Consider the following 211,617-nt stretch of genomic DNA (forward strand, 5'->3'; position numbering starts at 1 on the left):
CCGCCCGTGGCCTTCGTCCACTTGCCGCCGTCGTACGTGACCGCGTAGGTCCCGGGGAGCGCGCGGAGACTGACGGTGCCGTCCTTCGAGGTCTTCGTCGACGTCCCCGCGACCTCTACCGACGCGCCGGACGGGCCCCGGACACTGACGTCGACGCTGCCGAGCTCGGGCGCCTGCAGCTCCCACACCGGGAACACACCCCAGTCGGTACCGGTCTTGTCGAGCGTGAAGGTCGCCGCGACCTCCCGTCCGCTCTGGCGGAGGTAGGCGCGAACGGTGGCGGTGTCGCCGTCCGTCCGCGTCGCAGCCACCCGGTAGCCGGTGACCTTGGCCGTCGCCTTCGCGTACGCGGCGTCGGTGAGGAGCACGTCCGACTTCGTGCGGTCGACGCCCGCGGCGTCGAGGGCTTCGGGGACCTTCCCCGCGGTCAAGTCGTCGAGGAACGCCCGAACGGGGCGGTCGGCCGAGTGGGTGGCCGAGCCGACCGAGAACCCGACGACGCCGGCGACGAGCAACAGCACGACCGCAGTGCTGCCGGCGATGATCCCGACTAGCTGGCCGCGGCGGAGCTTCCGGCGCGGAACGCGCGGCGCGGGCGTGGTGAACCCGGCGCCTGCCGGCCCCTCGTGCGTCCCGCGGATCGACGCCACCGGCGGCACGGCTCCCCAGCCGCTCTGCTGGTCCGGATCCGGTGTGTGCTGGTCGCTCATGGTTCCCCCGTTGCGTGTGCGTCGTGCCCGGGCAGACTACCGCCCGGCGATGTCGTCGCCCGCGACCGTCGACTCCTGCCGCCGGTCTGCGTCCGGCGTCCGACCCGTCGTCCGGGCCTGGTGCCGGGCCATGGAGATCCCGCCGATCACCGACAGGAGCGCCACCACGACGGACCCGACGACGAACGGGCCGAGCGCGTAGCCGGCCGGGAAGACGAGGAGTTCGGTCAGGTCGCGGCGGATCACGGCGTACCCGACCGCGCCGACGCCGAGCATCACCAGGTAGGCGGTCGCGGCGGCGACCAGACCGGTGACACCGGGGTTGCCCTCACGCGCACCGACCGCGGTCGCGAGGAACACCACCACGGCGGCGCCGATCACCATGGCCGGGCCGAGGTACGGGGTCGCGTCCGGCTGCGCGATCGCCTCGACGTCGGCGAGGAGCGCTTCGAACCCCGCGACGGCGACGACGAGCGCGATGAAGAGGACGGACGTCATCGTCGCGATCAACCACCGGGACATGAGGTGATCGTATCGCCGCCGGGGCGGTCAGCGGGTGGCTTCGGTCCGCTCCGCGTGGTCGGCGTGGTCAGCGTGGTCCACCTGCTGCTGTGCTGCGGCGACGAGGGCGAGTGCGATCGTCGCAGTGATGATCGGGACGGTCTCGGTCATCGGAGCGGCCTGCGTCGTGCTGGCGGCCGGTGCGGCCTGGAGGCCCGGGGCTGCGTCCGCCTCGGAGGGCTCCTCCGACTCGTGGTCGCGCAGGGCGGGGCCGATGATCGGCAGGACCCCGGTGGTGGACGCCGGCTCGGCGTGCAGGACGGTCGCCTCGGAGGCCGCCGGCTCGCCGCGCTTCGCCGCGCGACGGGCGCGTCCCATCTTCACCAGGACGACCACGGCCACGATCGCCCAGATGCCGTTGACGATGGTCGACGGCACAGCGTGGTGTGCGGCCACGTTGACCGCGACGGCCAGACCCCCGACGAGGTTGAAGAGCTGGTAGACCGGCCCGTTCGGGAGCTTCCCCGTGGAGAAGAGTATGTAACCCGCCAGCACGGTTACTGCTCCGAACCAACCGAAGAATTCAACGATTCCGACCAACACGCGCGACTCCGGGCACGACGAGGAACGGCCGATTCGAGCCGACCGTTCGAGAGAGGATGAGCAGCCGCGATCACGGCCTCGTGAGCATCGTACGCAGGCCGACGGGTGTCGCGGAAGAGGGGGCGGCGTGGCGCGTCACACCCCAGTCCGCGGGGGTCGGATCAGCCCTTGGCAGCTGCCGTCGAGCTGGAGTCCGAGAAGACGTAGATCGAGCCGCTGAACGTCCATGACGGCTCTTCTGCCTGCGCGTCCGAGTCGGCGGCCGCCGTGCTCGGCGACGACGACGAGATCGAGTCGATCAGGAAGAGCCGCGCGTTCGACTGCGCTCCCTTGACGAAGGCGAGCGCCTCGGGGAACTCCCCGTTCACGGTCACGGACACGGGGATGACGGAGAAGTTCTGCGCCGTGATGCTGCTGTCGGTGGCCGTCTTCGGCGCAGCGGGTGTGGTCGCCGCCGCCGTCGGTGTCGCCGAGGACGTCGCCGTCGCGGCGCTGTCGGACGATGCCGACGCTCCGCCCGTCGTGCCTTCGGAGCTCGCCGCTGGCGGGGTGTACGCCGTCGCGTCCCCCACGGTGATCGTCGCGACCTGGACCCCGGCCGCGTCAGCGGTCCCGTTCAGCTGGCTGATGAACGACGAGGCGCCCGCGGAGTCCGGCACCGACGCCCGGAGCGTCGCGAGCCGGGTCCGCATCTCCGGCAGGCTCTTCGCCTGTTCGCGGAGGCGGGCTATCTCGGCGCGCGTGGTCGCGTTGCCGGCGCTGATGCTCTCGGTGTCGCTCTTCGCCGTCGCAGCACGGTCGAGCTGCGGCTGCACGCCGAGGAAGAAGCCGCCGGCAGCAACCACGACCGCGGCGACGACGGCGAGCAGGAGCATCAATCGGTTGCGGCTCATGATCCGTCCTTCGCTGCGTACTTGCCGTCGTAGACCTTCTCGTCGAGGTGGATCGTCATGTCCACCGTGTAGACGTTCGTCGACGTGTCGAGCGTCACCGAGTTGGCGTTCGCGTCGACGAACCCGCGCAGACCCTTCACGGAGTCGAGCCAGGCCGGCACCGACGGCAGCGTCGGGCTCGCGGCATCGATCGTGAGGGTTGCGACCCGTTGGCCCTGCAACGGACCGGTCGCCTGCGCGTAGGCCTCGAGCGGGGTCGCGGAGTCGATCTGGACACCCGTGATCGTCACACCGGCCGGGAGCGAGTCCTGCACTCGTTGGAGCGTCGTCTGCCAGTCGATCTCGGTCGAACCACCGACCTGCTGGGCGGCGCGCAGGAGCTCGGACTGCGTCTCCGTGCTGCGCACCTCGCGGTACTGCTGCTGCTCGACCAGGAGTGAGTCGGTCTGCTCACGCGCGGCGACGAGCTGGGCGTCGGCCTGCATCGCCGACGCGGAGGCCAGGACGACTCCCGCTCCGACCGCCACTGCGACGACCACGACACCGAGCCAGGCCCGTCGGACGACCGCGCGCTGGCGACGATCGATCAGGACCTCGGTCGGCAGCAGATCGACTCGTGGCACGCCGCCCACGACGAGCGGCTGGCCGGCGCCGCGTCCTTGCCGCTTCGTCCGTTGGGCGGTGTCCGCCGCGATCCGGACCTCGTGGGCGGCCCCGGTGCCGCGTCGCGCGCGCTTCGAGGGCTCGAGGATCTTGGTCATGCTGCGCAGCTCCCGGTCGCGAGGCCCCAGGCGACCGCCACGGCGAGACCGCGGCCGGCGACGTCCTCTCGCCGGATCGACCGGCTCGTGGGCGCGTCGGCGAACGGGTCTCCGATGCTGACGTCGATGCCCGTCGCCGCATGCAGCGCCTCGGCGAAGCCCGGCAGCTGGGCGCCACCGCCGGCGAGGACGAGGCTCTGCACGCCGGACCCGGGCCTGGTGCTGACGAAGTAGTTCACGGTGTTGCGCAGACTCGTCAGCAACTCGTTGCTGAGATCGCGGACGGTGGCGGCGGCACGGATGTCATCGGGGGTCTGCGCCCGGGCACCGAGACCGATCCACCGCTTGACGGCCTCGGCCTGGTCGACCGCGATGTCGAGGGCCGTCGCGAGGGTCCCGGTCAGGTCGTCGCCGCCACTCGGGATGATGCGCACGAACTGCGGGACGCCGTCGGTCGCCACGACCACCGTCGTGGTGTTCGCTCCGATCTCGGCGAGTGCGTGGGTCCCGGGGAACCGCGATGCGGGGAGGTAGACCCGGGTGAGGGCGAACGGGATCAGGTCGACACCGATCGGGTTCAGGCCGGCGAGCTGGACCGCGCGGACGTTCGCGAGCACCGCGTCCTTGATGGCCGCGATCAGGAGACCGTGCACGACCGGGCCGTCCGCACCGTCAGACTCGGACACCGGGTAGAAGTCGAGGATCGCGTCCCCCACGGGCACCGGGAGCATGTCCTGGACCTGGAAGGGCAGCGACTCGCGGATCTGCGCGAGCGGTGCCTTCGGGACCGTGAGGTCGCGGGAGAGCACCCGTTGGTTCCCCATGCCGAGGACGACGTCCTTCGACCGGAACCGTCCGACGCGCCAGAGCTCCCGGAGGCTGGCCGCGATCGTGTTCGGTTCGAGCACCTCGCCGCGCTTGGTCGCACCGACGGGCAGGGGGACCTCTGCCACGCGCTGGATCACGGGGTCCGGCTTGTTCGGGTTGGTCACCTCGACAGCGCGGATCGTCTCACCGCCGATGTCGATCCCGACGACGTTCTTCGCCATGTGTGGTCCTTCCTCAGGCCAGTCCGATGATCCGCAGGTACCCGTCGAGGACCGACTGACCGATGAACACACCGAGCCAGGCACCGCCGAGCATCCAGGGGCCGAACGGGATACCGGAGCCGCGCTTCGCACGTCCGGCCACCATGAGGCCGATGGCGAAGCTACCGCCGAGCAGGAAGGCTCCGAAAGCTCCCACTGCGAGGGGTCCCCATCCGAGGTACGCGAGCACGAGGCCGAGCACTCCGGCCAGCTTCACGTCGCCGAGCCCCATCCCGCCCGGGACGACGAGCGCCAATGCCAGGTAGCCGCCACCGAGGACGACCAGACCGACGCCCGCGCGCAGGAGCGCACCCCAGTCACCGCTCAACGCGCTCGCGGCCGTCAGCAGCGCGGCGAGGACCGGGTAGGCGGGCAGCACGATCGCGTTCGGCAGGCGGTGGACGTCCAGGTCGATCAACGTGAGCGCGACCGACACCGCCATCAGGTACAGCATCGCGACGAGGACGGTCGTCGCGACCGCCGCCTCACGGGCATCGGTGGCAGCGAGCAGCGCAGGCCCGAAGCGCAGCACGACGAGGGCGAACAGGGCCGCCGTGGCGAGTTCGACGAGGGGGTAGCGGACCGAGATCGGCGCGGCGCAATCGCGGCACCGCCCGCGCAGCACAGCCCATGAGAGCACCGGGACGTTGTCCCGTGCCCGGATCTCGTGACCGCACCGCGGGCACGCGCTCGCCGGTGCGACCACGGACAGACCGGCCGGGACCCGGTGGACCACGACGTTGAGGAACGAGCCGATCGCGAGCCCCGTTGCCGCTGCGAACCCGACGACCATCACCGCGGCGGTCACCGTGGGCTCCCGCCTGCGTCGTAGGCCGGCTTGACCTCGATCTGGGAGGTCACCTTGTACGTGGTGACCACGGGCTGCGGGAAGAACGGCGGGGTGTAGCTCGCGAGACTCGTGTCGTAGCCGTACGCCTTGAGGTACCCGTTCGATCCCTTGCCCACGGCTCCGCGGTAGCGCTGGGCGATCGAGCCGTTCACCGTCAGGGTTCCCCGGTCCCCGCCGTAGGCGTAGTTCTGCACCGTGAACGTGCCCTGGTTCGACAGGAGCGCTCCGGCGACCGTCCGGTTGTCCGCGAGGAACGCGTACGCACTGGCGCCGCTGAAGTACATCGGGTTCCAGACCAGCACGGCCTCCTGCCCGACGATGCCGAGCACGGTCGAGGCGGCCCTCGCGGTCACGTACTGCAGGTCCCCCGTGATGTAGACGTAGTTCTCGGCGGACAGCGTGATCGACGCATCGACCTTGCCGGACACGAAGAGGTCACCGTTGCTGCAGCCGTAGGCGGTGCTGAACGGGACCGGCGTGCCCTGTGCGTTCCGTGGGTTCGACTCCGAGTACGTGCCGGAGTACCCGGAGATCTGCCCCGTGTAGGGGAAGCCCAGTCCGTTGTCGGTCACGGAGGAGCTCTTCATGCATGCGGACGGTGCCGTGCGGGCCGTGTACTTCGACCAGTAGTAGTTCGGGTTCGTGGTGCTGCCGCTGCCCGCGGAGGCCGGCTCGTCCTGCACGTAGACCAGGTTGTTGGCGAGCAGACTCGTGCTCAGTGTGGCCCCCGCCCCCTGCAGGTCGGCGATCGCCCCGCACTTCGCCGGGGTCGAACCGTAGGGACTCGACTTCTGCAGGTTCGTCGCGAGCGTGAGCGGCGAGCGGACCGTCATCTTCCCGTTGCCGAGGAAGGTGATCTGGGTCGGTCCCGTGTACAGGCAGCCGGTCCCAGGGGTGGTCGAGGTGATCGCTGCGTCGTCGGAGTACATGCGGTCGCGACCGGCACTGATCGTCGATGGGGGCGTGTAGGACCCGACCGTCTCCGGCTGGTAGCCGCTGTAGTACTGGTACGACGGCGTCCGCTTCGGTGAGCACCCGTAGTCGGTGGTGCCGACTGCGGACTGCACGGTGTTCTTGAACGTCCCGCCGCAGATGAGCATCACGTCGTTCGACCGGATCGGTCCGTTCAGGGTGTCACCGTCCTGGAACTGGATCCGCGAACAGGCACTCTTGCCGCCACCGGGCGAGTTCGAGAACGTCGCGTTCTGGTAGACGTTCGAGCAGTCCTCGCCGGTGATGTCCGGATCGCCGGATTCGTAATCGGTCCAGTACAGGTAGTTCGAGAACCCGTCGGGCTTGACGTTCGCGACCAGGGTCCTGGTGGTGTTGCCTGCCTTGCCGGTCACCTGGACCCGGACGATGCCCTGCTGCCCGTAGATGCTGTTGTCGACCGCGTACCGGTAGAACGTCGAGCCGCTGGCACCCGTCGAGTCCGGCACCGCGACCCAGGTGGTGAACGCAGCGTTGTCCCCGGTGCGGTTCGGGAACGTGTTCCCACTGCTGAACGGCTGGGCGGTGTCGCCGTACTTCGTCGCGTAGGTGTTGTCGGCGTTGACCCGCGACTGGTAGTCGGCGAGCCCGGCGTACGCCGCCGCCATCGCGTTGGCGCCGTCACGATCGGAAGCCGACTTGGTCGCGCCGGACGTCGAGAGGCCGACCATCGTCGCGGCGAGGATCATCACGATCACCCCGATCCCGAGCACGGCGGTGAGGGCGACACCCCGGTCGTCGTCCCGCGAGCGGATCGCGTCGAGCATGCGGCGCACGGTCAGCCTCCGAACTGCAGGTTGGGCATGCCCACGGTGCTCGTGAGCGAGACGTTGTTGGCGGCAGACGGCTTCGCCGCCTCCCGTTCACCCACGGTCAGTGCGACCGTGACGGACCGGACCGACTGCAGGTCCGCGGCACTCAGACCCGTCGCGCCGGGCATCAGCGAGTTCCCACCGGCATCCCGGTACGTGAACAGTGCCGTCGGCACGACCGACGACGCGAGCGTCAGCGTCGAGGTCGGGGTGTTGCCGAGCGTCGCCGTCGTCGCGCGGGGGAACTCGAAGTAGCTCTTCGACGCGTCGGTCGCCGTGCCGTTCCACTTCGTCTCAGTGATCGTCCCCTTCGAGGCGTTGAGCGTGAACTGCACCTCGACAGGCTGGACGTCGACCGCGGAGTTCAGGTTGATGTACGCGAAGAAGCGCACCGAGGTCGCCGAGGCGTACTGGAACGCGTACTGCGTGTCGACGCCGCTCGCCACCGGGTTGTTCGACGCGACCCGGAACATCCGTTGCATCTCGCGCATCGCGGTCGATGCCACTCGGGTGTTGCTGTCCACTCCGGTCGTCGTCGTGGACGCGCGGGTCACGGAGGCGAAGAAGGCGCCTGCCATCGCGAGGAGCAGGACGGTCACGCTCATCGCGACGATGAGCTCCGCGAGCGAGAGGCCCCGGTCTTCACGACGCAGCCGGGCGAGCGCGCGCATCACGGTGCCCGCCGGGGGTCGAGCAGGACCTTGCCGGACGACGTGGAGACACCCGTCGCGGGGGTCGCCGAGGGAGTACCGCTGCTGAGGGTCAGCGAGACGATGCCCCCGATGATCTTCAGCACGGTGCCGGACTGGAAGGAGTAGGTGCCGTACGGCAGGGCGATCGTCGCGGTCTGGTTCGACAGGCCGGTGAACGTGTAGGTGACCGGCGTCGCACATCCGGGATCTCCCGAGTTCGCGGCCGGGGCGACGGTCGTGGCCGTCAGGGCGTTGTCCGTCTTCGACGCGAGCTTCACCGTGACGATCTGGACCGGCGCCTTGACCGCGTTCGTGCCGGCCTGCGGCTGCGCAAGCGCGCGCGGTGCCACCGCAGTGCCCTTCGCCGTCGTCCAGTTCTCCGGGTCGACGCTGAGACAGGTCGCAGGGGTCCCCGGCACCGCTTTGTAGCCGTCCGCGTACGGGAACACCTGCGCCGTCGTCCCGGCCGCGTACGGACCGTAGTCGGCGGTCTTCCGACGGAGCGACACCGGACTGCTGGTCGGCGGGGTGAAGGCGGTGGTGCTCTGGTCCGGATCCGACCACTGCGGCACCACCGTGAGCGCGGTGTCGTAGTTGAAGTTGGCCGCGGAGGTCTGGTTCGTCTGTACGGTGACGGTCGTCGACGGCCTGGCGGTCTGCGCGCCGAGCGAACCGGACGACGTACCGTCGTCGATGTTCCCCGGCTTCGTGAGCGTGACGTCGTACCGCCCGGGCTTGACGTTCAGCGCGTACGTGCACCCCGTCACGTCCGTCTGTCCGATCGTCGAGGTGATCGCTGCGGCGCCGTTCGGGTTGCTGGCGTTCGGCGCGATCGTGACGCCGACTCCCTGGTTGCCCGAGCCGTCGACCTTGGACACCGAGACGACGATGGTGCCGAGGTTCGCGGCCGTCACCGAGGTGGTCGGCGCGACCATGCTGTTCATCGAGATCGACTGGGTCGCACCACGCCCACCGGCCGTCCAGCTGATGGTCATCGACACCCGCTTGTACGCCAGCGGTCCCCCACCGGACCCACACGCGTTCGCGGTTCCGGAGGTCGGGACCCAGCGGGCCGTCTGCTTGACGGAGTAATCGACCCCGTTGCGGGTCAGTGAGTCGGTCGCGTCCGTGACACCGAACAGGTTGCTGCTCGTCCGCGCCTTGTCGATGGCGTCCTGGGCGAGACCGATCGCGACTTCGCGCGACCGTGAGCCGTGCGCGAGGTAGAGGGAGCTCGCGATCCCCATGGCGACACCGGCTGCGATCATGGCGAACACGGTCATCGCGACGAGCACCTCGATGATCGAGAAGCCGTCGTCTCGTTCGCGGGCATCGCGAAGGAGCTCGGTCAGTCGCAGCATGGTCACCTCCGATGCGCCGCGTTCGTGGAAGACGGACTCCGACTCGTCATGAGCCGGAGTCCGTCTGGGAACCCGAAGGGGTCAGGGGCAGGTGCCGTCCTTCGCGCCGCCGTCCTGGTCGACGTAGAAGTTCTTCGTCGAGTTGCTCGTGACCTGGATGCAGAACGACCCGGCGGTCACGTCGGACTTCTTGATCTCCGGCGCGACCCCCTTGCCGGCGTCGTAGGTCCCGCTGGCCGAGTAGCCGGCGAGTCCGGCGAGCTTCGACGGGAACGTGTTGTTCTGCGTGTAGGCCGCGATGACCGCCGTCTTCGCGTTCTGCAGGTCCGACTTCGCCGAGGCGTCCTTCGCGTTGTTCTGCACGTTCAGGTACACCGGGATGGCGATCGCGGCGAGGATGCCGATGATGATGACGACGACCAGGAGCTCGATGAGCGTGAAGCCCTTCTCCTCCTCGGCCAGCAGGCCCTTGCGGCGAGCCTCGAGCTTGCCCATGAGAGCGAAGTACATGGTGGTTTCCATTCTTCAGAGAATGCGTTTGGGATTGTGCCGGGGAGTACTCCGCCGCCGGACACAAGAGTATTCAGGCGCGTTTCCGGGCGTAATCCCGAGAACGGGGGGTCTCGAGGTACTGAAATGCCCCCAGTAACGGGGGCATTCCATGGTTACGTGCCCCCGGACGAGGGACGCCGACGTGCTGTGATTACTTGACGAGCGAGGTGATCTGGAAGATCGGCAGGTAGAGCGCGACGATCATGCCACCCACCACAACGCCGAGGAAGGCGATCAGCAGTGGCTCGATCAGGGAGGTGAGGGCCTCGGTGGTGGACTCGACTTCGCTGTCGTAGAACGCAGCGATCTTCTCGAGCATGATCTCAAGCGATCCGGCGTCTTCACCGACCGCGACCATTTGCGAGACCATTGCCGGGAAGATCGGTTCTTTTGCCAGCGGCGCGGCGATGGATTCACCTTTCCGCACCGCTTCGGAAACACGCCGGAGTGCTTTCTCGACCAGATAGTTGTTCGACACTTCTCCGGCGATCTGCAATCCCTGCAGGATCGGGACCCCGGCCCCGATCATGTCCGAGAGGTTGCGGGAGAACCGTGCGATCACGATCTTGCGGTTGAGCTGCCCGAACACCGGGAGTCGGAGTTTCAACGGGTCCACGAACGCGCGGACCCGCTCCGTGTTCTTGTTCGCGCGCCACCACACCCAGAACGCGATGGCGGCGACGAGCAGGACGGGTCCGACGTACACCATCGCGTTCGACGCGTACACGAGCACCATCGTCGGCAAGGGAAGCTGCCCGCCGAGCGAGGAGAACATCTTCTGGAAGATCGGCACGATGAAGATGAGCATGATCGCGACGGCGACCAACGACATCACGAGGACGACCACGGGGTAGGTCATCGCCGACTTGATGGTCGAGCGGAGCTTGTGCTCCTTCTCGAAGTTCGTGGCGATGGAGTCCATGGCCTGGTCGAGGAACCCGCCGGTCTCGCCCGCGCGGATCATGTTGATCATGATCGGCGGGAAGTCCACCGGGTACTTCGCCACCGCGTCGGAGAACGAGACGCCCCGCTCGACGTCGTCACGGACCTTGCCGAGGATGTCCTTGAGCTTCTTGTTCTCGGTCTGGTCGGCCAGGATCGACAGCGCCCGGAGCAGGGAGAGGCCCGAGGTGAGCATCGTCGAGGCCTGCCGCGACATGATCGCCAGGTCCTTGAGGCCGACACCCTTCTCGAACCCGGGGATCTTGATCTCGGTCTGCAGCCCCGTGCCGGCCTTGGACTCGGTGATCGCGATCGGCGAGACGCCCATGCCGCGGAGGCGCTGGACGACAGCGCCCTCGGACGAGGCGTCGAGACGCCCCTTGACGAGCTTGCCGGCACCGTCGCGCCCGCGGTAGTCGAATGCGAGTGACATCAGTGGCCTCCGGAGAACTTGTCGCCGAAGTCGATCCCGCTGGCGGCGATCGCGGCTGCCGATGAGTCGGACGGGGACTCGACGCGCTGCACCAGCCGGTCGAAGCCCTCTTCGTCGTGCACCTTCTCCATCGCGGCCTTGCGTGAGATCGTGCCGACGTTGACCAGTTCGGCGAGGTCCTGGTCCATGGTGTGCATGCCCAGGTCGCGCCCGGCCTGCATGGCCGAAGTGATCTGGTAGGTCTTGCCCTCGCGGATCAGGTTGCCGATGGCGGGGGTGATCGTCATGATCTCGGTGGCGACGACGCGACCGACGCCGTTCGCCTTCGGCACCAGCGTCTGGCAGACGACGCCCTGCAGGGTCGCCGCGAGCTGCGTGCGGATCTGGCCCTGCTGGTGCGGCGGGAAGACGTCGATGACACGGTCGATGGTGCCGGGGGCGCTCTGGGTGTGCAGGGTGGCGAACACCAGGTGACCGGTCTCGGCGGCGGTGAGCGCGACGGAGATGGTCTCGAGGTCGCGGAGCTCGCCGATCAGGATGACGTCGGGGTCCTGGCGGAGCACGTGCTTGAGGGCGGCGGCGAAGGAGTGCGTGTCGGCGCCGACCTCGCGCTGGTTGATGATCGCCCGCTTGTGCTCGTGCATGAACTCGATCGGGTCCTCGACCGTCACGATGTGGTCGGCACGGCTCTCGTTCACCAGGTCGATCAGGGCGGCGAGGGTCGTGGACTTGCCGGAGCCGGTGGGGCCGGTGACCAGGACGAGTCCGCGGGGCAGGCCGGCGAAGTCGCCGACGTGCTCGGGGATGCCGAGCTGCTTGAGCGTCTTGATCTTCGTGGGGATGATGCGGAAGGCCGCGCCCCAGTTGCCGCGCTGCTGGTAGAAGTTCACGCGGAAGCGGTACTCCGGCGACAGCGAGTACGCGAAGTCGAGTTCCTGCTCCTGGTCGAACTGGCCGGCCTGCTCGACCGACAGCAGCGTCTTGAGGGCGGCGATGACCTTGCCGCGCGACCACGCGCCGCCGGGCACCGCGGGGCGGAGCGAGCCGTCGACGCGGACGGTGGGCGGGGCGTCCGCGGTGACGTGCAGGTCGGAGGCACCCTGGTAGACGACCTGCGCGAGCGCGGTGATGAGGTCGGGATCGGCGACCTCACGGGCGTGGCGGGCGAAGTCGATGTCGCCGCCGAGCGTGGCGGTCGGTGCGGGCGCGACCGGAGCGACGGGCAGCTGCTGCGTCGGGGCCTCGGTGTAGCCGTACGTCGCGGTCGACGACGGCACCGCGGCGGGCGGCGTCGCCGGGGTGGCGAGCGGCTGGGCGACGGGCACGGCGACGGGCGATCCGGACGGTGCCGGCCACGCGGCGGTGTCGTCGCCGAGGTCGTAGACCTGCTCCGGCGGAGCCGCCGCGGCGGCAGCGGCCAGGCGTGCTGCGCGCCGGGAGCCCACCTCGGTGCCGGGGTTGCCCGGGTGCCAGCCGGCGACGGGCTCGTCGCCGGGGATCGTGATGTCGTACACGGAGTCGGTCATCTGCTGCGCTCTCTCGTGCCTACGCGACCACGCGCAGGATCTCGTCGACGCTCGTGAGGCCGAGCTTGACCTTCTCGAAGCCGTCCTGGCGGAGCGTGAGCATCCCCTGCGCCTGGGCGACACGGCTGATCTCGGCGCTGGACGCCCGCGAGACGGCGAGGCGCTCGATCTCCTCGGTGACGGTCATGACCTCGTGCAGGGCGATGCGGCCGCGGTACCCGGTGTTCGAGCAGACCGCGCAGCCGATGGGGGCGAAGAACGCCGGGACCTCGTCGCCGGGGCGCAGGAACCCGAGCGCGCGGAGCTGTTCGGCCTCGTACACGGCGGGCGCCTTGCACCGGTCGCACAGCCGTCGCGCCAGACGCTGGGCGACGACGGAGTCGAGGGCGGAACCGACCAGGAAGGGCTCGATGTCCATCTCGGTGAGACGGGTCACCGCCGATGGAGCGTCGTTCGTGTGCAGCGTGGACAGCACGAGGTGACCGGTGAGGGATGCCTCGATGGCGATCTGGGCGGTCTCGTGGTCGCGGATCTCGCCGAGCAGGACGACGTCGGGGTCGGACCGCAGGATCGAGCGCAGCGCGGACGCGAACGTCAGACCGGCCTTCGGGTTGACCTGCACCTGGTTGATGCCGGCCATCCGGTACTCGACCGGGTCCTCGACCGTGATGACGTTGATCTCCGGCTTGGCGACGGCGTTCAGCGTCGTGTAGAGCGTCGTGGACTTGCCGGAGCCGGTGGGCCCCGTGACCAGGATCATGCCGTACGGCTTCGAGTACGACCGCTGGTACGCCTGGAAGTTCTGCTCGAGGAGGTTGAGGTCCTTGAGGGTCAACGACGTGTTCGTGTTGTCGAGGATCCGCATGACGACCTTCTCGCCCCACACGGTGGGCAGCGTCGCCACGCGGAGGTCGATCTGGCGGCCGCCGTGACGGACCGACATGCGGCCGTCCTGCGGCTTGCGACGCTCGGCGATGTCGATGTCGCTCATGATCTTCAACCGGCTGATGACGCCGTTCTGGATGTTCTTCGGTGCCGGGGCCATCTCGTGCAGCACGCCGTCGATGCGGTAGCGGATCCGGACCTCGTGCTCGCCGGGCTCGATGTGGATGTCCGAGGCGTGGTCCTGGATGGCCTGCGACACGAGCAGGTTCACGAAGCGGACGATCGGGACGTCGTCGAGGGCGCCGTCGGCCAGGTCGACCTGGGCCGAGGAGCTGACCGAGGCTTCTTCCTCGAGCGACGAAGTCAGGTCGTTGAGTTCGTCGTCGGCACGAAGGTAACGGTCGAGCGCCGTGAGCAGGTCACGCTCGTCGACCTGCAGCGGCTTGATGGGTCGTCCGGACGCGGCGCGCGCGTCGTCGATCGCCAGCACGTTGGTCGGGTTGACCATCGCGAGGATGAGCAGCTCGCCCTCGAACCCGACGCCGAGGACGCCGTGCCGACGGCAGAGCGCCGCGGGCAGGATCGAGACCGCCGTGCCGTCGACCGGGTAGTCGGTGAGCGGGACGGTGCGGGAGTTGTTCGAGGCCGCGCGGGCGGTGATGAACTGCGCCTCGCTCACGACGCCCTGGTCGACCAGGCCGCGGATGGCGCGCTCGTCGAGGTCCTCGTCGCCCGTCATCGAGTCGAGGTGCTCGATCGGCAGAGCGCCGTTCAGGATGAGGATCTCGGACAGGGTCGCCATGAGTCCTGTGCCTCCTTGGACTCGCGCGCGGCGAGACGTGGTCGGGATGCGCACCACCAGGGATGTGGCGCTCGACCACGCTACTTCTGCGACAGTCGTCGGCCGCAGTCCCAGAAGGAGGGGGCGGAGGGGGTCTGGATGCACCCAGAACTGGGGTCCAGGAGCCCCGCCACGACGGTCAGAGCGACGTCGACGCGGTGACGTGGACCTCGCCGGCGACGAAGCCGAGTCGTTCGTAGATGCGACCGGCTCCGCTCGGGTTCTCGGCGTCGACGTGCAGCACCGCCGCGGACAGGCCGTCGGCGCGGATCGCCTGCAGGGTCGCGTCGAGGACGATCGGCGCGAGCCCCGTCCCCCGTGCGGCACGGACGACGCCGACCCAGTGCACGTACCCGTACGAGCGGCCCCGCGCGGCGAACCCGTCGGGCTCGACCTCGACGATCGTGAACGCCAGGACGGTGCCGTCAGCGCCCACGACGACCCGCGACAGGTCCAGCCGGCTCTTGGCCGAGGTGAGGAACCCCCGCCAGTCCGACGCGACCATCGGCTGGGACCCCCAGTGGTCGCGGAAGGCGTCGTTCTTGGCCGTCCGGAGCGGTTCGACGTCGTCCACCGTGACGGGCCGCAGGACGAGTCCGTCCGGCAGCGTGGGGACCGCCTCGGAGTCCCGCCCCCGGTCGTCGAACACGACCTGCATGTCGAGCCAGGTGCGCACCGGCGCGAAGCCGAGGTGTGCCGCCAGCCGGAGCGCCGAGGACCCCTGCCGCCCACCGACGTCGAGCGTGGCCGGCAGGTCGACGTCGAGCGTCGCCAGGCGCTGCCGGGCTCGGCCGACCTGCCACGCGAGCACCCGCCGTCCGATCCCCCGCCCGCGCAGGTCGGGGTGGACCGTCCCCTCGAGCACCGCACGCGCGGCGGTGACCCGGGAGGGGACGTCGATGACGATGCCGTAGGCCTGCACATGCCCTCCAGCATCGACGCCCACCACGGTGTCCCGGGCGACGTCCAACCCCTCGGTGGACAACGACCGTTCGAGGTCGGCTGTGGAGGGCCGAGCGTGCGGATCGTCGACCGCGGCCGACGCGACCGCGACGACGTGCATCGCCCCGACGTCGTCGAGCGCGCCGGCACGGAACGTCAGCCCGCCGACCGCCGTGGGGAACGAGAGGTGTGCCGGGGCCGTGATCCGTTCGCGCAGGGTCGCCATCCCTCCACCCTGCCAGTTCGGCCGCGCAGCGAGAGACCGCCGGAAGACCCTCGACGAGCAGGCCCGACCGGGACCATCATGAGACATGGACATCACGAGTGTGACCGTCGGGCTGCCCGTCACCGACATCGAGGCGTCCTGCCTCTGGTACGGCGCCGTCTTCGAGCGCACCGAACCGGACCTCGAACCCGAGGACGGTGTCGCCGAGTACGAGGTCGGCGGGATCTGGATCCAGCTCTACGAGGACGACTCCGCCGAGGAGAACCCCGTGAGCGTCCGGTTCGGCGTCGACGACGTCGGCGCACAGCACGCCCGCATCGGCGCCCTCGGCATCGACATCGGCCCCGTCGAGTGCGTCGACGGCGCCGTGGACTGGTTCGACGTCCGCGACCCCGACGGCAACGTCCTCAGCCTGTTCTCCCTGGTCGACGAGACCGGTCGCGGATCGGGACGCGACAACGGCGCGGACCGCGCGCTCTAGACGACACCGCGCACCGGCCGGGAGGCCCGTGGCGGCCTGGCACCGGGCCTCCCGTCCGCCCCGTCGTCGCGATCGCGAGCCGAGAACGGGAACGGCCCCCGCATCCGAGGATGCGGGGGCCGTTCCGGTGGAGCTCAGGATCAGTTGTAAGTCCCGGGCGTGAAGTCGTCCGACGAGAAGCTGTCGAAGTCGACGAAGCTCAGGTCGGCGTCCGAGAACGACGAGTCGTCAGCGAAGATGCGGTTGGGGTACCGCTCCGCCTTCGCCTCTTCGGTCGCGTTCACGTCCACGTCGCGGTACCGGCTGAGGCCCGTCCCGGCGGGGATGAGCTTACCGATGATGACGTTCTCCTTGAGGCCGACGAGGTGGTCCTGCTTGCCCTCCATGGCCGCCTGCGTGAGCACGCGGGTGGTCTCCTGGAAGGAAGCGGCGGACAGCCACGACTCGGTCGCGAGGGACGCCTTCGTGATGCCCATGACCTCCTGGCGAGCCGAGGCGGTCTTGCGACCCTCCTGCAGCGCCGCACGGTTCAGCGCGTTGTAGCGCGACCGGTCGACGAGCTCACCCGGCAGCAGGTCGGTGTCGCCGTGGTCGACGACGGTGACCTTGCGGAGCATCTGACGGACGATGACCTCGATGTGCTTGTCGTGGATCGGCACACCCTGCGAGCCGTAGACGTCCTGCACACCGTTGACCAGGTGCTTCTGGACCTCTCGGACACCCTTGACCCGGAGGACTTCCTTCGGGTCGACGGTGCCGGCGATGAACTGCTCGCCGAGCTCGACGTGCTGGTTGTCCTCGATGAGGAGCGTCGCACGCTTGAGCACCGGGTAGATGAACGGCTCGTCACCGTTGTCCGGCGTGAGGATGATCCGACGACCCTTGTCCGTGTCCTCGACGACGACGCGGCCGGGGGCCTCGGCGATCGGGGACGCGCCCTTCGGGGTACGGGCCTCGAAGAGCTCCGTGACACGCGGCAGACCCTGGGTGATGTCGTCGGCCGAGGCCGAACCACCCGTGTGGAAGGTACGCATCGTCAGCTGGGTACCGGGCTCACCGATGGACTGGGCGGCGATGATGCCGACCGCTTCACCGATGTCGACCAGGTTGCCCGTGGCGAGCGAACGGCCGTAGCACTTCGCGCAGACACCGACGGCCGACTCGCAGGTCAGGACCGAGCGCACCTTGATGCTCTCGACACCGGCAGCGAGCAGCTTGTCGATGAGGACGTCACCGACGTCCTCGCCGGCCTCGGCGACGACCGTGCCCTTCGCGTCCACGGCCTCGGTGGCCAGGGTGCGCGAGTAGACGGTGTTCTCGACGCGCGGGTCGCGGACGAGCTTGCCGTCGGCGTCCACGGTCGCGATCGGCAGCTCGAGGCCACGGGTCGTGCCGCAGTCGTCCTCGCGGATGATGACGTCCTGCGAGACGTCCACGAGACGACGGGTGAGGTACCCGGAGTCCGCGGTACGGAGCGCGGTGTCGGCAAGACCCTTGCGAGCACCGTGCGTGGCGATGAAGTACTCCGCCACGGTCAGGCCCTCGCGGTACGAGTTGATGATCGGGCGGGCGATGATCTCGCCCTTCGGGTTGTTCACCAGACCACGCATACCCGCGATGTTGCGGACCTGCAGCCAGTTACCACGAGCACCCGACGACACCATGCGGTTGATCGTGTTGTCGACGGGGAAGTTGTCCCGCATCTCCTGAGCGATCTCGTTGGTGGCCTCGGTCCAGATCTTGATCAGGTCGGCGCGACGCTCGGAGTCGGTGATCAGACCCTTGTCGAACTCGCCCTGCACCTTGGCGGCCTGGACCTCGTAGCCCGCGATGATCTCCTTCTTGCGAGGAGGCGTCACGACGTCCGACAGGGCGACGGTCACACCGGAGCGGGTGCCCCAGTAGAAGCCGGCGTCCTTGATCCGGTCCAGCGCAGCGGCCGTCTCGGTCTTGGAGTAGCGCTCGGCGAGGTCGTTGACGATCGCGGAGAGCACGCCCTTGTCGGTGACCTTCTGGACGAACGGGTAGTTCGCCGGGAGGGTCTCGTTGAAGAGCGCACGGCCCAGGGTCGTCTCGAGCAGCACGGTGTCGCCCTGCTCGTAGCCCTCGGGTGCTTCACCCTCGGCGAAGTGGACACCCGACATGCGGATCTTCGCCATCGCGTTGAGGTGCAGCGTGTGCTGGTCGTTGGCCAGGATCGCCTCGGCGACCGAGGAGAACGCACGGCCTTCGCCGACGGCGCCCTCGCGGACGGTCGTCAGGTGGTGCAGACCGATGATCATGTCCTGTGCGGGCAGGGTCACCGGACGGCCGTCGGACGGCTTCAGGATGTTGTTCGAGGCGAGCATCAGGATGCGGGCCTCGGCCTGGGCCTCGACCGACAGCGGCAGGTGCACGGCCATCTGGTCACCGTCGAAGTCCGCGTTGAACGCGGCACACACGAGCGGGTGGAGCTGGATGGCCTTGCCCTCGACGAGCTGCGGCTCGAACGCCTGGATGCCCAGACGGTGCAGGGTCGGCGCACGGTTCAGCAGCACGGGGCGCTCGCGGATGATCTCCTCGAGCACGTCCCACACCTGCGGACGCGAACGCTCGACCATGCGCTTGGCCGACTTGATGTTCTGCGCGTGCGACAGGTCGATCAGGCGCTTGATCACGAACGGCTTGAAGAGCTCGAGCGCCATCTGCTTGGGCAGACCGCACTGGTGCAGCTTCAGCTGCGGGCCGACGATGATGACCGAACGGCCCGAGTAGTCGACGCGCTTGCCGAGCAGGTTCTGGCGGAAACGACCCTGCTTGCCCTTGAGCATGTCGCTCAGGGACTTCAGGGCGCGGTTGCCGGTACCCGTGACCGGACGTCCACGACGACCGTTGTCGAACAACGCGTCGACGGCTTCCTGCAGCATGCGCTTCTCGTTGTTCACGATGATCTCGGGGGCACCGAGGTCGAGCAGGCGGCGGAGACGGTTGTTGCGGTTGATCACACGACGGTAGAGGTCGTTGAGGTCCGACGTGGCGAAACGGCCACCGTCGAGCTGCACCATCGGGCGCAGCTCCGGCGGGATGACCGGCACGACGCCGAGCACCATCGCTGCCGGCGAGTTGCCGGTGGCGAGGAAGGAGCTGACGACGCGCAGACGCTTGATCGCGCGGATCTTCTTCTGGCCCTTGCCCTCGGCGATCTGCAGACGCAGCGCCTCGGCCTCGGCGGCCAGGTCGAACGCCTCGAGCCGGAGCTTGATCGCCTCGGCGCCCATGTAGGCGTCGAAGTAGATCCCGAACCGGTCCTGGAGCTCGTGGAAGACGGCGTCCTCGGGCTTGAGGTCGCCCACCTTGAGGTTGCGGAAGTCCTCCCACACACGCTCGAGACGGGTGATGTCCTCGTCGAACGACTTGCGGACCTGGGACATCTCCTTCTCGGCGGTGTCCTTGGTGCGGCGCTTGACGTCGGCCTTCGCACCCTCTTCCTCAAGGGCGGCGAGGTCGTCCTCGAGCTTCTTGAGGCGGTCGGCGATGATCGAGTCGCGCTGGCCCTCGAGGGTCTTGATCTCGAGACGCATCTCGTTCTCGAGACCCGGCATGTCCGCGTGACGGCCCTCTTCATCGATGTCGATGATCATGTACGCCGCGAAGTAGATGACCTTCTCGAGGTCCTTCGGCGCCATGTCGAGGAGGTACCCGAGGCGCGACGGAACGCCCTTGAAGTACCAGATGTGCGTGACGGGGGCAGCGAGCTCGATGTGGCCCATGCGCTCACGACGGACCGAGGACTTGGTGACCTCGACGCCGCAGCGCTCGCAGACGATGCCCTTGAACCGGACACGCTTGTACTTGCCGCAGGCGCACTCCCAGTCGCGGGAAGGACCGAAGATCTGCTCGCCGAACAGACCGTCCTTCTCGGGCTTCAGGGTGCGGTAGTTGATGGTCTCCGGCTTCTTGACCTCGCCGTACGACCACTGACGGATGTCCTCGGCGGTCGCGAGGCCGATCCGAATGGCGTCAAAGGAAGTTGCTTCGAGCAATGTTCTTCTCTCTTGCTTGATTCAGGCTTCGTGTACGGGCGGGATCAGATGTCGTCGACGGACGACGACTCGAACCGCGAGGAGATGTTGATGCCCAGCTCCTCCGCAGCGCGGAAGACCTCGTCATCGTTGTCGCGCAGGCTGACCGCCTGGCCGTCGGCCGAGAGGACCTCGACGTTCAGGCAGAGCGACTGCATCTCCTTCATGAGGACCTTGAACGACTCGGGGATGCCCGGCTCCTGGATGTTCTCGCCCTTGACGATCGCCTCGTAGACCTTCACGCGGCCGAGGATGTCGTCGGACTTGATCGTCAGGAGCTCCTGGAGGGCGTAGGCGGCGCCGTACGCCTCGAGCGCCCACACCTCCATCTCGCCGAATCGCTGTCCACCGAACTGCGCCTTACCACCCAGCGGCTGCTGCGTGATCATCGAGTACGGCCCGGTCGAACGGGCGTGGATCTTGTCGTCGACCAGGTGGTGCAGCTTGAGGATGTACATGTAGCCGACCGAGACGGGCTCCGGGAACGGCTCGCCGGAGCGACCGTCGAAGAGCTGCGCCTTGCCGGACGAGCCGATGAGGCGCTCGCCGTCGCGGTTCGGGAGGGTCGAGTCGAGGAGGCCCTCGATCTCACGCTCGTACGCACCGTCGAACACCGGGGTGGCGACCTTCGTGCCCGGAGCGGCGCTGTGCGCTGCCTCGGGGAGCGCCGACGCCCACTCCTGGATGCCCTCGACGTTCCAGCCCTGCTTGGCGAGCCAACCGAGGTGGATCTCGAGGACCTGACCGAAGTTCATGCGGCCGGGGACGCCGAGCGGGTTCAGGACGATGTCGACCGGGGTGCCGTCGGCGAGGAACGGCATGTCCTCGACCGGGAGGATGGTCGAGATGACGCCCTTGTTGCCGTGACGACCGGCGAGCTTGTCACCCGCGGTGATCTTGCGCTTCTGGGCGATGTAGACGACCACGCGCTGGTTGACACCAGAGCCGAGTTCGTCGTCGCCGTCCTGCGAGTCGAACACCTTGACGCCGATGATCGTGCCCTCTTCACCGTGGGGCACCTTCAGCGAGGTGTCGCGGACTTCGCGCGACTTCTCGTTGAAGATGGCACGGAGGAGGCGCTCCTCGGCGGAGAGCTCGGTCTCGCCCTTCGGCGTGACCTTGCCGACGAGGATGTCGCCGGGGCGGACCTCGGCACCGATGCGGATGATGCCGCGCTCGTCGAGGTCGGCCAGCAGGTCCGGGCTGACGTTGGGGAGGTCACGGGTGATCTCCTCCTTGCCGAGCTTGGTGTCGCGGGCGTCGACCTCGTACTCCTCGATGTGGATCGAGGAGAGCGTGTCGTCCTTGATGAGGTTCTGCGACAGGATCATCGCGTCCTCGTAGTTGTAGCCCTCCCACGGCATGAACGCGACGAGGAGGTTCTTGCCGAGCGCGAGCTCGCCGTTCTCCGTCGCGGGACCGTCGGCGATGACCTCGCCCTGCTCGACACGCTCGCCGGCCGAGACGACCACACGGTGGTTGTAGCTCGTGCCCTGGTTGGAGCGGTCGAACTTGCGCAGGTAGAAGGTCTGCGTGCCACCCTCGTCGAGCTGCAGGGTCACGGCGTCGGCCGAGACCTCGGAGACGACACCGGCCTTGTCGGCGGTGACGACGTCACCGGCGTCGATCGCGGTGTAGCCCTCCATGCCGGTGCCGACGAGCGGCGACTCGGAACGGAGCAGCGGGACGGCCTGACGCTGCATGTTCGCACCCATGAGGGCGCGGTTCGCGTCGTCGTGCTCGAGGAACGGGATGAGCGACGTCGCGACCGACACCATCTGGCGCGGCGAGACGTCCATGTAGTCGACCTCGCCCTTGGCGACGAGTTCGACCTCGCCACCCTTCTTGCGGACGAGGACCTTGTCGTCGGCGAAGTGGAACGAGTCGGTCAGCGGGGCGTTGGCCTGCGCGACGACGAACTCGTCCTCTTCCGAGGCGGTGAGGTAGTCGATGGTCTTCGTGACCTCGCCGTTGACGACGCGACGGTACGGGGTCTCGATGAAGCCGAACGAGTTGATCCGACCGAACGACGCGAGCGAGCCGATCAGGCCGATGTTCGGGCCTTCCGGGGTCTCGATCGGGCACATGCGGCCGTAGTGCGACGGGTGGACGTCGCGGACCTCGACGCCGGCACGCTCACGGGACAGACCACCCGGGCCGAGGGCCGAGAGTCGACGCTTGTGCGTCAGGCCCGCGAGCGGGTTGTTCTGGTCCATGAACTGCGACAGCTGGGACGTTCCGAAGAACTCCTTGATCGCGGCGACGACCGGACGCACGTTGATGAGCGTCTGGGGCGTGATCGCCTCGATGTCCTGCGTGGTCATGCGCTCGCGGACGACGCGCTCCATGCGGGACAGACCCGTGCGGACCTGGTTCTGGATGAGCTCGCCGACGGCGCGGATGCGACGGTTGCCGAAGTGGTCGATGTCGTCCACGTCGAGGCGCAGCTGCACCGGCTCGCCGTCGCGCACGCCGTTCAGCGTGGTCTTCTCGGCGTGCAGGGACACGAGGTACTTGATCGTCGCGACGATGTCCTTGACGGTCAGCACCGAGTCGGACAGCGGGGCGTCGATCCCGAGCTTGCGGTTGACCTTGTAGCGGCCCACCTTCGCCAGGTCGTAGCGCTTCGAGTTGAAGTAGAAGTTGTCGAGCAGCGCACGCGCGGCCTCGGCGGCGACCTGCTCGCCCGGGCGCAGCTTGCGGTAGATGTCCTTGAGCGCCTCTTCCTTCGTGAGGATGGCGTCCTTCTCGAGGGTCGACTCGATCGAGGCGAAGCCCTGGAACTCCTCCAGGATCTCCTCGCTGGTCAGACCCAGCGCCTTGAGGAAGACCGTGACGGACTGCTTGCGCTTGCGGTCGATGCGCACGCCCACCTGGTCGCGCTTGTCGATCTCGAACTCGAGCCAGGCACCACGCGAGGGGATGACGCGAGCGGAGTAGATGTCCTTGTCGGACGTCTTCTCCTGCTGGCGCTCGAAGTACACGCCGGGCGAACGGACGAGCTGCGACACGACGACGCGCTCGGTGCCGTTGATGATGAACGTGCCGCGTTCGGTCATGAGCGGGAAGTCGCCCATGAAGACCGTCTGCGTCTTGATCTCACCCGTCATGTGGTTCATGAACTCGGCGTTGACGTACAGCGGAGCGGCGTAGGTCTTGCCGCGCTCCTTGCAGTCGTCGATCGAGTACTTGGGGTCCTCGAGCTCGGGAGCCGTGAACGAGAGCTGCATGGTCTCGCCGAGGTCCTCGATCGGGGAGATCTCCTCGAAGATCTCCTCCAACCCGGAGTGCAGGGCGAGGTCGGTGCGACCCTGCTCCTGTCCCTCTGCGAGACGGGCCTTCCAGACGTCGTTGCCGACGAGCCAGTCGAAGCTCTCCGTCTGGAGTGCGAGCAGATCAGGAACCGTGAGGGTGTCCGTGATCTTGGCGAACGAGAGTCGCGAGTGGTTGCGACCGTTCTTGGGGTTGGTGGATGCGTTGGGCGCAGCAGCCAAGGGTGTGACCTCCGTAGGCCCCGTCGGGCCGATACTGACGAGCAGCATGTAGGTGAGTAGATTGATCGCTCGGCGATCCCCGCGAGTTCATGCCCTGTGACCACGCCGACGCGTGCCTGACGCGGAACGTCGGTGCACGTGTGGGATGATCTCCGTGAGCGGGACCCGCCGCCATATACGGGTCCGGCTGCACCAGGGCGAGTTGAGCCTGGAGGCTCAGAACTCTGCGTCGACCGCAATATGACGACACGGATGCCAGGGAGCGCGAACTGTCATCATAGTTCGCGCCGAGACGTGCTGTCCAGTCCTGGCTTGACCGGATTCGGCAGTGGCGTGTATAAGCCGTCCGGTGTCCGCGGAATTCCCGGCCCGCGCAGTGGACGCGACCGCCCGCTCAGCCGAGGCGTTCGCGCTCGACGTGCCCCGCGCCTCCCGACCGGCCCTGCCGTCCCGCGAGCGCACGGAAGGCGTCCTCGGGTCGGCGGGTGCGCACGAAGGTGACGCGACCACGGTCGTCGGTGAGCTCGATCCCGAGTCCGGGGGTGAGGATCAGGGCGCGCACGCCGCGGCCGATCCGCAGGCCGACTCCGCCGTAGGTGCGGGCGTCCGCCTCGACGAGTCGGACGTCGGTGATGCGCCGCCGCGCGATGCGCCGCGGGGGCAGCGGCCGGAAGTGCAGCGTGACGTGCGTGTCGGTGACGGCGAACCCGGCTCGTGCGAGCAGCAGCAGCAATCCCGCCACGACGGCGACCAGCGCCGGCACGATGAGCGCGGCCTCCGGCGCGTCGCCCGGCCAGGCGGTCACCGCCGCGGTCAGGCCGAGCCCGCCGAGGAGCAGGACCGCCCCGACCACGCGCATCCAGGTGGGCGCCGTCTCGTGGTCGGCATGGGCCGGACGGGAGGCGCGGATCACCCGCGTCGGTCGGCTCGCGGTCGTGCGCGGGGTGGCGCGGGTCGTCGGTGCGCCCAGGCGCGTGGTGGGCACGCTCATCGTGTCGGCGGTCATGTCGGGTCTCCTGCGTCTCGGCGGAGTGTTGCATCCCGTATTTTACATGACGGGTGCGATGTGATCACGGCCAGCGCGCGCGGGTGACCGGAAGGGGCGCACGGAGCACGCCCGCGACGCGCACGGCCGAGCGGTGGGGCGCTGGACGGCACGTCGTGGTCACGTCGGAAGGGCGGACGCGCGCGGTGTGGGGCACTGCACGCATCGACGCGGTTCCGCGTGACGACCGCATGAACGGTACGGAACGAGTCTTGGCGTCCGCTGGCCGTCCATGTGTACGCATTCATGTACCCGGGCCGGGCCGGTGAGCGCGGAACGCCCGCGGCCGCGTCAGCGCAGGACGCGCGCGACGGCCTCGGCGCGGGTGGCGACCCCGAGCTTCGCGAACACCTGGTTCACGTACGACTTCACCGTCGGCACCGTCAGGAACAACTCCGCCGCGATCTGCGGGTTCGTCCGGCCCGCAGCGATCTGCTCGAGCACGTCGGCCTCGCGCGGGGTGAGGTCCGGGAACCGCTCGCGCAGCGCCGGCACAGCGGGCGCGGACGCCGTCGCCCCGCCACCCGCGAGCTGCGCCACCAGCGCGCGCCCACCGTCGCGTCGAACGTCGACTGCCCCGACGCGACGGCCCGGATCGCCGTCGCGATCTCGGTCCGCCCGGCGTCCTTCGTCAGGTACCCGCGGGCACCCGCCCGGAGCGCGGTCACGATGGACTCGTCGTCCGCGTAGGTCGTCAGGACGAGCACCGCCACCTGCGGGTGGTCGGCGACGATGCGCGCGGTCGCCGTCGGCCCGTCCGTGCCGGGCATGCGCAGGTCCATCAACACGACATCGGGGGCGTCGCGGTCCACCGCCGCGATCGCCTCGGCCCCGTCGGCGGCCGCACCGGTCACCTGCAGGTCCGGCACCAGCGACAGCACCGTCACCAGGCCGTCGCGGACGATCGCCTGGTCGTCGACGACGAGGACACGGATGGTCACGAGGCCTCCCCCTCGGTGGCGGCCACGGCGTCGACCGGCAGGTGCATCGCGACGACGAACTCGTCGTCGGACCGCTCCGCCTCGACCGTGGCGCTGCTGCCGAGCTCCGCGAAGCGCTCGTGCATCCCGAGCAGGCCCTGGCCGCCGCCGGTGAGCGGGTTGGCCACGACGACGTCCACGGCGTCGCCGTCGCGGATGACGGACAGCGACACGGGACGGCCGGGGGCGTGCCGGCGGGCGTTGCTGAGGGCTTCGCGGACGACCTGGACCACGGCGGCGCGGTGCGCCTCGTCGAGTGCGGCCAGGGTCGCGTCGCCCTGCACCGCGATCGTGCCACCGAAGGAGCGGTGGGCGTCGACGAGGGCGGTCAGGTCGGCGCGGTCCGGCACGTGGTCACCGGAGGTCCGGGAGGCCCGGTTCGCGTCCGACACGTCGGCCGGGCTCGTCCGCACGGCCGGGTCCGGGGCCGTGGCCGGGTCGGGCCCCGCGTCGTCGCGCAGTGCGTGCACGGCGCGACGGGCCTCGGCCAGGCCGTCCGCCGCCAGGGTCCTGGCCTCGCCCGCACGCTTCGTCGCGTCGTCGACCCGGCCGGCCTCGAGCAGGGCCTCGACCGCGTCGAGCTGCAGCACGAGGCCGCCCAACGAGTGCGCGAGGACGTCGTGGATGTCCCGCGAGGCCCGGGACCGGTCGGCGAGGAGCTGCGCCCGCTGCTGCTCGCGCTCGGCCTGCTGCGCACGGTCGGCCGCGATCCGGAACTGCCGGCGGCTGAAACCGATGAGGACGCCGAGCAACAGCCCGCCGCTCGTGCCGAGGACGAACTGGACCGAGGCGTGCTCGACAGTGGCGCAGACCGCGATGACCACGACCGCCCCCACCGCTGCCACCGCTGCAGCCCAGACCGGCACCCGGAGGTTCGCGCCGAGCAGGACGATCCCGACGATCACGGGGACGACCATGAGCGAGTCGGTCTCCACGACCGTCAGGGATCCGGCGACGATCATCACGACGCCGGCGACGACGAGGACCCGCTGCGTCCGACCGGACTCGCGGAGGGCCCACGCGGCGAGCGCCACCGCACCGACCACCCACACCCACGCGGGGAGCTGCTGCTCGAGGCCGTTCTTCACGAACCAGAACGCGACGACGGCGACACCGAGGGCGTTGAGCCCCCAGGCCGTGGCGGAACGGGACCGACCCCCGGGGAGGTCGGTCGGGTCCTGTCCGCTCAGCAGGGTCACCGGACCATCATGCCGCGGGCGGTGCGGCCGCCGGGGGTCCGGTCGCCGCGGTCTCCGCGGTCTCCGCGGTCTCCGCGCGGGATCCGCTGGTCGATCACCAGGGCGCGGGCGGCACGGTTCAGCGCGAGGACGAGGAGGATCGTGCCGGTCGAGGTCAGCAGGTGCGCACCGAGGTGGCCCCCGAGGACGTCGAGGCCGATGCGGACGACGATGAGCACGATCCAGAGCGACGCCCCGAGCCAGCCCGTACGGGACTGGATCGTCCGACCCGTGCGGTCCGGGGTGGCGACGGTGCGGAACCGGGTGATGGTGCCCATCGTCAGGCCGACCCCGATGGTGATCAGGGCCTCGATCCCGAGGAACACCACGTCGGTCGTGGTGACCGTCGCCGACGTCTGCGCCAGGACGACCACACCGACGATCGCCATGATCATCGGCGTGCGCCAGACGCGCGCCGGGTCGAGGTACTGCCAGGTCGTCTGGCGGTACCCGAGGAAGCCGACGAGTGCGACGCCGATCAGGACGTTCGCGAGGAGCTGGACCGACATGGTGGGTGCCTTTCGTGGTGGTCCGGCGGGCGTTCCCGACCGGTGACCCCAGCCTCGTTCCGGGGCATCCGCGGGCACACCAACCAGGGGTGGGGGCACGGGTGGTGATCGCGGAGCCGGTCCGGTGGTGTTCGATTGACGGCATGGCTGATGCGTTCGACGGGTTCCGGATCGGTGCGGGGTACTCGGTGGTCGAGCCGGACCGGCACCGTCCCGGGTCCTTCACGCTCGTCGTCGACGGCACACCGCAGTCGCACGTCGACCTCGAGGACCCGACCCACCTGGCGTTCGAGTACATCCGGCGGATCGGGCACGCGATCGACCTGCTGCCCTCCGGCCCGGTCACCGCGCTGCACCTCGGCGCCGGCGCCCTGACGCTCCCCCGGTACGTCGCCGTGACCCGGCCGGGCTCGCGCCAGCAGGTCATCGAACTCGAGCGCGACCTGGTGGACCACGTGCGCGAGGTCCTGCCGTTCCCACGCGGCGCGTCGATCCGGGTGCGGTACGGCGACGCGCGCGAGGTCCTCGGCAAGCTCCCCACCGGGCTGCGCGGCACCGTGGACCTCGCGGTGGTCGACGTCTTCGGCGGGTCGCAGATCCCGGCGCACGTGACGAGCATCGAGTTCTACCGCGAGGTCGCCGCGTTCCTGTCGCCGACCGGCATCGTCGCCGTGAACGTCGCCGACGGCGCGGGGCTCGCGTTCGCGCGTGGGCAGGCGTCGACCCTGCAGGCCGTGCTGCCGTCGGTGGCGGCGGTGGCGGACACCGGGATGCTGAAGGGCCGTCGGTTCGGGAACATCGTGCTGCTCGGTTCCCCGACCGACCTGCCGATCGCCGAGATGCCGCGGCGGTACTCGTCGGACCCGATGCCGGCCAAGGTCGTCCACGGTGCGGAGTTGCGGGCCTTCATCGCCGGGGCCCCGATCGTCACCGACGCGACGGCCGTGGCGTCGCCGGAGCCGAACCGGAGCGTGTTCGGCGGCTGATCCCGCGCCGACGACGGGGCGGCGCGCGAGGCGGTTCCCGGGCACTCGGCGGGTGTGGCTGTCAGGATGGTCTGAACGACCGCGCAGGTGCGCGACCGAGCGATGGGATCCCCTGATGACGAACGACGACCGGAGCAACCAGGACCGGACGGGCGACGGCCAGGCGCCGAGCTGGGGCGGAGCCCCGCAGCAGCAGCCCGCCGCCGACGCACCGCGGTACGGCGAGCGGAGCGACTCGACGCCGCAGTACGGGCAGCCCGCTCCCCGGTACGGCGAGCAGCAGGACCAGTACGGGCAGCAGCCGTCGGGCACGCCGAACTGGGGTGGCGAGCAGCAGCACGGCCAGCAGCAGTACGGGCAGCAGCCGTACGCCGCGGCGCCCGCGAGCTCCGGTTCACCGGCGTGGCAGAGCTACGAGGAGCCGAAGGCCAAGAAGAAGACCCTGGGCGTCGTGGCGTTCGTCGTCAGTCTCGCGGCGCTCGTCGTCGGCGTCATCGGCGGGTACCTGTTCGGGCAGGCCTTCGGCGGCTCCGAGGCTTTCCGCGACTCGATGGAGAACAGCGGGGCGACGCCGAGCGACTCGCAGATCACCGAACTGATGACGTCGTCCAACGCCGTCACCGGGTCGCTCATGTTCTACCTCGGCACCGCCCTCGGCCTGTGGGCGATCGTGCAGGGCATCATCGCGGCCGTCACCAAGCGCGGGCGTGCCTGGGGTGTCATCGCGATCATCGTCGCCGTCGTCGCGGTGATCGCCTTCGGCATCGCCATCGGCTTCGCGGCGGTCGCAGCGAGCGGGATGTCCTGATCCGCTGACCAGCCGCTCCGACGGCCCGTCGTGCTCCGGCACGGCGGGTCGTTCTGCGTCCACAGCGCGAAGCCTGAGCGCGTCGCACCGGCCGCTCCCGGCAGAGCGCGGCTACCCTCGAACCGATGTCCCTCCCGCCCGACGACCGTCAGCAGCCCGACCCGTCCGACCCGTCCCGTGAACCGCGCCACGCGGCTCCCGTGACGGCCGGGGTCAGCCCGGGCAGCACCTTCGCGCCCATCAGCCTGCGACCCGCGGTCGACGTCGACGCCGTGCACCAGCGTCTGCGCGACCTCGGTCAGAGCCGCAGTACCGAAGCCCTCGCGGAACGCGCCGAGCTCCTCCGTCTGCTCGGCCGTCTCGACGAGTCGCTCGTCGTCGCGGAAGAGGTCTTCCGCCTGGCGATGTTCACCGGGGAGCGCCAGGACAAGGTCGCCGCCCGGATCCGTCGCGCGCACATCCTGCACGACCTCGGTCGGCACGAGCGCGCGGCGACCGAGGCCGCCCTGGCCCGGGACACCGCCGCGACCGAGGAGTGGCCGGAGCTCGAGGGCGCCGCCGCCGAGATCGAGGGCTGGTCGCTGTTCGAGAACGACCGCTTCGAGGAGGCCCGCGCCGCGCTGTCCCGTGCCTACCAGGCGTTCCGGCAGGCGGGTGCGCCGTCCGAGCGGACCGACGCCCTGCGTACCGCGGTCGAGGCAGCGATGCGCGCGTCGATCACACACCCCGCGGAACCGGCCGACAAGCCGCGGACGGCCCGTGAGGTCGCCGCTCGCCGCGCCGAGGACGACGAACCGACCATGCGCGTCGCCGAACCGGTCAAGCAGGTGCCGCCGATCCGCCGCCGGGTGCTCGGTGCGCCGGACGCCGCCCGCACCGAGGCCGACGACATCTGGGGCCGGATCGCCGCCCGGGCAGCCAAGAAGGGCCAGGCCGACCCCCGCGCCGACCAGTGACCGCACTCGAGACGGTCCGCTCCCGCGCCGAGGCACTCATCACGGAACACCTCGGCGCCGGTTCGTGGGCGTTCGGCTTCGACCACGCGAAGACCCGCGCCGGGCAGTGCGACTTCGCCCGCAAGCGCATCACGGTCAGCCGGCACCTCGCCGCACGGTTCTCGGACGACGACATCGAGCAGGTCCTGCTGCACGAGGTCGCCCACGCCCTCGCCGGGGCCCGCGCCGGTCACGGCCCGAAGTGGAAGCGGACCGCGGCCGCCATCGGGTACACGGGTTCGCGGCTGCACGACGGCCCGATCGCCAGCGAGCTCGCGCCGTGGATCGGGACCTGCCCCGCCGGACACGAGCACTTCCGCTACCGGACGCCCACCCGTCCGCTCGCCTGCGCCCGGTGCTCCCGCCGGTTCGATGCCCGCAACGCCATCGTCTGGCGACGTCGGAGCGCGGCGGACGACCCCTCGACGGTGGCCTCGACTACCGCATGAGTCCGTCGGCGCGCGGAGGCGCGCCGGTAACCCGTTAGCCTGGACGGATGCACACGGGGCAGCACATCCGCACGGACGCCGGTTCCACCTGGTTCTTCGACGCCGGTCGGATCGCCCTGGACTTCGCGCACACCGGCGGGTTCGCCGACGACCCGGACGGCCGCCGCCCCCGGTCGCAGCTCGGCGAACTGCTCGCGAGCCCGGCCGACCTGGACGAGTGGCTCAGCGACCACACCGAGCCCATCGACGTCGGGGCGAGCGCCCGTGAGCTGCAGGACGCCCGCGCGCTCCGTGCGGCGATCGCGCGACTGGCCGTCGCCGCGGCCCCGGGTCCGGCGACCACCGCCGCGGAGCGGACCGCGGTCGCGGCGGGCCTGCGCGCCGGGACCGGCCGCACGCGCCCCGCGCCCGACGACATCGACACCGTCAACCTGTTCGCCGCCCTGCCGGACGTGCCCCCGAGCCTCCCGGGTGGCCGCCGACGTGCCGGAGCCAACCGTGTGCGCCTGGCCCAGGCCCTGTCCAGCGTCGCGCGCGACGCGGTCGCGCTGTTCACCGAGGTCGGCTTCGACGACGTCGAGGCCGACGGCCGTCCGACGCGCCTGAGCCGCTGCTCGGCGGACGACTGCGCGCTGGTGTTCTACGACTCCTCGCGGGGCGGGACACGCCGCTGGTGCTCCATGCAGCGGTGCGGGAACCGCGCCAAGGTCCGGGCGCACCGCGCTCGGCGCGCAGCCGCCTGACCACTCCCCCTCCGCAGCGATCGCGCCTTCCAACAAAAAGATTCGGCGCGCCGAATTCTCTGGCATGCTGGGGTCGTGACCGACACCGCCGCCGCCAGGACCACCGAGCACCCCTCGGGCACACCTCGGCGACGGGCTGCCGGGCTCACCCTGCTCGGCCCGGCGTTCGTCGCGGCCATCGCCTACGTCGACCCCGGCAACGTCGCCGCCAACCTCACCGCCGGTGCGAAGTACGGCTACCTGCTGCTCTGGGTCCTGGTCGCCGCGAACGCCAGCGCCGTGGTCGTGCAGTACCTGTCCGCCAAGCTCGGCGTCGTCACGGGCAAGTCCCTGCCGGAGCACCTCGGGCTGCGGATGCGCCGCACCCCGCGGCTGCTGTTCTGGGGACAGGCCGAGATCGTCGCGGCCGCGACCGACGTCGCCGAGGTGATCGGCGGCGCACTCGCCCTGCACCTGCTGTTCGGCCTGCCGCTCGTCGCGGGCGGACTCATCACCGGCGTCGTCTCCATGCTCCTGCTGACCCTGCACAGTCGCCGCGGGACCCGCACGTTCGAAGCCGTCGTCACCGCGATGCTCGCGATCCTGACGATCGGGTTCTGCGCCGGCCTGCTGTTCGCCCAGGTCTCCCCCGCCGAGCTCGTCAGCGGCCTGGTTCCGCGGTTCGAGGGCTCAGAGTCGGTGATGCTCGCGGCGTCGATGCTCGGCGCGACGGTCATGCCCCACGCGGTGTACCTGCACTCCGCACTGGCCCGCGACCGGCACGGCGACGTCCCCGCCGGTCCCGAGCGCCGCCGGGTGCTCGTCGCCACCCGGTGGGACGTGGGCCTCGCGCTGGTCGTCGCCGGTGGTGTGAACATCTGCATGCTCGTCCTCGCCGCGGCGACGCTGCCCGGCGTCGCGGACACCGACTCGATCCCCGGCGCACAGCGGGCGATCGCCGAGCACGTCGGACCCGTCGTCGGCGTGCTGTTCGCGGTGGGTCTGCTGGCGTCCGGGCTGGCGTCGACCTCGGTCGGCTGCATGGCCGGCGCCGAGATCATGAAGGGGCTGCTGCACGTGCGGATCCCGCTCGTGGCACGGCGCGTGATCACCCTGGTGCCGGCGATCGTGCTGCTCGCGGTCGGTGCCGATGCGACGATGCTGCTCGTGGTGAGCCAGGTCGTGCTGAGCTTCGGGATCGCCTTCGCGATCGTCCCGCTGGTGGTCTACACGTCCCGCCGGAGCGTCATGGGCTCCGACGTGAACGCCGCGACCACCCGCGTGGTGGCGTGGGTGATCGCGGCGGTCATCGTGGCGCTCAACGTCGCGCTGATCGTGCTCACCCTGACGGGATGAGCACCGACGGTGCGCGTCGACGCGGTGCGCGACACGACGTCGGTCGTCACTCGACGACCGTGACGTCCTTCCAGAACGCGACGTAACCCGAGTAGTCCTTGCCGACCCGGTCGAACGACGACGGGATCGGCGTCGGGTAGGACCACGCACGGTCCTGCAGCGCCTGCCCGTCGACGTTCACCGTGAAGTACTGCGTGTCGCCCTTCCACGGGCAGTGGTACTGGGTGGGGCTCTCGGTGAAGAGCTCGGACTTCACGCTCGACGGCGGGAAGTACCAGTTGCCCTCGATCTTGATGAGGTCCTCTTCCGGGGCCTCCGCGATCACCGTGTCGCCGACGACTGCCTTCATGCGTTGCTCCTTCGCTCGCTGGTGCCGGACGGCCTGGACGGCGCGCCGGCTCTGTCCGCCCGAACGCTACGCCCGGCCCCGTGATTCCCGCAGGACGACCAGGTCCGGCCCGACGGCGAGTGCCGCGTGCACGTGTTCGCGTCCGAGGACGGACGCGCTCTCGGACGCCGTGACCAGGTGCTTGACCGCGCGTCGGAGCCCCGTGTACGCCGCGCAGGCGGCGGCCGCCTCCGGCGCGGTGTGGTCGATCCCGACTGCGGCGAGCGCGTCGACGACGGCGCCGGCCGCGAGCAGGTCCTCGACCGCGAAGTCGGGGGCGTCGGGCACGTCGACGGCTTCGCCCGCGGCCTCCGCCGCGTCGTCCAGGGCGTCGGCGTGGTGCAGCCCGGCGGCGACGACGGCGACGACGCAGCGGTCGCCGCGTTCGGTCTGGAGGCCCGTCACCCGTTCCGCGATCGCGGTCGCGTTGCCGAGGTGGCCGAGCACGACCTCCGGACCGTCCGGTACCCGGGCGGTCGCGTTCCGGAGCGCGCGGCGCTGCGCCGCCGCGTCCGGCGAGCCCGGCAGGACGTCCACCCAGACGACGAGGTGTGCGCCGTGCGCGATGCGTGCGGCCCCGCCGGCGCCCCACGCGAACCGGACCTGGTACTGCTCCTGGGTGCGTTCTGCCACGTCCGTCACGATAGCCGTCCGGACGATGCTGTCCCTCTCCACAGGGTGACCGTCCCGACAGGCTCCGCCAGGGTCGACGACCGTAGGATGCACTTCCATGGAGATCGCCCCCGCGCCCACCCTGACCGGCGACCGTGTGACGCTCGAGCCCCTCTCGCAGGAGCACGCGGACGACCTGCGGGCAGCGGTGACCGACGGCGATCTGTGGCGGACCTGGTACACCTCGGTCCCCGCGCCGGCCCAGGTCGAGGACGAGATCGACCGGCGTCTCGCCGAGCACGAGGCCGGCCGCATGGTGCCCTTCGCGGTGCGGGACCGTCCGACCGGTCGCGTGGTCGGTTCGACGACCTTCATGAACATCGACCCGGGCAACCGGCACGTCGAGATCGGCAGCACCTTCCTGGCGAAGTCGGCGCAGCGGTCGGGCATCAACACCGAGTCGAAGCTGCTGATGCTGTCCCACGCGTTCGAGGCCTGGCAGTGCATCGCGGTCGAGTTCCGCACGCACTGGCACAACCACCAGTCCCGCGCTGCGATCGCCGGCCTGGGCGCGAAGCAGGACGGCGTCCTGCGGAACCACTCGATCGGCCGCGACGGCACGCTCCGCGACACCGTGGTGTTCTCGATCATCGCGTCGGAGTGGCCGGCCGTCCGGCTGTCCCTGGCCGAGCGGCTCCGGCAGCACGACCGCGCCGAGGGTTCCCGCCGCCGGTCCGCCCGGCACGCCTGACCACGGGCCGGACCCGCGCAGCGCTGCGGCGTAGGGTCCTCGGCATGCACGTCGGTATCCGGATCGTCCTCGATGCGCCGGTGGCCGCCGTGCGCGACGCCCTGCTGTCCCCGTCCGTGATGGTCGCGGTGACGAAACCGTTCCTGGTGTACCGCTCGCGCAGCGCCGAGGGGTTCCCCGAGCGGTGGGAACCGGGGCGCCCGCACCCCATCACCGCGAGCGCGTTCGGCCTGGTGCCGAGCGGCGACACGCACGTCGACCTCGACCTGTACGAGATCGACGGAGTCCCCGTGCAGCGCGACAACGGGGGCGGGACGAGCGGGTTGTTCGGGCGGATGACGATGCGCCACCGGATGGCCGTCGTGCCGGCCCCCGGCGACCGGACGCTGCTGATCGACCGCCTCTCCTACCGGATGCGGCCGTGGCCGCTCGGCGCACTGCTGTGGCCGGGGATGTGGGTCATCTGGCAGTGGCGGGCGTACCGGATGCGTGCGCTCGCACCCACCTGGCGGACGGATGCCGACTGACGCAGGGTGAGTCGGGCCTCCCGTCCGCCGCGGAGCGGGCGTAGCCTCGACCACGTGAGCCAGACGCGCCCCCAGGAGCCGACGACCGACGACCGCGTGCGGAGCACGCTCGCGACCGTGGACTGGCGGCGCATGACGTTCGACCTGTACCGCCGTGTCCGTGCGACGCCGGATCCGCAGACGGCGCACGCACTGTGGCGGGAGACCCGCGACGCGATGTTCGCGGAGCACCCGGCGTCGCCGCTCCTCGACGAGGACGCCCACGACTTCGAGTCGCTGCCCGTGCCGGACTACGACCCCGCCTGGCGGTTCCAGGTGCGCATCGAACCGGCCGAGCCCGCCGAGTTCGACTACGAGACCGGAACCGACGGCACCGTGCACTTCGACCGCCTCGGCATCGTGACGGTCCCGGGCGTCGGCCCGCTCGACGTCTGGTCGCACGGCGGCTACGCGGGTGGCCTGTTCGTCCCCGTGAAGGACTCCAGCGCCGGCAAGGCCCGCGGCACGTACGGCGGCGGACGCTACCTGCTCGACACGATCAAGGGCTCGGACCTCGGTGGCGACGACGCGGACTCGCTCGTGCTGGACTTCAACTTCGCGTACAACCCGTCGTGCGCGTACGACCCGGCGTGGGCGTGCCCGCTCGCGCCTCCCGGCAACACCGTGCCGGTGCCGATCCCGGTCGGCGAGCAGTACGACTTCTAGGGTGGAACGCATGACAGGTCTGGTCGCACTCGACGCCGGCGGACGTGTGCCGCCCTTCGAGCAGGTCCGGTCGCAGATCGCGGCGCAGATCGGTGCGGGGTACCTCGTCGACGGCGAACGACTGCCGAGCGTGCGCGGCCTGGCCGACGAGCTCGGACTCGCCGCAGGGACGGTCGCGAAGGCCTACCAGCTGCTCGAGGAGGCCGGACTCGTGCACACCGCGCGTGGCGCCGGGACGCGCGTGGTACGGCCGGCCGAGGTGCCGGACGCGGTCGCCGATGCCGCACGTGCCCTGGCGGCCGCTGCCCGCGCTGCGGGGCTCTCCGCCGACCAGGCGGCCACCGCGCTCAAGGACGCCTGGCCCGCGTAGCCCCGGAGGCTCCCGGGCGTACCTGGTGCTTCCGGGCGCTCAGCAGCGCTCGTAGACGTACGCGTCGTCCTTCGGGGTGACCAGGTCGCGGTCCCGCAGGATCGTCATGGCCGGGCGGCTCTTCAGCTTGCAGACCGAGCCCCACGAGCGCTCGAGGGTGTCCGAGTACTCCACGTCGATGACCCGCCCGCCGTAGACCTTCGTGTACGCCGCGCACTCCCGGTACTGCACGCACTCCTCGGCGACGACGAAGTCGAACCCGGTCTGCTTCCGCCCCGACGCTCCGAGCTGCGGCGTGTTCTTCTGCCCGACGGCCAGGCCGTGCCGGTGTCCGGCGGCCACCAGCGACTTCGCGAGCGCCAGGTTGCCGGCGCGGGTCAGCCGCTTCCCGCTGCGGGTCCACGAGTCGAGGTTGTCGAACTCGACCGCTTCGAACCCGCGGGCGCCGCACCGGGCGACGGTCTTCGCGATCACCTTCGTGATGAGCGCGCGCTTCGCCGCCGTCCGGGTGTCGAGCAGCATCTCGTCCGGCCACCCCGGGTCGGACACCGGCTTGCCGGCCCGGTCGCGCAGGATCGCCGACGGGTACGACTTCGTCCACGTGCGAGCCGCCTCGGGCTGTGTCTGGAACCCGTTGACGTAGCAGATGTCGTACGTGCCCTTCGCGGGCTTCGCGGTGCTGTCCCGTTCGACGATCGTCACGCCGGACGGCGGTGTGTAGGAGCCGCCGAGCTGGTAGTCCGGGTGCCCCGAGGTCGGCAGGTTGCGGTAGCTCGCAGCAGCGCTGGTCGGAGCAGCCTCGGCGCAGCCGGCCGTGCCGAGGACGGCCACCAGGGCCATCGCGGTGGTGATCAGGACGGTTCGCGTGCGCACCCCGGAATCCTCGCATGCGCACGTCGAACCGCCCGGTCCTGGGTTCTGCGGGGTGCACGCGCTATGCTGGTGGTACTCGAGACGCCGATCGTCTCGTGCGTCGTACGGACGCCCCGAACTCCCGACCACGTTCCACTGATCCTCTGGTCGATGATCGAGCACCTCCCGAAGGTGCCCAGGCTTCTCTGCTGCGGCGACTGCGCCAGCCACCTCTGTTGGCGCGCATCCCGCCCGCGCGCTGCCTCAGAGCGCGCCCACAGCCGGTCTCATCCGGCTCGAAAGGTCACCATGACCACGAATGACCTCCGTTTCTCCGACCTCGGCGTCCCCGCGCCGATGGTCGCCGTCCTCGCCGACCAGGGCAAGGAGACCGCGTTCCCGATCCAGGAGGACACGCTCCCCGACTCCCTGCAGGGCAAGGACGTCCTCGGCCGCGGCCGCACCGGCTCCGGCAAGACGATCGCGTTCGCGATCCCACTCGTCGCCCGTCTCGCAGCCAGCGGCCGCAAGCGCCGTGCCGGCCGCCCCCGCGCCCTGGTGCTCGCCCCGACGCGTGAGCTCGCGACCCAGATCGACGTCGCCCTCGCCCCGCTCGCCAAGGCCATGGGCCTGAACACGACCACCATCTTCGGTGGCGTCGGTCAGGGCCGTCAGGTCGACGCCCTGCGCGGCGGCGTGGACGTCGTCGTCGCCTGCCCGGGCCGGCTCGCCGACCTCATGCAGCAGGGCCACGTGAACCTCGGCGACATCGAGGTGACCGTCCTCGACGAGGCCGACCACATGGCCGACATGGGCTTCCTGCCCGGTGTCACCAAGATCATGCAGGCGACCCCCGAGAACGGACAGCGACTGCTGTTCTCCGCGACGCTCGACAACGGCGTGGACAAGCTCGTCAAGAAGTTCCTGCACAACCCGGTGATGCACTCCGTCGACGAGGCGAACAGCCCCGTCGAGGCGATGACCCACCACCTGTTCGAGGTCGCCGACGCCGACGCGAAGAAGCACCTCGTGAGCACCCTCGCCTCGGGCAACGGTCGCCGCATCCTCTTCATGCGCACGAAGCACCACGCCAAGCGCCTCGCCAAGCAGCTCAGCAGCCAGGGGATCCCGGCCGTCGACCTGCAGGGCAACCTGTCGCAGGGCGCCCGTGAGCGGAACCTCGCGAAGTTCTCGTCCGGCGAGGCCCTCGTCCTCGTCGCCACCGACGTCGCCGCCCGCGGTGTGCACGTCGACAACGTCGAGCTCGTCGTGCACGTCGACCCGCCCACCGAGCACAAGGCGTACCTGCACCGCTCGGGCCGTACCGCCCGCGCCGGCTCGTCGGGTGACGTCGTCACGGTGACGATGCCCGCCGAGCGTCGCGACGTCGCGCAGATGATGCGCGCCGCCGCGATCAAGGTCACCCCGCAGCAGGTCACCGCGACGTCGCCGGCGGTCACCACGCTCGTCGGCGAGGTCGCCCCGATCCGCCACGTCGCCGAGGAGCCCGCACAGCAGCAGCGCCAGCCCAAGCAGCGTTCCGCCGATTCCGCCGGTGACCGCGGTCGCCGTGGTCGCGGCGGTCGTCCGGGAGGCGCGGGTCAGCCCGCGCGCTCCGGCTCGGCTTCCGAGTCCGCCGGCTCGGCCGGGGGCCGTCAGGGCCGTCCGGCTCGTGGCGCGCGGTCCGAGGGCGCCGGTCGCTCCGCTGCGGCGGGTGCGGGCTCGACGGGCGGTCGCCGCAGCGGCGGCAGCCGTCGCGCCGGCAGCGACACCGTGCGCGGTGGGTCGTCGGCGGTCTGGTCCTCGGACGGCGGCTACGCCGCGGGCCGTGGAGCCGGCCAGGAGTCGGGCGGGGGCCGTCGTGGCTCCTCGCGCCGCGCCTCCCGTCCGGCCGGCGCTGCAGACCGCCACTGACCTGCCCGACCCGGCCGCGCTGACCCGCGGGGGGCAACCTTGAGGTCGGCTGCGAGCCCACCACCGCGACGGGCGTAGTTTCTCCTGCACCGGATGCCGCGCAAGCGGCTGACGGGGAAACGTCCGCTGTTGGAAGGAGTGCCTATGGCTGGGATCGAAGACATCAAGAACGCCGCTGAGAAGGCGGCAGGCAAGGTCAAGGAGGCCGTCGGGAACGCGACGGACAACGACCACCTCAAGGCTGAGGGCAAGACCGATCAGGTCAAGGCCGACACCAAGCAGGCGGGTACGAACGTCAAGGACGCCGCTTCCGGCGTCGCCGACAGCCTCAAGAACGACCGCGACACCAAGTAACAAGCCGGTCCAGCACCGTGCTGCGAAGCCCCCGGATCCGATCGGATCCGGGGGCTTCGTCGTGTCCGGGTGCTGCCTGTTCGAGGACCGGGTCGGTCGTCACATGAGCGCGCCGACCGACGCGAGGCCCGCGCGCAGCAGGGCACCGCGGCCACCCTCCATGTCGTCGGCGACGCCGTCGGACGCGGCTTCCATCGGGGTCATCCAGGTGAGCTCGAGGGCGTCCTGCCGGGGCTCGCACGTGCCGGTCACCGGGACGACGTAGGCCAGCGAGATCGCGTGCTGACGCTCGTCGGTGTAGACGGAGGCGCCGGGGAGCGGGAAGTACTCGGCCACGGTGAACGGCGTCGGGCTCGACGGCAGCTGCGGGAACGCCATCGGTCCGAGGTCCTTCTCGAGGTGGCGGAAGAGCGCCGTGCGGATGGACTCGCCGAACATCACACGACCGGACACCAGGGTGCGGACGATCGAACCGCTCGGGGCCACGCGCAGGAGCACCCCGACCTCGGTCACGACGCCGAGCCCGTCGGTACGGACGGGGATCGCCTCGACGTAACAGATCGGGAGTCGACGACGCGCGTTGGCGAGTTCCTCGTCGGACAGCCAGCCGGAGTCGGGATCGGGGGTTTGCAACGAGGCCATGCACCGTGTCTACCAGGGACGGCGTCGAGTTCGGCGGAAGGCGCGGGACTTGGGGACGGTTAGCGTTGTCCACATGATCGATGCAGACCTGGTGCAGTGGACGCGTCCCGTGGGGGAACGCGCGGGGACCCCGCTGCTCGTGACCATGCACGGCGTGGGGTCGAACGAGCACGACCTGCTCGGACTCGCCCCCGCGCTGCCGGCAGCCTGGACGATGGCGTCGCTGCGGGCACCGATGCCGTGGGGGCAGGGGTTCAGCTGGTACCCGCTCGGCACACCCGGTTCCCCTGCACCCGAGCCCGTCGACGCCGCGGCCGCCGGAGTGCTCGCGTGGATCGACTCCGTCGCCGCCGACCACCCGCGGATCGGGCTGCTCGGGTTCTCGCAGGGCGGGTCGATGGCGCTCCAGCTGCTGCGGGCACGGCCGGCTGTGTTCGCGTTCGCGGTGTCGCTCTCCGGGTTCGTCGTGCCGGGGGTGACGGACTCGCGTGACGAGGCCGTCGCCGACGTCCGACCGCGGGTGTTCCTCGGGCACGGCGACCTCGACCCGGTGATCCCGGCCGAGGCCACCGCGCGCACGCAGGCGTGGGCGGCGGCGAACACCACCGTGACGGACCGGACGTACGAAGGGCTGCCGCACGCGGTGTCCGCAGCGGAACTGGCGGACGTGGCCGCGTTCATCGGGGCGTAGGGGCGCGGGGTTCGGCGCGCTTGGTGAGCAGCAATGGTCGGGTCCGACGTGCGGACTCGACCATTGCTGCTCACGATGTGGACGGGAGGCACGGGGCGGGCTGGCACCGGGCCTCCTGTCCGTCAGTCGGCGAGGATCTGCAGCAGGTCCTTGCGGAGCTGGTCGACCTTGGCGGTGGCGGCCTTGGCCTGGTCCTCCGTCGCGGTCGTGCGGTACATCTGCAGGACGCCCATGGTCTTCCGGAGCGCCTCGAAGAACTCGCGCTGCGCGTCCGGGATCCCGGGCGTCGCGTCGAGTGCCGCCGCGATCTCGTCGGCCTTCGCCTCGGCCTCGGCCTTGCCGGCGTCGGTGAGCTCGAAGAGCGTCTTGCGGCCGTCGCCCGACGAGACCACGAGGTCTTCGTCGACGAGCTGCTGGAGTGTCGGGTAGACCGAGCCCGGGCTCGGCTTCCACGCGCCGCCGGTGCGCTCGGCGATGGTCTTGATCACGGCGTAGCCGTTCTGCGGCCCCTCGGCCAGCAGGCCGAGGATCGCGAGACGGACGTCACCGCGGCGGCGGCGTTCGCGACCGAAGCCGGGTCCGCCGAAGCCACCGAAGCCGGGGCCGAAGCCCATGCCCGGCCCGAAGCCCGGGCCGAAGCCACGGCCGCCTCGGCCGCCGTGCTCGTGGTCACCGCGGTCGCGGCCGGGGAACCCGGCGCCGTGGTGCTGCCGCGCGCCGCCGAACCGGGGGCCGCGCGGGTGGTGGTTGCTGTCGTTGTCGTCGTGCATGGGGCGCATGGTGCGTCCTTCCTTGGTGCTGAGTCGGCTTGCGACCGGTCTGACGGGTCTCGTCTTCGTCGTATCGCGATGTGTTCACGATAGATCGCTACGTATCGCTCTGTCAAGGGGTACTCCGCACTGGGCCTGCTGTCGGTGGTGCCGGGCAGGATGGGCGGACCATGACGGACGTCTTCGAGCGCTTCTCCCCCGCGACCGCGGAGTGGTTCCGGGGCGCGTTCGACGCCCCGACCCCGGCGCAGGCGGGCGCCTGGGACGCCATCTCGACGGGACAGCACGCACTCGTCATCGCACCGACCGGTTCCGGCAAGACCCTGGCCTCGTTCCTGTGGTCGATCGACCGGCTCATCAGCGCGACGGACCGCCCACCGGCCAAGCAGCGCACGCGCGTCCTGTACGTCTCGCCCCTCAAGGCCCTCGGCGTCGACGTCGAGCGGAACCTGCGCAGCCCGCTCGTCGGGATCACGCAGACGGCCCGGCGGCTCGGCACCGAACCACCAGAGGTCACCGTCGGGGTGCGCAGTGGTGACACCCCGTCCTCGGACCGGCAGAAGCTGCTCCGCCAGCCGCCGGACATCCTCATCACGACGCCCGAGTCGCTGTACCTCATGCTCACCTCGCAGGCACGCGAGACCCTGGTCAACGTCGACACCGTCATCGTGGACGAGGTGCACGCCGTCGCCTCGACCAAGCGCGGGGCACACCTGGCCGTCTCGCTCGAGCGCCTCGACGACCTGCTCGACAAGCCCGTGCAGCGCATCGGGCTGTCCGCGACGGTCCGACCGCCGGAAGAGGTCGCGCGGTTCCTCGGGGGTCGGGCGCCGGTGACGATCATCGCCCCGCCGGCGCAGAAGACCTTCGACCTGCGGGTCGTCGTGCCGGTCGACGACATGGCCGAGCTCGGTGCTCCACCGGTCGGTGCGGACGCGTCCGACGCACCGTCGAACGGTTCCATCTGGCCGCACGTCGAAGAACGCGTGGTCGACCTCGTCGAGGAGCACCGGTCGACGATCGTGTTCGCGAACTCGCGGCGTCTGGCCGAGCGACTCACCGCGCGGCTCAACGAGATCCACGAAGAGCGCGTCCTCGCTGCGTCGGCTCCGGCCGAGGTGGCAGACGCACTGGTCCCCGCGGGGGCCTCGCCGGCCGACGACGGGCTGCCGGTGGCGCGGGGTCGCCCGCAGTCACCCGCGCGGACCTCGGCACACGCGGTCGCACCCCAGGGCACGAAGCGACCGCCGGCGCAGGTGATCGGCGCGTCCGGGCAGACCGGTGGCGGCGGCTCGGACACTGCAGTGCCCGTGCTCGCCCGAGCCCACCACGGCTCGGTGTCGAAGGACCAGCGCGCGATCATCGAGGACGACCTGAAGTCCGGTCGGCTGCGGTGCGTGGTCGCGACGAGCTCGCTCGAGCTCGGGATCGACATGGGCGAGGTGGACCTCGTCGTCCAGGTCGAGGCACCGCCCTCGGTCGCGAGCGGCCTGCAGCGCGTCGGCCGTGCCGGGCACCAGGTGGGCGAGATCTCCCGCGGGGTGCTCTTCCCGAAGCACCGCGCCGACCTCGTCAACAGTGCGGTCACGGTGGAACGGATGGTCTCGGGGCAGATCGAGTCGATCTCGGTGCCGGCGAACCCCCTCGACGTCCTGGCGCAGCACACGGTCGCGGCCGGGGCGATCGACACCGTCGACGTCGAGCACTGGTTCGACCTGGTCCGACGCAGTGCCCCGTTCAGCGGCCTGCCCCGCTCGGCGTTCGACGCCACGCTCGACCTGGTGACCGGACGGTACCCGAGCGACGAGTTCGCCGAACTCCGCCCGCGGCTGGTGTGGGACCGCGTGCACGGCACCCTGACCGGACGCCCCGGCGCCCAGCGCCTCGCGGTGACGAGCGGCGGCACGATCCCGGACCGCGGCATGTTCGGCGTGTTCATGGTCGGCGAGAAGGCGTCGCGCGTCGGCGAGCTGGACGAGGAGATGGTCTACGAGTCGCGCGTCGGGGACGTCTTCGCCCTCGGTGCGACGAGCTGGCGCATCGAGGAGATCACCCACGACCGGGTCATCGTGAGCCCGGCGTTCGGACAACCCGGCCGGGTCCCGTTCTGGAAGGGCGACGGCATCGGCCGCCCCGCAGAACTCGGTCGTGCGACCGGGGCGTTCGTGCGCGAGGTCGAGGGCTCCTCGGACGACGACGCCCGCGCGCGGGTCGCCGCCGGTGGCCTCGACGAGCGCGCCGTCACGAACCTGCTGACCTTCTTGCGCGACCAGCGCGCGGCCACCGGCCACGTGCCGAACGACACCACGCTCGTGGTCGAGCGCTTCCGCGACGAACTCGGCGACTGGCGGCTCATCCTGCACTCGCCGTACGGCATGCAGGTGCACGCACCGTGGGCCCTGGCGGTCGCGGCGCGGCTGCGCGAACGGCACGGCATCGACGGCGACGCGATGGCCGCCGACGACGGCATCGTGGTGCGCATCCCCGAGACCGACGCCGAACCGCCGGGTGCTGACCTGTTCGTGTTCGAGCGCGACGACCTCGAAGCGCTCGTCACCGACGAGGTCGGCGGGTCAGCGCTGTTCGCCGCGCGGTTCCGCGAGTGTGCGGCGCGCGCCCTGCTGCTGCCCCGGCGGAACCCCGGGCAGCGGTCCCCCCTGTGGCAGCAGCGGCAGCGGGCGTCGCAGCTGCTCGAGGTGGCCCGGAAGTACCCGTCGTTCCCGATCGTGCTCGAGACCGTGCGCGAGGTGCTGCAGGACGTGTACGACGTGCCCGCACTGCTCGGGATCGCCGACGAGATCGCCGGTCGTCGCATCCGCCTGGTCGAGACCGAGACCGAGACCCCGTCGCCCTTCGCCCGCTCGATCCTGTTCGGGTACGTGGCCGCGTTCATGTACGAGGGCGACTCCCCGCTCGCCGAACGCCGGGCGGCGGCACTCTCGCTCGACTCGACGCTGCTCGGCGAGCTGCTCGGTCGCGCCGAGCTGCGGGAGCTGCTCGACCCGGCGGTCATCGCCTCGGTGGAGCAGGACCTGCAGCGACTGTCACCGGACCGTCGCGCCCGCGACGCCGAGGGGCTCGTCGACGTGCTGCGGCTGGTCGGGGCGCTCGACCTGTCCGAGGCCGTCGACCGCAGCTGGCTCGCTGGGGCTCCTGACCGCGGGGCGGCCGACGCCGAGGTCCAGGGGATCCTCACCGCGCTCGAACGGGACCGCCGCGTCCTGTCGTTCTCGCACGCCGGAGCCACCCGCTGGGCCGTCATCGAGGACGCCTCGCGCCTGCGTGACGCCCTCGGGGTCCCGTTGCCGATCGGTGTACCGACCGCGTTCGTCGAACCCGTCGCCGACCCCCTCGGTGACCTGGTCGGCCGGTACGCGCGGTCGCACGGGCCGTTCTCCGCACAGGAAGCCGCCGGCCGTCTCGGTCTCGGGATCGCCGTGGTGCAGGACACCCTGCGCCGCCTGGTGGCCGACCGTCGGGTGGTCGAGGGCGAGTTCCGGCCGGATCGTCAGGGCGCCGAGTGGTGCGACGCCGAGGTCCTGCGGCGGATCCGCACGAAGTCCCTCGCCGCGCTCCGGCACGAGGTCGAGCCGGTGTCCCCTGACACCCTGGCGCGGTTCCTGCCGGCCTGGCAGCACGTGCAGACCCCCGGCACCCGCGGCGGCCTGCGCGGGGTCGACGGCGTCCTGCAGGTGATCGACCAGCTCGCCGGGGTCGCGCTGCCCGCGAGCGCCTGGGAGACCCTGGTGCTGCCCGCGCGGGTGACCGACTACTCCACGAACATGCTCGACGAGCTCACCGCCACCGGCGAGGTCCTGTGGTCGGGCGGCGGGACCCTGCCCGGCAACGACGGGTGGGTGCGCCTGCACCTGGCCGAGACGGCGTCGACGACGCTCGCCGAGCCCTCCGGCGACGAGACCACCGAGCTGCAACGCGACGTGCTCGGTGCCCTGGCCGGCGGCGGCGCGTACTTCTTCCGCCAGCTCGGGCAGTCGGTCGGCAGCACGGACGACCAGGCCCTGACGACCGCGCTGTGGGACCTCGTCTGGGCCGGACAGATCACGAACGACACGTTCGCGCCGCTCCGCTCGATGCTCGGTGGCAAGGCGAAGAGCAGCAGTGCCCCGCGGGCCCGTGCGTACCGCGGGCGCCGACGTCCGACGATGCCGACGCAGTCCGGTCCGCCGTCCGTCGGCGGCCGCTGGTCCCTGCTCCCGCTGGCCGAGTCCGACTCGACCCTGCGGGCCGCCGCGACCGCCGAACAGCTGCTCGAGCGGTACGGGGTCGTCACGCGCGGCGCCGTGCAGGTCGAGGGCGTCCGGGGTGGCTTCGCCGGTGTGTACCGGGTCCTGTCGCGGTTCGAGGAGTCCGGGCGTGCGCGCCGCGGGTACTTCATCGAGGGCCTCGGCGCCGCACAGTTCGCCACCGGGCCGACGATCGACCGGCTCCGCACCTACGCACGCGACCTCGACGACGACGAGCGCGTTGACCCGGACCGGAAGCGCGAGGCACTGACCCTGGCGGCGACCGACCCCGCGAACCCGTACGGGGCGTCGCTGCCCTGGCCGTCCGAGGACCGGGCCGCCGGCGACGCGGACGACACGACCGCCGACACCGCCGGATCAGCATCACCGGCAGCCCCGACACCGGCCACCACCGGCGCCCGCGGCCACCGGCCCGGGCGCAAGGCCGGAGCGCTCGTCACCACCGTCGACGGGCGGCTCGCGGTGTACGTCGAGCGCGGCGGCAAGTCGGTGCTGACCTTCACGGACGACCCCGCCGACCTCGCCGTCGCGGCCGCGTCGATCGCGGGCATCGTGCGGACGGGCCTGCGGAAGCTCGCGGTCGAACGCGTCGACGGCGAGTTCGTCCTCGGGACCCCGCTCGGCACCGCGCTGGGCGAAGCCGGCTTCACCGCCACCCCGCAGGGACTCCGGCTCCGTGCCTGAGGGCGACACCGTCTACCGGGCGGCGCACCGACTGCACACGGCGCTCGCGGGCAAGGTCCTGACCCGCAGCGACCTCCGGGTGCCCGCGTTCGCGACCGTCGACCTGGTCGGTCGCACCGTCGACGAGGTCGTGCCCCGCGGCAAGCACCTGCTCCACCGGATCGGGGACCTGACCGTGCACTCGCACCTGAAGATGGAGGGGCGGTGGGACGTCTACGCCCCCGGTGAGCGCTGGCGACGTCCGGCGCACCAGGCACGCGCGATCCTCGACGCCGGGGACGTCTCGACCGTCGGGTTCACGCTCGGGGTGCTCGAGGTGGTCCCCCGCGACCAGGAGTCCGAGGTCGTCGGACACCTCGGCCCGGACCTGCTCGGCCCCGACTGGGACGCCGACCTGGCGCTCGAGAACCTGACCCGGGACCCTGCGCGTCCGGTGGGCCTGGCGCTGCTCGACCAGCGGGTGCTCGCCGGCCTCGGCAACGTCTACCGCAACGAGCTCTGCTTCCTGCGCGGGGTGCTGCCGACCCGACCGGTGGCCGAGGTGCACGACCCGGCGCGGACGATCGCCCTGGCCAGCCGGCTCATCCTGGCGAACCGGGACCGCAGCCACCGGGTGACGACCGGCGTCGACCGCCCAGGGCGTCGGTTCTGGGTCTACGGACGCGCGGGCAAGCCGTGCCTGCGGTGCGGCACCCGGATCCGGCGAGGGGACCTCGGCGACTCGGAGCTCACCCTGCGGGACACCTACTGGTGCCCACGCTGCCAGACCTGAGCCGCAGGCGCGGTCTCGGGCACAGGCACAAACACGGCTCGCATCACCGGGAGACGGGATGCAGCCGCTCGGCCGCGGTCGACCGCACGGCGTCGCTCACCCGCTCGAGCAACGGCGACGCCAGGTTCCACCGCTGCCACCACAGTGCGACGTCCGCGCGGCGGGTCGGCGTGAGCTCGAGCAGCTCGCCCCGCGCCAGGGCATCGAGGCACTGCGCCTCGGGCAGCATCCCCCACCCGAAGCCGAGCGAGACCGCCCGCGCGAAGTCGGCCGAGGTCGGGACGAAGTGGCGTGGACCGGCGGGCGCGTGGCCGAGCACCCGGCGGAGGTAGCCCTGCTGCAGGTCGTCGTCGCGGTCGTAGTCGACGAGCGGCACCCGGTCGAGACGGCTCAGCATGCGTCGTTCGGTGTCGGCGTCGGCCAGGTAGCGGTCGACGAACGCCGGCGACGCCACGGCTCGGTACCGGTCGATGCCGAGCGGCACCGACGAGCAGCCCTGCACGGGATCCGCCTCGGCGGTCACGGCGCCCATCACCGTGCCGGCGCGCAGCAGTTCAGCGGTGCGGTCCTGGTCCTCGCGGTGCAGGTCGAAGACCACCTCGGTGTCGGCGCGGACGCGTGCGAGGGCGTCGAGGAACCACGTGCTGAGCGAGTCGGCGTTGACGGCGAGCGGGATCGACGGCATGGCGGACCCCGTTCCGTGGGCGTCGGTCTCACCGAGTGCCCGAGCGGTCTCGTCGTCGAGCAACCGCACCTGGCGTGCGTGTCGGAGCACGACCGCACCGTCGGCGGTCGGCACCACCGGGGTCGTCCGCTGCAGCAGGACCCGGCCGACCTGCTGCTCCATCGACTTGATCCGCTGGGAGACCGCCGACGGGGTGATCGCCAGCGCTCGGGCAGCCGCGTCGAGTGTGCCGTGGTCGACCGCTGCCAACAGGGTCTCGAGGTGCTCACGCTGGAACCGGACCATGCAGTGAAGCTTACGGTGCTGAAGGAACGTGAGCTGGTCTACAGGCATGGCCGGGCCTAGCGTCTTCGACGTGACCGCACTCCTCCCCCTGCTCGCCGGCCTCGGCACCGGACTCGCCCTGATCGTCGCGATCGGCGTGCAGAACACCTACCTGCTCCGGTTGGCGGTCAGCTCGGGCCTGCGCGTGGTCGCGGCGGCGGTCGTCGTGTGCGCGGTGTCGGACGCCGTGCTCATCGTCGCGGGGGTGCTCGGCGTCGGGGCCGTCGTCGACCGGTTCCCCGTGGCGCTCCTGGTGGTCCGGTTCGTCGGGGCAGCGTTCCTGGTGACCTACGGCGTGCTCGCCGCACGACGGGCACTGCGGCCGTCGAGCGACGCCATGCGCGTGGCCGACGAGGCGGCTGACGACGTGACCATCGCGACTCGCGTCGCCGACCAGGCGTCGAACGACGGCGTGCCGGAGCCGGCCGCGGGCAGTGGACCCGCCCGGTCCGGGACGGTGGCGGCGGGGCGGACACGCACCGCGCCTCCCGGCCAGGCGGTGACCATGCGCACGGCGGTGGCGACCATGCTCGTCTTCACGTGGGCGAACCCGCACGTGTACCTGGACACGCTGGTGTTCCTCGGGTCCGTCGCGAACCAGCAGGGTCCGGACGACCGCTGGCTCTGGACCGTCGGGGCCGTCGCGGCGAGCTGCCTGTGGTTCGGTGCGCTCGGGTTCGGCGGGCGACTGCTCCGGCCGCTGTTCGCGAAGCCGCTGACGTGGCGGGTGTTCGACGGCCTGGTCGCCGTCGTGATGCTGACGTTCGGCGTCCTGCTGGTCGTCGGCGCGTAGGAGGCGCAGGCCCCCCTACTGCATGCCCTTGCCGACGCGGCTGTTGCGGCGGCTGTAGCCGAAGTAGATCGCGAAGCCGATGACGAGCCAGACGACGAAGCGCAGCCAGGTCTCGACCTCGAGGTTCAGCATCAGCCAGAAGCACAGCACGGCCGACAGGATCGGGATCACCGGGGACCACGGCACCCGGAAGGCACGGGGGGCGTCCGGGCGCGACCTGCGGAGCACGATGATGCCGATCGACACCAGCACGAAGGCCGACAGGGTGCCGATGTTGATCATGCCCTCGAGCTTGTCGACCGCGGTGAAACCGGCGAGCAGCGCGACGACGACCCCCGCGACGACCTGCACGCGGACCGGCGTCTGCGTCTTCGGGTTCGTCTTCGAGAACCAGCGCGGCAGCAGACCGTCGCGGCTCATCGCGAAGACGATGCGGGACAGACCGAGCAGCAGGACCATGACGACGGTCGTCAGACCGATCAGGGAGCCGATGGCGATGATGCCGGCGGCCCACGGCAGTCCGACGATGTCGAACGCGGACGCCAGGGAGGGCGCGTCCTCCTGGGCCAGACGCTGGTACGAGACCATGCCGGTGATGACGATGCTGACGCCGACGTACAGCAGCGTCACGATGCCCAGGCCGATGAAGATGCCGCGCGGCAGGGTCTTCTGCGGGTTCTCGGTCTCCTCGGCGCTGGTCGCGACGACGTCGAAGCCGATGAACGCGAAGAACACGAGCGACGCCGCAGCGAGCAGCCCGAAGACGCCGTACTGGGCGGGCTCGGCACCGGTGAACCAGGACACGAGCGACTGGGTCCAGACGCTGCCCTCGGCGCCCTTGGCCGGCTCGGCCGGCGGGATGAAGGGGGTGAAGTTCGCAGCCTTGACGAAGAACGCACCGGCGACGATCACGAACACGACGATGGCGACCTTGATGATCGTGATGACCGCCGAGACCCGCGACGACAGGCGGGTGCCGAAGGCGAGCAGGACGGTGAAGATGCCGACGATCAGGACGGGACCCCAGGTGAACGGGATCGGGCCGAGCTGGATCGTGTCGGGCAGGTCCACGCCGAACACCCCGAACGCGGTGCTGAGGTAGATGCCCCAGTACTTCGCGATGACGGCGCTGGCGGTGAGGGTCTCGAGGATGAGGTCCCAGCCGACGATCCAGGCGAGCAGCTCGCCCATCGTGGCGTAGGTGAACGTGTACGCGGAGCCGGCGACGGGGATCGTCGAGGCGAACTCGGCGTAGCACATGATCGCCAGGCCGCAGGTGACGGCGGCGAGCAGGAACGAGATGATGACGCCCGGTCCGGCGAAGTTCGCGGCGGCGTTCGCACCGACCGAGAAGATGCCGGCACCGACCGCGACGGCGATGCCCATCGCGGCGATGTCGAACGTCTTCAGGGAGCGTTTCAGGGACCGGCCCTGCTCCTCGGAGTCGGCCAGTGAGGCCTCGATCGACTTGATGCGGAGCTTCGTTGCCATGGGGTGGATCCCGTCATCGGCTGGGCGGCGGACCCCGCGAGATTACTGGTGTACCACCCCGGCACGCAAACAGCGGGGACCCGTGGCGTCCGTCCGGCGCATGGTGGCCACCGACCGGGAGGCCCGGCTCGGCTCAGGCGGATCGGCGCCAGTCGCGCAGGAACCGCGCTCCGGCCTCGTCGTGGATCACCCCGTGGGGTGCGGTGAGCACCGGGTACGGCGTCGCCGGCACGCCGTCCGAGGGACGGACGTCGACGTGGGCGACGTCGTGGCCGTTCGCGTGCAGCCAGTCGGCCATCGCGTAGTCGCTGCGCGAGTCGCCCATCGTGCGCCAGGCCGTCGGCAGGTCGCCGTCCTGCGCGAGGAGCTCGAGCGACCGCGCGGCCCCCATGTCCTTGCCGCTCCGGTCGGACTCGACGTCGGTCGAGATGATCGTCGGGTCGATCCGCCACTGCACGGCGCCGTCGGCGTCCGGCCGGACGTCGTCGAGACGCCGCACTCCGAGGCCGCGACGTTCGAGGGCCGCCATCGCCTTCGCGTCGAACTCCGGCTGACGGGCCAGGTACGTGGCGTTCGGCACCTCCACCCGCTGCTCGATCGACACCATGGCGCGCTTCGTCTCGTCGAAGAACACCAGGTCGGCGTAGTCGGTGCGGACGAGCTCGCGCATCTCGTCGGCGTAGTCGCGCGGGAGCGCCAGGTCCTCGGCGACGGTGAGCTCGCCCATGCCGCCCTCGTACTGCGGGCCGATCGAGCACCAGACGGCACCCTTCTCGCAGACGGCGTGCACGCGACCGCCCTCGGCGAGACCACCGGCCAGCAGGGGTCCGACCACCTCGCTCCGGATGAAGGCGTCGCTCCGGCCGGTGTTGAAGACGACGGGGATGCCCTCGGCGGCGAGGGCGACGAGGTCCTCGATGATGCTCGGGATCGCGATGGTGCGGGAGACGGGGCTGGCGATGGGCCCGTCGACGTCGAGCAGGAGACCGAGACGAGGTGCGTTCACGGCACCATCTTCGCAGGAGAGCTGGACTCCCCAGCACGAGCTGGGTTCACCACGCCATCCTCTCAGCCCCGCGTGACCGCCCTCGCGGTGAACTCGTCGAGCACGACACCGATCGCCACCGGGTCGGGCACGTGGCCCTGCCCGGGGACCTCGACGTAGTCCGAGCCCGGCACGGCCTCGACGACCGCACGGGCCGCGTGCCGCATCCACTCGTGGCCGTCGCTGCCCGCGGCGACGAGCACCGGCACGCCGACCGCTGCCGCGACCCGCTCCGGGATCACCAGGCCGTTGAGCACCCGCACGTCGCGGCTGAGCACGTGGGCGTCGACGACCAGGGATCGCCAGAGTGCTCCCCGGAGCCGCAGCGCCGAGATCTGCCCCATCGGCACACCCAGGACGTGCGCGAGGAAGGCCCGGACAGCCTGGGATCGCCGGCCGGCGGCGACGTGCTCGTCGAGCAGGTCGGCGAAGACGACGTCGTCGGCGTGCGGGTCGACCGTCGCGCGGTACGGCGGCTCCCACAGCACGGCACCCCCGAGCGGGACACCGGCGGCGAGGCCACGCAGGACCACTCCCGCGCCGACGCAGAGCCCGAGCGCGGCGACGGGCCCGTCGGTGCTCGCCACGACGGCCGCGAGGTCCTCGACCTCGCGCTCGATCGCCCACGGAGTCGTGTCGCCGCTCGCGCCGCGCCCACGCCGGTCGTACGTGATGACCCGGTACCGGTCCCGCAGTCCGCCGGTCAGGCGCTCGACCGTGGGGGTGCCGTGGTGGTCGAAGGCGCCGCCGACCACCACGAGCGCCGGACCGGCCCCGGCGTCGGACACGGCGAGGACCGTGCCGTCGGCGGAGACGACCGTGCGGTCGACGTGCTGGTCCATTGGGGCCTTCCGAGAGGGTACGACGGCGCTGCGTCGGGTCCTCGGGAGGGACCGGGCGGGTCGGTCCTCCGAGCATGACAGCGGAGCGCTCCCACGTCACCACCCGCAACCAGGGGGAGACGACCGGTCCGGTTCCTGCTCGTACGCCGCTCAGCGGTCGCGGTGGATCGCTCGGCGATGGCCGGCATCGACGACGACGACGATGAGTCGGCCGTCGTCGATCTCGTAGATCAGGCGGTAGTCGCCCGATCGGACCCGCCAACCGGGTCGGTTCACGAGCTTCCGAGCTGCCGGGGGCCGCGGGTGGTCGGCGAGGATCGCGAGGAGTCCCTCGATCCGCCGACGACCCTCGGGCGGGAGCTTGCGGATGACACGTTGCGCGGACGGGATGACCTCGACCGACCAGGTCATCCGAGGCCGAGCTCGCGCTTGAGATCGTCCCACTGCACGTTCTCACCGCCGATGCGCTTGTTCTCGGCGATGGCAGCGTCGTACGCGATCAGGTCGTCGAGGTCCTCCGCCGCCTCGAGCAGGCGGTCCAGGACATCCGCGTCCACCACTGCCGCGACGCGCTTGTTGCGCCGGGTCAGGTAGACGGGTTCGTGCCGGGCGTCGTCGATGATCGACGCCAGGCGGCCACGTGCTTCGGAGATCGACACTTCGCTCACCTGTACATTCTAGAGCGTTTTGTACAAGTCAGACGAGCGCCGTGGTGCCGACCGATTCGCGTTCGAGCAACGACCGCTTGACGTCGAGCCCCCACGCGAAGCCCCCGAGCGTGCCGTCCGACCGCAGCACCCGGTGGCACGGCACGAAGAGCGCGGGCGCGTTCCTCGCGCACACACTCGCTGCGGCCCGCACGGCGTCCGGACGACCCATCGCCCCCGCGAACTCGGTGTAGGTCAGGGTGCCGCCGGCCGGGATGCGCCGGAGCTGCCGCCACCCCTCGGTGAACAGGTCGGTACCGAACTGTCGTACCGGCACCTGCATGGCGTGCTCGACCTCGCCCGAGTAGAAGGCGTCCACGGCGTCGGCGGCGGCGACCGTGCCGTCGACGATCCGACTGGGTCGGTACCGGTCGGCGAGGCGCCCGAGGATCCGGTCGACGGAGTCGGTCCAGCCCGAGGCGAGGACCCGGCCCTCCGCGTCCTCGAGCACGGTGAAGGGCCCGTCCGGGGTGTCCAGGGTCTGGATGGTTGCGTCGGTCATCGTTCGTCCTTCCGAGGGTCGTCGTCTGCGCGGCGCGCACGGCCGGTGCCGTGCGCGGGTGCACTGGCGGCCGTCGCGATCGCGCGGTCGATGATCGGTCGCCAGCAGTGCATCGTCAGGTAGCTCCGCCAGGGCGCCACCTGCTCCGACCATAGGGAGAGCTCACGCGCCGTTCCGGGCAGTCCGAGTTCCTGTGCACCGTTGCGCACCGCGAGGTCGCTGTGGAGGAACACGTCGGGGTGGTGCCGGACCCGGAGCGCCACGTAGTCGGCGGTCCACGGCCCGATGCCCTTCACCGCCAGCAGCCGGGCCCGCAGCTCGTCGAGGGACTGTCCGCCGTCGACCACGAGCGACCCGTCGGCGAGCGCCGCGGCGACCCGCAGGATCGTGTCGACGCGGGCAGCCGGACCGCGCAGCACCTCGTGCCCGCGGACGGCGATGACGGCGGCGGACGGGAAGAGCAGGCCGTCCGGCATGATCGACGCGGGCACGGCAGCGCCGAGCGCCGCGACGAGCCGCGTCTGTGCCGTCCGGGCCGCGGCGACGGAGACCTGTTGCCCGATCAGGGTGCGGAACACGATCTCGTGCGCGTCGACCGCCCCCGGCAGCCGCAGTCCGGGGACCCGCTGCACGGCCGCGGCGAGCTCGGGCACGGAGCCGAGCACGGCGTCGACGGCGACCGGGTCGGCGTCGAGGTCGAAGTACGAGCGGACGCGGGCGACGAGCGTGGGCAGGTCGGACAGGTCGCTGACGCGCACCCGCAGGTCGATCCCGGTGCCGCGACCGGCGGCCGTGGAGCCGTGTGTCCCCGCGGCCGCGGCCGACGCGCTGAACCAGCCCGGGCCTCCTGGCAGGTCGAGCAACCGCCCGTAGGAGGTGACCCGCCCCGAGTCGTCGGTGTCCACGTGTTCGAGGCCGGGCAGGGCGTGCAGCGCGTGCCAGTCGAGGAGCCCCTGCGCGTCGAACGGCGGCCGCGCGGGCAGGTGCACGTGCAGTACGCCGTCCGGGGTGGGCCGTGGCGTCCGGCGCGCACGCAGTTCGGAGGGGGTGACGGCGAAGACCTCGCGGACGGTGTCGTTGAACTGGCGGATGCTCGCGAACCCGGCGGCGAACGCGACGTCCGCGATGGGCAGGTCCGACGACGTCAGGAGCGTGCGTGCCGTCTGGGCGCGGTGTGCGCGGCTGAGTGCTTTCGGTCCGGCGCCGAGCTCGGCCGTCATGATGCGGTTGAGCTGGCGTTCCGAGTAGCCGACCCGTGCAGCGAGCCCGGGGACGCCGTCGCGCTCGACGACGCCGTCGAGGACGAGGCGCATGGCGCGTCCGGCGACGTCCTCGCGCAGGTCCCACTCGGGGCTGCCGGGGGTCGCCTCGGGCAGGCAGCGCTTGCAGGCGCGGAAGCCGGCCAGGTGCGCCGCGGCGCTCGTGCGGTAGAAGGTGACGCCGGTCTCGCGGGGCGTGCGAGCCGGGCAACTCGGGCGGCAGTAGATACCGGTGGAGTGCACGGCCGTGACGAACTGGCCGTCGAAGCGTGCGTCGCGCGACGCGACGACACGGTAGCGCTCGGCGTGCAGCTGGTCGGTTCCGGGGATGGTCACGGGCCCAGCCTGACACCCACCACCGACCGCGACTGGCGGAAATCGGACGGTGCGGCGGGGGGCCTGGCGGCTCGAGGTTCCGAAATCTCGGCATGTCGGCGCTCCGTGCGCGCACTTGTGGAACCTCGGTGGCGCGCGCACGGCGTGTTGTGGAACCCGGACACCGCCGCGTCGTCTCGCGCAGGGTGCGGCGTCTGACCGAGACGACGGCGTCCCACCGACAAGGCCGCCGTCGACCGGGAGGCGCGGCTAGCGTTGGGCGGGTGACCTCCGGAGACGACGTGGCCGCGTCCGACCACCGGGTCGGCTCCGTCGACCTCGCCGCGCACGTCGACCTGCCGTTCCGGACCGACGTCGAGATCGCGCTGTTGCTCGTCGCACGCCGCCACCGCTACGAGGGCCGGCCAGCCGACGGCGCGCTCGCGGTCCGACCAGACGACCCGGACGAGCTGCGGGACCGCATCGAACTCCGCGCCGGGCTCGGCATCGTCGGCGACCGCTACTTCGCCGCGCGGGCGCACGTGCACGCCTCGGTGACGGTCATCGGGCTCGAGGGACTCGAGGACGTCGCACGGTCACTCGGCGTGCCGGTCGACCCCGTGGCGACCCGGCGGAACGTGTTCCTGCGCGGTGCCGACGTCGAAGCGCTCCGGGGCGAGCCGTTCTCGCTGCAGAGCCCCGGCAGCGGTGCCGTGCTGTTCCGCGGGTACCGGCCGGCGAACCCGTGCGCGTGGATGGACCACGAGGTCGCGCCGGGGGCGTTCCGGGCGATGCGCGGACGGGGCGGGGTCCGGTGTGACCCCGAGTCCGACGGTGTGCTCACCCTCGGACCCGCGGTGCTCCGGACGACCCGCCCCGTCGCGCTGGACTGACGACGGCGCCGTCAGCGGCGGCGCCATCAGTGGCGGCGCCGTCAGCGGCGGCGCCATCAGTGGCGGCGCCGTCAGCGGCGGCGCACGGTGCTCACGCGGTGAGCGCGCTCTCGATCGCGTCGACGAACGCCGGCAGGTCGTCGGGGTTGCGCGACGTGATGACGCCGCCGTCGACCTGGACCTCCTGGTCGACCCACTCGGCACCCGCGTTCCGGACGTCGGTCTGCAACGACGGGAACGAGGTGATCGTCTTCCCGCGCAGCACACCCGCCTCGATGAGCGTCCATGGGCCGTGGCAGATCGCCGCGACGGGCTTGTTCGCCTCGACGAAGGCCGTGACGAGGGAGACCGCCGAGTTGTCCTGCCGCAGGGTGTCGGCGTTGATGGTGCCGCCGGGGACGACGAGTGCGTCGTACCCGGTCACGTTGACACCGGCGATGGTGGTGTCCGGGTCGAGGGACTTCCCGGGGTCCTTGTCGCCGACGAGGGTCGCGATCGGACCGGACTCCTGCGCCGCCACCGTCACCGTCGCACCGCGCTCGCGGAGCTGGTCGACGGGCACGACGATCTCGTCCTGCTCCACGCCGTAGTTCGTCGCGATGACGAGGACCTTCTTGCCGTCCAGGGTTGCCATGGTCGCTCCTTCCGCGGCCCGGTGGTTCCGGCCGCACGTGCGGCCCGGTGGTTCCGGCCGCACACCCGAGGGTCGTCGGGGAGCGCTGAGCGTGCCCGCAGGACGCAGCGAGCCCTCAGCCGCGGATGCGGAAAGCGGACCCTTGTGCCTCGACGGTGATGCCGTCGTACCCCGACACCCGGTGCAGCCCGGCCGTGACGTCGGACTCGTGCGGGCCGACGACGACCGTGGTCGCTCCCGAGGCGATGGCCGACTCGAGGCCGGCGGGGGCGTCCTCGAACGCCACGCAGTCCGAGGCGTCGACCCCGAGCAGCGCGGCACCGCGCAGGTACCCGTCGGGGTGGGGCTTGCCGTGCTCGACGTCCTCGGACGGCACGAACGCCGTCGGCATCGTCAGTCCCGCGGCGGCCATCCGCCCGGTGGCGAGGTCGCGCGGCGCACTCGTCACGAGCGCCACCGGGACCCCCGCGGCGAGGAGCCGGTCGACGAAGGCCGCGGCGCCGGGGATCTCGGAGATGCCCTCGCTGCTCGCGCTCTCCTCGGCGACCAGTTCGGCGGCGATGCGCAGCTGCTCGTCGCGGTCCAGGTCGGGCAGGAAGTGCTGGATCGTGCTGATCGCCTGGCGGCCGTGCGAGAACGCGAGGATCTCGGCCGGGTCGATGCCGCGCGACTGCCCGAACCGGGTCCAGGTCGACTCGACCACCGCGGTCGAGTCGACGAGCGTCCCGTCCATGTCGAAGAGGACCCCGGACGCCACGATGTCGATCACGCGCCCGACCCTAGCCGACGCGGTCGACCGGCACCGGGACTCGGGCGGGCGGCTCCGCCCGGACGTACCGGGTGAGCAGCACGTCACCCGCACCGCGGAGCACGTGCGCCGGGCGCATCCGCCGCAGCTCCGGGGAACCGCCGCGGGCGATCCGCGGGCCGGCACCGCCCTCGAGCGACGGGTCGATCGTCAGGGTCAGCTCGTCGACGGCGTCCGCGGCGATGAGCGAACCCAGGAACGACGGACCACCCTCGCAGTGGATCGTGCCGAGCCCCCGCGCCACCAGTGCGTCGCGGACGAGCGACACGTCGACCGATCCGGGATCGGCCCCGGGGCTGCACGGCACGACGTCGGCGACGGACGAGAGCGCGACCCCGGTCTCCGACGCAGCCGCCGCAGCGGAGGTCAGGACGACGGCCCGGACCGGTGCCTCGGTGAACACCCGCGAAGCAGGATCGAGCGAGAGCGACCGCGAGACGATCGCGAACACCGGGTGGTCGGGCATGCCGTGCGCCCGACGCCAGGTCACGTCGGCGTCGTGCAGGACCATCGGCCCGTAGCCCTCGTCGCGCACGGTGCCCGCGGCGACGAGCACCACGTCGGCCACCCGGCGCAGCAGGTCGAACACGCGCAGGTCGTCCGGGCCGCCGAGCGACCCCGAGACGCCGGCAGCCGAGGCGGACCCGTCGAGCGTCGCCACGAAGTTCACCCGCAGCCACGGCGCCGAGGCACCCGCGGTGTACAGGTCGAGCAGGTCGTCGTCGGACAGGTCCGCGATCGACGGGGGCAGGAGGTTCACGTGTTGTGCCTCGATTCCACCGGTGCCCGCCAGCCGAGCGTCGCCTCGACCATGCGCATCGCGTCGACGCTCTCGGCGACGTCGTGCATCCGGACGATCCGCGCACCGAGCATCGCGCTCACCGTCGCGACGGCGAGCGAGCCCGCCAGGCGTTCGCCGCGCGGGCGCCCGAGCGACTCCCCCACGAAGTCCTTGTTCGACACCGCCGCGAGCACCGGGTAGCCGAGCGCCACGACCTCGGGCAGCCGCCGGGTCAGCTCGAGGGTGTGGACGGTGTTCTTGTTGAGGTCGTGGCCCGGGTCGACGACGATCCGCGACCCGGGGACGCCCGCGGCGAGCGCCCGGTCGACGCGCTCCCGCAGGAACCCGACGACGGACGCGGTGACGTCGTCGTACTGCGGCGGCGCCTCGAGCGGACGACGGGGTTCGGCGAGCGAGTGGGTGATGACGATCGTGGCCTCGGAGTCCGCGACGACGGCCGCCATCCGTGGGTCGGACAGGCCGGTGGTGTCGTTGACGACGCTCGCGCCGGCCGCGATCGCCGCCGCGGCGACCTCGGGGCGGAAGGTGTCGACGCTGATGGTGACGTCGGACTGCTGGGCGAGCTGCTCGACGACGGGGACGACGCGGTCGACCTCGTCGGCGGCGGGCAGTTCCGGTCCGGGGGCGAACTTCACGCCGCCGATGTCGACCCAGTCGGCACCCTGCTCGGCCGCCCGGACAGCGGCCTCGACGGCCCGGTCGAGCTCGAACGTGGCGCCGCGGTCGTGGAACGAGTCCGGGGTCCGGTTCACGATCGCCATCACGGCGATGCGGCGGTCGAAGTCGATGGTGCGGCGGCCGATCGTGCGCACCGGGTCACGCAGGTCGGGCACCACCCAGCCGGGTCCGGCTGCGCCTCCGACGCCCGGGAGGCCCGTCATGCGTCCGCCCCGTCGCTCGCCACGTGCGTGGTGTCCGTCACACGCCCCGCGCCGATGAGCGCGATCGCCTCGGCGCGGCCCGCGGCGTCGGCCAGCGAACCGGTCGCCGCCACCGTCACGGTCGTCGAACCGGTCTGGCGCTCCCCCCGCGTCGTCACGCACTGGTGCTGCGCGTCGAGGACCACGAGGACACCCTCGGCGCCGAGCCCCTCGGCGATCGTCGCGGCGACCTGTTCGCCCAGCCGTTCCTGCAGCTGCGGGCGCGAGGCAACGGCGTCGAGCACCCGGGCGAGGGTGCCGAGTCCGATCAGGCGGTCGCCCGGCGCGTAGGCCAGGTGCGCGACCCCGAGGAACGGCAACAGGTGGTGCTCGCAGACGGACCGGAACTTCACGTCGCGGACGATGACGAGACGCCCGCGCTCACCGTCCTCGGCGTGCACGGTGCCGTCGCGGGCGATGGCGACGGCGTCCGTCCCGATGCCGGAGAAGAACTCCGCGTACGAGTCGGCGACCCGAGCGGGAGTGCGTTCGAGCTCGGGGCGATCGGGATCCTCGCCGATGCCGAGCAGGAGTTCGCGCACCGCGGCCTCGACGCGGGCACGGTCCATGCGTGACGTCACCCACCCATCCAACACCAGCCATGGCCGGAGAACGCGAGCCGGCGCCCGGCGCGAGGTGCACGACCGGCGTGGGACGGGCCTCCCGGCTGCCGCAACCTGTGAGGTCCGTGTGACCCGCCCGAAACCCAGCGTCCTTTAAACTCTCGTGGTGAGCGCCCCGCAGACCGACACCACACCCCGGAACCGCTTCGCGACCGGCCTCGACCGATACTTCTCCATCACGAAGCGCGGATCCACGATCCCGCGTGAGATCCGAGGCGGACTCGTCTCCTTCGTGACGATGGCGTACATCGTGATCCTCAACCCGCTGATCCTCGGCGGGTTCAGCGCCGACCAGGCCGCCAAGGACGTCTCCGGCGGCTGGCTCGAGAACGCACAGGTCGCCGCCGCGACCGGACTCGTCGCCGGGCTGATGACCATCGCGATGGGCGTCATCGCGAACCTGCCGTTCGGCATCGCCGCCGGCCTCGGGATCAACTCGTTCCTGGCCGTCAGCGTCGTGCAGCAGGTCACGTGGGCGGAGGCGATGGGTCTCGTGGTCATCAACGGCGTGATCATCGTGATCCTCGCGTTGACCGGGATCCGGACGATGATCTTCACCGCCGTCCCGGCGCAGCTGAAGGCCGCGATCACCGTCGGGATCGGCCTGTTCATCGCCTTCATCGGACTCGTCGACTCGGGCTTCGTGCGCTCGTCCGGGCTCGCGTCCCCGCCCCTGCAGCTCGGCGAGGACGGCTCCGTCGGCGCCCTGCCGACCATCGTGTTCCTGATCGGCCTGATGATCATCGGCACGCTCATGGCCCGCAAGGTCAAGGGTGCGCTGCTCATCGGCATCGTCGCGACCACGATCATCGCGATCATCCTGCAGGCGATCTTCCAGGTGCCGACCTCGGTCGACTCGAAGACCGGGTGGAACCTCAACGCGCCCGGCCTGCCGAGCGCCCTGTTCGCGTTCCCCGACCTGTCGCTCGTCGGGCACGCCGACCTGTTCGGCGCGTTCAGCCGCATCGGGCCGTTGGCCGCGTCGATGCTCGTCTTCACCCTCGTGTTCACGAACTTCTTCGACGCGATGGGCACCATGACCGGCCTCGCGAAGGCCGCCGGCGTCGCGAAGCCCGACGGCACGTTCCCCCGCCTGAAGTCGGCGCTCGTCGTCGAGGGCGTCGGCGCCATCGCCGGTGGTGGCGCCTCGGTGTCGTCGAACACCGTCTTCATCGACTCCGCCGCCGGCATCGGCGAGGGCGCCCGCACCGGCATGGCCTCCGTCGTCACCGGCCTGCTGTTCCTGGCGTCGATGTTCCTCACCCCGCTCACGCAGGTCGTCCCGCTCGAGGTCGCCGCGGCCGGACTCGTCGTCGTCGGCGCGCTCATGGTGGCGCAGGTGGCGGACATCTCGTGGTCGGACTTCGGCTCGGCCCTGCCCGCGTTCCTGACGATCGTCGTCATGCCGCTGACCTACTCGATCGCGAACGGAATCGGCGCCGGCTTCATCAGCTGGGTGCTCATCAAGCTGCTGTCCGGCCGTGGCCGTGAGGTCTCGTGGCTGCTCTACGTCGTCGCCGCGGGCTTCCTGCTGTACTTCGCGCGCGGACCGCTCGAGGCGCTGCTCGGCGTCGGCTGAGGCCAGGTCGCCGGGACGGTCAGTCTGCGAGAGCGGGCCGGGAGGCCCGTGCTCAGTTCGGCAGGTCGCTCGGCGTCGCCTCGTGGTGGCGTCGACCGCCCGTCCGCCGGTCCTCCTTCATGCCCGCCTCGAACAGGTGGCGGCGTCCCTGCACGAGCTCGTCCCGCGCGGTGCGCTCGAGTTCCTTGGCGAGGGCGTAGTACCCGTCGTCGTAGTCCTCGACGACCTGGAACGTCCAGCGACCGGCGATGACGTTGCGGCCGACGAGCTCCGTGTCGATGCGGTCGGCCAGTTCGGTGTGCCCCGCCTTCCGGAGCTGCTCGACGGCCTCGCCGAGGTTCAGGTCTGCGGTGCCGGTCATGCGGTGGAAGCCGTAGAGCAGGCCGCGGGCGTGCTCGATGACCTCGACCGCGGCGGACAGCGTGCCGAGTGCCTCGACCGTGGCGTCGGACACTCCCTCGGGGACCTGGTGCTGTGCGTCGGGGCCCTGATCGTCGTTCGTCATGCACCCCGTCTACACGACGGCGTCTGCGCCTGCGGACGGCCTCGTCCGCGACCCGCCGTCGCGTCGGCGAGCCCTTGCGGGGTCGCGTCAGTCGACCTAGCATTCGAACACACGTTCGAACGAGGAGACCCGATGATGATCACGGAGACGGCCGCCACGGTGTGGTGGGCCGAGGGCGCGCCGAGCCGGCTGGTCTGGGCCGGACGCCGCTGGCGGGTGAGCGACACCCCGACCCGCCTGACCGTCACACGGGCCGAACTGCCGACCGCGATCACCCACGCACCCGAGCGCACGGTCGGCTGGCGGTTCCAGGCGACCGCCGACGACGGGGACACGCTGGTGGTCGACATCGTGCCCGAGGGCAACGGCTGGGGTGTCGCGCGGACCTGGACGTGAGCACCGCGTCGAGCGTGGACTACGTCGTCACGCGTTCGGCCGGCGCCCGCTCCGGATCCGGTCGCTCCATGAGGCGCCAGGCGCCACCCGTCAGTGGCGCGAGCGTCACCACCGTGTAGAGCACGACGACCACCCCGAACGTCGCCTGGACGCCGATGCCATCGGCCGCGAAGCCGGCGAGCAACCCGCCGAGGGGGATCCCCGCCCAGGAACCGGCTCCGAGCAGCCCGAACACCCGGGCGCGCATGTGCTCCGGGATGCGCTCCAGCTCGACGGCGCCGAGGATCGGGTTGAGCGACCCGGCGGCGAGCCCCGACAGCGCCGCCGCGGCGAGCATCCACGGCAGCCCGAGGCCGAGTGCCGGCACCAGGAGCGAGGGCCCGCCGGCGAGCACGAAGCACAGGACGAAGGTGATCCGCCGGGGAACGCGGTGCGCGACGTACCCGAAGGCCACCGACCCGAGGAACGCCGCACCGCCGAAGGTCCCCGTCACGAAGCCCAGCGCCTGCGCCCCACCGAGGGTGTCGGCGGCGTAGAGCGGGAGCAACGTCGTCGACCGGGCCGCGTCGAGCAGGTTCGTGACGAGCACGAGGGCGATCACGAGCCGGAAGAACGGGTCGCGGACGCAGAACCGGAAGCCCTCGGCGATGTCCCGCCAGTACCCGTTGGTCGGAGCCGCATCAGCGCCCGCGCCCGCTCCGTCGTCCTCCGCCGGACGGACCAGCACCGCAGCGAGCAGGGCTGCGGTGCCGAACGCCACCGCGGTGCAGACGAGTGCCGCCATCGGGCCGGCAGCCGCCACGAGCACACCGCCGAGCGGCGCGCCGATGAGCACCGACAGTCGCTGCGACGCCTCGAAGTGCCCGACCGCCCGCTCCAGCGGAACGCCGGCCGATCGCGCGAGTCCGGGCAGCAGGACCCGACGTGCGGACTCCCCCGGCAGGTCGAACAGGCCGCTCACGAAGACGAGCGACAGGAGCGCCCAGAACGGCAGACCCACGGTCCAGGCGAGCACCGGCATCGCCAGCAGGGTCGCACCGCTGACGAGGTCCGACGCCACGCTCGACCGGACGAACCCGACCCGCTCGACGAGCGCTCCGCCGAAGGGGCCGCCGAGGACGATCGGCACCGTCGCGGCGAACGCGGCGATCCCGACGTCCGTCGCCGAGCCGCCCCGCGCGAGGACGGCGAAGGGCACGGCCACGGTCGTGACGACGTTCCCGGTCCTCGAGACGGCCTGGACCGCGAGCAGTGCACGCAGCCGGGCCCGGGCGTTCACGCTCGCCCCATCCGGTAGCTCTGCGTGACGGCGATGACGCGCTCCGAGCCGTCGCCTGGCGTGTGCGCGTCGCTCACGGCCGTCCATCGCGCGACCACGGCGCGCAGTTCGGCGCCGAGCCCGCTGAGTTCCTCGACGGTCAGTCGCAGCACCTCGTCGGAACTGGTCGACGCCGCGACCCACTCACGCCCCAGGACGGGCGCCTGATCGATGAACCGCCCGTACTCGGCCGCGTACGCATCGGCGACGGTGTGGTCGAGCGCGGTCGTCGCGAGCATGCGTTCCGGATCGTCGAACGCGTCGGCGAGATCCCACGACGTGTGGTCCGCCGTCGCCCGCCACCACCGTTCCCGCCGGTCCGAACCGAGCTCCGGAGCCGGCTCGATGAAGTCCGCGTCCGCCAGCCGCTTGCAGTGGTAGCTGATCGTGCCGGGCGCTTCGTCGATCTCCTCGCCGAGCATCGCCGCGGTCTGCGGCCCACCGGAGCGCAGGAGCCCGACGATCTGCAGTCGGGTCGGGTGGGCGAGGGCGCGCATGTGGGCGGCGTCGTCGAGTCTGCGAACGGTCATGGTCCGACCCTAGATGCACAACGGTTCTTGCGCAATGGTTCTTGTGCAGTTGATCGGCTGAACCGGCCAGGCCCGCGCTACGGTTCGGGCATGGCGAAGTGGATCGCGCTGCTGCGCGGAGTGAACGTCAACGGCATCACGATCAGGAGCGCCGACCTCGCGGACCTGTTCCGGGGGCTCGGCTTCGCCGACGTCCGCACGGTGCTCGCGTCCGGCAACGTGGTGTTCGGCACGGATGCCGACGCCTCCACCCTCAAGACGACGATCGAGCAGGCGCTCCGCGACCGCTTCGGCTACGACGCGTGGATCGTGCTCGTCCGCCACGAGGACCTGGCGGCAGTGATCGAGGGGTTCCCGTTCGACCGGGCGGACGACCGGCACGACTACGTGGTGTTCGGCTCCGACGACGACGCCCTCGACGCGCTGGTCGCCGACCTCGCATTCGACGCCACGGTCGAGCAGGTCGCCCGGGGCGACGGAGTCGTGTACTGGTCCTGCCCGAAGGGCTCGAGCACGGACACCGTGTTCGCGAAGCGGGCCGGGGCAGCACGCTTCAGGCGCACGACCACGACGCGCAACACGAACACCCTCCGGAAGCTCCTGTGAACGGGCCGACTTGGCGTCTGATCTTGGGAAGCCTCAGGCGATCACGGCCTCGATCAGCTTGTCGGCTTCAGGAGCAATCAAATGGAGTCCCGCGTCATGTGCGTGGTAATCATGCCATGCGTCGAGCCTCTCACGTAGAAGGAACGCCGCGGAAATTGCCTCCCATTGCACAGTATTCGACACGCTGGTGTCAAATATCACGCGAGAATGACCCACCCACTGTTCAATTTTTCGAAGCCACCGATCGGCCTCGGCGGCTTGACCCGAAGCGGCAAAATGGCTCTCGCGCAAGAACGTCCTCGCGTAAAGACCGATCGTAGAAAGATCTCGCAAGCGATCATAACGGCCTCTATGCGGACCGAGATACTTCCCGCTAGCCCTGATCAGGATAGCGCCCTGCCGATTGAGAAGTAGCGTCTCACCCGAAGACTTCGCATTGAGTTCTAAACTTGAATCTAGCACTCGTTTTATGACTTCGTCGTTGAGGTAGCCGTCCTCGTCTGCGCCGATCAGAGCAGCCACGGCATGGCGATTTTCGTCCGAGACCACTTTCACCAACCGCTCCACTGGCTCGGGAAGCGTGATCTCCGCCACGAAATACTTCTGCCGTCCCTCCACACCGGGAAATGCGTGAAATGCCGTTCGAGGCATACTGTCCAGATAGTCTCCCGCGATCGGCACTGATAACGCGGACCTCATCGACTTCATAGACTGAAGGACGGGCAGAAAGCCCGAGTCATACGGAGACGCATACTTCGCAGCGACCTGACTCACCACTACACGGCCAGGGAACACATTCATTTGCGCAGAATTCATCTGCACGCCAGTCATCTTGTCACCCTCGGGGACAAAAGGAGGCCGCGACGGTACGTTGCGCATTGAAAAATGTCGCCGATTCACCCGCTGATAGAGCCCCGGGGTAGGAACTAGTCGAGTCGGAATTAGCTGTGCGTACTTTGGTATGCCAAATGTGGTAAAAAGTGAGTCGTTCTGTGTTCGCTCAAATTTTGTCAGGTCGTTGGGACTGCACTCCGGCGGCAGATACCGCGCGTCGAACCAAGCAACGCGCACTACTGCCGCTCTGCCGCCCATATACTCACTCTAGTGGCACGCCGGGCGTTGAGCCCACCAGTCCCAAGAGGAGTGCCCGCCTACGCGACCGTGCCAGCAGTCCCGAAGGACGGCGTTTACCTTAGCAGTCATCGACGTCGTGCAATGCGCTCTAGTGCCGCTGCGATCTGGACCAACGGATCCCGCTCCACCAGAGTGCCATCGAAGTCCCGTAGAGAGATCGACACCTGCTCCGCTGAGCCATCGTGCTGGGTAGCTACCTCGATGGTGTCGTCACTCCCCGAGGACAAGGCGCTGAGCTGGAGGCCTAGATTGAGCCTCACTGGGGACGCCGGCGCGAGACGGGGAAGAGTGCGGTCGATCAACTGGACCGCGGTGCTCGCCGCCGTCACCACCACACGACAGTCGCGAGCAGCCGTCCGACCCGTGTTTGTGACGACGAGGTAGGCCCCTCCTCGTGTGAACTCGAGGTCTACAAGAAGCGCTGCGCGATTATCGTCGCGGTCACGCCGTTGCGCCCTTCGAAACTCGCAGTAGGCGACTGTCAGCGCGAGCAGTGTGACAACGCAAGCCAGGAACGTCCACCAAGCTGCCCACTCTTCAGCCGTCGGCCATCCGTACACTCGCCAAAATCCCACAGAGACACACTATGTGTAGGCCGGGGCCGGAACGCTACTGCGGCACTTGTTTCGAAAAGTTAGCTGCCACTCGATCCTGCGGGATTGCGCTAGTCGACATCGGCGCCTGCGGAACAGACGCCCTACGTTGTCGTCTCGTCCACGTCGAAGTCGCGCTCGAGCGAGATCGTCGGGATCGACGCCGTGATCACGGAGCCGTCCGCACGGAGCGTGCCCTGGATGTCGCTCGTCGTCGGGGCGTGCCCGGACATCCGCGGCCCCTGGTGCGGCAGCGGCACCACGGTCGGCTCGCCGGCCTCGATGTCCCACTGCTGGTTGTGCACCCACGCGGTGAAGCCCGAGCCCGTCTCGACCGTGAAGGTCATGGCGTCCTGCCCGAGGTCCACCCGGACGCGCGATCCACGCACGGTCAGGCGGTAGGTCAGGGCGTCCCAGTGCCGCGGCAGCCGCGGGTTGAACGTCATCCGGCCGCCGTGGTCGCGCATGCCGCCGAACCCGTTGACGAGTGCACCCCAGATGCCGCCGGTCGACGCGATGTGCACGCCGTCCGAGGTGTTGCCGTGCAGGTCGGCCAGGTCGACGTAGAGCGCCGTCTGGAAGTACTGGTCGGCGAGGTCGTGGTACCCGACCTCGGCCGCCATGATCGACTGCACGACCGCCGACAGCGTCGAGTCGCCCGTGGTGAGCGCGTCGTAGTAGTCGAAGTCGCGGCGCTTCTCGGCCGCGGTGAACTCGTGCCCCTGCAGGAACAGCGCGAGCACGACGTCGGCCTGCTTGAGCACCTGGAACCGGTAGATCACCAGCGGGTGGTAGTGCAGCAGCAGCGGGCGCTTGGACTCGGGGGTGTTCTCGAGGTCCCAGAGTTCCTTGTCGAGGAACTGGGCGTCCTGCGGGTGGATGCCACGGTGCGGGTCGAAGGGGATCTCCATCGACTCGGCGGCGTGCTCCCACTCGACGAGCTCGTCGGGGCGCAGGCCGGTGCGTCGGATCATCCGGTCGTACTCTTCGACGTCGTCGGCCGCGAGCTCGCGGCACGCGTTGACCGCGAACCACAGGTTCGCCCGCGCCATGACGTTCGTGTACAGGTTGTCGTCGACCACGGTCGTGTACTCGTCGGGTCCGGTGACGCCGTCGATGTGGAACTTCTTGTCGCCGTTGGAGCGCCAGAATCCGAGGTCGGCCCACAGCCGAGCGGTCTCGACGAGCACGTCGATCGCTCCGCGCTTCAGGAACTCGGTGTCTCCGGACGCCCGTACGTACTGCATCAGGGCATGGGCGATGTCGGCGTCGATGTGGTACTGCGCGGTGCCGGCGGCGTAGTACGCGCTGGACTCCTCGCCGTTGATCGTGCGCCAGGGGAACAGCGCACCGCGCTGGTTCAGCTCACGTGCCCGTGAGCGTGCCGCGTCGAGCATGTTGTAGCGGAAGCGCAGGGCGTTCCGGGCGACGATCGGCGCCGTGTAGGACAGGAACGGCAGGACGTAGATCTCCATGTCCCAGAAGTAGTGTCCGCCGTACCCGGAGCCGGTGACGCCCTTGGCGGCGATGCCGTGTCCGTCGGTGCGGGCGGTGGCCTGCGCGAGCATGAACAGGTTCCACCGGACGGCCTGCTGGATGGCCGGCTGCCCGGCGATCTCGACGTCGCTCCGCGCCCAGTAGTCGTCGAGCCAGACGCGCTGCTTCTCGAACGTCTCGTCGATGTTCTCGGCGTGCGCCCGGTCGAGCGTGCGGTCGCATCGGTCGGCGAGTTCGCGCACCGGGACGCCGCGGGAGGTGTGGTAGACCACGTGCTTCACGAGCCGGATCGGCTGGCCGGCGCGCGCCTGGACGCGGTAGACGTGCTTCGCCAGGTCGTCGTCGATCGACGACGACTCGTCCCAGCTGTTCTCGGTCTCGAGGTGGTGCTCCACGCCGACGCAGATCGTCATGCCGGAGCTCGACGCCTGGTAGCCGAGCAGGGAACGGGCGCCGGTGCTGCGCTTGAGCTTCGGTTCGAGCACCCGGTCGGTGAAGGCCTCGGCCTTGCGTGGGTCGAAGGCGTTCGCCGCCGCCCGCATCCCCGCGTGGTACTCGTCCTGCACGTCCTGGCGGTTCAGGATCTGGCTGGACAGCAGGATCGAGGCGTCCGCGTCGAGCACGGTGACCTCGTAGTCGATGACGGCGAGGTGCCGATCGGTGAACGACACCAGACGGCGGGACCGGATCAGCACGCGCTTGCCGGACGGCGTCGACCACTCGGTCTCGCGGAACAGGTAGCCGCCGCGGAACTCGAGCCGCCGCGTGTGGCGGAGGATGTCCGCCTCGGCCAGCACCAGGGGCTCGTCGTCGACGTACAGCCGGATCACCTTGGCGTCGGGCGCGTTGATGATCGTCTGCCCGGTCTTGGCGAACCCGAAGGCGTCTTCCGCGTGCCGGATCGGCCAGGTCTCGTGGAACCCGTTGATGTACGTGCCGTACTGCACGCCGCCGCGGCCCTCGTCGAGGTTGCCCCGCAGGCCGAGGTACCCGTTGCCGACGGCGAAGTTCGTCTCGGCGACGCCCTGCTGGTCGGGGGTGTACTCGGTCTCGACGAGTGCCCACTCGTCGACCGGGTACCGGACGCGGTCGAGCGGGTCCGAGGTGATGGGGTTCATGGTGCTCCGTGGGAAGGGAGAGTGGCGTGGGGACGTCGGTTCGACCGGGAGGCGCGGATCGCCTCCGGTCCGCTGGCCTACGTGGTGCTGGTGGTCGACCGGGGAAGGTCCGCGACCAGGTCGGCGAGGTCCGTCACGACGACGTCGGCACCGTGCGCGCGCAACGCGTCGGCGCCCGCTCCGCGGTCGACCCCGACGACGAGGCCGAAGGCCCCGTTCCGGCCGGCTTCGACACCGCTCGTGGCGTCCTCGACCACGACGCACTCGGCGGCGGTCAGACCGAACCGTCCGGCGGCGTCGAGGTAGGTGTCGGGGGCGGGCTTGCCGGCGAGGCCGTCCTGACGTGCGACGAGGCCGTCGACGACGACGGGGAACCGGTCGAGGATGCCGGCGGTCCGCAGCACCGAGACGGCGTTCGCGGAACTCGAGACGACCGCGACGTGGAAGCCGGCGTCGATCGCGGCGGTGAGGAACCGGAGCGAGCCCGGGTACGGCTCGACACCGTGCTCGTCCAGCTCCGCGGTGAACTCGGCGTTCTTCCGGTTGCCGAGACCGCACACGGTGTCGGCGTCCGGGTCGTCGTCCGGGGTGCCCTGCGGCAGGTCGATGCCCCGCGACCCGAGCAGCGAGCGCACGCCGTCGTACCGCGGCTTGCCGTCGATGTAGGCGAAGTAGTCGGCCTGCGTGTACGGCGCGACCCCGTGCGCCTCGAGGTACGGCGTGAAGAGCCGGCTCCAGGCGCGCATGTGCACGTCGGCGGTGGGGGTGAGGACACCGTCCAGGTCGAACAGGAGCGCTCGCGTGTCCGCGAGTCGCGCGGGTGTGCGCCGGGTCGGCGTCGTCATCTGCAGCCCTTCAGGGAGAACGGGGGTCGTGGACGTTGCTCTCGTCGAGTCTAGGACCGCTCCAGGACGGGTGTTCAAACGCGCCCGACGGCCTGTGAACTCCCTGAGGCGCGGGTCGACACGCTGGTCCGGACGGAAGGCTCCACCATGACCAGCGAGACCTCGGCACCCCCGCACGACGGCACCGGCTCCAAGCTCCGGCAGGCCATCACCGGGCCGCTCCTGTACCTGTTCATCCTCGGCGACGTCCTCGGTGCCGGGATCTACGCGCTCATGGGCACCCTGTCGCAGGACGTGGGCGGGGCACTCTGGGCACCGCTCCTGCTCGCACTGCTGCTGGCGCTGCTCACGGCGGGCTCGTACGCGGAGCTCGTGACGAAGTACCCGAAGGCCGGCGGCGCCGCGGTGTTCGCGGAGCGCGCCTACAAGACGCCCATCGTGTCGTTCCTGGTCGGGTTCAGCATGCTCGCCGCGGGCGTCACGAGCGCCGCCGGTCTGTCGCTCGCCTTCGCTGGCGACTACCTCGGCACCTTCGTCGACCTGCCGCCGGTGCCGACCGCGATCGTGTTCCTCGCGCTGATCGCCTGCCTGAACGCCCGCGGCATCTCGGACTCGCTGCGGAGCAACGTCGTGATGACCGTCATCGAGGTGTCGGGGCTCGTCATCGTCATCGTGGTCGTTGCCGTGATGCTGGGCGGCGGTGGCGGCGACGTCTCCCGCATCGGTGCGTTCCCGGCCGAGGCGAACCCCGCCCTCGCGACGCTGAGCGCGGCGATCGTCGCCTACTACTCGTTCGTCGGCTTCGAGACCTCGGCGAACGTCGCGGAGGAGGTCCGCGAGCCGAGCCGGGTCTACCCCAAGGCCCTGTTCGGCGCCCTCGCCACCGCGGGCGTCGTCTACGTCCTGGTCGGCCTCGCCAGTTCGATCGCGTTGCCGGCGTCCGAGCTGTCGGACTCGACCGGCCCGCTCCTGGCCGTGGTGTCGGCCAGCGGGGTGCCGATCCCGGACTGGGTCTTCAGCCTCATCGCCCTGGTGGCCGTCGCGAACGGCGCCCTGCTCACGATGATCATGTCGAGCCGCGTCACCTACGGCATGGCGGAACAGCGGCTGTTGCCCGCGCTGCTGGCCAAGGTGCTGCCGAACCGGAAGACGCCGTGGACCGCGATCGGGGCGACCACCGTCGTCGCGATGCTCCTCACCCTGGTCGGCGACGTGGGCGTCCTGGCCGAGACCGTCGTGCTCCTGCTGCTCTTCGTGTTCATCAGCACGAACGTCGCCGTCCTCGTGCTGCGCCGTGACCGCGTCGACCACGAGCACTTCCGGGTGTGGACGTTCGTCCCCGTGCTCGGCGTCGCCTCGTGCGTGCTGCTGCTGACGCAGCAGAGCGGGCAGGTCTGGCTGTACGCGGCGATCCTGCTCGCCGTCGGCGTGGTGCTGTACTTCGTCGCCCGGGTGACCGGGCGACGCTCTGGACGCGACCACGAGGCGGGCGTCATCCGCTGACGCGACGCACCACGGGCCTCCCGGTCAGCGCAGGCCGGGGGCCGGCGGCAGGTCGCGCACCCACGCCTCGATCGCCGACGAGATCTGCTGGCGGGCGTCCTCGCGGCTGATGGTCGCCGTGCGGTCGCCCGGCTGGTCGCCGTACGCGCCGAAGTCGGCGTGGTTCGAACCCTGGACCTCGGTCATCGTCGCGGTCGACGGCAGCAGGTGCCGGGCAGCGTCGACCTTGTCGGGCGTCGAGAGCCCGTCACGTGAGCCCGAGACGCTCAGCACGTCGATGTACGACGTGCTGATGTCGTTCGCGCAGTAGCTGCCGAGCAGCAGCAGGCCGTCCGCGTCCTGCGCGAGCTGGCAGGCGCGCACCCCGCCCAGCGAGTGCCCGCCGACTGCCCACGTCGCGACGTCCGGCGCATGCGCCTCGAAGGTGGAGAGCGGCCGGGTGTCGAAGAACGCGAGGTTCAGGGTCGGCTTCGTGATGACGACCGTCGTGCCGTTCGCGACCACCTGCCGGAAGGTCGCCATGTACGCGTACGGGTCGACCTTGGCGCCCGGGATGAACACGATGCCCTTGCCGTCGGCCTGCCCGGTCGGGGTCATCACGACGGAGTCACCGGCGTCCTGGACCGACACACGGTCGTCGCGCCAGACCTGCAGCGCAGCGCTCCGGGTGCCCTGCATGACGATGTGCGCCCAGACGAGGAACACCACCACGACCACCAGCAGCACGGCGACGATCCACGCGGTCCACCGCAGCACTCGGTTCATGCGACCACCGTACGGCGCACCAGGACCGGCGGCGTTCGCTTCGTGAGCAGAAATGGTCGGGTGCGGGGTACGCACTCGACCATTTCTGCTCACCATCGCGACGCGGACGCCGCGGGCGCTACGCCGTGATGGCGGCGCGGATCTCGGCAGCTGCGGCGCCGACGTCCGACGCGCTGTAGATCGCGCTGCCGGCGACGGCGACGCGGGCACCGGCCTCCTGCACCGAGGCGACGGAGGACGCGTTCACGCCACCCGCGATCGAGAAGGGGACACCCGACTCCTTGCCGGCGTCGAGCAGCGTCGAGAACGTGAAGCCCTCTTCCGCCTGCTCGTCGAGCCCGGCGTGGACCTCGACGAACTCGGCACCGAGCGCGACGACCTCGCGGGCACGGGCTGCCTTGTCGGAGACGCCGATCAGGTCGACGACGATGCCCTTGCCGTGCTTCTTCGCGGCCTTGACGGCCCCGACGATGGTCGAGTCGCCGGCGACACCGAGGACGGTGACCAGGTCGGCACCGGCCGAGAACGCGATGTCGGCCTCGAGCTCGCCGGCGTCCATGGTCTTGAGGTCGGCGAAGACGATCTTGTCCGGGTGGGCTTCCTTGATAGCGGTGACCGCGGACAGGCCGGCGCTCTTGATCAGGGGCGTGCCGAGCTCGAGGACGTCGACGTGCGGCGCGGCCGCTGCGGCGAGTTCGAGGGCGGCTTCGGTGGTCAGGGTGTCCATGGCGAACTGGAGCTGCATGTGGATGCCTTTCATTCGAGGTTGGCGTGTCGGGGCCAGAGGTCGTCGGCGGACTGCCCGCCGCGGGACCAGAGCGTGTGGAACAGGGCATCGCCGACCAGGGCGACGGCCTGTTCGAAGAGGCTGCCGGCGTACTGGGCCGAGGCCGTGCCGGAGCGATCGGTCTTCGTCGCTGCCGGCAGCACGAGGGTGACGTCGGCCACCTCGGACAACGGCGAGTCGTCGGTGGTCGACAGTGCGACGACGGACGCTCCGACGTCGTGCGCGGTGCGGGCCGCCTGCACGATGCCGCTGGTCGTGCCGGATCCGCTCGCGACGAGGAGCACGTCCCCGGGGCGGATCGCTGGCGTGGTGGTCTCGCCGACGACGTGGACGTCACGTCCGAGGTGCATGAGCCGCATCGCCGTCATGCGCAGTGCCAGGCCGGACCGGCCGGCGCCGTGCACGAAGACCCGGTGGCTCCGGTCGATCAGGTCGAGGGCGCGCTCAGCCGACGCGTCGTCGACGTTCGCGGCGAGGTCGGTGACCTCACGCACGATCACGTCGAACGCTGCGGGGACGGTGGGTTCTGCCATGTCCACGAGCATGCCGTCACGCCGCCTGGTGCACCGCTACCCGCGTCGGCAGGCTCCCCACCCGATCGGGTGGCCCCGTCCGCACGGGTGGGACAGGTAGGTTCGGCTCCCATGGACGCATCGGGAACGGACCGGGAGGCCCGTGGCGGCTCCGCCAGTCGGCTCGCCGCCTCGGAACACGCCAGGACGGTCGCCGAGCAGGCGGACCGTCAGGCGCTCACCCTCGAGTCCGTGCTCGCCGTGCTCCGGTCACCGCGGGTGTCCGACGCCGCCGCGCGGGCCGAGGCCGTCGAGATCGCGTCAGCCGCGCTCGTCGACCTGCGCACCGAGACCGACCACCAGCGCAGCACCCTGCTCGAGCCGGTCACCGGAGCGTTCTCACGGCTGCGGGCCGACCTGCGCCCGCTCGTCCGGTTCGGTGACCTCGACGTGCAGTTCGTCGAACCGCCCACGACCGGTCGTGCCCTGCCCGGTGACGTCGCACACGCGGCCCGGGCCATCGTCCGGACCGCCGTGCTCGCCCTGGTCGACGGCGGTGCGGCAAAGCGCGTCCGCATCCAGTGGGACTGCGACGGCCGGAACCTGCTCATGCAGCTCCGTGACGACGGGTCCGGCACCCTCGACGTGCACGACGACGCCATGCGGCCGATCGCGGAGCGCGTCGTCACCCTCGACGGGCGCGTCCAGGTGTCGAGCACACCCGACTGGGGCTCCGTGCTCGACATCTCGCTGCCCCTCGACCCGTCACCGACCGAGGTGGACTCGGTCGCGGACGACGACCTCACCCCGCGGGAGCGCGACGTGCTGCGGCTGCTCGCGACGGGCGTCGGCAACCGCGAGATCGCCGAGGGCCTGGGCATCAGCGTGAACACCGTGAAGTACCACGTGGCGAACCTGCTCCGGAAGCACGGCGCCCGCACCCGTGCCGAGCTCGCGGCCTTCAGTTCCCGGGCGTGACCCCGGCGGGGGCGAAGCGGTAGCCCATACCGGACTCCGTCACCAGGTACCGCGGGTGCGCTGGGTCGGGCTCGAGCTTCCGCCTCAGCTGCGCCATGTACAGCCGCAGGTACCCGGAGTCGTTGCCGTGCGACGGCCCCCACACCTCGGTCAGCAGCATCTCGCGGGTCATCAGCCGGTCAGGGTTCGTGACGAGCACCTCGAGCAGACGCCACTCGGTCGGGGTCAGCCGGATCGCGGGACCGCTGGCCGGGGTCACCTGCTTCGCCACGAGGTCCACGACCAGGTCGCCGATCCGGATCGTCGGCACGGTGTCCACGCCGGTCGGGACGCGACGCCGTCCGAGGGCCCGCAGCCGCGCCAGCAGCTCGTCCATCTGGAACGGCTTCGTCACGTAGTCGTCGGCGCCGGCGTCGAGCGCGTCGACCTTGTCGGACGAGTCCGTCCGTCCGGACAGCACCAGCACCGGCACCTGCGACCAGCCCCGGATGCCCTCGAGGACACCGATGCCGTCGAGCCGGGGCATCCCGAGGTCGAGCAGCACCAGGTCGGGACGTTCGGTGATGACGGTGTCGATCGCAGCGCGGCCGTCCTTCGCCGTCACGACGTCGTACCCGCGGGCGGCGAGCGTCACGGAGAGCGCCCGGACGAGCTGTGCGTCGTCGTCGGCGATCAACACCTTCATCGGAGCTCCACTCCCACGTGCCCGGCGATCGGCAGCCGCACCACGACGGTGAGTCCACCACCCGGGGTGTCGTCGACCTCGATCGTGCCGCCCATGCCCTCGGTGAACCCGCGCGCCAGCGCCAGTCCGAGTCCGAGGCCGGTCTCGTTGTCGGTGTCGCCGAGTCGCTGGAACGGCTGGAACACCTCGTCGCGGCGATCCTCGGGAATGCCGGGGCCGTGGTCGGCGACGCGGAGCTCGACCCCGCCGGCGAACGCGCTCGCGGCGATCCGCACGTGGGTACCGTCCGGGGCGTACCGGGCCGCGTTCGCGAGGAGGTTCACGACGACCCGCTGCAGCAGGACCGGGTCGGCGAGCACCGGCGGCAGGTCGGCGGGCAGGTCGAGGTCGACGTCGTCGGGGCCGAGCTCCAGCTCGTCGAGCGCGGGGGCGACCACCGTCTCGAGCGCGATCGCAGCCGGGGTGACCGCGAGGACACCGGCCTGCACGCGGCTGACGTCCAACAGGTCTGCCAACAGCACCGCCAGCTGACCGAGGCTCTCGTCGGCGGTCGCGAGCAGCGCCTCCCGGTCGGCCCGTGACAGGTCGATGTCGGGCGCACGCAGCGTCTGCACGGCGGCGGAGGCCGCTGCGATGGGTCGGCGCACGTCGTGGCCGACGGCCGCGAGCAGCGCGCTCCTGACCCGGTCGGCGGCGGCGATGCGCTCGGCGCCGACGGCCGTGCGGGTCAGCTCGCGGTGCTCGACGGCGGCGTCGAGCTGTTGCTCGACGACCCGCAGCAGTCGGCGCTGGGTCGGGTCGTCGGGCGCACCCGCGAACTCGAGGACGGCCCCGGAGGCCAGCGTCGTGGACGCGTCCGGCGTCGCGCCGAACTCGCCGGAGGTGGCCGGCACCTCGTCGCCCTGGCGGATCCGGACGCCGGCGAAGCCGAAGGCCTCACGGGTGCGGTCGAGCAGTGCCTGCAGGGCGTCGTCACCACGGAGCACGCTGCCGGCGATGCCCATCAGGAGCCCGGACTCGGCCGAGGCGCGGCGGGCGGCACGCGATCGGCGCGCGGACCGGTCGACCACGAAGCTGACCAGCACCGCACTGATCACGTACATGACCAGGGCGAACAGGTGCCACGGCTGCTGGACGGTGACCATGTAGAGGGGTTGCACGAAGAAGTAGTCGAGGCTCAGCCCGGACAGCACGGCCGTGAACACCGCTGGCCACATCCCGCCCACGAGCGCCACGACGAGCACGAGCAACTGGTACGCCAGCACGTCGACGGTGATGGCGTCGGGGTCGCTGCCGATCGACAGCGCCCAGGTGAGCAGGGGCCCGACCAGGACCGACAGCACGAAGGCGGCGAGGACCCGCCCGCGCGACAGGCTGCCACCGAGCTTCGGCAGGGTGATCCCGCCGCCGGCACGCTCGTGGGTGACGACGTGGACGTCGATGTCGCCGGACTCCCGGATCACGGTGTTGCCGATCCCCGGACCGGTCATCGCGGCAGCGAGACGACTGCGTCGGCTGACGCCGATGACGATCTGGGTCGCGTCGATCGACCGCGCGAACCGCACGAGGGTCGACGGCACGTCGTCGCCGACGACCTGGTGGTACGTGCCACCGAGCTGCTCGAGCAGGGTCCGCTGCTTGCCGAGCGCCCCCGGGTGCCGCACGCGCAGACCGTCGTTCGTCGTCACGTGCACGGCCGCGAGTTCGCCCCCGGCACTGCGGGCGGCGATACGGGCACCGCGACGGAGCAGGGTCTCACCCTCGGGCCCGCCGGTCAGGGCGACCAGCACCCGTTCCCGGGTCTCCCAGCGGTGCTCGATGCCGTGTTCGGCGCGGTAGGCCTTGAGCGCGTCGTCGACCTCGTCGGCGAGCCAGAGCAACGCGATCTCACGCAGGGCCGTCAGGTTGCCGAGCCGGAAGTAGTTCGACAGCGCCGCATCGATCCGGGCGGCCGGGTACACGAGTCCGTCGGACAGCCGTTCGCGCAGCGCTGCCGGGGCCAGGTCCACGACCTCGATCTGGTCGGCCGCGCGCACCACGGCGTCGGGGACGGTCTCGCGCTGGACGGTGCCGGTGATCTCCCGCACCACGTCGCCGAGGGACTGCATGTGCTGCACGTTCACCGTCGAGATGACGTCGATGCCGGCGTCACGCAGGGCCTCGACGTCCTGCCAGCGCTTCTCGTTCGCACTGCCGGGGGCGTTCGTGTGCGCGAGTTCGTCGACGAGGGCGACCTCGGGCGCCCGGGCGATGACGGCGTCGAGGTCGAGGTCGTCGAGCTCCACACCACGGTGCGCGACCGAGCGGCGGGGCACCACTTCGAGTCCGGTGACGAGGGCGGCGGTGGCGGCGCGCTCGTGCGTCTCGACGACGGCGACGACGACGTCACGGCCCTCGTCGAGCAGCCGGCGACCCTCTTCGAGCATGGTGAACGTCTTGCCGACGCCCGGTGCGGCACCGAGCAGGACCCGCAGCTTGCCGCGCTTCACGTGCTCATCCTCTCGCGTCCGCTGTTGCGGGGCAGCCGGTCGACTGATATTCTCCTCGTAACCGTTCCCACCAAGGCTCGAGCCTCGGCTTCCTCAAATCGGGTGGGACTGTACCGCCCCGCGTCGCTTGTCGGCGCGGGGCACTCTTTTCTTCGTTCCGGGACACGTTCGACCACGACTCGCTGCTGCGGCGCGCAGCAGGAGTACTCAACCGAGCAAACGACCCGGTGACGCAGAAGGTCTGGCGAGAGCGAGCGCTCGATCAGGTTCCCTTCGGGATGCTGGCCGAGGAGCTCAGCTTCGGTGAACTCTCGCGGCTGACGGGCGCCCTGGAACCCCGATTGCACGATGCGGTGGCCCTCGCGTTCCGCCTGCCTGCGGGAACGCTCCGTCCGTGCCTGCACCACATCACGCACGTCCGGAACTGCTGCGCCCACCACACGCGGCTCTGGGGCCGCAGCTTCCGGATCCCGCCGCCGACCTTCCGCTCCCCCGCCGACCTGGTCGCTCGACTCGAGGGGCTGCCGAAGCGCACACCGGCGCACTCCCTCGAACTGCTCGCACACCTCGCCGAGACCGTCGGCCCGTGCGACCGTCACGCCGATGTCGTCCGACGGTTGATCGACGAGCACGACGATCTGATCGACGGCATCGGCGGACGGCCGAGCTGGGCGGCGAGGTGACCGCACGTCAGGACAGCTTCGCCAGCGCGAGGTTCAGGGCCAGCACGTTCACGACGGGCTCGCCGAGGAACCCGAGCTGCCGCGACTCGGTGTGCGATGCGACCAACTGCCGCACCGTGTCCTCGGACACGCCCCGCGCCGCAGCCACACGCGCGACCTGTTGCGACGCGTACTCGGGGCTGATGTCCGGGTCGAGACCCGAACCCGAGGCGGTGACCGCGTCGGCGGGGACGTCCGCCTCCGAGACCCCGTCGGCCTCTGCCAGTGCCGCACGACGGTCCTCGACGGCCGCGAGCAGGTCCGGGTTGTTCGGCCCGAGGTTCGAGCCGGACGAGCCCTGCGCGTCGTAGCCGTCCTCGCCAGCTGCTGACGGCCGCGACTGGAACCAGCGATCGGCCTGCTTGCCGGTGAACGACTGCCCGATCAACGAGGAACCGACGGCCGTGCCGGACGAGTCCGTGACCATCGAGCCGTTGGCCTGGTCGTGGAACGCCGCCTGGCCGACCCCCCAGACGGCGAGCGGGTAGCCGACGCCGAGCACGACGGTGGCGAGCAGGGTGAGGCGGATCGCCACACCGGCGGAACGGACGGTGGAACGTGCAGATGCCATGACTAGAACCCCGGGATGAGACCGACCACGAGGTCGATCAGTTTGATGCCGATGAAGGGGACGACCACGCCGCCGAGCCCGTAGACGAGCAGGTTGCGGCCGAGGATCGACGACGCTGCGGCCGCGCGGTACTTGACGCCACGCAGGGACAGCGGGATGAGCGCCACGATGACGAGCGCGTTGAAGACGACCGCCGACAGGATCGCGGACGACGGGCTGTGCAGCCCCATGACGTTGAGCGCTGCGAGCCCGGGGAACGCCGCCTGGAACATCGCCGGGATGATCGCGAAGTACTTCGCGACGTCGTTGGCGATGGAGAAGGTGGTCAGGGCCCCGCGGGTGATGAGCAGCTGCTTGCCGATGCGGACGACGTCGATGAGCTTGGTCGGGTCGGAGTCGAGGTCGACCATGTTGCCCGCCTCCTTCGCCGCCGTCGTGCCGGTGTTCATCGCGACGCCGACGTCCGCCTGCGCCAGGGCCGGGGCGTCGTTGGTGCCGTCACCGGTCATGGCGACGAGGTTGCCGCCCTCCTGCTCGCGCTTGATGTAGGCGAGCTTGTCCTCCGGGGTGGCCTCGGCGAGGAAGTCGTCGACGCCGGCTTCGTGCGCGATCGCGGCCGCGGTGCGGGGGTTGTCACCGGTGATCATCACCGTGCGGATGCCCATCGACCGGAGCTCGGCGAACCGTGATGCCATGCCGTCCTTGACGACGTCCTTCAGGTGCACGACGCCGAGCAGGGCGACCGCGCCGTCCGAGGAGCGGCGACCGACGACGAGCGGCGTCCCGCCCTGGTCGGAGATCTCCGCCACGGTCGAGTCGATGGCCGACACGACACCAGGCTCGCTGGTGTCCGCCCAGGCGAGCACGGCGGCAGCGGCACCCTTGCGGATCTGCGATCCGTCCGGCAGGTCCAGACCGGACATGCGCGTCTGCGCCGTGAACGGCACCTCGACGGCGCCGTCGGGCAGTGCCGGCGTCACCCCGGCGTCGGCAGCGAGCGACACGATCGAACGTCCTTCGGGCGTCGAGTCCGCAGCGCTCGACAGGGCTGCTGCCTCCATCAGCGAGGCTTCGGGCACACCCGGCACCGGCACCACCCGTGACGCCCGGCGGTTGCCGTACGTGATCGTGCCCGTCTTGTCGAGCAGCAGGGTGGTGATGTCGCCGGCGGCCTCGACCGCGCGGCCCGACATCGCGAGCACGTTGTGCTGCACGAGCCGGTCCATGCCGGCGATGCCGATCGCGGAGAGCAGGGCCCCGATGGTGGTCGGGATGAGGCAGACGAGCAGGGCGATGAGCACCGGCACGCTGACCGTCGCACCGACGAGTCCCGCGATGGGCTGCATCGTCAGGCAGACGATCACGAAGACGATCGACAGCGAGGCGAGCAGGATGTTCAGCGCGATCTCGTTCGGCGTCTTCTGACGTGCGGCGCCCTCGACCAGGCGGATCATCCGGTCGATGAAGGTCTCGCCCGGGGTCGAGGTGATGCGCACGATGATCCGGTCCGACAGCACGCGGGTGCCACCGGTGACGGCACTGCGGTCACCGCCGGACTCGCGGATGACCGGTGCGGACTCCCCCGTGACGGCCGACTCGTCGACGGACGCGATGCCGTCGATGACGTCGCCGTCGCCCGGGATCACCTCGCCGGCGACAACGACCACCACGTCGCCCTTGGCCAGGTCGACCGATGCGACCTCCTCGGTCTCGTTGCCGACCGCTGCAGCGTCGGCCTGGTCGTAGCCGAGCACCCGGCGAGCGCTCGTGGTCGAGCGGGTCTTCCGCAGGGTGTCGGCCTGCGCCTTGCCCCGCCCCTCGGCGACCGACTCCGCCAGGTTGGCGAAGACGACGGTGAGCCAGAGCCACACCGCGATCGCGATGGTGAACGCGGACGGCTCGACGACGGCGGCGGCCGTCGTCAGCGCTGCGCCGACCTCGACGATGAACATGACGGGGTTCCGCCACATGAGTCGCGGATCGAGTTTCCGCAGGGCGCCCGGGAGGCCCGCCACCAGTTGGCGGGGTCCGAATGCGGACGAGCGGGTGGCCGGCTCCACTGCGGTGCGCGGTTCCGGCTCGGTGGTCACGGTCATGACAGTCCTTCTGCGAGCGGGCCCAGTGCGAGCACCGGGAAGTAGGTGAGAGCGGTGACGATGACGGCGACGCCGCCGAGCAGCCCGATGAACAGCGGGCGGTGGGTGGGGAGCGTGCCGGCGGTCTCCGGCACTCGGTCCTGGGCGGCGAGGGACCCGGCGAGCGCCAGGACGAACACCATCGGCACGAAGCGGCCGAGCAGCATCACGACGCCGAGCGAGGAGTTCATCCACGTGGTGTTCGCGGTGAGTCCACCGAAGGCCGAGCCGTTGTTGTTCGCGCCCGAGGTGAACGCGTAGAGCAGCTCGGACAGCCCGTGGTTGCCGGGGTTGAAGATCGACGTGCCGAGCACCTGTTCGCGGACGCCGGGGATGACCAGGGACAGCCCGGTGGCGAGGAGCACCAGGGTCGGCGTCACCAGGATGTACAGCGCCGCGAAGGTCATCTCCTTGGCGCGGATCTTCTTGCCGAGGTACTCCGGCGTCCGGCCGACGAGCAGGCCGCCGATGAACACCGTGATGACGGCGAGCACGAGCATGCCGTACAGGCCGGAGCCGACACCGCCCGGGGTGACCTCGCCGAGCATCATGTTCAGCATCGCCATCATCCCGCCGATCGGGGTGAAGCTGTCGAACATGCCGTTCACCGCACCGGTCGAGGTCGCGGTCGACGTCGTGCCGAACAGGGTGGTGCCGAGGATGCCGAACCGGGTCTCCTTGCCCTCCATCGCCGCTCCGGCCGCGTGCGTCGCGAGTCCGCCGCCGCCGAGCTCGGCGATCGACATCACCGACAGGGACACGAGGAAGATCGCGCCCATCACGGTGAGGATCGCGTAGCCCTGGCGGTCGTCACCGACGAGCCGCCCGAACGTGCGGGGCAGCGAGAACGGGATGACGAGCATCAGGAAGACCTCGACCAGGTTCGTCCACGCCTGCGGGTTCTCGAACGGGTGTGCCGAGTTGGCGTTGAAGTAGCCGCCGCCGTTCGTGCCGAGTTCCTTGATCGCCTCCTGCGACGCGACGAACCCGTCGGGGATGTGCTGCGTGCCACCGATGAGCGTGGTCACGTCGGTGCCGCTCCCCCACGACTGGATGACACCGCCGGCGACGAGCACGATCGCGAACACGAACGCACCGGGCAGCAGCAGGCGACCGACACCGCGGACGACGTCCACCCACACGTTGCCGAGGGTGCCGGACTTGCGGCGGGCGAACCCGCGCACCAGGGCGACGGCGACGGCGAGGCCGACGGCGGCGGACAGGAAGTTCTGCACCGCGAGGCCGGCCATCTGCACGGTGTAGCCGACGGTCACCTCCGGTGAGTACGACTGCCAGTTCGTGTTCGCGACGAACGAGGCCGCGGTGTTGAACGCGAGCGACGGACCCACGGCCGGCAGGCCGAGGTCGCCGGGCAGCACGACCTGGACGCGCTGCAGCAGGTAGACGAGCAGCAGCCCGACGACGCTGAAGAGCAGGACGCCGCGCAGGTACACGGGCCACGACTGTTCGGCGTCCGGGTCGACCCCGATCAGCCGGTAGACCCCGCGCTCGACCCGGTTGTGCCGGACGGGTGTGAAGACCTTCGCCATCCAGTCGCCGAGCGGGCGGTAGGCGACGACGAGCAGCAGGACGAGCGTGGCGACCTGGACGATCCCCGCCCAGACGTCAGCGGCGCCCACTAGAAGCGCTCCGGACGCACGAGCGCCCAGACGAGGTACACGACTGCGGCGATGCCGAGGACGGCGGCCGCGATGGTGATGCCGATCACAGCCGTTCCACCCCCTTGGCGATCAGTGCCACCACGCCGAACACGGCGAGGACACCGGCGACGACGAACACGTCGAACACGAGGGACTCCAGAAGGTCTGCGGTGTCCGCGCCGGGCGACGCGGACGGCACCACGTGTGGTGCCTGGACCGATGCTGGATCCTGCACCGGGCCTCCCGGCCGCTCCTAACGGTTTCCTCACGCCGCCCTTGCGGACGCATGCGCCCCGCTAACGCGCGCTCGCCGCCCGGAGTCGAGCTGCCGACGCGACGGTGGCGTCACGGAGGTCGTCCGGACCCTCGACGACGAAGTCGACCGCGAACCCCGCGAACGCTCCGGCGAGCCCCGGCCAGGACCACGAGCCGAGCGTGACCCGACTCCGCTCGTCGGGCAGGGACTCGACGACGGCGTCCTCGGGCAGGTAGGGCGTGACGGTCCGGGCGTCGGCGGCCGTCATCGTCACCGAGCCGGTGCACGGCCACACGTCTGCCTGCGCCGATCCCTTGAACCGCGCCGACACGAAGGCCACGGGGTCGCCGCCGGGGACGGGTCGCGGCGTGAACGGGACCCGGGTGCGCATCCGTGGGGTGATCCGGTCGATGCGGTGCGTGCGCCAGTCGCCGCGGTCGAGGTCCCAGTCGAGCAGGTACCAGCGGCCGTTCCGTGCGACGACGGCGTGCGGTTCGACGCGGCGGGCTGGGTGCAGGTCGTCGTCGCCCGCGTACGTGAAGCGGAGGACCTCGTGCAGGTGCACGGCCTCGCTCACGGCGACGAGCACGTCCGGGTCGGTGCGGGTCCGGCCGGACGTCGTCACCGCCTGCACCGCGTCGACCCGCGACCGGAGCCGCGCGGGCATGACCTGCCGGACCGTCGCCAGCGCTCGGGCGGCTGACTCCGCGATGTCCGCTCCGGAGGCGGGTGCGACGGCGAGCGCCAGGGCGATCGCCACGGCCTGGTCGTCGTCGAACAGCAGCGGCGGCAGGTCGGAGCCCGCTGCGAGCCGGTACCCGCCAGCGGGACCACGCAGCGCTTCGACCCGGTACCCGAGCTCGCGGAGGCGGTCGACGTCGCGGCGGACCGTGCGGGGGCTGACCTCGAGACGGCCGGCGAGCTCGTCGCCCGGCCAGTCGCGGTGCACCTGCAACAACGACAGCAGCGCGAGCATGCGCGAGGAGGGTCCGGCCATGTCGATCATCCTCGTCGAAGAAGCGGACATGATCTGACCGCATTGCCGGTCATCCTCGTTCCATGAGCATCGAAACGACAACCCACCTCAACTTCGACGGCAACGCCCGCGAGGCCCTCGACTTCTACGCATCGGCCTTCGGCGGTGAGGTCACCGCCGCCACCTACGGACAGATGGGCGCCCTCGACGATCCCGCCTGGGCCGACCGGGTCGTCTTCGGCCAGGTCGCCACCGACGCCGGGTTCCGGGTCATGGCCTTCGACGTCTGGCCCGGTCAGCCCTACGACCAGGGATCGAACGCCTTCTACGTGTTCGTGCACGGGGACGACACCGCCGAGATCGAGCGGTACTGGGCCGCGCTGTCCGAGGGCGCCGAGATCCGGCAGCCGCTCGCCCCTTCGGCCTGGGCGCCACTCGCCGGGCAGCTCCGCGACCGGTTCGGCGTGGTCTGGCAGCTCGACGTCGCGGCGCCGACCGAGTGACACGGCGGTGCGGCCGGGACGGTCCCGGCCCGCACCGACGCTCGGACGTTTGTGAACCGCTTCCACACGGAAACCGGCCGCCGGTAGCGTGCTGGCATGCCCGAGTTCCGTCCGATGCCCGGCTACGAGCTCGGGGACGGATGGGTGGCCGCCCGCCGACGCCGCTCCCGGTTCGGCCGCGTGTGGCGCTGGATCGGTCCGCCGGTCGCACTCGTCGCCGTCGTCGCTGCCGCGCTGCTGTTCCACTGGTACGCCGGCGTGGCCGACCAGGTCGAGTGGGAGTGCGCCGTGTCCACCTGCGGGACGAACGACCCGCGGTCCTTCGTGCCGGAGGGGTGCTGGGCACTCCTGGTACTGGCTGCGCTCGGCGTCGGACGGGTGCCGGGGCGCTGGTGGTGGCGAGCCGGACTGCTGCTGGCGTTCGCCCTCGTCGCCGCGTGGTCGATCGACTGGTGGCGGATGCCCGGGATCGACCTCGGCCTGTTCGTGACGTCGATCGGCGCCGGGGGCGTCGGCGCCGTGGTGCTGCTCGCCCGGATCGGGATCGCGGTCGACCGTGCGCGCGGGCGGGCCCACACCGCGCGTCGGCGGGCCGGACAGGGCAGTCCGCGGGACGTGGCCGAGCGCTGACCCGGTCGGAGGATCAGCCTGCGCGGCTCCACGTACTGACCGTGACGGCCGCGGTCACGCTCGTCGGCGCGAACACCTGCTCCGGGTCGACGTGGTGGTGGCTCGGCCCCATGTGCACGACGTCGTGGACGTCCTCGGCGGACAGGTCCATCGTCCACGTCAGGTCGTCGGAGGACCGCAGCACGAACGACGGCGTGAGCGAGTCGTGCAGCCGCCGCTCCTTCTCGGGATCCACCGTGATGGTCGCCTCGGCCAGCTCCGCCAGGTGTCCGGTGCGCGGGGTCACCACCACGAGTCGGCCCTCGGGGTGCAGGACGCGGGCGTACTCCGTCTGGTTGCGGGGTGCGAAGACGTCGAGGACAACGGCGGCAGCGCCGTCGACGACCGGGAGGCGCTCGGTCACGTCCCCGACGACGGCTCCGGCACGTTCGTGGACGCGGGCCGCCCGTCGGATCGCGACGGCCGACAGGTCCAACGCCACCCCCAGTCGTCGAGTCGGCTGACGGCCGACAGGTGCAAGCGCGCCCGGCGCGACCCCGAGCCTCCCGTCCGCCGCGCGCAGCGCATGGGCCAGGTACGTCCCCGGACCGGATCCGACGTCGAGCACGATGCCGGGCGCCGTCGCCTCGGCGACGACCGCGGCGAGCGCCCGCTCGACGGGCGCGTAGTGTCCGCGCCCCAGGAACCGCAGCCGGGCGTCGACCATCTCCGGGGTGTCCGCGGTGAGCGCCCGACGCTTCGCCGGCAGGAGCGTCAGGTGGCCCTGCTTCGCCTCGTCGAACCGGTGCCCGGTCGCGCAACCGACCTGGCCGCCGTCGACGCGTCCGAGGGGCTCGGCGCACACGGGGCAGGCGAGCATCGGCAGCAGGTCGTCACGCACCGGCCCAGCGTACGGGGCCTCGCTAGCCTGGCCGGATGTCGCTGCAGCAGCTCTTCGGTGTCGACGGACGCACCGCCCTGGTGACGGGAGGCAGTTCCGGCATCGGACAGGCGATCGCGGTCGCCCTGGCGGACGCGGGAGCGCACGTGCTCGTCGCAGCTCGGACGCGGTCCACCATCGATGCGACGGTCGATGACATCCGTGCCGCTGGCGATTCGGCCGACGGCATCGTCGCGGACCTGTCCACGCGCGCCGGAGCACACGCACTCGCCGATGCGGCTGGCGACGTCGACGTCCTCGTGAACTCCGCCGGCATCAACCTCCGGCCCCCGATGGCCGATCTCGACGAGGCCACCTGGGACGCCACGATGGCCGTCAACCTCGACGCGCCGTTCGTGCTCGGGCAGCGGCTCGCACCCGGCATGGCGGCCCGTGGGTACGGCCGCATCGTCTCGATCAGCTCGCAGCAAGCACACCGCCCCTTCGCCGCCAGCGGCGCGTACGGGGTCTCCAAGGCCGGTCTGGAGGCGCTGGCCCGGTCCCAGGCAGAAGCCTGGTCCGCGCAGGGGGTCACCTCCAACGTCCTCGTCCCCGGTTTCGTGCGCACCCCGCTCAACGAGCGGCTCAGCGCCGACCCCGCGACGGTGTCGGCGCTCGCGGCGCGGACACTGGTGGGCCGGAACGGGCTCGCGTCGGACTTCGCGGCCGCCGCCGTGTTCCTCGCCGGCCCCGGGTCGGCCTACGTCACGGGACAGTCGATCGCGGTCGACGGCGGGTTCTCGGTCCACTAGGTCCTTCGGCGCCTGAGGTACTGGCAGGGCCTGCCTGTGCCGGGGACCGGCTGGCAGGATCGAGGGCGTGAAGACACTGGAGTTGCCACAGACGGACCTCACCGCATCCGACGTCGTCGTCGGCCTGATGCGGATCAACGACATGAGCGACGAGGACATCCGCGCGCTCTACAGCGCCTCGCGTGACGCGGGCGTGAACATGTTCGACCACGCCGCGGTGTACGGCGAGTGGCACGGCTGCGAGGAGCGGTTCGGTGCCGCCGTGACGCTGTCGCCCGCGGAGCGCGCAGAGATCGTGCTGCAGACCAAGGTCGGCATCCGGCCGACGCCGAACGGTGCGTACTTCGACTTCTCGTACGAGCACATCCTCGAGTCCGTGCACGAGTCGCTCGAGGCCTTGCAGACCGACTACGTCGACGTCCTGCTGCTGCACCGCCCCGACGCCCTGGTCGAGCCGGAAGAGGTCGCGAAGGCCTTCGACGAGCTGCACGCCGCCGGCAAGGTGCACCACTTCGGCGTCTCGAACCACACCCCCGGCCAGGTCGACCTGCTCAAGAAGCACGTCCGCCAGCCGCTCGCGTTCAACCAGGTGCAGCTGAGCATCACCCACGCCAACGTCATCTCGCAGGGCCTGACCGCGAACATGGGCGGCCTCGAGCAGTCGATCTCCCGCGACAACGACATCCTCAACTACTCGCGCATCAACGACATCACGCTGCAGGCCTGGTCGCCGTTCCAGAAGGGCTTCTTCGACGGCGTCTTCCTCGGCGACCGGGAGCAGTACGCCGAGCTGAACGACGTGCTCGAGGAGGTCGCCGCAGCACACGGTGTCGCCCCGACCGGCATCGCGGTCGCGTGGATCACCCGCCACCCCGCGCACTTCCAGGTCGTCCTCGGCACCACGAACCCGCAGCGCGTGCGCGACTCGGCAGCCGGCTCGGACGTCGAGCTGTCACGCGAGGAGTGGTACCGCATCTTCACCGCCGCGGGGCACACCGTTCCGTGAGTCCATCGGGCAGGGTGGGGTCGTGCTCCACGACCTCACCCTGCCCGTCCGCCTCTCCGCCCGCTCCGGTTCGGTGGTGGTGCGGAACGCCGTCGACAGCGACCTCGACGCACTGATGGCGCTGCTCTCCGACGACCCGATCAGTGCCGCTCGCGGGGACGTCGCCGACCCGGAGGACCGCCCGCAGTACGCCGAGGCACTCCGATCGATCGTGGACGACCCGGCGAACGCACTGCTCGTCGCCGAGGACGAGACCGGTCGGCTCGTCGGCACGCTGCAGCTCACCCGGATCCCGGGGATGGCCCGCCGTGGCTCGACCCGGCTGCTCGTCGAGGCCGTGCGGGTCAGCAGTGCACTCCGGTCCGGCGGCATCGGGAGTGCCCTGATGCGCTGGGTCACCGACATCGCGGCTCCGGCCCTCGGGACCCCGCTCGTGCAGCTCACCTCGGACGCTGCACGGACCGATGCGCACCGGTTCTACGAGCGCCTCGGCTTCACCGCGTCCCATGTTGGCTTCAAGTACCGCGTCCCCGGCGTCGGCGCACGCTGACGTTCCTTCCCAGAACGCGCGCGATGCAAGGTGCTTCCAGGCGTACCTGGTCGAAACTCCGGACCAGGTACGCCCGATTCGACCAGGCGCGCGCTAGTCGTCGGAGGCGGAGTCCGCCGACCGCGGTGTCGGCACGTGCACGTCGACCGGGGACACCCCGGCGGGGTCCGCGGAGGCACCGCCCACGACGTCGAACGAGATCCCGAGCATCGCCGGGTCCTCGTCGAGTTCGAGCCCGTCCTCCTTCGCCTGGTCCTCCGGGATTGCACGGCCACCAGACGGGTCCCACGAGTTCGCGATCGACATGCGCACGAGCATGCCCGAGCCGCTTGGCAATCGCCCAAGAAACCCCGGAGGACCCCCGGAACGGTCAGAGGTCGTCCGGGTGCAGCCGCTCGCCGGGCTGCGGGCGCCGGAACACCGGGCCACCGCCGGCCTCGTCCTCGTCGTGGTGGCTGACGGGCGAGACGCTCGGGTCGGCGGAGTCCTCGCCGACGTCGGCGCCACGGTCCTCCTCGATCTCGAGTTCCGCCTCGTCGGAGCCGTCCACGGGGATGGCGGCGCCCTGCTGTTCCGGATCGAACGGTGTGCTCATCGACATGGGCCGAGCATGCTCCGGCCTGGTGAACAACGCGTCAACGCTGTCCGTCCGCCGCGATCAGCTCGAGCTGCGTCAGCGCCACGTCGGTGCCCGCGGTGAAGACGAACGACGAGCCGCCGCCGATGATGCGGAAGACGCGGGTCTGCCCGGCCCAGGTGAACTCGGCGCCGTCGACCGCCGTGACCGTCTCGCCGAGGGACACCTGCCACGAGTACGACCCCGGAGTCGCCACCGTCACCGTGTACAGCGAGGCGGCGGGGCAGTCCACGTCGAACGAGACCGACTCCCCCGCGGCGAGCGCCGACACCGTGCGCCCGGTGTCGTCGACCAGCGGCGACGCCCCGACGGGCAGCAGGTCGACGGGGGCGTCCCGGTAGCCGTGCACCTCGGACGCCGACACCGGGCGGGTCTCCGACGCCCAGCCCTGCGGTTCGGGTGACAGCGTGAAGACGATGTGCGATGCCGACACCACCACGTGATGCGGGATGCTGACCGACGTCCAGGGCGACCCGTCGACCGTCACCGACGCGACGTACGCACCTGCGGAACCGTCGGCGATCTCGATGACGGTGGGCGTTCCTCCCGGCTGCTGCAGCACCGTCCTGCGGACCGACGGCGGCACGAGCACGTAGGTGCCCGTGGACGGCGCCAGCGGGTACAGGCCGATCGTCGCGAAGACGTACCAGGCGCTCATCTCGCCGTTGTCCTCGTCGCCGGGGTAGCCCTGGCCGAGGTCGGAGCCGACGAACAGCCGCTCCAGCGATTCCCGCACGATGCGGTGCGCGTCGTCGTGCCGCCCGGTGAACATCGGGAAGAACGGGATGTGGTGCGCCGGCTGGTTGGACAGGCCGAGCATGCCCATCCGGACGTCGCGGGCCTCGGTCATCTCGTGGATCGGGAAGCCGTACGCGCCGGAACGGACGGTCGCGCCGGTCTCGGGTGTCGCGAAGAACGCGTCGATCGCGGCGTCGAACCGCGCCGGCCCGCCGTGCAGGTCCACGATGCCGGCGCCGTCGTGGGGTGCGGTGAAGGCCGTGCCCCAGGCGTTCGTCTCGGTGTAGTCGTCGCCCCAGTCACGCGGGTCGAACTCGGTGCCGACCCGCCACGAGCCGTCGGGGTCGCGGCCGATGAAGAAGCCCCGCTCGGAGTCGAACACGTGCCGGTACTGCAGCGATCGACGGGCGAACCACTCCGCCTCGGCCTCGTACCGGGACAGGTCGGCGGGCGTGTTCGCCCGTGACGCGAGCAGGCCCGCCATGACGGCGAGTCCCCAGTCGTTGATCGCGGCATCCAGGGTCCAGGACATCCCCTCGGACGTCGCCGTGTCGACGTGGCCACGGAAGGCGCCCGGGAGGCTCCCCTTCCGTCCGACCCGCTCGTCACGCGGCGGGACGGTCGCGTTCCGGACCGCGCTCCGGTACGCCTCGGCGAGGTCGAACCCGGTGATGCCCTTCGCCGCGAGGTCGGCGAAGACGGTGTCGCTCGTGGTGCCCGTCATGCAGTCCTCGGCGCCGGGGGCGCTCCAGCGTGGGGTCCACCCGCCGTCGTGGTGGTGCTCGACGAAGCCCTGCGCGAGCGCACCGGCGGTCTCCGGGGTGAGGAGCCCGAGGAGCGGCCAAGCGGTGCGGTAGGTGTCCCAGAACCCGTTCGTCGTGGTGAACGGCCCCTCGACGACCTCCGGTCCGGGCTCGTCGCGGATCGGGTCGGCGAGGACGGCTCCGTACGGCGAGCGGTGGTGCGGCGATCCGGTCAGGGCGGTCTCGCCGGCGCGGTTCGGGTAGAGGAACAGCCGGTACAGGCCGGAGTACAGGCTCGTCAGCTGGTCCTCTGTGGCTCCGTCGAACGAGAGCGTCGCGAGCTCCGCCGTCCAGAGCGCCTCGGCGCGGGTGCACATGGTGTCGAAGGAGCCGGCGTCGTCGAGGTTCGCGCGCGCGTCCTCGATCGAGACCGTCGAGATGCCGAGCAGGACGTCGACGGGACGGCCGCCGTCCACGGTCAGCCAGCCGCGCAGCTCGTGCTCGCTGATGCTGGTGTGGTCCGCGGTCACGTGCGGGATCCGGACGTGCACGTGGTGCGGCGGGGTGCCGGGGCGGTCGTCGAGGACGGCCTCGACCACGGCGGTGCCGTCGGTGATCGTCACCGAGACGTCGGACACCCGGCCGTGGTGGTCGAGCACGATGCTGCGGGTCCCGGTGAAGCGGAACGCGAGGGCGAACTCCCCCGCGGTCATCTCGGCCGTGACACCCTGGTCGAGGGCGACGCGGTACCGGTGCGGACCGTCGAGTTCGTCGTCGTGGTCGAACCCGAGGGCACGTGCGGCCAGGTCGACGTCGGGGGTGTCGAGGGGTGACGGCATGACCTGGAACACGCCGCGGTCCCCCATCCACGGCGACGGGATGTGACTCGTCGCGAAGGCCTGGATCGCCGGCCGGACCCGCCCGTCGGCCTCGGTGCGGGCGTGCTCCTGGTATGCGTACGGCCAGCGGTTGCTCGACGCGTCGGTCATCGGCAGGCCGAACACACCGCCGTGCGGGACGCCGACGAGCGGGGCGTTGTTGCCGCGGGAGAACCGTGACGAAGCCTGTGTGCCGCGGGTGGTGCGGACGTGGTCGAGCGGCGTGGCCGGCGTCGGCCGAGCCGGGCCGATGCGGACGTCGTCGAGCCAGCCGCGCAGGGCTGGACGCTCGCCTTCGGCGTCCGACGGCTGGGTGTCGGAGCCGAGCCGGGCCTCCAGTCGGTCGACGACCCGCCCCGCGAACGGCGTGAGGTCCACCGCGCGACGGTTCCACTGGTCGACCCACTGCTTGCGGGCCGTGTCCTGCGCGTCGGGCGTGAGCGCGTCGCCGTACTGGTCGCGTGCGTGTCCGCCGCGCGCGGGCCCGTGGTCGCTCAGTCGCGTGCCGTCGGTGAAGACGACGTCGACGGCGAAGGCCGTGGCGTCCCAGAAGTGCGGCAGGTCCGCCTCGGTGGGCTCGGCCGCGCCCTGCGGCAGCGTGCGCTCCGGGAACCAGACCCACGACAGTTCGTCGCCGGGTGCGACCACCCGGCCGCTGGAGCCGGGGACGAGCGCCACCACGGCACCGTCACCCGCGGGTCGTTCGACCAGCCACCCCTCCGCCGATCCGAAGCCGACACCGTTCCGCGCCGCGACGGCCGTCGTCGGCCCACCGCTCCGTTGCAGTTCTCGCACGGGTCCAGCGTATTTGGTCCAGCGTCTGGACGAAAACGCTCGGCGTGTCAGCCCTTGTTCTGCCCGGGGGCGTTCTCCGAGTTGCCGGGACCTGCGTCCGCCGACGTGTCGGTCGTGGTGTCGGTCGTCGTGTCGGCCGCGCCGTCGGCTGGGTCGGCGCCGTCCTGCGGCTCCTGCACCGGGTTCGAGACCGGCGCGCTCGGCTCCGGACCGACGGACGGCTCCTGGCTGGGCTCGGCGGGCTCACTCGGCTGTTCGGCCGGCTCGGACGGCTGCTCCGCCGGCTCGGAGGGCTGCTGCTCGGCCGGCTGACTCGGCTGCTGCTGCTCCTGGCTCGGCTGCTGCTCCTCGCTCGGCTGCTGTTCTTCCTCACTGGGCTGCTGCTCGGTCGGTGCGGTCGAGGTCGTGTCCGTCGGCGCCGGTGTGCCGTCGTCGTCGCCGTTCAGCGCGAACACCGCGACCCCGATGCCGACCAGCACCAGGACGACCACGACGATCGCCGTGATGATGGGCCCCTTGCGTCGCTTCTCGCGCTTCGCCGGGTCGTCACCGGAGCCCGGTCGGACGGGCGGGGCCGCGGAGGGCACCCCACCACCTCCGCCGGTCGGGCCGCCGGCGCCGCGCTGGGCACCGAGGACGGTGGTCGACACGTCGTCCGCCGCGTTCGGCTGCTGGGCGTCCATCACGCGGGTCGCGTCGTCCGCGCCCGCCTGTCCACCCGGACGGGAGGCACCACTCGCCGGCATCACGCGGGTCGCGTCGTCCGCGTGCGCGGCCATCGGAGCCGTGGCTGCGGCGGCGGCACCGGCCGCACCGGCCGCGGCTGCTCCGGCTGCCGCGCCGGCGCCCGCTGCCGTCCGCGTTCCGGGACCGCCGGGCAGGAGTTGCGTGGCGGCTCCTGGCTCGTCGCGGCCCAGGGCGCGGAGTCGTTCGGCTGCCTCGGCCGCGCTCGGGCGCTCGGAGGGGTCCTGCGCCGTCATCACGTGCAGGAGCGTGCGCCAGGCCGTCGGCAGGTGCTGGTCGATCTCCGGGCTGCGGGTGAGTCGTGCGGTCGCGGACTCGATGGCGCTGCCCGGGAAGGGTGTCTTGCCCGTCAAGCACTCGAGCAGCACCAGCCCGAGCGCGTAGACGTCGGCCTTGCCGGTGATCTCCTGCGCCAGGACCTGCTCCGGCGCGAGGTACGCAGCCGTCCCCATCACGGTGCCCGTCCCCGTCACACGCGAAGCGTCACGGAGCAGGGCGATGCCGAAGTCCGCGAGCTTGACGTGGCTGCCGTCGCGCTCGAGGAGCACGTTGGCGGGCTTCACGTCGCGGTGGACGATGCCCTGCGCGTGCACGGCGCTCAGCCCGTCGGCCACCTGTGTGCCGACGCGGGCGGCGGTCGTGGGGTCGAGCGGTCCCTCGCGCAGCCGGGTGGCCAGGTCACTGCCGGGCACGAGTTCCATGACGAGGTACGAGTCGCCGTCGGCGTCGTCGAGGGCTGCGTCGTACAGGGTGACGAGGGCCGGGCTGCGCAGCGTCGCGAGGGTCTGGATCTCCGACTCGGCACGGGCGCGTTCACCGTGGTCGACCGGCCCGATGCGGAACACCTTGACGGCGACCTCACGTCCGAGCTGCTCGTCGACCGCCCGGTACACGGACGCCATGCCACCGTGTCCGAGCGTGCCCGTGACGCGGTACCTGCCGCCGAAGACCCGTTCTTCCATGACGGGCAACCTACCGGTAGCGGCTGACGGGGCCACTCATCCGGCTCGGTCCGGGGCGGGCTCCGCACCGTGGCGGAGCGCCGTCAGGTACAACCGGTGCGCCGTGATCACGAGGGCGAGCCAGGCGAGTCCGAGCGCCCACGCCGCCAGCACGTCGGTCAGCCAGTGGTGCCCGAGGAACACGCGCGACGCCCCGACGGACAGCACGAACAGGGTGCCGACGACGATCGTCCACACCCGCGTGACGACGCGCGACTGCCGCAGGAGCAGGAGGTACACGATGGTGCCCACGATCACCGTGGAGTTGAGCGTGTGCCCCGACGGGAACGACGGCGACGTCTCGTACGGCGGCACCGCGTCGGAGAGCGGCGGACGCGCCCGACCGATGAGGTCCTTGCCCGCGATCGTCATGAGCAGCGAACCGCCGCTCGCCGCGACGAGCAGCACGAACGGGGTCCACGCCCGCCGCTGGATGGTGAACCCGACCAGGAAGCCCAGGGCGACGATGGGCATCCCGATCGTGCCGGCGATGTCGGTCCACCACGTGACCAGACGATCCCCCACGGGCGACCGGAGGGTGAGCGCCCAGTCGAGCACCGGCCGGTCGAGCACGGCGACGTCGTCGGCTTCGCGGACCGCGTCGTAGACCTCGGAGGCGATCCACGTGGCGAGGACGGCGACACCGAGACCCACGGCGAGGGTCAGCAGCAGGACGGGCATGGCGCCGAAGCGCTTGCCGAGCGCGGTCCATGCACCGGCGACGCTGCGGCCCGCCCGGGAGCGCCAACGGGTCAGGTCGACTTCGCCGACGGTACGGTCGGCGGCGTCCCCGCGTTCGGTGTCCATCCGTCCACCCTGCCCGAAGCGCCCGGGAACCGCCGAGGCCGGCCCCGGTCAGTCCTTCGCCTCGGAGTACGCGCCCACCACCGCGACCGACAGCGGGAACGTCACCGGGAACTCCTGGAACAGCAGGCGTCCGGCATCGACCGCGGCCTCGCGGATCTGCGTCGCCACCCACTCGGCGTGCTCCTCCGGCGCGTGCACCACGATCTCGTCGTGCACGAAGAACACCAGGTGCGGGCCGTCCGTCACCGCCCCGGGGAACCGTGCGGTGAGCCGGGAACGCAGTGACCCCATCCACGCGAGTGCCCACTCGGCCGCGGTCCCCTGCACCACGAAGTTCCGGGTGAACCGACCCCAGCTCCGGGCCCGCGACTCGACGGCACGCTGCATCGCCGGGGTCCCCTCGACCGTGTAGGCCTGGTTCCGCGCCTCGAACCACGACGCCTCCGGCACGGGCGACGTCCGCCCGAGCAACGTCGTCACGGGTTCGCCGCGCTCCCCCGCCCGAGCGGCGCGTTCGACCAGGTCCAGCGCGCGCGGGAACGCCCGCACCAGGCGCGGGACGAGCCGTCCGCCCTCGCCCTGGGTGGCACCGTACATCGCGCCGAGCATGGCCACCTTCGCCTGCTGCCGGGTCTCGACCGCGCCCGAGGCCACGACGCCGTCGTACAGGTCGCGCCCGTCGCCGGCGGCGGCCATGGCCCGGTCACCGGCCATCGCCGCGAGCACGCGCGGCTCCAGCTGTGCAGCGTCGGCCACGACGAGCTTCCAGCCGGGGTCCGCGACGACGGCCCCGCGGATGCCCTTCGGCAACTGCATCGCTCCCCCGCCGTCGGCCGCCCAGCGCCCGGTCACGACGCCGCCGACCACGTACTTCGGGTGGAACCGGCCGTCGCGCACCCAGTCGTCGAGCCACGTCCACCCGTTCGCCGTCAGGAGCCGTGCGAGTCGCTTGTACTCGAGCAGCGGCTCGATGACGGGGTGCTCGATCTCCTGCAGTTCCCACTTGCGGGTGCTCGTCACCATGAGCCCGGCACGGCGCAGCGACCGCAGGACGTCGGCCGGCGAGTCCGGGTTGAGCGTCGGGTCGTCGAGGCGCTCGCGCACGACGGCGGCGATCTCCTCGAGCCGTCGTGGTCGCACGCCGTAGGGCACACGCGGCCCGAGCGTCTCCTCGAGCAGCCGTTCGTGGACGTCGGCGCGCCACGGCAGGCCGGCGTGCAGCATCTCCGCCGCGACGAGGGCTCCGGCGGACTCGGCGGTCGTCAGCAGCCGGAGGGCACCGGGGGACGTCGACCCCGCGACCGCCGCGAGCTGTGCCCGGAACTCGGCGACCGGGTCGACGTCGTCGTCCGGCACGGACGCGGTGAGCAGGGCGTCGTCGAAGAGCTGGGCCTGCGTCGGCCGGACGACCCGGGCCTCGGCCACCGGAGCGTCGAGCGCGTCCGCCGGTGCCGCCGCGAGTGCGGAACCACGCGCAGCCAGCGCGGCGCGCAGGATCCGTCGGCACAACCGCAGGTCGACGCAGCGGCCCACGCGCCCACCGGCGGCGAGGACGGCCGGGTACCAGCGTGCGGTGTCGTCCCAGACCCAGCGCACGCCGGGTGCGTCGTGCGCTGCGACGAAAGCCGGGAGGCCCGGCTCGTCCAGGCGGATCGGCTCGCCGTCAGCGGTCCCCGCGTCGGTCAGGGGCGTCGCGAGGACGCCGCCGTCGACGCGGCGGAGGACGAGGTGCACGGGACGATCATGCCGTGCCCCACCGTCACCGGTTGACGAGGTGGCGGTTCAGGCGCGCTTCGGACCGCCGGGGCGCACGGCTGCGGTGTCGGCCACGTCGATGCGGACGTCGCCGTCCTCGGCGCGGGACACCTCGACCCGGGGGTCGGCGTCGTGCGCATCGGACCCGGACATCCGTCGGAAGGTGTCCTGGCGTCGTTCCTCGAACGTCATGTCCACGCCGTCGTCGAGGTGGTCGTGGTCGGGCTTCGTCATGCGCTGCACGGTACGCGCTGACGGCTCCGCGCGATCAGACGGATGCGGTCCCGGTCCGTTCGGTCCAGTGCGCTCCGACCGCCCACCGGTCGAGGACGGCCCGGGGCAGGCGACCGGACGCGTTCGAGGCCCGGGCTGTGGCCAGCGGCACGCCGAACACGAACTTCGCCACGCTCTCGTCGCCCTCGGCGGCGTCGTGCGGGCCGGGTGGTGCGAGCCGGAACCGTCGGGCGAAGCGCACCAGGTTCGCCTCGGGACCGAGCACCGCGGCCAGGCCGGGGTCGAGGATCCACGAGCGGCACTGCCACCGCTCGGCGGCGAGCGCCGGCGCGAGGGCTCGCAGGACCTCCGGCGCGCGGGCGAACGACCGGTCGCAGGCGTCCGGGTCGAGCGGCCCGGTCTCCGGGACGTGGACGCCCCAGGCCGGCCGGCCGTCCGGCAGGCGGTCGCCGAGTTCGTACTGGAGGCGCCCCACGGCCACCACGCGACCGGTCGCCACCGAGACGAGCCAGTCCACCCCCGTGCCACGCAGGCCGTACCGGTCGAGTTTCCGGTGGACGTCGGCGACGGACGCCTCGGCCAGGCTGCGCGGGAGCCCCCGCGCCTCGAGCGCCACGGCGTTGCCGGGTACGGCCGCGCGGAACGCGGCGACCAGCAGGGCGTCCCGCTGTGCGGGGTCCGCATCGGCGACGGTGGCGGCCAGTGCGGCCGCCACCGTGGCGGAGTCGTCCGGCGACCCCACGGCGGCGGCGAGGACCGCGACGGACGCGGGACGGGCCTCCTGGCCGGGGGTGTCGGCGGTCACTTCAGACCGGACGAGGCGAGCCCGTCCATCACCCGCCGCTGCAGGACGACGAACATGATGAGCACCGGGGCCATGGCCATCAGGCTCGCGGCCATGAGCACCGGGTAGTCGATCGTCCGGTCGCTCGACAGCGTCGCGAGGCCGGCCGCGAGGGGCATGTCCTCGGCGCGCGTCGAGACCACGAGCGGCCAGAGGAGCTCGTTCCACGACCACAGCACGGTCGTGATCGCGAGCACGCTGATCGAGGGACGGGCGAGTGGCAGCATGATCCGCCAGAACGTCTGGAACGGGTTGGCGCCGTCCATGCGCGCAGCCTCTTCCAGCTCGGGCGGCATGTTCAGGAACGCCGTCCGCATCAGGAAGGTGCCGAACGCGCTGAACAGCCCCGGTGCGACGATCCCCATCAGGGTGTCGAGCCATCCGAGCCCCTGCACGATCTGGTACTGCGAGATCAGGTACACCTGCGACGGCACCAGCAGGATCGACAGCACGATCGCGAGCAGGACCGCCCGGCCCCGGAACCGCATGCGGGCGAAGGCGTAGCCGGCGAGCGTGCAGAGCACGATCTGCGCCAGCGTGCGGATGATCGTGACGTACACGGACGTGCCGAGCTGGCTGAGGAACGGCAGGCGCTCGAACACCTGCGCGTAGTTCTGCCACTGCAGCTCCCCCGGCCAGAACGTCGGGGTGACGGACTGCACCTGGGCGTTCGTGGACAGCGACATGATGATCTGCCACACGAACGGGAACGCCATCGCGAAGCCGCCGACGCCGAGGACGACGTGGATCCACCAGTGGCTGCCGCCGCGGCGGCCGGGCCGACGTGCGGCCCGTGGCGGTGTGACGGTTGCGGTCATGCCTGCACCCACTTCCGTTGGACGCGGAACTGCACGAGCGTGACGATGCCGATGAGCAGGAAGATCACCATGGCGATCGCGGCCGCGAAGCCCTTGTCGTTGTCGATGAACCCGGCGCTGTAGAAGTAGAAGACGAGCGACATCGTCTTCGGGATCACCGGGTTGGTGCTGCCGAGGATGGCGTAGAGCAGGTCGAACAGCTGGAAGCTCGAGATGGTCGTCACGATGACCACGAAGAAGATGCTCGGGCTGAGCAGCGGGACCGTGACGGAACGGAACTGCCGCCAGCGGCTCGCGCCGTCGAGTTCAGCGGCCTCGTAGAGCTCCGGTGGGATGTCCTTGAGGCCCGCGCCGAGGATGATCATCGAGAACCCGAGGGACGACCACAGGCCGACGAAGCTCACCGCGACGAGCGCGAACCCGGGCGTCGAGATCCAGTACGGACCGTCGATGCCGAACAGTCCGATGAACCAGTTCACGATGCCGTAGTCGCCGTTGAACATGATGCGCCAGACGAGGGCGATCGCGGCCGGCATGGCGACGTAGGGCAGGAAGAAGAGGACCCGGTAGAACTGCGCGAACCGCAGGCCCGGGGTGTTCAGCAGACTGGCGAGCCAGACCGCGATCGGGATGCCGGCCAGGACGATGACCGTGTAGACGATCGTGTTGAGCAGCGACTGGTACAGCTGCGGGTCACCGGCGAGCCGGACGTAGTTCGCGACGCCGCTGAACGTCGCACCGCCGAACACGCCCCAGCTGGTGAACGAGTACCAGAACGTCTGGATGATCGGCCAGATGTAGAACGTGCCGACGCCGACGAGCAGCGGGAGGACGAACAGCCACGGCCACCAGCCGTCCGTCCGTCGGGGTGCGCGCGTGCCGCCGGCCGTCGGGCCGGGGGCGCCCCGCCCGGACGACCGCGTCGTCCGGGCGGGAGCGGAGGCGGCCGGCGGCCGCTCGGTGTTGATCGTCATCGGCTCGGGACTCACTGTTCCTTGGCGAGGGCGGCGTCCATCTTCTGCGCGAGCTGCTTCGCGACGTCGTCGACCGGGGTCGAACCGTCGAAGGCGTTCGGCAGGAGGTTGGTCTCGAGGGTGTTCCAGGCGGCGGTGTTCTTCGACACCGGCAGGGGCTTGGCGTAGTCGACGGCGTCGAGGAACACCTGCAGGTCGGCGTCCGGCATCGTCTTCGTGAAGGCGGACTGCGTGCCCTCGTAGGCGGGGATGACGGCGCCCATGTCGCCCTGCTGCTGCTGGGCGGTCTTGCCGGCGAGGTAGACCTGGAGCGCCTGCGCCGCGGCCTTGTTCTTGCTCGCCTCGGACACGACGTTCGAGACACCGTGGATGACGGTCGCCTGCTCCTTGCCCTTCGGCAGGGGGTACACGACGACGTCCTTCTCCATCGCGGTGCCGGTCAGGGCCGAGCGGAACCAGCTGCCGCCCTGGTACATCGCGAGCTTGCCCGACGTGAACCACTGGTCGGCGGTGGTGTCGGTGAGCTGCTTGATCGACGGCGAAGCGCCCGAGTCGATCAGGTCCGTCCAGAACTGCAGGCCTGCTTCCGAGGCCTTCGAGGCGTACTCGGACTTCGTGCCGTCGGCGTTCACGACCGATCCCCCGGCCTGGAAGATCGTGTCGTAGTAGGTCGTCTGGCCGTCCATGCCGCCGGCCGCGCCGTACGCGCCGTCGGCCTCGAGCTTCTTGCTGAGCTCGGCGCCGGTCTCCTGGAAGTCGTCCCAGGTCCAGTCCTTCGACGGCAGGTCCATGCCGGCTTTCTCGAACAGGGCCTTGTTCACCCAGACGCCGATGGTGTCGAAGTCCTTCGGCACGCCGTACTGGGTGTCGTCGTACGTGTACAGGTCGTTCAGCGCGCTCGAGTACTTCGCGGGGTCGATGTCTCCGGCCTTGATCTCGCCGGTGATCGGCGCGAGCTTGCCGTTGGCCGCGTACAGCTGGAAGTTGGGGCCGTTCATCCAGAACAGGTCGGGAAGCGTGTTGCTCGAGCCCTGGGTCTGCAGCTTCGTCCAGTAGTTGGCGAACGGCGTGACGTCGACGCTGACCTTGATGTCCGGGTACTCCTCGTTGAAGCCCTTGAGGTTGGCCTTGATCGCCTTGACCTGGTTCTCGTCCCAGACGGCGTACGTCAGGTTCGCCTTGGTGTCCTTCGCGGCAGCGGTGTAGTCACCGCCGGAGCTCGACGCCCCGGAGGACGTGGAGCACCCGGCGAGGAGTGCGGCCGCGCCGAGCGCGGCGACGGCGCCGACGAGGATCCGGCGGACGCCGGTCCCTCGGGCGGGGATGTGTGCGGTCATCGGGAGGTCCTTTCGCACGGCCGTCAGGAACCGACGGTCTGGGCGGGGTGGGTGGTGTGCGGAGCGGGTCGTGTGGAGGGTGTGGCGGGCCGGCTGAAGTGCGCGATCGTCTCGGCCGGCAGCGGCGGGACGTCGATCGGGACGGAGCCGGTGCGCAGCGAGCGGGTCGCCAGGGCACCGGCGGCGACCGCGGCGCGCGCCGCGATCGGGGACAGCTCCGTCGGTTCGCCGAGGGCGACGGAGCGCAGGAACTCGGTCATGGTGATCAGGTCGGCGTCGGCGTGGCCGTCCTCGACGCCGTCGATCGGGTACTCGCGGTCCCCCGCGGTGTCCCAGCCACGACGGTGCGTCCAGACCTTCACGACGCCACCGCCGGTGTCGCCGATGTTCTCGAGGCGGCCCTCGGTGCCGATGACCGTGTAGTTCCGCCAGTAGTCCGGGGTGAAGTGGCACTGCTCGTAGCTGGCCTGCACACCGTTGTCGAGCGTCATCATGACCATCGAGACGTCCTCGACGTCGACGACGGGGTTGAGCCCGGTCTGGGCGAGCGGCGGCCAGTTGTCGTGGGAGAACCAGTCCCCCATCAGCTCGCCGCTGCGGTCTCTCCGGTCGGTGACGTCACCGTAGACGGACAGCGAGCCCATGCCGACGACGCGGCTGGTGTCACCGCCGCCCAGCGCGTGGATGACGTCCAGGTCGTGGCTGGCCTTCTGCAGGAGCAGGGAGTTGACGTTCGCGCGGTTGGCGTGCCAGTCCTTGAAGTAGTAGTCCCCGCCGTTGCCGACGAAGTGCCGGCACCAGACGGCCTTGACCTCGCCGATCTCGCCGCGGTCGACGATCTCGCGCATCAGGCGGACGACGGCCGCGTGACGGAAGTTGTGGCCGACGTAGAGCGGGGTGCCCGTCTCGGCGGCGGTGTTGAGGACCGCGTCGGCATCCTCGACCGTGATGGCGAGGGGCTTCTCGAGGTAGACGGCGATGCCCGCGCGGAGCAGGTCGATCGCGATCTCGGCGTGCGTGCGGTCCGGGGTGGTCACGATCGCGGCGTCGACATGGCCGGTGAGGTCCCGGTGGTGTTCGACCACCAGCGCGTCGGGGTACTCGGCCCGCCCGCGCTCGCGGCCCGCTGCGGTGACGTCCGCCACGGCGACGACCTGCGCCCGCAGTGCCGGGTCCGCGGCGACCGCCTCGGCGACGTGCCGTGCGATGGCGGACCGCTGGCCCATGCCGATCACCGCGACGCGGAGGATCCCGTTGTCAACGCCCATGCTCATCTCGCTCCCTTGCGTGATTGTGACGCCCATGATGCCGAATCGATCATGAATGCACAATAGGCGCTCACGGATCGCTCATGGGTCCACGGCGGGAGGGTTTTACACGATCGAAACGTCGCGCCCCGGGATACGGGCGCTCGTCCGCCTGCTCAGTCGGCGACGACGAGCTCCACGCCGGCGCTGGCGAGGTCGGCTGCGAAGGCCGGCGGGACGGGCTGGTCGGTGACCAGGACGTCGATGCGGTCCAGCGGGCAGATCCTGGCGAAGGTCGACCGCTCGATCTTGGTCGAGTCGGCGACCACGATGACCCGTCGCCCGACCGACGCGAAGTGCCGACTGACCTCGGCCTCGCCCTCGTGCATGGTCGTGGCGCCGTACTGCCCGGTCAGGCCGTCCACCCCGAGGACCACGAGGTCGAGCGCGAACTCGTCGAGGGTGTCCCGGACGAGCGGTCCGACGAGCTCGTACGACTGCCGCCGCGCCACCCCGCCCGTGACCACGATCTTGACGTTGGCGCGGACGGACAGCTCGTAGCCGACGTTGAGCGCGTTCGTCACGATGGTGATCCCGAACTCGCCGTCGGCCCGGATGAAGCGCTCGCTCTTGCCGAGTTCACGAGCGACCTCGGTCGTGGTGGTACCGCCGTTGAGCCCGACGGTCTCGCCGGGCTGCACCAGTCGAGCGGCGGCGCGGGCGATGGCGGTCTTCGCCTCGGCCTGGCGTGCGATCTTGTACTGCAGGGGCAGTTCGTAGCCGGCCCCGAGCGCCGCTGCTCCCCCGTGCGTGCGCGTCACGAGCCGCTGGTCGGCGAGCGTCGTGAGGTCGCGTCGGGCCGTCGCCGCCGAGATCCCCAGCAGCTCCCCGATCTCGGCGATCGACACGTTGCCGCGTTCGCTCACCAGTTCGAGCAGGGCGTTCAGCCGCTGTTGGGGGGTCATGACGGCCATCTTACGGTGCCGTCGCGACCGCTCGGTGATCGGAATTGACGCTTTGGTCTTCCATCGCGCACGATCGCTCGCTACGCTTCCTGATCATCGATCACCCGGATCGAACCGGACCGGAAGGCTCCCATGACCGACACCTTCGTGAGCGCCGAACTGGCCTCCCAGCCGGAGACCTGGCGCGCTGCCGCAGCACTCCTGCCGACCTTCTCGGACGCGCTCCCCCAGCCGGGCGAACGCGTCGCGGTGATCGGCTGCGGCACGAGCTGGTTCATCGCGATGAGCTACGCCGTCGCCCGTGAGCAGGCCGGCCTCGGGGTCACCGACGCCTTCGCCGGCTCCGAGTACCCCGCATCGCGCGAGTACGACCGCGTGCTCACCATCAGCCGCTCGGGCACCACGACCGAGATCGTCGACCTGCTGCAGGCCCTGCCGTCGCAGCGCACCGTCCTGATCACGGCCGTCGCGGACAGCCCCGCCGCAGCCGTCGCCGACGACGTGGTCGCACTGCCCTTCGCCGACGAGCGCTCCGTCGTGCAGACCCGGTTCGCCACCACGGCGCTCGCCCTGCTGCGCGCCTCGATCGGCGACGACGTCGATGCCCTCGCCACCCAGGCCGAGACCGCCCTGACGGTGCCGATCGACGACCTGCTCGACGCCGAGCAGGTCTCCTTCGTGGGCCGTGGTGCCGCCGTCGGTCTGACGTTCGAGGCCGCGCTCAAGACGCGGGAGGCCGCACAGTTCTGGGCCGAGTCCTACCCGGCGATGGACTACCGGCACGGGCCGATCGCCATCGCGCAGCCCGGCCGGCTCGTCTGGTCGCTCGGTGCCGCGCCGCAGGGGCTCTCCGACGAGGTCGCCGCCACCGGTGCGCGCTTCGTGCAGCACGACCTCGACCCGATCGCCGGGCTCGTCGTCGTGCACCGGTTCGCCGTCGCCCTGGCCGAGGGTCGCGGGCTGGACCCGGACAACCCCCGTTCGCTGACGCGGTCGGTCATCCTCACCTGATGGCGGGCGCAGGCGCGGTGCTCGGGGTCGACGTCGGCGGCACGGGCACCAAGGCTCGGCTGACCGACACCGACGGACTCGTCCTGGACGAGACCCGGGTCCCGACGCCGCGCGACGACCCGTCGGGGGACCGACTGGCCGTCACCGTCGCCGACCTGGCGGCGCGGGCGCTCGAGCGCGGTCGTCTCGACGCCGTCGGGCTCGTCACGCCGGGTGTCGTCGACGAGGCCGCCGGCACCGTCGTCCTCGCGGTGAACCTCGGATGGCAGGACGTGCCGATCCGTGGCCTCGTGCAGGCCGAGCTCGTCCGCCGCGGCATCGACGTCCCGATCGCCTTCGGCCACGACGTCCGCGCCGGCGCCCTCGCCGAGACCCACATCGGCGACACGGCGCTGTCCCGCGGATCGGTCGCCTTCGTGCCCGTCGGCACCGGGCTGGCCAGTGCGCTGGTCGTCGACGGCCAGGTGGTGTCCGGGGGCGGATGGGCGGGGGAGATCGGCCAGGTGCTGATCCCGTCCGGACCGCACGCGGGGCTCCGGGTCGAGGAGATCGCGTCGGCCGGGGGAGTCGCACGCCGCTCCGGCTCCGCATCGGCGCACGCAGCCATGCTCCGGGTACGCGACGGCGACCCCGTGGCGACCGCCGTCTGGGACGACTGCGTCGCCGTCCTCGCTGACGCGCTCGCGTGGACGACCGCGGTCGCCGGGTGCCACACCGTCATCGTCGGCGGGGGACTCGCCGAGTCCGGCCCGCTGCTGTTCGGGCCGCTGCGCACGGCGGTGGCCGAACGGCTCGTCGGGGTCCGCGCTCCGGAGGTCCTGCCGGCCGCCCACGGCGACGCCGCCGGAGCCATCGGCGCGGGCCTGCTCGCTCGGCGGCTGCTCGAGAGCGGGGTCCTGCTGTGACCACGCTCGTCCGCGCGCCGCGCATCGTGACCGCTGCCCACGACCTGCACCACGGCTGGGTCCTCCTCGGCGACGACGCCACCGTGCTCTCGGTCGGTACCGGCACACCGCCACGCGCAGGCACTGGGGTCACCGTCGAGGGCACCGTCGTGCCGGGCTTCGTCGACCTGCACGCCCACGGCGCCCTCGGCCACGACTTCGCGACCTGTTCCACGGAGGACGCCCGGGCAGCGGCGGCGCACCACCGGTCCCGGGGGACCACGACCCTCGTCGCCTCGATCGCGACCGGACGCCCCGACGACACCGTCGCAGCGCTCACGCGCCTGCGCCCACTCACCTCGGACGGGACGCTGGCGGGCCTGCACCTCGAAGGGCCGTGGCTGTCCCCGGCCCGCCGCGGAGCCCACCGGATGGACCTGCTCCACGCCCCGGACCCCCGCGAGGTCGAGGCGTACCTGGCGGCCGCCGACGGCGCGCTGCGGATCGTCACGCTCGCCCCCGAGCTCCCCGGCGCCCTGGAGACCGTGGCGCGGTTCGTCGCCGCCGGGATCGTCGTGGCGATCGGACACACCGACGCCTCCGCCGAGCAGACCCGCCGTGCGATCGACGCCGGCGCCACGCTCGTCACGCACCTGTTCAACGGCATGCCGCCGCTGCACCATCGCTTGCCCGGGCCGGTCGGGGTCGCCCTGACCGACGACCGGGTCCTGCTCGAGTGCATCGTCGACGGGCACCACCTCGACCCGACCACGATCGGGCTCGTCCAGCGGAGCGCACCGGACCGCCTGGTCCTCGTGTCCGACGCGATGTCGGCGACGGGCTGCCCCGACGGCGACCACACCATCGCCGGGTCCGCGGTCTCCGTCCGCGGCGGTGTCGCGATGCTCGCCGACGGGTCCTCGTTGGCGGGCAGCACGATCACCGTCGCCGACGCGGTCCGCCGGCTGCTGACGAGCGGGGTCGCGGTGCCCGAGGTCGTCGCCGCCTCTGCCACCCGCGCGGCTCGGCTACTCGGTCGGCCGGCGCCGCTCACCGTCGGCGCGCCCGCCGACCTCCTCGTCCTCGACCCCGACACCGGTTCGGTGCGGAGCCCCCTGACACCGGCGGTGGTCGCGTGATCGTCGTCGTCACACCGAACCCCGCCGTCGACGTCACGTACCGGGTCGCCGAACAGCGCATCGGCGAGACCCAGCGGGTGCTCGACGTCGCGCGGCACCCGGGTGGCAAGGGCCTGAACGTCGGCCGGGTCCTGGCGGCGATGGGTGTCGCGACGCACGCGGTCCTGCCCCTCGGAGAGACGCCCGGCCGCTGGATCTCGACCGCGCTCGACCGCCTGGGCCTGGACCACACCGACGTCGTGGTGTCCGGTACGACCCGCACGACGGTCACCGTGGTCGACGACATCGCCCACCCGACGATGTTCGGCGAGCCCGGCCCGGTGCTCACGGCCGTCGAGTGGGACGCCGTCGCCACGGCGGTCGGCGGACTGCTCGCCGACGCCGACACCTCCGCCCTCGTCGTGTCCGGTTCGCTGCCCAGCGGAACCGCGCCCGACGTCGTCGCGAGCTGGGTCGCCACGGCGCACGGGCACGGCGTCCTGAGCATCGTGGACTGCTCCGGTGCTGCGCTGCTGGCGGCGGCGAGCGCCGGCGCCACGGTCTGCAAGCCGAACCGCGAGGAACTGCTCGAGGCCACCGGTGCCACGGACGAACGTGCCGGCGCGCTCCGGCTGCTGGAACTCGGTGCCGGTGTCGTGGTGGTCTCCCGCGGGGCGCACGGCATCGCCGCCCACACCGCGGACCACGTGCTCGAGGTCCCGGCGGTGCCCGGTGTGTCCGGCAACCCGACGGGCGCGGGCGACGCGGCGACCGCCGGTCTGGTCGGCGCTCTGGTCGGCGCGGGTACCCGGCAGGGACCCGGTGCGCCGTTCGCCGACGACACCCTGCTCCGGGCCCTCCGGTCCGCCGCCGCCCACGGGGCCGCCGCCGTCCTGCGCCCGGTGGCTGGCGAGGTGGACCCCGCCGACGTCCACCGCTTCCTGACCCACCCCGACCGAACGAGGACCCCAGCATGATCACCGACCTGGCCCTGACCGGCCTGCTCGACACCGCCCGCACGGCACACCGTGGGGTCGGCGCGTTCAACGTCGTCCTGCTCGAGCACGCCGAGGCCATCGTCACCGGGGCCGAGCAGGCCGGGCTGCCCGTCGTCCTGCAGATCAGCGAGAACTGCGTCCGGTACCACGGTGGGCTCGCGCCGATCACGACCGCGACCCAGGCGATCGCCCGGGCCGCCGACGTCGACGTCCTGGTCCACCTCGACCACATCGAGGACCCGGACCTCGTCGCCGCCGGGATCGACCTCGGCGTGGACTCCGTCATGTACGACGGCTCCCACCTTGACTTCGCGGCGAACGTCGCCGCCACCCACGACCTCGCGGTGCGGTGTCACGCCGCCGGCGTCGCCATCGAGGCCGAGCTCGGCGAAGTGGGCGGCAAGGACGGTGTGCACGCTCCCGGCGTCCGCACCGACCCGACCGACGCCGCCGCGTTCGTGGCCGACACCGGGGTGGACGCCCTGGCCGTCGCCGTCGGGACGTCGCACGCGATGCAGACCCGCGAGGCCTCGGTCGACCGCGACCTGGTGGAACGCCTGCGCGACGCGGTACCGGTCCCGTTGGTCCTGCACGGCTCGTCGGGGCTGTCCGACGACGAACTGCGCGGGGCGGTGCGCGCCGGCATGACGAAGATCAACATCTCGACGCACCTGAACGGCCTGTTCACCCGTGCCCTGCGCAGCGTGCTCGACGAGCGACCCGACCTGGTCGACCCGCGGAAGTACGTGTCGGCGGGGCGCGAGGCGATCTCCACCGAGACCGCACGACTGCTGACGCTCCTGCACGGCTGAGCGGGAGCAGCGGCAGGGAGCCCGTTCAGCAGAGCGGGACGTTCACCGCGAGCCCGCCCATGGCGGTCTCCTTGTACTTCGACGACATGTCCGCCCCGGTCTGCCGCATCGTCTCGACGACCTGGTCGAGTGACACGTGGTGCACACCGTCCCCGCGCAGGGCCATCCGTGCGGCGTTGATCGCCTTGTTCGCCGCGATCGCGTTCCGCTCGATGCACGGGATCTGCACCAGGCCGCCGATGGGGTCGCACGTCAGCCCCAGGTTGTGCTCCATGGCGATCTCGGCAGCGTTCTCGACCTGTTCCGGTGTGCCCCCGAGGACCTCGGCGAGCCCGGCGGCCGCCATCGAGGCAGCGGATCCGACCTCGCCCTGGCACCCGACCTCGGCGCCGGAGATCGACGCACGCTCCTTGTAGATCGAGCCGATGGCGCCCGCGGTGAGCAGGAACCGCACCACGGCGTCGTCCCGGTCGGCGGCGGTGATCGCGGGGACGTACGTCAGCGCGTAGTACAGGACCGCGGGGATGATGCCGGCGGCACCGTTGGTGGGTGCGGTGACGACCCGGCCACCGGTGGCGTTCTCCTCGTTCACCGCCATGGCGACGAGGTTCACCCACTCCATGGCGAACAGCGGGTCGTGGTCGGGGTCCTCGCGGGTGAGCTGCTCGTGCCAGGTGCTGGCGCGGCGGCGGACGTCGAGGCCGCCGGGCAGGCAGCCGTCCCGTCGGACGGAGCGCTCGACGCACGACTCCATGACGGCGTGGATGCCGAGCAGTCCGGTGCGGACGTCGGCGTCGGTCCGGGTGACCGACTCGTTGGCGAGCGCCACCCCGCTGATCGGCAGACCGGACGCGGCACAGGCGGCCAGCAGTTCGGCGCCGCTCGAGAACGGGAACGGGACACGGTCGTCGACGGGGATCGCCGCGCCCGCGACGACGGCCCCGTCGCCCTCGTCCTCGCTGTCGCGCGCGATGAAGCCGCCGCCGATCGAGTAGTAGGTCTCGTCGGCCAGGTCGGCACCGGACGCGTCACGGGCGCGCAGCCGCATGGCGTTCGGGTGCCGGGGCAGCATGGTCAGGGGGTGCAGCACGATGTCGGCGAGCCGGAACGGCACGGTCGCTCCGCCGTCGAGTCGGAGCACGCCGTCCTGTTCGAGAGCATCGAGCGCCGCTGACATCGCATCCGGGTCGACGGTCTCGGGATGGGACCCCATCAGGCCGGCGACCACGGCGCCGAGGGTGCCGTGGCCCTGCCCGGTCGACGCGAGCGAGCCGTACAGGTCGACGGCGAGGGACGCGACCGGGAGCCCGGCCACCAGGGTGGCGAACTCGGCACCGGCCCGCATCGGCCCGACGGTGTGCGAGCTCGAGGGACCGACACCCACGCTGAACAGATCGAAGACGGAGACCGGCACGCCGTCACACTAACCCGTCCGGACGGACCGGGTCTCGGACTGGCCGCGCCGAGGGCTAGCGGCGGGCGTTGCCCTCGGCCGGCACCACGAACCACAGGACGACGTAGGCGATCCACAAGGGGCCGGGGAAGAGGCTCAGGATCACCCAGCCGATGCGGACGAGGGTGCGGGAGAGGCCGAAGCGATCGGCGAGGCCGGCGCAGACACCGGCGAGGATGCGGCCGTTACGGGGACGGGAGAGTGTGCTCATGGGGACGACGCTACGCACCAGCGACGAGCAAGGGCATCCGGGCAGTACCCCGGAGCACGGTGGGGACAACCCCCGAACGACCCCTGAACGACTCCCGACGCCCGGGCCCCGACCACCGATGCCCGTCAGGGGATCAGCACGATCTTCCCGCGGGTGTGCCGCTGCTCGAGCTGCTCGTACGCGTCCTGCACCCGGTCGAGCGGGTAGGTCGCCGCGATCGGCACCTCGACCTCGCCGTTCGCCACCTGCATCGCGAGGGCGCCGAGGATCTCCGGGTCGGCCGTGTCCGCACTGCCGGATGCCTTCGCACCGACCTCGGCGGCAGCCTCGAACGCGATGATCGTCTCGATGCGGTCGACCGGCACGCCCAGGGCGATCCCCAGGTGCACGTACTCGGGTCCGTAGGTGTCGATGACGGCGTCGATGCCGTTGGTCGCGAGTTCGGAGATCCGCTCCTGCAGGCCCTCGCCGTACGCGACGGGTCGTGCTCGCTTCGACCGGAGCCACTCGTGGTTCGCCTCGGACGCGATCGCGATGACGTCGATGCCCTCGTTCGTCAGCAGTTGGGTGACGAACCCGCCGACACCACCGGCAGCCCCGGACACGACGACGGTCTCGCCGGGTCGGGGATCGACGGCACGGACGGCGGCGGCCGCGGTCGTCGCGACGATGTCGAGCCCGCCGGCGACGGTCCAGTCGAGCAGTCGCGGCTTCTGCACGACCTGTTCGGCCGGGACCGACACGTACTCCGCCTGGCTCGCGCGGTCCCACGACCACCCGAGGACCTCTTCGCCCTCGTCGACGCCGTCGACACCCTCGCCGACCGCGACGACGATGCCGGCGAAGTCGGTGCCCTGTCCGGACGGCAGCGCGTCTGCGGACCCGCCGTCGAACAGCCCCTGGCGGATCGCCGACTCGCCGGGGTTGATGCCGGCGGCGCGGACGCGCACGAGCACCCGGCCGGCGGAGGCCTCGGGGACGGGGACCTCGGCGACGTGCAGCACGGACCGGTCTCCCCACTCGTCGAAGCGGACAGCGCGCATGGTCTCCGGGATCTCAGTCATCGCGTCCGACGGTACCCCGAGCACGACGAACGGTCCGCGTGGACCGCTCCATTGGCGTGACGGTGGGAGACTGGGCGACATGCCCATCCTCAACAAGGACATGCAGGTCTGCATGTCGCTCGCGGCCCGGCCGAGCAACATCGGCACCCGGTTCCACAACTTCCTGTACGACGAGCTCGGGCTCAACTTCCTGTACAAGGCGTTCACCACGACCGACCTGCCCGGCGCCGTGGCCGGCATCCGTGCCCTCGGCATCCGAGGCTGCTCGGTGTCGATGCCCTTCAAGGAGGCGATCATCCCGCTCGTCGACCACATCGAGGAGTCCGCCGCCGCCATCCAGTCGGTGAACACGGTCGTGAACGACGACGGCGTGCTCACCGCGTCGAACACCGACTACGAGGCGATCGCCGCGCTGCTCGCCTCGCACGACGTCGACACCGCGTCGCGCGTGCTGCTCCGCGGTTCCGGCGGGATGGCGAAGGCCGTCACTGCGGCGTTCCGTGGTGCCGGCTTCGACCACCTGACGGTCGTCGCCCGCAACGAGCAGACCGGCCCGGCACTCGCGTCGCAGTACGGCTACGAGTGGGTCGCCGAGGAGCGCGAGGCGGGGGAGACCGACCTGGTCGTCAACGTCACGCCCCTCGGCATGCGCGGCGACCAGCAGGACGCGCTCGCCTTCGCCCAGGACCGGATCGAGGCGGCCCACACGGTCTTCGACGTGGTCGCGTTCCCGTCGGAGACCCCGCTGGTCCGCGCCGGCCGCCAGGCCGGCAAGCACGTCATCACCGGAGCCGAGGTCATCGCGCTGCAGGCGGCACGCCAGTTCGAGCGCTACACGGGCGTCGCCCTGACCGACGACCAGGTGGCGCGCGCCAGCGAGTTCTCGCGCGCCGAGTAGTCGACGCGACCACGAGGACGGACGGGAGGTGGGCCCCACACGCCGGTTCCGGCGTGACGCGCCAGCGGCACGACGGCCGTGACGGGAGGTGGGCCCCACACGCCGGTTCCGGCGTGACGCGCCAGCGGCACGACGGCCGTGACGGGAGGTGGGCCCCACACGCCGGTTCCGGCGTGACGCGCCAGCGGCACGACGGCCGTGACGGGAGGGACGGTGCCAGCTGGCACCGTGCCTCCCGTCCGTCCGTGGGGACGTCTCAGGCGTCCGCCGCGCGTCCGACGGCCACCCACCCGAGCCGGCGCAACGTCTCGTGGTTGCGGACCCAGATGAGCGGCTGCATGAGGAAGTCGGGGACGTACGAGCCCGGACCGGCGACCGCGTTCTCGACGATCGTCACCTTGCAGCCCTTGCGGTGCGTCTCCACGGTCAGTTCCACGCGTGCCTCGCCGATCGGCCACCCCTTCGGCTGGATGACCATGCGGTGCGGCGGGTCCCACACCAACGAGGTCGTGACGTCGTCGATGACGACCGGCCACGCGCCGAACGAGTGGTGCAGGTGCGTGCCGACCTGCGGCCACCCGGGCTCCTGCGCGCGCATGCGTGAGGCGCCGACCACCCAGGTCGTGTAGAGCCAGCCGTCGGCGAGCACGTCGAAGACGTCCTCGGGCGAGCAGTGCAGGATGCGGACGTTCTTGGCCATGGTGTTCAGCCTTCCGGGGTGAGGTCGACGTCGTCGGGCAGCCCGAAGGTGTGCCGGAGCGCGCTCTTCGCGGCACGCCAACCAGCCATGCCGTGCACACCGGGGCCGGGCGCGGACGACTCGGAGCACAGGTACATGCCGCCGCCCATCCGCCACGGGTCGCTGGACAGCACCGGGCGCTTCACGAGCTGCCAGAAGCTCGCAGCACCGGCAGCGATGTCGCCGCCGACGTAGTTCGGGTTGTGGTCCGACATGTGCGCCGCCGTGCGGCTCGACGACTGCAGGATCGTGTCGCGGAACCCCGGGGCGAACCGCTCGACCTGCCGCGTGATCGCCTCGGTCTGGTCGACGTCGGACCCCGCCGGCACGTGCGCGTAGGCCCAGAACACGTGCTTGCCCCCCGGCGCACGGGTCGGGTCGACGACGGTCGGCTCCGAGCCGAGCACGTACGGCCGTTCGGCGTGCCGGCCGTGCGCGACCGAGCCCTCCGCCGCGGCGATCTCCGCTCGCGTCCCGCCGATGTGCACGGTGCCGGCCCTGCGCAGCGCCTCGTTCGTCCACGGCACCGGGTCGGACAGTGCGAAGTCGACCTTCGCGGCCGCGTTGCCGAACCGGAACCGGCGGAGCGCGCCGCGCTTCGGGGTCGGGATCTGCGAACCGGCGATCCGCAGCATGCCGGGCACGCTCGTGTCGAACAGCACCGCCTTCGCCGGGGTGAGGTCGCCGAGCGACCGGACCTCGTGCCCGGTGACGATGCGACCGCCGTGCGCGACGAGGTCGTCGGCGAGCGCGTCGACGATCGACTGGCTGCCGCCGATCGGCACGGGCCAGCCGCGGGCGTGTGCGTAGGCGCCGAGCGACAGCGCCGCGGCGGCCGTCGACAGCGAGGGCATGTGCTGGATGGAGTGCGCGGCGACACCGGAGACCATCGCCGGCGCGGCGTCCTGCCGGAAGCGGGCGTTCCAGGCGCTGCTGCCCTGCTCGAGGGCGCGCAGGCCGAACCGCAGCACCGTGAGCGGGTGCCGTGGCACGTGCAGCAGGGCGTCGGTCGCGAAGTCGGCGACCTGGTCGGCGGAACGGGCGAGCGGGCCCATCAGGTTCCGGAAGGCGGGGCCGTCCACACCGAGCTCGGCGGCCGTCCGCTCGAGGTCCTGGTACGCGATGCCCGCGCGACCGCCGTCGAGCGGGTGCCCGTACTGCACCTCGGGCAGGCGGAGCTCGATGCGCTCCTCCATCCGGAAGAGCCGGAAGAACTCGGACTGCAGCGCCATCGGGTGCACGGCCGAGCAGACGTCGTGCAGGAACCCCGGCAGGGTGAGCTCCGCGGTGCGGGCACCACCGCCGATGGTGTCGTTCCGCTCGACGACCTCGACGGACAGGCCCGCACGTGCGAGCGTCACCGCCGCCGCGAGTCCGTTCGGTCCGGCACCGACGACCACCGCATCAACCATGGTCCGAGCCTAGGGACTCGTGTCTGCGCGTGGTCCCGGTCAGGGGCGGGCGACGTCGGGGTCGGCGGGGTCGGAGCCGTCCTCGTCGCCGTCGGCGTCGTCGGGCTCGTCGGCGTCGACCGGGGTCGAGCCCACGGGGTGCTCGGCCAGCAACGTCGCGAAGTCCTCGTCGAGCATCTGCTGCAGGCGGTCGTCACGGCCGATCTCGTAGTCGTCGGCCGGACGCTGGGCCCAGCCGAGACGCCCGACGACCGTGGTGCCGATGTCGTCCCAGGCGCGGGCGCGGGCAGCGAGCACGATGCCGTCGACGAAGTGCTGGTCGTCGCGGCGCTTGTCGAGCATCGTCGCGAGTTGCTCGTACGTCGCCTCACGCGTGCGGAGCTTGAGGTCGTCGCCCCGGCGGTAGTCGTGCTGGTGGCGTGAGCGACCCTTCGACTTGCTCGACGTCGACCGGATCTCCCGCATGCGGGCAGCGTCGCCACGCTGTTCCTCGGCCATGCGGTGGAGTTCCTCGCGCGCAGCCTCGGCGATCAGTGCGTGGTCGAAGTAGCCCTGGTCACGCAGCGCGTTCGTGATGATCCGGTTGCCGACCGCGATCGTGACCGCGGCCTTCGCGATGAGGAAGCCCTCGTCGACGGCACGCTTCAGTTCGACCTGGCTGATGGGTCGATCGCGCACGTCGTGGTTGCGTCGTCCGAACAAGGCCATGCTCCGACGATACCGGCGGCGGGTGACCATCCGTCCGCAGTCGGACCCGGATCAGGCCCTGGAGGGACGACGCACCCCGAGCGGTTCCGTAGCGTCGGGTGCATGGTCACGTACTCGGAATCCCCCCGCACCGGTCTCGGGACGGCGAGCCTGGTCCTCGGGATCTGCTCGCTGCTCGCCGGATGGACGTTCGTCGCACCGATCGTCGGGCTGTGCCTGGGCGTCGCTTCCCGGAGCCGGGAACCGCTCGCCCGTGGTCGCGCAGGGTGGGGGATCTTCCTGAACCTCATCGCGCTCGCCGTCTGGATCCTGCTGCTCGTGCTTGCGGTCGTCGGCGGTGTGTTCGCCGTCTGGCAGGGCGCGACGCAGGGCTCCTGACGTACGCGCACGGGGGAGGCGGGGATCCTCGCCTAGAGCAGCAGGCCGTAGACGGCGACGTCGGCGCGGACGGGCCCGAGCGGCAGCGCGCCCCGCAGGGTCCCCTCGTGGGCGAACCCGAGCCGCTCGGCGAGCGCGCGGCTGCGGACGTTGTCGACGCCGGTCCGGATCTCGAGCCGTGCGGTGCCGCGTGCCCGCGCGACCTCGACCAGGACCCCGGCGGCCCGCCCCGCGACGCCGCGGCCCTCGTGTCCGGCGTCCACCCAGTAGCCGAGGGACGCCTGGCCCAGGTACGGGTCGAAGGTCAACGACGCCACCCCGACGATCCGGTCGTCGGACCGGATGACGCAGGGGAGCGCGCGGTCCATCGCGAACTGGCCGAGCAGCCGTTCGGTGTGCAGCCCGATGGTCTCGCGGTCCTGCGGGTCCCACGCCCACGGTTCGGCCGCACGCAGCCGGTCCAGGTTCGCGCGCACGAGCTCCAGCACCGGGTCGACCGTCGTCAGGTCGCGCAGCGTCAGCGTGTACCCGTCGCCGAGGTCCCGCCCGAATGCCGCCACCCGTCAGAGACTATGCACGCGGAGCGCTACTCGTACCGGAGCGCCTCGATCGGGTTCTGCCGCGCGGCGCGGCGTGCGGGGAGGGTGCCGGCGAGGAACGCGATGAACATCACGACGAGGATGATCGTCGCCACCGAACTCGGTGCGAACTGCATGATCTGCAGGCCCGGCAGGTCCTTGAGCACCGTGCCGGCGAGGACGTTCGAGATGCCCGTGCCGAGCAGGATCGCGACACCGGCCCCGATCGCACTGCCGAGGAACCCGATGAACACCGCCTCGAGCGAGAACAGGGTGTACACCTTGCCGCCGCCCATGCCCATGGCCTTCATCAGGCCGATCTCGCGGGTGCGCTCCTGCACGCTCATGAGCAGCGTGTTGATGATGCCGAAGCCCGCCGCCACCAGGGCGATGACGGCGAAGGCGTTCAGGACCCCGACGATGCCGCTGATGACGGTCTGGAACTGACCGAGCTGGTCCTGGATGGTCTGCCCGAGGAACCCGTCGTCCGACAGCGCCTTCTTGACCGTGGTCGGGGAGGCCCCGGAGTCGAGCGTCGCGGTGGCGCTGGCGTACGAGGTCGCGATCGAGTCCGGCTTGCCGACCTCCTGCGCGGCCTGCATCGCGTCGGTGAGCGCGGCGTTCGCCCCGGCCCCGCCACCGAACAGCGACTCGTTCTGCACACCGACCACCGTGGCGGTGAGGGTGTGCTCCTTGCCCTGGTAGTCGTCCACCGCGAAGGTGAGCTCCTTGCCGACGGCGGCCTTCGCGCTGCCGAGTCCGAGGTTCCCCAGGTAGTTCGTCGGCAGGATCACCTGGTTCGCGTCGGTGTCGTCGTCGAGCTGCTTCCCGCTCGCCAGGTCGGCGTCGAGCTCGCCGGCGTTGGCCGTGAGCGAGACGACGTACTTGCCGTCGTCTCCGTGCTCGGCGTACTTCGGCGCGAGGGCGACCGCCGGACGGATGCTCTCGATGCCGTCGATCGCGCGGATGTCGTCGACGTCGGACTGCGACAGGTACGAGAACGACGCCGGACCACGGTCGACGCTCTGGCCGGACTCGTCGGGGTCGTACTCCGCCGGGCCGCTGTCGGTCGACGCGGTGTCGACGGCCTTCGTGATGGTCAGGGAGCCGGTGTCCCCGATCGAGGAGACCTGGGTGTCGATGTAGTTGCTGACGCCCGTGCCGATCGCCGAGGTGAGCGTGATCGTGAAGGCGCCGATGAAGATCGCGATGACCGTCAGGGTCGTGCGCAGCTTCGACCGGAAGGTGTTCGCGACCGCGGTGCGGAGCAGGTCGAGGAAGTTCATGCGGAGTGCCTTCCGTGCGTGGCCTGCTGGTCGACGGCGGCGCCGGCCGTGGGCACGCCGTCCGATCCACCGACGATGAGTCCGTCGCGGACGTTGACGCTGCGGTCGCAGCGGGCGGCGAGTTCTTCGTCGTGGGTCACCACGACGAGCGTGATCCCGCGTTCGCGCTGCAGGCCGAAGAGCATGTCCTCGACCACCTGCCCGGTGTTCGTGTCGAGGTTGCCGGTCGGCTCGTCGGCGAAGATGACGCTCGGCTCGCCGACCAGCGCGCGTGCGATGACCACCCGCTGCTTCTGCCCGCCGGACAGGTCGTTGGCGTCGTTCTTCGCCTTGTCGGCCAGGCCGAGGGAGTCGAGCGCTGCCATGCCGCGGCGCTTCCGCTCGGCACCGGAGACGCCGGCGATCTTGAGGGGGAGCACGACGTTGTCGAGCACCGAGGTCTTGGGGGTCAGGAAGAACTGCTGGAACACGAACCCGAAGGTGCTGTTGCGCGTGCGGTTCACCTGCCGCGCACCGAGGGTCGCCGCATCGGTGCCGTCGAGCAGGACCTGCCCGGTCGACGGCTTGTCGAGCAGTGCGAGCAGGTGCATGAGCGTCGACTTGCCCGAGCCGGACTTGCCGACGATCGCAAGGCTCTCGCCCTGGTGCACCTGGAGCGACACCCCCTTGAGCGCATCGAACCGCGTCGGGCCTCGGCCGTAGGTCCTGGCGAGGTCACGGGCCTCGAGCACGGGAGTGGTCATGGGCCCACCGTAGTGTCCGGTGCACGACTGCAAGTTTGCGTTTGCTGTAGATCATGTGACGTTCCGGTTACAGTCGGGCCATGCCCGACACCGCGCCCGCCACCGAGATGGGTCTGCGCGACCGCAAGCGCATCGAGACCCGCAACCGCATCGCGGAGGCGGCTCGGTCGCTGGCCCTCGAGCAGGACATCGACCGCACCACGATCGAGCAGATCGCCGCCCGCGCCGAGGTGTCACCGCGGACGTTCTTCAACTACTTCGAGAGCAAGGAGGACGCGGTCCTCGGGCACACCGAGCTCGACCTCGACCCTGCCACCCTCGACGCACACCTGGCCGCCGTCGCGGGGGAGCCGGCGGCGCAGGCCGTGGTCGACCTGGCCTTCCTGGTGTTCGGCTCGTCGTTCGGCGACGAGCACGAGCGACTCGAGCGCAAGGAGGTCATCGTGCGGTTCCCGCAGCTGATGCGCCGCCAGGTCGCGCGGATGACCACGGTCGCCGAGGCGATGACCGGCGCGGTGCGCACGATCCTCGAACGCGACCCCGCCTGGGGGCCGGACGCCGCGACACCGCAGGCGGCCGAGATGCTGCTCGGCATGTGCATGACGGGACTGCGCAGCGCCGCCCGGCACGAGGGGTCCGACCCGGAGCAGGTGCGTGCCGCGGTGGTCGCGTCGATCCGCGACGCCGCGGCCCGCATCACGGCTTCGTGATGAAGCCCTCCTCGACCATCCAGTCGAAGGCGACGTCGGCCGGCTCACGCCCCTCGACGTCGACCTGACGGTTCAGCTCCTGCAGCACCGCGTCCGTGAGCTTCGGCGAGATCTGGTCGTAGATCCCCTCGAGCTGCGGGTACTCCTCGAGCGTCTTCGAATCGATGACGGGCGCGACGTTGTACGCCGGGAAGAACCCCTTGTCGTCCTCGAGCACGGTCAGGCCGAGGGACTTGATGCGGCCGTCGGTGGTGAAGACCTCACCGAAGTTGCACTTGCCGCGGTCGGTGGCCGTGTAGACCGTGCCGGTGTCGAGGATGCTGACGTTGCTGCTCGGCACCCCGTTCGACCCCGAGCCACCGAGCTCCAAGCCGTACTTCTTGAGCATCGGCTTGAAGCCGTCGGCACGGGAGTTGAACTCCGACTCCACGCAGAACGTGCGCTGGTCGACCGGCAGCTTGGTGATGTCGGAGAGTGTCTTGACGTCCCCGAGCTCCTCGACCGCCTCGTTGCGGACGGCGAAGGCGTAGGTGTTGTTCATCGGCGCCGGCTCGAGCCAGGTCAGCCCGTTGCGGGCGTCCTCCTGCTTGACCGCTTCCCACTGCTCGGTCTTGTCCGGGATCCCCTCGGCGTGGCCCATGTAGGTCAGCCACGCGGTGCCGGTGTACTCGTACGTCATGTCTGCGTCGTGCGTGGTCATGAGCTGCCGGGCGGGGACGCTTCCCGGCACGTTCGTCTCGTCGGTGACGTCGAACCCGGCGGCCTTCGCCGCGAGCACGGCGACCTTGCCGAGGACGAGCTGCTCGGTGAAGTTCTTCGACGTCACGGTGATGTGCGCCCCGGCCGGCAGGTCGTCGATGCGGTGGATGCTGCCCGGTGCCGCCTCGGGGACGAACGACGTCGCCGGCTGCAGACCGCACCCGGTCAGCACGAGCGCGGAGGTGCCGGCGAGCAGGACGGCGGCGGTACGGCGGGCACGGCGCGGGCGGCGGTTCATCGGAGTCCCTTCGGTCGTGCGACGGTCTCGACCACGCGGCCGAGCCAGTCGATGGAGAGGGCGAGGAGGGCGACCAGCAGCGCGCCGGACACCAGCACCTTCGGCAGGAACAGGCTCACCCCGGTGGTGATGAGCAGGCCGAGGCCTCCCGCGCCGATGAAGGTCGCCAGGCTCGCCGTGCCGACGAGCAGCACGAGGGCGGTTCGGATGCCCGAGAGCATCACGGGCACCGCGAGCGGCAGTTCGACGCGCATCAGGACGCTGAACGCGCTCATGCCCATGCCGCGACCGGCCTCGACCAGTCGGGCGTCGACGCTCTGCACGCCGATCATGGTGTTCCGGAGCACCGGCAGGATGGCGTAGAGGACGAGGGCGACGACCGCGGACCACGAGTTCAGGCCGAGCCACGCCCCGAGGAGCACGATCAGGCCGACCGCGGGGGCTGCCTGCCCGAAGTTCGCGACGGCGAGCACGTACGGGCTCGCCCGACGCAGCGGTCCGCGCGTGAGAACGATGCCGAGCGGGATGCCGATGACGAGCACCAGCACCGTCGATTGCAGCGTGAGCACCAGGTGCTGCCCGGTGAGCGCCAGGATGTCCGACGGGTTGAGCGTCGTGCGCTCGGTCGGGGTCAGGTCCGCCGTGGCGAGCCAGATCGCGAACCCGGCGAGCACGACGAGGATCGCGATCGGCTGGAACAGCAGGCCCTTCCAGGACGTGCTGGCGCCGGTGGCGGGTCCGGCGGCGACAGCGCTCACAGGTCTTCCCCGGAGGGCGCGATCACGGGCGCCGCCGGCGAGGACGGCAGCGTCTCGATCTGGTTGGTGTTCGTGCCGACCGGCGTGTACGCGCGGTCGTCAGCGGCGGCCGCACGCGACCGGGTGATGGCCTCCATGACGACCTCGACCGTGATGACACCGCGGAACGCCTCGCCCCGACCGGTGACGAGTGCGGCGCCCGCGCTGGAGACGAGCATGGTGTCGAGTGCGTCGTTCAGCGTCGAGGCCTCGCCCACGATCGGCAGTTCCGGGTCGACGCCGTCCGGGATCCGGTCCAGGCGCTCGAGCTGCCGGCGCGACGGCCAGCCGATCGGCCGCTGTCGACGGTCGACCACGACGGCGTGCCCGTGGCCCCCGGCCTCGTGCATGCGCTGCAGGACGGCCTTCGCCTCTTCGCCGGGGGAGCAGGTCACCGCGGAGACGACCTCGACGTCGCGGACCCGGTTCAGGGTGAGCTGCTTCAGCCCGGCGCCCGAGCCGATGAAGTTCTCGACGAACTCGTTCGCCGGCTCGGCCAGGATCCGCTCCGGGGTGTCGTACTGCACGATGTGCGCGCCCTCGGTGAAGATGACGATCCAGTCGCCGAGCTTCACGGCCTCGTCGAAGTCGTGGCTGACGATGACGATCGTCTTGTGCAGCTCGTCCTGGATGCGCAGGAGTTCGTCCTGCAGACGCTGCCGGGTGATCGGGTCCACCGCGCCGAACGGCTCGTCCATCAGCAGGACGGGCGGGTCGGCGGCGAGCGCCCGGGCGACACCGACGCGCTGCTGCTGGCCGCCGGAGAGTTCGCGGGGGTAGCGGTCGCGGTAGGTGTCGGGGTCGAGCGAGACGAGGTCGAGCAGCTCGTCGACGCGCGCCGCGATCTTCTCCTTCGACCAGCCGAGCATCTTCGGCACGATCGCGATGTTCGCGGCGACGGTCATGTGCGGGAAGAGCCCGCCGGCCTGGATGACGTAGCCCATCCGGCGGCGGAGCTCGTCGGCGTCGATGCCGGTCACGTCGTCGTCCCCGACGACGATGCGGCCCTCGGTGGGCTCGATCAGCCGGTTGATCATCTTGAGCGTGGTCGTCTTGCCGCAGCCGGACGGGCCGACGAGCATGACGATCTTGCCGGCGGGGATCTCGAGCGTGATGCCGTCGACGGCGGGCTTCGACTGTCCGGGGTACCGCTTGGTGACCTCGTCGAGCAGGATGCTGCGGCCGGTGACGTCCCCGTCGGGCGCGGTGGTGGTGGCGGAGTCAGTGCTGGACACGGATACCTCTCGAGATGGTCAGGCGGCCGAGGCCGATGAGGAGCAGGTCGAGGACGAGGGCGAGCAGGACGACGCCGATCACCCCGACGACCACGGAGTACAGGGCGTTCGCGCCGCCGAGGCGCGAGAGTCCGGAGAAGATGAAGCCGCCGAGCCCGGGACCGAGGGCGTACGCGGCGATGGCCGCGATGCCCATCACCATCTGGGCGGACACGCGGACGCCGCTCAGGATGATCGGCCAGGCCATCGGCAGTTCGACCTGCACGAGGGTCCGGAACCGGCTCATGCCGATGCCCCGCGCCGACTCGACGACGCTGGGCGGGATCTCGGCGAGGCCGACGACCGCGTTGCGCAGGATCGGGAGCGCGGCGAAGAAGACGACCGTCACGACGGACGGCAGCACGCCGAAGCCGAGCGGGACGATGAGCAGGCCGATGACCGCGAAGGACGGCAGGGTGAGGCCGATGGCGGACACCCCGTTCGCGACGGAGGTCAGCCGGGGGCTGCGGTAGACGAGTGTGGCGAGCACCACGGCGATGACCGTGGCGAGCACCGTGCACTGGACCACCAGCGAGAAGTGCTGCCACGACGAGAACCAGATCTGGCTCCATCGCTCCACGACGTACTGGAACACGGGTGGGCGCTCCCCTTCCGGTCGGCCGAACTGCCCACGGGTCGGGGCACAAGCTGCGCCAAAGCTACGCAGGCTCGGAGCGACCGCACGACGGGGAGCCGGCGAACAGATCGTTTCCTGTGCGGAGGACCTGTGGGAAAGCCCCGGTCACGAGCCGGTTCGACCGGCGAGCCTGAGAGAACGGTAACGATCGTGAGGCGGCATCGGCTACGTGGCCAGGCCCCGCAGTCCGGAGCGCTCGGCGATGTCGACGAGCTGCTCGCGCCAGAGGACCCACTCTTCCGGGCTCTTGTCGGCCAGGTTGCCGTCCCCGTCTCCCGCCAGTCCGTCGAGCATCTCGCGCACGATGTCGGCGTGCCCTGCGTGCCGGGCGGTCTCGTACGCCATGTGCACCAGGATCCGGTGGAGCGTGACCTCGCGGTGCTCCTCCGGCCACCACGGGACGGTGCCGCGGGCGTCCAGGTCGAGCGCCTCGATGGTCGCGTCGGCGTGTGCGGCACTGCGGTGGTGGAAGGCCACGACGTCGTCCAGGGTCTCGTCGAGCGACGCGTACATGTCGTCGCCGTCCTCCGAGTCGAGCCAGGCGGGCGCGTCCGGCAGCGGTCGGCCGAACACCTCGCCGAAGTAGCCGGCCTGCACCCCCGCGACGTGCTTCACCAGTCCGAGCACGTTCGTGCCGGTCGGGGTCACCGGCCAGCGAGCCTGCCGTTCGGCCAGGCCGTCGAGCTTGCCGAGGAGCGCGGCGCGGTGCTTCTGCAGGTACCGGTGCAGCGTCCGCTTCACCCCGGCGGCCGAGGCCAGGGGATCGGTGTCCGACGACGCGCCCTCGTCCGACAGGACCGCGTTCCCGCTGGACGCGAGACCGGCGGTCGTCGCAGGGTGGACCTCGGGGACGGCGTCGGTGCTGCTCATGCCCTCGATCGTGCCACCACGACGTCCTGCAGGCGTTCCGATTCCTGCACGGCCACGCGCTCCGCGGTGAGCAGCAGCCCGGCCACCTCGGCCGAGGTACGCGCGGGGGCGTCGTTCCAGCTCGTCAGGTCACGCACGCGGCCCATCCGGACGTCGGGCGCCGGGCACCACAGCACCGGCGCACCCTCGTCCACGGCGAGCGCGTGCCAGACGAGGTCGAGCGAGTGCTGGACCCGGGGCGAGTGCACGGCGTGCGGTCCGCCGGCGGCCGAGACGACGGCGCCGACCAGGCAGGCGGCGACGAGCGGCCGACCCTGCACGTCCATCGCGGCGGCGCTCGTGGCGTTCCGCGTCCGGCCGTGCTCGTCGAGGTACGCGAACCAGGCGTGCTGGATCCAGCCGCGTTCGACGACGCCGCGCGCCTCGGACAGCAGGTGCTCGAGCTCGCCGAGTTCCTGCAGCCGGGCCTCGACCCGTCGGACACGTGCGGCGGCGCGGCGCTCGGCGAGGCGGTCGAGGAACCCGCGCAGGCCGGTTCGGTCGGATCGGGTGGGAGCGGGAGAGGCGTCGGTGGCGACGTCGTGCTGGACGCGGAACTCGAGGGTCATGAGGGCCCCTCCGATCGGCTGTGCACGGATGGTGCGGTCACGATAGCCCCGCGGGGTCTCAGCCGTCCAGCACCGCGTCGATGCTGCGCCGGGCGACGCTCCGGAAGGCGCGTTCGTCGGACGACGCGAGCGCGGAGGCGAGCGCGATCGCCCAGCCGCGGGCGCGTCCCCAGGTGGCGTCCGGGGCGGCGACCAGCGTCCGGAACGTGTGGCGGGCCTCCCGGTCGAGCGTCAGCCAGGCGGTGGCGAGGTCGACGGCGGGGTCCCCCGAGGTCACGTCGCCGAAGTCGACGACCGCCGACAGGCGTTCGTCGCCGTCCGGGGTGCGGTCCACGAGCACGTTGAAGGGGTGCAGGTCGCCGTGCACCCAGACGGGAGGCCCGGTGTGCGTCGGCAGCGCCGCCGCGGTCCGCCAGGCCGCTGCCAGCTCCACGGCCCGGGGCACGTCCTGCGTGGCGAGTCGCGTCAGGACGGCGTCGCTGCGCGTCGCCAGCGGCACCGCACGGAACGGGTTCGTCGGTGCCTCGGCCGGAGCCGGCACGTGCAGCCGTCGCACGAACTCCGCGAGCGCCTCGGCGACCCGTACCCCGGCAGCACGCTCACCGACGGGCGCACCGGGGAGCCACGGGACGACGCTCCACGACCAGGGGTACCTGAGCGCAGGACGGCCCACGCGCACGGGGGCGGGCACAGGCGCGATCGGTGCGACGCGGACGGCGATCTCCGGCAGCCACCGCTGCTCGTGCTCGACCAGGCGTGCTGCGAGCTCCCGCCGCGGCAGGCGCACGGCGTACTCGTCGCCGAGCCGCACGATGACGTTGTCCCAGCCGTTGGCGACCACCACGAGCGGCAGGTCCGCCAGGTCGGGGTGCTGGTCGTGGAGCAGCGCCCGGACGAGCGGGACGTCGACGTCGACCTCTGCCGGTGGGGTGGGCACCGACCCAGGCTAGTGGGCCGCCGGACACATGCCCGCGAACGGGGGCGGGTACGGAAACCGGCCGCTGGGTATCCTCGGGAGGACGGTGACGTGGGTGTTTCCCTGGGGGGACCCGCGTCACTCCGGGGCGATGATCGCGACGAGTCGGGGGACCTCGGGTCGCAGGCGCTCCGTGACCAGCGCGGCGAGCAGCACCGTCCAGAGCTCCCGCAGGCGCTCGTACAGGTCCGTGCGGTCGGCGAGCACGTCCGACACCGTCTGCACGCCCGTGTAGGCAGGGATGACCACGCGACCCACCAGGTCCGGGTCCCACCGGGGGTCGACCTCGCCGGCGTCGATCGCCTGGCGGACCGTCTGCGCGATGACGGCCATCCAGTCGGTGTACGGGTCCTGCCGGGGGACGTCGCGCGTCGCGACCTCGGTCGACAGACGGATGCCGGCGCTCACGACGACCTCGGTCACCATCTGGGTCGCCAGTCCCTGCGACATCCACATGAGGGCCTCGAGCGGTGTCCTGCTCCGGGCGATCGCGGCCTCGCCGTACCGCCGCGAGACCTCGTGCTGCTGGGCGATCACGGCGCCGGCCAGGTCGGCCTTCGAGGCGAAGTGGAAGTAGAGCGCACCCTTGGTCAGACCGATCCGCTCGGCGACCCCGTCCATCGACGCACCGAGGTACCCACGGTCGTCGAACTCGGCGGCCGCGGCCCCGATGATCGCCGCGCGGGTCTCGAGCGCGCGCTCCTGCCGGGTACGTCCGTCCTGCGCCATCACCTCCCGATCGTAGTCCCGCTCCCGGGGCACGCACGGCCCGCGTCCGGGCGGGTGCCCTACGGTTGGCGGCCATGGACGGATGGCGGAACCCCGCGCGGTGGGCGCGGACCGGTCGGTGGCTGCTGCTGCCGATCGCGGTGCTCGACTGGGTGGCCCTCGCGCCGCAGACCATCGTCGTGGTCGCGTTCCTGATCGCCGTCGTCGGCCTGGCAGGCATGGCGGCCGCGCTCGTCGTGCACATGCTCGGGCGCTCCCGCGGGGCGATGGCCCTGCTCGGCGTCGTGCTGCTGCTCGGCGGGCTCGTGGTGTTCGGCCTCGACCCGTTCCCCGGTTCGTTCCCGCTCATCGACGCGTGGTGGCCCGAGTCGATCACGCAGCCGCAGGTGGTCGGCAGCGCCTACTGGCAGCTGGCCGGTCTCGGCATCGAGCTCGCCGGCTTCGGGCTGCTGGCCACGCTGCTCGTCGTCGCGCTCACCGGTGCACCGCGATCACGGCAGGACCGCTTCCGCTCCTGACGGCGTTCACCGTCGGCCGAGCACGACCAGCGTCACGTCGTCGGTGGCGCCGGTCGGCACCAGGGCGCGGACCCGTTCGACGACCGCCGCACCGGTCGGCTCCGCGGCGACGAGGGCGGCCAGGTCGTCCAGGTGCCGGAGCCCCTCGAGCGCCAGGACACCCTCGGTGCACACCGCCAGCCGATCGCCCGCCGCCAGGTCGAGCGTGGCGGGGGACCTCGGGACGGACTCCGGCTGCAGGCCGAGCGGCAGGTCGAGCGAGTGCAACGCACGGCTGCTGCCGTCGGCGCGGACGAGCACCGCGAGGCCGTGGCCCGCGTCCCCGAAGTCGACGTGCCCCGACGTCGGGTCGAGCCGCAGGTGGAAGAGCGAGCCGACGGCGTCCGCAGCGGACAGGTCGGCGGTGATCTGGGCCTCCAGACCGCCGATCGCGTCCGGCATGGCGGTCTCGGTCCGCGCGACCACGGCACCACGGACGGCCGAGGCGAGCAGGCCGGACGCGTGGCCGGCCGCCGCGACGCTGCCCACGGTGACGTGCAGCGCACCGTCGGCGGCGAGTCGCCAGTCGGCGACGTCCCCGCCGCCCTGCTGACGACGCAGCGCGAGCGTGTCCAGGTCGTGGCCGGGGACCTCGACGCGTTCGGGGACCAGGCTCTCGCGCACACGGCTGATCCGACCACGGTCGATCGCGTGGCCGAGTTCGCGCTCGGCCCAGCGCGCGAGGTCGCGGAGCAGGTCGAGGTCCGCGGCCGACATCTCGCGCGGGGTCGCGTCCATGATGCACAGCGTGCCGACCCGGGTGCCGTCGAGCATCGTCAACGGCGCCCCCGCGTAGAAGCGGATCCCGTGCTCCGCCACCGCCGCGGTGTGCGCGTACCGATCGTCGAGCGAGGCGTCGGGGATCACCATCGGCTCCGGGCTGAGCACCGTCGTGGCGCAGAACTGCTCGCTCGCGGGTACGCTCGAACCCTGGTGCCAGCCGAACGTCGACTGCGTCGTGACGACGTCACTGTGGACGAGGTTGAGGAAGGTCAGCGGCACGCCGAACGCCTCGTGGGTCATGCGGGTGATGCGGTCGAAACGCTCCTCGGGGCCTGCCCCCAAGACCTCGAGCGCCTCGATCACCGCGGTGCGCCGATCCGCACCGTCGAGATGGTTGGTCACACGCCCTGTCTACCCGCACCGTCCGACAGGAACCAGTCCCGAGGGTGCTGGTCGGCCGTCAACTCGCGTCGCCCGGACACCGGGGCCGCCCAGGAGGCCGCGTTCGACAACACCCGCTGGATGTCCGGGTGGTGGTAGACCGGGTACTCCTGGTCGCCGGGGGAGAAGTAGAAGACCTTCCCGAGACCACGGCGGTAGGCGACGCCGGACCGGAACACCTCGCCGCCGTCGAACGTCGACAGGAAGACCTCCTCGTCGGGGCGCGGGATGTCGAAGAACTCGCCGTACATCTCCTGCCGGTCGATCACGATCGGGTGCGGGACCCCGGCGGCGATCGGGTGCTCCGGCGCGATCGTCCAGACGAGCTCGCGTTCGCCGTCGTTCCGCCACTTCAGCGAGCAGGTGGTGCCCATCAGGCGCTTGAACGGCTTCGAGTAGTGCCCGGAGTGCAGCACCACCAGGCCCATGCCGGCGTGCACGGCGTCGACGACCAGGTCGACGACGGCGTCGCTGACCTCGTCGTGGGCGGCGTGGCCCCACCAGAACAGGACGTCGGTCGTGGCCAGGCGTTCGGCGGTGATGCCGTGGTCGGGCTCCTGCAGCGTGGCGGTGCTCACGGTGGCGTCGGGGTGGTGCTCGCGGAGCGCTGCGGCGATCACGGTGTGCATGCCGTCGGGGTAGTGCCCGATGACCGTCGCGTCACCGCGGGTCTCGTGCACGTTCTCGTTCCAGACGACGATGTTCAGGGGACGGGATTCGGTCGGCACTGACATGGCTCCACGCTAGCGGGTCTCCTCCAGGGGCGGTCCGCGACGATGTGGGCATGACTCCCCGCTCCCTGTTCCGCGCCGCCGCGGTTGCCGAACTCGTGACCTGGACCATGCTCATCGCCGGGATGGTGCTCAAGTACGGCCTGGACGCCGGCGACTGGGGCGTCCGGATCGGCGGCGGCGTGCACGGCTTCGTGTTCCTGGCCTACCTGGTGGTGACGACCGTCGTCGCGGTCAACCAGCGCTGGTCGGCCGGTGCGCTCCTGCTCGGCTGGGCGAGTGCCGTCGTGCCGTACGCCACGGTGCCGTTCGAGGTCGCGGTGGCCCGGCGCGGCATGCTCGAGGGCTCGTGGCGCCGCTCGCCGGACGCACACTCGGGTTCCTGGGACCGCCTGCTGTTCTTCGTGGTGCGTCGTCCGGTGGTCGCGGTCGGCATCGGGGTGGTGGCGGTCGCCCTGGTGTTCGTGGTGCTGCTCGCCGCGGGGCCGCCCGTGCCGCGCTCCTGAGTCGCCGTTCTGGCTCCGGCCGCCGCGAGGCCGGCCCCCTCGAGGTCGGCCTCCGCGAGGTTCCACAACACGCCGCGCAGGTTCGCCGAGGTTCCGGAAACGAGCCGTGCGCGACGCGACATGCCGAGATTTCGGAACCTCGGGGGCGGGTGACGGGGTGACGGGGGCGACGAGCGGGGGTGGGCGCGCGTGACGACGGACGGGAGGCCCGGTGCCAGCTGGCACCGGGCCTCCCGTCCGTCAAGTGGTGCTCCTAGAGCGCGGCGAGCGTCGCGTTCAACGTGGCGGACGGGCGCATGACCGCACTCGTCTTGGCGTCGTCGGGGCGGTAGTAGCCGCCGATGTCGGCCGGGTGGCCCTGCACGCCGTTCAGCTCCTCGACGATCTGCTGCTCCTGGGCATCGAGCTTCCCCGCGATCTCGGCGAACGCCGCCGCGAGCTCGGTGTCCTGCGTCTGCGCCGCGAGCTCCTCCGCCCAGTACTTGGCCAGGTAGAAGTGGCTGCCGCGGTTGTCGATCGAGCCGAGCTTGCGGCCCGGGGACTTGTCCTGCTCGAGGAAGGTCCCGGTGGCGCGGTCGAGCGTCTCACCGAGGATCTTCGCCCGCTCGTTGCCCGTCACACCGGCGAGGTGCTCGAGGCTGACCGCCAGCGCGAGGAACTCGCCGAGGCTGTCCCAGCGCAGGTAGTTCTGCTGCACGAGCTGCTGGACGTGCTTCGGGGCCGAACCGCCGGCGCCGGTCTCGAACAGTCCGCCACCACCGAGCAGCGGGACGACGGAGAGCATCTTCGCCGAGGTACCGAGCTCCATGATCGGGAACAGGTCGGTCAGGTAGTCGCGAAGGACGTTGCCCGTCACCGAGATGGTGTCCTCGCCGCGGCGGATGCGCTCGAGCGAGAAGCGCATGGCGTCCTCCGGCGACAGGATCTCGATCTGCAGGCCATCGGTGTCGAGCTCGCCCAGGTACCGGCGGACCAGACCGATCAGGTTCGCGTCGTGCGCACGGGTCTCGTCGAGCCAGAACACGGCCGGGGTCTCCGAGGCGCGGGCACGGGTGACGGCGAGCTTGACCCAGTCGCGGATGGCGACGTCCTTGGTCTGGCAGGCGCGCCAGATGTCGCCGGGCTCGACGTCGTGCTCGATGACGACGTCGCCGGCGGCGTTCGTCACGCGGACGACGCCCGCTCCGGGGACCTCGAAGGTCTTGTCGTGCGAGCCGTACTCCTCGGCCTTCAGCGCCATCAGCCCGACGTTCGGGACGGAGCCCATCGTCGCCGGGTCGAAGGCGCCGTTGACGCGGCAGTCGTCGATCACGGTCTGGTAGATGCCGGCGTAGCTCGAGTCCGGGATCACGGCGAGGGTGTCGTGCTCGTCGCCGTCCGGGCCCCACATGTGGCCGGAGGTGCGGATCATCGCGGGCATCGAGGCGTCCACGATGACGTCGCTCGGGACGTGCAGGTTCGTGATGCCCTTGTCCGAGTCGACCATCGCGAGCTCGGGGCCGGCGGAGATGCCGTCGGTGAAGGCCTGCTTGATCTCCGCGCCGTTCGGCAGGGCGTCGAGGCCCGCGAGGATCGAGCCGAGGCCGTCGTTCGGGGTGAGTCCGGCAGCCGCCAGGTCGGCCCCGAAGCGCTCGAACACCGACGGGAAGAACGCCTTGATGACGTGGCCGAAGATGATCGGGTCGGAGACCTTCATCATCGTGGCCTTGAGGTGGACGGAGAACAGGACGTCCTCGGCGGCGGCGCGCTGGATCTGCTCCCGCAGGAAGGTCTCGAGCGCGGCGACGTGCAGCACGGTGCCGTCGACGACCTCGCCCTGCACGACGGGGATCGACTGCTTGAGGACCTGGGTCTCGCCACCCTCGGCGACGAACGTGATCGTCAGGACGTCGTCGGCGGGGGCGATCCAGGACTTCTCGTTCGACCGGAAGTCGTCGACGCCCATGGTGACGACGTTCGTCTTCGAGTCACGCGACCAGGCGCCCATGCGGTGCGGGTGCTTCCGGGCGTAGTTCTTGACCGACAGGGGCGCGCGGCGGTCCGAGTTGCCCTCGCGCAGCACGGGGTTGACGGCGCTGCCCTGGACGCGGCCGTAGCGGGCGCGGGCGTCGCGCTCCTCGTCCGTCTTCGGCTCGTCGGGGTAGTCCGGCAGGTCGTAGCCCTGCGACTGCAGTTCCTTGATCGCGACCTTGAGCTGCGGGATCGACGCCGAGATGTTCGGCAGCTTGATGATGTTCGCCTCGGGGGTCTTCGCGAGCTCGCCGAGCTCGGCCAGGGCGTCGTCCACGCGCTGCTCGTCGGTGAGCCGCTCGGGGAACTGGGCGATGATCCGGCCGGCGAGCGAGATGTCGCGCGTCTCGACGTCGACACCAGCGGTGCCGGCGAAGGCCTGGATGACCGGGAGGAAGGAGTGGGTTGCGAGGAACGGCGCCTCGTCCGTGAGGGTGTAGATGATCTTGGCCATGCTGGCGGGTACTCCCTTGTTCGACCGTCGGTACGTCCACGGTACTCGTGGCGCAGGATGTCTCGACATCAAGATACATGGTGCGGCCCGCGTCCGGCAGGTGCTCGGCAGACGCCCTGGAGGCGCACCGGCGCTACATAGGAACGCCCGGTGGACTGGTCTTCCGCAGTTCCCGAGCCGCAGGAGGGTGACCATGTCGACGACGCGTCAGACGCCGGAGGATTTCGGGTGGACCGCGGAGGACCTGCGCTCCGCCTACGCCTCGGACGGCAGTGGCCCGTACCGGTACGCCCCGGACGGCAGTGGGCCCTTCTCGTACGACGTCGACGGGTCCGGTCCGTGGCTCGTCGGCCCGGAGCCCCGGCGCGGGCCGGCACGGTTCGCCCCGCGCGACCGGAGCGGACGCGGGCGACTCCGCCGGATCGGGACCGCCTGCACCGCCGGGGCCCTCGCGCTCGTGCTCGCCGTCGGCAGCGTCGCGGTCATCGCGCACACCGCCCCTCCACACCCCTCGGTCCAGGCGAGTGTTCTCCACAGCGGTGAGCCCGACAGGACCTGATCGCGCGGACGGTGCCACGCTGGACCGGTGACCGAACTCCTCGTGGTCGGCGTCATCGCCGTCATCGCCATCGCGGGCGCTGCCGTGCTCGGGCCCCGCATCGGGGTCGCGGCGCCGCTCGTACTCGTCGTCGTGGGGATCGTCGCGAGCCTGCTGCCGTTCGTCCCGGACGCCGAGATCGAACCGGAGTGGATCCTGGCGGGGGTCCTACCACCGCTGTTGTACTCGTCAGCGGTGTCGATGCCGTCGATGAACTTCCGGCGCGAGTTCGGCGCCATCAGCGGCCTGTCGGTGCTGCTCGTCATCGCGTCGAGCCTGGTGCTCGGCCTGTTCTTCGCCTGGGTGGTGCCGGACCTCGGGTTCTGGTGGGGGATCGCCCTCGGGGCGATCGTCAGTCCCACCGACGCCGTCGCCACCTCGATCGTCAAGCAGACCTCGGTGTCGCGCCGGGCGATCTCGATCCTCGACGGCGAATCGCTGCTCAACGACGCGACCGCGCTCGTGCTCCTGCGCACGGCGATCTTCACCGCGGGTGCATCGTTCTCGTTCTGGGGCGCGCTCGGCGACTTCGCGAAGGCCGTCGCCATCGCCGTGGCCATCGGCTGGTTCGTCGGCTGGTTGAACGTCTTCGTCCGCGCCCGCGTGCCGAGTGCCGCGGTGAACACGGCGCTGTCCTTCGCGGTGCCGTTCGTCGCTGCCCTGCCGACCGAGCACTTCGGCGGGTCCGGGCTCGTGGCCGCGGTCGTCGCGGGTCTGTTCACCGGCATCGTCGGGCCGCGCAAACTCCCGCCGGGGCACCGACTGTCGGACGCGCAGAACTGGCAGACCATCGAGCTCGTGCTCGAGGGCGCGGTGTTCCTGACGATGGGGCTCGAACTCGCGTCGATCCTCGGCGACGTCCATCGGGAGCACGCGGGCATCGCTCCGGCGCTGCTGATCGCCGTCGGCGCCCTCGTGCTCACCGTGCTCGTCCGTGCGGCGTACGTCGTGCCGCTGCTGCTGGCGCTGTCGGCGAGCGCCAAGCGCGGCGAGCGGATGCAGGAGCGCTTCGCCGAGATGCACGCCGGCGACCGCGACGCGATGAGCGAGGTGATCCGCGAGCACCGGCCCGGCAACCGCGCGCCCTCGGAACGAGAGCTCGACCGGTTCACGACGCGCGTCCGCCGCACCCTGGCGGACATCGCGTACTACACGAAGGCACCGCTGGGCTGGCGGGAGGGCACCGCCGTGGTCTGGGCGGGCATGCGTGGAGCGGTGACCGTCGCCGCTGCGCAGACCCTGCCCGAGGGCACGCCGCAGCGATCGCTCCTGGTCTTCATCGCGTTCGCGGTCGCCCTGTTGTCGCTCGTGGTCCAGGGCGGCACGATCGGCCCGCTGCTCCGGCGGATCGCGGCACCGGCACCGGACAGCGCCGCGAAGGACACCGAGGAACGCCGGCGACTGCTCGACCTCATGCGCGGTGCTGCCGAACAGGTCCCGGTGACGCGTGGACAGCCGCCGGCGACGAACGAGGAGCTCCGGGCCGCCGACCCGGCCGAACTCCGGGCGTGGATGGGCCGCGAGAAGGCCCGACGGCTCGCGGTGCTCGAGGCGCAGCGCGCGGCGATCCTCGATGCCCGCGACGACGGCACGTTCGACGCCGAGGTGCTCGAGTCGATGCTGCAGAACCTCGACGCCGAGCAGATCGCCCTCGAGCTCCGCGGGGCACCTGCCCGCTGACGGCTGTCGCGCCGGTCAGGTGCCGATCGAGACGCGGAACACCCGCACGCCGGCGGCCCGGAGTGCTGCGAGCCCGAGCCGCATCCGCATGCTGCGGAACGGCCGCTCGAACCCCGACGGTGCCGATGCCGCGTCGATCTGGTGCAGCACCTCGGAGGTCAGGGTGCGCTCGACCTTGGGCGCCAGCCGCGTCAGACCCGAGACCGTCACGACGATCCGGACGGCGTGCGGCACGAGCAGTGGGTCGATGAGCTCGGCGGCCTCCTGCGCACGGTGGAACGCGGGGTCGTCACCGGGGCGTCGGATCGCGATGACCGCGAGTTCGGCGTCCCAGGTCTCCTCCGGGTCCGGCAGGTCGTCCACCCCGATGACCCGCATGCGGGCGGCGTCGATGCCCGCGCGCACCGCGGCGGCGCGGAGCACGGGCAGGAGCTCCTGGGTGCCGGCGAGCACGACGTCGGCGGTGCCGAGGTCGACCTGCGCGGGCCGCTCTCGCGGCGATCGGGCCATGGTGCGGGTCCTTCCGTCGCTTTCCCACGACGCTACCGATGTCGGACGGTCGGGGGACGCCGGAGCCCGCAGTGGTCAGGGTGCTCCCAGCCGCGCCGGTAACGAAAAGATCACGGTGGGGCCTGTACAAAGCGACAGAGTCGTGCAGAATGGTGGGCGGCCATGACGACTGCACCCGAACTCGACCAGCACCCGGAGACCCCGGTGGTGCACCTGTCCCGTCGCGCTGCCCTCGAGGCCGAGCGCGCCGCAGCCCGGAAGCCCCAGCGCCGAGCAGGCAAGCCGGAGAAGCCCGCCAAGGCAGCAACGGTCGCGAAGCCCGCCAAGGCAGCGAAGGTCATCGAAGCAGCCACGGTCGCGAAGCCCGTGGGCCGCCGCGCCACCGCAGCCCGCGCGACCACCGAACACGTCGACACCCGCATCACGCGCGTGGTCCGCCGCCCCGCCGCGACCGTGACGAGCGTCACGAAGGCCCCACGGGCCTCCCGGTCCGGTCGTGCCGGGCGGATCACCCTGACCAGCGCGGCTGCCGCGATCGCGATGTTCGCCGCCTCGGCGATGCCCGCCCACGCCAGCGCCGGCACCTCGATGGCGACCTCGACCATCGCGCCGATCGTGCGGACCCAGGACTACGCGGTCACCCAGGCGGTCACCGCGACCGGACTCGACCGCGACGGGTTCACCGTCGGCGGCGGCACGACACGCACGGTCGTCACTGCGGACGGCACGGCGGACGCGAGCGGCATCGCAGGCGAAGCCGTGTCCTACGGCGGAGCCGTCCGATCCCCGTTCCCCGGCCCGGTGCAGATGAGCTCGGGCTTCGGCTACCGCTCGGCACCGTGCGGCGCGTGCTCCTCGCTGCACCAGGGCCTCGACTTCACGCCCGGCATGGGAACGCCCATCGGCGCCGTCGCCGCCGGCACCGTCCGGATCTCGGGCACGTACTTCTCGTACGGCAACGCCGTGATCATCGACCACGAGATCGACGGCCGCCAGGTGTCGACGCTGTACGGGCACATGATCCCGGGATCGTCGCCGCTCAAGGTCGGCGACCAGGTCGAGGCGGGCCAGTTCATCGGCCTCGTGGGCTCCTCGGGTGTCTCGACGGGCGCGCACCTGCACCTCGAGGTCCTGATGGACGGCGTGACCCCGATCGACCCCGAGGCGTGGCTCGAAGCCCGCATCGGCCGCTCGCTCACCACGTAGCGCCGAAGCACGCACAGCAGACGTCGAGCGCTGGTGGGGCGACATCCCAGCAGCCCTGTGCAGACTCACAGGCATGGACGATCACCACAGACCGCCCGCCCGTCGTCGATCCGAGGAAGCTGCCCGCTGATGGGCGCCGACACCTGGATCGCGTTCGGGCTCGTCATCCTCTTCGTGCTCGTCGGCGGGGTCTTCGCCGCTGCCGAGATCGCACTCGTCTCGCTCCGTGAGTCGCAGTTGCAGCAACTCGAACGCCGGGGTTCCCGTGGCCTTCGCGTCGCCGAGCTCGGACGCGACCCGAACCGGTTCCTCGCGGCCGTGCAGATCGGCGTGACCGTCGCCGGGTTCTTCTCGGCTGCGTACGGCGCCTCGTCGATCGCGCCCGACGTCGCGCCCCTGTTCACCGGCCTCGGACTCGGCCAGGGCGCCGCCGAGACGGTCGCCCTCGTGCTGATGACCCTCGTCATCGCCTACCTGTCGCTCGTGTTCGGCGAGCTCGTGCCGAAGCGACTCGCGCTGCAGCGCGCCGAGGGCTTCTCGATGCTCGTCGCGCCGACCCTCGACCGCTTCGCGACCCTGATGCGCCCGGTGATCTGGGTGCTGTCCGCCTCGACGAACCTGGTCGTCCGTGCACTCGGCGGCGACCCGAACGCCCGCAGTGAGTCGATGAGCACCGAAGAACTCCGCGGACTCGTCGACGAGCACACCGGTGTCGACGAGCAGGGGCGCCGGATCGCCCGGAGCGCGCTGGACGCCGGTGACCGGATCCTTCGTGAATCGATGCGCCCCTGGTACGACGTGTCGACGATCGACGCAGGACTGACCATCGCCGAGGCCACCGACCACGCGATCGAGGTCGGGCACACGCGGTACCTCGTGACCTCCGGCGGGCGCGACGAGGTCGACGGCTTCGTGCACCTCCGCGACCTACTCCGGCCGAGCGACCCGTCCGCGCCGGTGTCGACCCTGGTCCGCCCCGTGTTGGCGCTGCCGGAGACGAAGTCGCTGTCGGGCGCCATCGCGGACATGCGGACCGACGGACACCAGATCGCCCTGGTCGTGGACGAGTACGGCGGCAGCGCGGGCATGGTCACGCTCGAGGCGCTGCTCGAGGACCTCGTCGGCCGCATCCGCGACGAGTACGACGAACCGACGGCCGAGCACGACGGCGTGGACGGGTCCACGGTGCTCGAGGACCTCGTCGCGGACGGCGGCCCGGCGCTGCCCGACGGCGACTACGAGACCGTCGGCGGGCTCGTGCAGGTCCACCTGGACCGCGTGCCCGAGGTCGGCGACGTCGTCGCCGCAGGCGGCCACCGTCTCGAGGTGACCGCCATGGACGGTCACCGGGTGGCGCGGGTGCGGATCACGGCCGACGTCGGGCCGTAGACGCGACCGCTTGTGCTCGGGAGGCCCGTGGCGGCACCGCCACGAGCCTCCCGTCCGCCCGGCGGGTACCGCCAGTGCCTGCCGGACGGACAGCACCGCCACGTACGCTCTCCCCATGGGTATCGACGTGCGCAACGAGATCCGCGACTTCCTGTCCTCCCGACGGGCGCGCCTCACGCCGGAGCAGGTCGGCATGCCGTCCTTCGGCGGCGGCGTCCGCCGCGTCCCGGGGCTCCGGCGCCACGAGGTCGCGATGCTCGCCGGCGTGAGCGTCGACTACTACACACGACTCGAGCGCGGATCGCTGAAGGGCGTCTCGGACAGCGTGCTCGAGGGCCTCGCGAGCGCACTGCAGCTCGACGAGGACGAGCGCGTCCACCTGTGGGACCTGACCCGACTGGCGAACTCCGGCGTCAAGACGATGCACCGGAACGTGCCCACCCGGGTCCGCCCCGGCGTGCAGCGCCTGCTCGACGCGATCACCGGGGCGCCGGCGTGGGTGCGCAACGAGCGTGGTGACGTGGTCGCGACGAACGAACTCGGTCGCGCGCTGTACTCGCCGATGTTCGCCGGCCCCGGGCGCCCCGTGAACACCGCCCGCTTCACGTTCCTCGACCCGGCGGCCCGAGACTTCTTCCCGGACTGGGCGCAGACCGCGAAGGACGCCGTCGCCGTGCTCCGTGCGGCCGCGGTGTCGAACCCGTGCGAGCCCGGACTCATCACCCTCGTCGGGGAGCTCTCCACGCGCAGCGAGGAGTTCCGCGGCTGGTGGGCCGCGCACGACGTCCGACTGCACCGTGCCGGCGGGAAGCGCATCGACCACCCGATCGTCGGGGAACTCCGGCTGGCCTACGAGGCGCTCGACCTGGTCGCCGACCCCGGCCTGACACTGTTCACGTACTCGGCCGAGCCGGGAAGCGAGACCGAACGGTCGCTGGCGCTGCTCGGCACCTGGGCGGCGACGGAGCGGGCCGAGCAGTACGCGGCCCTGCGCGAGTCGGAGTCGGAGTCCGAGTCGGTCGACTGAGCGCTGGTCGGCCCCGGACGCCGTCCGTAGGCTGACGTCGTGACCAGGACGACGGACGGATCAGCCGGGGCCGCCGACTCCGCCCGCAGCGGCCAGGGGCACCGGCAGCACCGCCGACCCGAGCCCGCGTTCGCCCGCGCGATCGCGAAGGCCCTCGGCGACGCTCGCAGCGTGCTGGACGTCGGCGCGGGTGTCGTGTCGTACGCGCCCACCGACCGCGACGTGACCGTGGTCGAGCCCGCCGGGTCGCTGCCCTTCGACGACGACGCGTTCGACGCCGCGATGACGACCTTCTCGCTGCACCGGTGGGGCGACCTCGAGCGCGGGCTGGCCGAGCTGCGCCGGGTGACGCGGGGCCCGATCGTGATCCTGACGTGCGACCCGGCCCGCATCGAGGACTCCTGGCTCGCCGAGTACGCACCCGAGGTGATGGCGACCGAGGCCCGCCGCCACCCCGCGCTCGACCGCATCACCGACGCACTGGGCGAGGACACCGTCACGAACACCCCGCTGCCGATCCCGTTCACCTGCGTCGACGGGTTCTCGGAGGCCTACTACGGCCGTCCGGAACGCCTGCTCGACCCGGGTGCCCGGAACGCGGACCCGGCGTGGAGCTCCGTCGACGAGTTCACCGCACGGCGATCGGTGTCGGCCCTCCGCACGGCGCTCGACTCCGGCGAGTGGGACCGGCGCCACGGGGCGCTGCGGATCCAGCCCGCCCACGACGGCTCGCTCGTCCTGGTGACGGCCGTCCCCGCCGCTTGACAGGTCGACGTAGGCTGGTCGCGTGAGCTTCCAGGAGGTGGTCGGCGCCCGTTTCGCCGGCATCAGGGCGTGAGGCCCCCGGTCGTGCCCGCAGGCACGGCCGCCCTCGTCGAACCCTGACCTCCTCCGCCCGGTGCGGTGTGCGTCCGCACGCCCCGGGCCCGCTCGAAAGCGATCCACCATGCTCCCCATCACGGAGAAGACCCTCCGCACGTCCTTCGTCAACGCCTCCCGCAAGGAGACGACCGACATCACCCTGCCCGCCGGCTTCGAGACGCTCGACTGGGACGCGTTGGACTACCTCGGCTGGCGCGACCCGAAGATCGGTCGGCGTGCGTACGCCGTCGTCCCGACCCTGGACGGCGAACTGATCGGCATCCTGTTCCGGCAGGCCGAGGCGTCGTCGCGCTCACGGGCCCAGTGCTCGTGGTGCCAGGACGTCAAGCTGCCGAACGACGTCGCGTTCTACAGCGCGAAGCGGTCCGGGCCGGCCGGCCGAAACGGCAACACCGTCGGCACGCTGGTCTGCCAGGACTTCCAGTGCTCGCGGAACGTCCGGAAGCTGCCGCCGCCCGCGTACGAGGGCTACGACGTCGAGGCCGCGCGCCTGCGGCGCATCGAGGACCTGCAGCTGCGCGCGGCATCCTTCGCATCGGAGGTCTGAGACGCCGGCGTCGTGCGCCCGCACCGCGACGGACGGCGGACGGGAGGCACGGGGTGGGGCCGCCACGGGCCTCCCGTCCGGCAGATGCGACCGTTTCAGGGCCGCGGGTCACGTTGCGGGGGAAACCGCCCGGTAACGCGGGTGAAACGGTCGTTCCGTAGCCTCGGCACATGGACCTCGGCGACCTCGACGACGCGACCGTCCCCGACGCCGCGGCGGTGATCCGGAGATGGGCCGACGTGCCCGCGTGGGTCGACGCCCTGGTGGCCGCGCGCCCGTTCGGGACGGTGCCGGCGCTGCTCGACCGCGCGCGCACCGAGTCGGCGTCGTGGGGTGCGCCGGAGCTCGACCACGCCCTGGCCCAGCACCCACGGATCGGGGAGCGCACGGCCGACCCCTCGTCGGCCCGCGAGCAGTCGTCGATGCGCACCGCCGACGACGACGTGGCTCGCCGGATCGCCGACGGCAACGCCGCGTACGAGCAACGCTTCGGTCGGGTGTTCCTGGTGCGGGCCGCCGGCCGGACCCCCGAGGAGCTGTTGGCCGAGCTCGACCGGCGCCTCGCGGGGGACCCGGCGGCCGAGACGCAGGAGGCCGCGGCTGCCCTCGCCGACATCGCCCTGCACCGCATCCGTGCGACGTTCGCCGTCCCGCACCTGACCACCCACGTGCTCGACGCCACCACCGGCACCCCGGCGGTCGGCGTCGGCCTGACCCTCAGCACCGTCGACGGTGCGGTCGTCGCGACCGGCACGACGGACGCCGACGGCCGCGCCGCGCTCGGCCCCGACGTGCTCGCGCGCACCGACCACGTCCTGCGGTTCGACACCGGCGCCTACTTCGCCACCACCGGGACCCCGACCTTCTACCCGTTCGTGACCGTGGCGTTCGGCGTCACGGGCACCGAGCACCTGCACGTCCCGCTGCTGCTGAGCCCCTTTTCCTACAGCACCTACCGGGGGAGTTGACCGCCGGGTCTAGGCCGAGGGCTCGCCGCGCGATCCGCGCGGGTCGGGCAGCGCGATCGGCGCCGTCGACCGCACCCCGTCGTACGAACCGACCGCCGGGTCCTCGCCGTACCGCTCGGCCACGGAGCGCGACCCGAGCAGCAGGTTGAGCAGGATCGCGGCGACGGCGCCGGCCGAGATCCCCGAGTCGAAGACCAGCGTGAACCAGGTCGGGAACTGCCCGTAGATCTCCGGGGCGACGGTCGGCAGCAGCGCGATGCCGAGCGGCAGCGCCACCACGAGGACGTTCCGGTTGTCGAACCGCACCTTCGACAGCGTCCTGATGCCCGAAGCCGCGACCATGCCGAACAGGGCGACACCGGCACCACCGAGCACCGCGTGCGGGATCGCCTCGACCACCGCGGCGACCTTCGGCACCAGGCCGAGCACGACGAGGATGCCGCCGGCCGCCGTCGCCACGTACCGGGAGCGCACGCCGGTCAGTGCGACGAGCCCGACGTTCTGCGCGAACGCCGTGTACGGGAACGTGTTGAACACCCCGCCGACGACCGTGCCGAGCCCGTCCGCCCGCAGGCCGTCGGCGAGCGTGCGCTTCGACACCGGGCGGCCGGTGACCTCGCCGACCGCGATCACGTCGCCGGTGGTCTCGGTCATGATCACGAGCCCGACGACGAGCATCGACACGATCGAGGCGAGGTCGAACGTCGGCAGCCCGAAGTGGAACGGCGTGACGACGGCGAACCAGCCCGCGTCGGCGATGCCCGACCCGTCGACCATGCCGGGGACGAACAGGGCCACGACGGTGCCGAGCAACAGCCCGAACAGCACCGACACCCGCGCGAGACCGCGCGGAGCGAAGCGTTCGACCAGGACGATCGCGAGCAGGACCCCGGCGGCGAACGCGACGTCGAGCGGGTCCGCAGCACCGTCCTCCCCGCCGTCGGTCACCCAACCGGCCGCGACGCTCATGAGCGACAGGCCGATGATGAGGATGACCGTGCCGGTGACGATCGGCGGGAACAGCCGGACGAGCTGCGCGAACCACGGCGCGACGACCACCATGAAGACCCCGCACGCGATCGTCGCCCCGTAGACGGCGGTGATGCCGTGCTCGGTGCCGATCGCGATCATCGGGCCGACCGCGGCGAAGGTGACGCCCTGCACGAGCGGCAGCCGGACCCCGAACCGCCAGAAGCCCACGGACTGCACGATCGTGGCGAGGCCCGCGACGAACAGGTCCGCGCTGATGAGGAACGCCAGGTCGGCACGGTCGAACCCGAGCGCACCGCCGACGATGAGCGGGACGGCGATCGCTCCCGCGTACATCGCGAGCACGTGCTGCAGGCCGAGCGGCAGGAGTCTCGCGAGTGGTGGGACGGAGTCCACTCCGTCGTCACTCCGGGTCGTGCGCGGTGTCTTCTCGGCCGTCATGGCGTCCCCTTCGAGCGGTGGTCTCCCTGTGCTCCGGACGCTATGCAGCCCGTGTTTCCCCGGGATGACGGACGTGGGTCGCGTCGGTCACCGGGCTCCGGCCCGAAACGCACGCCGAGACGGACGGGAGGCCCGTGGCGGATCCGCCACGGGCCTCCAGGCCGTCGTCCGGTTGCGTCAGCGACCGATGGTCGACATGTCGGGGTAGCGGTCGCCGGTCGGGACCGGCAGCGCCGACAGGCGCGACAGCTGGTCCGCGGTGAGGGTCAGGTCGGCGGCGCCGACGTTCTCCTCGAGGCGGGAGACCCGCTTCGTGCCGGGGATCGGCACGATGTCGTCGCCCTGGGCGAGCAGCCAGGCGAGCGACACCTGCGCCGGAGTCGCGTCGGCCTCGGTCGCGATCTCCTTGACCGCGTCGACGATGCGCATGTTCTGCGCGAACGCCTCTTCCTGGAAGCGCGGGTTCGCCAGGCGGAAGTCGTCGGAGTCCAGGTCGGACGGCTTCGTGATCGCACCGGTCAGGAAGCCGCGGCCGAGCGGCGAGTACGGCACGAGGCCGATCCCGAGCTCACGCAGGGTGTCGAGCACGTCGCCCTCGGGGTCGCGCGTCCACAGCGAGTACTCGCTCTGCAGGGCCGTGATCGGGTGCACGGCGTGGGCCTTGCGGATGGTCTCGGCTCCGGCCTCGGACAGCCCGATGTGCCGGATCTTGCCCTCCTGCACGAAGCCGGCGAGCTGGCCGACGACGTCCTCGATGGGGACGGCCGGGTCGACGCGGTGCTGGTAGTACAGGTCGATGTGGTCGGTGCCGAGGCGGCGGAGGGAGCCCTCGAGCGCCTCGCGCACGGACTCCGGTGCGGAGCTGATGCCGCGGCCCCGGGCGGGCGTCTCCTCGCCGGCGGTGTGGGTGATCAGGCCGAACTTGGTCGCGATGACGACGTCGTCGCGCCGGCCCTCGAGCGCACGGCGCAGGAGTTCCTCGTTCGTGTAGGGGCCGTACGCCTCGGCCGTGTCGAACAGGGTGACGCCCAGGTCGATCGCGCGGTGGATGGTGCGGATCGACTCCGCGTCGTCGGTGCCGGCGCCCGTGTAGAAGGCGCTCATGCCCATGGTGCCGAGGCCGACGGGTCCGACCTCGAGGTCTGCGAGCTTGCGTGTCTGCATGCTGCAGGTCTACTCCGGGTGCGCCGCTCGGAGGAAGGCACTGCCGGTGCCGGTCAGACACGGGCACCGTTCGTGTGGATCCTCCAAGGTCCACGCGGGGCAGCGCGGCCTTCTGGTGTGATCGGCGCGTGAACCTGTACTTCCGGCTGTTCCTGTTGCGCCTGCGTGTCCGCCTCCGCCCGACGACGGATGGACGGCGGCCGTCGCTCTGGGACGCGGCACGCACACCGTTCCGCGTGACCCTGACCGACCTCGACCCGCTGCGGCACGTCAACAACGGGAAGTACCTGTCGATGCTCGACCTCGGGCGGCTCGACCTGATGCTGCGGTCGGGGTTCTGGGGCGCGATCGCGGAGCGCGGCTGGTACCCGGTCGTCTCGGCGCAGACCATCACGTACAAGCGGTCCCTGACGCTCGGGCAACGGTTCGAGCTCGTGACCCGGGTGCTCGGCGTCGACGACCGGGCCGTGTACCTGGAGCAGACGTTCGTCCGTCGCGGAGCCGTCGTCGCCCGTGCCGTCGTGCAGGCGCGGTTCCTGCGACGCTCCGGCGGGACCGTCCCGATGACGGACCTGCTCGACGCCGTGGGCGGAGCACCAGCTGACCGCGAACTGCCCGAGTGGGTGCACGGGTGGGCGGGCGCCGTCCGGATCAGCAGCACCGCCTGACGGTCACGGAACGGCGACAGTTCCCGGCTCCGTTGGATGGCATCGCACCGCCGGCGCTACGCTGCGAGCACGGGGTGGACGCCCCGGGACGGAAGGGGAACGTCATGGTCGTCGTGTGGATCGTCGTCGGAGTGGTCGTGGCCATCGCCGCGCTGCTCACCGTGCTCGAGGTGCAGAACCGCCGTCGTGCGAAGCGCCTCGCCCACCTCGAACCCGTCGACCCGACCCTCGGCGCCCGCTCCCTCGCCGACGCCGAGGCAGCGCACTCGATGACCGAGGGCCTCGCGAAGTCCGCACACCCCGGCATCACCGGTGCCGGCGGGGGACTCGCCGGCTCGTGAGCCGCACGTCGACCCGGCGCGCCCTGCTCGCCGGGGGCGTCGGACTCGGGCTCGCCGGGGTCCTGGCAGCGTGCACCCGGCCGGGTCCCGCTCCCTCGGGCTCGCCGCGACCGACTGCCAGCGGCTCCGCCGAGCCGACGAGCACACCGACGCCGGGCGGCCCCGACTCGTGGGACGCCCTCGCCGCCGCGGTCTCCGGCACGCTGCTCCGGTCCGGGTCGAACGGGTGGGACGGCGCACGCGTGCTCGAGAACCCGCGCTACGACGACGCCGACCCGCAGGGGATCCTCCGGGTCGCGGGGATCCCCGACGTGCAGGCCGGCCTCGCGTTCGCGCGTACGACCCACACGCCCGTCGCACTGCGAGCGGGCGGGCACTCGTACACGGGGTGGTCGGCCGGTGGCGCCCCGGGCACCGACGTCCCGCGGTCGCTCGTGATCAGCACGCAGGACCTCGACGACATCGAACTGCACGACGACGACACCGTCACGATCGGCCCGGGCGCGCAGCTCGGGGACGTCTACGCCGCGCTCGCGAAGGCCGGTCGGGCCATCGGCGCCGGCTCGTGCCCGACCGTCGGCATCGGCGGGCTCACCCTCGGCGGTGGGGTCGGCGTGCTCGTCCGCTCGTTCGGGCTGACCTGCGACCAGCTCACCGGCGTGACGCTCGTCACCCCGGACGGCTCCGTGCACGAGGTCTCGACGTCCCGCGAACCCGACCTGTTCTGGGCCTGCCGCGGTGGGGGCGGTGGAACCGTCGGCGTCGTGACCGCACTGACGTACCGGACGCAGGCCGCGCCTCCCGTCCTGCTCTTCACCATCACGTTCGCGTGGTCGGCCGCCGCTGCCGTGGTGCGCGCCTGGCAGGACTGGGCGCCCACCGCCGACCCGGAGCTGTGGTCGACGCTCAAGCTGCTCAACGGCAGTCGGCACACCGCCCCGACGGTCACCGTGACCGGCGTGTGGACCGGTTCGAAGACCGGCGCCGACACCTCCGTCGACGGTTTCATCGCCGCCACGGGTGCGAAGCCGCTGGCGCACACCGGACAGGAACTGACCTACGGCGCCGCCATGTCCGCGTTGGCGGGGAAGCCCCAGCGGGTGTCCGAGGCGGCGACCTCGTCGATCGGATCGACGAAGCTCACCGACGCACAGATCGACGTGCTCGTCGCGCAGGCGGCAGCGGCGGGCGACGTCGACGGCAACCTGGAGGGCGGGGTCGCGCTCGACGCCCTCGGCGGCGTCGTGGCGGACGTCGGCCGCACCGACTCGGCGTTCCCGTGGCGGTCCGCGCTCATGACCGTGCAGTACACGGCGGTCTTCGCGGACGGCGCGGACCCTGCACCGTTCGACGCGTACGTGCGGGGGTTCCGCCGGGCCATGCGTCCGGCGTGGGGCGACGCGGCGTACGCGAACTACTGCGACGCGGCCATCACGGACCCGTCGGCCTACTTCGGGGACAACACCTCGCGCCTGCACCGCATCGCGGAACAGGCGGACCCGACGGGCGTGCTGGACCAGCCGAACTGGGTCTGACGCAGGCACGCGTCTCGGCGTGACGCACGCGAGTCGGGCCGTCCTACGATGACCGCATGGACATCGTCGACCTGGTGCTGCCGGACGCCGCGGCCTGGCGGACCTGGCTCGACGAGCACGAGGGCGACACCGACGGGGTGTGGCTCGTGCTCGCGAAGAAGGGCACCTCGGAGCCGACGAGCCTGACGTACGACCAAGCCCTCGACGAAGCGCTCTGCTCCGGGTGGATCGACGGGCAGAAGCGCGGCCGCGACGAGGCGACGTTCCGGCAGCGGTTCACCCCGCGGCGGAAGGCCTCGCTCTGGTCGCAGCGGAACATCGGGCTCGTCGCGACGCTCACCGCCGACGGCCGGATGCGCGAACGCGGGCAGGCCGAGATCGACCGCGCCAAGGGCGACGGCCGGTGGGACCGCGCCTACGCCGGAGCCGCGAGTGCCACCGTCCCGGAGGACCTGCGGGCGGCGCTCGACGCCTTGCCCGCGGCAGCCACCCTGTTCGCCGAGCTCGACGCGACGAACCGGTACGCCGTGCTGCATCGAATCACGACGGCGCCGAGCGCCACGGCCCGGACGAACCGACTGACCAAGCTCGTCGAGGGGCTCGAGCGCGGCGAGACGCCGTACCCCCGCCCGGACCGGCCGTAGCACCCGGGGGACACCGACTCAGGGACCGGCAACGCCTCCGGCGTAGACCGGGGACATGACCACTGGCACCGACACCACCAACCGTCCGGCCGCCGCCTCAGGCACCTTCCGCATCGGGGGCGACCTCGAGGTGCACCGCCTCGGCTACGGCACCATGCAGCTCACCGGCCCCGGCGTCTGGGGACCTCCGAAGGACCACGACGAGGCCGTCCGCGTGCTCAAGCGCGCCGTCGAGCTCGGCGTGGACTTCTTCGACACCGCCGACTCCTACGGCCCCTACGTCGCCGAGGACCTCCTGCACGAAGCGCTCCACCCCTACGGCGACGACATCGTGATCGCGACGAAGGCCGGCCTCACCCGGACCGGCCCGAACGAGTGGCCGCCGGTCGGCCGTCCGGAGTACCTGCGGCAGGAGGCTGAGATGAGCCTCCGCCGTCTGGGCCTCGAGCGCATCGACCTGTTCCAGCTGCACCGCATCGACCCGAAGGTCCCGCTCGAGGACCAGGTCGGCGAGCTGAAGAAGCTGCAGGACGAGGGCAAGATCCGGCACATCGGCCTGTCCGAGGTGTCGGTCGACGACGTCAAGGCCGCGCAGGAGATCGCGACGATCGTCTCCGTCCAGAACCTGTACAACCTGCAGAAGCGCGACGCCGAGGAACTCCTCGACTGGTCGACCGAGCAGGGCATCGCCTTCATCCCGTGGTTCCCGCTCGCGACGGGCGGCCTGACCGGCGAGGACTCGCCGCTCACCGAGATCGCCGAGCGGAAGGGTGCGTCGCCGGCGCAGCTCGCACTCGCCTGGCTGCTCAAGCGCTCGCCGGTCGTCCTGCCGATCCCCGGCACGTCGAGCGTCTCGCACCTGGAGGACAACCTGCAGGGCGCGACCATCGAGCTCACCGACGAGGAGTTCGAGGAGCTGTCGAAGCTGGGTTCCTGACCCGGGGTCGCGGACGCGACCGAACGGCGGACTGGAGGCCCGTGGCGACACCGCCACGGGCCTCCAGTCCGTCTCCGGGTTGCGGATGCATACGCAGTATGGGCATACTCCGTATGTCCATGGTGGACGAGAGACGGGGAAGTGTCATGAGCGTACGGATGGGCGTACTCGCGCTGCTGGTGGGGGGACCCGGGTACGGGTACCAGCTCAGGGGGGAGTTCGAGCACCGCACCGGCGGGAGCTGGCCGCTGAACATCGGCCAGGTCTACACGACCCTCGACCGCCTGGAACGCGACGGCCTCGTGGCCCGCGGCGACACCGACGACGACGGCCACGTCGTCTACACGGTGACCGACGCGGGTCGCGGGGAAGTGGCGCGCTGGTTCAGTGAGCCGGTGCCCGCCAAGCGCGGACGCGACGAACTGGCGATCAAGCTGGCCCTCGCCGTCACCGTGCCGGGTGTGGACGTCACCCGCCTGGTGCAGGTGCAGCGTGCCGCAGCGATCCGGAACCTGCAGGACCTGACCCGGCTCAAGCGCACGACCGATCCCGCGACGGACCTGGCGTGGTCGCTCGTACTCGAGTCGATGGTGTTCCAGGCCGAGGCCGAGGTGCGCTGGCTCGACCACGTGGAGTCGACCGTGGCGCGGTACCGGCCGGACGAGCCCCCGGCGGCTGACGCCGGCTCTTCGTCCCCGACCGCTACCGACGTCGCGCGGAGCGCACGGTGAGCGCCGCACCGCTCCTGCAGCTCGACGCCGTCAGCGTGCACTACGGCTCCGGCGCGAAGGCCGTCACGGCCCTGGCCGGCATCGACCTGGCCGTCCAGCGCGGCGAGATGGTCGCCGTGATGGGGACCTCGGGCTCCGGCAAGTCGACGCTGCTCGCCTGCGCCGGCACCCTGCTGCCGCCCACGAGCGGCGAGGTCCTGATCGACGGCGCGTTCGTGTCCGATCGGCCTGCCAAGGAACTCGCGGCCCTGCGCCGTCGCCTCATCGGGTTCGTGTTCCAGGACTTCAACCTGATCCCCTCGCTCACCGCCGTCGAGAACGTGGCGCTGCCGCTCGAACTCGACGGCTGGAAGGCATCGCAGGCCCGCCGCGCCGCGGAACTGGCGCTCGACAACGTCGAACTCGCACACCGCGCCGACGCCTACCCGGACGACCTGTCCGGCGGCCAGCAACAGCGCGTCGCGATCGCCCGGGGCGTGGTCGGCGAACGTCGGCTCGTGCTGGCCGACGAGCCGACCGGCGCACTCGACTCGCAGACCGGCGAGGTCGTGCTCCGCATGCTCCGACGACACGTGGACGCCGGAGCCGGAGCGCTCCTCGTCACCCACGACGCCCGGCACGCGGCCTGGGCGGACCGGATCGTCTTCCTGCGCGACGGCCGCGTGGTCGACGAGACCGTGTACTCGGGCGTCGAACTCGCCCTGGCGGACCGGAACGCGTCGTGAGCCGGCGTCGGCGTCGGGGGACCGGCCGGACGCCGTTCGCCCTCCGACCGGCGCTCCGCCTGGGGCGTCGACTGGCCTTCGCGAAGGCCGGTCGTGCGGCACTGATCATCGCGCTCATCGGCATCCCGACCGCCGGGTTCGCCGCAGTGGCGGTCGTCGTGCAGTCGACGCAACCCACGACATCGGAGTCGCTGGACTACGACCTCGGCAAGGCGGCGGCGCAGATGCGGGTGTCCGGACCGGACCTGCCCGGCATGCGGCAGGACCCGGTGCAGTGGCAGTTCACCGACTCGAAGCGGAACAGCCCGGTCACGAAGGCCGACGAGGACGCCCCGTTCGCGAACGTCCTCGCCCACGTGCCGGACGGTGCCCTGTCGATCCCGGTCGGCAGCACCCCCGTCGTGGTGCAGGGTCCGCGGGGCCCGGTGGGTCTGGCCGCGGTGGAGGGCAGCGTCTGGGACCCGTCCCTCGAGGGGCACTGGCGCGTCCTCGACGGCTCGGCTCCGACCGCACGCAACCAGCTCATGGTCACGCCCGCGACCCTCGACCGGCTCGGTGCGCACATCGGTGACACCGTCGACCTCACCGACCCCGTCACGAAGCGGTTCACGATCACCGGGACGATGCGCGACCTCGGCTCGGCACCGAGCGAGCAGGGGGTGTTCCTGCCCTGGGGGACGACGCTGTCGACGACCGACACCACCGACGACGTCGGCCTGACCGACGTCACCGTCTACCTGCCGTCGGACGCCCCGACCTGGTCGGAGATCCGGCAGCTCAACGCGCACGGCATCGTCGTGCAGTCACGCCCCGTGGTCCTCGACCCGCCGGACGCCCGCCTGCCCGGCGGCCAGATGAGCTCCTCGCTCCTGTGGTACCTCGGTGCGATGGCGCTGCTCGGTGTCTTCGCGATGTTCGAGGTCGCACTGCTCGCCGGGGCCGCGTTCCTGGTCGGGACCCGGGCGGACACCCGTTCGTACGCGATCGTGACGAGCGTCGGCGGAGACAAGCGGTTCGTCCGGACGATCGTCGCCGGCTCCGGCCTCGTGCTCGGGTCGATCGGCGCGGTCCTCGGCGTCGCGGCGGGCACCGGGCTCGGCGTCGTGGTGTTCCGCCTGATCGACAACGGCGACGTCGTGTCGTTCCCGGGCCTGCACGTGCCCCCGCTCCTGCTGCTCGTGGTCGCGGCCGCCGGCATCCTGGCCGGGCTGGTCTCCGCCCTCGTCGCCGCTCGGGCCGCCACGCGCATCAACGTGCTCGCAGCGCTGCGGGGTTCGCTCCGTCCCGCGCCCGTCGACCGTCCGGCCCGCCGTCGGCGCCGCGTCTGGGGGCCGGCGCTCGTCGTCGCCGGCGCCGTGATGACGCTGGCCTGCGGCGTCGGGGTGCTCATGCTCAACGACCGCCCGGTGCAGGACGACCACTGGGCCTGGGTGGCCGGGGCCGGAGTCGCGCTCGGACCGTGCCTGATGCAGCTCGGCATCGCGATCTGCTCGCCGTGGCTCCTCGCCCTCGTCACGCGGCTGTCGTCGCGCCTCGGGTTGTCGGCGCGTCTCGCCGCACGCGATGCACGGCGCAACCCGGTCCGGACGGTGCCGGTGCTCGCGAGCGTGATGAGCGTCGTGTTCGTCGCGTCGGTGGTGATCACGTGGAGTGCGTCGAGCCACGCCCAGTACGTCCGTGGGTACGAGTACCGCACGGCCGTCGGAGTGGCGACGACCGAGGTGCAGCTGTCCAGCGAGGACGGTGCCTCCAGCGGTCACGACGCGGCGTTGACGGCACACGCGGCGAAGGTCGTGGCCCGGGTGTTCGACCACGACCGGATCCGGGTGCTCGGCGTGGCCGAGGGCTGGGCGGGCGACACCCCGTCGTCCGTGACGCTGCCGCACCGGTGGACGGACTTCGACTGCCCCGCGAACGACACCACCGGCTGCGCGTACTACCTCGACACCGCTGACGCGAGTACGCCGCACATCTGGACGGGCACCGTCGACGACTACGCCGTGCTCACCGGCCACCGCCCGTCGGCTGCCGTGCGGGATGCGCTCGAGGGCGGCGAGGCGGTGTCCCTGTGGCCGGAGTACGCCCACGACGGCGCGGTCCGCATCGACACGTTCCACGACCGCACGTGGGAGAGCCCGACGATCACGACGAGGACGAAGCCGGACGCCAGCGTGTCCATCCCTGCGGTGCTCGACGTGCAGTCGCCCCGGATCCAGGTCGGCGTCTTCATGACGAAGGCGACCGCTGCGCAGTACGGGGTCCCGGCCGTCGACGGCATGCTCGTCACGACGCTGCCCGGGGACATCGCCCCCGAACAGTGGGACGAGCTGAGTTCCGCCTGGCAGAGCTTCGGCGGTGCGGACCGAGCCCGGTGGGACGGCCCGCAGTTCGCCTACGAGGCCGGTCCGGTCGACAACGGCGCGCTCATCCGCGCGATCGTGCTCGCGCTGGCCGCGGCCGTGACGATCGGTGCGACTGCGGTGGCCATCGGGCTCGCACGGTCCGACGGGCGCCGAGACGACGAGGTGCTCGACGCGATCGGTGCTGCACCACGACTCCGGCGGCGGGTGTCGACCTGGCAGGCGGCGATCCTGGCCTCGGTGGGCGCGGTGATCGGCACCCTGCTGGGGCTGCTGCCGATGCGGGCGCTCACCCTGCGGTTCACGGAGCCCGTGGTGGGGACGAACCACATGCCGTTCGTGCCGGACTGGTCGATGCTGGCCCTGCTGGCGATCGGGCTGCCGCTGGTCGTGACCGCGGGGGCGTGGCTCACCGCGCACGGCCGACGCCAGGTGGCGGTGCGGCGGGCGCACTGAGGCGGGGCGGCACAGTGCGTGCTGCTGCCGCGGTGCGGCCCGGTCAGGCGCCGGGCTGCACCACCATGAGCACGGCGACCACGACCCACACCAGGTTGAACGAACCGACCAGCGCCGCGAGCTTCCGCGGCGAGCGCTCCGTCCCGTTGCCGCGGAGGACCTGGCGCTGCTCCGGCAGGACCCCGAGCGCGAGGATCGCCGCAGCCACGGCGGTCAGACCGATCGACACGAGCAGCCAAGCCTCGTCGAGCGTCCCGACCTCGAACGCCAGCGCCGTGCCGAACGTCGGGACGGCGAGCGAGATGATCGAGTACACGTGGCAGATCCGGTGCAGGACCGTCGCGACGGCTCGAGCGGCCTGGTCGTCCGGATCGGCGACGAGCGCGCGTGCGGGCCTCGGGAACGTGCTCCCGGCGACCGCGACGGGCCCGAGCGTGAGCAGCGCCGCCACGACGTGCACGGTGAGGAGGACGCTGGACATCCCCTCCAGCCTAGGGCGCGGGTGTCGTGCTCACGTGCCGGTGCAGAAGGACTCGACGTCGACGTGCACCCCGTCGGGTCCACCGCCGAGCCGCATCCGTTCCACCGCGGCGTCCCCGCGGAGCGGCATGACGAGGTCGGTGCCCATCGCCCGGTCGACCGCCGCGTAGCCCGCTGCGTCCCACCCCGCCTGCACCCGCGGTGCCAGGTCCTGCGGCCGGGCGGTGGGCAGCACGAGCGACCCGGTCCACCGCCGTCCACCGTCGTCGCACCGCTCCGCGACGAGTTCGACCTGCGGCGGCCGGGCAGCGGCGGGCGTCGGTGACGACAGGTCGTCGAGGGGGCCGGCCCAGCGGACCGTGTCCTCGAGCAACGAGCGGGTGTCCGCCTCGATCGCGTCGGCGTCGAGCGTCGTCGTCGTGGTCGGCACCGGCCCGGGCCAGTCCGGGTCCGTCGTCGGTGCGGCGGTCACCGCGACGTCCGGAGCAGGGCCGACCGACCCGTCCGGCAACCCGCTCCCCGTGAGCAGCGGACCGACGGCGAGCGACCCGACCACCGCGATCGCGACCACCGCGCCCAGGGGCCACGTCGACTCCGGCTGCTGGCGGACCTCGCCCGCCCTGCGGACCCGTCGCTCGCGCAGCCACACCGCGACGGCGAGGAACGACAGACCCACTGCGACCACCGGCAGCTCGACCGCGATCGGCACGATCCCGAGCCCGACGGCCCACCACGTCGCGGGGAGGGCAGCCGCGAGCGCCATGGCCAGGGAAGACGCGACGACCAGCCGGGTCTCCCGCCGGGGCAGCACCTCGTGGGCGCGGGGCGAGCGGAGCACGGTCCACGCCGTCGCCACCACCGCGTTGACACCGACCCCGATGCGTCCGAGACCGAGCCCGACGAACTGACCGAATTGCCACCCGAAGTGCGAGTGGTCCTCCACCTCGTACCGGGTGTGCCCGGCGACGTGCAGCAGCACGAGGACGCCGGCCACCCCGAGCAGGTAGAGCACCCACGACCACCGCGGCACCGCGAGTCGTCGGAGCGCGGCGGCGACGAACAGCACCGAAACGGGCATGAGCAGCAGCAGCCCGACACCGGCCACGCTGTCGAACGCGTTCGGATCCACGCCACGACGCTAGGGCCTCCATCGCCGGGCGACGGTCCCCGGCAGCGCTGCTACGTCCGAGGACCCATCGCGATCGGTACCTCGGCCAGCACGACCTCGTCGTCCATCGGGATCGGCCCCCGGATCCGCGGGAGCCCGTCGACCCACTCGACGGGCACCCCCGCAGCCGAGAGCCCCGCGACGCTCAGGTCGATCCGGAGCAGGGGCAGTGCGAGGTCGCCGTACCGCTGGGCGACGACCTCGGGCACCCGCTCCGGCGTCGTCGCGCGGACGTACCCGTCGGGTTCGAGCGGCACCCCGCGGGTCGCGACCTCGTACTCGCCGAACCCGCGGCTCATCTCCCAGTCGTCGGCGATCGCCACGTGACAGACCACATCGGTCATGGACCCTCCTCGTCAATGAAACGGGAGCGTATCATTACGGGTAGGCTGGTCTCGTGAACAAGCGAGGACGCCCGACCGCCGACGAGCGGGTCGCCCGTGACGAGCGGATCCTCGACGTCGCGACCGACCTGTTCCTCGAGCACGGCTTCGCAGGAGTCGCGCTCGATCGCATCGCCGCCGAGGCCGGGATCACGAAGCGCACGCTCTACACCGCGTTCGGCGACAAGCCCGCGCTGCTCCGCGCGGTCGTCCGGCGGCAGCACACGTACGCGGACGAGCCCACCCGCGACCTCGAGGCCACCGCGGCGTCGATCGGCGGCGCGTTGCTCTCGGACCGCGCCGTCGCCCTGCACCGGCTCGTCATCGCGGAGTCGACCCGATCGCCCGAGCTCGCCCGCGAGTTCCACGAGGCCGGCCCGCTCGCCGCCCAGCAGGCCCTGGTCCGTTCCGGAGCGACTCCGGAGACCGCCGCCGAACTCTTCACGCTGCTGCTCGGGGAGCTCCACCGCGAGCGCCTGCTCGGCCTGGCTCCGGCGCCGACGGCCACCGAGGTCGCCGCACGCGCCGCGCGTGCCGTCGCGGTGCTCTCGACGTGACCCGAGGCGGACAGGAGGCCCGGTGCCAGCTGGCACCGGGCCTCCCGTCCGTCACATGGTGACGACCGCGCTCAGGCGGGGTCGGGCAGCGCCTCCGCGTACGTGCGGAACTCGCCGCGCTCCGCGTGGATGGCCCACAAGCGATCCGCGATGGACTCGCCGGAGTGCTCCGGCTGCCCGTCGTCGATGCCGAACGGGATGATGAGCTGGCCGACGTGGACCTGCTCGTCGCGCACGGCGTCGTGCAGGAGCTGGGCGTAGGCGCTCTCCGCCGCGAACGCGACCGAGGTGCCGGTGACCCGGGCGCCGGGCCGGACCGCACTGCCGCCGTTGACGAACAGGATCGTGCCGTGGCCGATCGCCCGCATGCCGGGCAGCACCTGACGGACCGCGTTGACCGAGCCGTAGACCGAGAACTCGATCGGGCCGACCAGGTCGTCGGCGGTGGTCTCGAGAACGGGGCGCATGTACTCCTTGGCGGGGAGCGGGCTGTACTGCAGCACCTCGATCGGGCCGAGCTGCTCGGTCGCGCGCTCGAGCGCGGTGCGGAGCGAGTCGCCGTCACGGACGTTCGCGGCGAACCCGGCGGCGGTGATGCCCTGCTCGCGCAGCGACGCGGCGAGGCCGTCCAGCCGGTCCTGGTTGCGGGAGATCAAGGCGATCGAGAAGCCCTCACGGCCGAAGCGCTCGGCGACGGCGAGCCCGAGGCCCTTGCCGGCCCCGATGATGGCGATGGTGGTCATGCGGAGTACTCCTCGTCGGTGACGTGCTCGAGCCAGGTGGTGGTGGTCGCCGGGTCGTCGGCGAGGTCGAGCATCGCGAGGTGCTCCATGGAGTCCGTCGGGGTCGCACCGTGCCAGTGCTCCTCACCGGCCGGCGTGTAGACGGTCTGCCCGGTCTGAACCTCGACGACGCCGCCGTCACGGGTCCCCATCCGCGCGACGCCCTCGGTGACGTGCAGGGTCTGCCCCTTGGCGTGCGAGTGCCACGCGGTCCGCGCGCCGGGCAGGAACCGGACCTTGGCGACGGTCATCGACTGGCCGTCCTCCTTCGGCGAGGCGATGGCGTCCAGGTAGACGTCTCCGGTGAACTGCTCCGCCGGGTTCTTGACGGTCGGCTGCTTCGGTTGGATCTCCATGACCCCGACGGTAGGCCGATGTGCGCACCGGAGGGAGGTGCCGGCCGTACCCCTCAGCCGTTTCCCGAACACCACGTGTGTGATCGACGCACGATCCGGGAGGACACCGTGGACAGCAGCGAACACCCGCACCAGCACCCGACCCCCACCCGCGCCCGACGCGCCTGGTCCGCCGCGGGCATCGCCGCGGCGGCCGCGCTCGCCCTGGGCGGCTGCGCCGACGCCGCACCGGACGACGACCGCGGCTCGTCGGCGAGCGCCCGGGCAACCGCCCCGGCCGACCTGCCGACCGGGCAGACCGCGCCCGACGGCGACACCACCGACGTCGTCACGGGGCTCGAGGCACCGTGGTCCGTCGTCCGCACCGGCGACGACGGCGACGCCCTGGTCAGCGAGCGCGACTCCGCCCGGGTCCTCGAGCTGCAGGACGACGGCACGACGCGCGAGGTCGGCACGGTCGAGGGCGTCAGCCACGGCGGCGAGGGCGGACTGCTCGGCCTGGCCCTGCACGACGACGACCTGTTCGTGTACTCGACGGCCGACGACGGCAACCGGATCCAGCGGTACGACCTGACCGGCACCACGGGCTCGTGGGCGCTCGGCGACGCCACGACGATCATCGACGGACTGCCGTCGAACACGTTCCACGACGGCGGCCGGATCGCGTTCGGCCCCGACGACATGCTCTACGCCAGCGTCGGGGACGCCGGCGCGAGCAGCGACGCGCAGGACGAGGACTCGCTCGCGGGCAAGATCCTGCGGCTCACCCCGGACGGCGACGTGCCGGACGACAACCCCGTCGACGGGTCCCCGGTGTGGAGCCTCGGGCACCGCAACGTGCAGGGCATGGGCTGGTCGTCGGACGGCACGATGTTCGCGTCGGAGTTCGGCGAGAACACCCTCGACGAGTTGAACGTCATCGAGGCGGGGGAGAACTACGGCTGGCCCGAGGTCGAGGGGGAGGGCGGCGAGGACCAGGGCTTCGTCGATCCGGTGCAGCAGTGGTCGACGGACGAGGCCTCCCCGAGTGGCCTGACGGTCGTCGACGACACCGTGTTCGTGGCCAACCTGCGCGGCGAGGTGCTCCGGGCCATCCCGGCGGACGACCCGGGTTCGTCGACCGAGTATTTCCAGGGCGACTTCGGCCGGATCCGGACCGTGCTCGAGGGACCGTCGGACACGCTGTGGTTCGTCACGAACAACACCGACGGCCGCGGTGACCCTGCGGAGGGCGACGACCGCATCGTGTCCGTGCCGCTGACCCGCGCCGCGGGGTGAGCCGACGGAGCGCTGCCACGGGGGTTCCGGCAGCCCCTCGCTCGCACGCTCCCCGGCCGATTATCGTGACGACATGAACCACCGCGACGAAGCCCGCGACTTCCTGTCCAGCCGTCGCGCCCGCATCACCCCCGAGCAGGCCGGGGTCAAGACGTTCGGCACCCGCCGCAGGGTCACCGGGCTCCGGCGCGAAGAGGTCGCCCGGCTGGCAGGCGTCAGCATCGACTACTACACGCGACTGGAGCGGGGGAACCTGCAGGGCGTCTCCGACAGCGTGCTCGAGGCCATCGCCGGCGCACTGCAGCTCGAGGCGGCCGAGCTCGAACACCTCCGAGACCTGTCCCGGCACCAGAACGCGACCCCGCGGCGGGCGGGCACGGTCGTGCCGGTCGCCGCGGTCCGCCCGGAGCTGCAGTACCTGCTCGACGTCATCACCGACGCTCCGGCGATGATCATCAACAACCGCCAGGACATCGTCGCCGCCAACGCCCTCGGCTACGCCATGCACTCGGACCTGGTGTCGGCGCCGGCCCGACCGATGAACTTCTCGCGCTTCATCTTCCTCGACCCCCAGGCGCGGAACTTCTACCAGGACTGGCAGCGGGCGGCGCACACGAACGTCGCGATCCTGCGGCGCGAGGCCGGCCGCACGCCGAACGACCGCGACCTCGCGGCGCTCATCGGGGAACTCTCGATGCGGAGCGACGACTTCCGCGCGCTCTGGGCCGCGCACGACGTCCGGCGCCACTACGCCGGCGTGAAGTCCTTCCACCACGCCGTCGTCGGCCCGCTCGAGCTGCACTTCCAGACGCTCGAACTCGCCGAGGACCCCGGACTCGCGCTCACGATCTACCCGGCGACCCCGGGCAGCCCGACCGCCGACGCGCTCCGCCTGCTCGCTTCGTGGGCGGCGACGGAACGCATCGCGGAACGTGCCCGCGACGTCGTCTGACGGGTACCAGCAACCCCTGCTTCCCCGGCCCGCGCGGTCCTACCGTGGACGCATGGACACCAGAAGCGAAGTGCGCGACTTCCTCCGCACCCGCCGCGAGCGGGTCACACCGCAGCAGGTCGGGTTGCCCGACTTCGGTGGCGTCCGACGGGTCAAGGGGCTCCGCCGCGAGGAGCTCGCGCTCATCGCCGGCATGAGCGTCGACTACTACATCCGCCTCGAGCGCGGGAACCTCACCGGCGTCTCGGAGAGCGTGCTCGAGTCGCTGTCGCGTGCGCTGCGCCTCGACGACGCCGAGCACGCGCACCTGTTCGACCTGGCCCGCGTGCAGAACGCCTCGGCGACCACGCGGCGGATGCCCCCGACGTCGAAGGTCCGGCCGACCGTGCAGCGCATGCTCGACGGCATGACCATGCCCGCGTGGGTGCGGAACGGCCGCTCCGACTTCCTGGCCGGCAACGCCCTGGCACGCGCGCTGTACTCGCCGCTGTTCCTCGACCCCGCCGGAACCCCGAACACCGCCCGCTTCGCGTTCCTCGACCCACGCGGTCAGGAGTTCTGGCGCGACTGGGACGTCGTCGCGAGCGACATGGTGGCCGTGCTCCGCGCCGAGGCCGCCCGACAGCCCTACGACAAGGGCCTGACCGACCTGATCGGTGAGCTCTCCACCCGCAGCGAGGAGTTCCGGCAGCGGTGGGCCGCGCACGGCGTCATGCGGCACCTGAACGGCGAGAAGCGGGTGCACCACCCCGAGGTCGGCGACCTCGACCTGACCTACGAGACCATGGAGCTCACGACCGACACCGGTCTGACGCTCATCGCCTACGGCACCGAGCCGGGCTCACCGTCCGAGGAGCGCCTGCAGCTGCTCGCGAACCTCGTCGCCACGACGTCCGCGGCCGTCCCGGAACCGGAGGACGCATGAGCGAGACCGAGTCCGTCCCGACGACCGCAGCCGCCGCGCCGCTCGGGTTCCTGGGCCGGGTGCGGTTCCGCTGGCGCGCCGAGCAGGAGATCCACGAGCTGACACGCGACCGGGCGCTCGAGGAGCGCGTGCGCGCCGAGGCCGCCGTGCGGCTCGCGCCCGGCCCGTGGCACCTCGGCGAGCTGTTCCGGCGTCGCTGACGCCGACCGGCACTGCGCGTGACCAGACGGCGGACGGGAGGCCCGTGGCAGCGCCGCCACGGGCCTCCCGTCCGTCAGTCGGTCGCGTTCACCGGCGACGTGCGGCGGGCACGAGGGTGTGCTGCCCGTAGCTGTTGTCGTCCGGGTTGATCGTCACGCCGGGTGCGACGAGCTCGTCGATGCGGTCCAGGACGTCGTCGCTGAGGACGCGGTCGGCGGCGGGGAGCTGCGACTCGAGCTGCTCCATGGTGCGCGGGCCGATGATCGCGCTCGTGACGCCGGGGTGCCGGATGGCCCACGCCAGGGACATCTCGATCAGGGACATGTCCTGCGACTCCGCCAGCAGCGCGAGTTCCTCGACCACGTCGAGCTTCCGCTGGTTCGCGGGCGTCGACATGTCGAACCGGGCCGCGGGGCGGTGCTTCGCCGTCGGGGTGCCGGGAGCGTCCTTGCGCCAGCGACCGCTGAGCCACCCGCCCGCGAGCGGGCTGTAGACGAGGGTGCCCATGCCGTAGCGCTGCGTGGTCGGCAGGACGTCCTCCTCGATGCCGCGCACCAGGATCGAGTACGGCGGCTGCTCGGTGCGGAAGCGCTCCAGGCCGCGGCGCTCCGAGGTCCACTGAGCCTCGACGATCTCGGCGCCCGAGTACGACGACGAGCCGATGTTCCGGACCTTGCCCTGACGGACCAGGTCGGTCAGGGCACCCAGGGTCTCCTCGACGTCCGTCGTCGGGGACGGACGGTGCACCTGGTACAGGTCGATGTGGTCGGTGCCGAGGCGGCGCAGGGAGTTCTCGACCTCCTGCACGATCCAGCGGCGCGAGCCCCCGGAGCGGTTCGGGCCCTCGCCCATCGGCATGAAGAACTTGGTGGCGAGCACGACGTCGTCACGGCGGCCCTTGATGGCCTTGCCGACGATCTCCTCGGAGACGCCGTCCGAGTAGGCGTCGGCGGTGTCGACGAAGTTGATGCCGGCGTCGAGCGCACGGTGGATGATCCGGATCGAGTCGTCCACGTCGGCGTTCGCCCACGGACCGAACATCATGGTGCCCAGAGCGAGCGGGCTCACCTCGACGCCGGTGCGTCCGAGCTGGCGGTACTCCATGGTTTCCTCTCCGTGCCCGCGGCTCTCGCCGGGCACGGCTGCCACGCTAGGCCGGTCGCCCACGGTGAAAGGGGGGAGGACCGTACCTCCCTCGGTCGGCGGGGCCGTCATAGCGTCGGGACATGACGTTCGCCGAGACCGACCCCGAGTTCGCGAAGTACCACGCCGACTTCGTGGACGAGACACTGCAGCACGCGTCGCTCAGCAGCCACGACCGCGCGGTCGTGCAGCTCGGCGCGATGATCGCCGCCGGCGCGCAGACTGCCTTCCGACAGCTGCTCGGCACCGCGCTCGACGGCTCGCTGACGCCCGTCGAGGCGAAGGAGATCGGGTACCAGGCCGTCGCCTACGTCGGGTCCGGGCGCGCCTCGGACTTCCTCACGATCACGAACGACGTGCTGATCGCGCGCGGAGTCGAGCTGCCGTTGCCGGGTCAGTCGACGACCACCCCCGGCAACCGACTCGAACGGGGCCGTGCGGTCCAGAGCGCCGTCGTCGGCGCCGGACGTGTCGACGCGATGTCCGAGGACGCGGCCGACGACACCGTGCACTTCCAGCGGTTCCTGTCCGGCAACTGCTTCGGCGACACCGTCGGACGGGACGGGCTCGACCTGCCGACACGTGAGCTGCTGACGTTCGCGGTCCTCGTCGCGCTCGGCGGTGCGGACGCGCAGGTCGCGGGACACGTCGCGGGCAACCTGCACGTCGGGAACACCCGGCAGCAACTGCTCGACGTGCTCACCGTCCTGGTGCCCGTGATCGGCTACCCACGGACGCTCAACGGGCTCGCCGTGGTGAACGAGGGTGCGCCGGCCGACTGACGCTCAGATCGCGAGCTCGACGTCGTGACCGTTGACGGTCACGATGATGCGTGGGTGCTCGGCACCGGTCGCGGTGATGTAGCTGCGGAGCGTGGAGAGCAGCATGTCTTCTCGCCGCTCCATCTGGGACACCGCGCCCTGACTGATGCCGAGCTCGTGCGCGATCTCGGCTTGGGTGCGCTTGCCGGCTTCGCGGACCATCGCGAGGCTCATCGAGTGGATGCGGTCGAGTTCGTCCGCTTCGACCTCGAGTGCGGCAACCGCGTCTGCGACGCCCGGCCGCTGCATCATCTGTTCGAGGCGGTCGTTCCCGCGTACGAAGTCTTCCTTGCCCATCATGCTTCCTCGGTCTCGTTCCGCCATCGGTTGATCAGGCGATCAGCTCGGACGCCGACCGTGTGCTTGGACTGCCGTACACGCTTGATCATCGCGGTGTCCTGAACCGGAGCGGAGTCCAGGTCCCGATCTGCATGCGGCGACATTACCTGCGACTGATAATAGCTGCAACTAATATCGAGCGCAAGGGCAACGACGTGGTAAGGGTGCGTTCCTCAGACGACGAGGGGGCCAGCCACCTCGAGCCGGTCGTGGTCGACCTGCCAGCGGACGGCATCGAGGACGGTCTCCTCGGCGGTGAACGCGGGCGCGTAGCCGAGCAGACGGCGGGCCTTCTCGACGCTGAACACCTGGCTGCGTGACAGGTGCTCCCAGCTGGCGTCAGCGTGCTCTGGAGTCGTGGTCTCGCGGAACCGGTCCCAGCTGACGGGCTCGAGCCGGGCCTCCTGGCCGAACCACGACGCTGCCAGGTGGGCGTACCCACGCGCGGTGAGCGCCGTCGGGGCCGTGATGAAGAAGTCCTCGCCGACCGCCGCATCGCGGCGTTCGACGGCGAGCTGAAAGGCCTGCGCGACGTCGTCGGCGTGCACGTGGGCCATCGTCTCGGCGCCGAGACCAGGGACCTCGATGGTCTCGCCGGCGGACAGCCGCGTCAGCACCGACGGGTCGAGGTTGCCGAGCGGACCGATCGGCATCCAGCCCGGCCCGCTGATGTGGCCGGGGTGCAGCGTCGTCGTCGCCAAACCCCCTGACGCGGTTTCTCCCTTGAGCATGCTGGCGATCGCGTCCTTCTGGACGCCGTAGTCACCGAAGGGCGGCGTGAAGTCGTCCTCGGTGATCGGCAGCACACGGGATGCACCCGCGCGCCAGATCGAGCCGCAGTGCACGAGGTGCGCGCCCGTCCCGCGGAGCGCTTCGACGAGGGCGGCGGCGGACGACTCGGTGAAGCCGACGAGGTCGACGACGGCGTCGGCGCCGAGCGCGGCGATCCGCGTGCCGAACGTGCCCTCGCGGTCCTCCTGCTCGCGGTCCGCGGTGACGCGGTCGACCTGCTGCCACTCGGGGGAGTCGGCGTAGGGGGTACTGGTACCGCGACTGATGGCGACGACCTCGTGACCGCCACGGACGAGGCGGGGGACGAGGAACGTGCCGATGTGGCCGGTGGCTCCGATGACGACGATGCGCATGCGGCACACGGTAGGCCGAGCCGCTTCGGATCGTGAGCAGGAACGGTCGGGTGCCGATGAGCGACCCGACCGTTCCTGCTCACGAAGCGCGCGCGGCGCCGTGCCTCCGCCCGCTACGCGGAGGGCTCCGCGACGACGGCGCGCATCGCGGCCTCGGTCGCGGCTGCGAGTGCTTCCGCGGGCTCCGACATCAGGCTCTTCACGAAACGTGAGTCGTCGTCGGCGAGGACCTCGAACACACCGGCGACGGTGCCCTCGTAGGCCTGGGCGACCACGTCCTCCGGGCGGGACTTCGGGACGTCGAACCGGGCCCCCATCGCCGTGTCGACCATGCCCACGATGAGTCCCGTGACCGTGGTGCCCCGCGGTGCGAGCTCCACCCGGAGCCCGTTGGTCGCGGACCAGGCAGCCGCCTTCGACGCGGCGTACACGGTGGGGATCGGGGTCCACGCGGCGAGCGACAGGACGTTGAGGACCGCACCACCGCCGTTCGCCGCCAGGATCGGTGCGAACGCGGCCGACATCCGGATGGTGCCGAAGGTGTTCGTCGCGAAGACCCGCTCGAGGGACTCGTCCGAGGGTGCGGCGATGGAGGCGTCCGCCGCAGGCGCGATGCCCGCGTTGTTCACCAGCAGGTCGACGTCCGGCGCCGCCGCGGCTGCGGCCTCGATCGACGACGGGTCGGTGAGGTCGAGCACGAGCGGCTGGACACGGTCGTCCTCCCACGCGCGCGGCGAGCGGGCCGCTGCGTAGACCCGCCGCGCACCACCGTCGAGCGCCTGCCGGACGAACTCGGTTCCGAGGCCCCCGTTGGCGCCGGTGACGAGGACGGTGCGGTTCTCGAGTTGGTTGGACATGATCACTCCTGCAGTAGGCTGACGAAACGGGGAATCTCCCCGGATCATTATGTGGGGACGGTCCCCACTTACGTCAAGCCAGGAGTGCAGATGCGTGCCGATGCCCAGCGGAACCGGGACGCGATCCTCGCCGCGGCGCGCGAGGTGTTCGACGCCGACGGCATACTCGCGCCCATCGACGGCATCGCCACCCGCGCCGGAGTCGGGAATGCGACGTTCTACCGGAACTTCCCCACCCGCGACGACCTGCTCGCGGCCGTGATGGACGACAGCGTCCGCGCGATCATCGAAGAGTCGGCGGGACTGGATGCCCTGGACGCCGACTCGGCGCTGCGCGAGTGGATGTTCCGACTGACGTGGCAGCTGCGCGTGTGGCAGAACCTGCCGTCGTGCATCGCCGACGCGATCGAGGACGAGGATTCCCCGATCCGGACGTTGTGCGCACGACTCACCGCACGCACCGCCGAGCTGCTCGATCGTGCTCGGGCGGGGGGAACCGCGTCCGCGGTGGAGGCCGCTGCGGTGTTCGAACTGCTGACGACGGTGTCGTGGGGGGTCGACCGGTTCGGGGACGACGAAGAGCGGGCCCGGGAACGTGTCGGGCTCGCGACCGCCGGAGTGCTCGCCGCGCGGTGAGGCGTGCCGCCCTCCGCCTCGCGCCGATCAGTCGGCGGTGATGACCTTCACGGAGCCGGCGATGGTCGCGGCGTCCTCGGCGAGCGCCACGACCGGGTCAGGCAGGCGCGTGGTGGCACCGACGAGCTTGCGGGCACCCCACCCGACGAACGACCCGACGATCGCGCCGACGCCTCCGAGGATCGCGCCCTCGATGCGCAGGTCGCGCTTGCCGGTCGTCCCGAGCGCGGCGCCGACGAGTGCGCCGGAGCCGATGCGGCCGACGAGGCCGGCGGGGGAGATGCGGTTCGGGGTCATCGGCAGCTTGTCGCCGATGAGCTCACCGACGGCCGAGGCGACGAGGAGTCCGCGACCGAGCGGGGTGCTGAAGACCTTCCAGTCCTGCCACGAACCCTTCAGCGAGGACCGGTCGTGGTTCAGCGCCAGCACCGCGAGCGGGGTGGCGCTGCGGCCACCGCTCAGGATGCCGAGCACCAGGGTGCGGACCAGGGTGTGCTGCTCGTGCTGCTTGCTCATCGTGTCTCCAGACGTGATCAGGTCCGACCGTACGCACGTGGGCCGCGAGCGCTCCGAGGGTCCTCACGGACTGCGGGTACTGAGCCGGCCCGAGTAGCGTCCGCCGCATGAGCAACGTCATCGTCTTCGGCGGCCACGGCAAGGTCGCACTCCTCACCACCCGCATCCTCAGCGAGCGCGGCCACACGGTCACCTCGGTCATCCGCGACGCGGGCCAGTCCGACGAGATCCGTGCCCACGGCGGCGAGCCCCGGGTCGCGGACATCCAGCAGCAGTCCCTGACCGACTTCGCGGAGCTCGTCCGCGGGCACGACGCCGTCGTGTGGTCCGCTGGTGCCGGCGGCGGGTCCGTCGACCGGACGTGGGCGATCGACCGCGACGCCGCGATCCTGTCGGTGCAGGGCGCGAAGCAGGCCGGCGTCGACCGCTACGTCATGGTGTCGTGGTCCGGCTCGCAGCTCGACCACGGCGTGCCGCAGGACGACGACTTCTTCGCCTACGCGCAGTCGAAGGCGATCGCCGACGCCGTGGTGCGCGACTCCGGTCTGCAGTGGACGATCGTGGCGCCGAGCACCCTGACGGACGACGACGCGACGGGTTCGGTGGACTGGGACGGCTCCTCGACCGACGTGCCGCGTGGCGACGTCGCGCACGTGATCGCCGACGTGCTCGAGACCCCCGGCACGGCAGGGAACACCATCCGGTTCAACTCGGGATCGACGCCGGTGGCGGACTTCCTGCGTGCCGACTCGGTCTGACGGCGTCGACACGTCTGTCGGCGTCGGCAGGTCTGACGGCCGGGCGCTGCCCGGTGCCGCGCGTCAGTAGATCGCCGCGATGCCGGTCATGTCACCGAGCCCGAGCGTCCGCGAGCCGGTGTCGCAGTACCCGCCGGACGGCTCCATGACCTGACCGGTGCCGGTCTTCACGTGGCCGAGCCCGTACAGGTGCCCCCACTCGTGCGTGGCGACGGCCTGGGTGTCGAACCGGGCGCCCGAGCAGGTGGCCGTGGAACTCCACTTGTAGCTCGTGGCGTACCGCTGGTCGGACTCCTTGGCGATGCCGTTGCCGTCGTACCAGACGCACGTCACGCCGAGGGTCCCGGAGGGCAGCTTGCCCCACCCGACGACGCTGTAGCCGTTGCTCTTCGAGCACGCGCCCTTGTCGGTGAGCCCGGGTGCCTGGGTCGCCAGGCGCACGTAGGAGTTCCGCGCGGACGAGGTCACGGTGCGGTCGCACGACGAGATCGTGCCCGTCCACGCGTTCGCCGCCTTGCGCAGGGCGTCCTTGGCGTACGACGACTTCTGACCGGACTCGTTGTAGTACCACTGCACCGTGCTCGACCAGCGGTACCCGTTCCGTGCGTTGGCCGTACTGGTGCACTTGGTGGTGGCCGCGGTCGTGGCGGCCGGCGCGGCAGCCGCCTCGCTGGCCTCGGCGCTCCGCGCCTGCTCCCGGCGCACCGCCGGTGCCGAACCGCTCCACGCCTCGTCGATGCGGACCGCGACACCCCCGGTGCCGGTGTTCGCGATGACGACCTCCGCCAGCTCGGGAGCACCCGGCGCCGCGGAGCTGCTCGCCATCACGCTCTCACCGGGGGCCGGCACGGCGAACGTGCGGCCGTCCGGCAACACGACCGTGCCGGACGCGACCGTGCACCCCGTCCGGAGCGTCTGCACCGAGAGCGTCCCCGCGGCGCAACGGCTGCCGGCCGCCGACGCGCTCGGCGTCGCCGCCTGCGCGGGTGCCGCCGTGGCGGTGAGGCCGACGACGAGTGCGATGACCGCCCCGGTGGTGAGCGTGTTCCTGACAGGACGCATGGTTGCCCTTCCCGCGGCGAGCCCCTGTGCCCGCCGTCCCTGATCGGGTCCATGCTCGCCGATGGGTACCCGTGAGGTCCAGGGCTGCGCCAACAGGACAGGCCGTGCTCCGCCGTCGCGGTGGGTCAGCGCAGCCGTTCGACCATCGGACAGGCGAACGGATCACGCGCCGCCAGACCGACCTCGTTGAGGTAGCGGACCACGATGACGTAGGAGTGCACCAGCGTCGTCTCGGTGTACGGAACGCCCTGGTCGGCGCAGTACCTGCGGACCATGTCCCGGGCCGCGCGCAGGTTCGGGCGCGCCATGCTCGGGAAGAGGTGGTGCTCCACCTGGTGGTTCAGCCCGCCCATGAAGTACTCGACCCACGCGCCGCCCCCGATGTCGCGCGAAGTCAGGACCTGACGTGAGAAGAAGTCCACGCGGCGGCCGGGTTCGATGACGGGCATGCCCTTGTGGTTCGGCGCGAACGCGATGCCCATGAGGAACCCGAACACGGCGAGCTGCACGCCGAGGAACGCGAAGGCCATGCCGACCGGCAGGAACCAGAACACGACGCCCAGGTAGAGCACGAACCGCCCGACGAAGACGGATCCCTCGGCCCACCGCCGCTTCACCGGGCCGCGGCTGGTGTACGTGCGGATCGACTGCCAGTGCAGGTTCACACCCTCGACCAGGAGCATCGGGAAGAACGCGTAGCCCTGCACCCGGACGAGCACGCGCAGGAAGCCGGTCCGGCTGGCGGCGTCCTCGGGCCGGAACGAGATCGCGTCGAACGAGATGTCGGGGTCCTTGCCGACCGTGTTCGGGTTGGCGTGGTGCCGGGTGTGCTTGTTCATCCACCACGCGTAGCTGATGCCGGTCAGGAACGTGCCGGCGTAGCGGGCCGCTCGGTCGTTCCAGTGGTGCGACGCGAAGACCTGACGGTGGGCGGCCTCGTGGGACAGGAAGGCGAACTGCGTGAACAGTGCGCCCAGCACGCCGGCCACGATCAGCTGGTACCAGGAGCCGCCGAGCACGGCGAACGCCCCACCCGTGATGCCGAGCAGCACGGCGAGCACGGCGATGAGACCCCAGTACCAGCCCGTGCGCCGGCCGAGGAGCCCCGCGGTGCGCACCTGCGCGAGCAGCGCGGTGTACGTCGAGGTGGTGTCGGCTCGGGGCGACCGTCGTTCGGTCTTCCGGTAGCCCGTCGGTACGACCAGTTCGTCGCCCATGGTGTCCTCCTGGATCCAGTGCTGCGGCTGCAACCGGGGTCCGGGGCTACGACTTGCTGGTGATCGTACGCCGGTCAGGACCGGGGACACACGGGATCAGGCGGGCAGGACCAGACGGCGTTCGACGATCGCGCGGGCGACGTCGGCGAGCCGCTCCTGGTGGGACCGCGCGTACTGTCGCAGCAGCTCGAACGCCGCATCGGTCTCGACCGAGTGCGTGTACGCCACGAAGCCCTTGGCCTGCTCGATCACGACCCGACTGTCGAGGGCTCGCTGCAACTGCGCCTGCGTCAGCGCCGCGTGTTGCAGGGTCCGCTGCTGCAGGATGCTGATGGTCGCGACGTCGGTCAGTGCCTGCGCGGCCAGCGCGTCGTCACGGTTCAGCGCACCCTCGGTCTCGCGGAACAGGTTGAGCGATCCGAGCGTCGTGTCCCGCAACCGCATCGGGATCGCGTGCACCGACGCGTACCCCGACTCGGCGGACGCGGCGGCGAACGTCGGCCACCGGCGTTGCATCTCCGCCTGGTCCCCGACGGACACGGGACGCCCGGTCGCGAAGCACTCCACGCACGGGCCCTCGCCGGCGTCGAGCTGCAGGAGTCCGACGAAGCTCGATCGTTCACTGGTCGACGCCACGACCTCGAGTTCCTGGTTCTGGTTCGCCAGCAGGATGCCCGCGGCCGAGGCGTCGAAGATGTCGACGACGCTGTCGACCAGGTTCTGCAGCAGGTCGACGACTTCGTACTCGTCGACGAGGGTGTCGGTCAGTGTGACGAAGGTGTCGATGAGCCGGCGCTCGCGGGTCGGTGCCATGGGGCGTGCTCCTCAGTTCTCGGAACCGTACGGCCGGGCGAGGTCGATGCGGCGAGCGATGACGTCGTTCGAGACGTCGCGGACGGTGCGTTCGGTGGCGAAGGCGTGCGCCTGCAGCACGAGGAGGGCGTCGGAGACGTCCACCCCGAGCTGTGCTGCGACCATGCCGGTCGCCTGGTGCACCTCACGTCGGGAGTACCGGCTGGTCTCCATGTCGGCACGCCCGTCCGCGGCCGCCACGAGCAGCGCACCACGGAGTACCCGACGGGCGGCGACCTCGGTGAGCTCCACCGCGCCGCGGATCTGGCCCACGGTCAGGGTGCGCTCACTGTCCACGGACAGGTCGACCGCGCCGACCGGGATCGTCCCGATGCGCATCGGGAACGAGAACACGGCCCCGACCCCGGCGCGCAGGAGTTCCTCGAGTGCGAGCGGCCAACCGGTGTTCGTCGTGTTGGACAGGTCGGACTCCAGGACCGGGCGGCGGGTCGACAGCGCCTGCCAGCACGGGCCCTCGCCGAGGTCGAACTGGATCTCGTCGATCCGCTCCGCTCGCGCGTCGCTCGCGCACACCGTCCCCGACCCGAGCGGGTTGCCGAGCGTCGAGATGCCGACCCCGGTGACGGGCAGCGTCGACAGGAACGGCGGGCACATGTCCGAGCCGTCGGGGGCGGCCTGCAGTGCGGTCACCGCCGTCGTGAAGTCGTTCATCAGAGGGACACCGTCCTGGTCCGGGTCGAACGCGGGGGCTGATCCGGTCCCCGCGTGCTGCCACGCTAGCGCAGTGCTCCGCAGCCGTCGCCTGCCCGGGCCGTCGACGGCACGAGCCGGCGACGGCCCGGACGCCGTCACCCTGCGTGGAGGCGCGCGGGCTCCGGCACGACCCGGCACCGCCCCGCTCAGGCGAACTGCGCGTAGAACGCCGACGGGTCCTGCGACAGCGACGCCTTCACCGCGCTGCTCCACTCGTCGACGACGACCTCGGCCGCGCCGCGCTCGACGCCGTCCAGCGCAGCCCGCGCCACGTCGGCCGGGTCGACCTTCGGTCCCTCGTAGCCGTCCATCATGTCCGTGTCCGCCGCGCCGAGGTGCAGCCCCTGCACGCTGATCCCCTTGCCGGCGAGCTCCAGCCGCACGGCGTTCGTCAGGTTCCACTCGGCAGCCTTCGCCGCCGCGTACGCACCGGATCCCGGGTAGACGAACCAAGACAGCGCGGACAGGACGTTCACGATGCCACCGCCGCCGTTGCGCTCGATCACCGGTGCGAACGCTCGGATCATCGCGAGGTTCCCCCAGTAGTGCGTGTCCATCTCGCGGCGCGCGTCCGTCAGGTCGTCGGTGAGCAGCGAGCCCGTCGTCGAGATGCCCGCGTTGTTCACGAGCAGGGTGACGTCGCCAGCGGCTGCGGCCGCCGCCTCGATCGACGCCTGGTCGGTGATGTCGAGTGGCAGCGCCACCACGCCTTCGACGTCGACGAGTTCCGGTCGGCGTGCGGTCGCGTAGACCTTGGAGGCCCCGCGCTCCAGCAGCTGCAGGGCGAAGCGGCGTCCGATGCCCCGGTTCGAGCCGGTGACGAGTGCGACCGATCCAGCGATCTCCATGGTGTCTCCTCCTGCCGTGCGGGTGTCTCCCGCAGCGGCTCGGTTACGCTAAGACCTCACATGGATGTCAGGGGCAAGCCCCGGATCGGAGTCGGCATGCGGATCGGCGACCTCGCCGCGGAGACCGGCGCCAGCGTGCGCTCGCTGCGGTACTACGAAGAGCAGGGACTGCTCACCGCGTCGCGGACGACCAGCGGGCAGCGCGTCTACGACGCACCGGCGGTGGAACGCGTGCAGCTCGTGCAGCAGCTGTTCGCGGCCGGCCTGCCGAGCCGCACGATCGTGCAGCTGCTGCCGTGCGTGGACAGCGGGCACGCGACCCCGGAGTCCTTCGCGCTGCTCGTCGCCGAGCGCGATCGGATCACGGCGCAGATGGCAGAGCTCGAAGCGGCACGCGGCCGGCTCGACGAGGTCATCGCGATCTCCGAGCACCCGACCGCCGAGCACTGCCCGGCGTTGCGCGAGCCGGCGGACGGAGCGGTCGCGGCCTGAGCCGTGGTGCGGGGCGGACGGGAGGCGCGGTGCGGCCTGGTCCCGCGCCTCCCGTCCGTCACGTCGACCGTCCACCAGCCGCAGTCGGCCCGGTCAGGCTCCTGACGGTCCGATCCGCGACGCGGATCGCGCGGCGATCGGAGCGCTACTCCAGGTGCGCGTCGTCCGGCAGGTCGATCGCGTCCGCCGGAGGCGTGAAGACCCGGTCGCCGAGCCGACCGATGATCGGGGTGGACGCGACCCGCGGCACCCCCGGCGGCAGCTGCTGCGCCAGGGCGATGGACGGATCAGGCGATCGCGTCGGGTGACCACGGTCGCTCACCGAGGCTCCACCGCGCCAATGCCTCGAGCTGTGCCTTCGCACTCTCCAGGCTCGTGTGGTCGCCGAACACCTCGCCGGACCACCCACGGACCTCGTACCGGTGCGTGAACACGACGGTCCCGATGTGGGACCGACCGGAGCGTGCTTCCCAGCGGTCGACCTCGAGCGTGGTCCAGCTCGTCGTCTCGTGCGGGGGCACCACGTTCGTCAGGGGTGGGGAGTCGGGCTGCGAGGAGGACATGGCCTGTTCCGGTCGGCATCGGACGAGGAGATCGTGCCGGCAGCCGGGGGCTCGGGTCACCTGCGGCCGACGGTAGTCCTCTGCAGACGCCGCGGCTCAGGATCGATCAGTGCCCCGCCCTGCGATCAGCGCGCCGCCCGCGTGAACGTGCGGTGCACGACGCCGGACGGCGACGCGACCGTCTCGACGGCGAAGCGCTCCTCGATGCCCTCGAGTCCGTCCCAGAGCCGCTCGCCCCGGCCGAGCACGATCGGCACCTCGACCACGTGCAGGTGGTCGACCAGGTCGGCCAGCAGGAACTCGCGGACGGTCTCGACCCCGCCGCCGATCCGGACGTCCCGGCCCGGTGCGGCCTGGCGGGCGAGCTCGAGCGCTTCCGCCGGGGTCGCGTCGACGAAGTGGAAGGTCGTCCCGCCCGCCATCTCGAGGGGCTCGCGGGGGTGGTGCGTGAGCACGAAGACCGGCGTGTGGAACGGCGGTTCGTCGCCCCACCAGCCGGTCCAGCCGTCGTCGGGCCACGGTCCGCGCTGGGGTCCGAACTTGTTCCGCCCCATGATCTCGACGCCGATGTCCGGTCCCCACGCGCGCGCGAACTCGTCGTCGACATCGGTGGTCCCGCCGGGTGCGCCCTGCATCGCGCGGAAGGTCGCGGTGGCCGCGAACCACCCCATGAGTCGACCGTCGGCGTGCCCGAACGGCCGGTCGAGCGACTGGTCCGCTCCGGCACCGTACCCGTCGAGCGAGATCGCGAAGTTGTGGACCCTGACCGTCGACATGGCGCTCCTGTCCTGCTTCAGAGGGTGATGCCGGTCGCCGTCGCGAGGGCGTCGACGAGTTGGCGGCGGAACTGCGGGTCGGCGACCGCCTGGTGCGGCTCCTGCCGCTGTCCGTGGAACCAGTAACCGCCGCTGATGGTTGCGTCAGGGTCCGTCACGAGCGCCTCTTGCGTGCGGTGCCCGAGCTCGAGGTCGTCCGACGCCCCCGCGCCGCCCATCTTGGTCGGCACCCAGCCCGGGTCGACGGCGTTGCTCAGGACGCCGGGCCGGCGCTCGGCGACCTCGGCGGCGAGCGCGGTCACGAAGAGCTTGGTGTCCGAGTACGTGTTCGTCTCCGCCGTGCCGTCCCAGTCGACGCCGTCCAGTCGGGGCCGGCCGCCGCGGTGCATCCCACTGCTCAGGTACACGTGCCGGGTCGGCGTCCGGAGCAGCGCGGTGAAGAGGTACGGCGCGACGACGTTGACCGGGATCAGCGCACGGCCGGAGATCACGCCGGCGTTGTGCACGACCGCGTCGATCGGGTCGCCGGCGTCGAGGTCGCGCGCGGCGGCGATCACGGCGGCCCGGTCGGACAGGTCGGCAACGACGAGGGTGGCACCACGGTCGACGAGGTCGGCGACCGCTTCGGCGCGCGCCATGGTGCGGGCGTGCACGATCACGTCGTGGCCGTCGCGCAGCAGGGTGTCGGCGGTCGCCCGCCCGAGGCCGTCGGTCGAGCCGGTGACGAGGATGCGGGACATGCGTTCATCATGCGCCGGGTGGCGGAGTCGTGTGCGGCCGGAGCCAGCCGGGGTCAGCCGATGACGCCCGTGTGCTCGAGCACGATGTTCACGCCGATCAGGATGAGCACCACACCGCCGGCGATCTCGGCGGGCTTGCCGAACCGGGCTCCGACACGGCGCCCGACGACCACGCCCGCGAAGGACAGCACCGCCGTCGTCACGCCGATGAGCAGCACCGCGCCGCCGATCGACACCGGCAGGAACGCCAGCGTGACGCCCACGGCCAGGGCGTCGATGCTCGTCGCGATCGCCAGGACCAGGAGCTCACGGATCGGCAGGCGGTCGGTGTCCTGCTCGGTGTCCTCGTGCTTCGAGAACGCCTCCCACAGCATCTTGCCGCCGATCAGCGCGAGCAGTCCGAACGCGACCCAGTGGTCGAAGGCCGCGATGTACTGCGCGAACGCCGAACCGAGCAGCCACCCGAGCAGGGGCATGAGCGCCTGGAACGCACCGAACGTCAGCGCGATGACGAGGGCGTGCCGCACATCGAAGCGCTTCATGTGCAGGCCCTTGCCGAGGGCGACGGCGAAGGCGTCTGCGGAGACGCCGAGCGCGATGAGGAGGAGGGCCCAGAACGACATGGGGGCGGCGCCTTTCGAGACGGTCGGACGGAGACGCCGACGTCTCAGGACCTGATGATCCTGGCACGGTACCCAGCACGAAAAGGCCTGATCAGCGGTATTCGTCGCGCCGAATCCGGGGGTTGGTGCGCCCGCCCCGGACCCCCGTGGTCGCCTGGAAGCGCGGGAGGATCCACGACACCCCGCGTGCGGTCCGTCGAGGTTCCACGACACAACGCGTGCGACCCGCCCAGGTTCCGATCGGGGCGCTGCACGCGCGCGAGGTTCCGAGATCTCGGAACCTCGCGCGGCGGGGTGGGCGCGATTACTGATGGACGGGAGGCCCGTGGCGGGCCCGCCACGGGCCTCCCGTCCGCTCTGGGCGCGTCAGCGTCCGGCTGCTGCGTGGGCGGCGACCTGGGTGGCCGACAGTTCCGTCCCGTACACGGCCGCGTACCGCATGGACCCGGTGAAGTAGGGGTTCGCGGGGGAGCCCGGCCACCCGCTGACGGTGTCGTACCCGATGCGGAAGTAGCCGGTGAAGTTCTCGGGGGCCTTGAACGCAGCGTTCGAGGCGACCAGCGTGCCGTCGACGTAGAGACGCATGCCGTTCGTCGGCGACATCGTCGTCACGGCGTGGTGCCACGTGCCGTCCGTGTAGGCCTTGGGCGACGTGACGACCTGGGTCGTCCCGCTGTAGGTGCCGAACGCCAGCTGTCCACTGGTGTTGAGGTAGAGCTTCCGGTCGTGCTGGCCGGATCCGCCGGTCTGGCTGCTGCCGAAGCCGATCAGCTGCCCGCCGGCGACCGTCGTCCTGAACCAGACCTCTTCGCTGAAGGTGGTCGGGTTGGCGTACGAGCGCGACGCGGTGACGTAGCTGGTCGAGCCGTTCAGCACGTAGGCGCTACCGGTGTCGCGCGGGCAGGCGATCGGGTCGGGGGTGGCCGCCGTCATCGAGCCCTGGTAGGTGCCGTTCACGCCGCGGCCGGACCAGTCCGTGGCGGTCCTGGCGTTCGACGACTCGGTGAGCCGGTACGCGAACAAGGCGTTCGCGGTGTCCGCTCCGACGGCGCCCGTGCAGGTGAAGTACGGGGCGGTCGCGGCGGTGTTCGTGTCGTTCCGCACGGTGGCGCTGTAGGCCGAGCGCGTCGGGGCGAACTGGTTCAGCAGGACGACGACGGCCAGGGCGACCACGAGCAGGAGGGCGACGACGCGGCCGTCGCGCAGGTGACGGAGGATCACGAGGGACGCACCGCCTCGACGCGGCCGACCGCCAGGCAGGCCACGAGCGGGACCAGGCACAGGGCGATGAGCGCCACCCACCCCAGCGGGTCGAGGTCGATGTTCGACGTCAGCTGGTAGTGCCCGTTCTTCGTGAGTTCGTGGATGACCACGCGGCCGACCTCGCCGTCGACCAGGTGCACGGTGTTGCCGCCGTGGGCGTCGACGCGGACCGGGAAGATGCCGGACGAGATGACGGTGGCCTCGACGCCCGTCGGGCTCGAGGTGTTCGTGATGGTCGTCACGTTGACGAACGGCTTGAGGACGAACGCGGCGTACGAGACCGTCAGCGCGGAGCCGGCGATCCGGAGGCAGGTGCGGGTCACCCGGTCCGTGAAGGCGCTGGTCAGGGTGAGGATCAGGAGCGTGCCGATGAGCAGGATCGGGGCGGCACGGAACAGCCAGCCGAGGTGCGGGACCAGGAGCGCCGGGGTACCGATCACGTCGGCCTGCGAGAGCGTCCACGGGTCGACGGCGCCGTTCACGTCGCCGCGGGTGTGCAGACCGCCCTCGGCGTCGATCGCGACGATGCGGTGCGTGTAGACGACGTCCGGGTTGGCGGAGGTCTCGAACGAGACGATCTCGCCGACGTGCAGGGTGGTGACGTCGACCGGCAGGTCGAGCACCAGGGTGCCGACCGGGGCGGCCTCCCCCATCGAGGGGGTCTCGACGACGAACCAACGGCCGCCGGCGGACAGGAACAGGATCGCCGCGGTGAGCAGCAGAGCGGCGACCAGGGCGAGCATCCAGGCGAGGACGGACTCGGGGCGGGTGACCGCACGACCCCGGAGGACCGGACGGTCGAGCGTGCCGCTGAGCGGGATCGCTGCGGTCTGGCTCATGTCGTGCTCCTGCGGCTCGGTGGGGTGCGGCTCAGCGCCTGCTGCGCTCGGTGGGACGGGGGTGGCGACGCTCGGCCGGAGGGGGGTCGGTCGAGCGTCGCCGGTCTGGGGTCACGGGACGTCCCGGGACGGCTTGGGGGGTGCCGGCCCGGAGAGGGATCAGGCCGTGAACGTCCAGGTCATGGGGACCGAGGCCGCGAGGCCCTGGTAGGTGTTGCCCGCCGACGAGTCGAGGGTCACCGCGAAGTTGAACGGGACGCTGGCACCGGCGGCCGGGGCCTGCGGCATCGTGAAGGCCGACGCTGCGGCGCCCTTGAAGCTGGCGAGCGTGCCGCTGAAGACGGTGGTCGAACCGGACGTGATGACCAGGTTCATCTTGGCGCAGAGGTCGGTCGCGGTGCCGTTGGCCGAGCCGTTCGCCGACTGGGTGCAGGTGGCGCCGGGGTTCAGCGTGAAGGTGCTGGCGGCTGCGGTCCCGGTGTTCTTGATGGTGATCGCGGTGTTCACCGTGTTGCCCGGCGTCATCGTGGTGCTGCCGCCGAACTTGTTGATCGTCGAGCAGGTCGCGGAGTTCGTCGAGACCGAACCACCATCGGTGCTGAGGCAGGTGACGGTCGCGCCGGCGTTCTGCTCCTGCATGATCAGCGTGCCGCTGCCGGCGGTGTTGCTGCTGTTCGTGATGCTCGCCGCGAACCCGGACAGGGTGCCGGTGAGCGAGAGGGAGAGGAGCACCGCGGCGAAGATGCCGGCCAGCAGGGCCACGGGTGCGAAGCGGATCCGCTTCAGTGCGGAGGTGCGGAGCTTGGTGGACACGGTGTTACCTCATCGGTTCGGTGGTTCGCGGTGGTCTGGAGGAGCAAGTCACTCGGGCTGATTTGCTTCAATCATTAAGATAGTCATCGGTTGACCAAGTTAGCCACTCGCACACCTACCCCAGTGCGGGGGACGTTCGTGTCCCCCTGGTTCCGGACATGGAAGGATTCCCCCGTGACCCCCGCCCCACACGATGACGACGCCGCCGACCTGATGGCCGCGTTCACCGCCGTCGTGCGCGCGAACGCGAGCCTGGTGAACCAGCTCAGCGCCCGCGCCGGGGTGCACGAGAACGCCCTCCGGGCGCTCGTCCTCATCAGCGACACCGGGTACTCCACGCCGACCGAGGTCGCCGGCTACCTCGGCCTGACCTCGGGCGCGGTGACGAACATGATCGACCGGATGAGCACCGCCGGACTCCTCGAGCGCGCGCCGAACCCGAACGACCGTCGTGGGTCGTTGCTGCGGCTGCTGCCGGCCGGCGACGACGTCGTCGCGGACTACCGGCAGCGGTACGCCGCCATGCTCCGGGCGGTCGACGGCGCACACGGCGGCGAGCTGCACGAGGTGCTCAACGACCTGGCGACGAACCTGTACCAGCAGGCCGCGGCGGCGGGGGAGTAGGGCGCCGAGCTCGCGCTCTCGGGTGCCCGTCAGACCGGCTGGAGCGCCTGCCGCTCGCCGGAGGGCAACTCGACCCGGATGCTGTCACCCGTGCGGACGACACCGCCGGTCACGACGACGCTCATCACGCCGCCCTTCCGCACCACCGCACCGTCCTCGTCCCGCCCGAGCACCTCGCGCAACAGGCCCGGTTCGAACCCGTTGATCTGCTGGCACGGGTTGCGCAGGCCCGTCACACGGACGCACGCCTCGTCGCCGAGGTGCAGCAGCGTCCCGGTGGGCAGGCCGAGCAGGTCGACACCGCGGGTCGTGACGTTCTCGCCCATCTGGCCGGGCTCGACGCGGAACCCGGCCTCGGCGACGTCGTCGAACACCTCGGCGTGGAGCAGGTGGACCTGCCGCAGGTTCGGCTGGGAGGGGTCACGCGCGACGCGAGACCGGTGCTGGACGGTCGTCCCGGCATGCGCATCGCCCTCGATGCCCCAGCCCGCGACCAGGGTGACCTCGTCGACCACGGGCTTGCTGAACCGATGGACGTCGTCCCGGCTCACGGCGATCACGCGCGGCTGCTCGTCACGGTTGTCGGTCATGGTCCGATTCTGGCGCAGGTCCGGGTCCGGCGCACCGGTGACGCTGGGTCGTCCGTTCGGATGCCCGCGCTCAGCTGGCCGGCACCACGTCCCAGTGCTCACGGATCTTCCCGCCGTCGACTCGGAACAGGTCGGCGGCGAGGATCGGGTCACCCGACGTCGCATCGACCCGCTGCGAGAAGGTCCAGACGATGTCGCCGTCGGACAGGGAGATGACCGACTGCTGCGCCGGGAACTGCGCGCCACCCGCGAACAGTTGCTTCAGCGCGGCCGTGCCGTTCGGCGCCACCGGGTTGTGCTGCAGGTAGGCCGGGTCGAAGTCTCGGTCGAGCACCGACACGTCGTGGTCACGGAACAGGCTGTCGTAGGCGCTGACCGCGAAGACGCGGTTGCGCTCTTCCTGCCGTTCCGTCGGCGCCTTCGTTGGGTGTGCGGGGCGGTACAGATCGCTGAACATCGTGTTCGTGTTGCCGCTGGCCGGCTTCCCCGTGGCGATCTGCTGATCCAGGGACCAGTGCTCGACGACGCGGCCGCCCGCGAGACGGAACAGGTCGACCGCGGCCTCACCCCGCCGTTCGTCCTTCGGGTCCGGCGCGATCTGCCAGTGCACGGCGACCAGGTCACCGTCGGCGGCCAGGTGCTTGATGACGGCGTGGGCGCCGGGCACTCGGGCACGGTCCGCCGCGAACTGGGCGAGGATCCCGCTCGGTCCGGTGCTTGCTCCGGCTGCATGTGTCACCGCGTGCGGGGCGACCACCTTCGCCGCGAGCCGCTTCGCGGAGCGGCTGTCGGGAGCCGAGAAGGTGCCGGTCAGGAGGCGGTGGATGCGGCAGGCGTTCCGGTGTTCGGTGGCCGTGTCGTGGCGGCTGGCGGTCGTCCCGCCGTCCGCGATCGAGCCATTGGTGGGGGTGGAGGTCGTGGCGGAGATGGCGTGAGCGTCGGTCGACGCGGAGGCTGATCCGGAGACGTGCAGTCCGGCGAAGAGGGCAGTACCCGCGAGCACGGCGAGGCCGCGTGCGAGGAAGGTCGTTCGGAGGTTCGTCACGAGCACCACGATGCAAGCGCAGCCTGGAACGCAGCGCCGACTTCCCGAGTGATCCGCTCAGGTTGGTGACGTGACAACCAGTCGTGATCCTGGGAGTCCGTGCGCTGCGCCGCCGAGAAGACGGCTCAGCCTGGAATCGAGTCGGACCCGTCGACGCGCGTTCGCCCGCCGTCCACGGCCAGCGCCTGGTCGTCGTCGAGCGGGACCAAGGCGTAGGAGTCGCGGTACGTGTCGAGGGTCTCCTGGATGCGTTCCGGCGGGTACGGCGGCAGGAGGCCGTCCGCGTGCGGGACCACCGTCTGGTCGACCAACGCGAGGCCCGTGTGGTCGGTGAGAGCAGGCCCGTCAGCAGGGTCGTCCATCAAGGATGCTGGGGTCACGTCCGGTCCGGCGACGATCGAGCCGGCGCTCGCGCCGATGTACGGCAGACCAGCCCGGACGTGCTCCACCAACACCTCGTCGTTCCCGCTCACCCGCAGAGCCTCGAGGAGCGCGAAGGTGCTTCCGCTGGCGACGTACACGGCGTCGACACCCGCGAGGATCTGGTCGAACCGGTGGTTCTCGGTTCCGCGTACCGTGACCGGGACGACCTCGCCAGCGAGCGCTGCGATGGCCGCGCGTTCCGCTTCGACGAACGGGGCGCCCGTGAATGCCTGCTGCGCGTCATCGACGTAGGCGATCCGGAACCGGTCGAGCGCTGGATCTGCGCCGTCCGGCTCGGTCAGGAAGGGCAGGATCGCCCCGGTGTTGCGGGAGAGCAGGAGGATCTTCACGCTGCGTGACTGTAGAGGGCCCCGCCGACACGATCGCTCACGCAGCAGTGAGGACGCGGTGCGGTACCCACCCTTCACGACCGTCGGCGTTCCGACACCAGGACCAGCCGCTCTCAGGATCGTCCGCCAAGAAGTCGACGATCTCACCAGAACTCGCGACCTCGTGATCAGCAGTCACCAGGCGAAGGGCTCGCCGGCCTGCGATCCGCTGCCTGAGCTTCCGCAAGAAGACGAGCTCAAGCGCCACCATGACGGCCAGGCCGAAGAGTGCGAACGCGATACGCGCCGGACTGGAGCCCCCGCTGAGCACGATCACGGGAAGTCCGATCAGCAGGACAGCCCCTGCAACGACGTTCCACCACGATTCGACGAGCCCGGCGGGAGCACGGTTCGTCAACTCCGGGCGGTCCGTCGGATCGGTGCGGTCCCACCAAGACGACATGCTCCGACGTTACCCGGTGTCCGTGGACAACCAGCGGCCATCCGAAACGGTTCCGACCTGTGCGATCCTTCGGATGTGCGCTACCGGCTGATGAACGAGTACAGCGTCGACTGGCCGCTGTGGGACGACGACGGGCCGTGCGCCGAAGGCACGCCGTCCTTCTCGCCGCGTCTCACGACCGAGATCCTTGCCTGGGCCCGCGACTTCACCGAGAACTACGGTGTCGAAGCGGGTTGGCCGACCGAGGCTGCCGCCCGCTCGCACGAACGACAAGGACGTCGTCTCCTCCTCCTCGTGGAACGAGAGCTGCCGGAAGAGCACGACGTCGTACTCGGCTACTGGGAGACCAACAAGCGCAAGGGTCTGTAGCTCCGACGCGATCGGTTGGGGGAACGCCGAGCCGTCGCATCACGGGACCATGTGCTGCACGATCGAACTGTCCGCTCCGTTGAGTCGGACTTCCGCCAGGGCGCCGTTCACCAGTGGCATCTGCGGAGGCTGGTGCCCGGTGTCGAAGTCGAGGAGTACCGGCACGTCGAGGTCGCCCAGCGCGTGTCGCACGGCGTCTTCCTGGCTCAGTTCAGGCGATGCGGCGCCGTCGGTACGCCCGATCAGGATGCCGTTCGCGTCGTCGAACCAGCCCGCGAGACGCAGTGAGGTGAGCATCCGGAGGACGGTGATCGCGTTGGACTCCGCCGCTTCGAGGTAGACGATCGTGCCCTCCGGGGCGTACTTCCGCGCGAATGCAGGCACGTCACCGTATGGCGTTCCGGCGAGCAACGACACCGTCTCGAGGCAGCCACCGATCAGACGGCCGCGCATCCTCAGATCATCTGTTCCGTCGAGGGACCGCCACCTCGTGGGGGCGTCGTAGGCCCGATCGCGGTCCAACGGCTCGTCCGCCCACGCTCCCCACGGACGGCTGCGTCGGCGAGGTGCGCTGTACTGCTCGAAGGTGCTGTTCGGCGGAAGCCCCACGACGTCGGTCCACCGCGCGAACTCGGTGGGCAGCTCGTACGGTTCATCCATGAGGTTCGCGCCGTGGAGCGTCGCGAGCCCGGTCCGCGTGGTCAGGGGCAGCAGCAACGTCGAGATGTCCGACCACCCCACGAACCACGGGCGAGCTTCGGCGAGGACGTCCCAGTCGATCCCCTCGACCAACTCGATGGCGAGCTCCCCGCCCCATGGTGGGAGGACGACGTCAGCTCCCTCGAACGCAGCGTGCAGGTCTTCCGCTCGCGCAGCAGCCGGCGCCGGGGTCAGACCACCCGTCACCGCGTGCGGGCGCAGTCGAACGTCGAAGCCGAGGGTCGTGAGCGCATCGACCGCAGCTTGCAACCGCGCGAGGAGATGCGCGGGGACGCCCATCGACGGTGCCGGAACCTCGATGCGTCCCCCCGCTCGGAGCGGCGCTGGGTAGGTGATGCTCGCCATGGTTCGACCGTAACGGCCTCCTGATCATGTCCCGAAGCGACGGTGCACCGGTTCCGCAATCTCGGCCACTCACCGGGGTAACCAGGAGATGTCGATGCATCTGCCCGGTAGCCGATGGCGGTTTCAAGGGGTCGTTGCAACGGGTGGTTGTTTCGGGTCCGAGAGTAGCTGTTCGAATGCTTCTGCAGGGCTGCGGTAGTCGAGGGTCTTGCGGGGGCGGCCGTTGAGTTCAGCCGCGACTTCGAGGAGCCGTTCCGGGCTGTGGACGCTGAGGTCGGTGGACTTCGGAAAGTACTGCCGGAGCAGCCCGTTGGTGTTCTCGTTCGAGCCGCGCTGCCAGGGCTTGTGCGGGTCGCAGAAGTAGATCGCGAGGTCCGTGGCGAGGGTGATGTCTTTGTGTCGGGCAAGCTCGGTGCCTTGATCCCACGTCAACGACCGGCGCAGATGCTCGGGCAGGGTCTGGATGGTGGGGATCATCGCGTCACGGACCGCGTCGGCGCTGTGCCCGTTGGGCAAATGCAGCAGCATCACGTACCGAGTCGTTCGTTCGACGAGGGTGCCGATCGCGCTGCGGGCGTTGATCCCGACGATCAGGTCGCCTTCCCAGTGGCCGGGAACAGCCCGGTCGTCGGCCTCAGCGGGGCGTTCGCTGATCAGGATCATGTCGCGGATCTTCGACCACGACGCTTGCCGACGTTCACCGCGGTGCCGGCGGAGGGCTCGGCCGGTGCGGAGGTGTTTGTGCAGGTCAGCGCGCAGGTGGCCGCGGCCTTGGACGAAGAGGGACTGGTAGATCGTCTCGTGGGACACGTGCATCTCCGGCCGGTCGGGGAATGTCCTAGCCAGGTCATCACGGATCTGCTCCGGGGACCAGTTCCGCACCAACCGCAGCTCGACCTGCAGAGCGAGCTCCAGCCGGTCGAGTTTCCGCGGTTTCGGGCGTCGCGCACGAGCACGGCATTGCTTCTCAGCCGAGTACGGCCGGTAGGTTCCGCCAGCCGCTGCGTTCCTGGTGAGCTCGCGGCTGATCGTCGACGGCGACCGACCGAGTGCTTTGGCGATCGCGCGCACGCCCTCACCGTCCTGGCGTAGGTCTGCGATCTGGAGCCGCTCTTCTTGGCTGAGGTACCTGTCGGAGCGGGGCGTGTTGGCGAACGGGTTCCGTCCGCCGGCTGCTTTGACCCATCGGTATCCCTGACGTCGGTCCACGCCGACAGCATCACAGGCCGCCGTGCGTCCGAGACCCTGTCTCAATAGCTCCCAGAACCGCGCCTCTCGGGCACGGTGGTCCAGCCTCGATCCCATCTGCAACACTCCAATTCACGGTGGTGTTGCAACGACCGGCTGAACCCACGGATCGCCTATCGGACGGACGTCGGCGCCTGAGATAGGGATATCCACTTAGCTTCGACGTTGACCACTGTTGGCGGAGCAAAGGTTTGCTGAGGGTTCATTAAGCCCGCCGCGGTACGACCATCTCTGACCTGGCCTTTTCCGGACCGCCCCGTTTGGGGGTCGGGTACAGACGCTCAGCTTCCTCTTATGCTGCGCTGGCTGACAGCAACCCGTGCTGTCAATCACGTAGGGGGTTTCGTGCGCACACTGCTGCACGCTCCGCGCTCGAGGAGGCGCAGCATTGCTGCTGCCACGCTCGGCGCGCTCGCACTTGTTGGATCGCTGCTCGTCGCCACACCGGCGCAGGCGCTCAACGACACCGGCACCGGCGGCGTCTTCACACCTGCGACCGGCCGCATCCTCGACACCGCCAAGGGCACCGGCGGGTTCAGCACGCCGATGGAAGCGGGCAAGTACCGCACCATCAAGGTCACAGGCCTCGCCGGCGTCCCGGACGACGGTTCCGTCGGCGCGGTGTCGCTGAACGCGACCGTTGGCACGGCACCCGGTAACGGCACCCTGTTCGGTCGGCCGGATGCGGACACGTCACGGACGTCGATGTTGATCTACAACGGCAACACGGGGGAGTACGTCTCCAACACCGCTGCCATCGCGGTCGGTGCGGATGGCACGATTCAGATCATGGCCGAGACCTCGGCCCGCGTGATCCTCGACGTGCAGGGCTACTACACGGCGAACACCGACGGCACCGCCGCCGGCGGGTTCGTTCCCGTCGCGGGGAAGCGGTTCGTTGACACCCGGTCCGGGCTCGGCGCTCCGAAGGCGACGATCGCACCAGGCAAGAGCGTCGACGTGCAGGTCACCGGCGCCAACGACGTCCCGGCCGGTGCGTCTGGCGTGGTGGTGAACCTGATTGCGATCAACTCCACCAGCTCCGACGGCAACCTCACTCCGTACGCCACGGGCAGCACGAAGCCGCAGAACTCGCTGCACTACACGCCCTCCGCGACGACGTCGATTCAGGCGCAGGTGGGCTTGTCGGCTGACGGGAAGATGACGATCGCGAACGCATCGTCGACGGTCAACCTCGTCATCGACCTGCAGGGCTACTTCACCGCCGCCGGTAAAACCGGTGCAGTCTTCACCCCTGGCGTGGGCCGTGCGTATGACTCCCGCGCGACGGGAAACGCGGTCTTGGCCAAGAACGAGACTCGTTCCATCCAGATCGCTGGCAAGGCTGGAGTCCCGGTCATGGGGTCGGGGATCACCGCGGTGGTGTTGACGCTCATCGTCGCTCACGGTGGCAGCGACGGACGCGCCGCTGTGTGGGCCGACGGTGCGGCGAAGCCGGACACGACGTCGATCAACTTCCAGGCCGACGAGATTCGCACCAACACGGTGACCGTCCCGCTCGGCGCGAACGGGAAAATCAGCCTCAACAACGTCGCCGATCCCACGAACTACGTCATCGACGTCCAAGGTTGGTACGCCAACCCGCAGGCCCCATTGATTAGCTGCGAGGGGGTCGAGCCGGACTCGTGGAACGCTCAAGTCGGGGAAGATGACATCCCCTGCGACATCACCTTCGCACCAACGAGTTCGAGCGCAGCCCCCGAGATCACTATCGACGGTGATGTCGTTCAGGCTGAAACCATCGACGACGTTCCGGGTGCCGCGCTTAATTTGAGTTCATCTTCGGAGACCACTGTCGCTCAGTGGGTAGGCGATGACGCTGGGGTGCACACTATTGAGGCGACTGACCCATCTGGCGCGCGGGCGGTGTTCAGTTTCGGTGTGGGCGACTGGTCTGCTTCGCCAATTGCTGGCGTGGCGCGAGCCATCGGGGGCGACGTGACAAACAATCTATCGGTAATGTCCACGCTGGATCAGATCCCAAACGGAGCGACCGTGCAGTTTCATATTGTTGCTGACGGGCAGCCAATTGCGGATAGTAGCGTGATTGAGTTTGTTCCCGGGGACCACGCAGCTGAATGGAGCATTCCTTCGGGTGTGCTCGTAGAGGGGCGTCAATATACCTGGTACGCGGCTATCGATGCCGTGAGCCGTCCAGCGGTTGGCGGGTTGCCCGCAGGTAATCTAATTTCAGTTCGAAGCGACGATTATCCTTTGACTGTTACTCCACCTGCAGCGCCCGAAGACTCGAGCACCGGAACTGTATCGAAAGAAAGTCCCCGTCCCGGGACTGTGTCAACCCAGGGCTATAAGCTCTGCCTCTATGAACTCAAAACGGACAAGGCGCACAAGTCGAAATCGAAGAAATACCCAAAGGGCGAAGAGTCCGTGCATGGCTCGTGGAAAAATCATGGTTGCGACTACTCTGGAAAAGCGCACGTCCACACCGTCCTGCAGCGTTCAATCGAACATAATTGGAAAACTATCGGAACCCCTGGTGATGGTAATTACAAGGCAGGCGGCGGTGCCGGCAAGCGCGCGACTGCCCGTCATATTTGCACCTCTGAGAAGGAATACACCTACCGTGGCTTCACCACGGTGAATATCCCGACTGTCAAAATGTCTATAACGACTGTTTCGGGACAGATGAACACCGACAAGTGTGGCTGATAAGCTCAATCAAGAGAGACTAAGCTGAGGCAGAAGGGGTTGCACCTCAGCTTAGTCGCTGGTTATTAGGCGGCAGATAACCGCACTTGTCGAACGAGTACATGTTCGCATGGAGGTTTAGCCGCCCACGCTCCCTGAACCCACAGCGAGAATACTGAGCTTCGCTTTAGTTCAGTGATTGCGCGGGTGAAAAAGTAACAAATGAGGCGTTTATGCTGTATGCTCACTGCATGAAGCTCCTTCCCGATGCAGGGCTGTCAACATGGCTTAACGCGCGTATGGGTCGTTTTGGCTTGGTCAGCGGGGTAGTTGGTAAGGATTTCGAGGCGTATGCGCGCATACTTCACCCTGTAGACGCTTATCGGGAGGATCAATCAGTCATTGATCCGGACGGCGAAGCTGTCCTGCTTGAACGGAGTACCTGGAAATGGTCCGATGTTGCAGATGGAACGGGGCGGGTTCTCCGGCCTGACACCAGCTGGGGTGAAGTGAGCGGGACTGAGGGTGAATCGGATGTCTTCCTCAGGGGTTGGCGTATTGAGCCTCCCGAGAAGGGGTGGCTCGATCCCTGCGTTCTTAGCCGCCTTGTGAAACATTTGACCGCGGTAACGGCACCGCCATTCGAGGTTGTTGCGGCGGTTTGGGATGGGTGGGAATACCTGGATGGCGACGCTCGTTCCACGCGTGCTTCACGTATGCATTTACCGAATCGCGAGTACTTCCTTTTCAGTACTACTCTCCCGCGGCTTGCTGACCCCGCCACGGTCAAGAGTGTTCTTGTCGGCACATTTCGTGGCGTGGGTTACACGCCTCAGCTTCTCTGGGGTGAAGATCACAGCTGGCTACTCGCCACCGAAATTGAAAGCGACTACACGCTAATCGCGGGTTCACGTGAGTTGATAAATAGCGTCTTGCTCGACTCGACACTAGAGGCCTTCGAAGTTGATCCGGGCCTGATGCTCCCATGACCTCAGCCGCTCGTCGAGCCTGCGCCGTCGGCACCACCGTCGCTCTCGTCGGCCTGACCACCGGTCTCGGCATCATGTCCGCGACCGCCGCCAGCGTCGTCGAGCCGATCAACTCGACGCAGACCGCCGTCTCCCAGGAGACCCCAGCACCCGCCGACGATGGCTCAGGACTGTGCAGCTCTGATGCTGGGAGTCGCGCCGATTTGCGTCCGGATTGGTGCGGTGCGGCGGGTTCCGGACCCGAATTGGAGGGACTGGTGACCGCCCAGCATGAGTGATCGCGGAGATGCGGCGTGGCGTCAGTCCAGGGGCGTGTTCCGGTGGCGTAGCAGCCAGTCTCTGAACTCGTCTAGCAGGATCATCCAGGAGCGGCCGACCTGGTAGGCCGGCAGGCGGATCTGTGTCCTCGTCTTGGATCAGTCGACGCACTGTGTGCGGGCCGATCCCGAGCGCTTTACCGACCTGGTCCGGTGTCAGACGAGTGGGAAGGTCACCGAAGAGGTCGTCGAGGGCGGCCATGCTGTTCAGCGTATGTGTCGCGCGGCCCAATCAGTGGCTGACTCCTGTGCCGTCTCGTTAGCCGATCGGCTATCGGACACGCAGACGCCCCGGGCAGCGAGTTGCTGTACGGGGCCGTGAGCCAGAGGCGATCGTCGTCAGTCGGTGCTGTGTCGCCGTGGTCTGCGGGCGAGTGCTGCTGCTTGGTCGTCGCGTGTGTACTCGAGTGCGTGGATCGCGTGTTCGACCCGGGACCGTGTTGCAGGACGGACGTTGGTCGCGCCGTTGAGCACGCGGGACACGGTCTGGTGCGATACGTGTGCGGCGGCGGCGACGTCGTGGATGGTGGGTTTGGTCACGTGCTGGCTCCTCATGGGTGGTGAGGTGCGGGCACCGTCCTGGACGACATGACGGTGCCCGCCGGGCCGGCGGAAAGGGGAACGCCGGCCCTTGTGCTCCGCCCGTTCACTCGGTGCCCCGGGGCGGGGCCGGGCGGAGGTGGGAGGGCTTTCAGTGACCGGAGCCGAGGTTGCCGGCGAGGCGGCCGTGGAAGGCCTGGCTGGCATCGTTCATACCGCGGATCTCGACGCGCTTGCCGTGCTGGTGGTACTTCGTCTCGATCGAGTCGAGCGCGGCAACGGTGGAGGCGTCCCACACGTGCGACTTCGTCATGTCGATGATCACGAGCTCCGGGTCATCGACGTAGTCGAACTGGGTGGTGAGGTCGTTTGACGAGGCGAAGAACAGTTCACCCTCGACGGTGTAGAGCGCGTGCTGCTCGCCAGTGCTGAGCGTCTCGATCGAGCGTTCCACGTTGGTGAAGTGGGAGACGCGGCGGGCGAAGACGATCATCGCGGCGATCACACCGATGATGACGCCGATGGCGAGGTTGTCGGTGGCGACGACGATCACGACGGTGAGAACCATGACGACCGTCTCGCCGACGGGCATCCGCTTCAGGGTGGAGGGCTTGATGCTGTGCCAGTCGAAGGTGCCGACAGAGACCATCACCATGACGGCGACCAGGGCGGCCATCGGGATGATCGCGACGATGTCACCGAGCCCGACCACGAGGACCAGCAGGAACACACCGGACAGGAACGTCGAGATCCGGGTGCGGGCGCCGGAGGCCTTGACGTTGATCATCGTCTGCCCGATCATCGCGCAACCGCCCATCCCACCGAACAGGCCGGAGGCGATGTTCGCGACGCCCTGCCCGAGCGCTTCGCGGGTCTTCCGTGAGCCGGTGTCGGTGACCTCGTCGACGAGCTTCGCCGTCATCAGGGACTCGAGGAGCCCGACGAGCGCCATCGCGAGGGCATAGGGGGCGATGATCGTGAGCGTCTCGAGGTTCAGTGGGACGTTCGGGATGAACAGGGTCGGGAGGCTGTCGGGGAGCTTGCCCTCGTCGCCGACGGTCGGGATCGCGATCGACGCGAAGACGGTCACCAGGGTCAGGACGACGATCGCGACCAGCGGTGCGGGGATCGCCTTGGTGAGGCGGGGCAGCAGGACGATGATCGCGATGCCGACGGCGGCGATCGGCCAGACGAGCCAGGAGACGCCGATGATGTTCGGCAGCTGCGCGGTGAAGATCAGGATCGCGAGCGCGTTGACGAACCCGACCATCACGGACCGGGGCACGAACCGCATCAGCTTCGCAGCGCCGAGCCCGCCGAGGATGAGCTGGAAGATCCCGCCGAGGAGGACGGTCGCGATGAGGTAGTCAAGGCCGTGTTCCTTCACGACGGGGGCGACTACGAGGGCGATGGCGCCGGTGGCGCCGGTGATCATGGCGGCGCGGCCGCCGACAAACGAGATGACGACGGCCATCACGAACGCCGAGAACAGGCCGACGCGGGGGTCGACGCCGGCGATGATCGAGAACGAGATTGCCTCGGGGATCAGGGCGAGGGCCACGACGAGGCCGGCGAGGACCTCGCGGAGCAGGATCTTCGGGTTCCGCAGTGCGGACAGGACGGTGGGACTGTGGTGCGCCTGGACGGGCACCGACTGCGTGACGGTCGTCACGGTTCTCCTTCGAATGAGGGGTGCGGGCGCTGCGCCCGCGAGAGCTGTCGAGGGGCGCGTCATCGCGCTCGGCCGGCGGCGTCAGAGCGTCCAGCCAATCCCAACCCTTCCGTTGCGGGAAGGTTGGTATGGTTCGACTCTAACGCAACGGAAGGGTTGGTGTGAAGTGGGGAACCAGACGAAGGCCACTGCGTCGAGCGAGTACCTGATGCACATCGGCGAGGTCGCTGATCGCACGGGGCTGAGCGTGAAGACGATCCGCGACTACGACGTCGCGGAGGTGCTGCACCCGTCCGGCCGGACCGATGGCGGGTTCCGGCTGTACTCGGAGGACGACGTCGCCCGGCTGCTGATGGTGCGGCGGATGAAGCCGCTCGGGTTCTCCCTTGGGGAGGCGGGCATCCTCGTCGACGCGGTGAAGATACTCGACGAAGCGCAGCCGGACGTCGATGTCACTGCGGTTCGATCGCGAGTGGCCGCGTTCATCCGCGACGCGGAGACGCGGCGGAACCGCCTCGGCGAGCAGCTGCACATGGTCGACGAGTTCCTCGACGAACTCCGCGCCCACTGAGCCACACCGACCGCGTTCCACCCTGCTGTTCAGCGGACTCGAGCCTGGCCGTGCGGGTCAGCTTCGGAGGGAAGGGTGTCGTGGAGCGCGGGCGAAGACGGAGATGACCGCGACGATGCCGGGGAGGATCGCGAAGACCAGCACCGGGGTGGTGTAGTTCCCGGCGACGTCGTGGCCGAGCGCGAGTAGCAGCGGCCCGAACGCGGTCGAAGCGAGGTTGGTGCCGGTCGCGACACCACGTATGACACCGATGTTCGCTGTCCCGTAGTAGCGGACATACGCGGCAGCCTCGATACCGCGAAGAGCTCCACCGGCGGCACCGAGCACGAGCCCGTAGAGGACCGCCGTCCATCCGGTGTGGACGATCGGCAGCAGCAGGAGCGCGCCGGTGAGGGTCGTCATCGCGATCGTGACGCCGTACTTGGGTGGGATCCGGTCTGACAGGGCGCCGGTGATCAGGGTTGCGGCGATTCCGGTGACGGTCTGGGGCAGGAAGTTCGCGGCCGCTTCCGCTGGGGTGAGGCCCTGCTCGCCGAGGACGGCGACCTGGTGGAACGCCAGCGCGGTGCTGAGCATCCCCGACACCGCAAGCCCCGCGGCGATCGTCCAGAACATGCCCGTCGACGCCGCTTCCCGGAGCGTCCACACTGGCCCGTCACCGGCAGCAGCGGTGTCCTTTGTGCCGTGCGCGGTGGTGGCGGTGCGTCGGGGCAGGAGGAGCCCGATCGGGATCACGACCGCTGCGACGACGATCGCCTCGACCCGCCACGCGACATGGATGTCCGTGCCGGCGATCACGGTCTCCACGAACACCGGCACCAGGGAGATCCCGCCCGAGCCGATCCCGGACGCGATCCCGAGCGCCAGGCCCCGTCGGTTGGTGATGCTGCGGGCGACGAGCGTCGTCGCGGCGAGCGAGAGCGCGCCCTGCCCGGCCATGCGGACACCGACGAACCCGGCGGTCAGGCCGACGATCCCAGCGACGAAGCTCAACGCCGCGAGGAAGACCGCGAACGCGATCCCGATGATGATCGTCATCCGACGCATACCCCACCGGTCCAACGCCCGACCCGTCAGCGGCAGTACGCAAGCACCTAAGAGGGTGCCGATGAGGTAGCTCGTCGACACCTCGGTGCGAGAGATCCCCAGTTCACGAATCAGCGGGTCCGTGAAGACCGACAGGCCGGCCGTCTGCCCTGGCGCGCTCATTAGCGAGAGGACACCGCCGGCAGCGATCACCGCGACCCACGGCAGCCAACCACGCGCATGCGTCGAACTCGTGCCGGTGGGCGTCGGCGTCAGATCTGCTGGTGGGGCGGCGTCTGTGGTGGGGAGGGTGGTCTCGGACGTGTTCGGGGAGGACGTGATGCCACGCTCGCTTTCACTCAGGGAGCCGCGGACGTGTCGGCGCTACGCTCGCCACAGCCCAGCAAGACCATGAAGGAGCGGCGGATGACGGAACAAGCGGCACCGACGACGATGCACATCGGCGAGCTTGCCGACCGCACCGGATTGTCGAACCGCACGATCCGTCACTACGACGAGGTCGGTCTGCTGCACCCGTCCGGCCGGACCGAGGGCGGCTTCCGGCTGTACACCGACACCGACCTCGCCCGGTTGCTCATCATCCGACGCATGAAGCCCCTCGGCTTCACCCTCGAACAGATGGCCGAACTCCTCGCTGTCGTTGACGCGCTCGAAGCTGCCGACGATGACGCGGATCGTGCCCGGCTTCGCGGGCAGCTCGACGAGTACATCCGCGACACCGAAGAACGCCGCGCCAAGCTCGAACAGCACCTCGGCATGGCCGACGAGTTCCTCGGCATCCTCCGCGATCGGTAGGCGCGCGTCGTCCGGTGAACCATCGGCTACCGGACGCGAATCGTTGATCAGCCGTCAGAGACGGCAGCCTCGCGAAGGATCAGCTGTGCCAGATCCTGCGGTCGACTCCACATCGGCCAGTGCCCCGTCGACAGGTCGACAACGTCGACTCGTTCGAGTTCCGCGATCGGCGCGAACATCGGGTGCCCGCTCCGGGCAAGTTCGAGGACCTGCGCGCTCGGGAACGAGCAGCAAACCAACGTGGTCAGCACGCGGGCGCGTCCAGGGTCGTGCAGCACGACCGGGTCGCGAAGGACAGAGGCGGGCTGCGACACGGCCCGCTCGCGGAACTGCTGAAGATCAGTGTCGCTGAGGCCCTCGATGCTGGCTTGACCGGCGAGTTGGTCGAACGGCGGCAAGGGCAGCTCCACAATATTCTTGGGAAGGTCGGGTGCGAACGCCGTCCCTGAGGCCATCGGTCCAGAGTCGACCCAGATGACGCGGCGGACGAGGTCCGGGTGGCGATCGAGGAAGACGGTCACCGGAGCGTTCGCGCCGCTGTGGGCGACGATCACCGCCGGCTCCTCTTGGGAGCATCCGAGACGCTCGCTGAGCTGCTCGATGGCGCCGACCTGGTCGGCGAGGGTCCTCGTCCTACGGTCACGGTCTTGGGGATCGAGCCCCGGCAAGGTCATAGGTACTGCCTGCCACTGCGCAGCATTCAACGCATCGACAACAGCGTCCCACGCCCACGCGCCGAGCCAGTGACCGGCGATGAGGATGATCGGAGTCTTGCGAGGAGGAGTCGTTGTCATGTGACCAGCGTGGGTGCGGGCATGGACAGCTGTGTGTCACCATTTCCGTCATGATCTTGCGACTCCCCCGATGAAGCGGGCTGAGCGTCTGCACGCTATGTCGGAGATGTTGCGACGCAGGGGCGCTCGCGGGTACACCGCGGATCGGCTTGCCCGCGAGTTCGCGGTGTCAGCTCGAACGGTCAAACGTGATCTTGCTGCGCTGGCGAACAGCGGCGCGGCCGTCTGGTCCCGACCCGGCCCCGGCGGCGGGTATGGACTCATTGCGGGGCCGACCCTCCCGCCGGTGACGTTGTCGTCATCGCAGGCGACAGCACTGCTGGCAGCCGTTGCCGCTGCGCCCGACGCGCCGTACGCGGATCAAGCCGCGGCCGGTGTGCAGAAGATCCTCGACGTCCTCGATCCGGTCGCAAGCGACCGCGCGGTTCAGCTTGCGGACCGCGTATGGGTGAACGCCGCGCGGGGTCCAACGCGTGCGGTGCAGTCCGCGCTCGAGGAAGGCATGACAACTCAGCGGGTACTCCGGGTCCGGTACCACTCCGCCGCTGGCGATCGGACAGTCCGCGACATCGAACCCATCCTGTTCGCGTCCACCAACGGACAGTGGTATCTCGTCGCCTGGTGCCGGCTTCGGGACGCGATCCGCTGGTTCGCAGTCACCCGCGTGGAACGTGCAAGCGTCACAGGGCAGTCCTGCACCGGGCACACACTCGATGAGGTCGGTGTGCCTCCAGAGCATGCGCGACCCGCTCACGGTCGGGCGTGAGGAGCACGCGAAAGGGAACTGCCCTGCTGCCGACGGCGCGAGCCTTTCCCGTGTCCGGTGGCCGATCGCCTATCGGTCGCGGTTCGTTCCGCGAAGAGCGGATCGCCACAGTCTGAAGCCGGTGTAGATCAAGAGGGCGCCGAAGATCATGTTCAGAACCGCGAGCAGGACGTCGAGGTCTGGACGACTCAAGCGCACGATGGACGTCACGATGAAGATGAGCCCGAACACGATCGCACCTGTGCCCAGTACCTTCGCGCTTACGGTGTCCATTCGCTGAAGCTACTGCTTCCGAGCGCCCGGCGAGCGATCGACTATCGGTCGGCGGCGCGGGCGCGAGAAGTAGCCTAAGGAAGCGGGCTGGACGAGGGATTTCCTCGGCGGGTTGCGATCGCTCGGAGCGTCGTGTTCACCTCTACCTCTCACTACCTGGCAGTGATGAACCCTGGCGGGAGCATCCCGTTCCCCATTTGGATCGTCATCGTCCTAGCGCTCGTGGCAGTAGGCAGTGTCCTCGCCTTCACACGAGGACGACGCAAGTGACGTCGTTTGCCTGGCTCCAGCCGGCCCGCAGCGAGGCGGTCGGCGCCATGCTCACTCGAACCCCTGCCCTGTGGTGAACATCCCGAGGAGCACCCCGGCGGCGGCGAGCACCCATCCGCTGATGATGATCGGGAACCACGGAAGCTTCTTCCGGTAGAGCTTGCCTGTTCGGCGGTAGTCGATGAGGTAGTAGACGATGCCGCTCGCGAACGGCAGTGCGCCGATGATGAACAGGATGATGGCGAGAGAACGCATGCTCTTGATTTTGCCGACGCGGTCATGTCTTCGCCGCTCGGGTCTGTGGCGTGGACGAGACATCGCAGCACGGCTGTCTCATTAGCCGGTCCTTCAATGGAACCCCGGGTGCTTGCGGGCGGCCCGGACTCCTACGCCCTGCTCCGGAGCGCTCCCCGTCTCACATAGGTGGTACGCGGGCTATCTCAGTTCACGCACGCAATACGGACGCCTCGCAACGCACGAAGACTTAGCCGACCCCTGATCAACGCGACCCGTCCGTACTGCCAAACCACGTGTCCATGTCCGTATTTCAGACACGTTGACTGGCAGTCGGACAAGTCAGCTGGCGGACGACAACAACACGCGCCTACTGCGGCATGTCCACGAACCGCGAGAACATCCCGTGGAACGCCACGGTAATGGTGTCCGTCGGCCCGTTGCGGTGCTTCGCCACGATCAGGTCGGCCTCACCCTGCCGCGGGTTGTCCTTCTCGTACGCCGACTCGCGGTGCAGCAGGATGACCATGTCGGCGTCCTGCTCGATCGACCCGGACTCACGCAGGTCGGAGATCGCGGGCTTCTTGTCGGCTCGCTGCTCGGGGCCACGGTTCAGCTGCGACAGTGCGATGACGGGGACCTGGAGCTCCTTCGCCATCAGCTTGAGCGCACGCGAGAACTCGGAGACCTCTTGCTGGCGGCTCTCGACCTTCTTGCCCGAGGTCATCAGCTGCAGGTAGTCGATGACGACGAGCTTGAGGTTGTGCTGCTGCTTGAGTCGACGGCACTTGGCGCGGATCTCGACCAGCGTCATGTTGGGGGAGTCGTCGATGAAGAACGGGGCGTCGTTGATGCGGCCGCGGGTCTGCGCGATGGTGGTCCAGTCGCGGGAGTCGACGGTGCCCTTGCGCATGTTCTGCAGCGGCACGCTGGTCTCGGCGGACAGGAGTCGCATCGCGATCTCGGCGCGACCCATCTCGAGCGAGAAGAAGGCGGCGGTCTGGTCGTGCTTGATCGCGGCCGCGCGGCACAGGTCGAGCGCGAGGGTGGACTTACCGAGCGCCGGTCGTGCGGCGACGATGATGAGCTGCCCCGGGTGGAAGCCGTTCGTCAGGCCGTCGAGCTGCGCGAAGCCGGTCGGCACACCGGTCATCTGGCCGTCGCGACCCTTGGCGGCCTCGATCTCGTCGAGGGCGGCCGAGATGGCGTCGGTCAGCGGGACGTAGTCCTCGGTCTGCACGCCGCCTGCGACGTTGTAGACCTCGGCCTGGGCGCTGTTGACGAGGTCGGTGACCTCTCCCTCGGACGCGTACCCCATCTGCACGATGCGCGTACCGGCGTCGACGAGGCGACGGAGGACGGCCTTCTCGGCGACGATGCCGGCGTAGTACCCGGCGTTCGCCGCGGTCGGCACCATGCTCGTGACGCTGTGCAGGTACTCGGCGCCACCACCGCGGGACAGCAGTCCGGTCTTGGTCAGCTCGTCGGTGACGGCGATGACGTCGGTGGGCTCGCCGTGCGAGTAGAGCGACAGGATCGCGTCGAAGATGACCTCGTGCTTGGGGACGTAGAAGTCCACGCCACGGGCCGTCTCGATGACGTCGGCGACGGCGTCCTTCGACAGCAGCATGCCGCCGATGGTCGACTGCTCGGCCAGCAGGTCGTGCGGCGGGGTGCGTTCCATGCCGCGCTCCGCGTACTCCTGCGGTGCGGGCTCAAGATGCGCGATCGACACACTCTCTCCTCTGTTGAACGACGCGGGACCGGACACGACGGTCCGACACCCGCAACGACTTTCTACCCCCAGCGACCGACATCCCCGAGTCGCTGGGCCAAGCTACGGCCGCAGAGTTATCCCCAACAAACGGCCCTGTGGATAACTCTGTGGAGGGATTGCGGAACACGCCGGGTTGCTGTGTGGACAACTGTGGATGGGCCTGTGGAAACAGACCTATGGGAACACACTTTCGACCACTTGACCTGGGGTTTTCCGGTTCACACCATGTGTGGAAAAGTGGGGTTCAAGTAGGCGTTGAAGGTTCCGATTTGACACGTTTCTGCTGTGTAAAACGACTTGACAAGTGCCCCGCCTGTGGGAAGTGTTCTCGGGCCGTTCCCAGCAAGCCGGACCGGGCCTGAGCGGTAACCAGCCAGCCAAGCCGAGGCCGCCCGTGCAAGCCGAACCGGGCCTCCCGTCCGCACTGAACGACAGTGCGTTGATGGTGAGCAGAAGATGTCGAGTGGGGCATCGGGACCCGACCTTTTCTGCTCACCAAGTGAAACCACGCACGCCCTGCGCCCCGCGCCCCGCACCACGCGAAGCACCCGCCAACGCAACGACGGGCGGGCCTCCCGGAGGAGACCCGCCCGTCGTGGAGCGGAACGTCAGTGCTACTTGGCAGCGACGACCTTGAGCGAGATCACGGCAGTGATGTCCTCGCGCAGACGCACGGTGGCCTCGTGGTCACCGACGGTCTTGATGGTCGCGGGGACCTCGACCTTGCGCTTGTCGAGCGAGCCGACGCCCTGCGCCTGGACGGCGTCAGCGACGTCGCCCGGACGGACGGAGCCGAACAGACGGCCGTCCTTGCCGGCCTTGACCGCCAGGGAGATGGTCGCGTTCTCGAGCTTCATCTTGAGGTCCTGCGCCTCTTCGATGGTGGCGAGCTCGCGCGCGGTGCGCGCGGCACGGATCGACTCGACCTGCTTCTCGCCGCCCTTGGACCACGCGACAGCGAAGCCCTGGGGGATGAGGTAGTTGCGGGCGTAGCCGTTCTTGACGTCGACGACGTCACCAGCGGAACCGAGGCCGGAGACCTCGTGGGTGAGGATGAGCTTCGACATGTGTCGACCTCCGATCAGCGGCCGGAGCCGGCGTAGGGGAGGAGCGCCATCTCACGGGCGTTCTTCACGGCACGGGCGATGAGGCGCTGCTCCTGGACGGAGACGCCGGTGATGCGACGGGCGCGGATCTTTCCACGCTCCGAGATGAACTTGCGAAGGGTCGCAACGTCCTTGTAGTCGATGACGCCGACCTTGATCGACTTCGCGGGAGCGGCGTTCTTGCCGCCCTTGCCGCGAGGCTTCCGGCGGTCGCCGGTGCTCTTTCCAGCCATAGTGATTTGTCCTTAGAAGAAGAGTTGTGTGTCCGTCGGAACCAGGAGGATCAGAACGGGGTCTCGTCGTCGAAGTTGCCGCCGGGGGTGCTCCACACGTCGTTCGACTGTGCGTTGCCGCCGCCCTGCTGGCCACCCTGCGGGGACCACGGCTCGTCGGACTGGCCACCAGCGGAGGCGTTGCCGCCACCGTTGTTGTTCCAGCCGCCGTTGCCGCCGCCCTGCTGACCGCCGCCGTTGCCGCCGCCGACCTGGCCACGACCGCCGCCGCCACCCGCTGCGCGGGTGATCTGTGCGGTCGCGTACCGGAGCGACGGGCCGATCTCGTCGACCTCGAGCTCGATGCTCGTGCGCTGCTGACCCTCACGGTCCTGGTAGGAACGCTGACGCAGACGGCCCTGCGCGATGACGCGCGAGCCCTTCGTCAGTGACCCCGCCACGTGCTCGGCGAACTCCCGCCACACACTCGCGCGGAGGAACAGCGCGTCGCCGTCCTTCCACTCGTTCGCCTGACGGTCGAACGTGCGAGGCGTGGAGGCGATGGTGAAGTTCGCCACCGCGAGCCCGTTCTGCGTGTAGCGCAGCTCGGGGTCCGCGGTGAGGTTGCCCACCACCGTGATGACGGTTTCGCCGGCCACGGGTTACTCGGCGCTCGCGGTCGCGGTTGCGGACGCGTTGGCGGCCTTGCGGGCCGCACGTGCCTCGTCGCGCTGCTTCTGAGCGGCGACCTGCGCGATGCCCTCTTCGGCGCGGAGGACCTTCGTGCGGAGCACGGCCTCGGAGAGACCGAGCTGACGGTCGAGCTCCTTGGCGGCCTCGGGGGAGGACGTGAAGTCGACGACGGCGTAGATGCCCTCGGACTTCTTGGCGATCTCGTAAGCGAGCCGGCGACGGCCCCAGACGTCCACGTTGTCGACGGTGCCACCGTCGTTGCGGATGACAGCGAGGAACTTGTCCAGGCTGGGAGCGACGGTGCGCTCATCGATCTCGGGGTCGAGGATCGCCATCAGTTCGTACTGGTGCATGCGGAACCCACCTCCTCTGGTCTCAGCGGCCCCGGGCAGTTCCCGGGGCAGGAGGGTTGATGCATGTGCCACGGCACGCAGACACGCGCCGGGCAACCTGCACAGACTACCGGACGGCCTGGAGGCGCGCCACCGGTCTGTGGAGAACCGTCGCGCCCGTCGGGCGGTCGCGTCCAGTGCGCCGGCGTCGCGTCAGGAGCTGGTGGCGTCCCGCGCGGCCCACCAGGCGCGCAGGCGCGCCTCGGCTGCGTCCGCTCCGAGGGGTCCGTCGTCCATCCGCGCCTCGAGCAGGAAGCGGTAGGCCTCGCCCACCGCACGCCCCGGCGGGATGTCGAGGATCCGCATGATGTCGTCGCCGGTCAGGTCGGGCCGGATCGACTCCAGCTCCTCCTGCGCGGCGAGGACCTCGATGCGGTCCTCGAGGTCGTCGTACGCGAACGCCAGGCGGTCGGCCTTGCGACGGTTCCGCGTGGTGACGTCCGAGCGGGTGAGCTCGTGCAGCCGCTCGAGCTGCGGTCCGGCGTCGCGCACGTAGCGGCGGACGGCGGAGTCGGTCCAGGCGCCGTCGGTGTACCCGAAGAACCGCAGGTGCAGCTCGATCAGCCGGGACACGGCGGCGATCGTGTCGTTGTCGAAGCGCAGGGCGCGCAGTCGTTTCTTCGCGAGCTTCGCGCCGACCAGGTCGTGGTGGTGGAAGCTGACGGCGCCGCCGGGCTCGAGCTTGCGGGTGGCGGGCTTGCCGATGTCGTGCAGCAGCGCCGCGAGTCGCAGGACGGTGTCCGGCGGGTCGCCCGCGTGCCGCTCGGCCTCGTACCCGATGGCCTGCTCGAGCACGGTCAAGGAGTGCTCGTAGACGTCCTTGTGGTGGTGGTGCTCGTCGATCTCGAGCCGCATCTCGGGCAGCTCGGGCAGGAACCGATCGGCGAGGCCGGTGTCGACGAGCAGCCGGATGCCCGGCACGGGGTCGCTCGTGTTCAGCAGCTTGACGAGTTCGTCGCGCACCCGCTCGGCGGACACGATGTCGATGGAGTCGACGAGGTCCTGCATGGCCACACGGACGTCGTCGTCGACGGTGAACCCGAGCTGCGCCGTGAACCGCGCCGCCCGCATCATCCGGAGCGGGTCGTCGCGGAACGACACCACGGCGGCCTGCGGGGTGCGGAGTCGGGCGGCCAGCAGGTCCTCGACGCCGCCGTGCACGTCGACGAGCTCGCGCGCCGGCAGCCGGAGCGCCATCGCGTTGACGGTGAAGTCGCGGCGGAGCAGGTCGTCCTCGATGGTGTCGCCGAACGCGACCTCGGGCTTCCGGGTCTCGCCGTCGTAGACGTCACTGCGGTAGGTGGTGATCTCCACCTGCTCGCCACCGACCCGCGCGGCGATGGTGCCGAACTGGCGGCCGACGTCCCACGTGGCGCTCGCGATGGGCTCCACGATGCGCAGGATGTCGTCCGGACGGGCGCTCGTCGTGAAGTCGAGATCGGTCACGGGACGACCGAGGAAGGCATCCCGGACGGGCCCGCCGACCAGGGCGAGTTCGTGTCCGGCGTCGGCGAAGGCCCGAGCGAGGAGGTCGACGGGCTCGGTGGTGGCGAGTGCGTCGAGTCGTTCGACGGCCTGGGCAACGGACTGCATGACGGTCCTCATCCTCCCAGATCGACGCCCCGAGTTCTCCACAACCCCGCGCGCACGGGACCTGTTCATGGTCGCGCCTCATACACTCGTGCTCGGCCCGAACCGACCCCGTGGCCCGCTTCCGTATGCACATCCTCCGCACCACGCTCGCCGCAGCCGCGTCGACCCTCGTCGCGCTCGGCCTGGTCGTCGCGCCCGTCAGCGCCCCGCACGCCGATGCTGCGACGGTCTCGTCGGCCACGACCCACCTCGCCGATCCGGCTGCAGCCGACGCCGGCAAGGCCACCATCTCGGTCGCTCCCGCGCACCGCGGGATCGTGCAGCGCGACCAGGACCTCACCCTCTCGGTGACGGTCACCAACGACACCGACACCGCACTGCCGGCAGGCACCGCGGAGTTCGACATCTTCCGCTCCGTGAGCACGCGTGACGTCCTCGCCGAGTGGCTTGCCGACACCACCACGACCGGTTACCTCGGCGCCCCGATGGACTCCGTGGACATCCCTGCGGTCCCGGCGCACCGATCGGTCACCATCGACTCGGTCGAGATCGTCTCGGGCAACGTCGCACTCGGCGGGTACTCCTCGTTCGGTGCGCGGCGCATCGCGGCGGAGTACACGGCCGGTGAGACGTTCGCCGTCGCCCGCTCCGCGATCACCTGGTACCCGGACTTCGAGCAGGTGCCGGTCAGCGTCTCGGTGGCGATGCCGGTGACCGTCCCGAAGTCCACGGACGGGATCCTCAGCGCGGCCGTCCTGGCCGCCGCGACCTCGGTGGACGGCACCCTCACCCAGCAGCTCGACGCGGCCGAGGACCACAACGTCGCCGTCGCGGTCGACCCACGCATCATCGCCTCGATCCGGATCCTCGGCGAGAACGCCCCGTCCGCGGCGACCGCGTGGCTCCAGCGGCTCGAGGCCGTGCGCAACGAGACCTTCGCGCTGCCCTACGCCGACGCCGACGTCACCGGTCTGCGCCAGGCGGGGTCGGACGGCATCCTCGCCCCGATCTCGCTCGACCAGTCCGTGAAGTCCGAGAACTTCCCCGGTGCCGAGACACCCGCGCCGACGCCGACCGCCACCCCCGGGCAGACCTCCGGCCCGAGCAGCACCGCGACCCCGAGCGACGACGCCACCACCGACGCCGGCTCCGGCTCCGGCTCCGGCACGGGCGAGACCACGGAGACGCTGCCCACCACGGAGCAGCTGCTGGACTTCCCCTACTCCATGGACTCCATCGCGTGGCCGGCGGACGGCACCGTGACCGCGGCTGACCTGACGGCGTTGCAGCGGGCCGACAAGGACACGACCATCGTCTCGAGCGGGAACACCTCCGCTGGCGCGAACGCCACGATCTCGGCGTCCGAGAAGATCGGCGACGACCACGTCCTCGTCTCCGACCAGTCGATGTCGTCCCTGCTGCGCGATGCCGCGACGGCACCGGACCGCCAGAGCTGGTCGTCGGCGATGTCCGAACTGACCGCGACGCTCGCCACCTCGGCGCGTGACGGCGGCACCACCGGGCCGATCCTGCTCACCCTCGGTCGCGACTGGCCCTCGGACTCCACGCGCCTCAGCCAGACCCTCGACGCCCTCGAGAGCACCGCCTGGGTGGCCCCGGCCGACCTCTCCACCACGTCGAAGGCCGTCGCGGGGTCGCTCACCCTCAACAGTGCGTCCACCGGCGCCGACCGCATCGCGCAGCTCAAGCGCCTGGTGCAGGGCGAACAGGGGCTCTCCGCGTTCGCCACGATCCTCGACACCCCCACCGAACTGACGGCACCGGCACGCCTCCGGCTGCTCGCCCTCGCCTCGAACGCGTGGCGCGGCGACGACGAGGGACTCACGGCAGCGGTCGACGCCCGCACCGCGGCCTGGGCGAAGCAGACCACCGAGGTCGGGATCGTCGACTCGAGCAGCCTGACCCTGCTCGGGGACCGGTCGTCGCTCCCGGTCTCGATCCGCAACAGCTCGGACTACCCGGTGACGGTGCACCTGTCCGTCCAGCCGTCGAACTCCGCACTCCGCATCGTCCGCAACGACATCGTGGTCGAGATCCAGCCGGACTCGTCGACCCGTGCCACCGTGCCCGTGCAGTCGGTCGCGAACGGCAAGGTCGAGCTGACCATGTCGCTGTCGAGCCCCACCGGCGTCGCCGTCGCGCAGCCGGCCATCGTCGAGCTCAACGTCCAGGCACAGTGGGAGACCGTCATCACCGCCGCCGCCGCGGTCGCCCTGATCGCGATCTTCGGCTTCGGCATCTTCCGCAGCATCCGGAAGCGCATCCGCCGTCGCAACGGCGAACTCGACGACGAGGACGACGACGACCCCAACCGCCCGCTCGCCGTGCAGCCGAGCGCGCCCGGTGCGGCCGGCGTCCCGGCCGCTGTCGCGGCTCCTGGAGGCGACCGCCTGCAGGACGCGATCGCCCGTGCCGGGGCCGAACCGGGCCTCCCGTCCGACGCCCGTACCAGCCGCGTCGCGGACGCCCGCGACCCCGAGGAGCCGACCATCAGCGCCACCCAGCCCCAGCCCGACGTCGACGCGGAACCGGTCGCGGAGCGCAGCCTGGGTCGGGCGAGTGCGATGCTCGCGGCGGGCACGATGGTGAGCCGCATCCTCGGCTTCGCGAAGACCTTCGTCCTCGCCTACGCCATCGGGCAGAACGCGAGCCCCTCGGCGAACGCGTTCGCCGTCGCGAACCAGCTGCCGAACAACATCTACGCGCTCATCGCGGGTGGCCTGCTGTCGGCCGTGCTCATCCCGCAGATCGTCCGCGCCATGAAGAACGGCACCGACGGCGGGCAGGCGTACGTCAACAAGATCGTGACGCTCGGCGGGTCGGTCTTCATCGTCATCACCATCGTCGCGACCGCACTGGCACCGCTCCTGGTCCGCCTCTACACGACGTCCTCGGACACCCGGGGGCCCGCTGCGACCGACCTCGCCATCTCCTTCGCGTTCTGGTGCCTGCCGCAGATCCTGTTCTACGCGATGTACTCGCTGCTGGGTGAGGTCCTCAACGCCAAGCAGGTCTTCGGACCGTTCACCTGGGCTCCTCTGCTCAACAACGTCATCGCGATCGCCGGCCTCGTCGTGTTCATCGCCCTGTACGGCAGTGGCGGCAGCGCCGTCGGCGAATGGACACCCGCGAAGATCGCGCTCCTCGCCGGCAGCGCCTCGCTCGGTGTGTTCGCCCAGGCCGCGTTCCTGCCGTTCTTCTGGAAGCGCGCGGGGCTGTCGTTCCGACCGGACTTCCGGTGGCGCGGCGTCGGCCTGAAGTCGACGGGGACCGCTGCCGGGTGGCTCTTCGCGATGATCCTGGTGACGCAGGTCGCCGGCATCGTGCAGTCCTCCGTCGCGTGGAGGGGTCAGGACGACGGTCCCGGCAACGCGGTGCTCGGCAACGCGTGGCTCATCTTCATGCTGCCGCACTCGATCATCACGGTGTCCATCGCGACCGCGTACTTCACGCGCATGAGCCACGACGCCGAACGCGGCGACCTGGCATCCGTCCGACGGAACCTGTCGCTGTCCCTGCGCATCGTCGGGCTCTTCACCGTGTTCGCGTCGGTGGCGCTGGTCGTCGTCGCGGTGCCGTTCGGCCGACTGTACGAGGGCACGTTCGAGAGCGCGCTGCAGGTCGGCGCCGTCCTGGTCGCCTACATGCCGGGCCTGGTTCTGTTCAGCATGTTGTTCATCATCCAGCGCGTGTTCTGGGCCATGCACGACCACCGGACGCCGTTCCTGATGCAGTGCATCCAGTCCGTCCTGTTCGTCATCGGGGCCCTCGCGGTGTCGACGTTCCCGACCTCCGTGATCGGCATCGGTGTGGCCGCGTGCACCACCCTCGCCGGGACCGCGCAGACGATCGTCGCCCTCGTCCTGGTGCGTCGGAAGCTCGGCAGCATCGAGGGCCCGGTCGTGACCCGCTCGCACGTGCAGTTCATCATCGCGGCCTTGATCGCCGGTGTCGTCGGCGTGCTGGTCGTCAACTTCTTCGGCGCGTTCTCCGCAGCCGGGTTCGCCATGTCGGACCGCACCGGGGCACTCATCACCATCGTCCTGACCGGCGCCGTCATGGTCCTCGTGTACTTCGGAGCGCTCGTCGTCGCGAAGAACGGCGAGATCAAGAACGCCGTCGGCATGGTCAAGAGCAAGCTCGGTCGCTGACCGCACGCTTCCCGGACGTCGCGGAATGCCGCGCCGGTACCATGTGTTGACCCGGTCAGTACGCAACGGAAGGGCATTCAGGCATGCGCCAGCTCATCATCATCGGTTCCGGTCCGGCCGGGTTCACCGCCGGCATCTACGCCGCGCGCGCAGAGCTCAAGCCGCTCATCGTCGCGTCCAGCGTCGAGACGGGCGGGGAACTCACCAAGACGACCGAGGTCGAGAACTTCCCGGGCTTCCCCGAGGGGATCCAGGGACCCGACCTCATGATCAAGATGCAGGAGCAGGCCGAGAAGTTCGGCGCCGAGGTCCTGTACGACGACGCCGTCTCCGTCGACCTCACCGGCGACGTGAAGAAGGTCACCGTCGGCTCCGGCGAGACGTACGAAGCCCTCGCGGTCATCTACGCGACCGGTTCGGCGTACCGCCACCTCGGCATCGCCGACGAAGAACGCCTCTCGGGCCACGGTGTCTCGTGGTGCGCGACCTGCGACGGCTTCTTCTTCCGCCAGAAGAACATCGCCGTGGTCGGCGGTGGCGACTCCGCGATGGAAGAAGCGACGTTCCTCACCCGCTTCGCCGACAAGGTCACCGTGATCCACCGCAAGGACACCCTCCGCGCGTCGAAGATCATGCAGGACCGTGCCCACAACGACCCGAAGATCGAGTTCGCGTGGAACAAGGAGGTCATCGGCATCCAGGGTGACTCCGCAGTGACCGGCGTGACCCTCAAGGACACCGTGGACGGCACCGAGAGCGAACTCGCCCTCGACGGTCTGTTCATCGCGATCGGCAACGACCCCCGCGTGCACCTCGTGCACGGTCAGCTCGAGCTTGCTCCCGAGGGCACCATCGCCGTCGAGGGCCGCACGTCCAAGGCCGTCGGCGTTCCCGGGGTCTTCGTCGCGGGCGACGTGCTCGACCACACCTACCGCCAGGCCATCACGGCTGCCGGCTCCGGTGCGGTCGCTGCCCTCGACGCGGAGAAGTACCTCGCCGACCTCGAGGACACGCTGACCGATGCTGCTGTGGGCGAGACCCCGGTCGAGCCGGTCACCATCTCCGCCTGACCCGGACGGCCCCCCGGAATGCCGGGGACGCGCCCGTGGTTCCACACCCAGTACCGACTTCTCACGAAAGGACACCCATGTCCAACGCAAAGGCTGTCACCGACGCCACCTTCTCGGACGAGGTCCTCAAGTCCGACAAGACGATCCTCGTCGACTTCTGGGCCGAGTGGTGCGGCCCGTGTCGCGCCGTCTCGCCGATCCTCGACCAGATCGCCGAAGAGCACGCCGGCAAGATCGAGATCGTGAAGCTCAACGTGGACGACAACCCCCAGTCGGCCATGAACTACCAGATCACCTCGATCCCGGCGATGAAGGTCTTCAAGGGCGGCGAGGTCGTCAAGACCGTCATCGGCGCCAAGCCGAAGCCCGCGCTCGAGGCCGACCTCGCCGAGTTCCTCGCGTAGGTCGCACCAGCACCACCGAACGCCCCGCCCTCGTCCTGCTCAGCAGACGCGGGTGGGGCGTTCGCATGCCACCTGTTGCGGATCGGCCCCCGCCGCGGAGCCCGGGTTTCCGGGGTCGATGTCGTAGTGTGGCGGGAATGTCTCACTGATCGGAGCACGGTATGACGAACGGCAACAGCCTCGACCCCTGGTACGACTCCTACGCCCAGCGCACCGCCGGGCTGAGCGCCTCCGAGGTCCGAGCCCTGTTCGCCGTCGCCTCGCGCCCTGAGGTGGTCTCGCTGGCTGGCGGCATGCCGTTCGTCTCCGCGCTGCCGAGAGAGCTCGTCACGGGCTCCCTGGACCGCGTGATGAACGAGCACGCCGCCATGGCGCTGCAGTACGGCGGTGGTCAGGGTCTCCGGTCGCTCCGCGAGCACATCGTGGACGTCATGAGCCTCGAGGGCATCCGTGCGAGCGCCGAGGACGTCGTCGTGACCACGGGCTCGCAGCACGCGCTCGACCTCGTCACGCGGCTGTTCATCGATCCGGGCGACGTCGTGCTCGCCGAGTCCCCGTCCTACGTCGGCGCGATCGGTGTGTTCCGGTCGTACCAGGCCGAGACCGTCCACGTGACGACCGACGAACTCGGGCTGGTGCCTGAGGCGCTGCGCGAGGCGATCGCCAACCTGCGCACGCAGGGGAAGCGGATCAAGTTCCTCTACACGATCCCGAACTTCCACAATCCGGCCGGCGTCACCATGAGCCGGGAGCGCCGTATCGAGGTGCTCGACATCTGCCGGTCGAACAACATCCTCGTGCTCGAGGACAACCCGTACGGGCTCCTCTGGTTCGACGAGCCGGCACCGCAGGCCATCCGCTCCATCGACGAAGAAGGGGTCGTGTACCTGGGCTCCTTCTCGAAGACCCTCGCACCCGGTTTCCGCGTCGGCTGGGCGCTCGCGCCGCATGCCATCCGCGAGAAGCTCGTGCTCGCCAACGAGTCGGCAGTCCTCGCCCCGAACTCCTTCGGCCAGTACGTCGTGAACGCATACCTGGACGCCGCGGACTGGAAGGGTCAGGTCGACACCTTCCGGGGCATCTACGCAGAGCGTCGCGACGCCATGCTGTCCGCCCTGGGGGAGTTCCTGCCGGACCTGTCCTGGACGAAGCCGAACGGTGGCTTCTTCGTCTGGCTCACGCTCCCCGAGTCGCTCGACTCGAAGGGCATGCTGCCGCGCGCGGTGAAGGAGCTCGTCGCCTACACGCCGGGGACGGCCTTCTACGCAGACGGTCGCGGTGGGGGACACATCCGGCTGTCGTTCTGCTACCCCACTCCCGAGCAGATCCGCGTCGGCGTGAAGCGGCTCGCCAACGTCGTGAACGACGAGCTCGAGCTGATCGAGACGTTCGGCCCGAGCACGCGGCCGAACGGCGTCGTGCGTGAGACGTCCTCGGTCAGCGCGCCGCCGCCGAACATCTCCTGATCAGCGCTTTTCTGCGGTGCGAAGCCCACCAGCACCGTCGTTCCACACCGGAGGACCCCCATGGCTGAGCTCACCCGTCGTCACGTCGTCGTCGTCGCGGGAGGGATCTCGCACGAACGTGACGTCTCCCTGCGCTCCGGTCGACGGGTCGCCGACTCGCTGACCGGGTACGGCTGGCAGGTCGACCTCCGCGACGCGGACGCACTGCTCCTGCCGGCTCTCGCCGAAACCCGCCCGGACGTCGTGTGGCCGGCTCTGCACGGCGCCTCCGGTGAAGACGGGGCCCTGCGGGGCATCCTGGAGGCGGTGGACATCCCGTTCGTCGGCTCACGTTCCACGTCGGCACGGTTGGCATGGGACAAGCCCACGGCCTCCGCGTTGGTCGCGCGGGCAGGTGTGCGAACCCCTCGCTCCGTCACGCTGTCCCACGACGTGTTCCGCGAACTCGGTGCTGTCGGAGTGCTCGAGGCCATCGCGGGGGAGCACCCGGTTCCACTCGCCGTGAAGCCAGCACGCGGTGGCAGCGCGCAGGGCGTCACCCTCGTCGACGACGTCAACGACCTGCCGCGAGCCATGGTGACGGCGTACACGTACTGTGACGACGTCGTGGTCGAGCAGCTCATCCGAGGCACCGAGGTCGCTGTCGGCATCATCGACACCGGCGACGGGCCCGTGGCCCTCTCCGCCGTGGAGATCGTGCCGCGGAACGGGATCTACGGGTTCGAGGCACGGTACAACGCGGGGGAGACGACGTTCTACACCCCGGCCCGGCTGTCGGACGAGTTCGCGTCAGCTGCAGCGGACGCCGCAGTCGCAGCCCACGCTGCGCTCGGCCTCCGCCACCTGTCGCGTGTGGACCTCATCATCGACGGAGCGGGTACGCCCTGGTTCCTCGAGGCCAACGTTCTCCCGGGTCTGACCGAGACTTCACTGCTCCCGCAGGCACTCTCGGCGTCCGGTTTCGACCTGGGTTGGACCTACGCAGAGCTCGCCGAACAGGCGATCCGCGACCACCACGCCTGAGTTGCGGGCGTGAACGTTCCACGTGGAACATCGGAGTGGCCGCGAGTGCGATGTTCCACGTGGAACACCGCTGCGCGGCGGCTCGCTGCTGAGAACTGATCCGCTTCCGGAACGACATTGCGCTCTGGACGCATTCGCCTAGCGGCTCGGTTCCGGCGGTGCTCGCACTCCGGGACCTCAAGCGACGAGCGCTGCCGCACAACCGGAGCCTTATGCACCAGGGCGGACTCATCGCGGCAGACGCCGGGCAGAAGGTCGACCGCATCTTCGAGGACTCGCTGCACGACCACTGGTACTCCGCGCAGGAGGCCCTCGACTACGGGTTCGTCGACCTGGTCGTCAACGACTTCTCGGGGATCCGACCCCAGCAGCGCAGGTCCGCGGTGACAGGCTTCGGCGGACCTCCGGCACGGGAGGGAGACCGATGAGTGCGTACACGATCCCGAACGTCATCGCGCGGGACGCCTGCGACGACCGGGTCTTGGAGGTCTTGTCGCACCTGCTCACCGAACGGATCATCTCCATCGGTACCGCGATCGATGCTGGCGTCGCCAATGCCCTCATCGCGACTCCGCTTCCTCGAGTCGGACAACCCGGGCTCGGACCTGCGGCTCTCCGTCAACTCCGACGGCGGCGACCCGAGTGCCATGCTCGCCGAGCACAGCGGCCAGAGTATCGACCACCTCCGAGCCGACACGGATCACGATCGCGTGATCTCGGCCCGTCAGGCCCAGCGGTACGGGCTCGTGGACCCCGTGATCACTCGACGCTGACGGGAGGCGTCCCCGACGACGCCTCAGGCTGCGACGAGGAAGCTGCTCCGCAGTTGTTCGCCATCAGTACCTGCGGAACGTGGTCACCCGAGGGCACCTTCCGCCCGCGTTCCATCTCCGACGAGTACTGCGGAGACACCCCTGCGCGACGAGCAACGTCGTGAAGGGTGCCCACGCGGCCGCGACGCCAAGCGCGGAGTTCCTCGCCAACGCCCCACGCCAAAGCGGCTCGGGATTCTAGAACCTCATGATTCGAGCCTGGTTCCACGTGGAACATGCGGCGTTCGCGTTCGCTGTTCATGAACTCGCATCAGCTGAACGGCTACGCGCTCCGCACCGGGCCGAACGATCCCTCACTGCTCCGGATATCCGAGCCGGGCCTGCGAGGCCCGCTACGGGGCGCACAGCGCCATTGACGAGGCGTCAGGACGAGACGTCGCTGATCCCCAGCTCCGTGAGGATGCGGTTGAGGTCGTCACCGTTCGCGAAGTCGATCGTCACGGAACTCTTCCGTGCTCCGACGGCGATCTTGACCCGCGTGTTCAGGCGATCGCCGATCCGCTCAGCGAGGTCGTTGAAGTGCGCTTGGTTCTTCGTGGGCTGCGGCGCCGGCTTCGGCGGGGTCTTCGTCGCGAGCTGCTGCGCGATGGACTCAGCAGCACGGACCGACAGGTCCTCGTTGACGATCTTCTCGGCGAGGTACTCCATGGCCTCAGCATCCGGTGCAGCCAGGATCGCGCGTGCGTGACCGGCTGACAGCACGCCGGCGGCGACCCGTCGCTGCACGGGGGAGGGGAGCCGCAGCAGACGGATGGTGTTGGTGATCTGCGGACGCGACCGGCCGATGCGCTGGCCGAGCTGCTCCTGCGTGATACCGAAGTCCGCCAAGAGCTGCTGGTAGGCCGAAGCTTCCTCGAGGGGGTTGAGCTGCGCCCGGTGGAGGTTCTCGAGGAGGGCATCACGGAGCATCGCGTCGTCCGGCGTCTCCTTGACGATCGCCGGGATGACGCTGAGTCCGAGTTCCTTGGTCGCACGGAGGCGACGTTCGCCCATGATGAGCTCGTACTGCGGCTCCGTCCCGGCAGCCCCGGGGATCGGGCGGACCACGATGGGCTGCAGGACGCCGATCTCGCGAATGGAGTGCACGAGCTCCTGCAGCTCTTCCTCGCGGAACTCCTTGCGAGGCTGCTGCGCGTTCGGGATCACGTCCAGCGGGTTGAGGTTCGCGAGCCGCGCACCCGGGACGGCCACGAGCTCGTCGGCCGTCGGCGCCGATGCCGGGGAACCACCGGTGGGGAAGAACACGTCGACCGGACGATCCTGCTGGTCCGTTGCCGTCGGGATGAGCGCGCCGATGCCACGGCCCAGTCCGGTTCGCTTGGGTGCCATCAGTCCTGCGCTCCTCGTGCTGCGATCTCGGCGGCCGCCTCCAGGTAGGAGAGCGACCCTGTGGAGTTCACGTCGTACGCCACGACGCTCTGTCCGTAACTCGGCGCTTCACTCACCCGCACTGATCGGGGGATCATCGCCTTGAGGACCTGGTCACCGAAGTGCTCACGCACGTCATTTGCGACCTGGTTCGCCAGGTTGGTCCGTCCGTCGTACATGGTCAGCAGGATGGTCGAGACCCGGAGATTCGGGTTGAGGTGCCGCTCGATGAGCTCGATGTTCCGCAACAACTGGCTGAGCCCCTCGAGCGCGTAGTACTCGCACTGGATCGGGATCAGCACTTCCTGCGCCGCAACGAACGCGTTGATCGTCAAGAGGCCGAGCGACGGCGGGCAGTCGATGAACACGTAGTGGTACGGCTCATCCAGCGACTGGAGGTACAGGTCGAGCGCGGTACGCAGGCGCTGTTCCCGCGCAACCAGCGACACGAGCTCGATCTCCGCACCGGCCAGGTGGATCGTCGCCGGGACACACCAGAGTGTGTCGGATTCGGGGGACCGCTGCACCGTGTCGGCCATCGCAGCCTCGTCGACGATGACGTCGTAGATGCTGGCGACCTCAGCCTGGTGGTCGACACCGAGAGCCGTCGACGCGTTGCCCTGTGGATCAAGGTCGATCACGAGGACGCGAGCCCCGCCGTGGGCGAGGCCTGCAGCCAAGTTGACGGTCGTCGTGGTCTTTCCGACGCCGCCCTTCTGGTTCGAGACGGTGATGATGCGCGTCTTGGATGGCAATGGGAACTGCTGCGTCGCGATGGCCCGACGCCGGCGGTTCAGGTCGGCGATTTCGCGAGCAAGCGGAGTCGACGCGTCGTAATCGGTCGATGAGCTCAACGAATGCCTCTTCCCCGGTTCGATGTTTCACGTGAAACGTGGAGCCGCTGGTGGTCGAACCTGCCGGTCCGGGCCGCAGCGTCAGTCAACTGTAGCCCGGAAGACACGTGTGGTCTCTTCGACCACACCGTCCCCGAGCTCGAGGACCTCGACGTCCGAAAGGTGCGTGCGGAGGATGACCTTCCGAGCCTTCTCGATCTCGTCGTCAACCCGCGCACCCTTCATCAGGATGAGCTGACCGCCGGACCGAACGAGCGGAACCGTGATCGGGATCAGCTTCGACAGTGCACTGACAGCGCGGGCCGTGACCTGGTCGACCACGATGTCATCAGCGACGTCCTCGGCGCGGGCACGGACGACGGTCACGTTCGACAGGCCGAGTCGGCCCGCCTCGGACGTGAGCCAGTCCACACGACGCTCCATCGGCTCGATGAGCGTGAACTGCACGTCAGGACGGGCGATCGCGAGCACGAGACCGGGCAACCCGGCACCGGAGCCGACGTCGGCGACCCGGCCACGGGCCTCCAGGAGGGGAGCCAGCAACGCAGAATTGAGGATGTGTCGCGTCCAGAGTCGCGGCAATTCGAGCGGGCCGATCAGGCCCAGCTCCTCGCCCCGCCGAGCCAGCTCGTTCGTGAACGACCGCGCCGTCGCGATCTGGTCACCGAAGAGCGCGGACGCAGCCGCGGGCTCGGCTTCGAGCACCGGAGCGACGTCCGTGGACACCACGTCATCCGTCATCGGGTGACGACCGTGTGGCGGTCCCGACCCTCGCCCTCGGACTCCGAGTGGAAGCCCTTCTCGGCGACCAGGTCGTGGACCAGCTTGCGCTCGTACGACGACATCGGGGGCAGGGCGGCCGACGACGAACCCGCCTCGATGCGCTCGACCGCAGTGTCGACGAGACGCTGGAGTTCATCGGCACGGGCGTCACGCGAACCGCCCACGTCGAGGATCAACCGGCTGAACTCACCGGTCTCGGCCTGCACGGCGATCCGCGTCAGTTCCTGCAGCGCGGTCACGGTGTCCGGCTTCGACAGCACACGGAGCGCCTCACCGTCATCGGTGACCGACAGGTAGACGCGGCCGGCGCGCTCCTCGATCTCGATGTCGCCATCGAGGTCGCAGATGTCGAGGAGTTCCTCGATGTAGTCCGCAGCGATGTCGGCTTCGTCGCGGCCGTCCTCGGCCTCGGGGGTGTCGACGGCTGCGGCGGTGTCCTGCTCGGTCACTTACTTCTTCCCGTTCTTCTTCGAGCGCTGCTTGCCGACCGGCTGCGAACGCTGGGTGGTGACGCGCACGGCCTCGATCTCGGCGGCACCCGCACCGGCACCGGCCTCGGCGAGGACCGGGTTCGCGATCCCGCGACGCTGAGCCTTCTTCGCCAGACGTGCCTCACGCGCCAGCGCCGCCTCGGAGCCGGGCGTCGGCATGCTGCGGATGACGAAGTACTGCTGCGCCATCGTCCAGACGTTCGACGCGAGCCAGTAGAACATGACGCCGAGGGGGAAGCTCAGACCCGAGATGACGAACACCAGGGGGAGGATGTACAGCATCATCTTCTGCTGGCGGTACATCGGCGACGCCTTGGTCTCCGGCGACATGTTCTTGGCGACCAGCTGCAGCTGCGTGATGAACTGCGAGGCCGTCATGACCACGATCATGAAGCCGGCGATCGCACGGACTTCCCACCCGGAGGCGTTGGTGAACGTCTCGTGCAGGGGAGCGCCGAACAGGGCCGCGTTGCCGAACGACGCCGCGAGGTCGTTCGTCAGCAGGCCGATGCCCGTCTTGTTGATCTGTGCTTCGTGCAGCACCGAGTACAGCGAGAAGAAGATCGGCATCTGCAGCAGCAGCGGCAAGCAGGAGCTCAGCGGGTTGGTGCCGGTCTCCTTGTAGAGCGCCATGGTCTCGCGGCTCATGGCCTCACGCGAGAACTGGTCCTTCTTGCCCTTGTACTTGTCCTGGATCTTCTTCAGCTGCGGCGCGACCTCGAGCATGCGACGCTGCGACTTGATCTGGCGCACGAAGATCGGGATCAGCGCGGCGCGGACCACGAAGGTCAGGAAGATGATGGAGAGGACCCAGGTGATACCCGCGCCCGGGTCCATGCCGATGCTCTCGAAGATCCAGTGGAAGCCGACGAGGATGGCGGAGACCACCCATTTGAGCGGCCAGAGGATCGTACCGATGATGTCCATGGGGACGGCTACGCCTTTCGAGTGCGCTGGGGGAGCAGGACCGGCCGGGCCGTTCCGACCGCGGGGTGCGGCTGCTGCGGGATCGGCGCGAGGACGAACCCGAACCGGTTGACGACGAACGGGCGACGACGTTCCGTGACGTCGTCGATGCCGCCTGCAGCCCAGGGGTTGCAGCGAGCGATACGCCAGGCGCCCATCGCGGATCCGCGGACGACGCCGTACTGCTGGATCGCTTCGAGGGCGTACCGGGAGCACGACGGGTGGTACCGGCAGACGTTGCCGTACAGCGGGGAGATCACGGCACGGTAGGCCCGGAGCACGACGACGCACGCGTTGCGTGGGAGCAACGCGGCGACCCAGGCCAGCCGGGTCCACTGGATGCGGTTCATGCTGCCTTCTCCACCCCGCGCGCGTAGGAGCGCACGACGTCTTCGAGCAGGGTAGGCCATCCGGCCTGCGATGCGGCTGGCAGTGCTCGGACCACCACGTCGTACCCCACGGGGGAGTCGGCGAGGATGCCGTGCGCAATCGCCTTGAGCCGCCGCCTGATCAGGTTCCGTGTCACGGCGTTGCCCACCGTCTTCGCGACGATGAACCCGAACCGTGATGGTCCGGTGGGGTCCGCCGGACGACGGACCACGGACACAACGACGTGCGCCGTGGCGCTCTTGCGACCACGACGCACGACGTTCCGGTAGTCGTCCCCGCGGACGATGCGGTTGGCTCTGGCCAACACTGCGATGCCGGGGTCAGACCGAGGACCGGATCAGGCGATGAGCCTGATCAGGCCGAGAGCTCGGTGCGGCCCTTGGCGCGACGCGCCGACAGGATGGCGCGGCCGGCACGCGTCCGCATGCGGAGGCGGAAGCCGTGCTTCTTGGCGCGGCGACGGTTGTTCGGCTGGAAGGTGCGCTTGCTCATGATCTCTCCACACGGCTGCTCGCGGCGAGCCGTCACGTATGTATGTGTCATCGCTCGGTGTCGAACGACGCAGATGGGCGCGACCAATCGGCCGCAGTCAACTGGTTAACGGTACGTGACAGCAGCGGGCAGGTCAAACGCCGATCGGGGCCGGCCTCGATGCCGGGGCGTCGTGGACACCGCCGCGGTCCATTCTCCACATTGGGGACAACTTCCGTTCGGTGCCACCCGGCCCGGTCCTTTACAGTGGGGTCATCGATCGGCCCCGCGCCCCGGTACGACAGGGAAGTACTCCTGTCCGACGGATCCGGGCGGTCGTGGACAACACTGTGGACAACCCTGTGGGAACACGCGCGGTACGAGGCGTCGACGAAGCCCCCGAGCCACCGATGAACCGCCGGCGAACGACACGGTCCGCTGAGCGCCACCACCCGCGGCGCCCCGGCACGTCCGACCCAGCAGGACGCACCCCGGTCCGGCACCGAACGCACGACACACACCTGGAGACGAGCGCGAC

General features: G+C 70.6%; 224 protein-coding genes (1 of these 224 cut by a window edge). 79 read left to right on the top strand and 145 right to left on the bottom strand.

What is annotated here, in order from left to right; all coding sequences use genetic code 11:
* The 15 genes from ACXKZB_RS17880 to ACXKZB_RS17950 all read right to left on the bottom strand — a co-directional run.
* A protein-coding gene (locus ACXKZB_RS17880) for a hypothetical protein (protein WP_488824040.1) crosses the window boundary here: on the bottom strand, nucleotides 1–710 show its 5' portion. The gene continues 448 nt to the left of window position 1, outside the view; only the first 710 of its 1,158 coding nucleotides appear in the window; its start codon is at nucleotides 708–710; its stop codon lies off the left edge, out of view.
* A 36-nt stretch (nucleotides 711–746) separates the two neighbouring features.
* Nucleotides 747–1,232, bottom strand: a complete 486-nt coding sequence (locus ACXKZB_RS17885; RefSeq protein ID WP_396289550.1) for a DUF6121 family protein — start codon at nucleotides 1,230–1,232, stop codon at nucleotides 747–749.
* A gap of 27 nt (nucleotides 1,233–1,259) precedes the next feature.
* Nucleotides 1,260–1,814: a CBU_0592 family membrane protein gene (locus tag ACXKZB_RS17890; protein ID WP_488824041.1), complete on the bottom strand. Its 555-nt coding sequence runs from the start codon at nucleotides 1,812–1,814 to the stop codon at nucleotides 1,260–1,262.
* Nucleotides 1,815–1,975: 161 nt separating this feature from the next.
* Nucleotides 1,976–2,707 carry a hypothetical protein gene (locus ACXKZB_RS17895; RefSeq protein WP_488824042.1) on the bottom strand — a complete coding sequence of 244 codons (732 nt, stop codon included), beginning with the start codon at nucleotides 2,705–2,707 and terminating at the stop codon, nucleotides 1,976–1,978.
* The gene (locus ACXKZB_RS17900) at nucleotides 2,704–3,468 is read right to left on the bottom strand and encodes a hypothetical protein (RefSeq protein ID WP_488824043.1); all 765 of its coding nucleotides are present in this window, start codon (nucleotides 3,466–3,468) and stop codon (nucleotides 2,704–2,706) included. The genes ACXKZB_RS17895 and ACXKZB_RS17900 overlap by 4 nt, the downstream gene beginning before the upstream one ends.
* Nucleotides 3,465–4,517, bottom strand: a complete 1,053-nt coding sequence (gene pilM / locus ACXKZB_RS17905) for a type IV pilus assembly protein PilM (protein WP_488824044.1) — start codon at nucleotides 4,515–4,517, stop codon at nucleotides 3,465–3,467. Before pilM ends, ACXKZB_RS17900 begins: the two co-directional genes overlap by 4 nt.
* Before the next feature lie 13 nt (nucleotides 4,518–4,530).
* On the bottom strand, nucleotides 4,531–5,364 hold the full coding sequence (locus tag ACXKZB_RS17910) for a prepilin peptidase (RefSeq protein ID WP_488824045.1): 834 nt from the start codon (nucleotides 5,362–5,364) through the stop codon (nucleotides 4,531–4,533).
* The gene (locus tag ACXKZB_RS17915; protein ID WP_488824046.1) at nucleotides 5,361–7,163 is read right to left on the bottom strand and encodes a hypothetical protein; all 1,803 of its coding nucleotides are present in this window, start codon (nucleotides 7,161–7,163) and stop codon (nucleotides 5,361–5,363) included. The genes ACXKZB_RS17910 and ACXKZB_RS17915 overlap by 4 nt, the downstream gene beginning before the upstream one ends.
* Nucleotides 7,164–7,174: 11 nt before the next feature.
* Entirely contained in the window at nucleotides 7,175–7,879 is a 705-nt protein-coding gene (locus ACXKZB_RS17920) for a hypothetical protein (RefSeq protein ID WP_488824047.1), read from the bottom strand.
* Complete coding sequence (locus ACXKZB_RS17925) at nucleotides 7,879–9,261, bottom strand: type IV pilus modification PilV family protein (protein WP_488824048.1); 1,383 nt, start codon at nucleotides 9,259–9,261, stop codon at nucleotides 7,879–7,881. Before ACXKZB_RS17925 ends, ACXKZB_RS17920 begins: the two co-directional genes overlap by 1 nt.
* A gap of 81 nt (nucleotides 9,262–9,342) precedes the next feature.
* Nucleotides 9,343–9,771, bottom strand: a complete 429-nt coding sequence (locus ACXKZB_RS17930) for a type II secretion system protein (RefSeq protein WP_488824049.1) — start codon at nucleotides 9,769–9,771, stop codon at nucleotides 9,343–9,345.
* 193 nt (nucleotides 9,772–9,964) lie between these two features.
* Nucleotides 9,965–11,188: a type II secretion system F family protein gene (locus ACXKZB_RS17935; RefSeq protein ID WP_488824050.1), complete on the bottom strand. Its 1,224-nt coding sequence runs from the start codon at nucleotides 11,186–11,188 to the stop codon at nucleotides 9,965–9,967.
* Nucleotides 11,188–12,714, bottom strand: coding sequence for a PilT/PilU family type 4a pilus ATPase (locus tag ACXKZB_RS17940; protein ID WP_488824051.1), 1,527 nt, complete (start codon nucleotides 12,712–12,714; stop codon nucleotides 11,188–11,190). Before ACXKZB_RS17940 ends, ACXKZB_RS17935 begins: the two co-directional genes overlap by 1 nt.
* A 19-nt stretch (nucleotides 12,715–12,733) precedes the next feature.
* On the bottom strand, nucleotides 12,734–14,401 hold the full coding sequence (locus ACXKZB_RS17945; RefSeq protein ID WP_488824052.1) for a GspE/PulE family protein: 1,668 nt from the start codon (nucleotides 14,399–14,401) through the stop codon (nucleotides 12,734–12,736).
* A 178-nt stretch (nucleotides 14,402–14,579) separates the two neighbouring features.
* Complete coding sequence (locus ACXKZB_RS17950) at nucleotides 14,580–15,608, bottom strand: GNAT family N-acetyltransferase (protein WP_488824053.1); 1,029 nt, start codon at nucleotides 15,606–15,608, stop codon at nucleotides 14,580–14,582.
* An 85-nt stretch (nucleotides 15,609–15,693) separates the two neighbouring features.
* Here ACXKZB_RS17950 and ACXKZB_RS17955 point away from each other — a divergent pair, with 85 nt between their 5' ends.
* Nucleotides 15,694–16,089, top strand: a complete 396-nt coding sequence (locus ACXKZB_RS17955) for a VOC family protein (RefSeq protein WP_488824054.1) — start codon at nucleotides 15,694–15,696, stop codon at nucleotides 16,087–16,089.
* 140 nt (nucleotides 16,090–16,229) lie between these two features.
* Here the strand turns inward: ACXKZB_RS17955 and rpoC are convergent, their stop codons facing one another.
* From rpoC to ACXKZB_RS17990, 7 genes are all read right to left on the bottom strand, one after another.
* On the bottom strand, nucleotides 16,230–20,111 hold the full coding sequence (gene rpoC, locus ACXKZB_RS17960; protein ID WP_123311697.1) for a DNA-directed RNA polymerase subunit beta': 3,882 nt from the start codon (nucleotides 20,109–20,111) through the stop codon (nucleotides 16,230–16,232).
* A 44-nt stretch (nucleotides 20,112–20,155) separates the two neighbouring features.
* Nucleotides 20,156–23,644, bottom strand: a complete 3,489-nt coding sequence (gene rpoB, locus ACXKZB_RS17965) for a DNA-directed RNA polymerase subunit beta (RefSeq protein WP_488824055.1) — start codon at nucleotides 23,642–23,644, stop codon at nucleotides 20,156–20,158.
* A 394-nt stretch (nucleotides 23,645–24,038) separates the two neighbouring features.
* Complete coding sequence (locus tag ACXKZB_RS17970) at nucleotides 24,039–24,650, bottom strand: hypothetical protein (RefSeq protein ID WP_488824056.1); 612 nt, start codon at nucleotides 24,648–24,650, stop codon at nucleotides 24,039–24,041.
* Nucleotides 24,651–24,980: 330 nt separating this feature from the next.
* Nucleotides 24,981–25,133, bottom strand: coding sequence for a response regulator transcription factor (locus ACXKZB_RS17975; protein WP_488824057.1), 153 nt, complete (start codon nucleotides 25,131–25,133; stop codon nucleotides 24,981–24,983).
* Entirely contained in the window at nucleotides 25,073–25,630 is a 558-nt protein-coding gene (locus tag ACXKZB_RS17980; RefSeq protein WP_488824058.1) for a response regulator, read from the bottom strand. The genes ACXKZB_RS17975 and ACXKZB_RS17980 overlap by 61 nt, the downstream gene beginning before the upstream one ends.
* Nucleotides 25,627–26,868, bottom strand: coding sequence for a sensor histidine kinase (locus tag ACXKZB_RS17985; RefSeq protein WP_488824059.1), 1,242 nt, complete (start codon nucleotides 26,866–26,868; stop codon nucleotides 25,627–25,629). The genes ACXKZB_RS17980 and ACXKZB_RS17985 overlap by 4 nt, the downstream gene beginning before the upstream one ends.
* Nucleotides 26,865–27,416: a hypothetical protein gene (locus ACXKZB_RS17990; protein ID WP_488824060.1), complete on the bottom strand. Its 552-nt coding sequence runs from the start codon at nucleotides 27,414–27,416 to the stop codon at nucleotides 26,865–26,867. The genes ACXKZB_RS17985 and ACXKZB_RS17990 overlap by 4 nt, the downstream gene beginning before the upstream one ends.
* A gap of 143 nt (nucleotides 27,417–27,559) precedes the next feature.
* Between ACXKZB_RS17990 and ACXKZB_RS17995 the strand changes: the two genes are divergently transcribed.
* The 6 genes from ACXKZB_RS17995 to ACXKZB_RS18020 all read left to right on the top strand — a co-directional run bounded on the left by ACXKZB_RS17995 (nucleotide 27,560) and on the right by ACXKZB_RS18020 (nucleotide 32,732).
* Complete coding sequence (locus tag ACXKZB_RS17995) at nucleotides 27,560–28,402, top strand: spermidine synthase (protein WP_123311686.1); 843 nt, start codon at nucleotides 27,560–27,562, stop codon at nucleotides 28,400–28,402.
* Nucleotides 28,403–28,517: 115 nt separating this feature from the next.
* Nucleotides 28,518–29,210: a hypothetical protein gene (locus ACXKZB_RS18000; protein WP_488824061.1), complete on the top strand. Its 693-nt coding sequence runs from the start codon at nucleotides 28,518–28,520 to the stop codon at nucleotides 29,208–29,210.
* 125 nt (nucleotides 29,211–29,335) lie between these two features.
* On the top strand, nucleotides 29,336–30,166 hold the full coding sequence (locus ACXKZB_RS18005) for a hypothetical protein (protein ID WP_111083497.1): 831 nt from the start codon (nucleotides 29,336–29,338) through the stop codon (nucleotides 30,164–30,166).
* Nucleotides 30,163–30,654: a SprT-like domain-containing protein gene (locus ACXKZB_RS18010; protein ID WP_488824062.1), complete on the top strand. Its 492-nt coding sequence runs from the start codon at nucleotides 30,163–30,165 to the stop codon at nucleotides 30,652–30,654. Before ACXKZB_RS18005 ends, ACXKZB_RS18010 begins: the two co-directional genes overlap by 4 nt.
* A 47-nt stretch (nucleotides 30,655–30,701) precedes the next feature.
* Nucleotides 30,702–31,397: a CGNR zinc finger domain-containing protein gene (locus ACXKZB_RS18015; protein ID WP_123311680.1), complete on the top strand. Its 696-nt coding sequence runs from the start codon at nucleotides 30,702–30,704 to the stop codon at nucleotides 31,395–31,397.
* A 75-nt stretch (nucleotides 31,398–31,472) separates the two neighbouring features.
* Nucleotides 31,473–32,732 carry an Nramp family divalent metal transporter gene (locus ACXKZB_RS18020; protein ID WP_488824063.1) on the top strand — a complete coding sequence of 420 codons (1,260 nt, stop codon included), beginning with the start codon at nucleotides 31,473–31,475 and terminating at the stop codon, nucleotides 32,730–32,732.
* A 46-nt stretch (nucleotides 32,733–32,778) separates the two neighbouring features.
* Here the strand turns inward: ACXKZB_RS18020 and ACXKZB_RS18025 are convergent, their stop codons facing one another.
* Together ACXKZB_RS18025 and ACXKZB_RS18030 are read right to left on the bottom strand one after the other, a co-directional pair.
* Nucleotides 32,779–33,081, bottom strand: coding sequence for a DUF427 domain-containing protein (locus tag ACXKZB_RS18025; protein WP_111083501.1), 303 nt, complete (start codon nucleotides 33,079–33,081; stop codon nucleotides 32,779–32,781).
* Nucleotides 33,082–33,147: 66 nt separating this feature from the next.
* Nucleotides 33,148–33,753, bottom strand: a complete 606-nt coding sequence (locus ACXKZB_RS18030) for a 2-phosphosulfolactate phosphatase (RefSeq protein WP_488824064.1) — start codon at nucleotides 33,751–33,753, stop codon at nucleotides 33,148–33,150.
* A gap of 97 nt (nucleotides 33,754–33,850) precedes the next feature.
* Between ACXKZB_RS18030 and ACXKZB_RS18035 the strand changes: the two genes are divergently transcribed.
* The 4 genes from ACXKZB_RS18035 (at nucleotide 33,851) to ACXKZB_RS18050 (ending at nucleotide 36,085) form a co-directional block, all read left to right on the top strand.
* Nucleotides 33,851–34,483 carry a GNAT family N-acetyltransferase gene (locus tag ACXKZB_RS18035; protein WP_123311676.1) on the top strand — a complete coding sequence of 211 codons (633 nt, stop codon included), beginning with the start codon at nucleotides 33,851–33,853 and terminating at the stop codon, nucleotides 34,481–34,483.
* A gap of 44 nt (nucleotides 34,484–34,527) precedes the next feature.
* Entirely contained in the window at nucleotides 34,528–35,010 is a 483-nt protein-coding gene (locus tag ACXKZB_RS18040; RefSeq protein ID WP_488824065.1) for a hypothetical protein, read from the top strand.
* Between the two features lie 132 nt (nucleotides 35,011–35,142).
* Nucleotides 35,143–35,715, top strand: coding sequence for a DUF1684 domain-containing protein (locus tag ACXKZB_RS18045; RefSeq protein ID WP_488825930.1), 573 nt, complete (start codon nucleotides 35,143–35,145; stop codon nucleotides 35,713–35,715).
* Between the two features lie 10 nt (nucleotides 35,716–35,725).
* Nucleotides 35,726–36,085 carry a GntR family transcriptional regulator gene (locus tag ACXKZB_RS18050; RefSeq protein ID WP_228511368.1) on the top strand — a complete coding sequence of 120 codons (360 nt, stop codon included), beginning with the start codon at nucleotides 35,726–35,728 and terminating at the stop codon, nucleotides 36,083–36,085.
* Between the two features lie 39 nt (nucleotides 36,086–36,124).
* Here ACXKZB_RS18050 and ACXKZB_RS18055 read toward each other — a convergent pair whose 3' ends face one another.
* Nucleotides 36,125–36,958, bottom strand: coding sequence for an endo alpha-1,4 polygalactosaminidase (locus ACXKZB_RS18055; RefSeq protein ID WP_488824066.1), 834 nt, complete (start codon nucleotides 36,956–36,958; stop codon nucleotides 36,125–36,127).
* Between the two features lie 288 nt (nucleotides 36,959–37,246).
* Here ACXKZB_RS18055 and ACXKZB_RS18060 point away from each other — a divergent pair, with 288 nt between their 5' ends.
* Both ACXKZB_RS18060 and ACXKZB_RS18065 read left to right on the top strand, forming a co-directional pair.
* On the top strand, nucleotides 37,247–38,851 hold the full coding sequence (locus tag ACXKZB_RS18060) for a DEAD/DEAH box helicase (protein WP_123311666.1): 1,605 nt from the start codon (nucleotides 37,247–37,249) through the stop codon (nucleotides 38,849–38,851).
* A 144-nt stretch (nucleotides 38,852–38,995) separates the two neighbouring features.
* A complete protein-coding gene (locus ACXKZB_RS18065) occupies nucleotides 38,996–39,205 on the top strand; it encodes a CsbD family protein (RefSeq protein ID WP_123311664.1) in 210 nt (69 codons plus the stop codon).
* Between the two features lie 99 nt (nucleotides 39,206–39,304).
* Here the strand turns inward: ACXKZB_RS18065 and ACXKZB_RS18070 are convergent, their stop codons facing one another.
* Nucleotides 39,305–39,847, bottom strand: coding sequence for an NUDIX hydrolase family protein (locus ACXKZB_RS18070; RefSeq protein WP_111083509.1), 543 nt, complete (start codon nucleotides 39,845–39,847; stop codon nucleotides 39,305–39,307).
* A 73-nt stretch (nucleotides 39,848–39,920) separates the two neighbouring features.
* Between ACXKZB_RS18070 and ACXKZB_RS18075 the strand changes: the two genes are divergently transcribed.
* The gene (locus tag ACXKZB_RS18075; RefSeq protein WP_488824067.1) at nucleotides 39,921–40,538 is read left to right on the top strand and encodes an alpha/beta hydrolase; all 618 of its coding nucleotides are present in this window, start codon (nucleotides 39,921–39,923) and stop codon (nucleotides 40,536–40,538) included.
* A 122-nt stretch (nucleotides 40,539–40,660) separates the two neighbouring features.
* Here the strand turns inward: ACXKZB_RS18075 and ACXKZB_RS18080 are convergent, their stop codons facing one another.
* Entirely contained in the window at nucleotides 40,661–41,317 is a 657-nt protein-coding gene (locus ACXKZB_RS18080; protein ID WP_488824068.1) for a PadR family transcriptional regulator, read from the bottom strand.
* Nucleotides 41,318–41,478: 161 nt separating this feature from the next.
* Here ACXKZB_RS18080 and ACXKZB_RS18085 point away from each other — a divergent pair, with 161 nt between their 5' ends.
* Nucleotides 41,479–46,257: an Lhr family ATP-dependent helicase gene (locus tag ACXKZB_RS18085; protein WP_488824069.1), complete on the top strand. Its 4,779-nt coding sequence runs from the start codon at nucleotides 41,479–41,481 to the stop codon at nucleotides 46,255–46,257.
* Nucleotides 46,250–47,029 (top strand): Fpg/Nei family DNA glycosylase, encoded by a 780-nt coding sequence (locus tag ACXKZB_RS18090; protein ID WP_488824070.1) that lies wholly within the window; start codon nucleotides 46,250–46,252, stop codon nucleotides 47,027–47,029. Before ACXKZB_RS18085 ends, ACXKZB_RS18090 begins: the two co-directional genes overlap by 8 nt.
* 43 nt (nucleotides 47,030–47,072) lie before the next feature.
* Here the strand turns inward: ACXKZB_RS18090 and ACXKZB_RS18095 are convergent, their stop codons facing one another.
* Nucleotides 47,073–47,999 (bottom strand): LysR family transcriptional regulator ArgP, encoded by a 927-nt coding sequence (locus tag ACXKZB_RS18095; protein WP_488824071.1) that lies wholly within the window; start codon nucleotides 47,997–47,999, stop codon nucleotides 47,073–47,075.
* A 70-nt stretch (nucleotides 48,000–48,069) separates the two neighbouring features.
* Here ACXKZB_RS18095 and ACXKZB_RS18100 point away from each other — a divergent pair, with 70 nt between their 5' ends.
* Nucleotides 48,070–48,831: a LysE/ArgO family amino acid transporter gene (locus ACXKZB_RS18100; protein WP_488824072.1), complete on the top strand. Its 762-nt coding sequence runs from the start codon at nucleotides 48,070–48,072 to the stop codon at nucleotides 48,829–48,831.
* A gap of 15 nt (nucleotides 48,832–48,846) precedes the next feature.
* Here ACXKZB_RS18100 and ACXKZB_RS18105 read toward each other — a convergent pair whose 3' ends face one another.
* The 7 genes from ACXKZB_RS18105 to ACXKZB_RS18135 all read right to left on the bottom strand — a co-directional run bounded on the left by ACXKZB_RS18105 (nucleotide 48,847) and on the right by ACXKZB_RS18135 (nucleotide 55,007).
* The gene (locus ACXKZB_RS18105) at nucleotides 48,847–50,322 is read right to left on the bottom strand and encodes an amino acid permease (protein WP_488824073.1); all 1,476 of its coding nucleotides are present in this window, start codon (nucleotides 50,320–50,322) and stop codon (nucleotides 48,847–48,849) included.
* A gap of 133 nt (nucleotides 50,323–50,455) precedes the next feature.
* The gene (locus tag ACXKZB_RS18110; RefSeq protein WP_488824074.1) at nucleotides 50,456–51,328 is read right to left on the bottom strand and encodes an HAD family hydrolase; all 873 of its coding nucleotides are present in this window, start codon (nucleotides 51,326–51,328) and stop codon (nucleotides 50,456–50,458) included.
* 62 nt (nucleotides 51,329–51,390) lie between these two features.
* Nucleotides 51,391–52,209 carry an alpha/beta fold hydrolase gene (locus ACXKZB_RS18115; RefSeq protein ID WP_488824075.1) on the bottom strand — a complete coding sequence of 273 codons (819 nt, stop codon included), beginning with the start codon at nucleotides 52,207–52,209 and terminating at the stop codon, nucleotides 51,391–51,393.
* A 150-nt stretch (nucleotides 52,210–52,359) separates the two neighbouring features.
* Complete coding sequence (locus ACXKZB_RS18120; protein ID WP_488824076.1) at nucleotides 52,360–52,620, bottom strand: type II toxin-antitoxin system RelE family toxin; 261 nt, start codon at nucleotides 52,618–52,620, stop codon at nucleotides 52,360–52,362.
* Entirely contained in the window at nucleotides 52,617–52,877 is a 261-nt protein-coding gene (locus tag ACXKZB_RS18125; RefSeq protein WP_261783983.1) for a type II toxin-antitoxin system Phd/YefM family antitoxin, read from the bottom strand. The genes ACXKZB_RS18120 and ACXKZB_RS18125 overlap by 4 nt, the downstream gene beginning before the upstream one ends.
* A 28-nt stretch (nucleotides 52,878–52,905) precedes the next feature.
* Nucleotides 52,906–53,418 carry a methylated-DNA--[protein]-cysteine S-methyltransferase gene (locus tag ACXKZB_RS18130; protein ID WP_488824077.1) on the bottom strand — a complete coding sequence of 171 codons (513 nt, stop codon included), beginning with the start codon at nucleotides 53,416–53,418 and terminating at the stop codon, nucleotides 52,906–52,908.
* A complete protein-coding gene (locus tag ACXKZB_RS18135; protein ID WP_488825931.1) occupies nucleotides 53,415–55,007 on the bottom strand; it encodes a DNA-3-methyladenine glycosylase 2 family protein in 1,593 nt (530 codons plus the stop codon). The genes ACXKZB_RS18130 and ACXKZB_RS18135 overlap by 4 nt, the downstream gene beginning before the upstream one ends.
* A 341-nt stretch (nucleotides 55,008–55,348) precedes the next feature.
* Between ACXKZB_RS18135 and ACXKZB_RS18140 the strand changes: the two genes are divergently transcribed.
* Nucleotides 55,349–55,885 (top strand): molybdenum cofactor biosysynthesis protein, encoded by a 537-nt coding sequence (locus ACXKZB_RS18140; protein WP_488825933.1) that lies wholly within the window; start codon nucleotides 55,349–55,351, stop codon nucleotides 55,883–55,885.
* A 91-nt stretch (nucleotides 55,886–55,976) separates the two neighbouring features.
* Here the strand turns inward: ACXKZB_RS18140 and ACXKZB_RS18145 are convergent, their stop codons facing one another.
* From ACXKZB_RS18145 to folE, 5 genes are all read right to left on the bottom strand, one after another.
* Nucleotides 55,977–56,519 (bottom strand): type 1 glutamine amidotransferase domain-containing protein, encoded by a 543-nt coding sequence (locus ACXKZB_RS18145; protein ID WP_488824078.1) that lies wholly within the window; start codon nucleotides 56,517–56,519, stop codon nucleotides 55,977–55,979.
* A gap of 115 nt (nucleotides 56,520–56,634) precedes the next feature.
* Entirely contained in the window at nucleotides 56,635–57,288 is a 654-nt protein-coding gene (locus tag ACXKZB_RS18150; RefSeq protein ID WP_488824079.1) for an HAD-IA family hydrolase, read from the bottom strand.
* Nucleotides 57,289–57,298: 10 nt separating this feature from the next.
* Entirely contained in the window at nucleotides 57,299–58,087 is a 789-nt protein-coding gene (locus tag ACXKZB_RS18155; protein ID WP_488824080.1) for a pyrimidine reductase family protein, read from the bottom strand.
* Nucleotides 58,084–59,010, bottom strand: a complete 927-nt coding sequence (folP, locus tag ACXKZB_RS18160; protein ID WP_488824081.1) for a dihydropteroate synthase — start codon at nucleotides 59,008–59,010, stop codon at nucleotides 58,084–58,086. Before folP ends, ACXKZB_RS18155 begins: the two co-directional genes overlap by 4 nt.
* Nucleotides 59,007–59,618, bottom strand: a complete 612-nt coding sequence (gene folE, locus ACXKZB_RS18165; RefSeq protein WP_222661508.1) for a GTP cyclohydrolase I — start codon at nucleotides 59,616–59,618, stop codon at nucleotides 59,007–59,009. The genes folP and folE overlap by 4 nt, the downstream gene beginning before the upstream one ends.
* A gap of 157 nt (nucleotides 59,619–59,775) precedes the next feature.
* Here folE and ACXKZB_RS18170 point away from each other — a divergent pair, with 157 nt between their 5' ends.
* Entirely contained in the window at nucleotides 59,776–61,251 is a 1,476-nt protein-coding gene (locus tag ACXKZB_RS18170) for an NCS2 family permease (protein WP_488824082.1), read from the top strand.
* A gap of 52 nt (nucleotides 61,252–61,303) precedes the next feature.
* On the opposite strand, the gene ACXKZB_RS18175 is transcribed toward ACXKZB_RS18170, so the two are convergent.
* Nucleotides 61,304–61,756, bottom strand: coding sequence for a hypothetical protein (locus ACXKZB_RS18175; RefSeq protein ID WP_488824083.1), 453 nt, complete (start codon nucleotides 61,754–61,756; stop codon nucleotides 61,304–61,306).
* Nucleotides 61,757–61,888: 132 nt separating this feature from the next.
* Between ACXKZB_RS18175 and ACXKZB_RS18180 the strand changes: the two genes are divergently transcribed.
* Complete coding sequence (locus ACXKZB_RS18180; protein ID WP_123311624.1) at nucleotides 61,889–62,152, top strand: hypothetical protein; 264 nt, start codon at nucleotides 61,889–61,891, stop codon at nucleotides 62,150–62,152.
* A 19-nt stretch (nucleotides 62,153–62,171) separates the two neighbouring features.
* On the opposite strand, the gene ACXKZB_RS18185 is transcribed toward ACXKZB_RS18180, so the two are convergent.
* Nucleotides 62,172–63,431 carry an MFS transporter gene (locus ACXKZB_RS18185; protein ID WP_261783987.1) on the bottom strand — a complete coding sequence of 420 codons (1,260 nt, stop codon included), beginning with the start codon at nucleotides 63,429–63,431 and terminating at the stop codon, nucleotides 62,172–62,174.
* Nucleotides 63,428–64,000, bottom strand: coding sequence for an ArsR/SmtB family transcription factor (locus ACXKZB_RS18190; RefSeq protein WP_488824084.1), 573 nt, complete (start codon nucleotides 63,998–64,000; stop codon nucleotides 63,428–63,430). The genes ACXKZB_RS18185 and ACXKZB_RS18190 overlap by 4 nt, the downstream gene beginning before the upstream one ends.
* Nucleotides 64,001–64,090: 90 nt before the next feature.
* On the opposite strand from ACXKZB_RS18190, the gene ACXKZB_RS18195 reads away from it, so the two are divergent.
* Nucleotides 64,091–64,606 carry a DUF1697 domain-containing protein gene (locus ACXKZB_RS18195; RefSeq protein WP_488824085.1) on the top strand — a complete coding sequence of 172 codons (516 nt, stop codon included), beginning with the start codon at nucleotides 64,091–64,093 and terminating at the stop codon, nucleotides 64,604–64,606.
* Between the two features lie 33 nt (nucleotides 64,607–64,639).
* Here the strand turns inward: ACXKZB_RS18195 and ACXKZB_RS18200 are convergent, their stop codons facing one another.
* The 4 genes from ACXKZB_RS18200 to ACXKZB_RS18215 all read right to left on the bottom strand — a co-directional run bounded on the left by ACXKZB_RS18200 (nucleotide 64,640) and on the right by ACXKZB_RS18215 (nucleotide 69,793).
* Nucleotides 64,640–65,437, bottom strand: coding sequence for a hypothetical protein (locus ACXKZB_RS18200; RefSeq protein WP_488824086.1), 798 nt, complete (start codon nucleotides 65,435–65,437; stop codon nucleotides 64,640–64,642).
* A 368-nt stretch (nucleotides 65,438–65,805) separates the two neighbouring features.
* On the bottom strand, nucleotides 65,806–66,315 hold the full coding sequence (locus tag ACXKZB_RS18205) for a hypothetical protein (RefSeq protein ID WP_488824087.1): 510 nt from the start codon (nucleotides 66,313–66,315) through the stop codon (nucleotides 65,806–65,808).
* 122 nt (nucleotides 66,316–66,437) lie between these two features.
* Nucleotides 66,438–68,948, bottom strand: a complete 2,511-nt coding sequence (locus tag ACXKZB_RS18210; protein WP_488824088.1) for a glycoside hydrolase family 65 protein — start codon at nucleotides 68,946–68,948, stop codon at nucleotides 66,438–66,440.
* Nucleotides 68,949–69,025: 77 nt separating this feature from the next.
* A complete protein-coding gene (locus ACXKZB_RS18215) occupies nucleotides 69,026–69,793 on the bottom strand; it encodes an HAD family hydrolase (protein WP_488824089.1) in 768 nt (255 codons plus the stop codon).
* A 147-nt stretch (nucleotides 69,794–69,940) separates the two neighbouring features.
* Between ACXKZB_RS18215 and ACXKZB_RS18220 the strand changes: the two genes are divergently transcribed.
* The gene (locus tag ACXKZB_RS18220; RefSeq protein WP_488824090.1) at nucleotides 69,941–71,296 is read left to right on the top strand and encodes an APC family permease; all 1,356 of its coding nucleotides are present in this window, start codon (nucleotides 69,941–69,943) and stop codon (nucleotides 71,294–71,296) included.
* Nucleotides 71,297–71,320: 24 nt separating this feature from the next.
* Here the strand turns inward: ACXKZB_RS18220 and ACXKZB_RS18225 are convergent, their stop codons facing one another.
* The 3 genes from ACXKZB_RS18225 to hxlB form a co-directional block, all read right to left on the bottom strand.
* A complete protein-coding gene (locus ACXKZB_RS18225) occupies nucleotides 71,321–72,061 on the bottom strand; it encodes an alpha/beta hydrolase (protein ID WP_488824091.1) in 741 nt (246 codons plus the stop codon).
* Nucleotides 72,062–72,179: 118 nt separating this feature from the next.
* Nucleotides 72,180–72,806 (bottom strand): 3-hexulose-6-phosphate synthase, encoded by a 627-nt coding sequence (gene hxlA, locus ACXKZB_RS18230; RefSeq protein WP_488824092.1) that lies wholly within the window; start codon nucleotides 72,804–72,806, stop codon nucleotides 72,180–72,182.
* A gap of 11 nt (nucleotides 72,807–72,817) precedes the next feature.
* Nucleotides 72,818–73,381 (bottom strand): 6-phospho-3-hexuloisomerase, encoded by a 564-nt coding sequence (hxlB, locus tag ACXKZB_RS18235; protein ID WP_340197833.1) that lies wholly within the window; start codon nucleotides 73,379–73,381, stop codon nucleotides 72,818–72,820.
* A gap of 111 nt (nucleotides 73,382–73,492) precedes the next feature.
* Here hxlB and ACXKZB_RS18240 point away from each other — a divergent pair, with 111 nt between their 5' ends.
* Nucleotides 73,493–74,338 (top strand): helix-turn-helix transcriptional regulator, encoded by an 846-nt coding sequence (locus tag ACXKZB_RS18240; protein ID WP_123311607.1) that lies wholly within the window; start codon nucleotides 73,493–73,495, stop codon nucleotides 74,336–74,338.
* Here the strand turns inward: ACXKZB_RS18240 and ACXKZB_RS18245 are convergent.
* Together ACXKZB_RS18245 and ACXKZB_RS18250 are read right to left on the bottom strand one after the other, a co-directional pair.
* The gene (locus ACXKZB_RS18245) at nucleotides 74,322–75,023 is read right to left on the bottom strand and encodes a response regulator (RefSeq protein WP_488824093.1); all 702 of its coding nucleotides are present in this window, start codon (nucleotides 75,021–75,023) and stop codon (nucleotides 74,322–74,324) included. The two genes, ACXKZB_RS18240 and ACXKZB_RS18245, sit on opposite strands and share 17 nt — an antisense overlap.
* Nucleotides 75,020–77,512, bottom strand: a complete 2,493-nt coding sequence (locus ACXKZB_RS18250) for an ATP-binding protein (protein ID WP_488824094.1) — start codon at nucleotides 77,510–77,512, stop codon at nucleotides 75,020–75,022. Before ACXKZB_RS18250 ends, ACXKZB_RS18245 begins: the two co-directional genes overlap by 4 nt.
* 185 nt (nucleotides 77,513–77,697) lie before the next feature.
* Here ACXKZB_RS18250 and ACXKZB_RS18255 point away from each other — a divergent pair, with 185 nt between their 5' ends.
* Nucleotides 77,698–78,195: an Abi family protein gene (locus ACXKZB_RS18255; RefSeq protein ID WP_488825934.1), complete on the top strand. Its 498-nt coding sequence runs from the start codon at nucleotides 77,698–77,700 to the stop codon at nucleotides 78,193–78,195.
* Between the two features lie 7 nt (nucleotides 78,196–78,202).
* On the opposite strand, the gene kdpC is transcribed toward ACXKZB_RS18255, so the two are convergent.
* From kdpC to ACXKZB_RS18285, 6 genes are all read right to left on the bottom strand, one after another.
* Nucleotides 78,203–78,805 carry a potassium-transporting ATPase subunit KdpC gene (gene kdpC, locus ACXKZB_RS18260; protein WP_488824095.1) on the bottom strand — a complete coding sequence of 201 codons (603 nt, stop codon included), beginning with the start codon at nucleotides 78,803–78,805 and terminating at the stop codon, nucleotides 78,203–78,205.
* Nucleotides 78,806–78,807: 2 nt separating this feature from the next.
* Entirely contained in the window at nucleotides 78,808–80,901 is a 2,094-nt protein-coding gene (kdpB, locus tag ACXKZB_RS18265) for a potassium-transporting ATPase subunit KdpB (protein WP_488824096.1), read from the bottom strand.
* Nucleotides 80,898–82,580 (bottom strand): potassium-transporting ATPase subunit KdpA, encoded by a 1,683-nt coding sequence (gene kdpA / locus ACXKZB_RS18270; protein ID WP_488824097.1) that lies wholly within the window; start codon nucleotides 82,578–82,580, stop codon nucleotides 80,898–80,900. Before kdpA ends, kdpB begins: the two co-directional genes overlap by 4 nt.
* The gene (locus ACXKZB_RS18275; RefSeq protein WP_017887940.1) at nucleotides 82,580–82,669 is read right to left on the bottom strand and encodes a potassium-transporting ATPase subunit F; all 90 of its coding nucleotides are present in this window, start codon (nucleotides 82,667–82,669) and stop codon (nucleotides 82,580–82,582) included. The genes kdpA and ACXKZB_RS18275 overlap by 1 nt, the downstream gene beginning before the upstream one ends.
* A complete protein-coding gene (locus tag ACXKZB_RS18280) occupies nucleotides 82,666–82,803 on the bottom strand; it encodes a hypothetical protein (protein WP_155896901.1) in 138 nt (45 codons plus the stop codon). Before ACXKZB_RS18280 ends, ACXKZB_RS18275 begins: the two co-directional genes overlap by 4 nt.
* A gap of 94 nt (nucleotides 82,804–82,897) precedes the next feature.
* Nucleotides 82,898–83,854 (bottom strand): helix-turn-helix transcriptional regulator, encoded by a 957-nt coding sequence (locus ACXKZB_RS18285; protein ID WP_488824098.1) that lies wholly within the window; start codon nucleotides 83,852–83,854, stop codon nucleotides 82,898–82,900.
* 62 nt (nucleotides 83,855–83,916) lie between these two features.
* On the opposite strand from ACXKZB_RS18285, the gene ACXKZB_RS18290 reads away from it, so the two are divergent.
* Complete coding sequence (locus ACXKZB_RS18290; protein WP_488824099.1) at nucleotides 83,917–84,336, top strand: VOC family protein; 420 nt, start codon at nucleotides 83,917–83,919, stop codon at nucleotides 84,334–84,336.
* Nucleotides 84,337–84,432: 96 nt separating this feature from the next.
* Complete coding sequence (locus ACXKZB_RS18295; RefSeq protein WP_488824100.1) at nucleotides 84,433–84,966, top strand: hypothetical protein; 534 nt, start codon at nucleotides 84,433–84,435, stop codon at nucleotides 84,964–84,966.
* Between the two features lie 13 nt (nucleotides 84,967–84,979).
* Here the strand turns inward: ACXKZB_RS18295 and ACXKZB_RS18300 are convergent, their stop codons facing one another.
* On the bottom strand, nucleotides 84,980–85,846 hold the full coding sequence (locus ACXKZB_RS18300; RefSeq protein ID WP_488824101.1) for a putative RNA methyltransferase: 867 nt from the start codon (nucleotides 85,844–85,846) through the stop codon (nucleotides 84,980–84,982).
* 35 nt (nucleotides 85,847–85,881) lie between these two features.
* Here ACXKZB_RS18300 and ACXKZB_RS18305 point away from each other — a divergent pair, with 35 nt between their 5' ends.
* From ACXKZB_RS18305 to ACXKZB_RS18315, 3 genes are all read left to right on the top strand, one after another.
* Complete coding sequence (locus ACXKZB_RS18305) at nucleotides 85,882–86,637, top strand: SDR family NAD(P)-dependent oxidoreductase (RefSeq protein ID WP_488824102.1); 756 nt, start codon at nucleotides 85,882–85,884, stop codon at nucleotides 86,635–86,637.
* A 67-nt stretch (nucleotides 86,638–86,704) separates the two neighbouring features.
* A complete protein-coding gene (locus ACXKZB_RS18310) occupies nucleotides 86,705–87,643 on the top strand; it encodes an aldo/keto reductase (RefSeq protein ID WP_488824103.1) in 939 nt (312 codons plus the stop codon).
* Nucleotides 87,644–87,665: 22 nt separating this feature from the next.
* Nucleotides 87,666–88,193 (top strand): GNAT family N-acetyltransferase, encoded by a 528-nt coding sequence (locus ACXKZB_RS18315; RefSeq protein WP_488824104.1) that lies wholly within the window; start codon nucleotides 87,666–87,668, stop codon nucleotides 88,191–88,193.
* Between the two features lie 93 nt (nucleotides 88,194–88,286).
* Here ACXKZB_RS18315 and ACXKZB_RS18320 read toward each other — a convergent pair whose 3' ends face one another.
* From ACXKZB_RS18320 to ACXKZB_RS18380, 13 genes are all read right to left on the bottom strand, one after another.
* Nucleotides 88,287–88,499: a hypothetical protein gene (locus tag ACXKZB_RS18320; protein WP_222658863.1), complete on the bottom strand. Its 213-nt coding sequence runs from the start codon at nucleotides 88,497–88,499 to the stop codon at nucleotides 88,287–88,289.
* Between the two features lie 64 nt (nucleotides 88,500–88,563).
* On the bottom strand, nucleotides 88,564–88,794 hold the full coding sequence (locus ACXKZB_RS18325) for a hypothetical protein (protein ID WP_488824105.1): 231 nt from the start codon (nucleotides 88,792–88,794) through the stop codon (nucleotides 88,564–88,566).
* Between the two features lie 34 nt (nucleotides 88,795–88,828).
* Entirely contained in the window at nucleotides 88,829–91,984 is a 3,156-nt protein-coding gene (locus tag ACXKZB_RS18330) for a GH92 family glycosyl hydrolase (RefSeq protein ID WP_488824106.1), read from the bottom strand.
* A gap of 47 nt (nucleotides 91,985–92,031) precedes the next feature.
* Complete coding sequence (locus ACXKZB_RS18335) at nucleotides 92,032–93,690, bottom strand: serine/threonine-protein kinase (protein WP_488824107.1); 1,659 nt, start codon at nucleotides 93,688–93,690, stop codon at nucleotides 92,032–92,034.
* 36 nt (nucleotides 93,691–93,726) lie between these two features.
* Nucleotides 93,727–94,536, bottom strand: a complete 810-nt coding sequence (locus tag ACXKZB_RS18340) for a phosphatase PAP2 family protein (RefSeq protein WP_488824108.1) — start codon at nucleotides 94,534–94,536, stop codon at nucleotides 93,727–93,729.
* Nucleotides 94,537–94,584: 48 nt separating this feature from the next.
* Complete coding sequence (locus ACXKZB_RS18345) at nucleotides 94,585–96,270, bottom strand: bifunctional 3'-5' exonuclease/DNA polymerase (protein WP_488824109.1); 1,686 nt, start codon at nucleotides 96,268–96,270, stop codon at nucleotides 94,585–94,587.
* Nucleotides 96,271–96,318: 48 nt separating this feature from the next.
* Nucleotides 96,319–96,525, bottom strand: a complete 207-nt coding sequence (locus tag ACXKZB_RS18350; protein ID WP_111083557.1) for a hypothetical protein — start codon at nucleotides 96,523–96,525, stop codon at nucleotides 96,319–96,321.
* A gap of 34 nt (nucleotides 96,526–96,559) precedes the next feature.
* Entirely contained in the window at nucleotides 96,560–97,330 is a 771-nt protein-coding gene (locus ACXKZB_RS18355) for a hypothetical protein (protein WP_488824110.1), read from the bottom strand.
* Complete coding sequence (locus ACXKZB_RS18360; RefSeq protein ID WP_261783989.1) at nucleotides 97,327–98,187, bottom strand: carbohydrate ABC transporter permease; 861 nt, start codon at nucleotides 98,185–98,187, stop codon at nucleotides 97,327–97,329. Before ACXKZB_RS18360 ends, ACXKZB_RS18355 begins: the two co-directional genes overlap by 4 nt.
* Complete coding sequence (locus ACXKZB_RS18365) at nucleotides 98,184–99,161, bottom strand: carbohydrate ABC transporter permease (protein ID WP_488824111.1); 978 nt, start codon at nucleotides 99,159–99,161, stop codon at nucleotides 98,184–98,186. Before ACXKZB_RS18365 ends, ACXKZB_RS18360 begins: the two co-directional genes overlap by 4 nt.
* An 11-nt stretch (nucleotides 99,162–99,172) precedes the next feature.
* Nucleotides 99,173–100,498, bottom strand: coding sequence for an ABC transporter substrate-binding protein (locus ACXKZB_RS18370; protein WP_488824112.1), 1,326 nt, complete (start codon nucleotides 100,496–100,498; stop codon nucleotides 99,173–99,175).
* A 23-nt stretch (nucleotides 100,499–100,521) separates the two neighbouring features.
* On the bottom strand, nucleotides 100,522–101,772 hold the full coding sequence (locus tag ACXKZB_RS18375; RefSeq protein WP_488824113.1) for a Gfo/Idh/MocA family protein: 1,251 nt from the start codon (nucleotides 101,770–101,772) through the stop codon (nucleotides 100,522–100,524).
* 149 nt (nucleotides 101,773–101,921) lie between these two features.
* Complete coding sequence (locus tag ACXKZB_RS18380; protein WP_165901013.1) at nucleotides 101,922–102,710, bottom strand: DeoR/GlpR family DNA-binding transcription regulator; 789 nt, start codon at nucleotides 102,708–102,710, stop codon at nucleotides 101,922–101,924.
* A 132-nt stretch (nucleotides 102,711–102,842) separates the two neighbouring features.
* Here ACXKZB_RS18380 and ACXKZB_RS18385 point away from each other — a divergent pair, with 132 nt between their 5' ends.
* From ACXKZB_RS18385 to ACXKZB_RS18405, 5 genes are read left to right on the top strand one after another with little or no spacing between them, the layout of a single operon-like run.
* Nucleotides 102,843–103,721, top strand: a complete 879-nt coding sequence (locus ACXKZB_RS18385; RefSeq protein ID WP_222658878.1) for an SIS domain-containing protein — start codon at nucleotides 102,843–102,845, stop codon at nucleotides 103,719–103,721.
* A complete protein-coding gene (locus tag ACXKZB_RS18390) occupies nucleotides 103,721–104,626 on the top strand; it encodes an ROK family protein (protein WP_488824114.1) in 906 nt (301 codons plus the stop codon). The genes ACXKZB_RS18385 and ACXKZB_RS18390 overlap by 1 nt, the downstream gene beginning before the upstream one ends.
* Nucleotides 104,623–105,744: an N-acetylglucosamine-6-phosphate deacetylase gene (gene nagA, locus ACXKZB_RS18395; protein WP_488824115.1), complete on the top strand. Its 1,122-nt coding sequence runs from the start codon at nucleotides 104,623–104,625 to the stop codon at nucleotides 105,742–105,744. The genes ACXKZB_RS18390 and nagA overlap by 4 nt, the downstream gene beginning before the upstream one ends.
* Nucleotides 105,741–106,700: a 1-phosphofructokinase family hexose kinase gene (locus tag ACXKZB_RS18400; RefSeq protein WP_488824116.1), complete on the top strand. Its 960-nt coding sequence runs from the start codon at nucleotides 105,741–105,743 to the stop codon at nucleotides 106,698–106,700. The genes nagA and ACXKZB_RS18400 overlap by 4 nt, the downstream gene beginning before the upstream one ends.
* Complete coding sequence (locus tag ACXKZB_RS18405; protein WP_488824117.1) at nucleotides 106,697–107,533, top strand: class II fructose-bisphosphate aldolase; 837 nt, start codon at nucleotides 106,697–106,699, stop codon at nucleotides 107,531–107,533. Before ACXKZB_RS18400 ends, ACXKZB_RS18405 begins: the two co-directional genes overlap by 4 nt.
* Before the next feature lie 25 nt (nucleotides 107,534–107,558).
* On the opposite strand, the gene ACXKZB_RS18410 is transcribed toward ACXKZB_RS18405, so the two are convergent.
* From ACXKZB_RS18410 to ACXKZB_RS18420, 3 genes are all read right to left on the bottom strand, one after another.
* Entirely contained in the window at nucleotides 107,559–108,947 is a 1,389-nt protein-coding gene (locus ACXKZB_RS18410; RefSeq protein WP_488824118.1) for an L-serine ammonia-lyase, read from the bottom strand.
* A 55-nt stretch (nucleotides 108,948–109,002) separates the two neighbouring features.
* Complete coding sequence (locus ACXKZB_RS18415) at nucleotides 109,003–109,197, bottom strand: PspC domain-containing protein (RefSeq protein WP_123311541.1); 195 nt, start codon at nucleotides 109,195–109,197, stop codon at nucleotides 109,003–109,005.
* A 125-nt stretch (nucleotides 109,198–109,322) separates the two neighbouring features.
* Nucleotides 109,323–110,261 (bottom strand): NADP-dependent oxidoreductase, encoded by a 939-nt coding sequence (locus ACXKZB_RS18420; RefSeq protein WP_488824119.1) that lies wholly within the window; start codon nucleotides 110,259–110,261, stop codon nucleotides 109,323–109,325.
* Nucleotides 110,262–110,340: 79 nt separating this feature from the next.
* On the opposite strand from ACXKZB_RS18420, the gene ACXKZB_RS18425 reads away from it, so the two are divergent.
* Nucleotides 110,341–111,159, top strand: coding sequence for a shikimate 5-dehydrogenase (locus ACXKZB_RS18425; RefSeq protein WP_222658885.1), 819 nt, complete (start codon nucleotides 110,341–110,343; stop codon nucleotides 111,157–111,159).
* Between the two features lie 256 nt (nucleotides 111,160–111,415).
* On the opposite strand, the gene ACXKZB_RS18430 is transcribed toward ACXKZB_RS18425, so the two are convergent.
* The 3 genes from ACXKZB_RS18430 to ACXKZB_RS18440 are packed head-to-tail and all read right to left on the bottom strand — an operon-like array spanning nucleotide 111,416 to nucleotide 114,018.
* Nucleotides 111,416–111,859, bottom strand: a complete 444-nt coding sequence (locus tag ACXKZB_RS18430) for an SRPBCC family protein (protein ID WP_488824120.1) — start codon at nucleotides 111,857–111,859, stop codon at nucleotides 111,416–111,418.
* Between the two features lie 5 nt (nucleotides 111,860–111,864).
* A complete protein-coding gene (locus ACXKZB_RS18435; protein WP_456795152.1) occupies nucleotides 111,865–113,310 on the bottom strand; it encodes a phytoene desaturase family protein in 1,446 nt (481 codons plus the stop codon).
* A gap of 39 nt (nucleotides 113,311–113,349) precedes the next feature.
* The gene (locus ACXKZB_RS18440; RefSeq protein WP_111083572.1) at nucleotides 113,350–114,018 is read right to left on the bottom strand and encodes a hypothetical protein; all 669 of its coding nucleotides are present in this window, start codon (nucleotides 114,016–114,018) and stop codon (nucleotides 113,350–113,352) included.
* Nucleotides 114,019–114,120: 102 nt separating this feature from the next.
* Here ACXKZB_RS18440 and ACXKZB_RS18445 point away from each other — a divergent pair, with 102 nt between their 5' ends.
* A complete protein-coding gene (locus ACXKZB_RS18445; protein WP_488824121.1) occupies nucleotides 114,121–114,396 on the top strand; it encodes a hypothetical protein in 276 nt (91 codons plus the stop codon).
* Nucleotides 114,397–114,428: 32 nt separating this feature from the next.
* On the opposite strand, the gene ACXKZB_RS18450 is transcribed toward ACXKZB_RS18445, so the two are convergent.
* From ACXKZB_RS18450 to ACXKZB_RS18460, 3 genes are read right to left on the bottom strand one after another with little or no spacing between them, the layout of a single operon-like run.
* Nucleotides 114,429–114,956 carry a GNAT family N-acetyltransferase gene (locus tag ACXKZB_RS18450; RefSeq protein WP_111083574.1) on the bottom strand — a complete coding sequence of 176 codons (528 nt, stop codon included), beginning with the start codon at nucleotides 114,954–114,956 and terminating at the stop codon, nucleotides 114,429–114,431.
* A 26-nt stretch (nucleotides 114,957–114,982) separates the two neighbouring features.
* Nucleotides 114,983–116,260 carry an ABC transporter permease gene (locus ACXKZB_RS18455; protein WP_488824122.1) on the bottom strand — a complete coding sequence of 426 codons (1,278 nt, stop codon included), beginning with the start codon at nucleotides 116,258–116,260 and terminating at the stop codon, nucleotides 114,983–114,985.
* Nucleotides 116,257–117,003, bottom strand: a complete 747-nt coding sequence (locus tag ACXKZB_RS18460) for an ABC transporter ATP-binding protein (RefSeq protein ID WP_222658889.1) — start codon at nucleotides 117,001–117,003, stop codon at nucleotides 116,257–116,259. The genes ACXKZB_RS18455 and ACXKZB_RS18460 overlap by 4 nt, the downstream gene beginning before the upstream one ends.
* Before the next feature lie 80 nt (nucleotides 117,004–117,083).
* Between ACXKZB_RS18460 and ACXKZB_RS18465 the strand changes: the two genes are divergently transcribed.
* Nucleotides 117,084–117,713, top strand: coding sequence for a TetR/AcrR family transcriptional regulator (locus ACXKZB_RS18465; RefSeq protein ID WP_488824123.1), 630 nt, complete (start codon nucleotides 117,084–117,086; stop codon nucleotides 117,711–117,713).
* Here the strand turns inward: ACXKZB_RS18465 and ACXKZB_RS18470 are convergent.
* From ACXKZB_RS18470 to ACXKZB_RS18505, 8 genes are all read right to left on the bottom strand, one after another.
* Nucleotides 117,700–118,710: a glycine betaine ABC transporter substrate-binding protein gene (locus ACXKZB_RS18470; protein WP_488824124.1), complete on the bottom strand. Its 1,011-nt coding sequence runs from the start codon at nucleotides 118,708–118,710 to the stop codon at nucleotides 117,700–117,702. The two genes, ACXKZB_RS18465 and ACXKZB_RS18470, sit on opposite strands and share 14 nt — an antisense overlap.
* Nucleotides 118,707–119,468 (bottom strand): ABC transporter permease, encoded by a 762-nt coding sequence (locus ACXKZB_RS18475; protein WP_488824125.1) that lies wholly within the window; start codon nucleotides 119,466–119,468, stop codon nucleotides 118,707–118,709. The genes ACXKZB_RS18470 and ACXKZB_RS18475 overlap by 4 nt, the downstream gene beginning before the upstream one ends.
* Nucleotides 119,465–120,742: an ABC transporter ATP-binding protein gene (locus ACXKZB_RS18480; protein WP_488824126.1), complete on the bottom strand. Its 1,278-nt coding sequence runs from the start codon at nucleotides 120,740–120,742 to the stop codon at nucleotides 119,465–119,467. Before ACXKZB_RS18480 ends, ACXKZB_RS18475 begins: the two co-directional genes overlap by 4 nt.
* Nucleotides 120,729–121,376: an ABC transporter permease gene (locus tag ACXKZB_RS18485; protein ID WP_123311523.1), complete on the bottom strand. Its 648-nt coding sequence runs from the start codon at nucleotides 121,374–121,376 to the stop codon at nucleotides 120,729–120,731. The genes ACXKZB_RS18480 and ACXKZB_RS18485 overlap by 14 nt, the downstream gene beginning before the upstream one ends.
* Before the next feature lie 207 nt (nucleotides 121,377–121,583).
* Complete coding sequence (locus ACXKZB_RS18490) at nucleotides 121,584–122,288, bottom strand: DinB family protein (protein WP_123311521.1); 705 nt, start codon at nucleotides 122,286–122,288, stop codon at nucleotides 121,584–121,586.
* Nucleotides 122,285–122,896 (bottom strand): DUF6197 family protein, encoded by a 612-nt coding sequence (locus ACXKZB_RS18495; protein WP_488824127.1) that lies wholly within the window; start codon nucleotides 122,894–122,896, stop codon nucleotides 122,285–122,287. Before ACXKZB_RS18495 ends, ACXKZB_RS18490 begins: the two co-directional genes overlap by 4 nt.
* 58 nt (nucleotides 122,897–122,954) lie before the next feature.
* A complete protein-coding gene (locus ACXKZB_RS18500) occupies nucleotides 122,955–123,833 on the bottom strand; it encodes an aminoglycoside phosphotransferase family protein (RefSeq protein ID WP_488824128.1) in 879 nt (292 codons plus the stop codon).
* A gap of 117 nt (nucleotides 123,834–123,950) precedes the next feature.
* On the bottom strand, nucleotides 123,951–124,601 hold the full coding sequence (locus tag ACXKZB_RS18505) for a ScbR family autoregulator-binding transcription factor (RefSeq protein ID WP_488824129.1): 651 nt from the start codon (nucleotides 124,599–124,601) through the stop codon (nucleotides 123,951–123,953).
* Nucleotides 124,602–124,675: 74 nt separating this feature from the next.
* Between ACXKZB_RS18505 and ACXKZB_RS18510 the strand changes: the two genes are divergently transcribed.
* A complete protein-coding gene (locus ACXKZB_RS18510) occupies nucleotides 124,676–125,119 on the top strand; it encodes a hypothetical protein (protein WP_123311513.1) in 444 nt (147 codons plus the stop codon).
* A 6-nt stretch (nucleotides 125,120–125,125) separates the two neighbouring features.
* On the opposite strand, the gene ACXKZB_RS18515 is transcribed toward ACXKZB_RS18510, so the two are convergent.
* Together ACXKZB_RS18515 and ACXKZB_RS18520 are read right to left on the bottom strand one after the other, a co-directional pair.
* Complete coding sequence (locus ACXKZB_RS18515; protein WP_488824130.1) at nucleotides 125,126–126,283, bottom strand: PP2C family protein-serine/threonine phosphatase; 1,158 nt, start codon at nucleotides 126,281–126,283, stop codon at nucleotides 125,126–125,128.
* Nucleotides 126,280–127,056, bottom strand: coding sequence for a ThuA domain-containing protein (locus tag ACXKZB_RS18520; RefSeq protein WP_488824131.1), 777 nt, complete (start codon nucleotides 127,054–127,056; stop codon nucleotides 126,280–126,282). The genes ACXKZB_RS18515 and ACXKZB_RS18520 overlap by 4 nt, the downstream gene beginning before the upstream one ends.
* A 50-nt stretch (nucleotides 127,057–127,106) precedes the next feature.
* Between ACXKZB_RS18520 and ACXKZB_RS18525 the strand changes: the two genes are divergently transcribed.
* Complete coding sequence (locus ACXKZB_RS18525; RefSeq protein ID WP_488824132.1) at nucleotides 127,107–127,559, top strand: DUF3817 domain-containing protein; 453 nt, start codon at nucleotides 127,107–127,109, stop codon at nucleotides 127,557–127,559.
* 253 nt (nucleotides 127,560–127,812) lie between these two features.
* Here the strand turns inward: ACXKZB_RS18525 and ACXKZB_RS18530 are convergent, their stop codons facing one another.
* Nucleotides 127,813–130,023, bottom strand: coding sequence for an NADP-dependent isocitrate dehydrogenase (locus ACXKZB_RS18530; protein ID WP_488824133.1), 2,211 nt, complete (start codon nucleotides 130,021–130,023; stop codon nucleotides 127,813–127,815).
* A gap of 193 nt (nucleotides 130,024–130,216) precedes the next feature.
* Between ACXKZB_RS18530 and ACXKZB_RS18535 the strand changes: the two genes are divergently transcribed.
* Together ACXKZB_RS18535 and ACXKZB_RS18540 are read left to right on the top strand one after the other, a co-directional pair.
* Nucleotides 130,217–130,582 (top strand): hypothetical protein, encoded by a 366-nt coding sequence (locus ACXKZB_RS18535; protein ID WP_488824134.1) that lies wholly within the window; start codon nucleotides 130,217–130,219, stop codon nucleotides 130,580–130,582.
* Nucleotides 130,583–130,609: 27 nt separating this feature from the next.
* Nucleotides 130,610–132,301 carry a cation:proton antiporter gene (locus ACXKZB_RS18540; protein ID WP_488824135.1) on the top strand — a complete coding sequence of 564 codons (1,692 nt, stop codon included), beginning with the start codon at nucleotides 130,610–130,612 and terminating at the stop codon, nucleotides 132,299–132,301.
* A gap of 15 nt (nucleotides 132,302–132,316) precedes the next feature.
* On the opposite strand, the gene ACXKZB_RS18545 is transcribed toward ACXKZB_RS18540, so the two are convergent.
* Nucleotides 132,317–132,811, bottom strand: coding sequence for a hypothetical protein (locus tag ACXKZB_RS18545; RefSeq protein ID WP_123311502.1), 495 nt, complete (start codon nucleotides 132,809–132,811; stop codon nucleotides 132,317–132,319).
* 162 nt (nucleotides 132,812–132,973) lie between these two features.
* Here ACXKZB_RS18545 and ACXKZB_RS18550 point away from each other — a divergent pair, with 162 nt between their 5' ends.
* The 6 genes from ACXKZB_RS18550 (at nucleotide 132,974) to uraD (ending at nucleotide 138,830) form a co-directional block, all read left to right on the top strand.
* On the top strand, nucleotides 132,974–134,017 hold the full coding sequence (locus ACXKZB_RS18550; protein ID WP_488824136.1) for a M23 family metallopeptidase: 1,044 nt from the start codon (nucleotides 132,974–132,976) through the stop codon (nucleotides 134,015–134,017).
* 129 nt (nucleotides 134,018–134,146) lie between these two features.
* Nucleotides 134,147–135,406: a hemolysin family protein gene (locus ACXKZB_RS18555; RefSeq protein ID WP_123311498.1), complete on the top strand. Its 1,260-nt coding sequence runs from the start codon at nucleotides 134,147–134,149 to the stop codon at nucleotides 135,404–135,406.
* Between the two features lie 115 nt (nucleotides 135,407–135,521).
* The gene (locus tag ACXKZB_RS18560) at nucleotides 135,522–136,433 is read left to right on the top strand and encodes a helix-turn-helix transcriptional regulator (RefSeq protein WP_488824137.1); all 912 of its coding nucleotides are present in this window, start codon (nucleotides 135,522–135,524) and stop codon (nucleotides 136,431–136,433) included.
* 39 nt (nucleotides 136,434–136,472) lie between these two features.
* Entirely contained in the window at nucleotides 136,473–137,198 is a 726-nt protein-coding gene (locus ACXKZB_RS18565) for a class I SAM-dependent methyltransferase (protein ID WP_488824138.1), read from the top strand.
* Nucleotides 137,199–137,379: 181 nt separating this feature from the next.
* On the top strand, nucleotides 137,380–137,862 hold the full coding sequence (locus ACXKZB_RS18570; protein ID WP_488824139.1) for an FBP domain-containing protein: 483 nt from the start codon (nucleotides 137,380–137,382) through the stop codon (nucleotides 137,860–137,862).
* A 170-nt stretch (nucleotides 137,863–138,032) separates the two neighbouring features.
* Nucleotides 138,033–138,830 (top strand): 2-oxo-4-hydroxy-4-carboxy-5-ureidoimidazoline decarboxylase, encoded by a 798-nt coding sequence (uraD, locus tag ACXKZB_RS18575; protein ID WP_488824140.1) that lies wholly within the window; start codon nucleotides 138,033–138,035, stop codon nucleotides 138,828–138,830.
* 9 nt (nucleotides 138,831–138,839) lie between these two features.
* Here uraD and ACXKZB_RS18580 read toward each other — a convergent pair whose 3' ends face one another.
* Both ACXKZB_RS18580 and ACXKZB_RS18585 read right to left on the bottom strand, forming a co-directional pair.
* Nucleotides 138,840–140,261: a nucleobase:cation symporter-2 family protein gene (locus ACXKZB_RS18580; RefSeq protein ID WP_488824141.1), complete on the bottom strand. Its 1,422-nt coding sequence runs from the start codon at nucleotides 140,259–140,261 to the stop codon at nucleotides 138,840–138,842.
* Nucleotides 140,262–140,438: 177 nt separating this feature from the next.
* A complete protein-coding gene (locus ACXKZB_RS18585) occupies nucleotides 140,439–141,425 on the bottom strand; it encodes an aldo/keto reductase (protein ID WP_488824142.1) in 987 nt (328 codons plus the stop codon).
* Nucleotides 141,426–141,553: 128 nt separating this feature from the next.
* On the opposite strand from ACXKZB_RS18585, the gene ACXKZB_RS18590 reads away from it, so the two are divergent.
* The 8 genes from ACXKZB_RS18590 (at nucleotide 141,554) to ACXKZB_RS18625 (ending at nucleotide 149,822) form a co-directional block, all read left to right on the top strand.
* Nucleotides 141,554–142,093, top strand: a complete 540-nt coding sequence (locus tag ACXKZB_RS18590; protein WP_488824143.1) for an acyl-CoA thioesterase — start codon at nucleotides 141,554–141,556, stop codon at nucleotides 142,091–142,093.
* Between the two features lie 104 nt (nucleotides 142,094–142,197).
* Complete coding sequence (locus ACXKZB_RS18595) at nucleotides 142,198–142,434, top strand: hypothetical protein (RefSeq protein ID WP_488824144.1); 237 nt, start codon at nucleotides 142,198–142,200, stop codon at nucleotides 142,432–142,434.
* A complete protein-coding gene (locus ACXKZB_RS18600; RefSeq protein WP_488824145.1) occupies nucleotides 142,431–143,969 on the top strand; it encodes an FAD-binding oxidoreductase in 1,539 nt (512 codons plus the stop codon). Before ACXKZB_RS18595 ends, ACXKZB_RS18600 begins: the two co-directional genes overlap by 4 nt.
* A gap of 56 nt (nucleotides 143,970–144,025) precedes the next feature.
* Nucleotides 144,026–144,613: a YdeI/OmpD-associated family protein gene (locus ACXKZB_RS18605; RefSeq protein WP_488824146.1), complete on the top strand. Its 588-nt coding sequence runs from the start codon at nucleotides 144,026–144,028 to the stop codon at nucleotides 144,611–144,613.
* 55 nt (nucleotides 144,614–144,668) lie between these two features.
* The gene (locus ACXKZB_RS18610) at nucleotides 144,669–145,550 is read left to right on the top strand and encodes an aldo/keto reductase (protein ID WP_488824147.1); all 882 of its coding nucleotides are present in this window, start codon (nucleotides 144,669–144,671) and stop codon (nucleotides 145,548–145,550) included.
* Nucleotides 145,551–145,696: 146 nt separating this feature from the next.
* Complete coding sequence (locus ACXKZB_RS18615; protein WP_488824148.1) at nucleotides 145,697–146,281, top strand: PadR family transcriptional regulator; 585 nt, start codon at nucleotides 145,697–145,699, stop codon at nucleotides 146,279–146,281.
* Nucleotides 146,278–147,006: an ABC transporter ATP-binding protein gene (locus ACXKZB_RS18620; RefSeq protein ID WP_248704143.1), complete on the top strand. Its 729-nt coding sequence runs from the start codon at nucleotides 146,278–146,280 to the stop codon at nucleotides 147,004–147,006. The genes ACXKZB_RS18615 and ACXKZB_RS18620 overlap by 4 nt, the downstream gene beginning before the upstream one ends.
* Nucleotides 147,003–149,822: an FtsX-like permease family protein gene (locus ACXKZB_RS18625; protein WP_488824149.1), complete on the top strand. Its 2,820-nt coding sequence runs from the start codon at nucleotides 147,003–147,005 to the stop codon at nucleotides 149,820–149,822. The genes ACXKZB_RS18620 and ACXKZB_RS18625 overlap by 4 nt, the downstream gene beginning before the upstream one ends.
* A gap of 43 nt (nucleotides 149,823–149,865) precedes the next feature.
* Here ACXKZB_RS18625 and ACXKZB_RS18630 read toward each other — a convergent pair whose 3' ends face one another.
* Genes ACXKZB_RS18630 through ACXKZB_RS18640 form a run of 3 tightly spaced genes read right to left on the bottom strand, consistent with a single transcriptional unit; the run spans nucleotide 149,866 to nucleotide 151,814 of the window.
* Complete coding sequence (locus ACXKZB_RS18630; RefSeq protein WP_488824150.1) at nucleotides 149,866–150,303, bottom strand: hypothetical protein; 438 nt, start codon at nucleotides 150,301–150,303, stop codon at nucleotides 149,866–149,868.
* 30 nt (nucleotides 150,304–150,333) lie between these two features.
* Nucleotides 150,334–151,431: a TgpA N-terminal domain-containing protein gene (locus ACXKZB_RS18635; RefSeq protein WP_488824151.1), complete on the bottom strand. Its 1,098-nt coding sequence runs from the start codon at nucleotides 151,429–151,431 to the stop codon at nucleotides 150,334–150,336.
* A 50-nt stretch (nucleotides 151,432–151,481) separates the two neighbouring features.
* Nucleotides 151,482–151,814 (bottom strand): DUF952 domain-containing protein, encoded by a 333-nt coding sequence (locus ACXKZB_RS18640; RefSeq protein ID WP_488824152.1) that lies wholly within the window; start codon nucleotides 151,812–151,814, stop codon nucleotides 151,482–151,484.
* Between the two features lie 53 nt (nucleotides 151,815–151,867).
* On the opposite strand from ACXKZB_RS18640, the gene ACXKZB_RS18645 reads away from it, so the two are divergent.
* Nucleotides 151,868–152,410 carry a TetR/AcrR family transcriptional regulator gene (locus ACXKZB_RS18645; protein WP_488824153.1) on the top strand — a complete coding sequence of 181 codons (543 nt, stop codon included), beginning with the start codon at nucleotides 151,868–151,870 and terminating at the stop codon, nucleotides 152,408–152,410.
* A gap of 71 nt (nucleotides 152,411–152,481) precedes the next feature.
* On the opposite strand, the gene ACXKZB_RS18650 is transcribed toward ACXKZB_RS18645, so the two are convergent.
* Both ACXKZB_RS18650 and ACXKZB_RS18655 read right to left on the bottom strand, forming a co-directional pair.
* Nucleotides 152,482–153,153, bottom strand: coding sequence for an SDR family NAD(P)-dependent oxidoreductase (locus ACXKZB_RS18650; RefSeq protein WP_123311459.1), 672 nt, complete (start codon nucleotides 153,151–153,153; stop codon nucleotides 152,482–152,484).
* Nucleotides 153,150–153,548, bottom strand: coding sequence for a (R)-mandelonitrile lyase (locus ACXKZB_RS18655; RefSeq protein ID WP_488824154.1), 399 nt, complete (start codon nucleotides 153,546–153,548; stop codon nucleotides 153,150–153,152). The genes ACXKZB_RS18650 and ACXKZB_RS18655 overlap by 4 nt, the downstream gene beginning before the upstream one ends.
* Nucleotides 153,549–153,656: 108 nt before the next feature.
* On the opposite strand from ACXKZB_RS18655, the gene ACXKZB_RS18660 reads away from it, so the two are divergent.
* From ACXKZB_RS18660 to ACXKZB_RS18675, 4 genes are all read left to right on the top strand, one after another.
* Nucleotides 153,657–154,826, top strand: coding sequence for a PQQ-dependent sugar dehydrogenase (locus ACXKZB_RS18660; protein ID WP_488824155.1), 1,170 nt, complete (start codon nucleotides 153,657–153,659; stop codon nucleotides 154,824–154,826).
* 73 nt (nucleotides 154,827–154,899) lie between these two features.
* Complete coding sequence (locus tag ACXKZB_RS18665; protein WP_488824156.1) at nucleotides 154,900–155,778, top strand: helix-turn-helix transcriptional regulator; 879 nt, start codon at nucleotides 154,900–154,902, stop codon at nucleotides 155,776–155,778.
* A gap of 52 nt (nucleotides 155,779–155,830) precedes the next feature.
* Nucleotides 155,831–156,703 (top strand): helix-turn-helix transcriptional regulator, encoded by an 873-nt coding sequence (locus ACXKZB_RS18670; protein WP_488824157.1) that lies wholly within the window; start codon nucleotides 155,831–155,833, stop codon nucleotides 156,701–156,703.
* Nucleotides 156,700–156,903, top strand: a complete 204-nt coding sequence (locus ACXKZB_RS18675) for a hypothetical protein (RefSeq protein WP_340196950.1) — start codon at nucleotides 156,700–156,702, stop codon at nucleotides 156,901–156,903. Before ACXKZB_RS18670 ends, ACXKZB_RS18675 begins: the two co-directional genes overlap by 4 nt.
* A gap of 88 nt (nucleotides 156,904–156,991) precedes the next feature.
* Here the strand turns inward: ACXKZB_RS18675 and ACXKZB_RS18680 are convergent, their stop codons facing one another.
* The gene (locus ACXKZB_RS18680) at nucleotides 156,992–158,008 is read right to left on the bottom strand and encodes an aldo/keto reductase (RefSeq protein WP_488824158.1); all 1,017 of its coding nucleotides are present in this window, start codon (nucleotides 158,006–158,008) and stop codon (nucleotides 156,992–156,994) included.
* Between the two features lie 122 nt (nucleotides 158,009–158,130).
* Between ACXKZB_RS18680 and ACXKZB_RS18685 the strand changes: the two genes are divergently transcribed.
* Nucleotides 158,131–158,829, top strand: a complete 699-nt coding sequence (locus tag ACXKZB_RS18685; protein WP_488824159.1) for a carboxymuconolactone decarboxylase family protein — start codon at nucleotides 158,131–158,133, stop codon at nucleotides 158,827–158,829.
* A 3-nt stretch (nucleotides 158,830–158,832) separates the two neighbouring features.
* Here the strand turns inward: ACXKZB_RS18685 and ACXKZB_RS18690 are convergent, their stop codons facing one another.
* From ACXKZB_RS18690 to ACXKZB_RS18700, 3 genes are all read right to left on the bottom strand, one after another.
* Complete coding sequence (locus ACXKZB_RS18690) at nucleotides 158,833–159,168, bottom strand: sigma factor-like helix-turn-helix DNA-binding protein (protein ID WP_488824160.1); 336 nt, start codon at nucleotides 159,166–159,168, stop codon at nucleotides 158,833–158,835.
* A gap of 212 nt (nucleotides 159,169–159,380) precedes the next feature.
* Nucleotides 159,381–160,352, bottom strand: a complete 972-nt coding sequence (locus ACXKZB_RS18695) for an NAD-dependent epimerase/dehydratase family protein (RefSeq protein ID WP_488824161.1) — start codon at nucleotides 160,350–160,352, stop codon at nucleotides 159,381–159,383.
* A gap of 113 nt (nucleotides 160,353–160,465) precedes the next feature.
* Nucleotides 160,466–161,209 (bottom strand): SDR family oxidoreductase, encoded by a 744-nt coding sequence (locus ACXKZB_RS18700; protein WP_488824162.1) that lies wholly within the window; start codon nucleotides 161,207–161,209, stop codon nucleotides 160,466–160,468.
* A 90-nt stretch (nucleotides 161,210–161,299) separates the two neighbouring features.
* On the opposite strand from ACXKZB_RS18700, the gene ACXKZB_RS18705 reads away from it, so the two are divergent.
* A complete protein-coding gene (locus ACXKZB_RS18705; RefSeq protein WP_488824163.1) occupies nucleotides 161,300–161,845 on the top strand; it encodes a TetR/AcrR family transcriptional regulator in 546 nt (181 codons plus the stop codon).
* Between the two features lie 27 nt (nucleotides 161,846–161,872).
* On the opposite strand, the gene ACXKZB_RS18710 is transcribed toward ACXKZB_RS18705, so the two are convergent.
* Entirely contained in the window at nucleotides 161,873–162,361 is a 489-nt protein-coding gene (locus tag ACXKZB_RS18710; protein ID WP_123311434.1) for a DUF4126 family protein, read from the bottom strand.
* A 107-nt stretch (nucleotides 162,362–162,468) separates the two neighbouring features.
* Here ACXKZB_RS18710 and ACXKZB_RS18715 point away from each other — a divergent pair, with 107 nt between their 5' ends.
* Nucleotides 162,469–163,119 (top strand): SDR family oxidoreductase, encoded by a 651-nt coding sequence (locus ACXKZB_RS18715; RefSeq protein ID WP_488824164.1) that lies wholly within the window; start codon nucleotides 162,469–162,471, stop codon nucleotides 163,117–163,119.
* A gap of 63 nt (nucleotides 163,120–163,182) precedes the next feature.
* Here the strand turns inward: ACXKZB_RS18715 and ACXKZB_RS18720 are convergent, their stop codons facing one another.
* The 5 genes from ACXKZB_RS18720 to ACXKZB_RS18740 form a co-directional block, all read right to left on the bottom strand.
* Nucleotides 163,183–164,181, bottom strand: coding sequence for a matrixin family metalloprotease (locus ACXKZB_RS18720; protein WP_488824165.1), 999 nt, complete (start codon nucleotides 164,179–164,181; stop codon nucleotides 163,183–163,185).
* 125 nt (nucleotides 164,182–164,306) lie between these two features.
* Nucleotides 164,307–165,398 (bottom strand): fatty acid desaturase family protein, encoded by a 1,092-nt coding sequence (locus ACXKZB_RS18725; protein ID WP_123312205.1) that lies wholly within the window; start codon nucleotides 165,396–165,398, stop codon nucleotides 164,307–164,309.
* Between the two features lie 96 nt (nucleotides 165,399–165,494).
* Nucleotides 165,495–166,211, bottom strand: a complete 717-nt coding sequence (locus ACXKZB_RS18730; RefSeq protein WP_488824166.1) for an ANTAR domain-containing protein — start codon at nucleotides 166,209–166,211, stop codon at nucleotides 165,495–165,497.
* Nucleotides 166,212–166,223: 12 nt separating this feature from the next.
* Nucleotides 166,224–166,922: a GAF and ANTAR domain-containing protein gene (locus ACXKZB_RS18735; protein WP_488824167.1), complete on the bottom strand. Its 699-nt coding sequence runs from the start codon at nucleotides 166,920–166,922 to the stop codon at nucleotides 166,224–166,226.
* A 188-nt stretch (nucleotides 166,923–167,110) separates the two neighbouring features.
* A complete protein-coding gene (locus ACXKZB_RS18740; RefSeq protein WP_488824168.1) occupies nucleotides 167,111–167,812 on the bottom strand; it encodes an SDR family oxidoreductase in 702 nt (233 codons plus the stop codon).
* 60 nt (nucleotides 167,813–167,872) lie between these two features.
* Between ACXKZB_RS18740 and ACXKZB_RS18745 the strand changes: the two genes are divergently transcribed.
* Nucleotides 167,873–168,304 (top strand): MerR family transcriptional regulator, encoded by a 432-nt coding sequence (locus ACXKZB_RS18745; protein ID WP_259586778.1) that lies wholly within the window; start codon nucleotides 167,873–167,875, stop codon nucleotides 168,302–168,304.
* Between the two features lie 145 nt (nucleotides 168,305–168,449).
* On the opposite strand, the gene ACXKZB_RS18750 is transcribed toward ACXKZB_RS18745, so the two are convergent.
* From ACXKZB_RS18750 to ACXKZB_RS18785, 8 genes are all read right to left on the bottom strand, one after another.
* Nucleotides 168,450–168,626, bottom strand: a complete 177-nt coding sequence (locus ACXKZB_RS18750; protein ID WP_488824169.1) for a hypothetical protein — start codon at nucleotides 168,624–168,626, stop codon at nucleotides 168,450–168,452.
* Nucleotides 168,592–168,867, bottom strand: a complete 276-nt coding sequence (locus ACXKZB_RS18755) for a hypothetical protein (protein ID WP_488824170.1) — start codon at nucleotides 168,865–168,867, stop codon at nucleotides 168,592–168,594. Before ACXKZB_RS18755 ends, ACXKZB_RS18750 begins: the two co-directional genes overlap by 35 nt.
* 125 nt (nucleotides 168,868–168,992) lie before the next feature.
* Nucleotides 168,993–169,643 carry a dihydrofolate reductase family protein gene (locus ACXKZB_RS18760; RefSeq protein ID WP_488824171.1) on the bottom strand — a complete coding sequence of 217 codons (651 nt, stop codon included), beginning with the start codon at nucleotides 169,641–169,643 and terminating at the stop codon, nucleotides 168,993–168,995.
* 17 nt (nucleotides 169,644–169,660) lie between these two features.
* Nucleotides 169,661–170,383 (bottom strand): SDR family NAD(P)-dependent oxidoreductase, encoded by a 723-nt coding sequence (locus ACXKZB_RS18765; RefSeq protein ID WP_488824172.1) that lies wholly within the window; start codon nucleotides 170,381–170,383, stop codon nucleotides 169,661–169,663.
* 53 nt (nucleotides 170,384–170,436) lie between these two features.
* Nucleotides 170,437–171,006: a manganese efflux pump MntP gene (locus ACXKZB_RS18770; RefSeq protein WP_488824173.1), complete on the bottom strand. Its 570-nt coding sequence runs from the start codon at nucleotides 171,004–171,006 to the stop codon at nucleotides 170,437–170,439.
* A 366-nt stretch (nucleotides 171,007–171,372) separates the two neighbouring features.
* Nucleotides 171,373–172,227, bottom strand: a complete 855-nt coding sequence (locus ACXKZB_RS18775) for a LamG domain-containing protein (protein WP_123311383.1) — start codon at nucleotides 172,225–172,227, stop codon at nucleotides 171,373–171,375.
* On the bottom strand, nucleotides 172,224–173,108 hold the full coding sequence (locus ACXKZB_RS18780; protein ID WP_488824174.1) for a S26 family signal peptidase: 885 nt from the start codon (nucleotides 173,106–173,108) through the stop codon (nucleotides 172,224–172,226). Before ACXKZB_RS18780 ends, ACXKZB_RS18775 begins: the two co-directional genes overlap by 4 nt.
* A 159-nt stretch (nucleotides 173,109–173,267) precedes the next feature.
* Nucleotides 173,268–173,921 (bottom strand): hypothetical protein, encoded by a 654-nt coding sequence (locus ACXKZB_RS18785; RefSeq protein WP_488824175.1) that lies wholly within the window; start codon nucleotides 173,919–173,921, stop codon nucleotides 173,268–173,270.
* A gap of 174 nt (nucleotides 173,922–174,095) precedes the next feature.
* Between ACXKZB_RS18785 and ACXKZB_RS18790 the strand changes: the two genes are divergently transcribed.
* Entirely contained in the window at nucleotides 174,096–174,545 is a 450-nt protein-coding gene (locus ACXKZB_RS18790) for a MarR family winged helix-turn-helix transcriptional regulator (protein ID WP_488824176.1), read from the top strand.
* A 29-nt stretch (nucleotides 174,546–174,574) separates the two neighbouring features.
* On the opposite strand, the gene ACXKZB_RS18795 is transcribed toward ACXKZB_RS18790, so the two are convergent.
* The 4 genes from ACXKZB_RS18795 to ACXKZB_RS18810 form a co-directional block, all read right to left on the bottom strand.
* On the bottom strand, nucleotides 174,575–175,135 hold the full coding sequence (locus tag ACXKZB_RS18795; protein WP_488824177.1) for an MOSC domain-containing protein: 561 nt from the start codon (nucleotides 175,133–175,135) through the stop codon (nucleotides 174,575–174,577).
* A gap of 70 nt (nucleotides 175,136–175,205) precedes the next feature.
* The gene (locus tag ACXKZB_RS18800; RefSeq protein ID WP_488824178.1) at nucleotides 175,206–176,180 is read right to left on the bottom strand and encodes a nuclear transport factor 2 family protein; all 975 of its coding nucleotides are present in this window, start codon (nucleotides 176,178–176,180) and stop codon (nucleotides 175,206–175,208) included.
* 125 nt (nucleotides 176,181–176,305) lie between these two features.
* A complete protein-coding gene (locus tag ACXKZB_RS18805; protein WP_488824179.1) occupies nucleotides 176,306–176,953 on the bottom strand; it encodes a Type 1 glutamine amidotransferase-like domain-containing protein in 648 nt (215 codons plus the stop codon).
* A gap of 37 nt (nucleotides 176,954–176,990) precedes the next feature.
* The gene (locus ACXKZB_RS18810) at nucleotides 176,991–177,350 is read right to left on the bottom strand and encodes a hypothetical protein (protein ID WP_488824180.1); all 360 of its coding nucleotides are present in this window, start codon (nucleotides 177,348–177,350) and stop codon (nucleotides 176,991–176,993) included.
* Between the two features lie 120 nt (nucleotides 177,351–177,470).
* On the opposite strand from ACXKZB_RS18810, the gene ACXKZB_RS18815 reads away from it, so the two are divergent.
* A complete protein-coding gene (locus tag ACXKZB_RS18815; RefSeq protein ID WP_488824181.1) occupies nucleotides 177,471–177,764 on the top strand; it encodes a hypothetical protein in 294 nt (97 codons plus the stop codon).
* Nucleotides 177,765–177,803: 39 nt separating this feature from the next.
* Here ACXKZB_RS18815 and ACXKZB_RS18820 read toward each other — a convergent pair whose 3' ends face one another.
* Together ACXKZB_RS18820 and ACXKZB_RS18825 are read right to left on the bottom strand one after the other, a co-directional pair.
* A complete protein-coding gene (locus ACXKZB_RS18820; RefSeq protein ID WP_488824182.1) occupies nucleotides 177,804–178,829 on the bottom strand; it encodes a S66 family peptidase in 1,026 nt (341 codons plus the stop codon).
* A gap of 123 nt (nucleotides 178,830–178,952) precedes the next feature.
* Complete coding sequence (locus tag ACXKZB_RS18825; RefSeq protein ID WP_217508332.1) at nucleotides 178,953–180,134, bottom strand: IS30 family transposase; 1,182 nt, start codon at nucleotides 180,132–180,134, stop codon at nucleotides 178,953–178,955.
* 288 nt (nucleotides 180,135–180,422) lie between these two features.
* On the opposite strand from ACXKZB_RS18825, the gene ACXKZB_RS18830 reads away from it, so the two are divergent.
* The 3 genes from ACXKZB_RS18830 to ACXKZB_RS18840 all read left to right on the top strand — a co-directional run bounded on the left by ACXKZB_RS18830 (nucleotide 180,423) and on the right by ACXKZB_RS18840 (nucleotide 184,014).
* Nucleotides 180,423–182,768: a hypothetical protein gene (locus ACXKZB_RS18830; protein WP_488824183.1), complete on the top strand. Its 2,346-nt coding sequence runs from the start codon at nucleotides 180,423–180,425 to the stop codon at nucleotides 182,766–182,768.
* A gap of 230 nt (nucleotides 182,769–182,998) precedes the next feature.
* Complete coding sequence (locus tag ACXKZB_RS18835; protein ID WP_488824184.1) at nucleotides 182,999–183,736, top strand: hypothetical protein; 738 nt, start codon at nucleotides 182,999–183,001, stop codon at nucleotides 183,734–183,736.
* Nucleotides 183,733–184,014, top strand: a complete 282-nt coding sequence (locus ACXKZB_RS18840) for a hypothetical protein (RefSeq protein ID WP_488824185.1) — start codon at nucleotides 183,733–183,735, stop codon at nucleotides 184,012–184,014. Before ACXKZB_RS18835 ends, ACXKZB_RS18840 begins: the two co-directional genes overlap by 4 nt.
* Nucleotides 184,015–184,392: 378 nt before the next feature.
* On the opposite strand, the gene ACXKZB_RS18845 is transcribed toward ACXKZB_RS18840, so the two are convergent.
* Nucleotides 184,393–184,593, bottom strand: coding sequence for a LacI family DNA-binding transcriptional regulator (locus ACXKZB_RS18845; RefSeq protein WP_488824186.1), 201 nt, complete (start codon nucleotides 184,591–184,593; stop codon nucleotides 184,393–184,395).
* Between the two features lie 151 nt (nucleotides 184,594–184,744).
* The gene (locus tag ACXKZB_RS18850) at nucleotides 184,745–186,328 is read right to left on the bottom strand and encodes a SulP family inorganic anion transporter (protein ID WP_488824187.1); all 1,584 of its coding nucleotides are present in this window, start codon (nucleotides 186,326–186,328) and stop codon (nucleotides 184,745–184,747) included.
* A 103-nt stretch (nucleotides 186,329–186,431) separates the two neighbouring features.
* On the opposite strand from ACXKZB_RS18850, the gene ACXKZB_RS18855 reads away from it, so the two are divergent.
* Nucleotides 186,432–186,836 (top strand): MerR family transcriptional regulator, encoded by a 405-nt coding sequence (locus ACXKZB_RS18855; protein ID WP_488824188.1) that lies wholly within the window; start codon nucleotides 186,432–186,434, stop codon nucleotides 186,834–186,836.
* Between the two features lie 57 nt (nucleotides 186,837–186,893).
* Here the strand turns inward: ACXKZB_RS18855 and ACXKZB_RS18860 are convergent, their stop codons facing one another.
* A complete protein-coding gene (locus ACXKZB_RS18860) occupies nucleotides 186,894–188,045 on the bottom strand; it encodes an MFS transporter (protein WP_488824189.1) in 1,152 nt (383 codons plus the stop codon).
* A 243-nt stretch (nucleotides 188,046–188,288) separates the two neighbouring features.
* Here ACXKZB_RS18860 and ACXKZB_RS18865 point away from each other — a divergent pair, with 243 nt between their 5' ends.
* Nucleotides 188,289–188,678: a MerR family transcriptional regulator gene (locus tag ACXKZB_RS18865; RefSeq protein WP_488824190.1), complete on the top strand. Its 390-nt coding sequence runs from the start codon at nucleotides 188,289–188,291 to the stop codon at nucleotides 188,676–188,678.
* Between the two features lie 47 nt (nucleotides 188,679–188,725).
* On the opposite strand, the gene ACXKZB_RS18870 is transcribed toward ACXKZB_RS18865, so the two are convergent.
* Entirely contained in the window at nucleotides 188,726–189,472 is a 747-nt protein-coding gene (locus ACXKZB_RS18870) for an alpha/beta fold hydrolase (protein WP_488824191.1), read from the bottom strand.
* Nucleotides 189,473–189,542: 70 nt separating this feature from the next.
* Here ACXKZB_RS18870 and ACXKZB_RS18875 point away from each other — a divergent pair, with 70 nt between their 5' ends.
* On the top strand, nucleotides 189,543–190,238 hold the full coding sequence (locus tag ACXKZB_RS18875) for a helix-turn-helix transcriptional regulator (protein ID WP_488824192.1): 696 nt from the start codon (nucleotides 189,543–189,545) through the stop codon (nucleotides 190,236–190,238).
* 69 nt (nucleotides 190,239–190,307) lie between these two features.
* Here the strand turns inward: ACXKZB_RS18875 and ACXKZB_RS18880 are convergent, their stop codons facing one another.
* From ACXKZB_RS18880 to ACXKZB_RS18915, 8 genes are all read right to left on the bottom strand, one after another.
* Nucleotides 190,308–190,511 (bottom strand): hypothetical protein, encoded by a 204-nt coding sequence (locus ACXKZB_RS18880; protein ID WP_488824193.1) that lies wholly within the window; start codon nucleotides 190,509–190,511, stop codon nucleotides 190,308–190,310.
* A gap of 321 nt (nucleotides 190,512–190,832) precedes the next feature.
* The gene (locus ACXKZB_RS18885; protein ID WP_488824194.1) at nucleotides 190,833–191,036 is read right to left on the bottom strand and encodes a hypothetical protein; all 204 of its coding nucleotides are present in this window, start codon (nucleotides 191,034–191,036) and stop codon (nucleotides 190,833–190,835) included.
* A gap of 349 nt (nucleotides 191,037–191,385) precedes the next feature.
* A complete protein-coding gene (gene dnaB / locus ACXKZB_RS18890; protein ID WP_111083664.1) occupies nucleotides 191,386–192,750 on the bottom strand; it encodes a replicative DNA helicase in 1,365 nt (454 codons plus the stop codon).
* Between the two features lie 656 nt (nucleotides 192,751–193,406).
* Nucleotides 193,407–193,859: a 50S ribosomal protein L9 gene (gene rplI, locus ACXKZB_RS18895; RefSeq protein ID WP_111083665.1), complete on the bottom strand. Its 453-nt coding sequence runs from the start codon at nucleotides 193,857–193,859 to the stop codon at nucleotides 193,407–193,409.
* Between the two features lie 14 nt (nucleotides 193,860–193,873).
* Nucleotides 193,874–194,131, bottom strand: a complete 258-nt coding sequence (gene rpsR, locus ACXKZB_RS18900) for a 30S ribosomal protein S18 (RefSeq protein ID WP_017887834.1) — start codon at nucleotides 194,129–194,131, stop codon at nucleotides 193,874–193,876.
* Between the two features lie 50 nt (nucleotides 194,132–194,181).
* Nucleotides 194,182–194,769 carry a single-stranded DNA-binding protein gene (locus tag ACXKZB_RS18905; protein WP_123311310.1) on the bottom strand — a complete coding sequence of 196 codons (588 nt, stop codon included), beginning with the start codon at nucleotides 194,767–194,769 and terminating at the stop codon, nucleotides 194,182–194,184.
* 3 nt (nucleotides 194,770–194,772) lie between these two features.
* The gene (gene rpsF, locus ACXKZB_RS18910) at nucleotides 194,773–195,156 is read right to left on the bottom strand and encodes a 30S ribosomal protein S6 (protein ID WP_111083667.1); all 384 of its coding nucleotides are present in this window, start codon (nucleotides 195,154–195,156) and stop codon (nucleotides 194,773–194,775) included.
* A 192-nt stretch (nucleotides 195,157–195,348) separates the two neighbouring features.
* A complete protein-coding gene (locus tag ACXKZB_RS18915; RefSeq protein WP_488824195.1) occupies nucleotides 195,349–196,788 on the bottom strand; it encodes a CCA tRNA nucleotidyltransferase in 1,440 nt (479 codons plus the stop codon).
* Nucleotides 196,789–196,898: 110 nt separating this feature from the next.
* Between ACXKZB_RS18915 and ACXKZB_RS18920 the strand changes: the two genes are divergently transcribed.
* From ACXKZB_RS18920 to ACXKZB_RS18950, 7 genes are all read left to right on the top strand, one after another.
* A complete protein-coding gene (locus ACXKZB_RS18920; RefSeq protein ID WP_488824196.1) occupies nucleotides 196,899–200,960 on the top strand; it encodes a DUF6049 family protein in 4,062 nt (1,353 codons plus the stop codon).
* 83 nt (nucleotides 200,961–201,043) lie between these two features.
* A complete protein-coding gene (gene trxB / locus ACXKZB_RS18925; protein ID WP_123311306.1) occupies nucleotides 201,044–202,030 on the top strand; it encodes a thioredoxin-disulfide reductase in 987 nt (328 codons plus the stop codon).
* A 77-nt stretch (nucleotides 202,031–202,107) separates the two neighbouring features.
* Nucleotides 202,108–202,434, top strand: coding sequence for a thioredoxin (gene trxA / locus ACXKZB_RS18930; protein WP_017887828.1), 327 nt, complete (start codon nucleotides 202,108–202,110; stop codon nucleotides 202,432–202,434).
* 161 nt (nucleotides 202,435–202,595) lie between these two features.
* Entirely contained in the window at nucleotides 202,596–203,900 is a 1,305-nt protein-coding gene (locus tag ACXKZB_RS18935; protein WP_123311304.1) for an aminotransferase-like domain-containing protein, read from the top strand.
* Between the two features lie 60 nt (nucleotides 203,901–203,960).
* Nucleotides 203,961–204,923 (top strand): D-alanine--D-alanine ligase family protein, encoded by a 963-nt coding sequence (locus ACXKZB_RS18940; RefSeq protein WP_123311302.1) that lies wholly within the window; start codon nucleotides 203,961–203,963, stop codon nucleotides 204,921–204,923.
* A gap of 158 nt (nucleotides 204,924–205,081) precedes the next feature.
* Nucleotides 205,082–205,351, top strand: a complete 270-nt coding sequence (locus ACXKZB_RS18945; RefSeq protein ID WP_488824197.1) for an ATP-dependent Clp protease proteolytic subunit — start codon at nucleotides 205,082–205,084, stop codon at nucleotides 205,349–205,351.
* Between the two features lie 126 nt (nucleotides 205,352–205,477).
* Nucleotides 205,478–205,696, top strand: a complete 219-nt coding sequence (locus ACXKZB_RS18950) for an ATP-dependent Clp protease proteolytic subunit (RefSeq protein WP_488824198.1) — start codon at nucleotides 205,478–205,480, stop codon at nucleotides 205,694–205,696.
* Here ACXKZB_RS18950 and ACXKZB_RS18955 read toward each other — a convergent pair.
* The 9 genes from ACXKZB_RS18955 to rpmH all read right to left on the bottom strand — a co-directional run bounded on the left by ACXKZB_RS18955 (nucleotide 205,683) and on the right by rpmH (nucleotide 211,100).
* On the bottom strand, nucleotides 205,683–205,997 hold the full coding sequence (locus ACXKZB_RS18955; RefSeq protein WP_488824199.1) for a helix-turn-helix domain-containing protein: 315 nt from the start codon (nucleotides 205,995–205,997) through the stop codon (nucleotides 205,683–205,685). The genes ACXKZB_RS18950 and ACXKZB_RS18955 overlap by 14 nt on opposite strands.
* A 122-nt stretch (nucleotides 205,998–206,119) precedes the next feature.
* The gene (locus ACXKZB_RS18960; RefSeq protein ID WP_488824200.1) at nucleotides 206,120–207,085 is read right to left on the bottom strand and encodes a ParB/RepB/Spo0J family partition protein; all 966 of its coding nucleotides are present in this window, start codon (nucleotides 207,083–207,085) and stop codon (nucleotides 206,120–206,122) included.
* A complete protein-coding gene (locus ACXKZB_RS18965; RefSeq protein WP_275898011.1) occupies nucleotides 207,085–207,978 on the bottom strand; it encodes a ParA family protein in 894 nt (297 codons plus the stop codon). Before ACXKZB_RS18965 ends, ACXKZB_RS18960 begins: the two co-directional genes overlap by 1 nt.
* 81 nt (nucleotides 207,979–208,059) lie before the next feature.
* Nucleotides 208,060–208,719, bottom strand: coding sequence for a 16S rRNA (guanine(527)-N(7))-methyltransferase RsmG (gene rsmG / locus ACXKZB_RS18970; RefSeq protein ID WP_488824201.1), 660 nt, complete (start codon nucleotides 208,717–208,719; stop codon nucleotides 208,060–208,062).
* Nucleotides 208,716–209,210, bottom strand: coding sequence for a Jag family protein (locus ACXKZB_RS18975; RefSeq protein ID WP_488824202.1), 495 nt, complete (start codon nucleotides 209,208–209,210; stop codon nucleotides 208,716–208,718). The genes rsmG and ACXKZB_RS18975 overlap by 4 nt, the downstream gene beginning before the upstream one ends.
* Nucleotides 209,211–210,179 (bottom strand): membrane protein insertase YidC, encoded by a 969-nt coding sequence (gene yidC / locus ACXKZB_RS18980; RefSeq protein WP_123292941.1) that lies wholly within the window; start codon nucleotides 210,177–210,179, stop codon nucleotides 209,211–209,213.
* Nucleotides 210,180–210,187: 8 nt separating this feature from the next.
* The gene (gene yidD, locus ACXKZB_RS18985; RefSeq protein ID WP_111083680.1) at nucleotides 210,188–210,568 is read right to left on the bottom strand and encodes a membrane protein insertion efficiency factor YidD; all 381 of its coding nucleotides are present in this window, start codon (nucleotides 210,566–210,568) and stop codon (nucleotides 210,188–210,190) included.
* Nucleotides 210,565–210,915 carry a ribonuclease P protein component gene (gene rnpA / locus ACXKZB_RS18990; protein ID WP_488824203.1) on the bottom strand — a complete coding sequence of 117 codons (351 nt, stop codon included), beginning with the start codon at nucleotides 210,913–210,915 and terminating at the stop codon, nucleotides 210,565–210,567. Before rnpA ends, yidD begins: the two co-directional genes overlap by 4 nt.
* Before the next feature lie 47 nt (nucleotides 210,916–210,962).
* Nucleotides 210,963–211,100: a 50S ribosomal protein L34 gene (gene rpmH, locus ACXKZB_RS18995; RefSeq protein ID WP_022889115.1), complete on the bottom strand. Its 138-nt coding sequence runs from the start codon at nucleotides 211,098–211,100 to the stop codon at nucleotides 210,963–210,965.
* Between the last annotated feature and the right edge of the window lie 517 nt (nucleotides 211,101–211,617).

Source organism: Curtobacterium sp. ABR8 (assembly GCF_057812125.1).

Coding starts and splice junctions, on each gene's coding strand:
- ACXKZB_RS17885 (WP_396289550.1), bottom strand. CDS start 1,232: ATGTCCCGGTGGTTGATCGCGACGATGACGTCCGTCCTCTTCATCGCG.
- ACXKZB_RS17895 (WP_488824042.1), bottom strand. CDS start 2,707: ATGAGCCGCAACCGATTGATGCTCCTGCTCGCCGTCGTCGCCGCGGTC.
- ACXKZB_RS17900 (WP_488824043.1), bottom strand. CDS start 3,468: ATGACCAAGATCCTCGAGCCCTCGAAGCGCGCGCGACGCGGCACCGGG.
- pilM (WP_488824044.1), bottom strand. CDS start 4,517: ATGGCGAAGAACGTCGTCGGGATCGACATCGGCGGTGAGACGATCCGC.
- ACXKZB_RS17915 (WP_488824046.1), bottom strand. CDS start 7,163: ATGCTCGACGCGATCCGCTCGCGGGACGACGACCGGGGTGTCGCCCTC.
- ACXKZB_RS17920 (WP_488824047.1), bottom strand. CDS start 7,879: ATGCGCGCGCTCGCCCGGCTGCGTCGTGAAGACCGGGGCCTCTCGCTC.
- ACXKZB_RS17925 (WP_488824048.1), bottom strand. CDS start 9,261: ATGCTGCGACTGACCGAGCTCCTTCGCGATGCCCGCGAACGAGACGAC.
- ACXKZB_RS17930 (WP_488824049.1), bottom strand. CDS start 9,771: ATGTACTTCGCTCTCATGGGCAAGCTCGAGGCTCGCCGCAAGGGCCTG.
- ACXKZB_RS17935 (WP_488824050.1), bottom strand. CDS start 11,188: ATGTCACTCGCATTCGACTACCGCGGGCGCGACGGTGCCGGCAAGCTC.
- ACXKZB_RS17940 (WP_488824051.1), bottom strand. CDS start 12,714: ATGACCGACTCCGTGTACGACATCACGATCCCCGGCGACGAGCCCGTC.
- ACXKZB_RS17945 (WP_488824052.1), bottom strand. CDS start 14,401: ATGGCGACCCTGTCCGAGATCCTCATCCTGAACGGCGCTCTGCCGATC.
- ACXKZB_RS17950 (WP_488824053.1), bottom strand. CDS start 15,608: ATGGCGACCCTGCGCGAACGGATCACGGCCCCGGCACACCTCTCGTTC.
- ACXKZB_RS17955 (WP_488824054.1), top strand. CDS start 15,694: ATGGACATCACGAGTGTGACCGTCGGGCTGCCCGTCACCGACATCGAG.
- ACXKZB_RS17970 (WP_488824056.1), bottom strand. CDS start 24,650: ATGACCGCCGACACGATGAGCGTGCCCACCACGCGCCTGGGCGCACCG.
- ACXKZB_RS17990 (WP_488824060.1), bottom strand. CDS start 27,416: ATGTCGGTCCAGCTCCTCGCGAACGTCCTGATCGGCGTCGCACTCGTC.
- ACXKZB_RS17995 (WP_123311686.1), top strand. CDS start 27,560: ATGGCTGATGCGTTCGACGGGTTCCGGATCGGTGCGGGGTACTCGGTG.
- ACXKZB_RS18000 (WP_488824061.1), top strand. CDS start 28,518: ATGACGAACGACGACCGGAGCAACCAGGACCGGACGGGCGACGGCCAG.
- ACXKZB_RS18005 (WP_111083497.1), top strand. CDS start 29,336: ATGTCCCTCCCGCCCGACGACCGTCAGCAGCCCGACCCGTCCGACCCG.
- ACXKZB_RS18015 (WP_123311680.1), top strand. CDS start 30,702: ATGCACACGGGGCAGCACATCCGCACGGACGCCGGTTCCACCTGGTTC.
- ACXKZB_RS18025 (WP_111083501.1), bottom strand. CDS start 33,081: ATGAAGGCAGTCGTCGGCGACACGGTGATCGCGGAGGCCCCGGAAGAG.
- ACXKZB_RS18035 (WP_123311676.1), top strand. CDS start 33,851: ATGGAGATCGCCCCCGCGCCCACCCTGACCGGCGACCGTGTGACGCTC.
- ACXKZB_RS18040 (WP_488824065.1), top strand. CDS start 34,528: ATGCACGTCGGTATCCGGATCGTCCTCGATGCGCCGGTGGCCGCCGTG.
- ACXKZB_RS18045 (WP_488825930.1), top strand. CDS start 35,143: ATGACGTTCGACCTGTACCGCCGTGTCCGTGCGACGCCGGATCCGCAG.
- ACXKZB_RS18050 (WP_228511368.1), top strand. CDS start 35,726: ATGACAGGTCTGGTCGCACTCGACGCCGGCGGACGTGTGCCGCCCTTC.
- ACXKZB_RS18060 (WP_123311666.1), top strand. CDS start 37,247: ATGACCACGAATGACCTCCGTTTCTCCGACCTCGGCGTCCCCGCGCCG.
- ACXKZB_RS18065 (WP_123311664.1), top strand. CDS start 38,996: ATGGCTGGGATCGAAGACATCAAGAACGCCGCTGAGAAGGCGGCAGGC.
- ACXKZB_RS18070 (WP_111083509.1), bottom strand. CDS start 39,847: ATGGCCTCGTTGCAAACCCCCGATCCCGACTCCGGCTGGCTGTCCGAC.
- ACXKZB_RS18075 (WP_488824067.1), top strand. CDS start 39,921: ATGATCGATGCAGACCTGGTGCAGTGGACGCGTCCCGTGGGGGAACGC.
- ACXKZB_RS18080 (WP_488824068.1), bottom strand. CDS start 41,317: ATGCGCCCCATGCACGACGACAACGACAGCAACCACCACCCGCGCGGC.
- ACXKZB_RS18085 (WP_488824069.1), top strand. CDS start 41,479: ATGACGGACGTCTTCGAGCGCTTCTCCCCCGCGACCGCGGAGTGGTTC.
- ACXKZB_RS18095 (WP_488824071.1), bottom strand. CDS start 47,999: ATGGTCCGGTTCCAGCGTGAGCACCTCGAGACCCTGTTGGCAGCGGTC.
- ACXKZB_RS18105 (WP_488824073.1), bottom strand. CDS start 50,322: ATGGCAACGAAGCTCCGCATCAAGTCGATCGAGGCCTCACTGGCCGAC.
- ACXKZB_RS18115 (WP_488824075.1), bottom strand. CDS start 52,209: ATGGACCAGCACGTCGACCGCACGGTCGTCTCCGCCGACGGCACGGTC.
- ACXKZB_RS18120 (WP_488824076.1), bottom strand. CDS start 52,620: ATGACCTGGTCGGTCGAGGTCATCCCGTCCGCGCAACGTGTCATCCGC.
- ACXKZB_RS18130 (WP_488824077.1), bottom strand. CDS start 53,418: ATGACCGACGCAACCATCCAGACCCTGGACACCCCGGACGGGCCCTTC.
- ACXKZB_RS18145 (WP_488824078.1), bottom strand. CDS start 56,519: ATGGCAACCCTGGACGGCAAGAAGGTCCTCGTCATCGCGACGAACTAC.
- folP (WP_488824081.1), bottom strand. CDS start 59,010: ATGACGGGCCTCCCGGGCGTCGGAGGCGCAGCCGGACCCGGCTGGGTG.
- folE (WP_222661508.1), bottom strand. CDS start 59,618: ATGGACCGTGCCCGCGTCGAGGCCGCGGTGCGCGAACTCCTGCTCGGC.
- ACXKZB_RS18175 (WP_488824083.1), bottom strand. CDS start 61,756: ATGACGAACGACGATCAGGGCCCCGACGCACAGCACCAGGTCCCCGAG.
- ACXKZB_RS18180 (WP_123311624.1), top strand. CDS start 61,889: ATGATGATCACGGAGACGGCCGCCACGGTGTGGTGGGCCGAGGGCGCG.
- ACXKZB_RS18190 (WP_488824084.1), bottom strand. CDS start 64,000: ATGACCGTTCGCAGACTCGACGACGCCGCCCACATGCGCGCCCTCGCC.
- ACXKZB_RS18195 (WP_488824085.1), top strand. CDS start 64,091: ATGGCGAAGTGGATCGCGCTGCTGCGCGGAGTGAACGTCAACGGCATC.
- ACXKZB_RS18200 (WP_488824086.1), bottom strand. CDS start 65,437: ATGACTGGCGTGCAGATGAATTCTGCGCAAATGAATGTGTTCCCTGGC.
- ACXKZB_RS18210 (WP_488824088.1), bottom strand. CDS start 68,948: ATGAACCCCATCACCTCGGACCCGCTCGACCGCGTCCGGTACCCGGTC.
- ACXKZB_RS18215 (WP_488824089.1), bottom strand. CDS start 69,793: ATGACGACGCCGACCCGGCGCACACCCGCGCGACTCGCGGACACGCGA.
- ACXKZB_RS18220 (WP_488824090.1), top strand. CDS start 69,941: ATGACCAGCGAGACCTCGGCACCCCCGCACGACGGCACCGGCTCCAAG.
- ACXKZB_RS18225 (WP_488824091.1), bottom strand. CDS start 72,061: ATGAACCGAGTGCTGCGGTGGACCGCGTGGATCGTCGCCGTGCTGCTG.
- hxlA (WP_488824092.1), bottom strand. CDS start 72,806: ATGCAGCTCCAGTTCGCCATGGACACCCTGACCACCGAAGCCGCCCTC.
- hxlB (WP_340197833.1), bottom strand. CDS start 73,381: ATGGCAGAACCCACCGTCCCCGCAGCGTTCGACGTGATCGTGCGTGAG.
- ACXKZB_RS18240 (WP_123311607.1), top strand. CDS start 73,493: ATGGACGCATCGGGAACGGACCGGGAGGCCCGTGGCGGCTCCGCCAGT.
- ACXKZB_RS18245 (WP_488824093.1), bottom strand. CDS start 75,023: ATGAAGGTGTTGATCGCCGACGACGACGCACAGCTCGTCCGGGCGCTC.
- kdpC (WP_488824095.1), bottom strand. CDS start 78,805: ATGGCATCTGCACGTTCCACCGTCCGTTCCGCCGGTGTGGCGATCCGC.
- kdpB (WP_488824096.1), bottom strand. CDS start 80,901: ATGACCGTGACCACCGAGCCGGAACCGCGCACCGCAGTGGAGCCGGCC.
- ACXKZB_RS18285 (WP_488824098.1), bottom strand. CDS start 83,854: ATGGCCGGACCCTCCTCGCGCATGCTCGCGCTGCTGTCGTTGTTGCAG.
- ACXKZB_RS18290 (WP_488824099.1), top strand. CDS start 83,917: ATGAGCATCGAAACGACAACCCACCTCAACTTCGACGGCAACGCCCGC.
- ACXKZB_RS18295 (WP_488824100.1), top strand. CDS start 84,433: ATGCCCGAGTTCCGTCCGATGCCCGGCTACGAGCTCGGGGACGGATGG.
- ACXKZB_RS18305 (WP_488824102.1), top strand. CDS start 85,882: ATGTCGCTGCAGCAGCTCTTCGGTGTCGACGGACGCACCGCCCTGGTG.
- ACXKZB_RS18320 (WP_222658863.1), bottom strand. CDS start 88,499: ATGTCGATCGCGAACTCGTGGGACCCGTCTGGTGGCCGTGCAATCCCG.
- ACXKZB_RS18325 (WP_488824105.1), bottom strand. CDS start 88,794: ATGTCGATGAGCACACCGTTCGATCCGGAACAGCAGGGCGCCGCCATC.
- ACXKZB_RS18335 (WP_488824107.1), bottom strand. CDS start 93,690: ATGGAAGAACGGGTCTTCGGCGGCAGGTACCGCGTCACGGGCACGCTC.
- ACXKZB_RS18340 (WP_488824108.1), bottom strand. CDS start 94,536: ATGGACACCGAACGCGGGGACGCCGCCGACCGTACCGTCGGCGAAGTC.
- ACXKZB_RS18350 (WP_111083557.1), bottom strand. CDS start 96,525: ATGACGAAGCCCGACCACGACCACCTCGACGACGGCGTGGACATGACG.
- ACXKZB_RS18360 (WP_261783989.1), bottom strand. CDS start 98,187: ATGACCGCAACCGTCACACCGCCACGGGCCGCACGTCGGCCCGGCCGC.
- ACXKZB_RS18365 (WP_488824111.1), bottom strand. CDS start 99,161: ATGACGATCAACACCGAGCGGCCGCCGGCCGCCTCCGCTCCCGCCCGG.
- ACXKZB_RS18370 (WP_488824112.1), bottom strand. CDS start 100,498: ATGACCGCACACATCCCCGCCCGAGGGACCGGCGTCCGCCGGATCCTC.
- ACXKZB_RS18375 (WP_488824113.1), bottom strand. CDS start 101,772: ATGAGCATGGGCGTTGACAACGGGATCCTCCGCGTCGCGGTGATCGGC.
- ACXKZB_RS18380 (WP_165901013.1), bottom strand. CDS start 102,710: ATGACCCCCCAACAGCGGCTGAACGCCCTGCTCGAACTGGTGAGCGAA.
- ACXKZB_RS18385 (WP_222658878.1), top strand. CDS start 102,843: ATGACCGACACCTTCGTGAGCGCCGAACTGGCCTCCCAGCCGGAGACC.
- ACXKZB_RS18390 (WP_488824114.1), top strand. CDS start 103,721: ATGGCGGGCGCAGGCGCGGTGCTCGGGGTCGACGTCGGCGGCACGGGC.
- ACXKZB_RS18405 (WP_488824117.1), top strand. CDS start 106,697: ATGATCACCGACCTGGCCCTGACCGGCCTGCTCGACACCGCCCGCACG.
- ACXKZB_RS18415 (WP_123311541.1), bottom strand. CDS start 109,197: ATGAGCACACTCTCCCGTCCCCGTAACGGCCGCATCCTCGCCGGTGTC.
- ACXKZB_RS18420 (WP_488824119.1), bottom strand. CDS start 110,261: ATGACTGAGATCCCGGAGACCATGCGCGCTGTCCGCTTCGACGAGTGG.
- ACXKZB_RS18425 (WP_222658885.1), top strand. CDS start 110,341: ATGCCCATCCTCAACAAGGACATGCAGGTCTGCATGTCGCTCGCGGCC.
- ACXKZB_RS18430 (WP_488824120.1), bottom strand. CDS start 111,859: ATGGCCAAGAACGTCCGCATCCTGCACTGCTCGCCCGAGGACGTCTTC.
- ACXKZB_RS18435 (WP_456795152.1), bottom strand. CDS start 113,310: ATGGTTGATGCGGTGGTCGTCGGTGCCGGACCGAACGGACTCGCGGCG.
- ACXKZB_RS18440 (WP_111083572.1), bottom strand. CDS start 114,018: ATGGCCTTGTTCGGACGACGCAACCACGACGTGCGCGATCGACCCATC.
- ACXKZB_RS18445 (WP_488824121.1), top strand. CDS start 114,121: ATGGTCACGTACTCGGAATCCCCCCGCACCGGTCTCGGGACGGCGAGC.
- ACXKZB_RS18455 (WP_488824122.1), bottom strand. CDS start 116,260: ATGAACTTCCTCGACCTGCTCCGCACCGCGGTCGCGAACACCTTCCGG.
- ACXKZB_RS18460 (WP_222658889.1), bottom strand. CDS start 117,003: ATGACCACTCCCGTGCTCGAGGCCCGTGACCTCGCCAGGACCTACGGC.
- ACXKZB_RS18465 (WP_488824123.1), top strand. CDS start 117,084: ATGCCCGACACCGCGCCCGCCACCGAGATGGGTCTGCGCGACCGCAAG.
- ACXKZB_RS18470 (WP_488824124.1), bottom strand. CDS start 118,710: ATGAACCGCCGCCCGCGCCGTGCCCGCCGTACCGCCGCCGTCCTGCTC.
- ACXKZB_RS18490 (WP_123311521.1), bottom strand. CDS start 122,288: ATGAGCAGCACCGACGCCGTCCCCGAGGTCCACCCTGCGACGACCGCC.
- ACXKZB_RS18495 (WP_488824127.1), bottom strand. CDS start 122,896: ATGACCCTCGAGTTCCGCGTCCAGCACGACGTCGCCACCGACGCCTCT.
- ACXKZB_RS18505 (WP_488824129.1), bottom strand. CDS start 124,601: ATGGCGCAGGACGGACGTACCCGGCAGGAGCGCGCGCTCGAGACCCGC.
- ACXKZB_RS18510 (WP_123311513.1), top strand. CDS start 124,676: ATGGACGGATGGCGGAACCCCGCGCGGTGGGCGCGGACCGGTCGGTGG.
- ACXKZB_RS18520 (WP_488824131.1), bottom strand. CDS start 127,056: ATGTCAGTGCCGACCGAATCCCGTCCCCTGAACATCGTCGTCTGGAAC.
- ACXKZB_RS18525 (WP_488824132.1), top strand. CDS start 127,107: ATGACTCCCCGCTCCCTGTTCCGCGCCGCCGCGGTTGCCGAACTCGTG.
- ACXKZB_RS18530 (WP_488824133.1), bottom strand. CDS start 130,023: ATGGCCAAGATCATCTACACCCTCACGGACGAGGCGCCGTTCCTCGCA.
- ACXKZB_RS18535 (WP_488824134.1), top strand. CDS start 130,217: ATGTCGACGACGCGTCAGACGCCGGAGGATTTCGGGTGGACCGCGGAG.
- ACXKZB_RS18545 (WP_123311502.1), bottom strand. CDS start 132,811: ATGGCCCGATCGCCGCGAGAGCGGCCCGCGCAGGTCGACCTCGGCACC.
- ACXKZB_RS18550 (WP_488824136.1), top strand. CDS start 132,974: ATGACGACTGCACCCGAACTCGACCAGCACCCGGAGACCCCGGTGGTG.
- ACXKZB_RS18555 (WP_123311498.1), top strand. CDS start 134,147: ATGGGCGCCGACACCTGGATCGCGTTCGGGCTCGTCATCCTCTTCGTG.
- ACXKZB_RS18560 (WP_488824137.1), top strand. CDS start 135,522: ATGGGTATCGACGTGCGCAACGAGATCCGCGACTTCCTGTCCTCCCGA.
- ACXKZB_RS18570 (WP_488824139.1), top strand. CDS start 137,380: ATGCTCCCCATCACGGAGAAGACCCTCCGCACGTCCTTCGTCAACGCC.
- uraD (WP_488824140.1), top strand. CDS start 138,033: ATGGACCTCGGCGACCTCGACGACGCGACCGTCCCCGACGCCGCGGCG.
- ACXKZB_RS18580 (WP_488824141.1), bottom strand. CDS start 140,261: ATGACGGCCGAGAAGACACCGCGCACGACCCGGAGTGACGACGGAGTG.
- ACXKZB_RS18585 (WP_488824142.1), bottom strand. CDS start 141,425: ATGCAGACACGCAAGCTCGCAGACCTCGAGGTCGGACCCGTCGGCCTC.
- ACXKZB_RS18595 (WP_488824144.1), top strand. CDS start 142,198: ATGGTCGTCGTGTGGATCGTCGTCGGAGTGGTCGTGGCCATCGCCGCG.
- ACXKZB_RS18605 (WP_488824146.1), top strand. CDS start 144,026: ATGGACATCGTCGACCTGGTGCTGCCGGACGCCGCGGCCTGGCGGACC.
- ACXKZB_RS18610 (WP_488824147.1), top strand. CDS start 144,669: ATGACCACTGGCACCGACACCACCAACCGTCCGGCCGCCGCCTCAGGC.
- ACXKZB_RS18615 (WP_488824148.1), top strand. CDS start 145,697: ATGAGCGTACGGATGGGCGTACTCGCGCTGCTGGTGGGGGGACCCGGG.
- ACXKZB_RS18630 (WP_488824150.1), bottom strand. CDS start 150,303: ATGTCCAGCGTCCTCCTCACCGTGCACGTCGTGGCGGCGCTGCTCACG.
- ACXKZB_RS18640 (WP_488824152.1), bottom strand. CDS start 151,814: ATGACCGATGTGGTCTGTCACGTGGCGATCGCCGACGACTGGGAGATG.
- ACXKZB_RS18650 (WP_123311459.1), bottom strand. CDS start 153,153: ATGACCACCATCGCCATCATCGGGGCCGGCAAGGGCCTCGGGCTCGCC.
- ACXKZB_RS18655 (WP_488824154.1), bottom strand. CDS start 153,548: ATGGAGATCCAACCGAAGCAGCCGACCGTCAAGAACCCGGCGGAGCAG.
- ACXKZB_RS18665 (WP_488824156.1), top strand. CDS start 154,900: ATGAACCACCGCGACGAAGCCCGCGACTTCCTGTCCAGCCGTCGCGCC.
- ACXKZB_RS18670 (WP_488824157.1), top strand. CDS start 155,831: ATGGACACCAGAAGCGAAGTGCGCGACTTCCTCCGCACCCGCCGCGAG.
- ACXKZB_RS18675 (WP_340196950.1), top strand. CDS start 156,700: ATGAGCGAGACCGAGTCCGTCCCGACGACCGCAGCCGCCGCGCCGCTC.
- ACXKZB_RS18680 (WP_488824158.1), bottom strand. CDS start 158,008: ATGGAGTACCGCCAGCTCGGACGCACCGGCGTCGAGGTGAGCCCGCTC.
- ACXKZB_RS18685 (WP_488824159.1), top strand. CDS start 158,131: ATGACGTTCGCCGAGACCGACCCCGAGTTCGCGAAGTACCACGCCGAC.
- ACXKZB_RS18690 (WP_488824160.1), bottom strand. CDS start 159,168: ATGATGGGCAAGGAAGACTTCGTACGCGGGAACGACCGCCTCGAACAG.
- ACXKZB_RS18695 (WP_488824161.1), bottom strand. CDS start 160,352: ATGCGCATCGTCGTCATCGGAGCCACCGGCCACATCGGCACGTTCCTC.
- ACXKZB_RS18700 (WP_488824162.1), bottom strand. CDS start 161,209: ATGTCCAACCAACTCGAGAACCGCACCGTCCTCGTCACCGGCGCCAAC.
- ACXKZB_RS18705 (WP_488824163.1), top strand. CDS start 161,300: ATGCGTGCCGATGCCCAGCGGAACCGGGACGCGATCCTCGCCGCGGCG.
- ACXKZB_RS18710 (WP_123311434.1), bottom strand. CDS start 162,361: ATGAGCAAGCAGCACGAGCAGCACACCCTGGTCCGCACCCTGGTGCTC.
- ACXKZB_RS18715 (WP_488824164.1), top strand. CDS start 162,469: ATGAGCAACGTCATCGTCTTCGGCGGCCACGGCAAGGTCGCACTCCTC.
- ACXKZB_RS18720 (WP_488824165.1), bottom strand. CDS start 164,181: ATGCGTCCTGTCAGGAACACGCTCACCACCGGGGCGGTCATCGCACTC.
- ACXKZB_RS18725 (WP_123312205.1), bottom strand. CDS start 165,398: ATGGGCGACGAACTGGTCGTACCGACGGGCTACCGGAAGACCGAACGA.
- ACXKZB_RS18730 (WP_488824166.1), bottom strand. CDS start 166,211: ATGGCACCGACCCGCGAGCGCCGGCTCATCGACACCTTCGTCACACTG.
- ACXKZB_RS18735 (WP_488824167.1), bottom strand. CDS start 166,922: ATGAACGACTTCACGACGGCGGTGACCGCACTGCAGGCCGCCCCCGAC.
- ACXKZB_RS18740 (WP_488824168.1), bottom strand. CDS start 167,812: ATGGAGATCGCTGGATCGGTCGCACTCGTCACCGGCTCGAACCGGGGC.
- ACXKZB_RS18745 (WP_259586778.1), top strand. CDS start 167,873: ATGGATGTCAGGGGCAAGCCCCGGATCGGAGTCGGCATGCGGATCGGC.
- ACXKZB_RS18755 (WP_488824170.1), bottom strand. CDS start 168,867: ATGTCCTCCTCGCAGCCCGACTCCCCACCCCTGACGAACGTGGTGCCC.
- ACXKZB_RS18760 (WP_488824171.1), bottom strand. CDS start 169,643: ATGTCGACGGTCAGGGTCCACAACTTCGCGATCTCGCTCGACGGGTAC.
- ACXKZB_RS18765 (WP_488824172.1), bottom strand. CDS start 170,383: ATGTCCCGCATCCTCGTCACCGGCTCGACCGACGGCCTCGGGCGGGCG.
- ACXKZB_RS18770 (WP_488824173.1), bottom strand. CDS start 171,006: ATGTCGTTCTGGGCCCTCCTCCTCATCGCGCTCGGCGTCTCCGCAGAC.
- ACXKZB_RS18780 (WP_488824174.1), bottom strand. CDS start 173,108: ATGAGCCAGACCGCAGCGATCCCGCTCAGCGGCACGCTCGACCGTCCG.
- ACXKZB_RS18795 (WP_488824177.1), bottom strand. CDS start 175,135: ATGACCGACAACCGTGACGAGCAGCCGCGCGTGATCGCCGTGAGCCGG.
- ACXKZB_RS18820 (WP_488824182.1), bottom strand. CDS start 178,829: ATGGCGAGCATCACCTACCCAGCGCCGCTCCGAGCGGGGGGACGCATC.
- ACXKZB_RS18825 (WP_217508332.1), bottom strand. CDS start 180,134: ATGGGATCGAGGCTGGACCACCGTGCCCGAGAGGCGCGGTTCTGGGAG.
- ACXKZB_RS18835 (WP_488824184.1), top strand. CDS start 182,999: ATGAAGCTCCTTCCCGATGCAGGGCTGTCAACATGGCTTAACGCGCGT.
- ACXKZB_RS18840 (WP_488824185.1), top strand. CDS start 183,733: ATGACCTCAGCCGCTCGTCGAGCCTGCGCCGTCGGCACCACCGTCGCT.
- ACXKZB_RS18850 (WP_488824187.1), bottom strand. CDS start 186,328: ATGACGCGCCCCTCGACAGCTCTCGCGGGCGCAGCGCCCGCACCCCTC.
- ACXKZB_RS18860 (WP_488824189.1), bottom strand. CDS start 188,045: ATGAGCGCGCCAGGGCAGACGGCCGGCCTGTCGGTCTTCACGGACCCG.
- ACXKZB_RS18865 (WP_488824190.1), top strand. CDS start 188,289: ATGACGGAACAAGCGGCACCGACGACGATGCACATCGGCGAGCTTGCC.
- ACXKZB_RS18870 (WP_488824191.1), bottom strand. CDS start 189,472: ATGACAACGACTCCTCCTCGCAAGACTCCGATCATCCTCATCGCCGGT.
- ACXKZB_RS18875 (WP_488824192.1), top strand. CDS start 189,543: ATGAAGCGGGCTGAGCGTCTGCACGCTATGTCGGAGATGTTGCGACGC.
- ACXKZB_RS18880 (WP_488824193.1), bottom strand. CDS start 190,511: ATGGACACCGTAAGCGCGAAGGTACTGGGCACAGGTGCGATCGTGTTC.
- ACXKZB_RS18885 (WP_488824194.1), bottom strand. CDS start 191,036: ATGCGTTCTCTCGCCATCATCCTGTTCATCATCGGCGCACTGCCGTTC.
- rplI (WP_111083665.1), bottom strand. CDS start 193,859: ATGTCGAAGCTCATCCTCACCCACGAGGTCTCCGGCCTCGGTTCCGCT.
- rpsR (WP_017887834.1), bottom strand. CDS start 194,131: ATGGCTGGAAAGAGCACCGGCGACCGCCGGAAGCCTCGCGGCAAGGGC.
- rpsF (WP_111083667.1), bottom strand. CDS start 195,156: ATGCACCAGTACGAACTGATGGCGATCCTCGACCCCGAGATCGATGAG.
- ACXKZB_RS18915 (WP_488824195.1), bottom strand. CDS start 196,788: ATGCAGTCCGTTGCCCAGGCCGTCGAACGACTCGACGCACTCGCCACC.
- trxB (WP_123311306.1), top strand. CDS start 201,044: ATGCGCCAGCTCATCATCATCGGTTCCGGTCCGGCCGGGTTCACCGCC.
- trxA (WP_017887828.1), top strand. CDS start 202,108: ATGTCCAACGCAAAGGCTGTCACCGACGCCACCTTCTCGGACGAGGTC.
- ACXKZB_RS18935 (WP_123311304.1), top strand. CDS start 202,596: ATGACGAACGGCAACAGCCTCGACCCCTGGTACGACTCCTACGCCCAG.
- ACXKZB_RS18940 (WP_123311302.1), top strand. CDS start 203,961: ATGGCTGAGCTCACCCGTCGTCACGTCGTCGTCGTCGCGGGAGGGATC.
- ACXKZB_RS18950 (WP_488824198.1), top strand. CDS start 205,478: ATGCCCTCATCGCGACTCCGCTTCCTCGAGTCGGACAACCCGGGCTCG.
- ACXKZB_RS18955 (WP_488824199.1), bottom strand. CDS start 205,997: ATGAACAGCGAACGCGAACGCCGCATGTTCCACGTGGAACCAGGCTCG.
- ACXKZB_RS18960 (WP_488824200.1), bottom strand. CDS start 207,085: ATGGCACCCAAGCGAACCGGACTGGGCCGTGGCATCGGCGCGCTCATC.
- rsmG (WP_488824201.1), bottom strand. CDS start 208,719: ATGACGGATGACGTGGTGTCCACGGACGTCGCTCCGGTGCTCGAAGCC.
- yidC (WP_123292941.1), bottom strand. CDS start 210,179: ATGGACATCATCGGTACGATCCTCTGGCCGCTCAAATGGGTGGTCTCC.
- yidD (WP_111083680.1), bottom strand. CDS start 210,568: ATGAACCGCATCCAGTGGACCCGGCTGGCCTGGGTCGCCGCGTTGCTC.
- rpmH (WP_022889115.1), bottom strand. CDS start 211,100: ATGAGCAAGCGCACCTTCCAGCCGAACAACCGTCGCCGCGCCAAGAAG.